At 59.3% G+C, this 230,686-nt stretch carries 195 protein-coding genes, 2 tRNA genes, 1 other RNA gene and 14 pseudogenes (2 of these 212 only partly in view); 98 read left to right on the forward strand and 114 right to left on the reverse strand.

Annotated elements, in window-relative coordinates; all coding sequences use genetic code 11:
- On the reverse strand, nucleotides 1-777 hold the 5' end (the start) of the coding sequence (gene hutU, locus EO087_RS04215; RefSeq protein WP_128897776.1) for a urocanate hydratase. The gene continues 894 nt to the left of window position 1, outside the view; 777 of the gene's 1,671 nt are visible here — the first part of the coding sequence; it begins with the start codon at nucleotides 775-777; its stop codon lies beyond the left edge, outside the window.
- Nucleotides 778-966: 189 nt separating this feature from the next.
- On the opposite strand from hutU, the gene EO087_RS04220 reads away from it, so the two are divergent.
- The 3 genes from EO087_RS04220 to thiE are packed head-to-tail and all read left to right on the forward strand — an operon-like array spanning nucleotide 967 to nucleotide 3,631.
- On the forward strand, nucleotides 967-2,478 hold the full coding sequence (locus EO087_RS04220; protein ID WP_128897777.1) for a DNA-3-methyladenine glycosylase 2: 1,512 nt from the start codon (nucleotides 967-969) through the stop codon (nucleotides 2,476-2,478).
- Nucleotides 2,475-3,005, forward strand: a complete 531-nt coding sequence (locus EO087_RS04225) for a methylated-DNA--[protein]-cysteine S-methyltransferase (RefSeq protein ID WP_128897778.1) — start codon at nucleotides 2,475-2,477, stop codon at nucleotides 3,003-3,005. Before EO087_RS04220 ends, EO087_RS04225 begins: the two co-directional genes overlap by 4 nt.
- Nucleotides 3,002-3,631, forward strand: a complete 630-nt coding sequence (gene thiE / locus EO087_RS04230; RefSeq protein WP_128897779.1) for a thiamine phosphate synthase — start codon at nucleotides 3,002-3,004, stop codon at nucleotides 3,629-3,631. Before EO087_RS04225 ends, thiE begins: the two co-directional genes overlap by 4 nt.
- A 105-nt stretch (nucleotides 3,632-3,736) precedes the next feature.
- Here thiE and EO087_RS04235 read toward each other — a convergent pair whose 3' ends face one another.
- Nucleotides 3,737-4,327, reverse strand: coding sequence for a DNA-3-methyladenine glycosylase (locus tag EO087_RS04235; protein ID WP_128897780.1), 591 nt, complete (start codon nucleotides 4,325-4,327; stop codon nucleotides 3,737-3,739).
- Between the two features lie 198 nt (nucleotides 4,328-4,525).
- On the opposite strand from EO087_RS04235, the gene EO087_RS04240 reads away from it, so the two are divergent.
- Nucleotides 4,526-5,551 carry an NADP-dependent oxidoreductase gene (locus EO087_RS04240; protein WP_128897781.1) on the forward strand — a complete coding sequence of 342 codons (1,026 nt, stop codon included), beginning with the start codon at nucleotides 4,526-4,528 and terminating at the stop codon, nucleotides 5,549-5,551.
- A gap of 141 nt (nucleotides 5,552-5,692) precedes the next feature.
- Here EO087_RS04240 and EO087_RS04245 read toward each other — a convergent pair.
- Nucleotides 5,693-5,832 (reverse strand): annotated as a pseudogene (locus tag EO087_RS04245) (Tn3 family transposase); the annotation flags it as partial.
- A gap of 295 nt (nucleotides 5,833-6,127) precedes the next feature.
- On the opposite strand from EO087_RS04245, the pseudogene EO087_RS04255 reads away from it, so the two are divergent.
- Both EO087_RS04255 and EO087_RS16645 read left to right on the forward strand, forming a co-directional pair.
- Nucleotides 6,128-6,286, forward strand: a pseudogene (locus EO087_RS04255) (transposase); the annotation flags it as partial.
- Between the two features lies 1 nt (nucleotide 6,287).
- Nucleotides 6,288-6,479, forward strand: a pseudogene (locus EO087_RS16645) (IS1380 family transposase); the annotation flags it as partial.
- A 228-nt stretch (nucleotides 6,480-6,707) separates the two neighbouring features.
- Here EO087_RS16645 and EO087_RS04265 read toward each other — a convergent pair.
- Nucleotides 6,708-8,234 carry an FMN-binding glutamate synthase family protein gene (locus tag EO087_RS04265; RefSeq protein ID WP_128897782.1) on the reverse strand — a complete coding sequence of 509 codons (1,527 nt, stop codon included), beginning with the start codon at nucleotides 8,232-8,234 and terminating at the stop codon, nucleotides 6,708-6,710.
- Nucleotides 8,235-8,314: 80 nt separating this feature from the next.
- Entirely contained in the window at nucleotides 8,315-9,496 is a 1,182-nt protein-coding gene (gene purT, locus EO087_RS04270; protein WP_128897783.1) for a formate-dependent phosphoribosylglycinamide formyltransferase, read from the reverse strand.
- Between the two features lie 197 nt (nucleotides 9,497-9,693).
- Between purT and EO087_RS04275 the strand changes: the two genes are divergently transcribed.
- Nucleotides 9,694-10,308: an SCO family protein gene (locus EO087_RS04275; RefSeq protein ID WP_128897784.1), complete on the forward strand. Its 615-nt coding sequence runs from the start codon at nucleotides 9,694-9,696 to the stop codon at nucleotides 10,306-10,308.
- Between the two features lie 2 nt (nucleotides 10,309-10,310).
- Nucleotides 10,311-10,757, forward strand: coding sequence for a copper chaperone PCu(A)C (locus EO087_RS04280; RefSeq protein ID WP_240669128.1), 447 nt, complete (start codon nucleotides 10,311-10,313; stop codon nucleotides 10,755-10,757).
- Nucleotides 10,758-10,774: 17 nt separating this feature from the next.
- Here EO087_RS04280 and EO087_RS04285 read toward each other — a convergent pair whose 3' ends face one another.
- The 7 genes from EO087_RS04285 to EO087_RS04315 form a co-directional block, all read right to left on the reverse strand.
- On the reverse strand, nucleotides 10,775-11,647 hold the full coding sequence (locus tag EO087_RS04285) for a cytochrome c oxidase assembly protein (RefSeq protein WP_128897786.1): 873 nt from the start codon (nucleotides 11,645-11,647) through the stop codon (nucleotides 10,775-10,777).
- A gap of 76 nt (nucleotides 11,648-11,723) precedes the next feature.
- Nucleotides 11,724-13,643, reverse strand: coding sequence for a Gldg family protein (locus tag EO087_RS04290; protein ID WP_128899802.1), 1,920 nt, complete (start codon nucleotides 13,641-13,643; stop codon nucleotides 11,724-11,726).
- A gap of 2 nt (nucleotides 13,644-13,645) precedes the next feature.
- Entirely contained in the window at nucleotides 13,646-14,380 is a 735-nt protein-coding gene (locus EO087_RS04295) for an ABC transporter permease subunit (RefSeq protein WP_128897787.1), read from the reverse strand.
- Nucleotides 14,377-15,315 carry an ABC transporter ATP-binding protein gene (locus EO087_RS04300; protein ID WP_128897788.1) on the reverse strand — a complete coding sequence of 313 codons (939 nt, stop codon included), beginning with the start codon at nucleotides 15,313-15,315 and terminating at the stop codon, nucleotides 14,377-14,379. Before EO087_RS04300 ends, EO087_RS04295 begins: the two co-directional genes overlap by 4 nt.
- 108 nt (nucleotides 15,316-15,423) lie before the next feature.
- Nucleotides 15,424-16,800, reverse strand: coding sequence for a polyketide cyclase (locus EO087_RS04305; protein ID WP_128897789.1), 1,377 nt, complete (start codon nucleotides 16,798-16,800; stop codon nucleotides 15,424-15,426).
- A 221-nt stretch (nucleotides 16,801-17,021) separates the two neighbouring features.
- Complete coding sequence (locus EO087_RS04310) at nucleotides 17,022-17,663, reverse strand: response regulator transcription factor (protein WP_128897790.1); 642 nt, start codon at nucleotides 17,661-17,663, stop codon at nucleotides 17,022-17,024.
- A gap of 96 nt (nucleotides 17,664-17,759) precedes the next feature.
- Entirely contained in the window at nucleotides 17,760-18,983 is a 1,224-nt protein-coding gene (locus EO087_RS04315; RefSeq protein WP_240669129.1) for a sensor histidine kinase, read from the reverse strand.
- Between the two features lie 238 nt (nucleotides 18,984-19,221).
- Here EO087_RS04315 and EO087_RS04320 point away from each other — a divergent pair, with 238 nt between their 5' ends.
- From EO087_RS04320 to cfa, 9 genes are all read left to right on the forward strand, one after another.
- Nucleotides 19,222-19,842, forward strand: coding sequence for a GNAT family N-acetyltransferase (locus tag EO087_RS04320; RefSeq protein ID WP_128897792.1), 621 nt, complete (start codon nucleotides 19,222-19,224; stop codon nucleotides 19,840-19,842).
- 166 nt (nucleotides 19,843-20,008) lie between these two features.
- A complete protein-coding gene (gene minC / locus EO087_RS04325) occupies nucleotides 20,009-20,779 on the forward strand; it encodes a septum site-determining protein MinC (protein ID WP_128897793.1) in 771 nt (256 codons plus the stop codon).
- Between the two features lie 57 nt (nucleotides 20,780-20,836).
- Entirely contained in the window at nucleotides 20,837-21,652 is an 816-nt protein-coding gene (gene minD / locus EO087_RS04330) for a septum site-determining protein MinD (RefSeq protein WP_128897794.1), read from the forward strand.
- Between the two features lie 5 nt (nucleotides 21,653-21,657).
- Complete coding sequence (gene minE, locus EO087_RS04335; protein WP_128897795.1) at nucleotides 21,658-21,936, forward strand: cell division topological specificity factor MinE; 279 nt, start codon at nucleotides 21,658-21,660, stop codon at nucleotides 21,934-21,936.
- 4 nt (nucleotides 21,937-21,940) lie between these two features.
- The gene (locus EO087_RS04340; protein ID WP_240669130.1) at nucleotides 21,941-22,420 is read left to right on the forward strand and encodes a hypothetical protein; all 480 of its coding nucleotides are present in this window, start codon (nucleotides 21,941-21,943) and stop codon (nucleotides 22,418-22,420) included.
- Nucleotides 22,421-22,450: 30 nt separating this feature from the next.
- The gene (locus tag EO087_RS04345) at nucleotides 22,451-23,554 is read left to right on the forward strand and encodes a glycosyltransferase family 9 protein (RefSeq protein ID WP_128897796.1); all 1,104 of its coding nucleotides are present in this window, start codon (nucleotides 22,451-22,453) and stop codon (nucleotides 23,552-23,554) included.
- A gap of 394 nt (nucleotides 23,555-23,948) precedes the next feature.
- Entirely contained in the window at nucleotides 23,949-24,335 is a 387-nt protein-coding gene (gene crcB, locus EO087_RS04350) for a fluoride efflux transporter CrcB (RefSeq protein WP_128897797.1), read from the forward strand.
- Between the two features lie 16 nt (nucleotides 24,336-24,351).
- Complete coding sequence (locus EO087_RS04355) at nucleotides 24,352-24,714, forward strand: DUF190 domain-containing protein (RefSeq protein ID WP_128897798.1); 363 nt, start codon at nucleotides 24,352-24,354, stop codon at nucleotides 24,712-24,714.
- A complete protein-coding gene (gene cfa, locus EO087_RS04360; RefSeq protein ID WP_128897799.1) occupies nucleotides 24,711-25,829 on the forward strand; it encodes a cyclopropane fatty acyl phospholipid synthase in 1,119 nt (372 codons plus the stop codon). The genes EO087_RS04355 and cfa overlap by 4 nt, the downstream gene beginning before the upstream one ends.
- A gap of 248 nt (nucleotides 25,830-26,077) precedes the next feature.
- Here the strand turns inward: cfa and EO087_RS04365 are convergent, their stop codons facing one another.
- Nucleotides 26,078-26,551 carry a hypothetical protein gene (locus EO087_RS04365; RefSeq protein WP_128897800.1) on the reverse strand — a complete coding sequence of 158 codons (474 nt, stop codon included), beginning with the start codon at nucleotides 26,549-26,551 and terminating at the stop codon, nucleotides 26,078-26,080.
- A gap of 254 nt (nucleotides 26,552-26,805) precedes the next feature.
- Between EO087_RS04365 and parC the strand changes: the two genes are divergently transcribed.
- On the forward strand, nucleotides 26,806-29,046 hold the full coding sequence (parC, locus tag EO087_RS04370) for a DNA topoisomerase IV subunit A (protein WP_128897801.1): 2,241 nt from the start codon (nucleotides 26,806-26,808) through the stop codon (nucleotides 29,044-29,046).
- Nucleotides 29,047-29,263: 217 nt separating this feature from the next.
- Here the strand turns inward: parC and EO087_RS04375 are convergent, their stop codons facing one another.
- The 3 genes from EO087_RS04375 to EO087_RS04385 form a co-directional block, all read right to left on the reverse strand.
- On the reverse strand, nucleotides 29,264-30,568 hold the full coding sequence (locus EO087_RS04375; protein ID WP_128899804.1) for a choice-of-anchor tandem repeat GloVer-containing protein: 1,305 nt from the start codon (nucleotides 30,566-30,568) through the stop codon (nucleotides 29,264-29,266).
- A 301-nt stretch (nucleotides 30,569-30,869) separates the two neighbouring features.
- Entirely contained in the window at nucleotides 30,870-32,441 is a 1,572-nt protein-coding gene (locus EO087_RS04380; protein WP_128897802.1) for a serine protease, read from the reverse strand.
- Between the two features lie 113 nt (nucleotides 32,442-32,554).
- A complete protein-coding gene (locus EO087_RS04385; RefSeq protein ID WP_128897803.1) occupies nucleotides 32,555-34,372 on the reverse strand; it encodes a trypsin-like serine protease in 1,818 nt (605 codons plus the stop codon).
- A 489-nt stretch (nucleotides 34,373-34,861) separates the two neighbouring features.
- Between EO087_RS04385 and recC the strand changes: the two genes are divergently transcribed.
- Genes recC through recD form a run of 3 tightly spaced genes read left to right on the forward strand, consistent with a single transcriptional unit; the run spans nucleotide 34,862 to nucleotide 44,104 of the window.
- Nucleotides 34,862-38,491, forward strand: a complete 3,630-nt coding sequence (recC, locus tag EO087_RS04390; RefSeq protein WP_164931761.1) for an exodeoxyribonuclease V subunit gamma — start codon at nucleotides 34,862-34,864, stop codon at nucleotides 38,489-38,491.
- Complete coding sequence (gene recB, locus EO087_RS04395; protein WP_128897804.1) at nucleotides 38,488-42,144, forward strand: exodeoxyribonuclease V subunit beta; 3,657 nt, start codon at nucleotides 38,488-38,490, stop codon at nucleotides 42,142-42,144. Before recC ends, recB begins: the two co-directional genes overlap by 4 nt.
- Nucleotides 42,134-44,104: an exodeoxyribonuclease V subunit alpha gene (gene recD / locus EO087_RS04400; protein ID WP_205744429.1), complete on the forward strand. Its 1,971-nt coding sequence runs from the start codon at nucleotides 42,134-42,136 to the stop codon at nucleotides 44,102-44,104. The genes recB and recD overlap by 11 nt, the downstream gene beginning before the upstream one ends.
- Before the next feature lie 62 nt (nucleotides 44,105-44,166).
- Here recD and EO087_RS04405 read toward each other — a convergent pair whose 3' ends face one another.
- The 5 genes from EO087_RS04405 to pilV form a co-directional block, all read right to left on the reverse strand.
- Nucleotides 44,167-44,583 (reverse strand): type IV pilin protein, encoded by a 417-nt coding sequence (locus EO087_RS04405; protein ID WP_128897806.1) that lies wholly within the window; start codon nucleotides 44,581-44,583, stop codon nucleotides 44,167-44,169.
- 13 nt (nucleotides 44,584-44,596) lie between these two features.
- Complete coding sequence (locus EO087_RS04410; protein WP_164931762.1) at nucleotides 44,597-46,675, reverse strand: PilC/PilY family type IV pilus protein; 2,079 nt, start codon at nucleotides 46,673-46,675, stop codon at nucleotides 44,597-44,599.
- Nucleotides 46,676-46,790: 115 nt separating this feature from the next.
- A complete protein-coding gene (locus EO087_RS04415) occupies nucleotides 46,791-47,384 on the reverse strand; it encodes a PilX N-terminal domain-containing pilus assembly protein (RefSeq protein ID WP_164931763.1) in 594 nt (197 codons plus the stop codon).
- 99 nt (nucleotides 47,385-47,483) lie between these two features.
- Nucleotides 47,484-48,821 (reverse strand): PilW family protein, encoded by a 1,338-nt coding sequence (locus EO087_RS04420; protein WP_128897809.1) that lies wholly within the window; start codon nucleotides 48,819-48,821, stop codon nucleotides 47,484-47,486.
- Nucleotides 48,818-49,345 (reverse strand): type IV pilus modification protein PilV, encoded by a 528-nt coding sequence (gene pilV, locus EO087_RS04425; RefSeq protein WP_205744430.1) that lies wholly within the window; start codon nucleotides 49,343-49,345, stop codon nucleotides 48,818-48,820. The genes EO087_RS04420 and pilV overlap by 4 nt, the downstream gene beginning before the upstream one ends.
- Before the next feature lie 210 nt (nucleotides 49,346-49,555).
- Here pilV and EO087_RS04430 point away from each other — a divergent pair.
- Nucleotides 49,556-49,631, forward strand: a tRNA-Thr gene (locus EO087_RS04430).
- A gap of 195 nt (nucleotides 49,632-49,826) precedes the next feature.
- Here EO087_RS04430 and EO087_RS04435 read toward each other — a convergent pair.
- The 4 genes from EO087_RS04435 to carA form a co-directional block, all read right to left on the reverse strand.
- Nucleotides 49,827-50,714, reverse strand: coding sequence for a nucleotidyl transferase AbiEii/AbiGii toxin family protein (locus EO087_RS04435; RefSeq protein WP_128897810.1), 888 nt, complete (start codon nucleotides 50,712-50,714; stop codon nucleotides 49,827-49,829).
- Nucleotides 50,707-51,180 carry a transcription elongation factor GreA gene (greA, locus tag EO087_RS04440; RefSeq protein ID WP_128897811.1) on the reverse strand — a complete coding sequence of 158 codons (474 nt, stop codon included), beginning with the start codon at nucleotides 51,178-51,180 and terminating at the stop codon, nucleotides 50,707-50,709. The genes EO087_RS04435 and greA overlap by 8 nt, the downstream gene beginning before the upstream one ends.
- Complete coding sequence (gene carB / locus EO087_RS04445) at nucleotides 51,177-54,404, reverse strand: carbamoyl-phosphate synthase large subunit (protein ID WP_128897812.1); 3,228 nt, start codon at nucleotides 54,402-54,404, stop codon at nucleotides 51,177-51,179. The genes greA and carB overlap by 4 nt, the downstream gene beginning before the upstream one ends.
- Nucleotides 54,405-54,556: 152 nt before the next feature.
- Nucleotides 54,557-55,714, reverse strand: coding sequence for a glutamine-hydrolyzing carbamoyl-phosphate synthase small subunit (gene carA / locus EO087_RS04450; RefSeq protein WP_128897813.1), 1,158 nt, complete (start codon nucleotides 55,712-55,714; stop codon nucleotides 54,557-54,559).
- Nucleotides 55,715-55,927: 213 nt separating this feature from the next.
- Between carA and EO087_RS04455 the strand changes: the two genes are divergently transcribed.
- Nucleotides 55,928-56,623: a 2OG-Fe(II) oxygenase gene (locus tag EO087_RS04455; protein ID WP_128897814.1), complete on the forward strand. Its 696-nt coding sequence runs from the start codon at nucleotides 55,928-55,930 to the stop codon at nucleotides 56,621-56,623.
- Nucleotides 56,624-56,732: 109 nt separating this feature from the next.
- Here EO087_RS04455 and EO087_RS04460 read toward each other — a convergent pair whose 3' ends face one another.
- From EO087_RS04460 to hrcA, 7 genes are all read right to left on the reverse strand, one after another.
- Complete coding sequence (locus EO087_RS04460) at nucleotides 56,733-57,731, reverse strand: sodium:calcium antiporter (protein WP_128897815.1); 999 nt, start codon at nucleotides 57,729-57,731, stop codon at nucleotides 56,733-56,735.
- Between the two features lie 2 nt (nucleotides 57,732-57,733).
- Nucleotides 57,734-58,543, reverse strand: a complete 810-nt coding sequence (gene dapB / locus EO087_RS04465) for a 4-hydroxy-tetrahydrodipicolinate reductase (protein ID WP_128897816.1) — start codon at nucleotides 58,541-58,543, stop codon at nucleotides 57,734-57,736.
- A 66-nt stretch (nucleotides 58,544-58,609) separates the two neighbouring features.
- Nucleotides 58,610-59,746: a molecular chaperone DnaJ gene (dnaJ, locus tag EO087_RS04470; RefSeq protein WP_128897817.1), complete on the reverse strand. Its 1,137-nt coding sequence runs from the start codon at nucleotides 59,744-59,746 to the stop codon at nucleotides 58,610-58,612.
- Nucleotides 59,733-59,945 carry a hypothetical protein gene (locus tag EO087_RS04475; protein WP_205744431.1) on the reverse strand — a complete coding sequence of 71 codons (213 nt, stop codon included), beginning with the start codon at nucleotides 59,943-59,945 and terminating at the stop codon, nucleotides 59,733-59,735. The genes dnaJ and EO087_RS04475 overlap by 14 nt, the downstream gene beginning before the upstream one ends.
- 65 nt (nucleotides 59,946-60,010) lie before the next feature.
- Nucleotides 60,011-61,939 (reverse strand): molecular chaperone DnaK, encoded by a 1,929-nt coding sequence (dnaK, locus tag EO087_RS04480; protein ID WP_128897818.1) that lies wholly within the window; start codon nucleotides 61,937-61,939, stop codon nucleotides 60,011-60,013.
- Between the two features lie 217 nt (nucleotides 61,940-62,156).
- Nucleotides 62,157-62,693 carry a nucleotide exchange factor GrpE gene (gene grpE, locus EO087_RS04485; RefSeq protein WP_128897819.1) on the reverse strand — a complete coding sequence of 179 codons (537 nt, stop codon included), beginning with the start codon at nucleotides 62,691-62,693 and terminating at the stop codon, nucleotides 62,157-62,159.
- Nucleotides 62,694-62,794: 101 nt separating this feature from the next.
- Nucleotides 62,795-63,844, reverse strand: a complete 1,050-nt coding sequence (gene hrcA, locus EO087_RS04490) for a heat-inducible transcriptional repressor HrcA (protein WP_128897820.1) — start codon at nucleotides 63,842-63,844, stop codon at nucleotides 62,795-62,797.
- 213 nt (nucleotides 63,845-64,057) lie between these two features.
- On the opposite strand from hrcA, the gene recN reads away from it, so the two are divergent.
- Complete coding sequence (recN, locus tag EO087_RS04495) at nucleotides 64,058-65,731, forward strand: DNA repair protein RecN (protein WP_128897821.1); 1,674 nt, start codon at nucleotides 64,058-64,060, stop codon at nucleotides 65,729-65,731.
- Nucleotides 65,732-65,792: 61 nt separating this feature from the next.
- Here the strand turns inward: recN and EO087_RS04500 are convergent, their stop codons facing one another.
- Nucleotides 65,793-66,428, reverse strand: a complete 636-nt coding sequence (locus tag EO087_RS04500) for a response regulator transcription factor (protein ID WP_128897822.1) — start codon at nucleotides 66,426-66,428, stop codon at nucleotides 65,793-65,795.
- 56 nt (nucleotides 66,429-66,484) lie between these two features.
- On the opposite strand from EO087_RS04500, the gene EO087_RS04505 reads away from it, so the two are divergent.
- Nucleotides 66,485-68,077, forward strand: coding sequence for an MASE1 domain-containing protein (locus EO087_RS04505; RefSeq protein ID WP_128897823.1), 1,593 nt, complete (start codon nucleotides 66,485-66,487; stop codon nucleotides 68,075-68,077).
- Between the two features lie 288 nt (nucleotides 68,078-68,365).
- Here the strand turns inward: EO087_RS04505 and fur are convergent, their stop codons facing one another.
- Nucleotides 68,366-68,788: a ferric iron uptake transcriptional regulator gene (gene fur / locus EO087_RS04510; protein ID WP_128897824.1), complete on the reverse strand. Its 423-nt coding sequence runs from the start codon at nucleotides 68,786-68,788 to the stop codon at nucleotides 68,366-68,368.
- A gap of 79 nt (nucleotides 68,789-68,867) precedes the next feature.
- Here fur and bamE point away from each other — a divergent pair, with 79 nt between their 5' ends.
- A complete protein-coding gene (gene bamE / locus EO087_RS04515; RefSeq protein WP_128897825.1) occupies nucleotides 68,868-69,353 on the forward strand; it encodes an outer membrane protein assembly factor BamE in 486 nt (161 codons plus the stop codon).
- Between the two features lie 37 nt (nucleotides 69,354-69,390).
- Here the strand turns inward: bamE and EO087_RS04520 are convergent, their stop codons facing one another.
- Together EO087_RS04520 and EO087_RS04525 are read right to left on the reverse strand one after the other, a co-directional pair.
- On the reverse strand, nucleotides 69,391-69,666 hold the full coding sequence (locus tag EO087_RS04520; protein WP_128897826.1) for an RnfH family protein: 276 nt from the start codon (nucleotides 69,664-69,666) through the stop codon (nucleotides 69,391-69,393).
- On the reverse strand, nucleotides 69,659-70,090 hold the full coding sequence (locus EO087_RS04525; RefSeq protein WP_128897827.1) for a type II toxin-antitoxin system RatA family toxin: 432 nt from the start codon (nucleotides 70,088-70,090) through the stop codon (nucleotides 69,659-69,661). The genes EO087_RS04520 and EO087_RS04525 overlap by 8 nt, the downstream gene beginning before the upstream one ends.
- 80 nt (nucleotides 70,091-70,170) lie before the next feature.
- Here EO087_RS04525 and smpB point away from each other — a divergent pair, with 80 nt between their 5' ends.
- The 5 genes and pseudogenes from smpB (at nucleotide 70,171) to EO087_RS04550 (ending at nucleotide 74,509) form a co-directional block, all read left to right on the forward strand.
- Complete coding sequence (gene smpB, locus EO087_RS04530; protein ID WP_128897828.1) at nucleotides 70,171-70,665, forward strand: SsrA-binding protein SmpB; 495 nt, start codon at nucleotides 70,171-70,173, stop codon at nucleotides 70,663-70,665.
- Between the two features lie 292 nt (nucleotides 70,666-70,957).
- Nucleotides 70,958-71,309: a transfer-messenger RNA gene (gene ssrA / locus EO087_RS04535) on the forward strand.
- 55 nt (nucleotides 71,310-71,364) lie between these two features.
- Nucleotides 71,365-71,655: pseudogene (locus tag EO087_RS04540) on the forward strand (JAB domain-containing protein); the annotation flags it as partial.
- Nucleotides 71,656-72,199: 544 nt separating this feature from the next.
- The gene (locus EO087_RS04545) at nucleotides 72,200-72,697 is read left to right on the forward strand and encodes a hypothetical protein (protein ID WP_128897830.1); all 498 of its coding nucleotides are present in this window, start codon (nucleotides 72,200-72,202) and stop codon (nucleotides 72,695-72,697) included.
- Nucleotides 72,698-72,733: 36 nt separating this feature from the next.
- Entirely contained in the window at nucleotides 72,734-74,509 is a 1,776-nt protein-coding gene (locus EO087_RS04550; protein ID WP_128897831.1) for an acyl-CoA dehydrogenase C-terminal domain-containing protein, read from the forward strand.
- A gap of 124 nt (nucleotides 74,510-74,633) precedes the next feature.
- Here the strand turns inward: EO087_RS04550 and EO087_RS04555 are convergent, their stop codons facing one another.
- Both EO087_RS04555 and EO087_RS04560 read right to left on the reverse strand, forming a co-directional pair.
- On the reverse strand, nucleotides 74,634-75,104 hold the full coding sequence (locus tag EO087_RS04555; RefSeq protein WP_128897832.1) for a DUF3828 domain-containing protein: 471 nt from the start codon (nucleotides 75,102-75,104) through the stop codon (nucleotides 74,634-74,636).
- Nucleotides 75,105-75,112: 8 nt separating this feature from the next.
- Nucleotides 75,113-75,481 (reverse strand): CHAP domain-containing protein, encoded by a 369-nt coding sequence (locus EO087_RS04560; RefSeq protein ID WP_128897833.1) that lies wholly within the window; start codon nucleotides 75,479-75,481, stop codon nucleotides 75,113-75,115.
- Between the two features lie 273 nt (nucleotides 75,482-75,754).
- Between EO087_RS04560 and EO087_RS04565 the strand changes: the two are divergent.
- Both EO087_RS04565 and EO087_RS04570 read left to right on the forward strand, forming a co-directional pair.
- A pseudogene (locus EO087_RS04565) lies at nucleotides 75,755-77,732 on the forward strand (CocE/NonD family hydrolase).
- Nucleotides 77,733-77,834: 102 nt separating this feature from the next.
- On the forward strand, nucleotides 77,835-78,308 hold the full coding sequence (locus EO087_RS04570) for a GNAT family N-acetyltransferase (RefSeq protein WP_128897834.1): 474 nt from the start codon (nucleotides 77,835-77,837) through the stop codon (nucleotides 78,306-78,308).
- 210 nt (nucleotides 78,309-78,518) lie between these two features.
- On the opposite strand, the gene EO087_RS04575 is transcribed toward EO087_RS04570, so the two are convergent.
- Nucleotides 78,519-79,280, reverse strand: a complete 762-nt coding sequence (locus tag EO087_RS04575; protein WP_128897835.1) for a SapC family protein — start codon at nucleotides 79,278-79,280, stop codon at nucleotides 78,519-78,521.
- Nucleotides 79,281-79,538: 258 nt separating this feature from the next.
- On the opposite strand from EO087_RS04575, the gene EO087_RS04580 reads away from it, so the two are divergent.
- The 3 genes from EO087_RS04580 (at nucleotide 79,539) to EO087_RS04590 (ending at nucleotide 84,803) form a co-directional block, all read left to right on the forward strand.
- The gene (locus EO087_RS04580; protein WP_128897836.1) at nucleotides 79,539-80,138 is read left to right on the forward strand and encodes an HNH endonuclease; all 600 of its coding nucleotides are present in this window, start codon (nucleotides 79,539-79,541) and stop codon (nucleotides 80,136-80,138) included.
- 94 nt (nucleotides 80,139-80,232) lie between these two features.
- Nucleotides 80,233-82,005 carry a 1-deoxy-D-xylulose-5-phosphate synthase gene (dxs, locus tag EO087_RS04585; RefSeq protein WP_128897837.1) on the forward strand — a complete coding sequence of 591 codons (1,773 nt, stop codon included), beginning with the start codon at nucleotides 80,233-80,235 and terminating at the stop codon, nucleotides 82,003-82,005.
- Between the two features lie 197 nt (nucleotides 82,006-82,202).
- The gene (locus EO087_RS04590; protein ID WP_205744432.1) at nucleotides 82,203-84,803 is read left to right on the forward strand and encodes an MMPL family transporter; all 2,601 of its coding nucleotides are present in this window, start codon (nucleotides 82,203-82,205) and stop codon (nucleotides 84,801-84,803) included.
- A gap of 28 nt (nucleotides 84,804-84,831) precedes the next feature.
- Here the strand turns inward: EO087_RS04590 and EO087_RS04595 are convergent, their stop codons facing one another.
- From EO087_RS04595 to EO087_RS04605, 4 genes are all read right to left on the reverse strand, one after another.
- Nucleotides 84,832-87,162, reverse strand: coding sequence for a TonB-dependent receptor (locus tag EO087_RS04595; protein ID WP_128897838.1), 2,331 nt, complete (start codon nucleotides 87,160-87,162; stop codon nucleotides 84,832-84,834).
- A gap of 99 nt (nucleotides 87,163-87,261) precedes the next feature.
- Entirely contained in the window at nucleotides 87,262-88,110 is an 849-nt protein-coding gene (gene prmC, locus EO087_RS04600) for a peptide chain release factor N(5)-glutamine methyltransferase (RefSeq protein WP_128897839.1), read from the reverse strand.
- Nucleotides 88,110-88,250, reverse strand: coding sequence for a hypothetical protein (locus tag EO087_RS16110; RefSeq protein WP_164931764.1), 141 nt, complete (start codon nucleotides 88,248-88,250; stop codon nucleotides 88,110-88,112). Before EO087_RS16110 ends, prmC begins: the two co-directional genes overlap by 1 nt.
- Before the next feature lie 140 nt (nucleotides 88,251-88,390).
- Nucleotides 88,391-91,069, reverse strand: a complete 2,679-nt coding sequence (locus EO087_RS04605; RefSeq protein ID WP_128897840.1) for a M1 family metallopeptidase — start codon at nucleotides 91,067-91,069, stop codon at nucleotides 88,391-88,393.
- 142 nt (nucleotides 91,070-91,211) lie between these two features.
- On the opposite strand from EO087_RS04605, the gene EO087_RS04610 reads away from it, so the two are divergent.
- The 4 genes from EO087_RS04610 (at nucleotide 91,212) to oxyR (ending at nucleotide 105,173) form a co-directional block, all read left to right on the forward strand.
- Complete coding sequence (locus EO087_RS04610) at nucleotides 91,212-91,982, forward strand: response regulator transcription factor (RefSeq protein ID WP_128897841.1); 771 nt, start codon at nucleotides 91,212-91,214, stop codon at nucleotides 91,980-91,982.
- A gap of 419 nt (nucleotides 91,983-92,401) precedes the next feature.
- Nucleotides 92,402-102,019, forward strand: coding sequence for an ESPR-type extended signal peptide-containing protein (locus EO087_RS16650; RefSeq protein ID WP_128897842.1), 9,618 nt, complete (start codon nucleotides 92,402-92,404; stop codon nucleotides 102,017-102,019).
- A gap of 134 nt (nucleotides 102,020-102,153) precedes the next feature.
- A complete protein-coding gene (locus EO087_RS04620; RefSeq protein WP_164931765.1) occupies nucleotides 102,154-104,082 on the forward strand; it encodes a S8 family serine peptidase in 1,929 nt (642 codons plus the stop codon).
- Between the two features lie 143 nt (nucleotides 104,083-104,225).
- Nucleotides 104,226-105,173, forward strand: a complete 948-nt coding sequence (oxyR, locus tag EO087_RS04625; RefSeq protein WP_128897844.1) for a DNA-binding transcriptional regulator OxyR — start codon at nucleotides 104,226-104,228, stop codon at nucleotides 105,171-105,173.
- A 53-nt stretch (nucleotides 105,174-105,226) separates the two neighbouring features.
- Here oxyR and msrA read toward each other — a convergent pair whose 3' ends face one another.
- From msrA to tfpZ, 8 genes are all read right to left on the reverse strand, one after another.
- Nucleotides 105,227-105,883 carry a peptide-methionine (S)-S-oxide reductase MsrA gene (gene msrA, locus EO087_RS04630; protein ID WP_128897845.1) on the reverse strand — a complete coding sequence of 219 codons (657 nt, stop codon included), beginning with the start codon at nucleotides 105,881-105,883 and terminating at the stop codon, nucleotides 105,227-105,229.
- Nucleotides 105,884-105,911: 28 nt separating this feature from the next.
- The gene (locus EO087_RS04635; RefSeq protein ID WP_128897846.1) at nucleotides 105,912-106,430 is read right to left on the reverse strand and encodes an adenine phosphoribosyltransferase; all 519 of its coding nucleotides are present in this window, start codon (nucleotides 106,428-106,430) and stop codon (nucleotides 105,912-105,914) included.
- An 86-nt stretch (nucleotides 106,431-106,516) separates the two neighbouring features.
- The gene (locus EO087_RS04640; RefSeq protein ID WP_128897847.1) at nucleotides 106,517-106,795 is read right to left on the reverse strand and encodes a DUF2007 domain-containing protein; all 279 of its coding nucleotides are present in this window, start codon (nucleotides 106,793-106,795) and stop codon (nucleotides 106,517-106,519) included.
- Nucleotides 106,796-106,835: 40 nt separating this feature from the next.
- A complete protein-coding gene (locus EO087_RS04645; RefSeq protein WP_304988490.1) occupies nucleotides 106,836-107,807 on the reverse strand; it encodes a Nudix family hydrolase in 972 nt (323 codons plus the stop codon).
- A 9-nt stretch (nucleotides 107,808-107,816) separates the two neighbouring features.
- A complete protein-coding gene (locus EO087_RS04650) occupies nucleotides 107,817-108,305 on the reverse strand; it encodes a dihydrofolate reductase (RefSeq protein ID WP_128897848.1) in 489 nt (162 codons plus the stop codon).
- A 175-nt stretch (nucleotides 108,306-108,480) separates the two neighbouring features.
- Nucleotides 108,481-109,275 (reverse strand): thymidylate synthase, encoded by a 795-nt coding sequence (locus EO087_RS04655; protein ID WP_128897849.1) that lies wholly within the window; start codon nucleotides 109,273-109,275, stop codon nucleotides 108,481-108,483.
- Nucleotides 109,276-109,285: 10 nt separating this feature from the next.
- The gene (gene lgt, locus EO087_RS04660; RefSeq protein WP_128899809.1) at nucleotides 109,286-110,182 is read right to left on the reverse strand and encodes a prolipoprotein diacylglyceryl transferase; all 897 of its coding nucleotides are present in this window, start codon (nucleotides 110,180-110,182) and stop codon (nucleotides 109,286-109,288) included.
- 153 nt (nucleotides 110,183-110,335) lie between these two features.
- Entirely contained in the window at nucleotides 110,336-111,082 is a 747-nt protein-coding gene (tfpZ, locus tag EO087_RS04665) for a TfpX/TfpZ family type IV pilin accessory protein (RefSeq protein ID WP_128897850.1), read from the reverse strand.
- A gap of 189 nt (nucleotides 111,083-111,271) precedes the next feature.
- Here tfpZ and EO087_RS04670 point away from each other — a divergent pair.
- Nucleotides 111,272-111,490 (forward strand): annotated as a pseudogene (locus tag EO087_RS04670) (type II toxin-antitoxin system RelE/ParE family toxin); the annotation flags it as partial.
- 299 nt (nucleotides 111,491-111,789) lie between these two features.
- Here EO087_RS04670 and EO087_RS04680 read toward each other — a convergent pair.
- The 7 genes from EO087_RS04680 to grxD all read right to left on the reverse strand — a co-directional run bounded on the left by EO087_RS04680 (nucleotide 111,790) and on the right by grxD (nucleotide 119,772).
- Nucleotides 111,790-111,866: transfer RNA gene (locus tag EO087_RS04680), tRNA-Asn, on the reverse strand.
- Between the two features lie 70 nt (nucleotides 111,867-111,936).
- Entirely contained in the window at nucleotides 111,937-113,337 is a 1,401-nt protein-coding gene (gene ppnN / locus EO087_RS04685) for a nucleotide 5'-monophosphate nucleosidase PpnN (protein ID WP_128897853.1), read from the reverse strand.
- A 14-nt stretch (nucleotides 113,338-113,351) separates the two neighbouring features.
- On the reverse strand, nucleotides 113,352-115,817 hold the full coding sequence (locus tag EO087_RS04690; protein WP_128897854.1) for a TonB-dependent receptor: 2,466 nt from the start codon (nucleotides 115,815-115,817) through the stop codon (nucleotides 113,352-113,354).
- A gap of 340 nt (nucleotides 115,818-116,157) precedes the next feature.
- Complete coding sequence (locus tag EO087_RS04695) at nucleotides 116,158-117,870, reverse strand: lysophospholipid acyltransferase family protein (RefSeq protein ID WP_128897855.1); 1,713 nt, start codon at nucleotides 117,868-117,870, stop codon at nucleotides 116,158-116,160.
- 156 nt (nucleotides 117,871-118,026) lie between these two features.
- Complete coding sequence (locus tag EO087_RS04700) at nucleotides 118,027-118,626, reverse strand: YhgN family NAAT transporter (RefSeq protein WP_128899810.1); 600 nt, start codon at nucleotides 118,624-118,626, stop codon at nucleotides 118,027-118,029.
- Between the two features lie 55 nt (nucleotides 118,627-118,681).
- Nucleotides 118,682-119,449 (reverse strand): SDR family NAD(P)-dependent oxidoreductase, encoded by a 768-nt coding sequence (locus tag EO087_RS04705; RefSeq protein WP_128897856.1) that lies wholly within the window; start codon nucleotides 119,447-119,449, stop codon nucleotides 118,682-118,684.
- Nucleotides 119,446-119,772, reverse strand: a complete 327-nt coding sequence (grxD, locus tag EO087_RS04710) for a Grx4 family monothiol glutaredoxin (RefSeq protein ID WP_128897857.1) — start codon at nucleotides 119,770-119,772, stop codon at nucleotides 119,446-119,448. Before grxD ends, EO087_RS04705 begins: the two co-directional genes overlap by 4 nt.
- Nucleotides 119,773-119,883: 111 nt before the next feature.
- Here grxD and EO087_RS04715 point away from each other — a divergent pair, with 111 nt between their 5' ends.
- On the forward strand, nucleotides 119,884-120,465 hold the full coding sequence (locus EO087_RS04715; protein ID WP_128897858.1) for a Fe-Mn family superoxide dismutase: 582 nt from the start codon (nucleotides 119,884-119,886) through the stop codon (nucleotides 120,463-120,465).
- Between the two features lie 151 nt (nucleotides 120,466-120,616).
- Here the strand turns inward: EO087_RS04715 and EO087_RS04720 are convergent, their stop codons facing one another.
- Nucleotides 120,617-121,774 (reverse strand): 5-(carboxyamino)imidazole ribonucleotide synthase, encoded by a 1,158-nt coding sequence (locus EO087_RS04720; protein ID WP_128897859.1) that lies wholly within the window; start codon nucleotides 121,772-121,774, stop codon nucleotides 120,617-120,619.
- Nucleotides 121,771-122,274, reverse strand: coding sequence for a 5-(carboxyamino)imidazole ribonucleotide mutase (gene purE, locus EO087_RS04725; protein WP_128897860.1), 504 nt, complete (start codon nucleotides 122,272-122,274; stop codon nucleotides 121,771-121,773). Before purE ends, EO087_RS04720 begins: the two co-directional genes overlap by 4 nt.
- Nucleotides 122,275-122,342: 68 nt before the next feature.
- Here purE and EO087_RS04730 point away from each other — a divergent pair, with 68 nt between their 5' ends.
- The 4 genes from EO087_RS04730 (at nucleotide 122,343) to EO087_RS04745 (ending at nucleotide 126,375) form a co-directional block, all read left to right on the forward strand.
- Complete coding sequence (locus EO087_RS04730) at nucleotides 122,343-122,615, forward strand: Trm112 family protein (RefSeq protein ID WP_128897861.1); 273 nt, start codon at nucleotides 122,343-122,345, stop codon at nucleotides 122,613-122,615.
- A gap of 163 nt (nucleotides 122,616-122,778) precedes the next feature.
- Nucleotides 122,779-125,067, forward strand: coding sequence for a DUF1631 domain-containing protein (locus tag EO087_RS04735; protein WP_128897862.1), 2,289 nt, complete (start codon nucleotides 122,779-122,781; stop codon nucleotides 125,065-125,067).
- Nucleotides 125,064-125,921: a carboxylating nicotinate-nucleotide diphosphorylase gene (nadC, locus tag EO087_RS04740; RefSeq protein WP_128897863.1), complete on the forward strand. Its 858-nt coding sequence runs from the start codon at nucleotides 125,064-125,066 to the stop codon at nucleotides 125,919-125,921. Before EO087_RS04735 ends, nadC begins: the two co-directional genes overlap by 4 nt.
- A 37-nt stretch (nucleotides 125,922-125,958) precedes the next feature.
- On the forward strand, nucleotides 125,959-126,375 hold the full coding sequence (locus EO087_RS04745; protein WP_128897864.1) for a DUF3301 domain-containing protein: 417 nt from the start codon (nucleotides 125,959-125,961) through the stop codon (nucleotides 126,373-126,375).
- A gap of 18 nt (nucleotides 126,376-126,393) precedes the next feature.
- Here EO087_RS04745 and EO087_RS04750 read toward each other — a convergent pair.
- A pseudogene (locus EO087_RS04750) lies at nucleotides 126,394-126,541 on the reverse strand (IS5/IS1182 family transposase); the annotation flags it as partial.
- 222 nt (nucleotides 126,542-126,763) lie between these two features.
- On the opposite strand from EO087_RS04750, the pseudogene EO087_RS16655 reads away from it, so the two are divergent.
- The 3 genes and pseudogenes from EO087_RS16655 to EO087_RS04760 form a co-directional block, all read left to right on the forward strand.
- Nucleotides 126,764-126,938 (forward strand): annotated as a pseudogene (locus EO087_RS16655) (IS5/IS1182 family transposase); the annotation flags it as partial.
- Nucleotides 126,939-127,112: 174 nt separating this feature from the next.
- Complete coding sequence (locus EO087_RS04755) at nucleotides 127,113-127,775, forward strand: class I SAM-dependent methyltransferase (RefSeq protein ID WP_128897865.1); 663 nt, start codon at nucleotides 127,113-127,115, stop codon at nucleotides 127,773-127,775.
- A gap of 2 nt (nucleotides 127,776-127,777) precedes the next feature.
- Complete coding sequence (locus EO087_RS04760; protein ID WP_205744433.1) at nucleotides 127,778-128,350, forward strand: SET domain-containing protein; 573 nt, start codon at nucleotides 127,778-127,780, stop codon at nucleotides 128,348-128,350.
- On the opposite strand, the gene EO087_RS04765 is transcribed toward EO087_RS04760, so the two are convergent.
- Nucleotides 128,273-131,368, reverse strand: coding sequence for an MFS transporter (locus EO087_RS04765; protein ID WP_128897866.1), 3,096 nt, complete (start codon nucleotides 131,366-131,368; stop codon nucleotides 128,273-128,275). The two genes, EO087_RS04760 and EO087_RS04765, sit on opposite strands and share 78 nt — an antisense overlap.
- A gap of 150 nt (nucleotides 131,369-131,518) precedes the next feature.
- Here EO087_RS04765 and EO087_RS04770 point away from each other — a divergent pair.
- Nucleotides 131,519-132,022 (forward strand): annotated as a pseudogene (locus EO087_RS04770) (IS481 family transposase); the annotation flags it as partial.
- A 547-nt stretch (nucleotides 132,023-132,569) separates the two neighbouring features.
- Here EO087_RS04770 and EO087_RS16405 read toward each other — a convergent pair.
- Complete coding sequence (locus EO087_RS16405) at nucleotides 132,570-132,902, reverse strand: hypothetical protein (RefSeq protein ID WP_205744435.1); 333 nt, start codon at nucleotides 132,900-132,902, stop codon at nucleotides 132,570-132,572.
- Between the two features lie 967 nt (nucleotides 132,903-133,869).
- Here EO087_RS16405 and EO087_RS16200 point away from each other — a divergent pair.
- From EO087_RS16200 to EO087_RS04845, 15 genes are all read left to right on the forward strand, one after another.
- Entirely contained in the window at nucleotides 133,870-134,655 is a 786-nt protein-coding gene (locus EO087_RS16200) for a lytic transglycosylase domain-containing protein (protein ID WP_164931766.1), read from the forward strand.
- Between the two features lie 75 nt (nucleotides 134,656-134,730).
- Nucleotides 134,731-135,042: a hypothetical protein gene (locus tag EO087_RS04785; RefSeq protein ID WP_128897868.1), complete on the forward strand. Its 312-nt coding sequence runs from the start codon at nucleotides 134,731-134,733 to the stop codon at nucleotides 135,040-135,042.
- Nucleotides 135,032-135,457: a TrbC/VirB2 family protein gene (locus EO087_RS04790; RefSeq protein ID WP_128897869.1), complete on the forward strand. Its 426-nt coding sequence runs from the start codon at nucleotides 135,032-135,034 to the stop codon at nucleotides 135,455-135,457. The genes EO087_RS04785 and EO087_RS04790 overlap by 11 nt, the downstream gene beginning before the upstream one ends.
- A 5-nt stretch (nucleotides 135,458-135,462) precedes the next feature.
- On the forward strand, nucleotides 135,463-135,810 hold the full coding sequence (locus EO087_RS04795) for a VirB3 family type IV secretion system protein (protein WP_128897870.1): 348 nt from the start codon (nucleotides 135,463-135,465) through the stop codon (nucleotides 135,808-135,810).
- A 14-nt stretch (nucleotides 135,811-135,824) separates the two neighbouring features.
- Nucleotides 135,825-138,254: a VirB4 family type IV secretion/conjugal transfer ATPase gene (locus tag EO087_RS04800; RefSeq protein ID WP_128897871.1), complete on the forward strand. Its 2,430-nt coding sequence runs from the start codon at nucleotides 135,825-135,827 to the stop codon at nucleotides 138,252-138,254.
- Between the two features lie 20 nt (nucleotides 138,255-138,274).
- Complete coding sequence (locus EO087_RS04805; RefSeq protein ID WP_164931767.1) at nucleotides 138,275-138,943, forward strand: type IV secretion system protein; 669 nt, start codon at nucleotides 138,275-138,277, stop codon at nucleotides 138,941-138,943.
- Between the two features lie 184 nt (nucleotides 138,944-139,127).
- Nucleotides 139,128-140,249 carry a type IV secretion system protein gene (locus EO087_RS04810; protein WP_128897873.1) on the forward strand — a complete coding sequence of 374 codons (1,122 nt, stop codon included), beginning with the start codon at nucleotides 139,128-139,130 and terminating at the stop codon, nucleotides 140,247-140,249.
- Between the two features lie 27 nt (nucleotides 140,250-140,276).
- On the forward strand, nucleotides 140,277-140,441 hold the full coding sequence (locus EO087_RS16205) for a hypothetical protein (RefSeq protein ID WP_164931768.1): 165 nt from the start codon (nucleotides 140,277-140,279) through the stop codon (nucleotides 140,439-140,441).
- Nucleotides 140,438-141,124, forward strand: coding sequence for a VirB8/TrbF family protein (locus EO087_RS04815; protein ID WP_128897874.1), 687 nt, complete (start codon nucleotides 140,438-140,440; stop codon nucleotides 141,122-141,124). The genes EO087_RS16205 and EO087_RS04815 overlap by 4 nt, the downstream gene beginning before the upstream one ends.
- Before the next feature lie 3 nt (nucleotides 141,125-141,127).
- Nucleotides 141,128-142,111, forward strand: coding sequence for a P-type conjugative transfer protein VirB9 (virB9, locus tag EO087_RS04820; RefSeq protein ID WP_128897875.1), 984 nt, complete (start codon nucleotides 141,128-141,130; stop codon nucleotides 142,109-142,111).
- The gene (gene virB10 / locus EO087_RS04825) at nucleotides 142,108-143,307 is read left to right on the forward strand and encodes a type IV secretion system protein VirB10 (protein ID WP_128897876.1); all 1,200 of its coding nucleotides are present in this window, start codon (nucleotides 142,108-142,110) and stop codon (nucleotides 143,305-143,307) included. The genes virB9 and virB10 overlap by 4 nt, the downstream gene beginning before the upstream one ends.
- A gap of 7 nt (nucleotides 143,308-143,314) precedes the next feature.
- A complete protein-coding gene (virB11, locus tag EO087_RS04830) occupies nucleotides 143,315-144,367 on the forward strand; it encodes a P-type DNA transfer ATPase VirB11 (protein ID WP_205744436.1) in 1,053 nt (350 codons plus the stop codon).
- A gap of 16 nt (nucleotides 144,368-144,383) precedes the next feature.
- Nucleotides 144,384-146,207, forward strand: a complete 1,824-nt coding sequence (locus tag EO087_RS04835) for a type IV secretory system conjugative DNA transfer family protein (RefSeq protein ID WP_164931769.1) — start codon at nucleotides 144,384-144,386, stop codon at nucleotides 146,205-146,207.
- 176 nt (nucleotides 146,208-146,383) lie between these two features.
- Nucleotides 146,384-147,220, forward strand: a complete 837-nt coding sequence (locus tag EO087_RS04840) for a hypothetical protein (RefSeq protein WP_128897878.1) — start codon at nucleotides 146,384-146,386, stop codon at nucleotides 147,218-147,220.
- Between the two features lie 105 nt (nucleotides 147,221-147,325).
- A complete protein-coding gene (locus EO087_RS04845) occupies nucleotides 147,326-147,832 on the forward strand; it encodes a DUF192 domain-containing protein (protein WP_164931770.1) in 507 nt (168 codons plus the stop codon).
- A gap of 192 nt (nucleotides 147,833-148,024) precedes the next feature.
- Here the strand turns inward: EO087_RS04845 and EO087_RS04850 are convergent, their stop codons facing one another.
- From EO087_RS04850 to petA, 5 genes are all read right to left on the reverse strand, one after another.
- Complete coding sequence (locus tag EO087_RS04850; RefSeq protein ID WP_128897880.1) at nucleotides 148,025-148,438, reverse strand: ClpXP protease specificity-enhancing factor; 414 nt, start codon at nucleotides 148,436-148,438, stop codon at nucleotides 148,025-148,027.
- A gap of 17 nt (nucleotides 148,439-148,455) precedes the next feature.
- Nucleotides 148,456-149,076: a glutathione S-transferase N-terminal domain-containing protein gene (locus tag EO087_RS04855; RefSeq protein ID WP_128897881.1), complete on the reverse strand. Its 621-nt coding sequence runs from the start codon at nucleotides 149,074-149,076 to the stop codon at nucleotides 148,456-148,458.
- Nucleotides 149,077-149,179: 103 nt separating this feature from the next.
- Nucleotides 149,180-149,926: a cytochrome c1 gene (locus EO087_RS04860; protein ID WP_128897882.1), complete on the reverse strand. Its 747-nt coding sequence runs from the start codon at nucleotides 149,924-149,926 to the stop codon at nucleotides 149,180-149,182.
- Complete coding sequence (locus tag EO087_RS04865) at nucleotides 149,919-151,223, reverse strand: cytochrome bc complex cytochrome b subunit (protein ID WP_128897883.1); 1,305 nt, start codon at nucleotides 151,221-151,223, stop codon at nucleotides 149,919-149,921. Before EO087_RS04865 ends, EO087_RS04860 begins: the two co-directional genes overlap by 8 nt.
- Nucleotides 151,220-151,828, reverse strand: a complete 609-nt coding sequence (gene petA, locus EO087_RS04870) for a ubiquinol-cytochrome c reductase iron-sulfur subunit (RefSeq protein WP_128897884.1) — start codon at nucleotides 151,826-151,828, stop codon at nucleotides 151,220-151,222. Before petA ends, EO087_RS04865 begins: the two co-directional genes overlap by 4 nt.
- A 247-nt stretch (nucleotides 151,829-152,075) precedes the next feature.
- Between petA and EO087_RS04875 the strand changes: the two genes are divergently transcribed.
- Nucleotides 152,076-153,299, forward strand: a complete 1,224-nt coding sequence (locus EO087_RS04875; RefSeq protein WP_128897885.1) for a trypsin-like peptidase domain-containing protein — start codon at nucleotides 152,076-152,078, stop codon at nucleotides 153,297-153,299.
- A gap of 102 nt (nucleotides 153,300-153,401) precedes the next feature.
- On the opposite strand, the gene EO087_RS04880 is transcribed toward EO087_RS04875, so the two are convergent.
- The gene (locus tag EO087_RS04880; protein WP_128897886.1) at nucleotides 153,402-154,541 is read right to left on the reverse strand and encodes an acyltransferase; all 1,140 of its coding nucleotides are present in this window, start codon (nucleotides 154,539-154,541) and stop codon (nucleotides 153,402-153,404) included.
- Nucleotides 154,542-154,837: 296 nt separating this feature from the next.
- On the opposite strand from EO087_RS04880, the gene EO087_RS04885 reads away from it, so the two are divergent.
- Together EO087_RS04885 and EO087_RS04890 are read left to right on the forward strand one after the other, a co-directional pair.
- Nucleotides 154,838-156,481 carry an acyl-CoA dehydrogenase family protein gene (locus tag EO087_RS04885; protein ID WP_128897887.1) on the forward strand — a complete coding sequence of 548 codons (1,644 nt, stop codon included), beginning with the start codon at nucleotides 154,838-154,840 and terminating at the stop codon, nucleotides 156,479-156,481.
- Nucleotides 156,482-156,542: 61 nt separating this feature from the next.
- Nucleotides 156,543-157,031 carry an asparaginase domain-containing protein gene (locus EO087_RS04890; protein ID WP_128899813.1) on the forward strand — a complete coding sequence of 163 codons (489 nt, stop codon included), beginning with the start codon at nucleotides 156,543-156,545 and terminating at the stop codon, nucleotides 157,029-157,031.
- A gap of 9 nt (nucleotides 157,032-157,040) precedes the next feature.
- Here the strand turns inward: EO087_RS04890 and sufT are convergent, their stop codons facing one another.
- On the reverse strand, nucleotides 157,041-157,598 hold the full coding sequence (gene sufT / locus EO087_RS04895; protein ID WP_128897888.1) for a putative Fe-S cluster assembly protein SufT: 558 nt from the start codon (nucleotides 157,596-157,598) through the stop codon (nucleotides 157,041-157,043).
- 200 nt (nucleotides 157,599-157,798) lie between these two features.
- Here sufT and EO087_RS04900 point away from each other — a divergent pair, with 200 nt between their 5' ends.
- Nucleotides 157,799-158,242 (forward strand): hypothetical protein, encoded by a 444-nt coding sequence (locus tag EO087_RS04900; protein ID WP_128897889.1) that lies wholly within the window; start codon nucleotides 157,799-157,801, stop codon nucleotides 158,240-158,242.
- Between the two features lie 70 nt (nucleotides 158,243-158,312).
- Here EO087_RS04900 and EO087_RS04905 read toward each other — a convergent pair whose 3' ends face one another.
- The 9 genes from EO087_RS04905 to miaA all read right to left on the reverse strand — a co-directional run bounded on the left by EO087_RS04905 (nucleotide 158,313) and on the right by miaA (nucleotide 166,661).
- Nucleotides 158,313-158,987, reverse strand: a complete 675-nt coding sequence (locus tag EO087_RS04905; protein WP_128897890.1) for a DUF4276 family protein — start codon at nucleotides 158,985-158,987, stop codon at nucleotides 158,313-158,315.
- Nucleotides 158,988-160,070 carry an AAA family ATPase gene (locus EO087_RS04910; protein WP_128897891.1) on the reverse strand — a complete coding sequence of 361 codons (1,083 nt, stop codon included), beginning with the start codon at nucleotides 160,068-160,070 and terminating at the stop codon, nucleotides 158,988-158,990.
- Between the two features lie 172 nt (nucleotides 160,071-160,242).
- Nucleotides 160,243-161,535 carry an adenylosuccinate synthase gene (locus tag EO087_RS04915; RefSeq protein WP_128897892.1) on the reverse strand — a complete coding sequence of 431 codons (1,293 nt, stop codon included), beginning with the start codon at nucleotides 161,533-161,535 and terminating at the stop codon, nucleotides 160,243-160,245.
- 77 nt (nucleotides 161,536-161,612) lie between these two features.
- A complete protein-coding gene (locus tag EO087_RS04920) occupies nucleotides 161,613-161,798 on the reverse strand; it encodes a DUF2065 domain-containing protein (protein WP_128897893.1) in 186 nt (61 codons plus the stop codon).
- Nucleotides 161,799-161,807: 9 nt separating this feature from the next.
- Nucleotides 161,808-162,683 (reverse strand): protease modulator HflC, encoded by an 876-nt coding sequence (gene hflC, locus EO087_RS04925; protein ID WP_128897894.1) that lies wholly within the window; start codon nucleotides 162,681-162,683, stop codon nucleotides 161,808-161,810.
- Nucleotides 162,680-163,783 carry an FtsH protease activity modulator HflK gene (hflK, locus tag EO087_RS04930; RefSeq protein ID WP_128897895.1) on the reverse strand — a complete coding sequence of 368 codons (1,104 nt, stop codon included), beginning with the start codon at nucleotides 163,781-163,783 and terminating at the stop codon, nucleotides 162,680-162,682. Before hflK ends, hflC begins: the two co-directional genes overlap by 4 nt.
- Before the next feature lie 190 nt (nucleotides 163,784-163,973).
- A complete protein-coding gene (hflX, locus tag EO087_RS04935; protein ID WP_128897896.1) occupies nucleotides 163,974-165,257 on the reverse strand; it encodes a ribosome rescue GTPase HflX in 1,284 nt (427 codons plus the stop codon).
- 6 nt (nucleotides 165,258-165,263) lie between these two features.
- Complete coding sequence (gene hfq / locus EO087_RS04940) at nucleotides 165,264-165,545, reverse strand: RNA chaperone Hfq (protein ID WP_128897897.1); 282 nt, start codon at nucleotides 165,543-165,545, stop codon at nucleotides 165,264-165,266.
- A 174-nt stretch (nucleotides 165,546-165,719) separates the two neighbouring features.
- Nucleotides 165,720-166,661, reverse strand: a complete 942-nt coding sequence (gene miaA / locus EO087_RS04945; protein ID WP_128897898.1) for a tRNA (adenosine(37)-N6)-dimethylallyltransferase MiaA — start codon at nucleotides 166,659-166,661, stop codon at nucleotides 165,720-165,722.
- A gap of 193 nt (nucleotides 166,662-166,854) precedes the next feature.
- On the opposite strand from miaA, the pseudogene EO087_RS04950 reads away from it, so the two are divergent.
- The 4 genes and pseudogenes from EO087_RS04950 to EO087_RS04965 form a co-directional block, all read left to right on the forward strand.
- Nucleotides 166,855-166,965: pseudogene (locus EO087_RS04950) on the forward strand (transposase); the annotation flags it as partial.
- A 158-nt stretch (nucleotides 166,966-167,123) separates the two neighbouring features.
- Nucleotides 167,124-167,774: a hypothetical protein gene (locus EO087_RS04955; protein ID WP_128897899.1), complete on the forward strand. Its 651-nt coding sequence runs from the start codon at nucleotides 167,124-167,126 to the stop codon at nucleotides 167,772-167,774.
- A gap of 421 nt (nucleotides 167,775-168,195) precedes the next feature.
- Nucleotides 168,196-169,230: an L-threonine 3-dehydrogenase gene (gene tdh / locus EO087_RS04960; RefSeq protein WP_205744437.1), complete on the forward strand. Its 1,035-nt coding sequence runs from the start codon at nucleotides 168,196-168,198 to the stop codon at nucleotides 169,228-169,230.
- 248 nt (nucleotides 169,231-169,478) lie between these two features.
- Nucleotides 169,479-173,120, forward strand: a complete 3,642-nt coding sequence (locus EO087_RS04965) for a DUF748 domain-containing protein (RefSeq protein ID WP_128897900.1) — start codon at nucleotides 169,479-169,481, stop codon at nucleotides 173,118-173,120.
- Nucleotides 173,121-173,399: 279 nt separating this feature from the next.
- On the opposite strand, the gene EO087_RS16660 is transcribed toward EO087_RS04965, so the two are convergent.
- The 4 genes from EO087_RS16660 to EO087_RS04980 all read right to left on the reverse strand — a co-directional run bounded on the left by EO087_RS16660 (nucleotide 173,400) and on the right by EO087_RS04980 (nucleotide 177,196).
- Complete coding sequence (locus tag EO087_RS16660; RefSeq protein WP_240669131.1) at nucleotides 173,400-173,744, reverse strand: group II intron maturase-specific domain-containing protein; 345 nt, start codon at nucleotides 173,742-173,744, stop codon at nucleotides 173,400-173,402.
- A gap of 184 nt (nucleotides 173,745-173,928) precedes the next feature.
- The gene (locus EO087_RS16415; RefSeq protein WP_205744439.1) at nucleotides 173,929-174,588 is read right to left on the reverse strand and encodes a reverse transcriptase domain-containing protein; all 660 of its coding nucleotides are present in this window, start codon (nucleotides 174,586-174,588) and stop codon (nucleotides 173,929-173,931) included.
- 357 nt (nucleotides 174,589-174,945) lie between these two features.
- Nucleotides 174,946-175,932: a malate dehydrogenase gene (locus tag EO087_RS04975; RefSeq protein WP_128897901.1), complete on the reverse strand. Its 987-nt coding sequence runs from the start codon at nucleotides 175,930-175,932 to the stop codon at nucleotides 174,946-174,948.
- A 64-nt stretch (nucleotides 175,933-175,996) separates the two neighbouring features.
- Complete coding sequence (locus EO087_RS04980) at nucleotides 175,997-177,196, reverse strand: aminotransferase class I/II-fold pyridoxal phosphate-dependent enzyme (RefSeq protein WP_128897902.1); 1,200 nt, start codon at nucleotides 177,194-177,196, stop codon at nucleotides 175,997-175,999.
- A 229-nt stretch (nucleotides 177,197-177,425) separates the two neighbouring features.
- Between EO087_RS04980 and EO087_RS04985 the strand changes: the two genes are divergently transcribed.
- Nucleotides 177,426-177,854, forward strand: coding sequence for an FKBP-type peptidyl-prolyl cis-trans isomerase (locus EO087_RS04985; RefSeq protein WP_128897903.1), 429 nt, complete (start codon nucleotides 177,426-177,428; stop codon nucleotides 177,852-177,854).
- 255 nt (nucleotides 177,855-178,109) lie between these two features.
- Nucleotides 178,110-178,841 (forward strand): SH3 domain-containing protein, encoded by a 732-nt coding sequence (locus EO087_RS04990; protein ID WP_128897904.1) that lies wholly within the window; start codon nucleotides 178,110-178,112, stop codon nucleotides 178,839-178,841.
- A 19-nt stretch (nucleotides 178,842-178,860) separates the two neighbouring features.
- On the opposite strand, the gene EO087_RS04995 is transcribed toward EO087_RS04990, so the two are convergent.
- The 5 genes from EO087_RS04995 to EO087_RS05015 form a co-directional block, all read right to left on the reverse strand.
- A complete protein-coding gene (locus EO087_RS04995; RefSeq protein ID WP_205744440.1) occupies nucleotides 178,861-180,426 on the reverse strand; it encodes a YdiU family protein in 1,566 nt (521 codons plus the stop codon).
- Nucleotides 180,398-181,138: a pseudouridine synthase gene (locus EO087_RS05000; RefSeq protein WP_128897905.1), complete on the reverse strand. Its 741-nt coding sequence runs from the start codon at nucleotides 181,136-181,138 to the stop codon at nucleotides 180,398-180,400. The genes EO087_RS04995 and EO087_RS05000 overlap by 29 nt, the downstream gene beginning before the upstream one ends.
- Complete coding sequence (locus EO087_RS05005) at nucleotides 181,135-182,199, reverse strand: methyltransferase (RefSeq protein WP_128897906.1); 1,065 nt, start codon at nucleotides 182,197-182,199, stop codon at nucleotides 181,135-181,137. The genes EO087_RS05000 and EO087_RS05005 overlap by 4 nt, the downstream gene beginning before the upstream one ends.
- Before the next feature lie 19 nt (nucleotides 182,200-182,218).
- Nucleotides 182,219-184,222, reverse strand: coding sequence for an oligopeptide transporter, OPT family (locus EO087_RS05010; RefSeq protein WP_128897907.1), 2,004 nt, complete (start codon nucleotides 184,220-184,222; stop codon nucleotides 182,219-182,221).
- 143 nt (nucleotides 184,223-184,365) lie between these two features.
- Nucleotides 184,366-184,566, reverse strand: a complete 201-nt coding sequence (locus EO087_RS05015) for an oxidoreductase-like domain-containing protein (protein ID WP_128897908.1) — start codon at nucleotides 184,564-184,566, stop codon at nucleotides 184,366-184,368.
- Nucleotides 184,567-184,647: 81 nt separating this feature from the next.
- Here EO087_RS05015 and EO087_RS05020 point away from each other — a divergent pair, with 81 nt between their 5' ends.
- Together EO087_RS05020 and EO087_RS05025 are read left to right on the forward strand one after the other, a co-directional pair.
- Nucleotides 184,648-185,793 carry a glycoside hydrolase family 18 protein gene (locus EO087_RS05020; RefSeq protein ID WP_240669132.1) on the forward strand — a complete coding sequence of 382 codons (1,146 nt, stop codon included), beginning with the start codon at nucleotides 184,648-184,650 and terminating at the stop codon, nucleotides 185,791-185,793.
- Between the two features lie 145 nt (nucleotides 185,794-185,938).
- On the forward strand, nucleotides 185,939-186,733 hold the full coding sequence (locus EO087_RS05025) for a MetQ/NlpA family ABC transporter substrate-binding protein (RefSeq protein ID WP_128897910.1): 795 nt from the start codon (nucleotides 185,939-185,941) through the stop codon (nucleotides 186,731-186,733).
- Between the two features lie 80 nt (nucleotides 186,734-186,813).
- Here the strand turns inward: EO087_RS05025 and pncB are convergent, their stop codons facing one another.
- The 5 genes from pncB to EO087_RS05050 all read right to left on the reverse strand — a co-directional run bounded on the left by pncB (nucleotide 186,814) and on the right by EO087_RS05050 (nucleotide 191,484).
- A complete protein-coding gene (gene pncB / locus EO087_RS05030; RefSeq protein WP_128897911.1) occupies nucleotides 186,814-188,013 on the reverse strand; it encodes a nicotinate phosphoribosyltransferase in 1,200 nt (399 codons plus the stop codon).
- A gap of 383 nt (nucleotides 188,014-188,396) precedes the next feature.
- Nucleotides 188,397-189,506 (reverse strand): aminopeptidase, encoded by a 1,110-nt coding sequence (locus EO087_RS05035; RefSeq protein ID WP_128897912.1) that lies wholly within the window; start codon nucleotides 189,504-189,506, stop codon nucleotides 188,397-188,399.
- 47 nt (nucleotides 189,507-189,553) lie between these two features.
- Nucleotides 189,554-189,919 carry a hypothetical protein gene (locus tag EO087_RS05040; protein ID WP_128897913.1) on the reverse strand — a complete coding sequence of 122 codons (366 nt, stop codon included), beginning with the start codon at nucleotides 189,917-189,919 and terminating at the stop codon, nucleotides 189,554-189,556.
- Between the two features lie 140 nt (nucleotides 189,920-190,059).
- Nucleotides 190,060-190,797 carry a hypothetical protein gene (locus tag EO087_RS05045; protein WP_128897914.1) on the reverse strand — a complete coding sequence of 246 codons (738 nt, stop codon included), beginning with the start codon at nucleotides 190,795-190,797 and terminating at the stop codon, nucleotides 190,060-190,062.
- Nucleotides 190,798-190,875: 78 nt separating this feature from the next.
- Nucleotides 190,876-191,484, reverse strand: coding sequence for a rhomboid family intramembrane serine protease (locus tag EO087_RS05050; protein WP_128897915.1), 609 nt, complete (start codon nucleotides 191,482-191,484; stop codon nucleotides 190,876-190,878).
- 108 nt (nucleotides 191,485-191,592) lie between these two features.
- Between EO087_RS05050 and EO087_RS05055 the strand changes: the two are divergent.
- Nucleotides 191,593-192,478 (forward strand): annotated as a pseudogene (locus tag EO087_RS05055) (PhzF family phenazine biosynthesis protein).
- On the opposite strand, the gene EO087_RS05060 reads toward EO087_RS05055, so the two are convergent.
- Both EO087_RS05060 and EO087_RS05065 read right to left on the reverse strand, forming a co-directional pair.
- Nucleotides 192,455-192,994 (reverse strand): peptidylprolyl isomerase, encoded by a 540-nt coding sequence (locus EO087_RS05060; protein WP_128897916.1) that lies wholly within the window; start codon nucleotides 192,992-192,994, stop codon nucleotides 192,455-192,457. The pseudogene EO087_RS05055 and the gene EO087_RS05060 sit on opposite strands and share 24 nt — an antisense overlap.
- Nucleotides 192,995-193,157: 163 nt before the next feature.
- A complete protein-coding gene (locus tag EO087_RS05065) occupies nucleotides 193,158-194,906 on the reverse strand; it encodes a 3-hydroxybutyrate oligomer hydrolase family protein (protein ID WP_128897917.1) in 1,749 nt (582 codons plus the stop codon).
- A 192-nt stretch (nucleotides 194,907-195,098) separates the two neighbouring features.
- Here EO087_RS05065 and typA point away from each other — a divergent pair, with 192 nt between their 5' ends.
- Together typA and EO087_RS05075 are read left to right on the forward strand one after the other, a co-directional pair.
- Nucleotides 195,099-196,931: a translational GTPase TypA gene (gene typA, locus EO087_RS05070; RefSeq protein ID WP_128897918.1), complete on the forward strand. Its 1,833-nt coding sequence runs from the start codon at nucleotides 195,099-195,101 to the stop codon at nucleotides 196,929-196,931.
- Nucleotides 196,932-197,131: 200 nt separating this feature from the next.
- Nucleotides 197,132-197,653, forward strand: a complete 522-nt coding sequence (locus EO087_RS05075) for a 3-hydroxyanthranilate 3,4-dioxygenase (RefSeq protein WP_128897919.1) — start codon at nucleotides 197,132-197,134, stop codon at nucleotides 197,651-197,653.
- Here EO087_RS05075 and EO087_RS05080 read toward each other — a convergent pair.
- The 4 genes and pseudogenes from EO087_RS05080 to EO087_RS16210 all read right to left on the reverse strand — a co-directional run bounded on the left by EO087_RS05080 (nucleotide 197,650) and on the right by EO087_RS16210 (nucleotide 200,541).
- On the reverse strand, nucleotides 197,650-198,156 hold the full coding sequence (locus EO087_RS05080; protein ID WP_240669177.1) for an NUDIX hydrolase: 507 nt from the start codon (nucleotides 198,154-198,156) through the stop codon (nucleotides 197,650-197,652). The two genes, EO087_RS05075 and EO087_RS05080, sit on opposite strands and share 4 nt — an antisense overlap.
- A 291-nt stretch (nucleotides 198,157-198,447) precedes the next feature.
- Nucleotides 198,448-199,171, reverse strand: a pseudogene (locus tag EO087_RS05085) (IS5 family transposase).
- 284 nt (nucleotides 199,172-199,455) lie between these two features.
- Entirely contained in the window at nucleotides 199,456-200,184 is a 729-nt protein-coding gene (locus EO087_RS05090) for a hypothetical protein (RefSeq protein WP_128897921.1), read from the reverse strand.
- 198 nt (nucleotides 200,185-200,382) lie between these two features.
- Nucleotides 200,383-200,541: a hypothetical protein gene (locus EO087_RS16210; RefSeq protein ID WP_164931771.1), complete on the reverse strand. Its 159-nt coding sequence runs from the start codon at nucleotides 200,539-200,541 to the stop codon at nucleotides 200,383-200,385.
- Between the two features lie 351 nt (nucleotides 200,542-200,892).
- Between EO087_RS16210 and EO087_RS05095 the strand changes: the two genes are divergently transcribed.
- The 3 genes from EO087_RS05095 (at nucleotide 200,893) to EO087_RS05105 (ending at nucleotide 204,996) form a co-directional block, all read left to right on the forward strand.
- Complete coding sequence (locus tag EO087_RS05095) at nucleotides 200,893-201,750, forward strand: transporter (protein ID WP_164931772.1); 858 nt, start codon at nucleotides 200,893-200,895, stop codon at nucleotides 201,748-201,750.
- Nucleotides 201,751-201,976: 226 nt separating this feature from the next.
- Complete coding sequence (locus EO087_RS05100; protein WP_128897923.1) at nucleotides 201,977-203,461, forward strand: amino acid permease; 1,485 nt, start codon at nucleotides 201,977-201,979, stop codon at nucleotides 203,459-203,461.
- A 77-nt stretch (nucleotides 203,462-203,538) separates the two neighbouring features.
- Nucleotides 203,539-204,996 (forward strand): amino acid permease, encoded by a 1,458-nt coding sequence (locus EO087_RS05105; RefSeq protein ID WP_128897924.1) that lies wholly within the window; start codon nucleotides 203,539-203,541, stop codon nucleotides 204,994-204,996.
- Nucleotides 204,997-205,419: 423 nt separating this feature from the next.
- Here EO087_RS05105 and EO087_RS05110 read toward each other — a convergent pair whose 3' ends face one another.
- A complete protein-coding gene (locus EO087_RS05110) occupies nucleotides 205,420-205,755 on the reverse strand; it encodes a high-potential iron-sulfur protein (RefSeq protein WP_128897925.1) in 336 nt (111 codons plus the stop codon).
- A gap of 143 nt (nucleotides 205,756-205,898) precedes the next feature.
- Between EO087_RS05110 and EO087_RS05115 the strand changes: the two genes are divergently transcribed.
- The 4 genes from EO087_RS05115 (at nucleotide 205,899) to EO087_RS05130 (ending at nucleotide 208,953) form a co-directional block, all read left to right on the forward strand.
- Complete coding sequence (locus EO087_RS05115; RefSeq protein WP_128897926.1) at nucleotides 205,899-206,546, forward strand: methylthioribulose 1-phosphate dehydratase; 648 nt, start codon at nucleotides 205,899-205,901, stop codon at nucleotides 206,544-206,546.
- Nucleotides 206,543-207,100, forward strand: a complete 558-nt coding sequence (locus tag EO087_RS05120) for an acireductone dioxygenase (RefSeq protein ID WP_128897927.1) — start codon at nucleotides 206,543-206,545, stop codon at nucleotides 207,098-207,100. The genes EO087_RS05115 and EO087_RS05120 overlap by 4 nt, the downstream gene beginning before the upstream one ends.
- A 137-nt stretch (nucleotides 207,101-207,237) precedes the next feature.
- Nucleotides 207,238-207,924, forward strand: a complete 687-nt coding sequence (gene mtnC / locus EO087_RS05125) for an acireductone synthase (RefSeq protein WP_128897928.1) — start codon at nucleotides 207,238-207,240, stop codon at nucleotides 207,922-207,924.
- A 9-nt stretch (nucleotides 207,925-207,933) separates the two neighbouring features.
- Nucleotides 207,934-208,953, forward strand: coding sequence for a C13 family peptidase (locus tag EO087_RS05130; RefSeq protein WP_128897929.1), 1,020 nt, complete (start codon nucleotides 207,934-207,936; stop codon nucleotides 208,951-208,953).
- Between the two features lie 156 nt (nucleotides 208,954-209,109).
- Here EO087_RS05130 and EO087_RS05135 read toward each other — a convergent pair whose 3' ends face one another.
- Nucleotides 209,110-210,477 (reverse strand): formimidoylglutamate deiminase, encoded by a 1,368-nt coding sequence (locus EO087_RS05135; RefSeq protein ID WP_128897930.1) that lies wholly within the window; start codon nucleotides 210,475-210,477, stop codon nucleotides 209,110-209,112.
- Nucleotides 210,478-210,576: 99 nt separating this feature from the next.
- Here EO087_RS05135 and EO087_RS05140 point away from each other — a divergent pair.
- From EO087_RS05140 to EO087_RS05160, 5 genes and pseudogenes are all read left to right on the forward strand, one after another.
- A pseudogene (locus tag EO087_RS05140) lies at nucleotides 210,577-210,786 on the forward strand (nitrilase-related carbon-nitrogen hydrolase); the annotation flags it as partial.
- Between the two features lie 936 nt (nucleotides 210,787-211,722).
- Nucleotides 211,723-211,959, forward strand: a pseudogene (locus tag EO087_RS05145) (transposase domain-containing protein); the annotation flags it as partial.
- Between the two features lie 52 nt (nucleotides 211,960-212,011).
- Nucleotides 212,012-213,466: a chloride channel protein gene (locus EO087_RS05150; RefSeq protein ID WP_128897931.1), complete on the forward strand. Its 1,455-nt coding sequence runs from the start codon at nucleotides 212,012-212,014 to the stop codon at nucleotides 213,464-213,466.
- Entirely contained in the window at nucleotides 213,463-214,677 is a 1,215-nt protein-coding gene (gene hutI, locus EO087_RS05155) for an imidazolonepropionase (RefSeq protein WP_128897932.1), read from the forward strand. Before EO087_RS05150 ends, hutI begins: the two co-directional genes overlap by 4 nt.
- Nucleotides 214,678-214,689: 12 nt before the next feature.
- The gene (locus tag EO087_RS05160) at nucleotides 214,690-215,211 is read left to right on the forward strand and encodes a GNAT family N-acetyltransferase (RefSeq protein WP_205744441.1); all 522 of its coding nucleotides are present in this window, start codon (nucleotides 214,690-214,692) and stop codon (nucleotides 215,209-215,211) included.
- Between the two features lie 32 nt (nucleotides 215,212-215,243).
- On the opposite strand, the gene EO087_RS05165 is transcribed toward EO087_RS05160, so the two are convergent.
- The 7 genes from EO087_RS05165 to EO087_RS05195 form a co-directional block, all read right to left on the reverse strand.
- Nucleotides 215,244-215,411 (reverse strand): 30S ribosomal protein THX, encoded by a 168-nt coding sequence (locus tag EO087_RS05165; protein WP_128897934.1) that lies wholly within the window; start codon nucleotides 215,409-215,411, stop codon nucleotides 215,244-215,246.
- Between the two features lie 79 nt (nucleotides 215,412-215,490).
- Nucleotides 215,491-216,450: a cation diffusion facilitator family transporter gene (locus EO087_RS05170; RefSeq protein WP_128897935.1), complete on the reverse strand. Its 960-nt coding sequence runs from the start codon at nucleotides 216,448-216,450 to the stop codon at nucleotides 215,491-215,493.
- 58 nt (nucleotides 216,451-216,508) lie between these two features.
- Nucleotides 216,509-216,940 (reverse strand): MerC domain-containing protein, encoded by a 432-nt coding sequence (locus EO087_RS05175; protein ID WP_128897936.1) that lies wholly within the window; start codon nucleotides 216,938-216,940, stop codon nucleotides 216,509-216,511.
- Nucleotides 216,941-217,081: 141 nt separating this feature from the next.
- Complete coding sequence (locus EO087_RS05180; RefSeq protein WP_128897937.1) at nucleotides 217,082-217,594, reverse strand: transcriptional repressor; 513 nt, start codon at nucleotides 217,592-217,594, stop codon at nucleotides 217,082-217,084.
- 15 nt (nucleotides 217,595-217,609) lie between these two features.
- Nucleotides 217,610-217,879 carry a hypothetical protein gene (locus EO087_RS05185; protein WP_128897938.1) on the reverse strand — a complete coding sequence of 90 codons (270 nt, stop codon included), beginning with the start codon at nucleotides 217,877-217,879 and terminating at the stop codon, nucleotides 217,610-217,612.
- Entirely contained in the window at nucleotides 217,872-219,293 is a 1,422-nt protein-coding gene (gene gltX, locus EO087_RS05190) for a glutamate--tRNA ligase (RefSeq protein WP_128897939.1), read from the reverse strand. Before gltX ends, EO087_RS05185 begins: the two co-directional genes overlap by 8 nt.
- A gap of 124 nt (nucleotides 219,294-219,417) precedes the next feature.
- Nucleotides 219,418-219,852 carry a DUF4399 domain-containing protein gene (locus EO087_RS05195; protein ID WP_128897940.1) on the reverse strand — a complete coding sequence of 145 codons (435 nt, stop codon included), beginning with the start codon at nucleotides 219,850-219,852 and terminating at the stop codon, nucleotides 219,418-219,420.
- Between the two features lie 176 nt (nucleotides 219,853-220,028).
- On the opposite strand from EO087_RS05195, the gene EO087_RS05200 reads away from it, so the two are divergent.
- From EO087_RS05200 to EO087_RS05225, 6 genes are all read left to right on the forward strand, one after another.
- Nucleotides 220,029-221,189 carry a glycosyltransferase family 1 protein gene (locus EO087_RS05200; protein WP_128897941.1) on the forward strand — a complete coding sequence of 387 codons (1,161 nt, stop codon included), beginning with the start codon at nucleotides 220,029-220,031 and terminating at the stop codon, nucleotides 221,187-221,189.
- Nucleotides 221,158-221,733, forward strand: coding sequence for a phosphatase PAP2 family protein (locus tag EO087_RS05205; protein ID WP_128897942.1), 576 nt, complete (start codon nucleotides 221,158-221,160; stop codon nucleotides 221,731-221,733). The genes EO087_RS05200 and EO087_RS05205 overlap by 32 nt, the downstream gene beginning before the upstream one ends.
- Nucleotides 221,734-222,216: 483 nt before the next feature.
- Nucleotides 222,217-222,834 (forward strand): DUF2239 family protein, encoded by a 618-nt coding sequence (locus tag EO087_RS05210; RefSeq protein ID WP_128897943.1) that lies wholly within the window; start codon nucleotides 222,217-222,219, stop codon nucleotides 222,832-222,834.
- A gap of 43 nt (nucleotides 222,835-222,877) precedes the next feature.
- Nucleotides 222,878-223,750 (forward strand): carotenoid oxygenase family protein, encoded by an 873-nt coding sequence (locus tag EO087_RS05215; protein WP_128897944.1) that lies wholly within the window; start codon nucleotides 222,878-222,880, stop codon nucleotides 223,748-223,750.
- A 111-nt stretch (nucleotides 223,751-223,861) separates the two neighbouring features.
- On the forward strand, nucleotides 223,862-224,107 hold the full coding sequence (locus tag EO087_RS05220; RefSeq protein WP_128897945.1) for a type II toxin-antitoxin system prevent-host-death family antitoxin: 246 nt from the start codon (nucleotides 223,862-223,864) through the stop codon (nucleotides 224,105-224,107).
- Entirely contained in the window at nucleotides 224,104-224,490 is a 387-nt protein-coding gene (locus tag EO087_RS05225) for a type II toxin-antitoxin system VapC family toxin (RefSeq protein ID WP_128897946.1), read from the forward strand. Before EO087_RS05220 ends, EO087_RS05225 begins: the two co-directional genes overlap by 4 nt.
- 92 nt (nucleotides 224,491-224,582) lie before the next feature.
- Here EO087_RS05225 and accD read toward each other — a convergent pair whose 3' ends face one another.
- The 6 genes from accD to EO087_RS05255 form a co-directional block, all read right to left on the reverse strand.
- Nucleotides 224,583-225,452: an acetyl-CoA carboxylase, carboxyltransferase subunit beta gene (accD, locus tag EO087_RS05230; RefSeq protein ID WP_128897947.1), complete on the reverse strand. Its 870-nt coding sequence runs from the start codon at nucleotides 225,450-225,452 to the stop codon at nucleotides 224,583-224,585.
- A gap of 35 nt (nucleotides 225,453-225,487) precedes the next feature.
- Nucleotides 225,488-226,288: a tryptophan synthase subunit alpha gene (gene trpA, locus EO087_RS05235; RefSeq protein WP_128897948.1), complete on the reverse strand. Its 801-nt coding sequence runs from the start codon at nucleotides 226,286-226,288 to the stop codon at nucleotides 225,488-225,490.
- The gene (trpB, locus tag EO087_RS05240) at nucleotides 226,285-227,496 is read right to left on the reverse strand and encodes a tryptophan synthase subunit beta (RefSeq protein ID WP_128897949.1); all 1,212 of its coding nucleotides are present in this window, start codon (nucleotides 227,494-227,496) and stop codon (nucleotides 226,285-226,287) included. Before trpB ends, trpA begins: the two co-directional genes overlap by 4 nt.
- A 192-nt stretch (nucleotides 227,497-227,688) precedes the next feature.
- Nucleotides 227,689-228,327 carry a phosphoribosylanthranilate isomerase gene (locus EO087_RS05245; protein ID WP_128897950.1) on the reverse strand — a complete coding sequence of 213 codons (639 nt, stop codon included), beginning with the start codon at nucleotides 228,325-228,327 and terminating at the stop codon, nucleotides 227,689-227,691.
- On the reverse strand, nucleotides 228,324-229,091 hold the full coding sequence (gene truA, locus EO087_RS05250) for a tRNA pseudouridine(38-40) synthase TruA (protein ID WP_128897951.1): 768 nt from the start codon (nucleotides 229,089-229,091) through the stop codon (nucleotides 228,324-228,326). The genes EO087_RS05245 and truA overlap by 4 nt, the downstream gene beginning before the upstream one ends.
- A 114-nt stretch (nucleotides 229,092-229,205) precedes the next feature.
- Nucleotides 229,206-230,686: the 3' portion of a FimV/HubP family polar landmark protein gene (locus EO087_RS05255; RefSeq protein WP_128897952.1), read on the reverse strand. The gene runs 808 nt beyond the window's last position; the window shows 1,481 of its 2,289 coding nt (coding positions 809-2,289); the start codon falls outside the window, past its right edge; the stop codon is at nucleotides 229,206-229,208.

Below are 230,686 nucleotides of genomic sequence, written 5' to 3' on the forward strand. Positions count from 1 at the left end.
GGGCTTTACGCCTCGGCGCACGAGTTCCGGTAGAACGTCGGCGGCGTTGCTAAGCAATGCAATGGATTTCGCTTCACCGGCCTTGGTGTATTTCTCGATGCGGGCAAGCGCGTCGTCGAGATCGGTAGCCTGTTCATCAACGTAACGCGTATTGAGGCGAAAATCGATACGGCTCTGCTGGCATTCGATATTCAAGCTGCAGGCGCCGGCCAGCGATGCGGCCAACGGTTGCGCGCCGCCCATGCCGCCGAGGCCGGCGGTAAGAATCCACTTGCCCTTAAGGCTGCCGCGGTAGTGCTGGCGGCCCATTTCCACGAAGGTTTCGTAGGTGCCCTGCACGATGCCTTGCGAACCGATGTAGATCCAGGAACCGGCCGTCATCTGGCCGTACATCATCAGGCCTTTCTTATCCAGTTCGTTGAAGTGCTCCCAGTTGGCCCAAGCCGGCACCAAATTGGAATTGGCAATCAGCACGCGCGGCGCATCAGGATGGGTCGGGAAGACACCGACCGGCTTGCCGGATTGCACCAGCAGAGTTTCGTCGTCGTTGAGATTGCGTAGTGCGCGCAGGATGGCATCGAAGCACTCCCAGTTGCGCGCGGCACGGCCAATGCCACCGTAAACCACCAACTCGGCAGGATTTTCCGCCACGACCGGGTCCAGATTGTTCTGCAGCATGCGGTAAGGAGCTTCGGTCAGCCAGCTTTTACAGCTCAGCGTCGTGCCCTGCGGGGCATGAATAACACGGGTCGTGTCGATACGGGTGGGGGCGTTCATCGTGATACCTGCGGTTACCGTAGGGAAAAGTCCCTCATTATGGTCGCCCTGTTTGAAGGCCGCCAACTGCAGTGCGGCAAGAGAGCCAAGCGCTCAAGGACACGCTACTCGGAACCATCGACGAACGGGCCTGGCATTCATGTCCGAAAACGGCGAGTTTCTGGTTATCCGCGATGCTAGCCTTTACCCATGTCCGAGACCTCCCCTCTCCCCACGCTCGACTTGCAAGCCTGCGAACGCGCCCGCTTGAGCCGCGATGCGTGTTTTGATGGTTTGTTCTTTATCGCGGTGCGCAGCACGGGCATTTACTGCCGGCCGGTATGCCCGGCTCCCACGGCGAAAAGTGAGAATGTCCGCTTTTTCACCACGGCGGCGGCGGCGGAGGTGGCCGGTTTCCGGCCTTGTCTGCGTTGCCGGCCGGAACTGGCGCCTGGCAACGATATCTGGCAGCGCGGTGATCACGTGGTGACGCGTGCGTTGAAGCTGATCGAGAGCGGCTTGCTGCAAGATCATCCTGTCGATGTACTTGCCCAACGCGTGGGCGTAGGCGCCCGGCACTTGCGCCGCCTGTTCGTGGAGCGACTGGGTGCGCCGCCGATGGACGTGCACACCACCCGTCGCCTGCTGTTTGCCAAGCAATTACTGACCGAAACACGCATGTCGGTCACCGACGTGGCATTGGCTTCCGGTTTTGGCAGCCTGCGGCGCTTCAATGCCGCGTTTGCGCAGGCCAATCACATCGCGCCTCGCGATCTGCGCCGTCATCCCCCTGCAGTCAACGACGACAGCCTAAGTTTACGCCTGAGCTATCGCCCGCCGTATGACTTCGCTTCGTTGCTGGCATTTCTGCGTGGCCGTGCCCTGCCCGGCATTGAACGTGTCGATGATGATAGCTATTGCCGCGTATTTGGTCCCGCCGAAACACCTGGCTGGTTGCGGCTGAGTGCGTGGTCCGACGATGAATATGCCTTGCGCCTGCAACTGCATTGTCCGCAACCGACACAGATGTTGACCGTGGTTACACGCATCCGTCGTATGTTCGATCTGGATGCCGATCCACAGGCGATCGGCGCGGCGCTGCAGACGACACCTCACGTAAAACCGTTGTTCCGCAAACGCCCTGGCCTGCGCTTGCCGGGGAGCTGGGATGGTTTCGAGGTCGCGGTGCGCGCAATCCTCGGCCAACAAGTCAGCGTTGCTGCCGCACGCACGCTGGCATCGCGCATCGTGCAGCGCTATGGCAAAGCCTTACCAGTACCGGTGGGCTCGGGCTTGGAGCGCTTGTTCCCCGCGCCGGAGGTACTGGTCGATGCCGATTTGCGTTCTCTCGGCATCACAACGGCACGTGCGCAAACCATTCGCGGCGTAGCACGCGCCGTGCTGGATGGATGCGTGGACTTTCGCGTCGAGCAATCGCTGGATGAATTCGTGCTGCGCTGGGTTGCCCTGCCCGGCATCGGCGAATGGACCGCGCATTACATGGCGATGCGCGCGCTCAGCCATCCGGATGCCTTCCCCGCTGCGGACCTGATCCTTCGCCGTGCTGCATCCGGCGATGAGAACATGCTCAGCACCAGGGCACTGACGACGTTGGCCGAAGCGTGGCGCCCGTGGCGCGCCTACGCGGTGATGCATCTTTGGCGCAGCATGAGCGAGCAACCCAAACCAGCGCCATCCTCACGTCAGAAGGCAACCGCATGACAACCGTTAATGACACCATCTGGTACGACTATCTCTCCACTCCGATCGGCAAGTTGCTGCTGGCCGCGGATGCGCAAGGGCTGCGTGAAGTATGGTTCGAAACCGGCAAGCACCAGAAAGAGCTCGATCCTCGCTGGCAACGCGATTCGTCCAAGCTTGACTTTGCGCGCAAGCAATTGGAGGAATATTTTGCCGGCAAACGACAAACCTTCGATCTGCCACTGCATCCGCTGGGCACGTCGTTCCAGGTGCAGGTATGGCTCACGTTGGCGAAGATTCCCTATGGCGCTACCATCAGCTACGCCGAACTGGCGCGGCGCATCGGCCAGCCATTGGCTGTGCGTGCTGTAGGGGCAGCCAACGGACGTAACCCGATACCCATCATCCTGCCGTGCCACCGGGTGATCGGCAGCGACGGCAGCCTGACCGGCTTTGGCGGCGGGTTGCCAACCAAGCGCTTCCTGCTCAGCATGGAAGACCGCGTGATGCATGGCGATCTGTTTGATCAGGACATAGTGATCGCATGAAACCTTTCGATCTGTCGCTTTACTTGGTGCTGGATCCTGATTTGTGCCGGCAACATTCGCTGATCGACACCGCACGCGAGGCTGTGGCAGGTGGCGCCACCATGGTGCAGTTGCGGTACAAGCATGCCTCTACGGAAGAACGCATCGCGCTTGGCCACGCACTGATGGAAGCGCTGCGCGACACGGGCGCCATCGTGGTGATGAATGACGATGTCACCGCGGCTATCGAGGCGGGCGTCGATGCCTTGCATATCGGCCAGGGCGACATGACACCCTCCCTGGCACGTGCACGCATCGGTTCGGACATGATCCTTGGACTTTCCGTCAACAACGAAGGTGCTGCACGCCTGGTCGATCCGGCCATCATTGACTACGCTGGCGTCGGCCCCGTGTTCGCCACCCCCACCAAGCCGGATCATGAAAAACCGCTCGGCTTCGACGGCCTCGCCCAGATCGTGGCCGCCTGCTCTGTGCCCACTGTCGCGATTGGCGGCCTGAAGAAAGAACATGTGCGCCGCGTGTTTGCTGCTGGCGCCAACGGAGTTGCCGTAGTATCTGCCATTTGCGGCATGCTCGATCCACAACAGACGACGCGTGAGCTGCGCGCGCAGATTCCACAACGGTAGTGCACACGATACGTCCCCGGCAATGAAAACCCCGCACGAGGTGGGGTTGTGCGTGGATCATGAAACAACCTGCGCTAACATGATGATATCGCTGAACGCGATGCATCACTTCTTCGATACATAAGCGTTGTCAGCCACATACCAGCGCCAGGGATAATCCGCAGCCTTGCTGATGCCGATACGCGTGGTCTGTATAGGGTGATCCGGCGGTGGCGTGCCGTCGTCGATCATCGCGTAGGTTTCACCGGCAACCAAATCCACACCGTCCTGCAACTTGGTTACGCTCATGGCCTGCGCGAGACGAGCCGGGCCATTGCATAGCTGTCGATCGTTTTTTGCAAGCGGACGCGCGGTATACATAAGGTCAAGACCGGCCACGGGCTGCAAAGCACGGATAAGCACAGCCCACCCCACGCCCTCCGCACCGCAGACCACGTTGCCGCACCAGTGCATACCGTAGGTGAAATACACGTACAGGTGACCCGGTGGACCGAACATCACCGCGTTGCGTGGCGTTTTGCCACGATAGGAATGCGCCGCCGGATCATCCGCGCCGTGATAAGCCTCCACCTCCACGATGCGGCCGGCGCGACCGTCATGGCATTGCAATACCTTGTTCAGCAATTCGGGGGCAACGATCAGTGGATCGCGTTGATAGAACGATCGGGGCAGTGGACGCGGTGCAAAATCTTTCATGATGGGAAGTTCGAATGAAAACCGTGATGCGTTTGGGCGCGGGTCGTTGGCGGCTGGCCAAACATATCCTGTTGGGAAGTACGCGAAGGCATCGTAGGATGCGTACTCCATCGATCGTGAAAGCGTACGCTAATACTGGTCTGAGTTAACTACTACGGCTATGGCTTATTATCCTTACCTCCGACCAAAGGAACGACCATGGCCCAACTCGCCAATCGCCAGATCCTGTTGCACGCGCGACCAAACGGCGTCCCCAAACCCAGCGATTTTCGACTCGAACACGCCTCGGTTCCACAACCGGCCGAAGGACAAATCCTGCTGCGGACGATTTATCTGTCGCTCGATCCCTACATGCGCGGACGCATGAACGACGGCCCCTCTTATGCAACGCCTGTCGGCCTGGGCGAAGTGATGACCGGTGGCACGGTAAGTCGGGTGGAAGCGTCGCGGCATCCCGCCTTCAAAACCGGCGATCTTGTCGCGGGAATGAGCGGCTGGCAGGACTATGCGCTGTCCGATGGCCGTGACCTGACCCCACTCGACGGCATCCCTCAGCCGTCACTGGCACTAAGTCTGTTCGGTATGCCCGGTTTCACTGCCTATCACGGCCTTCTGAACATCGGCCAGCCACAACCCGGCGAAATGGTGGTGGTGGCCGCGGCGACCGGCGCCGTAGGTTCAGTCGTGGGACAGATCGCGAAGCTCAAAGGTGCCCGCGCCATCGGCATCGCTGGCGGCGCCGACAAATGCCACTATGCCGTGAGCGTACTGGGCTTCGATGCATGTATCGACCATCGTGCACCCGACTTTGCCGAGCAACTGGCTGCCGTGACGCCGAACGGTATCGATGTGTATTTCGAGAACGTCGGCGGCGCGGTATTCGACGCCGTGCTACCGCGCCTTACTCTTGGCGCACGCGTGCCGGTGTGCGGCATGATCGCCCATTACAACGACACGCAACTTCCACCCGGCCCCAATCGCGTTCCGTTGCTGATGCGCCACATCCTGACGCAGCGTCTGCACGTGGAGGGTTTCATCATTTTCGATCACTTCACCACTGGCTTTGCGGATTTTCTGCGCGATATGGGGCAGTGGGTAAAACAAGGCAAAGTGATGATGCGCGAAGAGTTCATCGATGGACTCGAACATGCACCGAAAGGTCTGATCGATCTGCTTGCCGGGAAGAATTTCGGCAAAGTGGTGGTGCGTGTTGGTACGCCTTGACACTTTTCTTTCGAGTTGCTCACGCACTCTCTTGATCACACTCCGTGAGCACTAGACGCCCGCGGTAATGCTAGCGTAGCTCGCCGCGCATGCCGTGAAAGACGGCATGCGCGGCGCTGTGGCGACCTTCGCCGCGGTTAAGTCGTCGCGCAGGTAATTCTGATCTACCCAAGACAGCCGATCGCGCTTGAGTGCCGGCACGTCGTTGCGAATCAGCGGCTCCAGCCCGGCATTGCAGGCTTCGGCCATCAACACCGCGTACAGGCTGAAGTGTTCAGATCAATACGGTGACAAACATGTTTCCCATTCGGGAACTAATTGGCGCGTGGCCCGATGACGTGCGCAACCACACAATCGCGCTCGCCTTCGGGCAGCACCGCAACACCATCCCGCCAACACTCTGATTCAAACAATACAAACATGACCGCTCTCGACTTAAACACAGGCGCAACAGCGCCCGTCGCTGATGAAATCGACCTCGTTGATCTACCCGTTGCAGGAACGATCCCACAGGTTAGAGCCTGTCGTCATGAGGTGTTGAAATATGGTTAACTACCCGCCATCGAATCTTGCTGGATGGAATCCTCTGTGACTGCGGCCTATCGACGCCATGACATTTCCGATGAAAAATGGGGTTTGCTTGAACCCCATTTGCCGGGTCAAGCGGGCCGATGGGGGCGTGTAGCCAAAGATAATCGGCAATTCATCAACGCAGTGTTCTGGATACTTCGCAGCCGGTTACGACGGGTTCGCGCCCATTGCGGCCTATTTGGGCGGGGAAGCCGGCTATTGTCTGGCGCTGGAGCTGCGCGATGGCATCCAACACAGCGCCAAGGAAACCGAATACACGCTGGAGCGGATGATTCCACGGGCGCGGGCGTTGACCCGTGCGCCGATCCTGCTGCGCTGCGATTCGGGTTTCGACAGCGAGCGCATGTTCGTCACCGCCGCGAGATATGCGGTTGCACGCAAGCAGGGAAATGCTCCCGGCGATGCCTGCAAGCGTCGGTGTAAAAGGCCGCCCGTTGCAGTGAGTGATTTTTTTCCTGGCATCAGATAGCTGAGTGCGGCAGCATCATCGTGCTGATTGCTTCCTTGAACTGCCAAGCGGAATCGTGCTGAGGAGAGGTCACGGAATCAGGTTTCTACCCATACACTACAAACCTGTTGAGACTTTCCGCTGCGCGCTACTCGGATAAGGGAACAGCTTGATCAGCGGCACCGAAATGCCATCGTCACCAACAACACGACAATGCGTGCGATCCAGTTCGCGCGGATCGTCCACGCCGCAACTGTGCGCAATAATCCCTACTTCGTGCATCACGTTCTTTGCATAGTGCGCCACGCGCTCGCTCTTGTCCGTCACCACCAGGCCGCGCTGCAGACGCGGATTTTGCGTGGTAATGCCGGTAGGACAGGTATTGCGGCTGCATTGCAGCGATTGAATGCAACCTAGCGCCAACATGAAGCCGCGTGCGGAATTGACAAAATCCGCACCCATCGATAACGCCCAGGCCACGTCATACGCCGTGATGCACTTGCCTGAGCAGATCACCTTGATGCGCTCGCGCATGCCCTTCTCGATCAGCGTATTGACCAATGCGGGCAAGGCCTCGTGCAAAGGCAGGCCGACGCCTTCCATCAGGGTTTGAGGCGCCGCGCCCGTACCCCCTTCGGAACCGTCGACAATGATGAAATCGGGCGCGCTTTCGATGCCGCGCTTGTCAACCTCGTCGCACAGCTCCTCGATCCATGTCATGTCACCGAACACGGCCTTGAAGCCGGTCGGTTTGCCAGTAAGGAGGCGAATGTGCTGGATCGAATCCATCAACTGCGAAACATTGGCGATATCCAGGTGGCGATTCGGGCTTTGCGAATCCTGGCCCACCGGAATACCACGGATTTCCGCAATTTCCGGCGTGACCTTAATGGCAGGCAGCAAACCGCCCATGCCCGGTTTGGCGCCTTGCCCAAGCTTGATGCTGATCATCTTCACCTGCTTGTGCGCGCAGATCGCCAGCAGCTTCTGGTCATCCAGCTTGCCATCCGGCGTGCGCACACCGTATTTGGCGGTGCCGATCTCGAAGATGATGTCGCAACCGCCTTCCAGGTGATAGGGCGCCAAACCGCCTTCGCCGGTATCCATCCAGATACCCGCCTTGGCTGCGCCGATCGAAAGTGCGCGTACTGCCGGTGCAGACAGCGCGCCGAAGCTCATGGCCGAGATATTGAAGAACGACGCGTGATCGTACGGCTCACGCGCATACGGCCCCAGGCGCACGGGCTTGGGCTGGACGTGATGATCGCCCAGTGACGGGAATGCCGCATTGACGAAGAACGGCACACCTTCCCCACGCAGATCGCGTGTGGAGCCAAACGAATTGGTGTTCTCCGTGTTCTTGGCCGCGCGATACACCCACATGCGCTGCGCACGGTTGAACGGCAATTCTTCACGGTCGCTGGAATACAGGTACTGGCGGAAGAATTCGCCCAGATGCAGGAACCAGTAGCGAAAATGCCCAACAACCGGGTAATTGCGCAGCACCGAGTTATGCGTCTGGTTGCGGTCCACTACCCAGACCACTATGAGGACAAGCATGGCCATCACCAGCAGCATCACAAACAGCAATGCGAACGTTTCTACCAACACGACCAGCCAATGCGAAAAACCTGTTGATTCCATCCTTGCTCTCCGTCTACCTGCGGCTGTCGCCGTAACGATCTAGGTACGTGTATGCAGCACCGACTGCCGCAGTATGGATCTTACAACTCCGTGCGAACGGCCTTTGCAGCACGAATTGCCTTGGCCTTGGCTGCCTCGACATCCCTATCGCGTGCCAAAGTTACCGCCATGCGACGACGCCCCTTCACCTGCGGTTTGCCGAAGATGCGCAATTGGGTATCCGGTTCCGCTAGTGCTTCGGCGATGCCGTGATAGCGCGGCGCGCGCCCCTCCCCTTCCACCAACACAGCACACGAAGCCGAAGGCCCGTACTGGTGAATGACCGGAATCGGCAGCCCCAGGATAGCCCGTGCATGCAGGGCGAACTCAGAGAGTTCCTGCGAGATCAACGTCACCAGTCCGGTGTCATGCGGGCGGGGGCTAACCTCGGAAAAGATGATGCCGTCACCCTTCACAAAGAACTCCACGCCAAACACGCCCCAGCCGCCCAAGGCGCCGGTAATCGCTTCGGCCTGATGCTGCGCTTCTTTCAGCGCGGCCTCGCTCATCGGTTGCGGCTGCCAGGATTCGCGGTAATCGCCGTCTTCCTGACGATGCCCGATCGGGGCGCAGAAGCTGATGCCGTTTTTGTGTCGGATGGTAAGCAGGGTGATCTCATCGTCGAACGGCACGAAGCCTTCCACGATCACCCGACCTTTACCGGCGCGGCCACCGGATTGGGCGTAATCCCACGCTTCCTGCACGCCGGATGCATCCCGCACGATGCTCTGCCCCTTGCCCGACGAACTCATCACCGGCTTGATGACGAAGGGGTAACCGATGGCCGCCACGGCCTTCTGATATTCCGCCTGACTGTCGCAAAAACGATAGGATGACGTGGGTAGACCAAGCTCCTCGGCCGCCAGCCGGCGGATACCCTCGCGGTTCATGGTCAGCCAGGTGGCGCGTGCGGTCGGGACCACCCGCAAGCCTGCTTTTTCCAGCTCGATCAGGGTGGGTGTATGGATCGCCTCGATTTCTGGCACGACCAAATCGGGCTTTTCCTGTTCGATCAGCGCACGCAACGCTGTGCCGTCCAGCATGTCGAGCACATGACTGCGATGCGCCACCTGCATGGCCGGCGCATGGGCATAGCGATCCACCGCTACCACCTCTACCGCATAGCGTTGCAATTCGATCGCGACCTCCTTGCCTAGCTCACCCGCCCCCAGCAGTAAAACCTTCAGCGCATGGTCGGAATGGGGCGTGCCAAACGGCTTCATCGCGATCTCCGGTAAAAGCACCATTCTACTGCTGGAAGGTTGCCGCACCGCAGATTGACGCTGACAACGATAATCCCAGCGCCAGCCAGCCATCACGCACTCGGGCAAGTTGTTGCATAAAAACGGTTTCCTGTTGCGAAAGCGCGAAGCGGGGTACGCGTGGCGTATGCTGGGCAGGATTTCTACAGGATTTTTGCATGAAGCTGTCATGTCTCGTCCGCCTGGCTGCCCTGTCAACACTGTTCACGATAGGTTTACTGCTAAGTGCCTGCCATCAGGACAAGCAGCAACCGTGGCAATTGACCGATATCTCCGGACATATGCCGGACCTGTCTTTCCGCCTCACCGATGATCAGGGCAAGGCGGTTACCGCGGCCGATTATCATGGCAAGGTCGCCCTGCTCTACTTCGGCTACACCCATTGTCCCGATGTGTGCCCGCTGACGTTGGCGCACCTGCATGTCGTGATGCAGCAACTTGGCAAACAGGCTGATGATGTACGCATCCTTTTCGTCAGCGTCGATCCAATCCGCGATACACCGGCCGTACTGCACGATTACGTGCGCGCTTTCGATCCACATGCTGTTGGCCTGACCGGTTCGCCGGCCGATATCGAAACCCTAAGCAAGCGTTATCGCGCGGCGTTCACTCGCGAACCCGGCAAGGCCGACGGCAGCTACGATGTTAGTCACAGTTCCGGCATCTACGTGTTTGATGGTGACGGCAAAGCTCGGCTACTGGCCACGCCCACCGATGCTCGGGACAAGCTGGTGCATGATCTGCATCGGTTGTTGGTGCCAGGGAGTACATGAACATGCGATACGTAGTCTTGCTGCTGGCGACAGCCTTGCTCTCCATTGGAAACCTCCACGCATCACAAGCCGACCACGTGACGACCAGCCACGCCTGGATCCGCCTGTTGCCCGTCAAGCTTCCTGCTAGCGGCTATGTCACCTTGCAGAACCATAGCGCCACTGCCGTCACCCTCGTTTCGGCACATAGCAGCGCCTATGCCTTCGTGAGGCTGCATCAAAGCACGGTAGCAAGCAGCGGCATGAGCAACATGAGCATGGTCGCGCAACTGGATATACCCGCACAGGGCAAGGTCACGCTGGCACCGGCTGGCTATCACCTGATGCTGGAAGATCCCCATCGCGCACTGGAGCCCGGCGATATCGTGGATATCACCCTGGATTTTTCGGATGGGAGCCAATTACCGGTGCATTTTCTGGTACGCCCAGCCAATGCTGATTCGAATTGAGAGCCTGCTGCACGTCATCAACCACTGCCGACGGAAACAGCTTTCGCCGCAGACTGCCGCGTAAGCAACTGGCGGCGAAGGCGACCAGTACGCGATAACCGAAGCCATTGGCGCATCGCCAGCAGGCCGCCAACGGTTTCAATGGTGGCGGCAGGCACCCAGATGATGATGCCGCCAATCAACTGCCCGGTGAACACGTTGAACTGGAACGCGCGCCCGCAGATTTCGAAAATGGGATACAGGTCAGTCTTGGAGAAAGTAATGATGGCGCCAGCCAGAATCTGCGGCGCCATGGTGATGCCGGGTGACAACACGCGCAGTCCCGGCAGCATGCGCCCTGGTGGGCGCGGTCTATGATCAAGGATCAGCCACCAGTAGATGAAGCCGCTGACGATCATCGACCAGTTCATGAAGCGGTACACGCGCCAGTCGAGCATGGCCAGCGTCTGCATGGGAGTGATCAGCCAGATCAGGACGAAGACCACAAACAGCACTGTCGCCACCGCCGGATTCAGCAGCACAGCGCTGATCAGCCGCCATGGCCAACTACGTAACGCAGGGCGAAGCACGCGCACCCGCACGTTGAGCGGCAAACCTGCCCGCAATACCGATCTCGGATAAGACGCGACGATCACCAACGGCGCCAAATGGTGCAACAGCAACTGTTGGATACGGTGCATGAAGAATTCATGCTCCGCATAGAAATCGAAATAGGTCTGCAGGCTCAGATAGACCACCACCATGCCGGTCCAGAATGCCAGCCGTCGGCCAAAGCTCACCGGTAACCGGTGGCAACCGCGCCAATACAGCACGCACGCGGTGAGGAAGCTCGCAAGGAATACCCACGAGAATTCCCAGGGCACCATCCATTTTAGCAACGCGGCAATCATCGACCCGACACACCCCTCAGCAGCAACGGCAACCCAACTTAGTTCATCAAATGAGTAGGGCGTGAGCCCCATGACACTAGGCCCGCTGACGCCGATTGCGTCGCGTGCGGCGCCAGCCATAAAGCAAGCCGATGATGGTGATCAGCAACGGTAGCACCACGATATTGATCACCTTCAACCGCGTTCCCAGCGCATCGATTTCGGCGTTGAGTTGGTGCTGCACGTCGCGCAACTCTTTGCTGATGGCAAGCTGGCGCCGTAGGAACTGCTCGATCTCCTGCTTCTGCTCGGCATTGGTGGACGTGTCGCGATCGCCTTTTACCGGCTGCAATTCGCTCAAGCGCAGCTTGGTGTCCGCCAGCTCGCTTTCCAACTCCTGTTTCTTTTGCAGGAATTTGCGATCAGCCGCATGTCGCAACGCATCCACGCGCGTGAACGATCGCTGCGAACTGGAGCGACCGCGAATGGAAAGCAGCGTCGACGAACCACTAAGGCTGTCGACCAGGTTGTTGATGAAATCGCCGTTGTTGGCAAATGCGCTGAGCAAGGGCTGGCCCAGGAAGTTTTGCGTTTCCACCCACAGGCGATCGGTCAGCAGGTCGGTATCCGCCACCAGGATCACTTCCGCATTCGCTGGCGACTCCGCCAAATGTCCTGGTCGCCTGGCCCATTCCGGGAAAGCACTGACGAACGGTCCGCGCAACCGCGCCGCAATCACATAGTTCTGGTTCTGCGGCTGATACCCCTGCAATAGGGTCGAGGGGTTGTTGCTCGCATCGATCACCCGCTGGGTGGGCACCACTTCGGCGTCTGCGCTGCTTTGCATCAGTGGAACCAGGCGCGTGCTTGCATTCGGTAGCAGATCGAAGTGACCTGTGGTGGAAACATTGACGCGTTGCAGGCTTGCCGTGACGACATCGTCGCGATTGAGCTCCTGCGTTCCCAAGCCCAACATGGCCGGGTGCGCGAGATTCGTACCGGCCAGCTCGATCTGCAGCGCGCGGCCACGATCGAGCACGATCTGGTCGGGGTTATACGCCACGCCCCAGTCAGCAAACAAACGCGGCAGGTTGGAGCTGTGGTTATTGGTGCCAGCCAGCGCGTCCTGGGACAACGAGGTGGGATCGGATTCTGCAAAAGGATCGACGAATACCACCAAATGCCCGCCGCCAAGCACGTACTGATCGAGCGCATATTGCGCATCGTTCGACAGATTCTTGGGATGGATCAGCAACAGCACCTGGATGCGCTTGTCGATCTTCTTGAGTTTGCTCGCATCCAGCGTTTCCACATCGAACAACTGCTGCAACTGTTGCATCATCGCCCACGGCGCCGTGCCCTGAAGCGGGTCGCCCATCACTGGCAAATTGGCGATCAGGCCGATGCGCGGTTTTTCCGGCTCGTTGAGCTGATACAGCAGCTTGGCGATGTCGTATTCCAAAAAGGTCTCTCGGAGCAGATCGAAGAACGGAATCGCCAGGGTCCGATCGACCCTCTTCGAGCTTTTGTCATCCGGCGTATCCGCATTGACATCCGAAGTCACGTCGCTGTTCGACGGTCGGGTGGACCCGACCAGGCCAAAGAAAATACGCTCGCCGTTGCTGCCGCCACTCATCGGCGTAAGGCCGTTACCCTCGGCACTCGCTTCATCATCGGAATACGGCACCGGGTCGACGATCTGCAGACGGATGTGCCCGTGCGAACGGGCCACCATTTCCTGCAGCATTTCCGCCACGCGCTGCTCGTAGCTGCGCAATTGTGGCAGGTCCTTGGTGGCATGCTGGGAAAAGTACAAGGTGAGCCACAGCGGCCGATGCGCGCTGTCGATGATCTGTCGCGTTCCTGGCGACAGCGTGTAGAGCCCGTCGGTGGTGAGATCGAATCGTTCCGGCGCCAGCCAGCGGCTGGTGACCAGGGCAAGGCTGCAGTAGGCGATGATCAGCGCGATCAGTGCGCCAAACAGGATGGTGCGTCGACGCAAAGTGAGACGTACCATCATCAATGGTTCCGCTTCAGATCGAGCACCAGCACACCGGCGGTCAGCCAAGCGGCGATGGTGAGCACAAAGTAGATGATGTCACGCACGTCCAACACGCCACGCGCAATCGCTTCGTAGTGCCGCAGCATGGACAGATGCGCTACAGCATTGACCAGTTTGCGTGGCAGCGCGCCCTGAAAGAAATCGATGACCTCCGCTTGACCAACCAAGATCAGCAGCACACACACCACGGCGGTAAGAATGAAGGCCACCACCTGGCTGCTGGTCAACGTGGACAGGCAGGCGCCGATGGCAAGGAAAGCACCCGCCATCAACCAACTACCGATGTATCCGGCCACGATGATGCCGTTGTCGGGCGAGCCCAGGTAATTGACGGTGATCCAAATCGGAAAGGTCAGCAGCAAGGCCAGCCCGACGAAGAGCCATGCCGCCAAGAACTTGCCCAGCATGGACTGCCACAGGGTCAGGGGCAGGGTTTGCAGCAATTCCAACGTTCCTGACTTGGCCTCTTCCGCCCACATGCGCATCGACACAGCCGGCACCAGGATCAGGTATAGCCAGGGATGCATCACGAAGAACGGTTGCAAGTCCGCAATGTTGCGATCGTAAAAATCGCCGGCATAGAACGTGAGGATGCCGACAAGCACAAGGAAGATCACCAGGAATACGTACGCTACTGGCGTTACGAAGTAGCTGCGCAATTCGCGGCGCATCACTGCCATGGTGGGGCTCATGGCTGCGCCTCCGTTTCGGCGCCTAGCGTAATCTGACGGAACACTTCGTCCAGACGTCCACGTTCAAGCTGGATTTCGGAGACTTCCAGCCCTTGTTGGCGCAGTAGCGATTCGACCGGCTCCAGAATCCGCTCACCAGGTTTGGGGAAGACAGTGATGCGGCCATCCAACGGATCCACTTCAATACCCGCGGCCTGCGGCAGGCGCCCAAGCATTTCCTGCGATATGCCGCTGCCTACCGCACTGAACGACACTGCGCCGTGATAGCGCGAGCGTGCTTCCAATTCAGCCGGTGTGGCATCCGCGCGCAGACGTCCGCCCGCGATGATCACCACGCGATTGCACAGAGCATGCACTTCTTCCAGCAGATGGGTCGAAATCAGGATGGTGCGCTCGCGCGCCATCGAGTCGATCAACTGACGCACGGCATGTTTCTGATTGGGATCGAGACCGTCGGTGGGCTCATCGAGCATCAGCACCGGTGGATCGTGCACGATGGCTTGCGCAAGACCGACACGACGCCGCAGGCCTTTGGATAAGGTATCGACACTGACATTCAGTGCATCTTCGAGCTGCAATCGGCCAACCACTTCGTTGAAGCGTCGCCGACCCACATCGGACCGCAAGCCGCGCACGCGCATGATGAAGACCAGGAATTCGCGAACTGTCATTTCGCCATAGCTCGGCGCGCCCTCCGGCAGATAGCCAAGCGCGCGCTTGGCTTTCAGCGACTGCTTGCGCACATCGTATCCGCACACTCGCGCGGTGCCGGCGGTAGGCGCGAGAAAGCCAGCGATCATGCGCATCGCCGTAGTCTTGCCTGCACCATTGGGACCCAGCAGGCCAAGTACCTGGCCCGGTTCGGCGTAGATGCTCAACGCATCCACCGCGGTCAAATGGCCATAGCGCTTGGTGAGCGAGTCGGTTTCGATCATGTTGGTCGTGAAAAGGACTGCCCTGCAATGTACCGCATGCGATGCATCGTAGGGCAAACAAAAGCCCTCCGCGAAGGGAGGGCTTTCGATAGCGTCGATGCGCTGGAATTACTTGGCCGGTGCTGCAGCGGTGCTGGCCGGAGCCGGCGCGGTACCGCTGGAAGCGGGCTGGCCATTGGCATTGAGGATGCCCGGCTGCTTGATGCCCGCCTGCTGCTCAGGTGTCTGCTGCGGCAACGTGGCACCATCGGCGGAATCCATGATCGGCAGGTACACGGTGTACTGCGCATAGGTGGTGATGGCGCCGCTGGCATCCTTCACTTCCGGCTGGGTGAGGATGTCGTACAGGCGATGGGTCACTTCATCGTATTTGTAACCGTGCGTTTGCGCATAGGCCTTCAGCATGTCGCGGGTCTGCGGCACGCCGGCAGCGGTACCGTTCCACGGTGCTTCCAGGGCCGGACCACCGAAGGCGAGCGTAGCGCGCACATTGTTGTCGATGATCAGGCGACCATAACGGTCCTTGCCGCCTGGTTGGCTGTTATCCGGATTGGCGGGTGCGGCAGCGGTGCCGCTGGATGCTGGAGCGGTCTGGTCGTTCAATGACGGCGGGGTAGCTGCGGTTAACTGATAGCTCTGGCCAGCCACATTAACGTTGGCGGAGTCGATCGGCATAGCGACATCGAAGGTATAGGTCTCGTCACCGTAGTTGGTGGTGAGGATCACGCGTGGACCGGTAGTGTGCACGCCGAGCTTCTTGGCGGCATCGCCGATTTCCTTGATGGCGGCGTCGGTGGCTTCGTTCAGGCCGTCCAGACCGTCCTTGCGCTTCATCGACGTGGAAACGATCAGCACCGGCTCCTGCTTGGTCTGCACGATGTACGGATCAAGCGTGCTGTAGTCGATGTTCGGCACCACGGCCAGTACGTTTTGCAGATCATTCAGGCTGTACTGGATGAAAGCATCCGGCTGGCCGTGGATGTACATGTTGGCGTAACGGTTGAACAGATTGAAACCATAACTGACGTCATACGACCAGGTGATCTTGGTTAGCTTGCCGGAGTTGCCCTGACGCAGCAGGTCGAGGGTGAAATGCTTGTCGCTGCCACGCCAGGCATTGTCCACATTCCACACCACTTCTGCGCTGTTGACGGTGGGATCGATCGCGTTGAAATCCGGCTTGGCGCTGGCGATGGTCAGCTTGCCCTCGCCCACCTTCTGATCCTGGCTGTTCCAACTGATCTCGGAGCCCGGACCGTAGGCATTGCCGGACAAGGCATAAGTGGTCTTGGGATCGTAAGCGCGCAACACGCCGTAATCGGGGAAGGTGCGGAAATTGTTCACTACGTCGTAGACCTGGCGCAGGTCTTTGCTGACTACCAACGACCGCTCAACGTGGCCGCTGCTGGGCATGATGACGCCCACCACGACGCCAACAACGGCGACGATGATCAGGGCAACGATGAATTCCAGAACACGCGTCATTCCAGGTTTCTCCGAGACGTATCTCTTGCAGTGGAAAGCGCATGACAGAATGGAACCGCCATGGATGGCTTTCCACGAGGAAAATCGCATCAGGACGGGGGTCGGTCGGCGCCTAAGCTGCCGATGGTACTTGCTAGCGCGCAGGAACGCTACGGGCCAAAGAGGCTCGTCGCTGCGTTGCTACGCAGCATTTTTCGACGGTCCCCGAGGTGACCATATGGTTAGACAATCCCAAGCTCCAGCGCCTTCAACACAGCCCGGGTACGATCGCGCACGCCGAGCTTGGAAAGGATGTTGGAAACGTGATTCTTCACAGTACCCTCGGCCACCTTCAGGGAGTTGGCAATTTCCTTGTTGCTATAACCACCGGAAAGCAGACGCAGGATTTCGGTCTCACGTTCGGTCAACGGGTCAGGTTGTTCCAAACTGGTGAACTGGTTATGGATACGTCCCACTCCGGCCAGCAAGCGTTGGGTTACCATCGGCGCCACCAGCGAACCGCCACTGGCTACGGTGCGCACGGCTTCGACCAATTGCTCCAGCGATACATCTTTGAGCAGATAGCCACGCGCACCCGCCTTCAGACCCTGCAGTACGAGCTGGTCGTCATCGAAGGTGGTGAGGATGATGGTCGGTGGCAACTCATTGCGTGCCGACAACGCCTGCAGCACTTCCAGCCCACTCATGTTGGGCATGCGCAGGTCCAGCAGCACGACATCCGGCTTGATGCGAGGGATGTCCTGTATAGCCTGCACGCCATCGGCACATTCGGCCACGACACGGATGTCCTCCGCCAGATCAAGCAGGGAACGCACCCCCTGGCGCACCAGGTTCTGGTCGTCGACGAGACAAACGGAAATCATCGTGAATCCTCGCGGTGCTGACGGCTCATCGTGAGCCATGTACGTATAACGAACTGGGACAGGCACTTGTCATTCTTGCAAGTCATCAGAGGGTCCCTAGGTCAGGCTCAACGCAGGCGGCTCGAAACGTGATGGCGTGTGCGCCAATACCGAAGGTTCACCCAAGGGAAGACTGACGTGCAGACCAAAACCGTGCCCTGCTTCGCTTTCCATCGCTACGTAACCGCCGAATTCGGTGAGGCGTTCACGCATACCTGATAAGCCATTGCCGGGTAGGATTTTCGCTGCGCCGCGACCATCGTCCCGTGCGCTCAGGCTAAGCAGGTTTTCATCGTCATAATTAAAAGTGAGCCACAAGTTACGCGCGCCGGCATGCTTGGCCGTGTTAGTGATGATTTCCTGCGCACAACGTAGCAATACCTGAGCCCGACGCGGGTCTTCCACACTAAAGCGCGGCGGGGTGGTCAGGTGTACATGCAGTCCAGGTACACCGTCGATTAGGCTTTGCAACGCCTGGGTCAAGTCGATGGCATCATCCTGGCGCAGCTCGCTGACAGCTTCGCGCACGTCGGCCAGCAACAGACGCGCCGTGTTCTGTGCCTTGCGCACGTGCTCGGAAGCGGCTTCGTTGCTGAGGTGGCTGGCCACTTCAAGGTTGAGGCTCAATGCGGTGAGATGATGGCCAATCAGGTCGTGCAACTCGCGCGCAATGCGCATGCGCTCGGCGATGCGCGTGGACTCCGCCAGCAGCGCGCGCGTGGCACGCAATTCCGAGTTGAGACGACGTTGCGCTTCCCGCTCCTCTGCCTGCTGACTGGCCACCATGGAGGTCACGAAACCCAACATGGAAAAAGCTGTATAGATACTCGCCTGCAACACGCCAAGGATGATGCTGTGCTTGAGCTCGGCAAAGGTAGAGAACAACGCCGCCAGACATAAAGTCTGCAGGGCGATCCACGCAACACCCGCCCAGAACGGCACCAGCCAGGGCAGCACCACCGATACCACCACCATCAGGATCGCCGTCAAGCCACTATGGCTGTACCACCCCACCACCAACGCCGCCACGGCCATCAGCAGCAGGCCAATCAGGCGCGCAGGCACATTGGTACGCGCACCCAGGTTGTTGGTGATCAGTAGATAGAGAACACCAAACAATAGATAGAACAGCGTCCACAGCAGCAAGGCGAAATTGGGGCTGTGAAGCAAATCCAACCGTTCGGTGGCCCACGTGGTGAACACCGGCGTGCCACAGCACAGGTAGGTGATCAGCCCAGTGATACGCAGGACACGGATATGGTTGAAATGGGTCATTGCCATGCCCCGCATCATAGGCCCGCGCCCAAATCGCGCAATGCGCGGGAAGTCACCCCTGCGGGTATCGACAAAAGCAGGCCCACGTGCTTTAGCCGCCCAGCACCGCATCCAATCTCACGGCTTTACAAAGCTTTTACATGCCGCAGCACGGGATGTGCCGCCTGTTGGCACATGCCATAATGCGCGAAGAGCTGGGCCGTCACTCGGTCTTATCTAGCAACCCATCACTGCGGAGCAACGAATGGCCCTTGCCATCCGCGACGTGCGCGAGCACGACCTGGATGCCGTACTGGCGCTCAACAACACCGCCGGTCGCTCCATTCTCGTCCTGGACACCGCGCAGTTGCGCTACTTCTACGAGCACGCCGATTATTTTCGCGTGGCCGAAATCGACGGCCAGCTTGCGGGATTCCTGATCGCCCTGCGTGACGGCCAGGATTACGGCAGTCCCAACTACCACTGGTTCGGCGAACACTACCCGTCGTTCGTCTACATCGATCGCATCGTCATTGCCAACGCCTACCGCCGCCACGGCCTAGGCCGCATCTTCTATTGCGATGTGAACAGCTTCGCCGAAGTGCGCGTGCCACTGCTGACTTGCGAGGTCTTTCTCGAACCGCCGGATGACGTGGTGGTGCTGTTCCACGGCACCTACGGCTTCCAGGAAGTGGGTCAGCAACGCATGGACGAAGACGGACCGCAGGTGAGCCTGCTGGCCAAGGATCTGCCCAGCTACGCCTTTGTGCGCGACACCTATCTAGAGCACGCCGGCCTGCCCGACCTACCCTGGCTGGCCGGTCGCCCCGTTTACCTGAACGATGACGCCACATCACGCCGTCTTGTAGGAGAGCGACGCCCATGAATAAGCGCCTGCCTTCATACGCCAAGTCCTCCGCGCCGGATCTGTTTGCCCCCATGCCTACCTCATCACCCCATCATATATCGACCTATGCTCCTTCATTCCCCCCTGGCCTGCGAGCAAACCGCTTCCGGCGTGGGGGACTTGGCGTATGAAGGCAGGTTCTGTGATGGATACAACGGAGGCTTGTGACCTGCGCTTCGGCCAGGTCGGCATTGCCTGTGTGCGCGTAAAACGCGCCGACGCAGCCGCCTTGTGCGAAGAATTGGAACGCCGCGTACGTTCCGCGCCGCCATTGTTCTCGCGTGCGGCGGTCGTGCTGGACCTGAGCCACCTGCTCGACCCGCCTGACGACGGCACGGTCGATGCTCTGCTTGAAGCAGTGCGTAGCGCCGGCATGCTGCCGGTAGGCCTCGCCTACGGCACTAGCGCCACCGAGGCGTTAGCCCAGCGCATGGGCCTGCCGCTGATCGCTAAGTTCCGCGCCGCCTATGAGCCCGCCGACGGCGGCAGCATCGCTCCACCAGTACCGAGCCTCGTACCCGCAGCGGCACCCGCGCCTGCTCCGGTGCGTGAGCCCGTGCTGGCGGCGCCCGCTCCCGGCAGCACGCCTGGCGCGCAGCATCATGAAGGTGCGGTGCGCTCGGGCCAACAAGTTTATGCACGCGACCGCGACCTGGTCGTGATGGGCACCATCGCCAATGGCGCCGAAGTGATCGCCGATGGCAGCATCCATGTTTACGGCAGCCTGAAGGGTCGTGCGATGGCGGGTGCGCAAGGGGATGTAAAAGCACGTATCTTCGTCTCGGATTTCCGTGCCGAGCTGGTGGCCATCGCCGGCCACTATCGGGTCTTCGAGCAGATTCCCAAAGACCTGGAGGGCCAGTCTGTGCAATGCTGGCTCGATGGCGAGAAGTTGCTGATTGCGCCGTTGAAATAACGGGCGCCCTTCCCATAAACGATCCACTATGAAAAGAACACCAGCGGAGACGAACCCTTGAGTGCTGAGATTATCGTTGTGACGTCCGGTAAGGGCGGCGTCGGCAAAACCACCACCAGCGCATCGCTTGCCACCGGTCTGGCCATGCAGGGCAAGAAGGTGGCCGTGATCGACTTCGACGTCGGCTTGCGCAATCTCGACCTGATCATGGGCTGCGAACGCCGCGTAGTGTACGACTTCGTCAATGTCGTACAGGGCGAAGCCACCATCAAGCAGGCCCTGATCAAGGACAAGCGCCACGAAAACCTCTCCGTGCTCGCCGCCAGCCAGACGCGCGACAAGGACGCACTGACTCAGGAAGGCGTGGAAAAGGTGCTCGACGAGCTGACCAAGGATGGCTTCAACTACATCATCTGCGATTCGCCGGCCGGCATCGAGAAAGGCGCGCACCTGGCGATGTATTTTGCCGATCACGCCGTGGTGGTGGTGAATCCGGAAGTGTCCTCGGTGCGCGATTCCGATCGCATCCTGGGCCTGCTGGCCAGTAAGACGCGCCGCGCCGAGCGCGGCAATGACGCCATTGCGCAGCATCTGTTGCTGACCCGCTACAACCCCGCACGTGTCGAGCAAGGCGAAATGCTCAGCGTGAAGGATGTGGAGGAAATCCTCGGCATCAACGTTGTCGGCGTGATTCCAGAATCGGAAAACGTGCTCGCCGCCTCCAACGCCGGCGTGCCGGTGATTATGGATGAAAGCTCCCATGCCGGGCAGGCTTATCGTGACACCGTGGCCCGCATTCTTGGCGAAACCCTCCCGATGCGCTTCCTTGACGCACCCAAGAAGGGCTTCTTCCAGCGCGTATTCGGAGGCTGATCGCGATGGGTATCCTCGATTTCCTGAAGCGTAAGCCGGAACCCACCGCCGCGGTCGCCAAGGAACGCCTGCGCATCATCGTCGCGCAGGAACGCTCTACCCGCGGCGCTCCGGACTACCTGCCGCTATTGCGCAACGAATTGCTGGAAGTCATCAAGAAATACGTCAACGTCGACCTCGAAGCGATCAACATCAATGTCGAACGCGACAGCGGGCATGAAGTGCTGGAGCTGTCGGTAGCGTTACCGGATGGCAAGCCGGCAGCGGGTAACGCGGCGACTTGATGTTTTGCCTGATTCTGTCCTACGCCTCGCCGACATCGATGGCACAGCTATCGAATCCCTGCTCGCCCATTACAGCCTGAGCCTGGTGCGCGTGGCCGATGGCGAAACCATTCCCGGCAGCTATTGGGGTGAAGACGAGGCCGGCATCATCGGTCACACAGTCTACGTCCGCAACGACACACCCGTGCATTCCCTGCTGCACGAAGCCGGCCACCTGATCGTGCTGCCGCCTGAGCGGCGTGCCGAAACGCATACTGACGCCACCGACTCGGTCAGCGAAGAGGATGCCGTCTGCTACCTGCAGATCGTGCTGGGTGGCACGCTGCCCGACGTCGGCCGCGGACGCGTGATGAGCGACATGGATGCCTGGGGCTATACCTTCCGGCTCGGTTCGGCGCGCGCATGGTTCGAGCAGGATGCCGACAACGCCCGCGACTGGCTGATCGAACGCGGCCTGCTGACATCGGGCGGCGAACCGGTATAGTCGCGTCGCCCCATCGACACGAAACCTACTGTGCTGAAGAACACACGTTTTTACGATCCGATTAACGACTTTCGCCGCGAAGTTGCACGTCGCCTCATGCACATGATGTTCGGCAGCCACGGGCAGCCAACCTCCGAACCGCTGCCAGAGCAAGGCATCTACCGCATCCTGATCTGCCACGTCAGCCACAGTCTTGGCAATACGCTGCTGCTTACGCCCTTGCTGGTGGAACTGGAAAAGGTCTACCCGGGCGCAGAAATCGACATCCTCACCCGCAGCCCGATCGCCAAGGATATCTACGGTCATTTTTTCAGCGTGCAGCGCATCTTCCCGTTGCCTGCACATGGCGTCGGTCATCCGTTCCAGTTCTTCCGCACGCTCAGGCGCATGCGCAAGCAACGTTATGACCTGGCGATCGATGCCGATGCCTTGTCCCATACAGGTCGCTTGCTGATGCTGTTGTCAAATGCGACATACACACTGGGGTTCAGCGGCCCGAAGAAGCATGGCGAGATAACCCACGCCGTGCCGCTGCCGGAGCATCTGGAGAGCAAAGGCCGCCGTCCGGTCTATCTGCTGCGCAGTGCGATGGATCGCGACACAACGGCAGATTACCCCGTTCCGGATATCCGCCTCGGTGCTGGCGAACGCGAACAAGGGCGCGCGGTGCTCACCCGTTCACTCGTAGCAAACGGCATCACCTCGCCGGGCCGCGGCATCATCGGCATTTTCGGCAATGCGACCGGCACCAAGCTGTTAGGCGAGACATGGTGGACGCGCTTTTTGCAAGTGCTGGAAGCGCAATGTCCGGATCATCGCATCGTGGAGATCCTGCCAGCCTCTGGCCAATCGATGCTTAGCTCGCGCTACCCCGGCTACTACTCCAGCGACCTGCGCAAGATGGCGAGTGTATTGTCTGGCCTGGACGTCTATATCAGCTCCGACTGCGGCATCATGCATCTGGCCTGCGCTTCGCACGTTCCCACCCTGGGCATTTTCACCATCACCCGTACCGACGAATGGGGCCCCTATGGCCCAGGTCGGCATGCCATAGCCGCGCATGGTGTGGAACCGGAAGACGTGGCGCGCACGATTATGGCGATGCCCGAACTCACTTCCGGTATTCGCATTTGACTTAAGGCAGCGCTGAATAAGTATCGCCGTCGTCACCAGCCCTGTCTGTTCGCAGGCCATAGGGCCGACGACGAAGGTAGACTAGCTGTCTATCGAGACGGCGGACCGAAGGCATGCGGACAGACAGGGCTGGCCCCAACATGTTGAATTTAAAATGATGGGGTGACGCCTGGAAGGCCCGCAGGGTGTTCCGCGCGGCTTGGCAAGATGGCCAGTCTTCCCTGCGCCACGCAACACACCCTGCGGGCCTTCCAGGTGTCATGACGACGGCGATACTTATTCAGCGCTGCCTTAACCCCACCGCCATCGGCTAGTGTGGTGTCTCACCAGTAACGCGAAGACATTCCGAGTGGATGTCGCTGCGAGACAAGGCGCAAGGAGGAGTCATAATCACGTGAGCATCACTGGATTCCTTGCCGTGGGATTGGGCGGCGCCATCGGCTGCTGGATACGCTGGATACTCGGCATCCTGCTCAACCCCATCTTCCCCACCCTGCCTCTTGGTACTTTGGCCGCCAATCTCACCGGCGGCCTGATCATGGGCTGCATGATGGGCGTCTTCGAGCACTTCCAGACCCTGCCGCCAGAATGGCGCCTGTTCGTCATGACCGGCTTTCTTGGTGGCCTAACCACCTTTTCCACCTTCTCGGCCGAAGCCGATACGCTACTGCTGCGCGGGCAATACGTGTGGTTTGGCACCCATGTCGCCGTGCACCTGTTCGGCAGCCTTGCCATGACCATTCTTGGTATCTTCCTAACACGCGGCCTGCTGCGCCATTGAAACGGAGTCGACCGTCATGAGTGATGAAACATCCTTCGACAGTAGCTCCCATCAAGGCGTGTTCCTACGTTTCTATACACACGTACATGCCAGGCACAACGGCCTGCTGGTCTCCGAATGGCTGCTGGAGCTGGCCAAGCGACACAAGCTGGGCGGCGGCTCGGTATTCCGCGCCACAGCGGGCTTCGGCCGGCACGGCGTATTGCATCACGAAGCGTTCTTCGAATTGGCCGACGATCTTCCGCAGAAGATTGAATTCCTGCTGAGCGAACCCAACGCGCAGACATTGTTGCGGCTAGTGTGCGAAGCGGGGGTGGATCTGGTATACGCCTGGTCGCCCATTCATTTCGGCATGTTGGGCAAAGAAGGAACAGGATGAGTCAGGATTCTTTGAGGCAACGCGCCGCGGAGCTACTCCAGATGGCCGGCGTGCACATCGATGGCACGGCACCGACGGATATCCGCGTTCACGATGAACAGTTTTACGCACGCGTCTTCGCACATGGCTCGCTAGGGCTGGGCGAGGCTTACATCGATGGCTGGTGGGATGCCGGCGACTTGCCTGGCATGTTCACCCGCATCTTGTCCAGCCACCTCGACGAGCATCTCAAAACACTGGATACGCTGATCACGCACCTCAAGGCACGCTTCATCAACATGCAACGCGGCCAGCATGCCTTCGACATCGGCAGAGCGCATTACGATCGCGGCAATGATCTGTTCAAAGCCATGCTCGGCAAGCGCATGGTGTACTCCTGCGGCTACTGGGCACAAGCCACCAACCTGGATGACGCACAGGAAGCCAAGCTCGAACTAATCTGCCGCAAGCTGCAACTGAAACCCGGCATGCGCGTGCTGGATATCGGCTGCGGCTGGGGCGAGGCGCTGAAGTTTGCGGCCGAGCGTTACGGCGTGATCGGCGTGGGTGTCACGGTCTCCCACGAGCAGGCGGAACTGGCGCGTGAGCTATGCCATGGCCTACCGATAGACATCCGTTTGCAAGATTACCGCAAGCTTGACGAATCTTTCGACGCGATCATGTCGATCGGCATGTTCGAGCATGTGGGCGGCAAGAATTATCGTGAATACTTCGAGGTAGCGCGTCGTTGCCTGAAAAAAGATGGATTGTTCCTGCTGCACAGCATCGGCACCAATCACTCGCCGGGCCGGCCGGATCCATGGATCGAAAAATACATCTTCCCGAATTCGATGATACCGGCAGCCAGCCAAGTGGCCGCCGCACTCGAAGGTTTGTTCGTCGTCGAGGACTGGCACAATTTCGGCGCCGATTACGATCGCACGCTGACCGCATGGCGCGCGAACTTCGATGCGGCATGGCCGGCACTTTCCGCTCACTACGACGAACGCTTCCGTCGCATGTGGCAGTTCTACCTGGCGGTATCGGCCGCCGTCTTCCGCAGCCGGCGCGATCAGCTCTGGCAAATTACGCTTAGTCCGCACGGTGTTCCCGGCGGCTACCGCGTACCTCGGTAAGGCCATCCGATTACACACATCCGAAACATCTGATGGGTAAGCCCCTCTCCCTTCGGGAGAGGGTGTCGGCAGACGGGTGAGGGGTCCGGGCGAAGCGAGCGATTCAGTTCTCGCACAAGTCTTTGTTTTCGCGCCCTGGCCGCACCCTCACCCCAACCCCTCTCCCGGAGGGAGAGGGGCTCACGCCCTTCTGCGTTTTTCACAAGTTCACAGTGAAGAAGGAAAAAAGCAAGCACGACAGGCGCAAATCAAAAATGTGCGGTATACGACTTCGGCTTCAACGGAAACTGCGGCATATGGATCGTGTAGGAATCCATCTGGCCCAGGTCCTTCCACGTAGCAGTGATCGTATTGCCGCTGTAGCTCGCTTCAATGCGATAGACATGTCCGGCCTGCACATGATCGATCTTCAGCCACGGACGGTTGATCTGGTGCGAATTGGACAACGTGAGCTTGATGACTTGCGTGCCGGGCAGCACACGCACCCACGGCGTCTTGCCACCGTTGAATTTTTCCCAGGTGCTCTTCTCATTCACGCGGGTAATGCCGCAGAGGTACTCGGGCTGCTCGGCGCAGACGACCAGGGCGGTATCGGACTTGGGGTGATCCTTGTCCGAATACCCAAGCAAGGGGCGACGGCCAGCGAACTGCGAGCATCCGGCAGCCAGGACGCAGGCCGCGACAACCGCCGTATTGCGTAGAAAGTGCATGGTTTCGCCCATGTCAAGGATCAGAGCATTCTAGTGTGGTGTCTCGCAAGTAACGTGAATAAATTGCGAGTGGATGTCGTCGCGAGACAAGGCGCGAGGAGGAGTCATAGTGGGCGCTATGGTGACGACGAGCAACGCAGGATCGTGGCGAAAGACGCCGGAATTTGTTCGCGTTACTTGCGAAACACCACACTAGTCTAAGGCCGTCAGCATCTGGCACCATCTCGCCTGCCCGCGACGTCCCCTGCGCCCATACGAACTCCCTTATGAATTTGCAAGCCAATTACGAACAGATCCCGCTCAAGCAATACGTTGAAGGGGCCTATCTCGATTACTCGATGTACGTCGTGCTGGATCGCGCACTGCCTTTCGTGGGCGATGGGCTGAAGCCAGTGCAGCGCCGCATCGTCTACGCCATGAGCGAGCTTGGCCTGGCCGCCCATGCCAAGCCGAAGAAGTCCGCGCGCACCGTCGGCGACGTGATCGGTAAATTCCATCCGCACGGTGACAGCGCCTGCTACGAAGCCATGGTGCTGATGGCGCAGCCGTTCTCGTATCGCTATCCGCTGATCGATGGCCAAGGCAACTTTGGTTCGCCGGACGATCCGAAGAGCTTCGCAGCGATGCGTTACACCGAGTCCAAACTCAACCCGATCGCCGACGTACTGCTGGGCGAGCTAGGCCAGGGCACCGTGGACTGGTTGCCGAACTTCGACGGCACGCTGGATGAACCAAGCTGGCTACCGGCACGCATCCCGCATGTATTGTTGAACGGCTCCATGGGCATCGCCGTGGGCATGGCCACCGATATCCCACCGCACAACCTGCGTGAAGTCGTAAGCGCCTGCATCCGCTTGCTGGATGACCCGGATGCTACCGTGGCCGATCTGTGCGAACACGTGCGCGGCCCGGACTACCCCACCAAGGCGGAGATCATCACGCCGCGCAACGAACTGCTGGCCATGTATCAGAGCGGTGGCGGCTCGATCCGTGCACGCGCCGTGTACACGCGTGAAGACGGCAACATCGTCATCACGGCGCTGCCGCATCAGGTTAGCCCGTCGAAAATCTTGGAGCAGATCGCCGCACAGATGCGCGCGAAGAAGCTGCCGATGATCGAGGACCTGCGCGACGAATCCGATCACGAAAACCCGATCCGCCTGGTGATCGTGCCGCGCTCGAACCGTGTCGATGCAGACGAGATGATGCAACACCTATTCGTCACTACGGACCTGGAAAAGAGCTTCCGCGTCAACCTCAACATGATCGGCCTGGACCGCCGTCCGCAGGTGAAGGATCTCAAGCGCATCCTTACCGAGTGGCTGAGCTTTCGAACCGAAACGGTGACGCGCCGCCTCCATCACCGCCTCGCCAAGGTCGAGCGCCGCTTGCACCTGCTGGAAGGTCTGCGCATTGCCTATCTCCATCTCGACGAGGTGATCCGTATCGTCCGCACCGAAGACGAACCCAAGCCAGTGCTGATGGCGCGCTTTCGCTTAAGCGAAGAACAGACCGACTACATCCTCGAAACCAAGCTGCGCCAACTGGCCCGCCTCGAGGAGATGAAGATCAATGCCGAGCGCGACCAACTGGAAGAAGAACGCGCCAAGATCAACGTGCTGCTGAAATCGCCCGCCAAGCTCAAGGGCCTGATCAAGGAAGAACTGCGCGCCGACGCTGCCAAGTACGGTGACGATCGCCGCTCGCCGCTGGTTCAACGCGAGGCTGCACAAGCGCTAGACGAAAGCGCGCTGGTCGCCAGCGAACCGGTCACCGTGGTGCTGAGCCAGAAGGGTTGGATTCGCGCCGCCAAGGGCCACGATGTGGATGCGGAAGGCTTGTCTTACCGCGAAGGTGACAGCCTGCTCGCCGTCGTCAAGACGCGCACCACGCAGCAGGTGGCAGTGATCGACTCCACCGGTCGCAGCTATTCCACGCCCGCGCACACCTTGCCCTCGGCACGCGGCAACGGCGAACCACTGACCGGTCGCTTCACGCCACCCGCGGGCACCCGCTTCGATGCATTGGCCGCAGGCGACAACGACACTCGCCTGGTGTTGGCCTCCGACTTTGGCTACGGCTTCGTCACCCGTTTTGAAGCACTCACAGGACGCAACAAGGCCGGCAAGCAGATCATCACGCTCAGCGATGGTGCACGCGTGCTGGCCCCACAGATCTCGGTCGATCCTTCGCGTGACCGCATTGTAGTCGTCACAACGGAAGGTCACCTGCTGGTGTTCTCCGTAGCCGAGCTGCCTGAGCTGGACAAGGGCAAAGGCAACAAACTGATCGAGATTCCGAAGGCCAAACTGAGCCGCGGCGACGAGCGCGTGGTAGGCATTGCAGTGGTCACCGAGGGCAAGGGCGAAGTCACGCTATTCGCCGGTCAGCGCAAGCTGACCCTGAAGTGGTCGGATCTGGTGGCATACGGAGGCAATCGTGCTACGCGTGGCGGTGTGCTGCCGCGTGGACTGCGGCGTGTGGAGCGGATCGAGACAACCGGTTAAGGCAACGCTGAATAAGTATCGCCGTCGTCATGACACCCTGCGGGCCTTCCAGGTGTCACCCCATCATTTTAAATTCAAAGCGCCTGGCGGGCTATGAACTCGCCAGGCGGCCATGGATCAAAAAAATGTGACAAGAGACAGGGCAAAACCGGGGATTACCTCAGTGATTTACCTTTTGCCAGCTTGGCTAACGCACTAGGTAGCCCCGAAATTCGCGTCAGAACGAACACAGCACTGTTTCCACGCCCGATGGCGTGACCTTGAACACCGTGCCGACGTTATATGTGCCCCCTGCGGAGGTCGTGCCATAGAAACTGCCGTCCGAACCCTGGATCAGGCCGGCCCGCGGATAACTCGCGTCGGTACCCCCTGATGAGCCGAACGAATACAGCACCGTCTCCGTGCCCGATGGCGTGACCTTGAACACCGTGCCGATTTGATGTGTGCCTCCTGAGTGGGTCGTGCCATAAAAGTTGCCGTCCGACCCCTGGATCAAGTCGCCCAGCGGATTGGCACCATCGTCACTGCCGCCAAAGGCATGTAGCACCTCCACGCCATTGGGTTTCACCTGGAACACTGTCCCGTTGCCATTGACCCCACCGCTATAAGTCGTGCCATAGAAATAGCCATCCTCCCCTTGGATCAGCCCGGCACGCGGGTCGGCACCGTCACTGCCGCCGCTAAAGGAATGCAACACTGTCTCCTTGAGGGAACCGTCACTGTTTACTTCTATCTTGAACGCCACTCCCTTGCCATAGACTCCGCCGGACCGAGTCGTGCCATAGAAATTGCCGTCTTTCCCCTGGATCAGGCTGGCCCGCGGATTGGCGCCGTCCGGGCCTTGAAAGGGATACTCGTGCTGCACGAAGAAGAAGTCACCTGGCTGTGACCTCAGCATCCTGAACACTGCCCCCATAAAACCCTGCCCGGTGCTGTAAGTCGTGCCATAGAAATTGCCATCTTTCCCCTGGATCACGCCGGTCCGCGGATAGGCGCCGGTGAAGGCGTAAGCAAAGGAATACGCCACCGTCTCCTTGACGGTGCCGTCGGGCTGTAATGCCACCATGAACATGGTCCCATTGTTATAGTCTCCGCCGAAACGAGTCGTACCATAGAAATTGCCATCACTCCCCAAGACCATGCCGGCCTGCGGATTGGCGCCGTCGTTGGCCGAATCACCGAAGGAATGCAGCACCGTCACCGTGCCGTCAGGCGTTACCTTGAACACCGTCCCCTTGTCATGGACCCCGCCGTACCGAGTCGTGCCATAGATATTGCCGTCTTTCCCCTGGATCAGGCCGGCCTCCGGGTAGTAGCCTTCATCTTCCTGTTCCAACTGTTGTTTGCCATTTGGACTGGCGGCATGATTCTCGACACCGACTTGAGGGGAAATCTGAAAAGTGGAAAAGGCATGAACCAAGTTACTGTTCGATATGGCCGCTTCACCCGCATGGCACACGATGAAAGGCGAGGCGCATCCGACAATGACGCTCAACTTGAATGCTTGATAGAATTTTGACATGTAATATCCAATATGGGTAGAACTTAGGTGATATGAAGAATCCAAAGAACCAGGTTTTTATCTTGGTTGGATTGTCTAATGCCCCGTCACGAAGAAATCGATTGCGGTGCCCTTTTATTATAACCTGATTCCATACCCCTCCTCTCCTTGGAATGATTCCGTTTGGCCGTCCAAGGAGGTAATCGGCAGCGAAATAGTGACTCCGTTTTCCTGCGAGTACTTGCATGGCGCGCATTCGGGAGTTCGAGTTGTTCAATGTTGGCAACAAACTCTAAGTCAGAGGGTCCTTAAAAGCACCACATTAGTGCCGCGTTGGAGAATAGTCCCAATTTACCGGAGGCCCTGCATTGCCAGCCTGGTCCGTGCCATAAGCGCAAAACCGCCATGGCTGTTTTTCGTCAACTCGCGTCCATTGCCGGGTGAATTGACGATATCCATCTCTGTCACTGCAATCGGTCTGCTCAAGGGCGCCAAACTTGATGTAGAGGTCCACCAGCTCCCACAGCGAAAATGCCGGAATGACCTCCTTTTCCCCCTCCCAGCCACGCTCATGGATGACTGGCGCAATCGTTGGCGGGGTATCATCGATCTGACGCAGCCAGATGGTCGCGGGCTGGTATACCCCCTCGCCCGTGTGAGCACCAAGAACACATATGGCAAAGACACCTTCTTGAGTAGGCAATCCGAGATTGACAAAGGGTTGGCTTGCTGCAGGAATCGGCCCCTGATAGCCGGTTGCGTTGCTGCAATCTATCGACCTGGCTGACCCAACCTTGTACATGATCCGGTCGAAACCGTTGTCGTCGATTCGCAAATGCCAGCGAGCAGGCTGCTGCTGACCATCGATCTCTTCATATCGTTGCGAAATCCATCCAGGTTTGGTTCGCTCTAATTGAATCCCTGTGCCTTTATCAAGCCAGGTGACGTCGATTGTGCCATCGTCTTTTATCGCTCGGGCAATACGATCGACAGGAATGTAATAACTGCTTCCTTCGCGCGAAAAGTCGCCCGTCTCGGTTGGCTCACAGGGACGCCCCAAACCACACCCGGTATAGTCAGGTTCCACCTTCGTATTCAAAATGCCTATGACTGTCGTGCCATCGCGCTTGAAGACAGGTGACCCGGAAGTGCCACCTGCGACCCCCTTGCAATCATTCGGGACGGCAGCCACCCAAAACCAAGGACCAATACCCTCGACAAGAGGCGTAACCCCTGCACTCACTTGGCACAGTGAGTGCCTTAAGAATCGCTCATCCTCGGGAACACCAATGACTGGAATATGGGCTAGTTCAATGGGTGTGCCGGCCGACACAACCGAAGGTTCAAGTTGCAGCGGATGCACCCCTCTAGCCGCCAATTCGCCGTAAGTGGCCTTCAACTGCAATATGGCTAAATCCATGCCCTTCATCGTGGCGTAAACAATATGATCGACCACAACGGAATGATGCTCAGGCGTTGTGTCAATAAAATAATTTGGCGTATATAACCATCCCCCGGGGGCTGGCCGGTTAACGATCACTGTATTGCTCCCCATTTCATCATCGACACAGTGCCCAGCAGTAAGGATGAGAGCCGGCCGATTGGGTGGGGGTGGCGTTTTGCCAGCCACCAATGAGGCCGTACAGTTATAACCTCCTGTCCGCCCAGTCAACAATTTACCGGCCGCGATGAAGCGCTCTGCTCCGGGGTCCGTTGAATGCAACAAAGGCGCCTCATTGCGCGCAGACCCGCTCAGCATTCCAGGTACATGCTGCTCGGATTTGAGTGCGATGTTCGAATGAAAAGGCACGGATTGCGCAAGCGCCGGAATATCTGTGGCACATAGAGCGAGCGCTAATACGATGGCATTGAAAGTCAATGGACACACTTTCATTGTCTCTTCTCCTTATTGGATTACCAATCGATACGAAAGGCTTGCACTGTTGTTTTCAATTCACCACATGGAAGCTCACACCTATTTCCCGACACCAGTGCACGAAGCGCAGATCAATGAGGCGAATCGGATTCAGCGTCGGCAGCCTCATAGATCACCCCAAAGGTCGAGGGCTTCAACCTGGCATGCGTTGAAGTGTTATGGACCACCCCTACCACTTGAGGCTCAACGGTACTGTCATGATCCCATACCAACGGACCACCACTGTTTCCACCCTGCGTGGCGCAGTAAGGCGCAACCAATCCGGGATTCCCCACGTCGCTAATCGCTGGACTATCGCATCGCCGTTGCACGGCTAGAGCATAAGGCCCATCACCGGGTATCCAAGCACTGGGATAACCAAGAATCTTTACGCTGGGAAGAAAGGTTTCATCCTCGCTCATTCGTGGATCAAATCCGCCACCCACGAGTTGCTCTACCGTCACGCTAGGGCCGATGGGGACGTTCTCGGGATATAACCTAGCCACGGCAACGTCATCGTCAGCCCGCCCTCCAGCCCCCTCATAAGGAATAAAGGCCTGCCGCACTGGCCATTTGAGGAGTGGCACTCGCTGCTTACCCGTTGCTGCACCATCGTAAGCAGGCACGAACATCATCATCTCGCGCCAGCCAAAATTTTTCACGCAATGTGCTGCGGAAACGACAAGGCTTTTGCTGCCGGAAGTAATCACGGCAGCCGAGCAGTGCCCCACCCCACCATTGTTGGCTTCTCGATAAAACAATATACCGCTCATACGTGAAAGACGGTGCTCAGCATAGGGAGCCGGCATGCGCACGTAACCTGATTGATCGGCCCCCTCCAACAGCGGCGGCCCCAATAACGGGCGTCCTGGCATGTTATGGCTCGGCCATGCGGCATCCATCCGCTCATCGGTCCAAAATGCCAATACTTCGTCGGGATTTTCCTCGATCGGACTCTTCGCTATTTGGGCAAAACGATAAACAACACCAAAAAGCGATTCCCTCAATCGAGTTTGCGAACCAAAGACCCCTTTGACTACACCCACCACTTCAGGTTGGCGACCATCGACAATATTGGGACCACCACTGTTACCGCCAATATTCGGACAATTAGCAAAGGTGTTCAGAGATGTATCGCCTTGCATGGCCCACGCATGCGCCCAGCAAAAACGCTGCTTTCCATCCAGATAAGAGCCACCTGGGTAGCCGTATATCTTCACCAAATGGAAATCTTCATTTTCCTCGCTGACTTTAGGAAGGAAGCCACCGCCAACCACGTCTTCCACCCGCTCACCGTTGGGCTGGGGAAATACGCTCGCCACGGCGACGTCGGTATCCGTAGTATGGGGCGCATATCCTTTCAGAATGAAGGATTGATTGAGTGGCCATTTCCCCAATGGAATCTGTTCGGCGATATTTTCGGCCGAAGCATTGTAGGCGGGAATAAACAGCACATTCCGAAGCCAGGACTGGCCCGAATAGTTATAGACGCAATGCGCCGCTGTCAAAATCAAAAGCTTGTTCCTAGATATCACCACCGAAGCGGAACACGTGCTCAGCTGACCATCCGGCAGCTCGGAAAACAGCATGCCGGTTTTTACTGCGTAGGGATCATTGATCGTATACGGTGGTTCCACCTGCGCATAGCCAGATGCGTCACCGTCTGGCGTTATCACTTTCTGCGCTATCGGTGGCAAGCTTCCGCTATCTGCTACCGCTTCACGCATGCGTGCGTCGGTCCAAAAATCAAGGACTGCCTCTGCATCCTGTGCTGGGCTTTGAACGACCTGTTCCATAATCCTTCCACTGTTTCCATCCAACTCGTCACATCGCGCCATCGCGGGCGCCACCATCCATGCAGCCGCTATCAACGCACCTGCCATCACACGCAAAAAAAGGTGATTCACCATGAACTGTCTCCGTATAGATCGATGAAATGAACTATTGGTATCAAGTTGACTATTCCTTATTCAACCTAATCTCAATTTTCTATCCATATCAAAAATCGACATATCTTTTTGACTTGATTTGCTGAATCGATCCATCCGCATCGTTGAACAGGCCAAGCGATTGCCACATCTGCTGCTCGTTTTTCATGGCGTCCCTCGTCCATAGCGTTGCGAACCCATAACAGAGACAGGTCAACCGTTCCGACAATGGTTTATCGACTTTGCACGATCAATTGCGAGGAAAACGTGTACGACGATCGGAGGAGGATAGATCGATGTTTGCTCTGAAATGCATACTTTGCAGATTGCTTACCCTCGACAAAGCTAAAATCCACGTATGCCCTTACCACTTCACTTATATGTCCGCAGCAGGCCGTGCAGCCGGGAGGAAGCCATGCGGCTTCAACACCGAAACACTCTCTCCATGATTTCAAGCAAGCGCCACCCATCGTGAGTGGGTCCGGACATACCGCTTACACCAGCCTTGTCGAACCCGGCCTGATGGTGATCCATGGCAATCGCCAGGAAGACCTGCGCGATCTGCTAATGGCCTGGTTGCAGCGAGCTCCACTGCAACCGCTTGAAAACGAAGTGATGCTGGTGCAGAGCAATGGCATCGCACAATGGCTGAAGCTGGCGCTGGCGCGACCGCTTGATGCAGGTGGCTTGGGCGTAAGTGCCGCGGTGGATATGCAACTGCCGGGACACTTCCTATGGCAAGCCTACCGTGCCGCCCTGGGTGAAGCAGCCGTGCCAGCCACTTCACCCTTCGACAAGAGCCGATTGATCTGGCGCCTGCTGCGCTTATTGCCGCATCATCTTGCTGATGCAGTCTTTGCGCCCTTGCGCGGCCTGCTGGGGGATACCACCGACTGGCGGCGGCAACACCGTCTGGCCATGCAGGTCGCCGACCTGTTCGACCAGTACCAAGTGTTCCGTGCGGATTGGCTGGAGGACTGGGAGCAACACCATGACGTGCTGCGCGACAGCGTACGCCAACGCGTGACCGAACTGCCGCCCGCACAATGCTGGCAACCCCACCTCTGGCGTCTGCTGCGAGATGATGTTCCGCCGGAGCAACGCGACAGTCACCGTGCGGCCGTGCATCGCCGCTTTATGCAACAGATGCAGGAGCCCGGCTTCCAGCCTGACCACTTGCCGCGGCGTATCGTGGTGTTCGGCATCACCTCGCTGCCGCAACAAGTGCTGGAGGCGCTGACGGCCTTGTCGCGTTTCAGCCAGGTACTGCTGCTGGTCACCAACCCTTGCCGTCATTACTGGGCGGACATCATCGAAGATCGTGAACTGCTGATGGCCGAACAGCGCCGTCACGCAGGTAAGCCCGGACTTCCGCCAGAGCCGCGCTACGAAGACCTACATTTGCATGCCAACCCGCTGCTGGCTGCGTGGGGCAAGCAGGGACGTGACTTTATCCGCCAGCTCGACGCCTTCGATCAGCCCGAGCGCTATCGCGATCGCTTCGCCTCCATCAAGCGCAGCATCGATGTGTTCGAGAACATCGGCGACGATTCACTGCTGCACCAAGTACAGCAGGCGATACTCGATCTTGAACCTGTTCCGATAGAGCCCGCACGACGCAAACCTTTGCCAGCCGAACGCCAGTCGCTGCATTTCCATATCGCGCATAGCCCGCAGCGCGAAGTGGAAATCCTGCACGACCGTCTGCTGGATCTGTTCGAGCAAGCTGCGCGCGAAGGCCGCCCGCTCGCGCCACGCGATGTGATGGTGATGGTGCCGGATATACGCATTTACGCGCCCCATGTGCAGGCCGTGTTCGGGCGCATCGCGCCGGACGATCCGTGTTACCTGCCCTACAGCGTGGCCGATCAACCGGGCCGTGGTCATTCGCCGCTGCTGGTGGCGCTCGAATCGCTGCTGCGCCTGAGCGACTCGCGCTTTACCGCCGGCCAGGTGCTCGATCTGCTGGATGCACCGGCACTGCGCCGCCGCTTCCATATCGGCGACAGCGATCTACCGATCATGCGCCGCTGGATTACCGAATCCGGCATACGCTGGGGCCTGGACGGCGAACAAAAACAAACGCTGGATTTACCCGCCGACGAACACAATAGCTGGCGTTTCGGCCTGCGCCGCATGTTGCTTGGCTACGCCAGCGGCATTGCGCCGGCACTGCACGATATCGCACCGTATGCGGAAATCGGCGGCCTGGATGCCGCACTGCTCGGCCAACTGTGCGAGCTGCTGGATACGCTGGAACATTATTGGCATGTGTTCGCAAAATCTGCCACGCCGATGCAGTGGAACGAACACCTGCGTCAACTGTTGCGCGATTGCTTCGATCCACGTGGCGACGATGCTGACACCTTACGCATCGAGCGTCTGGAAGAAGCGCTGGACAGCTGGCTGGATGCGTGCAGCGAAGGCAGCTTCAGCCAGGCCGTGCCCATCAGCATCGTCGGCGAAGATTGGTTGCAGGCGATTGACAAGCACCAGTTGTCGCAGCGCTTTATGGGTGGCGCCGTGAACTTCGGCACGTTGTTGCCGATGCGCGCCATTCCCTTTCGCGTGGTGTGCCTGCTGGGCATGAACGACGGCGATTATCCACGCCGCGTTTCTCCGTCGGATTTCGACTTAATGGCACTGGCCGGCCAACATCGGCCCGGCGACCGCTCACGGCGCGAGGACGATCGCTACTTGTTCCTGGAAGCCATGCTCTCGGCACGCGACGTGCTGCATATCAGCTGGGTCGGTCACAGCGTGCGCGACAACAGCGAACTGCCGCCGTCGGTGCTGGTCGGCCAATTGCGCGACTACCTCGCCGCAGGCTGGCAGTTGCCGCAGGACAGCGATGTGCTGACCGCGATCACCACCACGCACCCCCTGCAGGCATTCAGCCCGCGCTATTTTTCCACCGATGCTGACGACGCATCGCTCTATACCTATGCCTGGGAGTGGGCGCGCGCACGCCGCGCCCCCCCGCCTGCCGATACCGGTACGCTGGCGCCCTGGCAGGCCGAAGCGACGCTGGATATGGCACAGCTGCAACGCTTTCTGACGAACCCGGCGAAGCTGTTCTATGCCGAGCGCCTTAAAGTGCGCTTCGACGAGATGGATACCGCCACGGAAGACGACGAACCCTTTGCGCTGGATCGGCTTGAGCAACACCAGATCAAGCACACCTTGCTGCAAGCGGCGCTGGCCGTCGAAGAACGTGACGCCTTGAACGTGTTGACCGAAACCACACAACGTTTGCGCCAGCAAGGCGTACTGCCGGCCGGCGGTTTTGGGGCTTTGGTGACGGATGAGCTTGGCAACGATGTGCGAGGCATCCTGCAGCGCTGGCACGCGGCTTTGGCGCATTGGCCAAAGCAACTTGAAGCGCGTGAGTTGCGATATACCTCCATCCCCCGTCATCCCGGCGAAGGCCGGACGCAGCGCGAAGCGCGAAGAACGTCCGAAGGACGGCCCCGAACAGGGGTGAGCGAAGCGAATCACCCAGTGTCTTTGGACACGCCAGGTGCAAGTCACTGGGTCCCGGCCTTCGCCGGAACGACGCAGGAATGTCACGTAGACGGCTGGCTCGACGATCTACGCAGCAGTGCGGACGGCGACCTCACTCGGCTGTTACCGGTAGCCGGCAATCTGCGCAACGGCAAACACCCGCGCTACGACAAACTGCTGCAGGCCTGGGCTTTGCAGCTACTGGCCAACGCCAACCACATCGCCCTGTCCACACGCCTGTTTGCCGCCGATGCAACCGTCGCGTTGCCGGCACAGTCACCCACCGACGCTGCCGCACAACTGGATCAGCTGCTGCACGCGTGGCATGAAGGCATGCAAACGCCCTTGCCTATCGCACGACGCACGGCCTTCGCCTGGCTGCTGGCCGAAGCCGCCGACAAAGATGCGGCAGCGGCCGCCAAAACCACCTACGAAGGCAGCCATGCACCCATGGCACCCCGCGGCGAAGTGGATGACGAACCCTGTTTGGCACGCACCTGGCCAGACTTTGCCGCACTCCATGCCGCCGGCTTCGAGCACTGGCTTGCCGTGTATCGACCTCTGCTCGACGGTGCCAAGCTGGAGACCGAGGCATGAGCACGGCCGCTGCACTCGATCCCCTGCGGTTACCGCTGCAAGGCATCCAACTGATCGAAGCCAGCGCGGGCACCGGCAAAACCTGGACCCTTGCCGCTCTGTATCTGCGCCTGGTGCTCGGCCACCGTGGACAACCACCACGCTTGCCGGCGCAGATTCTGGTAGTCACCTTCACGCGTGCGGCCACCGCCGAATTGCGCGAGCGCATCCGCGAACGCCTGGCCAACGCCGCCGCCGCGTTTCGCGGGCAGCACAACGCGGACGATTATCTGCAAGGACTGATCAACGACTATCCCGATCCGAACGAACGCGCCGCCGCCGCACGCCAGCTCGACCTGGCCGCGCAATGGATGGACGAAGCGGCGGTCTACACCATTCACGGCTGGTGCCAGCGCATGCTGGCCCAACATGCGTTCGAAGGTAGCGAAGCCAGCGACGAGGTGGCGGACGATAACGCACGCCTGGCCGAAGCCGCGCGCGATTATTGGCGCCGTTTCTATGCCGGACTATCTCCGGACGATGCCGCCTGCATTGCCAAGGAATGGGAGCATCCGCAAGCCCTGCAGCAAGCCGTGAAGCCGCTGCTGCGGCTATCGGTCGAGCAACTGCGCATCAACGAGCGGCCGTTGCCGAATATCGACGATCTGGTACAAGCCCTGCATCGCCACGAAGCACCGCTACGGGAAGCCGAACAGCACGCACGCCAGCTGTGGGCGCAAGACACTGATGCGATCGAACAGACGCTGCTTGCCGCGGCACGCAGCAAAGCCTTGAAGAACACCAGCTTCAATCCGGAGCATTTGGGGCAGCATATGGCTGACCTGCGCGCCTGGGCGAATGGCGCGGCGTCGGATAAGAAACTGCTGGAACGCTACACGCAAGCCAAGCTGGATAGTTCGGCAAGCAAGAACAACACAGCACCCAGCCATCCCGCCTTCGCCGCTGTGCAAACCCTGGTCGACTTGTTGGCAACCCAAACATCGCCGCGACCGCTGCTGCTTGCACACGCCGCGCCCTGGATCAGCGCACGCGTCGAGATGATCCGCCAGCGCCAAGCGCTGCCCAGCTTCGACGACATGCTGCGCCAGCTCGATGCCGCCTTGCAGGGAGCGCATGGCGCGCAACTGGCCGAAAGCATCGCCGGGCAATACCCCATCGCCCTGATCGACGAATTCCAGGATACCGACCCACTGCAATGGCGCATTTTCCAGCGCATCTACGGCGCGCGTGACAACACCGGACTGTTATTGATCGGCGATCCCAAACAGGCGATTTATGCCTTTCGCGGCGCAGACATTCACACCTATCTGAGCGCGCGCGAGCAGGCGCACTCGCCGAGCTGGACGCTCACCACCAATTACCGTTCCACCTCCGGACTGGTGGCTGCGGTCAACCGCATCTACCAATTTGCCGAACAGCAACCGCTCGGCGCCTTTGCCTTTGGTCGCGATGCACACGGCCTGCCGTTTACGCCGGTGCACGACAGCGGACCCAAGCGCCGTCTGCATCGCGGCGATGAGCCCCTACCCGCGATACAACTGACGGTATTGTCCAACGAGCACGTGTTGAACGGCGGCACCTACATGGAACTCGCCGCCGAACATGCCGCCGCGCATATCGTGGATCTGCTCAAGGCCGCGCAAACGGGACGCTGCGCGTTTGTGCAGAAAAATGCAGCGCCTACGCCTTTACGCCCTCGCGATATCGCCGTGCTGGTACGCGGTCGCGGCGAAGCGGCCGTCATGCGTACGGCTTTGCGTCGGCGCGGCCTAGCCTGCGTCTATCTGTCGGAACGCGACTCGGTCTACGCCTCCGCCGAAGCCGCCGATATGCTGCTGTGGCTGCAAGCCTGCGCCGCACCCGCCTCCGACCGCGCCATGCGCACCGCGTTGGCCAGCATCACCATGGATCGTAGCCTGGCCGAGCTGGATCGACTCAATCACGACGAGGCGTATGGGGAGCAATGCGGCGAACGGTTCCGCCAGCTGCAAGCCACCTGGCAGCGGCACGGCGTGCTGGCCATGCTGCACAACCTGCTGCATGCCTTCGACCTGCCAGCGCGCCTGCTGGTCAAACCGCACGGCGAGCGTGTGCTGACCAACCTGCAGCACCTGGCTGAATTGCTGCAACATGCCGCTATCCAGCTGGATGGCGAACATGCACTGATTCGCTACCTGACCTTGCAGATCCATCGTGCCGACGACGGCGAGGCCGACACCCCCGACGAACAAGTCGTACGTCTGGAAAGCGAAGCCGATCTGGTCAAACTCGTTACCATCCACAAGTCCAAGGGTTTGCAGTATCCGCTAGTGATGCTGCCGTTCGTGTGCCGCATGCAGGAAGCCGCCAGGCAAGGTTTGCACCCGTGGCACGACGAGCAAGGCCAGAGCTGGATCGACCTGGAACCCGATGACCATGTCCGCGCGCAGATCGACCGCGAACGCCTGCAGGAAGATTTGCGGCTACTGTATGTCGCACTCACGCGCGCCGAACACGCCTGCTGGCTGGGCGTGGCCTGCACAATGGACGGACGCAGCAAAACACCCATGCTGCCCCGCTCCGCGTTCGGCTATGTGCTGGCGGGCGGCGACGCCATCGAGCCCGCAACCTTGCTGCCACGCTTGCAGGCATTGCGTGGCGACTCGCCGGACATCACCATTCACATCGCCACCGAGGCGCCCGGCACGCAGGTTTACCGGGCACAAGCAGCATCGCAAGCACCACGCCCGGCACGCAGTTGCCGACTGAACCTGCCCGAACCATGGTGGATCGCCAGCTACAGCTCGATTGCCCACAGCAGCGGCGAAACACAACGTCCAACCGCGCCCGAAACCGCCGCCCAGGACGTGTTGACGGAAGCCGCCCGCGAATCTGTCGAGGGCAACCTGCCCGATCGCGAACAAGGCATTCACGCCTTTCCGCGCGGCGCCGAAGCGGGCACGTTTCTGCACGATCTGCTCGAATGGATTGCCGAAACAGGATTCGCCACGGTATCCGTCGATACCACCGCGCTGGAACAACAGATAACGCGCCGTTGCCAACGACGCGGTTGGCAACAGTGGACCGCACCGCTGAGCCAATGGTTGCCCGCCTTGTTGCATACGCCCCTGCCCTTACCCGACGGCAACCGCTTGACGCTTGCCGCACTGAAGCAGCGCCGCCACTATCAGGCCGAGCTGGAATTCTGGTTCGAGGCCAACCAGGTCGATACGCAACGCCTCGATCAGCTGGTCACGCGCCACACGCTGGATGGCGCCCCACGCACCGCGTTGCCGCCCAGTCGCATCAACGGCATGCTCAAGGGCTTTATCGACCTGATCGTCGAACACGAAGGGCGTTATTACGTGATCGACTACAAATCGAACTGGCTGGGCGACAGCCACGCCGCCTACACGCCTGCCGCCATGCGCGAGGCCACACTGCACGCCCGCTACGAGCTGCAATACGCCATTTACACCCTGGCGCTGCATCGCCAACTTCGCGCACGGCTGGTCGATTATGACTATGAGCGCCATGTCGGTGGCGTGCTTTATCTCTATTTGCGCGGGGTCGATCACGCAGGACACGGCGTGCACAGCGAACGCCTGCCATTTGCATTGATCGATGCGATGGATCGCCTGTTCGCGCAAGGAGCACGTGCCGATGTCGCGTGAGACCATGCTTGTACTGCTGATCGATGCGACGGCGCGATACCTGCTGCGTCCGCTGGATCTGGCTTTTGCCCGGTTCATAGCGGAACGCGATCCAGCCGCTGAACCGCGCCTGTTGCTGATGGCTGCACTGGCAAGCCGCTTGCTGGGCGATGGTCATCCCTGCCTGGATCTGCAAGCGCTGGATGCCCTTGCAGCAGAACATGCGTGGCCTGAAGCGTGGGTCGATTTGCTCGCCAATCCTACCCCACCCGTTTCGCCTTTGTTGGCCAGCGCCGATGGTCTGCCAACGAATGCGCCACTGGTGCTGGATCGGCACCGACTCTATTTGCGGCGCTACTGGCAATACGAATGCGGTGTAGCGCAGGGGATTCTCGGCAGGCTTCACGGCAATCCAACACCTATCGAAGGCTTGCGCGGCGAACTGCAACGACTATTTCCTGTTGCCGACAGCCACCACATCGAGTGGCCACGCGTTGCGTGTGCGCTGTCTGCGCGTGGGTCTTTCAGCGTCATCACGGGTGGGCCAGGTACCGGCAAAACCACCACGGTGGTGCGCTTGCTTGGCCTGCTGCAGACACGGCATCTACGCGAGCGATCTGCACCGTTGCGCATACGCCTGGCCGCACCGACTGGCAAAGCCGCCGCACGCCTCAACACCTCCATCGCCCGACAAATCGAGCGACTGGATGTTTCCGAAGCGGTGCGTGCAGCCATTCCGCAGGAAGTGGAAACCCTCCACCGTCTGCTGGGAGCACGTCCGGACAGTCGCCGCTACGCGCACCACCAGCGGTATCCGCTGCATCTGGATGTATTGGTGATCGACGAAGCCTCGATGGTCGATCTGGAAATGATGGCTGCGGTACTGGACGCCCTGCCCTCGCATGCCCGGCTCATTTTGCTGGGTGACAAGGACCAGCTCTCGTCGGTGGAAGCTGGCGCCGTGCTTGGCGACCTGAGTCATCGCGCGGAGCAAGGGCACTACAGCGCAGACATTGCGAGCTGGCTACATGACACCTGCGGCGATGATGTCCGCGCATTTGTGCACGACGATGCACAACCACTGGATCAACATATCGCCATGCTTCGCCGTAGCCACCGCTTCGGTGCTTCCAGCGGTATCGGCTGCCTGGCGGTTGCCGTGAATGCGGGTGATGCACAACAAGTGCATGCCCTGCTCGGCTCACGCGCTGAAGATATCGCGTGGTTTTCCTCGGGTGCGGCCGACACACCGCTGGCGATCATCGCCATGAATGGGGATGCCGATCGCTTCGAAGCCGCACCATCCGGCGATGCACCGCAGGGTTTCCGGTTCTACCTCAACCGCCTGCAACGCCAGCGGCCTTCCACGCATGAGGGCCTGCTCGCGCATCAAAGCTGGGCGCACGACGTGCTGGAAGCCTTCAATCATTTCCAGATGCTGTGCGCCGTGCGCCAGGGGCCGGCGGGTACGGAGCGGCTCAACCGGGACATCGCGGCCACGTTGTGGAACGCTGGGTTGATCGAATCCGATCGCGGCTGGTACGAGGGCCGTCCAGTGATGATGATACGCAACGATTACAGTCTTGGACTGATGAACGGCGATGTCGGTATCACACTGCGCATGCCAGGCTCGGATGGGGTCTATCGCCTGTACGTGGCCTTCCCCATGACGCGTGGATCATCGTTGACCGTTCCAAATGGAGGTGATGCGCAGGTTCGCTGTGTATTGCCTTCGCGGCTTGGCGATGTGGCAACGGTCTATGCGATGACCGTGCACAAATCGCAAGGTTCGGAGTTTGAGCACACCACTTTGGTACTGCCTGACGATGCATCGCCGATTCTTACCCGCGAATGGCTCTACACGGGCATCACGCGTGCACGCCGCCGGCTGAGCCTGATTGGCACGCTATCCAGCGTGGAGCAGGCGTTGACGCAGCGCACGCGGCGTTATTCGGGGTTGGCGGAAAGGTTGGCGTTTTGAGGCTCCGGAACCGTCTCTCGCACGTTAAGGCAACGCGAATCAGTTGCCCTCAAACAATCCCATCACCAACACCTGCCATTGGCATTGGCTTGCGCGTCATCACGCTCGGGCAACTTATTCCCCCTGTTATCGATGGACAGGCTGCCACATACGTCCACCGCTTGAGTCCGCACAGGTATTGCCCTTGCGACGAACGACCGCGCATCGTCGTCGACCTCCAGAACCAATTCGTAATACCCATTGGGGGATGTCGCCGGCTCGGTATAGCCCCATTGACTCAGGTCATCGGTATAACGGTTGTAGGTGGCATACCAGCGCTCCTGGCCATGGGCAACGGCCATCAAAGCCTGATGGGCATCCGCACGATGCGAACGTAGTACGTAACGACTGTACGACGATGTCGCAAGCGCCGCCAAGATGGCGACGATCGCCACAACGATGATGACCTCCAGTAGCGTAAAGCCCCGCGGACGCTCCATCACCTTTCTCCTTTCAATAATCGGGGGTCAACAGGGACCATGAACGTCGACGCCAGATCGGGCTGCCGAGAGAAAAGGGTTGCTTTAGTTCATCGTTTCCACCCTTCAGGTGGATGCCTGGCAGGATCAGCTTGCCGCCACCTACCGCCGTTGCGATAGGCAAGCTGCCCATACTGTGAGCTTGATTCGTCACGCCGCCAACATACGAGATGCCACCAAGCGAAACGGTGTTGCCTGGGCCGCCGGTTGCTGCATCGACCGCCATCACGGCACCGAAAGGAGCATCGCCATCCGGTATCAGGGTGCTGAAGAGCACACTGCCAGTGTTGAACAAGGCTGTTGGCGTTGCCACGACCCGTTCACCGGCCATCACATCCAGGTCGATGTACCAGCCACGTGCTGTCTGCGACAAAGGTTCGGATGTCAGGTTGCGGAGCAAGGCATCATTCACCGCAACCTGACGCAGGATTTGCGCTTGCAAACTGTCGCGCGTCACCGTGATGGGGTTGCCGCGGCTATCCACGTTGTCTCGGATGCCATACAAAGATTGCACAGGGATATCCGCCGACTTGTCGCTTACCCCGAGATATTTGCCAGTGCCAAATACGACGATAAAACGATGGGTGTGCGGGTCAGCGAAGAGCCGGGGCATGACAGTGATGGGTTGGGCGCCTTGCACCACAGGCCGATAGGCCAGCGTTATTTTCCAGCCAGACGGGTCCGGTGCCGACAAGTCGAAGCGCCACAGGTTGCCGGCAAGGTCACCGGCAAAGGCTATGTCGTCGACCTGGTCATCGTTGTAGTCACCAAGGACTGGTGTGGTGAGGCCGTAGCTGGTTACGCCATCGATGTGGGTCGGCGTCTTGAGTTCACGGATGACTTCGCCCGTTTGCGCATCCAGCACGAACAAGGCGCTGTCGTTGGCGGGCGCTTGCGTTGCCGCTTCCTCGCAATGCGCAGGCTTATCAGGCTTGCTGCAGTCAGGGAAATAGCCACTGGGAATGAGTACCGCCCAGCGACCATTGGCCAGCCGTGCCATGGCCGGCTGCCCATAGGTATAGCCAAGGTCTGCCGGATAGTAGGTTTCGCCTGTACTAGATGTGCCCGCTGTGGCATCGGCATCGAATTCCCAAAGAAACGTGCGCTCGGGACGTGCCTCGCTCACCGTGGTCGGATGCGTGATATCCAGCGCGTAAACGCCACGCCCCCCCAGCCTCACACCACCCACTAGCAAGGTATGCCATTCGTGTGAACCTTGCTCGCTGAAAAATACGTCACGCATGACAGGCGTAGCGTCCACCGTGGGCTGGTACTGAAAATCCGCTTTGCTGGTAAGGTTGCCGAGGTTGGCATACACGGCGCGCGGCACATAGGCCCAAAGCTCTTTTCCCGCACCAGCGACTACCTCGCACTGACCTTGCGCATCGCATGTCGGAACCGGCGCGTTGAACGCATGCAACATGCCGTCGTTGGCACCGATATAGACCACGGGCGAACGCTTGGCGTTGTCGGCCACGAATTGCTGATAAGTCTGCGCGCCTGCAGCCATCTCAGGGGCCGGGACGGAGACGTTCTTGATCCTGGTTGGCCAGCTATCGGTGTAATGTCCGGTGGCATCATCCACATACACGGTTTGAGTGTTGATGATCGCCCCAAGCAGACTGCTGCGCGTACGCATCACGCCATCAAACTCATTGACACGTTCACCACGAAGATACCCAACACGCGCCGCAAGTGTGTCGGCAGTGCTCTTCCCGGACTCCGGCGACATCAGTCCAGTGGTTTCCTTTGCATCAAAGGCGGATGCTGGCTCAAACGCCATGGCGGCCACGTTGCCGACCGCATCGGTGGCGGCAGTAAGGATGATGCGATGTCCGGGCGACGTCACGGCTGCATCCGTCAGCATGGCGCCAGCGTTCCAGATCACGTCGGCCGGTGTTCCATCCACGTTCAAGCTGACGGCCTGCAGGACACCCGACCAATCCGCGAAGTTGTAACCACCTCTGAACGCAAGCAAACCTGCCGCCAGAACACTCCCGTTTAAGCCAAGCACAGCCAGTGACGGCACCGCCTGTGTGCGATCCAGTGGCAAGGGACTAAGTTCCACGGTACCTGAAAGCGATTTTTCCGCGGCAACACTTGCGTCAAGCCACACAGCAAGGCACACCAGCCATAAATATCTGCTTCGTTTACGCATAACCAAGACTTCAAGGACTTGCCGGTGCACTGAAGGTGCTCTGCACCACACTCACGCTCACAGGGTTGCCACCGGCACCCCGTGCGGTGATGCGATAGACGTGAACGTCCACCTCATCCGCACCACGGTTGTTGGGCCCCGTGTTGCCGGATTCGTGCAAGCTGCCCACCCCAGGCGGTCGCTCACTACCAAGGTCTTCGATCAGGTATACGGGATTTCTGGCGAGCACAGCGGTCGGTTCCCCGTTTGTGTCCATGTACCCCGCGAGCATCGGCCCGGCGTAGCTCTTGCCAACGTTCTCCACCCACCCGGAAGCCTTCTGAAAGGTGGTCACGACACCCCGAGCACCATAAGGAGCACTTAGCGCGCGGTAGATAATGCAACCATCATCCGCGGAAATTCCGCCTTCCTGGCAATGCAACCGGACACCTGCGTGGCTGGCGATCGACCAGATCTTGTACTCCGCCCCCCGTAGCGCAGTTTCGGCACTCATCCTGGCTTGTTGCGCACTGCGCAAGCTGCCGGCCATGCGTTGTTGCAATAGGGAACGCTGGGAAGCACTGATGGCTAGCATGGTTATCAGCAACAGGAAGATCAGTGCCATGACCAAGGCAACGCCACGTTGTCGGCGTAATGATCGAAAAGGCAAATGCGTGGACCTGGGATGTATGGGCATTTCGGCATCCATGCAAAAAAAGGAGCATTAGGGATTGAAATTGCGCAATGCCACGACAGCAGTGAACTCACGTCGCAGCATTGGCACGGGAAAACCTTGTTGCAACGGCGTGACTTTTCGCTGACTTGCCGAGGGAGGCGCCAGCGTCGTCATCCCATCTGTTGCGTAGCTATAAGCCAGTTCGTTGGGTGTCAGTGAATACAGCGGGCGCTGCCCGTCCACCAACAGATCGACTTCGATAAAACTGACCGATCGCCATAAACAGCCATGATCGTCGTTGCCGTGAATGGGTAACGGCATGGTTGGACAATCCGCAGCACTGCTGTTATCGACTTGCTCCGCGCTGTAGTGGCGAACCGTGCCATCGGCGAGTTGGACACCATATCGAAAATCGAGCCGCTCTATGCCCCGTGCGATCTCTTCCGATGCCCCACCATCTCCACCATTGACGCGGCGGACCAAAGCGCCGGTGGTATGTCCCATGCCATCACCGTTATCCACGACTTTCAGAAAGTAAGTCACCGTGGTCAGATCACGCCCTAGATCAAACAACTTCGGTGCGACCATATTCGGGGAAATCGTCGGTTGCACGAAATTATCGCCGGTGGACACAAGCTGGAAACTCCCCTGCCCCGAAACAGCAAAAATTTGCGCACCGGAGCAATCGGCCAACATGGCGAGCGGAAAATCCTTGGCTGCGGGCTTATACGATGAGGGGTCCAGTTTGGCCGTTACCGTGCCATCGGCATTGCGAATAAGCGTGCTGCCCACTGCATTTTCATCGGTGGAGATCGCCAGGCCGCCCGCCGGGTCGACGTAGCGAACGGTGATCACCGACGCACCAACCACGCGGTCATCCACCTTCACGCCCATGCCGGGGATGCCGAATCCGTTGAGATTTTGCTTGATGCTAGGATCGACAGGCGTGCAATCATTGATCGAACAATCGTAGCCGCGCATGGCAAGGAACGAAGGCAGGGAGTACGGCGCGGCAGGCGCGGGTGGGTATGGGGCGTTCCAAGATGTCGTCACATCATTTAATGCCGCCATCAGTGCATCGGGATTGCTAGCATAGACGGTGGGTGCACGCAGCCTGTCCAGATAGGTTCCCGCAGCACTGGCGTACGCATTGCCACCGGTACCCACGCAATATTGCGCGCCACTCATGGCCAGATCATTCGTGATCTGCGTGATAGCGAAGCGCCCCTCCTCCTGCAAGCGTTCCAGTTGTGCCCGAGCAAGGTCGCTGTTGTTGCTGGCGGTAAACAGGGTGACGATGCCCGCACTCACCACAAGCCCCAACACCACCGCAATCATCAACTCGACCAAGGATAGTCCACGTTGGCGATGCAGGCGGATGCTCATGGCTGGAATTCCCAGGCAAATGTCTGCGGCGCGGGATCGTTCTTGCCGGAACCCTTTGCACCGACACCCTGCTCGGTCCAACTAACGCTCATCTTGCAACTGCCGCCATACGGCGGGCGCAGGGCCAACTGATCCGATGACGGGACATAGGCCAGCCCGGCGCTGCTGCAGATGATGCGCGCTTGTGCGTCCGATGGTAGAAAGGTAGTGAGCTGGCTGCTCCAAATACCCTTGTCATGCAGGGCGAGCTGCTGGGGTGTGCAACCTGCGGTGCAATCCTGGCTCGCTCCGTTCGGATAGGTGCCGTTGTAATCGCCCTTCCATACGGCAATGGGATTGGCCTGCATGCGATCGGCCATGCCCTGCGCGAGAAACGTGACCTGGGAACGCAGATAGGCGGCGTGGCTGGAGCGCGCTGACATCACCAGCAAAGCCACCACACCGATCAATCCGACACTGAAGATCAGCAAGGCAACCAGCACCTCAACCAAGGTAACGCCTCGCTGGACTGGCAGATACGGCATGGATGACCTTCCCTTGTGACCCTTGGTCATCACTTTGGCTGCAAGCATCCATTCCGAACAGTCAGCCATCAGCCAAGGAAAAGTTCCGGGAGGCAAATGACTGGTGCAGGTCAATGAACCGCCGGTTCATCAGGCCATTCCGACAAACCTCGCCTGGAACCACCTGACAGCTTGCAGCTAAGGGGGGCGCCCCGTAGACTTAGCAGCTTCGCCGGAATAGCTCAGTTGGTAGAGCGGCGCATTCGTAATGCGTAGGTCGTAGGTTCGATTCCTATTTCCGGCACCAGAATCAAGTACTTAGAAAACGGCCCAGCTAACCAAGTTGGGCTTTTTTTGGCCCTTTGTCCCCGTTTTGTCCCGGTGCTTACCGCATAAGTACTACTTGTGCAGTCCCGATGCCGGGCAATCGCTGATGGCTTCACCTCGATGGTATGACGCAATCGTCCCAGCAAATGTCCTGGCGTTGTGGCGAAACAGGTGATTACGCGGCCATTTCCTGGTTCGCGCGATCCTGAATCTTTTGGCATGTGTCCATCAATTGATCGAACTCAAGTGATGTGCCATCCATCATCAGCTGAGTGTCGCGGTAATCGGCTTCAATGGCTTTGCGCGCATCGCCGGTGGGCACCAACTGCAACTGTCCGCAAACAGTTGCCTCGTAGTCCACAAATTGGCCGTTTGCGTCCTTTTCACGAAAAAAGTACGACTTGTGTGTCGCCACTGCTTGGGCCACATCTCGGTTGGTGATGATAGTTTCGAAGTGCTCACTGTTCGCCAATGCAACCAAGTCGTGCCAGTGACGTGCGAAGCGATCACCTCGGAAACTTCCTTTCTTACAAAAGACATGCACGACGGTGGCTTTCTCCCAAAAGGTGCGCGCGACATTCATGACTTGCGGCATTGCCGTGGGAAAAATGAGGTCCGGCATGATGCCCACCATGTCGCAGGCCACATTCTCGATGTGGTGCGGCTCCCCCGTGGATCGCCCCCCGAACTCGAGGATCACCCACTTCTTGACGTAATCATAAGCGCCGTCGTTGTGATCGAGGAACGGGTAGTGAAGCTGAAGTTTTTCAGGATGCTGGAGATCGATATCGATCGTCGCACCAATGCCCTCGTCCTGCAGGGCTTTTTCCAAGAGCGGGCGGACGGTGTCGTTGATCCAAATTGGAAGCCGTTTTTTTACCGCCTCTTTCTGGCGTTCAAGTTGCGAAAGTCGGGCTAACCCCCAACGAGGACTTGCACCTCGCTGATTGAGCGCCTTCGCGAGCGCACTATCCCAGCTTTCGCTGGGATGACGACACATTGAAATGACGCTTAAGTTCGAAGCATTGTCCCGAAGAGGAGAGGGCTGTCGTAACTCACTCATAACTGACGCCAGTGATCTCGTAGCGCTTCACACCGTTGGGCGCCCTGAACTCGAAGCTATCGCCTTCGCTTTTGCCGATCAGGGCACGGGCGATGGGCGAAGACACTGCGATCAGGCGCATTTTGATGTCGGCTTCCAGATCGCCCACGATCTGGTAGGTCACCGATTCACCACTTTCTTCCTCAAGCTCCACCGTCGCGCCGAACACGACCTTGTTGCCGGGGTTCAACCGCGATACGTCAATCACCTCCGCCGTGGACAGCGCCGCTTCCAGTTCGGCAATACGGCCTTCGGTAAAGCTCTGTTGCTCACGTGCGGCGTGATACTCGGCGTTTTCCTTGAGATCGCCGTGGGCCCGCGCTTCGGCAATGGCAGCGATAATCTTTGGACGTTCGACCGACTTCAGGCGATCCAACTCGCCTCGCAAACGCTCCGAACCTGTTTTCGTGATGGGGGCGCGACTCATGCGCTCAGCTCCTTGTGAAGTTCCTGCAGGCTATGGACTTCGCCAGTGTCATGGAAATCCAGCGAATGAACCAACGCGCGGGCACCTGCAACCGTAGTGGAATAAGTGACGCGATGTTGCAAGGCCTCACGCCGGATCGAAAACGAGTCGGCGATCGCCTGCTTGCCCTCGGTGGTATTGACGATATAGACGATCTCACCGTTCTTGATCAGGTCGACGATATGTGGCCGACCTTCGGCCACCTTGTTGATGCGTTCGCAGGCCACGCCGTGTTCGGTAAGGTAGCTTGCCGTACCTGCTGTAGCGACCAATGTGAAGCCGCGCATGGCGATGTCCTTGGCTACCGTCAGTAGGCGGTCCTTGTCGGCGTCACGCACCGACACGAACACCTTGCCTTTGGGCGGTGTCTTGATGCCGGCCGCATCGTGGCCTCGCGCAAAGGCGGCGCCGAAGCTGCGGCCCACGCCCATCACCTCGCCGGTGGAGCGCATTTCCGGACCAAGGATTGGGTCGACGTTCTGGAATTTCAGGAACGGGAAGATCGCTTCCTTCACTGAGTAGTAGCCCGGAATCACTTCACGCGTCGTGCTTTGCGCGATCAGACTGCGACCCGCCATACAGCGCGCGGCAATTTTGGCCAGCGGCATGCCTGTCGCCTTAGAGACGAACGGCACGGTACGCGAAGCACGCGGGTTCACTTCGAGAATAAACACCGTATCGCCCTGGATGGCGAACTGCGTATTCATCAGGCCGACGACCTTCAGTTCCTTCGCCATCAGGCTGACTTGGCGACGCAGCTCGTTCTGGATGGTTGGCGTCAGCGAATAGGGCGGTAGCGAGCAAGATGAATCACCCGAATGCACACCGGCTTCTTCAATATGCTCCATGATGCCACCGACTAGCACGTCGCCGTCTTGGTCGGCGATGATGTCGACATCGACTTCCACCGCGTGATCGAGAAAGCGATCCAGCAGCACCGGCGAATCATTCGACACCTGCACGGCCTCGCGGATGTAGCGCGACAGATCCGCATCGTCGTACACCACTTCCATTGCGCGACCACCCAGCACATAGCTGGGACGCACCACTAGCGGATAGCCGATCTCGCGCGCCAGCGCCAAGGCTTCATCAACATTGCGCGCAGTGCGGTTCGGTGGCTGGGTGAGGCCCAGCTTGTGGATCATCTGCTGGAAGCGCTCGCGGTCTTCGGCCAGGTCGATCGAATCCGGCGTGGTGCCGATGATCGGTGCACCGGCGGCTTCAAGCGCACGCGCCAGCTTTAGCGGCGTCTGGCCGCCGTATTGCACGATCACGCCCTTGGGCTTTTCCAGGTCGACGATTTCCAGCACGTCTTCCAGCGTCAGTGGCTCGAAGTACAGACGATCAGAGATGTCATAGTCGGTCGATACGGTTTCCGGGTTGCAGTTGACCATGATGGTCTCGAACCCGTCTTCGCGCAGTGCCAGGGCGGCGTGCACACAGCAGTAGTCGAACTCAATACCCTGGCCGATGCGATTCGGACCGCCGCCCAGCACGATGATCTTGTCGCGGCTGGTCGGGTTGGCTTCGCACTCTTCCTCATAGGTCGAGTACATGTAGGCCGTGGTGGTGGCGAATTCGGCGGCGCAAGAATCCACGCGCTTGTAGACCGGCCGCACGCCCAATGTGCGACGCAGATGGCGCACGGCCGCCTCGTCGGTATGGATGAGTTCGGCCAGGCGTGCGTCGGAGAAACCGAGGCGCTTCAGTTCACGCACGCGCGCCGCATCGAGCGCAGTGATGCCCTGTTCCCCGACTTCCTTCTCGGTCAGCACGATATCTTCGAAAGCAGAGAGGAACCAGGGATCGACGCGGCTTAGGTCGTGCACTTCTTCCAGACTCAGACCAGCTCGGAAGGCATCTGCAAGATGGAACACGCGATCCGGACGCGGCTCACGCAGTTCGCGCTTGAGCGTAGCCAAACCCGCCGCGCTGGCGATATCCAAACCGGTCGGATTTAGGCCCGTCTTGCCGATCTCCAGACCACGCAGCGCCTTCTGCAGCGATTCGTGGAAGCTGCGACCTATCGCCATCACCTCGCCCACTGATTTCATCTGAGTGGTGAGGCGTGCGTCGGCCTGCGGGAATTTCTCAAAGGCGAAGCGCGGAATCTTGGTGACCACGTAGTCGATGGTCGGCTCGAACGAGGCTGGCGTGAGACCGCCGGTGATGTCGTTCTTGAGTTCATCCAGCGTGTAACCAATAGCCAGTTTCGCGGCGATCTTGGCGATAGGGAAACCCGTGGCTTTCGACGCCAGCGCAGACGAACGCGACACACGCGGATTCATCTCGATCACCACCACGCGGCCGGTTTCGGCATTCACGCCGAACTGCACGTTGGAGCCGCCGGTATCCACACCGATCTTGCGCAGCACGGCGATGGAAGCATCGCGCAGGCGCTGGTATTCCTTGTCGGTGAGCGTCTGTGCCGGCGCGACCGTGATCGAGTCGCCGGTGTGCACGCCCATCGGATCGAGGTTTTCGATCGAGCACACGATGATGCAGTTGTCCGTTTTGTCGCGGACCACTTCCATCTCGAATTCCTTCCAGCCGAGTACGGACTCTTCCACCAGCACTTCATGCACCGGCGACAGCTCCAGGCCGCGCTTGACGATTTCCTCGAATTCTTCGCGGTTATAGGCGATACCGCCACCCGAGCCGCCAAGTGTGAAACTGGGACGGATGATGGTCGGGTAACCGACGGTGGCCTGGATCTCCACCGCTTGTTCAAACGAACGCGCGACCGCGGCCTTCGGACATTCCAGGCCAATCTCGGACATCGCGACGCGGAACAGCTCGCGGTCCTCGGCCATGCGGATGGCTTCGCGCGAGGCGCCGATCAGTTTCACGCCATACTTTTCGAGCACGCCGTGGTCAGCCAGATCGAGTGCACAGTTCAAGCCGGTCTGGCCGCCCATGGTCGGCAGCACGGCATTCGGACGTTCCTTGGCAATGATGCGCTCCACGGTCTGCCAGTTGATCGGCTCGATGTAGACCGCGTCCGCCGTTTCCGGGTCGGTCATGATGGTGGCGGGATTGGAGTTCACCAGGATGACCCGGTAGCCCTCTTCCTTCAGCGCCTTACACGCCTGCGCACCGGAGTAATCGAACTCGCAGGCCTGGCCGATGACGATCGGACCGGCGCCGATGATGAGGATGCTCTTGATGTCTGTACGCTTGGGCATGATTTAGCTCCGGGACCCGGGACTCGGGACTCGGGACTCGGTTTCGAGCCGCCGGACCAAGGCTTGATGTAGACGTAAAAGCATTTGACCCACCCTCTTTGCCAACAACATCGCTGACTGCCACACCTCCAACTCGCGAAAGTGCGTCAGACTCACTTGCCCTTCCTCGAGTCCCGAGTCCCGAGTCCCGAGTCCCGCATCAGTTGTGCAAACCGATCGAAGAGATAACCCATGTCGTGCGGCCCAGGGCTCGCTTCCGGATGCCCCTGGAAGCAGAACGCGGGGCGATCGGTCAGCGCAAAGCCCTGCAGCGAACCGTCGAACAGCGAGGTATGCGTGATGCGCACATAGGAAGGCAGGGTGGACGCATCCACCGCAAAACCATGGTTCTGCGAGGTGATTAGCACGCGGCCGTCGTCATGATCCTTCACCGGATGGTTTACGCCGTGATGGCCGAACTTCATCTTCATGGTCTTCGCGCCCACGGCGGCACCCATGATCTGGTGACCAAGGCAGATGCCGAACAACGGAATTTCCCTAGCCAAAAATTCATGTGCGGCGGCAATGGCGTAATCGCAGGCCGCCGGATCACCTGGGCCATTGGAAAGGAACACGCCATCCGGATTCATGGCCAGCACGTCGGCGGCCGGTGTCTGCGCAGGCACCACCGTGATCTCGCAACCGCGCTCGGCCAGCAGACGCAGAATGTTGCGCTTCACTCCGTAATCGTAGGCCACCACATTGAAGCGCTTGTCCGTTTCGTGGAACACGGTACGGTCGAGGTCGTATACGCCCTCATTCCAGTTATACGACTTGTTGACGCTGACCATCTTGGCCAGGTCCATGCCATTGAGACCCGGGAAGGCCCGCGCTTTGGCCAGCGCGGCATCGACATCGATCGACTCGCCAGCCACGATGCAGCCGCTCTGGGCACCCTTGTCGCGCAGGATGCGGGTAAGGCGCCGCGTGTCGATGCCAGCGATGGCCACGATGCCGTGCCGCTTGAGGTAATCGGGCAGACTTTCGGTGCTGCGCCAGTTGCTGGCCCGACGTGGTACATCCCGCACGATCAACCCGGCAGTATGCACGGCGGTGGATTCTTCGTCCTCGGCATTGCAACCGGTGTTGCCAATATGAGGGTACGTCAGGGTCACAATCTGACGGGCATAGGATGGATCGGTGAGGATCTCCTGGTAGCCCGTCATCGCTGTGTTGAAAACTACCTCGCCGACGGTTTCACCAGTCGCACCCACGGCGTGGCCGTGGAACACGCTGCCGTCTTCGAGGGCAAGCAGAGCGGAAATGGGCATGGGGCCGCCTTTTAGGTGCAGCAAAGCCCGCAAGCCGCATCGAAGCAGGCTTGTGGACCTTGGATCAAAGAAAGTCTCGGGCGGGTTGAAATGATAGGTGGCAAGTGGCTTTCTGTCCACCGCATCAAATCGTGAGAATGGCACCCGGGCACATCAAAGCGACACTCCCGCGATAGACTGACAGCCATTTGGTTGGAGTAGCTACGAGACTTCATGAACGCAACCGTTCTGCTTGATCCCATCCGACTCGATCGTCCGGATACGGAGGTACGGCAGCAGCCGTTTCCGTTGATGATTGCTCACGGCCAGTTGCCGGACGAAGCACGCAGCGATCTGGAGCGGGACTTCCCCAAGTATGCCAGCGCCGGCTTCTTTCCCTACGATCCGACCGACTGCGGCCCGTCAGTGAACGCACTGGTGGCACAGATGACCACCCCTGCCTTTGCCAGTGCTATTGGCCGCTATCTGGGTATCGACAATCTAGGGCACTACCCTACCCTGGTCACCTTGTGTCGCGTACTCAACAAGCGCCACGGCACTATCCATACCGACAGCCGCTCCAAGGTTGCGACGGCCTTGCTCTACTTGAACACCCAGTGGCCCGATACCAGCGATGGCTGCCTACGCTTTTTGAACAAGATCGACAACATCGACGACCTGGCCGCGCCGGAACTGAAGCCGCTCTACGGCGAATTTGCGGTGTTCAAACGTTGCGACAACTCTTTCCACGGCCATCTGCCGTATGAAGGTGAGCGTCGCGTGATCCAGGTGGCCTGGCTCACCAGCGAAGAAGAAAAGCTGCGCAAGACCAAGCGTGGAAAATTCTCGCGCGTGTTCAAGAAGCTGTTTGGTGCGCTTGATCGCAAGCTAGGTGCCGGCCGAGATCGCAACGCCGCACACAAGGATTGACCCTCTCCCCAGTTTTGGGCCCATCACGTAACATCGTGGCTTCGAATGCGGAGGGGCCATGTCTGTTGTGCTTCGGATTGGCCCGTCCTGATCTTTGAGCATGTTGATGTCACATGAAGCGCCACCCCATATAGGCAGCGAATAAGACATACAATCCACCTACGGGTATAAGCATGCGCGCGTCGACATGACCGCGTCGAAACAGCCGCCACAGAAAAATGATCGCGATCATCGTCATGACGCCAGCAACGATGAGCGGTGCGTCAAACATCCACGGGGTGGCAAACAGCGCCAAGGCGCTGGGAACGGTTGCCTGAATCATCATTGCTCCGGAAATATTGGCCAAAGCCAAGCGCTCCTTACCTTGACGCACCCAGATCAGCGCATTCATGGTCTCGGGCAGTTCCGTCGCAACCGGACTCAGCACTAGTGCAATCAAATGCGGCGGCATGTGCAGGGCCCAGCCGATGGCCTCGATCTGCGACACAAACACGTGCGACGCATAGGCAATCACCAGCAGTGCCGCGCATGTCTGCATCATCACCATCATCGTCGATGGCACGGCAGCACGTGGCTGAAACTTCAGTGGCTCCAGTTCCTCATCATGCAATGCGATGTCTTCGCTATTCAACTCGCGCCATACATATAACGCGTAGGCCGCGAGAAACACCACGCCCAACCACGGCTTGAACGCAAAGGCGACCAAACCTAGGCCACACTTCACCACGAAGATGGACAGGAACCAGGATTGATCCCGCGCCAATCGTGCATGATCCACCTGCACACACCTATCCACCCGCGCCAGCAGGTGCCGGTTGCACCACAAGGCAACACCCACCACCGCGTACGCAATAGTGGCGAGTACCAACGGGCCACCCAAGGCCGCACCAACGCCGATATCGCGCAATTCCGGCGTGCGCCCCATCACTGCCACAAAGGTCACGGCGCTTTCCGGCAGGGCCGTACCCAAAGCAGCCAGGATCGTGCCCGTGGCGGTGGCCCCGAAGTTCAGTTTCTTTCCCAGCCACTCGATGCCGTTGACGAAATACTCGCAAGCCACATAAATGGCTCCGGCTGACAGCAGAAACAGCAGCGTAGTGGTAAGCATGATTACGATTTGCTGCTACGTTCCTGCAGCATGTCGTCGATGCTGTAACTACCGGGATTGTGCCCGACCAACCATGCTGCTGCCTCAAGTGCACCACGCGCAAAGATCGAACGATCCGTCGCACGATGGCCTAACTCCACACGCTCACCGTGGCCAAGCAACAAGGCGGTGTGCTCACCCACCACATCGCCACCGCGCACCACGGCAAAACCAATACTTCCGCTGCGGCGCGCACCGGGCCGGCCTTCGCGGACGTAGACGCCGTCTTTTGCGAGTGTGGTGCCACGTGCTTCAGCGGCTACATGTCCAAACGCAAGAGCGGTGCCGGAAGGCGCGTCTTCTTTGCAGCCATGATGCGCTTCGACGATTTCCAGATCCCAATCCGGCAAGGCGGCGGCGGCTTCGCGCAACAAGCGTGTCAGCACGGCAACGCCAAGGCTGAAATTCGCAGCGTGCAAAACGGGAATGCGTTTCGTGGCTTCATCCAGTCTTGCTTCGAGCGCGGCATCAATGCCTGTCGTCCCGGTAACCAAGGCAATACCGTGCGCGGTGCAATACGCCAACGCATTGACCAAACCAGCTGGGCCGCTGAAGTCGACGACAGCATCCATGGCAGGCGCCGCTTCCCAGCCGTGCGAATAACGCATTGAGGTCGATAGTTCGCTGAACACTAGCGTACCATCGTGTTCCGATCCGGCGGAAACGACTGCATATACCAGTTCGAAACGGCGATCTTCGCGCACCAGAGCGAGCAAAGCGCGCCCCATTCGGCCGGAGGCGCCGTGGATGGCGAGGCGGATCGGTTGGGGCATGTGCGTGCATCCTAAAGCTTTGGTTTCCTCTCTCCTTCGGAGAGAGGAAGAAAACCCAGCGCAGACTCAAGACGTCACACGCGACCAGAACTGCTTCACTTCGTCCATCCAGGTCTTAGCGCGCGGCGTGTGCTGTCCGGCGTCACCATCAACGAAAGTGGCTTCCAACTTCTCCAGCAACTCGCGTTGTTCACGCGTAAGGCGTACAGGTGTTTCCACCATCACCCGACAAATCAGGTCACCCGTACGGCCGCCTCTTACGGATTTGACGCCGCGCCCACGCAAGGTGAATTGTTGCCCGGTCTGCGTCTCGGGCGGAATGGTGATGCCCGCCTCGCCTTCGAGTGTCGGCACCAGCAGCTCTGCACCCAGCGCAGCCTGCGCAAAACGAATCGGCAGCTCGCAATAAAGATGGGTTCCATCACGCTGGAAGATCGCATGCTCGCGCACATGCACTTCCACATACAGATCGCCGGCTTCAGTGCCGGCCGGACCTACTTCGCCCTGCCCGGTCAGACGGATGCGGTCGCCGTTGTCGACACCGGCGGGAATGCGTACCGATAAGGTGCGCGTTTCTTCCAACCGGCCTTCACCATGACACTGCTTGCAGGGTTTCTCGATCGCACGACCGCTGCCAGCGCAGTGCGGACAGGTCTGCTGGATGGAGAAAATGCCATTCTGCATGCGCACCCGGCCGTGCCCATGACAGGTCTTGCATGACACAGTCTTGCCGTCTTCCGAGCCGCTGCCGTTGCAGTGATGGCACAGAACCTGGGTAGGAATATCGAACTTCTTCTCGATGCCGAAGACGGCTTCTTCAAGATCTAGCTCCATGATGTAACGAAGGTCGGCACCGCGACGCGTACGCCCACGACCACCACCGCCACCGCCACCGCCAAAAATGTCGCCGAAGATATCTCCGAAGATATCGCCCATGTCGCCGAAACCCGCGCCACTGCCGCGACCACCCATGCCACCTTCAAAGGCCGCGTGGCCGTACTGGTCGTACATGGAGCGTTTCTGGGAGTCGGACAGGACTTCGTAGGCTTCCTTGGCCTCTTTGAATTTTTCCTGTGCGTGCGGATCGTCTGGACAACGGTCCGGGTGGTATTTCATCGCCAGGCGACGGAAGGATTTTTTCAGTTCGACCTCGGTGACCGAACGTTGGACACCCAGGACTTCGTAATAGTCACGCTTGCTCATGCTTGATCCGCGATTCGATCCGTCGATCAGGAATGAACCAGATCGCCGCCACCGTGGCGTAAAGTAAACAAAACATCCACGGCGCCACGAACGCCAGCAGGATGTCACTCAGGTACATGGCGACGGCTGCCTTGCCTTTCCAGTCTCCCCCTACTGCCTGAGCCAGGAAGGAAGTTTTGCCTCCGTTGGTTTCGATCAAAGTGTCAGGAACAAAGGCAACGAGCGCCCGCAATAACGGGCGCTCGCTTTCAATCTACTTGAAGATCAAGACGCCTTGCCGTCGTTTTTCACCTCGGTGAACTCGGCATCGACCACATCATCCGGCTGGGCGGAACCGCCTGGCCCCGGACCATGCTGCGCATCTGTGTCGGCAGGACCACCCTGGGCCGCGGCGTACAGCGACTGCGCCACCTGCTCCAGCTTGGAGATCTTCGACTCAATGGCGGCCTTGTCGTCGCCATCCTTCACTTTTTCCAGATCCGACAGCGCGCCTTCGATCTCGCTGAGCTGGGTGCCCGGCACCTTGCCGCCGTGCTCCTTCAGGGCGCTACGCGTGGCGTGCACCAACTGATCGGCCTTGTTGCGCGTCCCGACGAGCTCATGGAATTTCTTGTCTTCTTCCTTGTTGGCTTCCGCATCGGCGACCATGCGCGCGATTTCTTCTTCAGACAGACCTGAACCGGCCTTGATCTCGATCTTCTGCTCCTTGCCAGTCTTCTTATCCTTGGCCGACACGTGCAGGATGCCGTTCGCATCGATGTCAAAGGTCACTTCAATCTGTGGCATGCCACGCGGTGCAGCGTCGATACCGGCCAGATCGAACTTGCCTAGCGACTTGTTCGCATTGGCGCGCTCGCGCTCGCCTTGCAGCACGTGCACTGTCACGGCGGTCTGGTTGTCGTCGGCGGTGGAGAAGACCTGTGAGGCCTTGGTCGGCACTGTGGTGTTCTTCTCGATCAGCTTGGTCATCACGCCGCCCATCGTTTCGATACCCAGCGACAGCGGGGTCACGTCAAGCAGCAGCACGTCCTTCACCGAACCACCCAGCACGCCGCCCTGGATCGCGGCACCCACGGCTACGGCTTCGTCCGGGTTGACGTCCTTGCGCGGCTCCTTTCCGAAGAAGTCTTTTACCGACTCCTGCACCTTCGGCATGCGGGTCTGGCCACCGACCAGGATCACTTCGTCGATGTCGGACACGCGCAGGCCGGCGTCGTTCAGCGCGATGCGGCAGGGTTCGATGGTCTTCTTGACGAGGTCTTCCACCAGCGCTTCCAGCTTGGCGCGGGTGAGTTTGATGTTCAGATGCTTCGGACCGGAGGCATCGGCCGTGACATACGGCAGATTCACTTCGGTCTGATGCGAGGATGACAGCTCGATCTTGGCGCGCTCGGCCGCATCCTTCAGGCGCTGCAGCGCCAGCGGATCCTTGCGCAGGTCGATGCCCTGGTCCTTCTTGAATTCGTCGATCAGATAATCGATGACGCGCATGTCGAAGTCTTCGCCACCCAGGAAGGTGTCGCCGTTGGTGGCCAGCACTTCGAATTGCTTCTCGCCATCGACTTCGGCGATCTCGATGATCGACACATCGAAGGTGCCGCCGCCGAGGTCGTACACGGCGATCTTACGGTCACCACCTTTCTTGTCCAGGCCGTAGGCCAGCGCGGCCGCGGTCGGCTCGTTGATGATGCGCTTCACTTCCAGGCCGGCGATCTTGCCGGCGTCCTTGGTGGCCTGGCGCTGGCTGTCGTTGAAGTAGGCCGGCACGGTGATTACGGCTTCGGTCACCGTCTCGCCGAGGTAATCCTCAGCGGTCTTCTTCATCTTCATCAACACTTTGGCGGAGATTTCCTGCGGCGCCATCTTCTTGCCATCGGAGGTTTGCACCCAAGCGTCGCCGTTGTCGTGCGCAAGAATGCCATAGGGCACGATGTGCAGGTCTTTCTGCACTTCGGCATCGGTAAACTTGCGGCCGATTAGGCGCTTCACCGCGTAGAACGTGTTCTTGGGATTGGTCACGCTCTGGCGCTTGGCCGGTGCGCCAACCATCACCTCGTTGTCCTTGGTGAACGCGACGATGGAGGGCGTGGTGCGATCGCCTTCCGCGTTTTCAATCACCTTGGTGGTGCTGCCATCCATGATGGCCACGCACGAGTTGGTCGTGCCCAAGTCAATGCCGATGATCTTGCCCATATGTATGCTCCGGAATCTCGCAAGCGGCCCCTCGGCCGCGAATGGTTGTCAGATGGGGTTTTGCTGACAGGCGTTCAATACCAGCTAAACCCTGCAGTATTGGAATTGTCAGAGCCTGTTCAACATCTCCCCATCGTTCGCATAGCCCTGAGTGGCCGCCATGTGGGCACTTAGGGGCTATGCGGACTGCGGGGAGATATGAACAGACTCTCTTCGTTCAGTCGTCCTTGGCCACGGCCACCAATGCCGGGCGCAGCAATCGATCGTTCAACACATAGCCTTTCTGCAGCACCGTAACCACGGTGCCCGGCGCCTTGCCCGGCGCCTCCACCATGCTCACCGCGTGGTGGCGCTCCGGATCGAGCGGCTGATCCAGCGGATCCACCTGCACCAAGCCGTTGTTGCCAGCGATACGCAGCAATTCCTTCAGCGTGAGGTTCATGCCCTCACGCACTGAAATCACATCACCACCTTCTACCGACAAGCCACGTTCCAGGCCGTCGTAGATCGGCAATAGGTCGTTGAGCAGCTTTTCGTTGGCAAAGCGGCGGGCCTGTTCCAGGTCGCGATGCAGGCGGCGGCGCTGGTTTTCCAGCTCGGCCTTCTCGCGTAGCACGACTTCGCGCAGCTCCTTGTTGCTGGCCTCAAGCTCGGCAAGCTTGGCCTTGAGAGCTTCCAGTTCACCACCCGAAGCGGCGGTCTGCTCGCCGCTTTCCGGCGTTTCATTAGGCGAGTGCGAATCGCTGTTGTGCATGAATCACTCCAAACATCATCCGTGGCCGGTACGCCGTACCAACCTCCAAAAACTTACGGGCAAAAGAGCCGACTTATGGACTCTCAGCCTCCCGTCGGCGTTTATAAGGCCGTGGCCGCGCGATTCAAGGCTTCGCTCAGCAGGCCCGCCGTCGCCTGCACCACGGGGATCACCCGTTCGTACGCCATCCGAGTCGGGCCGATGACCCCCACCGCCCCAAGCAACCGGCCCTGCGCGCCGTAGCTGGCAGTCACCACGCTACAGCCATCCAGCGCCGCAAAGCCCGACTCTTCACCGATGAATAGTCGCACGCCTGGCGCCTTTGCGCAGACTTCCATGAGTTGCAGCAATTCATTTTTCTTCTGGAAAGCTTCGAACAGCTCACGCAAGCGATCCAGGTTGGCCAAATCCGAATAGGCCATCAGGTTGGTCTGGCCACTGACCAGCACGTCCTCATCTTGCGGTGCGAACGAAGCCGCCGCCAGTTCCACCGCGCTGGAAAGCATCCGATGCAACTCACTGCTTGCCTCGCGCAATTCGCGCAGCAAATGTGCGCGGATATCATCCACGCGCAAGCCAACGAAGTGCCCATTGATGTAGTTGGCGGCCTGCTCCAGCTCCCCGTTGTCCAGTGGCTTGGCAAGCTGGATCACGCGGTTTTGTACCTGGTTGTCCGAGAACACCAGGATCACCAATACGCGCGCGTCAGGTAGTGTCACGAAATCGATATGACGCAGCGGGAAATCGGTCTGGCGCGGCACCGTCACCACGCCAGCGAAATGGGTCATCGCCGACAGCAGCGCCGAAGCATTGCCCATCAAATCACGTACCGTGGTTGGACCCGAGGGTAGCTCGCGCTGCAAGCGCACCATTTCCTCGTGCGGCAGCGGCTGCAACTCAATCAGGCTATCCACGAACAGGCGCAGGCCACGCGGCGTAGGAATGCGCCCTGCCGAGGTATGCGGCGAGGCCACCAGACCAGCCTCTTCTAGATCGACCATGATGTTGCGGATCGTCGCCGGACTCACATCTAGCCCGGACGAGCGCGACAACGTGCGCGACCCCACTGGTTCACCATCGGCCAGGTATTGCGCAATCAAAGTGCGCAACAGGCGGCGAGCGCGGATGTCGAGGTCGTGGTGGTAGGGCATGCGCTGTGGCAATCCGTGAGACGCTAAAGAAATAAGGTGTGGGGGCGGAGAATGCAAGAAAGGAGCTGAGGGATTAAGGGCGAGTAGCGAGGGCGCGGTTCCCCATATCGTGGTAGACGTTGACACGTGCGCTCTCGCTACTCGCCCCTCATCCCTCCTCCCCCGCCGCCAGCGCTCCCCTTACAATCGCCCTATCTACGGCCACCCTCCCCCATGCTTACTTCCCTCTACGTCCGCCATCTCGCCGTCGTCGAAGAAGCCGATATCAGCTTTGGCCCGGGCCTGACCGTGGTCAGCGGCGAAACCGGCGCGGGCAAATCCCTGCTGGTCGATGCACTGATGCTGCTGGCCGGCGCCCGCGCCGATAGCGGTATCGTGCGTGCCGGCAGTGATCGCGCCGAGCTGGTGGCCGAGTTTGATCTGAAAGACCTGCCTGACGCCGCCCAATGGTTGCAGCAGGAGGAACTGGACGAAGACGGCGCCTGCCAGCTGCGCCGCGTGATCCGCGCCGAGGGTAGCTCCCGTGCTTGGATCAACGGTCGCCCCGCCACCATCGGCCAGATGGGTGACCTCGCCGCATTATTGGTGGAAATCCACGGTCAGCACGAACACCAGGCCCTGCTTGAGCGCGCGCATCAACTGAACCTGCTCGACGCCTACGCCGAAAACGACAAACAGGTCACTCAGGTATGCGAGTTAGCCGCGCAGTGGCGCGAAATCGGTGCGCGCATCCGCAAATTGAGCGGTGGCGACGATCGCGAACATCGCCTGGAACTGCTACGCCACGAACTCTCCGAGCTGGAAAAGTGGGCTTTACCGCCTAACCAACTCGCCGAACTGGAGGCCAGCCATAAACGCCTGGCCAATGCCAGCAAACTCACTGAAGGCATTACTGGCGTGGTCGAGTTGCTCGACGGTGACAGCGAATTCGCGCTACGCCAATCACTGGATCGTGCCCATGCCGAACTGGGTCGATTGGCCGCGCTCGATGACCGGCTGGCCCCGCTGCTGGAATTGCTCGACAACGCGCAGATCCAGCTCAACGAAGCCGTCGATGGCATGGAGCGTTACGCGCAGGACGTCGATCTTGACCCCGAACGTTTCGCCGAAGTCGACACGCACCTGACGCGCCTGCACGAACTCTCCCGCAAGCATCGCCTGTCCGCCGCCGAGCTCGACGGCAAGCGCGACGCGATGCAAGCCGAACTCACCGAACTAGAAAATGCCGGTGACGCACTCGAACGACTCAGCGCACAACGCAACCAGTTGCTGCGCGACTACGCCAACATCGCCGAGGCATTGAGCAAATCCCGCCAGACCGCTGCAAAAAAGCTGGGCAAGGAAGTCAGCGACTTAATGGGTGAACTCGGCATGGCTGGCGGCGTACTGCAAGTGACGCTTGAACCGACTGAAAGTACCGATCCCGATCCACAAGGCCGCGAACGCTGTGAGCTGCTGGTCAGCGCCAACCCCGGCCAACCTCCGCGCGCACTGCGCAAAGTGGCGTCTGGCGGCGAACTTGCTCGCATCAGCCTGGCCATCGAAGTCGCCACACTGGGCAAGGACACCATCGGCTGCATGGTCTTCGACGAAGTCGACTCCGGCATCGGCGGCGCGGTGGCTGAAGTGGTTGGCCAGAAATTGCGTGCACTGGGTTCGCGTTGCCAAGTGCTATGCGTGACGCATCTGCCACAAGTCGCTGCGCAAGGTCATGCGCATCTGCGTGTGAGCAAGCACAGCGAAGGCCATTCGACGCAGACGCGTATCCAATCCTTAAACACTGAAGGTCGCCGCGATGAACTGGCGCGCATGCTCGGTGGCGTGGAGATCACCCACGAAACGCGAGCCCACGCCAAGAAAATGCTGGAGCAAGCCCAAACCGCATAACACTGCGGACGGTAGGTTAGTGCCATTGCTACTTAACCTATGGCACTACAGCCCGATAGCGTCACCCGCGAATAGGGAGCAAACCACGCTCGCTCGCAATCCGATACAAATCCAGCTCCGAACCCGCTCCAAGCTTCCCCATCAGGCTGGCACGATGGATATAAACCGTCTTCTGTCCGATCCCAAGCTCTGCCGCCACCTGCTTCGGCGCACGTCCTGCTGCGAGCAATAAAAACACTTCATGCTCACGCGCCGTAAGCCGGTCAATCGGGTCAAGCGTATTGTTAGGCCGCTCTGCGCGCCGCTGGCGCAAATCGGAGCTGAGAAACTGCTGCCCATGCATGACCGCACGCAAGCCCGCCACCAGTTCTTCTGGCGCCGCGCCCTTGGTGACATAACCACTGGCGCCACGCCGCAATGCTTCGGATACGTAAGGATCCCCATCGTGCATGCTCAACACGACAATGCGCGTCCCCGCAGCCACGCTACGCAGATGCTCGATCAATGGCAAGCCGCTGCCATCTGGCAATGACAAATCAAGCGCGACCAGGTCAGGCCGGCGCTTGCTGATAGCCTCGACCGCGTCGTCGGCATTACGACATTCGGCCACGACCTCCAGGTCAGGCTCCATCTCGATCAGCCGCTTGAACCCCTCGCGGACGATAGCGTGATCGTCGACCAAAACTATGCTGTGCATGGGTGCACTGTAGCAGTCTGAGCGACGGACGAAAGCACTCCACGTATCATTCCCAGATGCGACTGAAATCCGCCTTCACCTTCACTTCCGGCTCACTTGCCGGCCTCGCCTACGCCCTGATCTGGGCCCTGCTCTGGCCCACCGCGCAACCCGATTGGACGCTGCAATTCGGCCTGCGATTTGGCGTGCTGCTGCTCTCCCCCATTCGCTATTGGGGCTGGCTGATCGGTAGCGAATTGGCAGCGGCGGGATTGATCGATTATCTGCATGGCTATGGGATGGGTTGGCGTGCTTTCGTCTTTAGCGACCTACCACAGCCGATCGTGGTAGCGCTTTGCCTGGGCCTGCTACGCCGTGCGAACTTGCGACCCAGCCTGCGCGATCCGGAAGAGGTCTCCCGTCTGCTGCTATCGGCCGGCTTCACCGTGATCGCAGCCACTGCCACGGATGCACTGATACTGGCGGTGTTCCACCAATTACCGCCCGTCGGTCTGTTGCATGCACTAGGCGATGAGCTGCTGGGCAACTATGTGGGTCTGCTCTTGCTGGTACCGCCGCTGATCATGATCTGGCGCGCACGGCCCTCGAAGCAGGAGATGTCCGAGTTGCTGATGGACGGCTTGTTGGTGATGCTGCCCGCACTGGTGATCTTGCTGATACTCACCGAACAAGCCGCACCGCAACGCGAATTTGCGCGTGTGTTGTCGCTGGCACCGGTGCTGTTTTTCGCGTTTCGTCATGGCTGGCGTGGTGCAAGCTTGTCGATGCTGCTATCTAGCCTCGGCATGGCGCTGGTCGATCGCGTATTCACCCACGTCATACCCACCGCATCTTCGCACATGTTCCTTGCCGTAGCCGGTACCGGCGCCTTGATGCTGGGCTCGGCCACCGACGCGCTTCGTCGCAGCAGCGCACGCGTGGCCGAACAAAACGTATACCTCGCGGCAGTGAATCGGCGCCTTGACCATCTTGCACGACAACTTCGCGATGCGGCGCGCGGCAACATGCAAGCCGAAGAAAATCAGCGCCGTCACATGGCTGCGGAACTACACGACGAACTGGGTCAGAATCTTACCGCTATCCAGACACACGTAAAGCTTGCACAAAACCGACTGCAGCAAGTGGGACTGGAAGATGTTGGCACCTCAATCAATAGCATCCTCGGTCATATGCGCCGCGCACTGCATCGCCTGTTGGATGATCTGCGCCCCGCTGTACTCGATGAATTCGGATTGATGCGCGCGCTGGACGAAGGCCCGATCCGCGACCTGATGGCCACCGCTGGCATGGCCTATCACACCGAACTGCACGGCGATCCGCGTTTGCTCGAAGAAGATATCCGCACCGTGATCTACCGACTGGCCCAAGAAAGCGCCACCAACGCGGTAAAACATGCCCAGGCCAGCGAGTTCCGCCTTCGTTTGCGTATCGGTGAACGCGCCGGCATCGCGCTTGCCCTGCTGGATATCCGCGATAACGGCATCGGCCTGCCCGAGCGCGTACCGCGCGGCGGCCGCGGGCTACAGGGCATGCGTGACCGCGTTACCTCGCTGGGCGGTCTTTTTCGACTACGCCCCGATCAGCAGGGCGTCCATTTGCGCATATTGTTGCGAAGCACCGTTTCCCACCATGAAACAAGTCATTCATGAAACGGTAACTAGGAAATTTTCCAATACCGGGCCCGTAAAGGCTTCGTTAGGATCACTCAATCGATGTGGGGGAGCCGCCATCGTAAGATGGTGAGACTGGGTCGGCCGTGGGGACGGTGGACCCAAAGAATGGCAGGACGCCATTCCGCCGGAGTCTGGACACACGTGCGTATCTCGAGCAACTCGAATACCCGCAGTCAAGAGACAACGGTAAGCCGCAGGGCGGACAGGAGTCTTCCCGCGGCTTTTTTATGCCTTGAAGGCGGGGAATCGGGAATCGCCTATTCCTTATTTACGATTCCCATCCCGAAGGGGCCGCACATACAGCACCAGGCTGTGATCCTGAATCTCGTAGCCATGGCGGGCGGCGATCTCACGCTGCAGGCGCTCGATCTCTTCGCTGACGAACTCGATCACCTTTCCACTGTCCACATCGATCATGTGGTCATGGTGCTGGCCGCGATCCAATTCATAAACCGCCTGCCCGCCCTCGAAATTATGCTTGCTGAGGATACCGGCGGCCTCGAATTGGGTAAGCACCCGATACACCGTAGCCAGGCCGATGTCTTCCTGATGGGCCAGCAGCTTCTTGTAGACGTCTTCGGCCGTCATATGCCGAGCCCCGTCCTCCTCGAAGATCTGGAGAATGCGCATCCGGGGATGGGTGACCTTCAGGCCGGCCTTACGAAGTTCCTGAGTTTCCTGCTCCATGACAAGCTCCCGGGGGTACACTGCTAAATCAAGTCACTAGTGTATCATCCAAGACCTTCACGATCCGGATTCATTACGAATGCAAAAGCTGATTCGAGCACTGGGCTTCGCTACGCTGGTGGTTTCACTGGCCGGCTGCCATATCGTGTACACCCCCGACGTGGCCCAGGGCAATCTGTTTGACAAGACCATCGACAAGAACCTTGCCGATCAGCTCAAGCCGGGTCTGACCAAGCGCCAAGTGCTGGTGCTGCTAGGTACGCCCTCCGTCGCCACACCGTTCGACCAGAACCGCTGGGATTACATTTCCACCTATTCGCACCGCGGCGAGAAAATGAAGTTGCAGTCAATGAGTCTGTTCTTCAACAACGATGTGCTGGTGCGCACCGAAGGCAACCTGTACTTCCAGGATGCGCAAAAGCTGGTCAACGAAAGCAACAAATACAAGACCCACTACGACGTCAACGACACTTCCGGCGACAAGACGGGCGGCAGCGGCAGCGGCAGCGGAGGTGACAACGGTGGTGGTGACAGCAGCGGTGACCATGGCGGTAGCGGCAACTGATCGCCTAGGTCATACCTCAACACGTGCATGACAGGCCTTAACGCATGCGACGACGGCGGGCATCCTTCGGATCAAGAGTGAGCGGCCGGTAGATTTCCACCCGGTCGCCATCCTGCAACACATGCTCTGGTGCGGTGCGACGGGAGAAAATCCCCAGTCGCGACGGATCAAGCTCGACCTCCGACAACTCCTGCAAAATGCCCGACTGCTCCACGGCCTGGATCACCGTGCTGCCGGCAGGCAAGCTGAGCCGACGCAGTATCTGACGTTCCGCCGTGGCCCAAACCACCTCCACCGCAACCGGCTTATCCATAAACACGGTCCGCCTCGCGGCAGAAATCGTCGACCATGCGATGGGCCAAACCCTGAAAGCCGAGTTTCAACGCCGCGCCGCCCAAACGGCCGGCATAGTCGAAATCCAACTCCAGGGCCACCTTGCAACCGTCCGTGCCTAGCGGGATGAAGTCCCAGAACCCGTCAAGGCTGCGGAAAGGCCCGTTCACCAGGCTCACCTGCAAGCGGCGCGGACGGTCAATGGTATTGCGGGTAGTAAAGCTGTGATGGAAGCCGGCAAACTTGAGATCCAGCCGCGCCACCAGTATGTTCTCCCCGCGCTCGATCACTTCGGCGTTGGCACACCAATTGAAGCGCTTTGGGTATGCTTCAACCTCGTTGACCAGGTCGAACATTTGCGCCGGCGAATATTTCACTAGTGCGCTGCGGCGGATTTCGATCACAGTAGCCTCTTTACAAGAATCCAGCCCAAGCCCGCATGCAGGAAACCTGCACAAGGCGACAAGCCCAAAGTTTAACGGACATGGCAAAAGCGAAGGACAAGGACAAAAAAAATACCGGCGGCACGATCGCGCTCAACAAGCGCGTCCGGCATGAATACCACATCGACCAGCGCTATGAAGCAGGCATCGCGCTGCAAGGCTGGGAGTTGAAGGCATTGCGCGCCGGCCGGATCAATTTCGGCGACGGCTATGCCGTGGTGCTCAAAGGCGAGATCTTCTTGGTCGGCACCTCCATCCCGCCGCTGATCAGTGCCTCCACCCACGTGGTGGCGGTAGATCGCCGCACCCGCAAGCTGCTGCTGCACCGGCAGGAAATCGACCAGCTCATCGGCGCCGTGGAGCGCAAAGGCTATACCCTAGTGCCCATCGCCATGTACTGGAAAGGCAACAAGGTGAAAGTGGAAATCGGCTTGGCACGCGGCAAGCATGAACATGACAAGCGCAACGCCGACAAAGAACGCGACTGGCAACGCGAAAAACAGCGCACCATGCGTGCGCATAATCGCAGCGCCTGAACACCTCCCGCGCACGCTCAACCGTCGTCCAGGCGAACCCACAAAAGGGGGGCATGACTGGACATTGCGCCTTTAACCAGCAAAGCAAGACACCCAAACATCTTGCCCAGTCACGCCCAATCATCGTCACCTCAACGGTCATGCCACGCGGCGGCACCCGCCACGATGAAACCCGCCTCACTCATCGTCGTCCCGGCGACGAATCCGGAGGTACGGTGTGTTTCATGGCAACCATCCAAACAGCCCAAGCGTGTATAATCCATCACGCTTCAGCCATCTTTAAGATTTCCCCGGGGGTGTCCTGGCTTCGACGGGGGTAGTGAGATAGCTTGGTGCATGCCGAGGGGGCAGCTTTCCTCGTTAATCCAGCCGCAAACTTATAGTTGCCAACGACGACAACTACGCTCTGGCCCTAGCAGCCTAAGCCCTGAACCCACTTGTGCCTGTGCTCGTGGATGTAAGGTCATTATCACAGGATCGCCCAAAGCTGCCGCCTGCTGGCTAGGGTTAAATCAAGCGGGCTGGTCCTTCGATGCGCCTCGCACATCGTGCTGTCGCGGGATGAGATCCAACGGTGAGCTAAGCATGTAGTACTAGGCGTCAAGCGCCTTCGGACGCGGGTTCGACTCCCGCCACCTCCACCAATACAGCCATCTAAGTAATTGATTTACTTAGATGGCTTTATTTATTGGCATGATGTTCCTCGACAACCAACATGGCCTGATTGCGTTCGAGGTGCTCTTTCATGGCACGATCAATCAATCGGCCGTGTATCCGCGTGAAGTCATCAGGACAGCCCTGAAGCACAACGCCGCCGACGTGACCCTGAGCCACAACCATCCAAGCGGCAACACCACCCCATCAGCGGACGATCGGAAGATGACGGATGTCCTCAAGCAGGCCTTTACGCTAATTGACGTCCGCGTCCTGGATCACATCGTTATCGGCGGTGGCCGCACCACCAGCTTTGCAGATCGAGGCCTCTTATGAGGCCGATGGAGATCAATGGGCAAACGAGGGCAGGTTCAGTGTGTCATGAACGTGGGTGAAAACCTGCGATGCTGTATCAAAGATGGGAGTAGGTCCCGGAGTCGGCTTGCAGGAGCAGGCTTCAAACCGCCCAGTGTTGCGATGCTCAAAAATTGGCCGAAGCCGCCTATCGATTCAATCGCCGTTTTCGCTTGCGCGACATGCTGCCTCGGCTGGTACGCGCTGTGGTGCTCTGCGCGCCTTGCCCTGAGCCGATTTTGCGCGAAGCTACCAATTTTATAGCTGAGGTTCGACACTAATCAGGTACCCCGTAGTCGCATTAGCACCTTTCGAATCCTCGGCTCTTCGCCCCACTTCATATCCGCACCCGGTAGACCCGCTTCTGAGGCGCCGCGAACTCCGCGTAGTGCTCCAGCTCCGTCAGCACATCCGCGCTATGGGACAATTTTTCTAGACAATCAGTAGACGCAGGCGGCGTGTTGCACTCCTCCCTTCCACCCATCCCTTTCCCTGCTATATTCAAACAATCGTTTGAGGTGAATCCATGAAACGACTGCTCCACGGATTGGCATTGATTCTGTTGGTTGGCGTGCTGGCTGCCTGCGGGCCACAGCGCCAGAGTGTGTTCCCGCCCACCCTCACCATCCAGCAGATGCGAGTGCAGTCTGATGGCACTTGGGAACTCACCCTGCGCTTGCAAAACAATAGCTATACCGGCATGAATTACCAGTCGATCGAGGGCGAACTGCAGGTCGCGCAGGGCATCCCGGCCCGACTGCATGCGAAGTTCGACCTGGATGTGCCGTCCTTTGCCGGCGACGTCGTCTCGATCACCGTGCTGCCCACCATCGACATGAGCAAGGCGCTACAGGCCGTGGCCGCCAAGGGCAGCGCCGGTTCGCTAGCCTACGCCATCAAGGGCGTCGTGCATTGCACGCCCCATCTGGAAGATCACCCGGACAACAAGAATCCGCGCGACTTCCCGTTCAACCACAACGACTACCTGTCGCCAGTCCCCGGCATCGCCAATACGTACCGCTGACCGCCTACCGCCATCGTCACACCAAGGATTTACGCTATGACGCTCTACAAGGCCCCGCTCGACGACCAGCGCTTTGCACTCTTCGACCTGCTCGGCGCGGAAGCCATCCTTACCCAGTTGCAAGGTGGCGAGGGCCATACCCGCGATCTGCTCGACGCGGTGCTGGAAGAAGCCGGCAAGCTGAGCGAGCAGGTGTTGGCGCCGACCAATGCCACGGGCGATGAAGAAGGCTGTCATTTCGACAAGGCCAACCGCGCGGTCACCACACCCAAGGGCTTCAAGGAAGCCTTCCGCGCGTTCTCCAACGGCGGCTGGGCCGGCCTCACCATGGCCGAGGAATTCGGCGGCCAGGCGCTGCCATCGGTGATGGGCATCGCCACGTCTGAAATGTTCCAGTCGGGCAATCTGTCATGGAGCCTGTATCCACTGCTTTCCGAAGGCGCCTGCCACGCGCTGGAACTGCACGGCACCGAGGATCAGAAACATACCTACCTCAAGCCGATCGTGGCCGGTCAATGGACCGGCACCATGTGCCTGACCGAACCGCAGGCCGGCTCGGATTTGGGCTTGCTCAAGACGCGCGCCGAACCCAGTGCGAATGGCAGCTACAAGATCAGCGGCACCAAGATCTTCATCAGCGCCGGCGATCACGACCTGGCCGACAACATCATCCACCTGGTGCTGGCACGCCTGCCCGATGCGCCGGCTGGCAGCCGAGGCATCTCGATGTTCATCGTGTCCAAGTTCAAAGTGAAGGCGGATGGCTCCCTGGGCGAGCGCAACAACGCCTACCCAGGCGCGATCGAGCACAAGATGGGCATCCGTGGTTCGGCCACCTGCGTGATGAACTTCGATGAAGCGGAAGGCTATCTGATCGGCCCATCGCACAAGGGCCTGGCAGCGATGTTCACCATGATGAATGCCGCGCGCCTCTCGGTGGGCTTGCAAGGTTTGGCATTGTCTGAACGCGCGCTGCAAAACAGCCTGAACTACGCCCGCGAGCGCTTGCAGTCACGTGCGCTGTCTGGCCCGAAATTCCCCGACAAGCCCGCCGACAACCTGCTGGTGCAGCCGGACGTGCGCCGCATGTTGCTCACGCAGCGCGCCTTCGTCGAAGGTTCGCGTGCATTGATTATGTACGCCGCGCTGCAAACCGATATCGAAGCGCGCGGCGTGGATGAAGCGACACGCCGGCAAGCCAGCGAACTGCTCGCCTTCCTGATTCCGATCGCCAAGGGCGTGGTCACCGAACTCGCGCAGGAATGCACCAAGGAAGCCTTGCAGGTGTACGGTGGCCACGGCTTTATCGTGGAGAATGGGGTGGAGCAATTCGTGCGCGACGCACGCATCATCACGCTGTACGAAGGCACCACCGGCATCCAGGCAGCGGACCTGCTCGGCCGCAAGATCCTCCAATTCAAGAGCGTGGGTCTGCAGCATTTCCTCGCCGAGATCGGCGCGTTCTGCAAGCGGCATGCAACGGATGAAGCGTTGCATCCGTATATCGCTCAACTTAGCGCTTTGGCCAAGGAATGGAGCGAACTGACACAGAGGCTAGCCCAACGCATCCAGGGCAACCCGGAAGAACTGGGTGCGGCCGCCAATGACTACCTCTACTACAGCGGCTACATCACCCTCGCCTACTTCTGGGCGAAGGCCGTGGCCGCGGCGGAAAAGAGCGCACAACAACCGACGTTCAAGCAAGCCAAGCACGATACGGCAGCGTTCTACTTTGCGCGCCTTCTGCCGCGCACGCATATGCACAAAGCGGTGATTGAGGCGGGTGTGGGGACGTTGCCGGCGATTGTGTAACATTGGCATGCCGTTATGAAGAAAACGCCCGGAGCATTCCGGGCGTTTTTTGATCACACGCGCAAGAAAGGCCAAGTAATACGCAGTGGCTCATCGCGTTAGTACGTTATGGGATGACGGTGAATCACTTCCATGAAGGCGGCCAGAAATGATTTTGCGTGTCTTCGACCTTCATGATCTTCCATGTATTGCCGTGCTTACGCAGAAAGATGACCAAATTCGACTTGGTTCCGGCGACGCCGAAGGTAGCGAGGATGACCGCAACATCGTCGAGCATCACGGTGGGCCGTGTGACGGTGTGGCTATTCCAATCCGAAGGATCAACATCCTGTCCCTTTATGAAGTAATCGACGTCATAGGGCAATGCGCCACGCTTGGCGTCTGCGCGTAGCGCATCTACGGTCGTCTTCTCGACATAGGCGTAGATGTGATCGTCATTTAACGGGTCTTTGAGCTGATCCACCTGACGGACATACCAAGAATAGAACGCCTTGACATCGCCTTCGGCCGTTGCGTAATCCTGCGCTCTTGCTGCCTGCGACATGGCTGCCACCAGCATCAACACGAACGCCATCAAAAAACCTGTCTTCGCCATGAAACACCTCAAGGGTGACGGTAAATCTTATAAGCCGGCTGGGCCTTCCTGTAATCCGGTCCTGGGTACACATCGGGGCCAGGGCGTTGCTTGAAATCGGATATCCAGCGTGTCCCGTCGTAAATCGCCATGTGGCCGTCATCATGGCCAGCGAAACCCTCAATCACCACAACATCACCTTTTTGTGGCGCTCCGGTTACTTCATAAAACCCTGACGCGCTGAGACTTGCGCCGTAGTTCGCCGCGCTGAGAGTTGGGGCAACATGGACCCCGCCCCATTCAAGCGCACGACGCACGTAGGCGGCACAGCGGCCTTTGCTACTTGTTTCAGCGTGGCTGTCTGCGAAATTGACGGCGCCGGATTTGTTATAAGGCATTGCGACCGATCCTTGACTAGACTGAACTCGGAAACTAACTCAGCCGCTCAACCTAACGCTATCAGGCAAACCTGACTTGATAGGCTCCCGTAGGTCACATGCAGTCCCATTTGGCCTGTGGCCCGTACTGTCGTTCCGCCCCTCGCCGAGGCGCTTTACGAAAGAGAAGCTGATCAATGACGACGAGGCGTTTACAGGCATTTCGGCACTGCCACCTGCCCGTCTCCATGGATTAAAGCTACGCTAGCCGCGCACACCCAACGGGGAGTCACCATGAAGTCGAGTCGTACCGCGATTGCGTTACGTAGGCTCAAGCCTGCGATGTTCACCCTGCTGCTGACAATAAGCACTGCCACCCTGGCCGACAAACCGCCCAGCCAGCCGCAATACCCCAACTATCCCAGCGAAACGCCCGCGCAGTTCCAACCGGCTACCAGCAGCTACGACTACGTCGAGCGCGACGTGATGATCCCGATGCGCGACGGCGTGAAGCTGCATACGGTGATACTGATTCCCAAGGGCGTCACGCATGCCGGCATGATCCTCACCCGCACGCCCTATGATGCTACCGATCTTACCCATCACGTGATGAGCGACCATCTCGGTCCGATGCTGGAAGGCTACGACAACGCCACCGACGTGATCGTGGAGGATCATTACATCCGCGTGGTCCAGTATATCCGCGGCAAATACGGCTCCGAGGGTGATTACGTGATGAACCGGCCGATCCACGGCCCGCTCAATCCTACGCCGGTCGATGACGCAACCGACACCTACGACACCATCGACTGGCTGGTGAAGAACGTACCGGAATCGAACGGCAAGGTCGGCACCATCGGCATTTCCTACGACGGCTTCGAGCCGCTGATGTCACTGATCAACCCGCATCCGGCGCTGAAAGTCGCGGTACCGATGAATCCGATGGTGGACGGCTGGATGGGCGACGACTGGTTCCATCACGGCGCATTCCGTCAGCAGAACATGTCCTACATCTACGAGCAGGAGGCCAGCCGGGACAACTATTACAAGTGGTGGACCGATTACCACGACGAATACGATCTTTTCATGCACTACGTTTCCGCCGGCAAACTCGGCCACGCGTACGGCATGGAGCAGCTTGGTTTCTGGAACAAGGATGCTTGCGCATCCGGCCTATGACTCCTTCTGGAGCGAACAGGCGGTCGACAAGGTATTGGCTGCGCAGCCATTGAAAGTACCGACCATGCTGGTGCACAGCCTATGGGATCAGGAAGACATCTACGGCGCACTAGTCGTGTATCGCGCGATCAAGCCCAAAGACGTCACCGGCGACATGGTGAAGCTGGTAATGGGCCCCTGGCATCACGGCCAGGAGATCGAGGAAGGCAGCTCGCTCGGCGCGATTCAGTTCGGCAGCGACACGGCCAAGTATTTCCGTGAGCACGTCCTGCGCCCGTACCTCGCGCAGTATCTGAAAGATGGCGCACCGAAAGCCAATATCGCACCCGTCACCACGTATCAGACGGGCACTAATCAATGGCAGCGACTCAGCCATTGGCCGCTTGCCTGCGAAGAAGGCTGCGCGAAGAAAAGTCGTCCCATCTATCTGCAAGCAGGAAACAAACTAGGCTTCAGCGCACCAGGCTCCAGCGCAGGCTATGACGAGTACATCTCCGATCCTGCCCATCCCGTCCCCTTCCGCGCCCGCCCGATCCAGCCCGTGGGCTACGACAATGGCCTAACCTGGCCGCAATGGCTGGTGGACGACCAACGCGAAGCATCCGGCCGCACCGATGTGCTGACCTATGTTTCCGATGTACTCACCCAGCCACTGACCATCGCCGGTGCGCCTGTCGTGCACCTAGTCGCATCGACCAGCGGTACCGACAGCGATTGGGTGGTGAAGTTGATCGATGTCTACCCCGACCAGGTGGCCGAGCAACCGGAGATGGGCGGTTATCAACTTGCGGTCGCGATGGATATTTTCCGTGGACGGTATCGCGAAAGTTTCGATCATCCCAAGCCGCTCGTCGCCAACCAACCGCTGACCTATCGCTTCGACCTGCCCAACGCCAATCACGTGTTCCTGCCGGGCCATCGCGTGATGGTGCAGGTGCAATCGAGCTGGTTCCCGTTGTACGACCGCAATCCGCAGACGTTCGTGCCAAACATCTTCTGGGCCAAGCCGGGGGATTATCGGAAGGCGGCGCAACGCATTTATCACTCGGCGGATCAGGCCAGCTATATCGCGCTGCCCGTCATCGGCGACTGACTCACCACTCCCGCACCAGCTAGCCCTGGGGGCTTCCTCTCACCGACCTCTTGGGTGTAGAACCAAACCCGCCCGTTCCTGTTCGCACCGACCGGTCAACGCATGAGTGACAGCCCATTTCACATCCGTCTTGCCGAGGATGACGATGATTTCATCCTCGGTCTGGTTCCCCGCTTCGTCGACTTCTCCTTGCCAGTCTGGCGCAAGCGGCATGAATGTATCGAAGGCATTCGCAAGGACCTCAGCCGCCAGTTGGACGAACAGCCTTCCAACAGTTACGTGTTCGTCGCCGAAAACGACCACGGCGAACGCGTCGGCTTTATTCATCTGCAAAAAAACCAGGATTACTTCACCGGCCGCGCCAACTGCCACATCTCCGATCTTGCGGTAGCGCCGCGTCATGAAGGCCAGGGTGTCGGCAAGGCATTGATCGAACACGCCGAGGAATGGGCGCGCAAGCACCAGTGCCAGCTTGTAACGCTGGCAGTGTTTCCCGGAAATGAACGTGCGCGGGCATTATATGAAGCGGCAGGTTACAACGTTGATCTGCTGCGGCTGGCGAAGCCCATGCACTAAAGACAACATCGCCTCATACTTGCAGGGGGCATGCGGAGAGAGGGGAAAGCGAACGTGCCTTATGTCACTGTTACCCAGCCTCGGAAGATGTGTGCTGCGATGAGCTGATTGTGAAAATCGAAGTCACCACCATGCGGCCGTGAGCCCACCTGAATGGCGTACGAAAAAGCCGCCCGATGGGCGGCTTTTTCGCCATCATCACCAAGGCGATCAGTTCTTGGTCACGTTGGCAGCTTCGACTTCTTCACGCTGGGCCAAACGCTGGCCGACGCGGTCGATGTTCGACAACGACAGCAAGTGCGCGTAGATCCAACCCATGGTGCCGTCGGCAAGGAACTGGTGCGCGATGGCCGCGTCGATCTTGCGCAGTTTTTCTTCATTGACCACGAACAAACCATTGAGGTTGAGCACGTTGCCGTTGCGCTCCAGGCGAACGTTGCGCGGTTCGAGCAGGTCGTGCTTTTTAAGGTCGTCCATGAACTGCTTGGTGCGCGCCACGTGCTGCTGGAATTCGCCGAGGAAGCTTACGGCGTTTTTCAGCATATCGGTTTCGCTGCCGTCTTCTTGGAACAGGCGCTCGCCTTCCTCGTCGTTGAAGCCTTCGTAGGCTTCATCGAGGAACACGGTGAAATCGTCGCCCTCGGCGCCCGGTGGCTTTTCGGCCAGCACGAACGGATAGCGGCGCACGAAAGCCGGAATGTAGACGCCCTGCACCCACTGGCCGTCGGTGTCCAGGAACAGGTTTTCGTTCTGGCGCAGGCCGAGCAGGGCCATCGGGCCGGCGTTGGCCATGTCGGGGCCGGCGAACAGGATCGGAATGTCGCGGGCAGTGACGGGAAACTCAGTACAGGTCAGCGGTACGGAATGCACCCCGTGCGCAAACTTGAGGTTCTGCAATCCCTTGATGCGCAGATCCTTGTGAGCGGTGCGATTGAGCGGTACAGGACGCTCGTAGAAAAGTACTTCAGCCACGTTGCCTACCTCTCTGCCCAGCCGTGCCGGGGCCGCCACCCAGGCTTCCCCTCCCAAACCCGGCGTCGGGTCTATAGATGAATGATTACTATATCAGCGCGAGGTTACCAGGGTGAATCAGTTTGAGCCTTTGTTTCTTGAGGCTTTCCGCTAGCGATTTTGCATGCGTTTTGCAATCGATTTGTTTTATGCTGAGGAAAGACTGAGCACCGTTGCATGGATGGGCGCTCTTTCGCTATTGGGTGAAGGACGAAACGCATGCTGATGGAAGTGCCAAAGCTGGCCGATCTCAACGCGACCCGCGTGTTATCGCTGGACGCTGCCGGCCGAATCCTCGACTGGATCAGTTGGCAGGACGCGGTTTGCCTCTACGTCCGGGAAGCGGTGGCCTGGACACTTGGCGACCCCTGCCTGACCGTCCATGGCGGCCATAACCGCCACCTCGGTAGGCAAAGCCAGATCGAGCTTCACCCCATCGTGGCCAGTACCGGCCACTGCCGCGACCACGCGGTCGACCCCGCCCCAGTCCTTACCAACAGCGCCCTTTTTGGGCGCGATCGTTATTTGTGCATGTATTGCGGCGAGCGCTTCAGCCGCGGTGAGCTGACCCGCGACCACGTGCTGCCGATCTCCAAACGTGGCCGCGATGACTGGGAAAACGTGGTCAGCGCCTGCCTGGCCTGCAACCTGAGGAAGGCCAATCGCACCCCGCAAGAGGCCAACATGCCGCTGCTTGCCGTACCTTACCGGCCAAGCTGGGTGGAACACCTGATCCTGTCCAATCGCAATATTCTGGCCGACCAGATGGAGTTTTTGGTGAGCCACCTTCCCCGTCACCGCCGCGAAGCCCTGGTGTAAGGTCACCCGCCAAACTGAGTGCAGCTTGACCTGGGCCTTGGCGATGTCCCGGCTTTTCCTTGCCCAGTCCTAACACAGGGCTAACAATACGCTGATGATCGACCTTTCCCGCTACCCGCATTTGTCCGCGATCGAGTCGCCGGCGGATCTCCGCCGCATTCCCGACGACCAACTTGGCGTGGTTGCCGATGAATTGCGCGGTTACCTGATCGAAGCGGTCGCAAGTTCTGGTGGTCATTTCGGGTCGGGCTTGGGCGTGGTGGAGCTGACCGTGGCGCTGCATGCGGTGTTCGATACTCCGCACGACCGCCTGATCTGGGACGTGGGTCATCAGTGTTATCCGCACAAAATCCTCACCGGTCGCCGCGACCGCATCACCACCATCAAGAAAAAAGGTGGCCTGGCTCCGTTCCCGCGCCGCGAGGAAAGCGAGTACGACACCTTTGGCGTCGGCCACTCTTCCACGTCGATCTCTGCCGCGCTGGGCATGGCAATTGCGCTGAGGCGCAAGGGCGATACGCGCAAGCTCGTCACCGTGGTGGGCGATGGCGCAATGACCGCCGGCATGGCATTCGAGGCGCTCAACCACGCCGCCGATATCAACGCCGACATGCTGGTGGTGCTCAACGACAACGGCATGTCGATCAGCGAGAACGTCGGCGGCCTGCCCAAGTCGATGGCGCGCCTGCCTGGCACGCTGTTCGAAGAAATGGGCTTTCATTACAACGGCCCCATCGATGGGCACAATGTGCCGCAACTATTGCATGCCTTGCGCGCCGTGAAAGACCTGTCCGGCCCGCAATTGCTGCACGTGATCACCACCAAGGGCAAAGGTTACGCACTGGCGGAACTGGAGCAGATCGAATATCACGCGGTTAGCCCGTTTGATCCCAGCGCCGGTGTGGCGAAGAAAGCCGGCCCTTCGAAGCCCACTTACTCTGATGTCTTCAGCGATTGGCTATGCGATATGGCCGCCGCGGACGAGCGCCTGCTCGGCATCACACCGGCGATGCGCGAAGGCTCGGGCCTAGTGCGTTTTTCCCAGGCATATCCGCAACGCTATTTCGATGTCGCCATTGCCGAACAACATGCGATGACGCTCGCGGCAGGCATGGCCTGCGAAGGCGCAAAGCCGGTGGTGGCGATTTATTCCACTTTTCTGCAGCGCGCTTACGATCAGGCGATCCATGATGTCGCACTGCAAAACCTAGATGTCACCTTGGCGATCGATCGCGCTGGCGTGGTGGGTCCAGATGGCGCCACGCATGCGGGCAGCTTCGACCTGAGCTTCCTGCGCTGTCTGCCGAACATGGTGATCATGGTGCCGGCCGACGAGAACGAATGCCGCAGCATGCTCACTACTGGTTTTCGTCATAGCGGTCCGGCGGCGATCCGTTATCCACGCGGTACCGGCCCCGGTGTCGCTGTTCGTTTGGAACTGGACGAGCTGCCCATCGGCCGCGCGGAACTGCGTCGTCGCGGTCACGGGCTGGCGATCCTGAGCTTTGGCGCGATGCTGGCGCCGGCTGCGGAAATCGCCGCGGAATTCGACGCCACGCTGGTGAACATGCGTTTCGTGAAGCCGCTGGATGAAACCTTGTTGCTCGAACTGGCGAAGGATCATCGTGCTTTTGTCACCCTCGAGGACAACGCTGTGGCCGGCGGTGCTGGCGCGGGCGTATCCGAATGTCTGGCGGCACATGGTGTAACCTTGCCGACCCTGCATCTGGGCCTGCCGGATGTTTTTCTGGAACACGGTAGTCGAGAGGAAGTGCTGAGCGAGGCTGGACTGGATTTGCCAAGCATTCGTAAAGCCATTTTTGCCCGTTTTCCCAAGCTTGGTTCGTTGAACCAGGCGAGTGCTTGAGTCTGAACTTTTCCCTCTTTCTTCCGGGAGAGAGCAGAGTGAGGAGCCAATCTTGCGCAAGTGATGATTCAAAGCACGCTTCGATGCAGGTCATTCGCAAGATATGCCCCTCACCTCAATCCTCTCCCCGGAGGGGAGAGGAAGCAAAACCCCGAATGTTTGCGACGTACATTTACAAATAAGGGAGCGTTAGGCCCGTGACTGAGCTTATCGTCCGTCTGGTTCAATTCTGCCGGCGTTTTGCCGTGTATGTGGTGCTCTTCTACGTCATCCTGGCGGGGGCTTGCATCTGGCTGGCTGCACATCGCCTGAGCGTGGACACCAATACCGACAATCTGTTCGCCAAGACCCTGCCATGGCGTCAACATGCCATGGCCTTCGATCGTGAATTCCCACAGTTCAACAACCTGTTGGTGGTGGTGGTGCGCGGTGCGACGCCAGAAGAATCCAGCGAGACCGCCGCGCAATTGGCCAAGGCGATGGCGTCGGACAAGAAGCACTTCATCGACGTCAGCCGACCGGATGCCGATCCCTTCTTCCGCATTGAAGGTTTGCTGCTGCCTGATCCGAACGATCTGGCCAAGCTGCTCAATTCACTGATGAGCGCGCAGCCTTTGCTGGGTCCGCTCGCCGCCGACCCTTCGGCACGCGGACTGTTGAACGGCGTGTCGCTGATGGCGGCAGGCGTGCGCATCCAGCATGCGGACCTGAGCCCCTACAAATTGGCACTGGATCAGTTGCGCCAAGTGCTCGACAACGCCGCTGACGGTCATCCCACGCCGCTGTCATGGCAAAGCCTACTTGGCTCGGATGTCACCCAGCAGCCCGACAACGTGAACATGGTGCTGGCCCATCCGGTGCTGGAAGAAGGTTCTCTGCAACCGGGACAGGCCTCGACCCGGGCCATGGGACGCATTCGCGACAGCCTGCCCGATGTGAAGAGCGGACGCGTGCGCGTGGATTACACCGGCTCGGTGGCGCTGGCCGACGTACAATTCGGCGCACTCACCAAGGGCATTGTGTGGAGCACCTTCGGTAGTTTGCTGCTGCTGGCGCTGTGGCTGTATCTGGCCATGCATTCGTTCCGTCGTATCATCCCGATTCTAATCACCTTGCTGATCGGCTTTGCGCTGACCATTGGTTTTGCAGCGCTGGCGATTGGCACCTTGAATGTGATCTCGGTGGCGTTTGCCGTGCTGTTCGTCGGCCTCGCCGTGGACTTCGGCATTCAATTCGCCGTACGCATGCGTGAAATGCGCATGCTGCACGCCGAGATCAACGTGGCCATTGCCGAATGCGCGCGTGTTTCAGGCAGCCAGATTGCGGTCGCCGCTGCCGCCACGGCCTGTGGCTTTCTCGCATTCTCGCCCACCAGCTTCGTCGGGGTGGCCGAACTTGGCACCATCGCCGGCGTCGGCATGGGCATCGCGCTGGTGTGCACGCTGAGCTTGCTGCCTGCGCTCTTCAGCATCTTCAAGCCGCAACGCCAAACGGCGGAACTGTCGCTACCGTTTGGCCCAAAGCTGGATGTGTTCCTGCATCATCGCTACAAGCCGGTGCTGATCGCCTTCACTCTGCTTGGCGTCATCGGGCTGTACGCCGCCATACGCATGCCGTTCGATGCCAATCCGCTCAACACGCAGGACCCGCATTCCGAGCCCATGCGCACGTTGCGCAGCCTGGCGGACAATCCGATCACCAACCCCTTCAACATCAACATCATGGTGCCCGACCTGGCCACGGCGCGCATGCTCAGCGCCAAGCTGGAGAAGTTGCCGGAAGTATCCAGCGTGATCTCCGCGGCGACCTTCGTGCCGGCACACCAGCAAGAATCGCTCGACCAGCTCAGCCAGGCACAGGTGCTGATGCTGCCCTCGCTGGATGTCGATCCTTCGGTACCGCCCATCACCCCCGCAGCGCTGCGCTCCTCCATCGAGGATGCGCACGAAGCCATTGTCGATGCCCATGCGGAAATGCCAACCGATTCGCCACTGCGCGGTATCGATGCCGCCTTGCAGAAACTGCTCAAGGTACCGGATGACCGGCTGATGGCGATGAACGAAGCGGTAAGCCGCTTCCTTCCCGCGCAATTGGACAGTTTGCGCGATGCACTGGATGCCAAACCGATAACGCTGGAAACGCTGCCCGAATCGATCAAACGCGACTGGGTCAGCCCTTCTGGTCAGGTTCGTATCCAGGTGTCGCCTACCGTCAATGACCAGGACACGCAGGAACTGCGCCGCTTCGTGGAGGCCGTGCAGCGCATTGCTCCCGACGCAGGCGGTCCTGCAGTGACGACCATTGCCTCCGCTGACACGATCATGCGTGCGTTCCAGCAAGCAGCGGTGCTGGCCATCATCGCCATTGCGGTCGTGCTGCTGCTAGTGATCCGCCGCCTGAAAGACGCTGGCATCGTGCTGCTGACACTCGGCATGTCGGCGCTGCTCACCGCCCTGCTCGCCCGCATGCTGGGCATGGCGATCAACTATGCAAACATCATTGCGTTGCCGCTGCTGCTAGGCGTGGGGGTGTCGTTCAACGTCTACTTTGTGATGAACTGGCGCGCAGGCATGCGCCGCTTCGCGAGTTCAGCGTCGGCACGTGCAGTGCTGTTCTCGGCGCTCACCACCGGCACGGCATTCGGCTCACTGGCGCTGTCGCATGACCTGGGCATGGCGAGCATGGGCGGCATGCTGCTGGTGAGCCTGGTGGCAGTGTTGCTGGCGACGTTTGTGTTTTTGCCCGCGTTGCTTTATGCGATCAAGCCACCGGCGCGGGTAAGTGGCACAGGGCATTGATCGCCCTGCGCATTGCCGATTGCGCGTTCTAGAATGGCACGTTGAACGACACCCCCACTGTCCGTGGCGTTGATATCTGTACCAGCATCGGCCCACCCACCGACGCCAGGAAGTTCACCGCCTCATCGTTCAAGGTGCCAATCGGTACCTGCCGGTTGAGCACGTTGCGTACATAGAAATCGATATTCGCGCCGCTGCGCAGATTGATGCCCGTGTTGACATCCAAAAACATGAATCCCGGCAGATAGAAATTCGGATCACTGCTATCACCCGAGAAGCCCGCGTTGCGGTGCGAGGAAGCACGCAAGTTCGCACCGACATAAGCATCGGTGCCAGCCAGTATGAACTTGTACTTGCCACTCAGCGTGCCGGCCCACTTCGCCGAATACGGCAAGGGTGAATTGGGCTGGATACCGAGTTCCGAGCTACCGTTCTTGGTGTAAGCATCGGTGTAAGCGGAAGAGGCTGCGAATTGCCAAGGCCCCTGCGAATAATTGGCCTGCATCTCCACGCCTTCCACGCGCGCATCGCCCGCGTTCTGGATGATGGTGTTGCCCAGCGTGAAGGTATAAAGCTGCAGGTGGTGCCATTCGATGTCGTACCCATCGATGCCGAGATTCAAATGACCATCCAGATGGCTGCTCTTGTAACCCAGCTCGTAGCTTTGCAGATTATCGGAACCGAAACTGTCCCCGGCATTCGGATTGGGCCCCAGCAGGGTGCTCTCGATCGGCGCCTGCAAACCGCCCGGACGATAGCCGGTGGAGGCGCGCATGTAGTAGTTGTCCTTGTCGGTGGGTCGCCAGCTCAGGGTGATCATCTTAGTAACGTCATCGCTGACCATGTGCTCGTAAAACCCTCCCGGGCTTCCTGCCACCGGCCCTTGCTCAAAGTTGGACAAGTGCTGCGAATTGCCACTCACTCGCGCACCGATGGTCAGGTCCAGCGTGGGGTTGGCATGCCAGGTAATGTCCCCGTAGCCTGCGTACTCCTTGAAGCCCGCGTTAACGTTCTGCTGGAGCAAGCTGGTCTGACCGGGCAAGAGCTTGTTTTCGCCTTCCAACACATACTGCTCCCACACGTTTTCGCGGTTGAACCAGAAGCCACCAAGCCAATCGAAGTTCTCGTTCTTGCGTGAAGTCAGACGAATTTCCTGCGAGGTTTTGTGCACGCTGTACTGCGAATCGACATACAGCGAGTTCAAGGGCTGATCCACGCCCAGCGCAGGCCCCAGGGCATTCAACAAGGCCAGGAAGGAATCCGGATAATCCTGCACGCTGTGATTGACGAAATTCTGGTAGGACGTGATCCAGTCCAGCGAGGCCCCATCGAAGTCATAACCGGCATGGAAAGAGTAAAGCTCCAGCGTCTGGGTAAACGGCTCGCGGTGATTGAGCCGGCGATTGTAAGGCCCACCGGAAATAGGCTGTCCTTGCAAGTTGTAATCGGCCATCGACAGGCCATCGGCGGCAATTTTCTGTGCCATGGCGGTGACATTGAGCGTGAGCTTATCGACAGGATCGACCTCCAACTGCACGCGCGCACCCTTGGTATGGGTGCGGTCATCGCCACCCGCCGGCGTTTCCCCCACTGCCTGGTACACACCCGTGACGTGTTGATCCACCACCGCTACCCGCAAGGCGGCTTTATCTTTCACCAGCGGGATGTTCAACATGGCGTGTTCGGTATAACTCATGCCGCCACGATTGGTATTGGAGATATCGCCACCGACACTACCGTAGACACCACTGGTATCCGGCTTTACCGTGACATATTTCATCAGTCCGCCCATCGAACCGGCGCCATACAAGGTGCCTTGAGGTCCGTACAGGAATTCGATGTGATCCAGATCCAGCAAGGCCGGATCGAACACGAAGGTTGCCGCCGCCGCATAAACCGTGCTGCCACCTACCGGCACATCGTCGATGTAGACCGATACCGTCGGGCTGGTCTGGTTGCCGGTGGAGACGCCGCGCATGATCAGCTCGCCCTGCCCGGTGCCGCCCGCACTGGCGAAGAATACGCCCGGCTGGTAGGAAACGTAGTCATTGAGGTTCTTCGCGCCCAGTTGCTGCAACGATGTCGCCGATACCGTATCAACGTGCATCGGCACTTCACGCTCCGGTTCGCGACGGCGGTTCGCCGTCACCATCACTTCGCTGAGCGTGACCGCAGGCTTGCTGGCGGAGGGAGGCGATGGCGGCGTAGCGGCTGACGTTGCGGGAGCCGGCACAGTCTGCGCCATGACAGCAGGTGCAACGACAGGAAGAACCAGCGGAATCAGCAACAAACCCATCAGGTGCGACAGATAACGCTGCACGGGATGCTGACGAGCAACGACACGACGGCTATGACTCATGGCGAAATGTCCGGGGCAGACTTTAGTCTTTGTAGTAATGCCCGGATGCGCCGATATAACCCGGGCTCCATCAGTTGCGATTGCAGTCTACGCCGATGTCTATCGCAAATCACAATCGTTGCTGACTGACCAACAGCCACCGCTGACACGATCGCGCTCTTCCAGATCGCGCATGGTTAAAACATTCGCGAAAGACGCGTTGCTAAGCAGCATGCGCACGGCATCGCCCTGATTCCAACCGTGCTCAAACAACAGCCAACCCTGTTGCACAAGATGTCGCCCCGCATCACGAATGATGCGGCGGATATCGTTAAGTCCATCTTGCCCGGAAGCGAGCGCACTCATCGGCTCGAAGCGCAGATCACCCTGATTCAAGTGCGGATCGTGACTTTCGATATAGGGCGGATTGGAAACGATCAGATCAAAGCACCGCTCGCCCAATGGTGTAAACCAGTCACCATGCACGAAGCTGACGTTTTTGATGCCATGGCGTTCGGCATTGCGCTGCGCCACTGCCAGCGCCTCGGTGCTGGTATCGGTGGCCATCACTTGGGTGCGTGGCCGTTCGCGCGCCAGCGCAAGCGCAACCGCACCTGTACCGGTGCCCAGATCGAGCACCTTGGCATCCGCATCGTGAGGCAAGCGGTCCAGCGCAAGCTCCACCAAGAGCTCGGTTTCAGGCCGCGGTATCAACGTCGCTGGCGTAACCTCGAGATCGAACGTCCAAAATCCACGCCGGCCGGTGATATAGGCCACCGGCTCGCCAGCCTCGCGTTGCTCGACGAGCACGGTATAGGCCACTGCATGCTCCGCGGAAAGCATGTCGTCCGCATGCGCAATCAACCAACTACGCGGCTTGCTGAGTGCATAGGCCAGCAGGATTTCCGCATCAACGCAATCGCCAAGCCGTTGTATAGCAGCCGACAAGGCTTCCCGTACCTTAGGCATCACGCAATGTCCGCTCCCGCCTGGATCACGTTGCCGTGCAGGCCCCCATCCTGCCAGTCGCGTAACGCAGGTGGCACGTCCTGTGCGAATAACGGTGCAGCCATACACAACCAACCCACTATCCCTATCCATCGGCGCATGCGGCTCTCCTCCCGGGGTATTCGGCGCAGTTTAGACCGAATCCGGTGCTGAAAAGACCGCCAGCCGCTTACCCGTAAACCAAACGAAAACACCAGGCAGTTCGCACTGCCCGGCGTTTGTCGATGCATGCGCTGAGCCGTCAGATTTTGTCGGGGTCCTGCTTAGCCTTAAGCGCCGCGCAAAGCAGGGTCTGCTCACGGGTCTGTGCCAGGCCGCGGTTGGCTCCCGGGATATCCTTCAGGCGCGGAGCGAAATAATCCTGCAAACGCTCGGCCTCCGCCGACGAACAGCTACCACCACCAACCAGCCCAGGCAGCATGCCGCTGGCAAAACTGCCTGTGCGTGCCAACACTGGCTGGTAGTGCCTGGTGAACCATTGCCACAAACCATCACGTGCAAGCATGGTGTCCTGGTTGCCGCGCAGAAGCATGGCCATTTCGCCGACTTTCACATCCTTGGTCAACGCGAAATCCCGCACCTGGTTGGCCAGAGTGGCATCCGTGGTCTTGCTCAGGCCGGCAAGCATGGCATTGCGCAGATCGGGACTGATGGTTTGCGGAAGCTCCGCCATCAATGCGTCCACGGCGGGTTTGCCACGCTCCTGTACCGCAACGCCCAACGCAACGCTCAGAAGATCAGGGTTGGCCGCCTCCAGATTCAAGTGACCGTCGGCCTTCCTGGCGAGCGCCGCATCACCTTGGATGAGCATCGCCGCACGGACTTCAGGTGCCTTGAAAACAAGCGCAAGCGCACCGACAAGCTGACTACGCAAAAGCGTGTCAGAACCGGCTTCGCCAGGCTTGCGCTGGTAGCCAAGCTGCTGCAAGCGTGGCAGATAGGCATCCTTCACCCACGTGACAATTTTTGCGCGCTGGGCATCGGTGACGGCTTCATTGCGATAGATCCATTCGAGCATCGATAGCGGCGCCACGGCAACTTCCGCGGTAGCCACGCTGGCTAGTGGTTTCAGGGCAGCCATGGCTTCACCCGCATTCCACTCGCCTTGGCGGAAGCCGGCATCGATGCTGTCGGCATAGGCCAACTGCTCGGCATTACTCAACGCAACCACATGTTGCGTGAGATCCGACCACCCCGCCTTGTCAAGGCTGAAGCGGTAATAACCACGCGCATCCGCATTGGGCATAACCCAGGTCGAGGGGATAGCATCGGCCAGAACCATGCTGCCCGTCTGTTTGTCGAGCAAGCTGCAAGTCACTTTGGTCCCCGCGTGGATGGCATAGCGCACGCAAACCGGGATGCCCCACAGACGATGGGCGTCGCCGCTGCTGCCAAGTGGCAGGTAGCGGCTTTGACTCAGTTGCAGCAAGGTCTTGCCGTCCTGCTGCTCAAGCTTGGCCTGTACATAAGGCACGCCGTTCTGGTCAAGAAAACTGTTGAACGCGCGCTTGAATGTGTCCTCCTGATGGGCAGCATGGGCGATCGCAGCGACCAAATCATCCGCCGTGGCATTGCCAAACTTGTGTGCCTGAATATAGGCGCGCATGCCTTTCTGGAAGACATCTTCGTCCACATAGCCTTCAAACATGCCGAGAACTGCGGCACCCTTGCGATAGGTAATGCCATCGAACGCCATCGCGATATCACCGCTGCCAGTGATCGGCTGACGAATCTGGCGTGCGGTAGTCAAGCTGTCATTGTGCATGGCCGTTTCCGCACCCATGACGCGATCAAGGTCGGCGTGGTATTCCGGATGCACCTTCATGGTGACCTTTTGCTGCATCCAAGTGGCAAAGGCTTCGTTGAGCCAGAGATCATCCCACCATGCCAGCGTGACCGTATCACCGGTCCACTGGTGTGCAAGCTCGTGCGCCGTAACATTGAACGAACCACGCACGTATTGCTCCGGCGAATCGGGATCTAGCAACAACAGCCAGTCGCGAAAGGTCACCAAGCCCGGATTTTCCATGGCGCCAGCAGAGAAATCCGGTGCGGCAAGCAGATCAAGTTTGCCGAAGGGATAACCAAAGCCGTAGTAGTTTTCGAGCGTGTGAATAATGCTTGGCGTTTCACTCAGCACATGCTGCAGACGATGGGCTTCGCCCTTTGCCGCGATGCCGCGCAGGGGCAACACATCGATACGGTAGTCGTCCGGCGCAATATCCGGCCCCCGAGAGATATCCCAGGGGCCAACCGCAAACGCCACCAGATAGGTGGGCAGTGGGCGCGTCTGCTCGAAGGTCAGGGTTTTCCAACCTACGTCCGCAGGCGCTTCATCGATCTGCCGAGTATTGGCAACACCCGTCAGGTCTGAAGGAATCGTCAGCTTGATGTCGTAGGGTGTCTTGAAGCCCGGCTCATCGAAACTGGGAAACGCAAAGCGTGCACTGATCGGCTCCATTTGTGTCATCGCGTAGGGCGTACCCGCACGGCTGACTTTGTACAAACCCTGAAGCTGCTGGTTCAACGGTGCGGTATAAGCCATCGTCAAGGTCAATTGCTGTGGCTGCAGCGTTGTACTGAAATCAATCCGCGACACGCCTTCCTTCGGTGATACGGCCACGTATTTGCTGTCGTGAACCGTTCCGTTTGCCTCGGTCACTGTGGCCTTGCTGACGTCCAGATCGCGACCATCCAACCATAGGTGGTCGGCAGCCTGCTTCAGGTCGACCTTGATGGTTGTCGTGCCTGAAAAGCGGGGCTGGCCCGGATCGACCCGGAATGCCAACTCATAAGACTGCGGCACCGCCCAAGCCGGCAAGCGGCCGTGTGGCAACTGATCGTCGGGCGTAGCGGCCAAGGCAGTCGCGCAGCAACTAGCCAAAGCGGTCATGATGATAGGAAGGATAAGACGATGCATTACGAGCCTCGCTGACGGCATCAAAAGGACTAACGGTAACTGACGCGGGCACTTTGCCACAAAGCCGTAAGACATAACCCTCTGATCGGACTATTTCGACCCACCTAAGATAAATTCCTACCCACGGCATGAGTTCGCGTTGATGACGGATAATCACCCTCCCTCTGCCCATTCCATCACACCGCCCCCTCACGTCTTCGTGCTCGAAGACAACACCGAACTGCGCCAGGACATACTGCTTCCTGCCCTGCGCGAGCACGGCTTTCAAGTGCAAGGTGCCGCCACGGCGACGGAGCTTTACCGGACCATGCTTACCCAACACGTCGACATGATCGTGCTAGATGTGGGATTGCCTGATGAAGATGGCTTTTCCGTGGCACGCCATTTGCGCACCATCTCGGATATCGGCATTGTGGTACTGACCGGACACACGGACCGCCAGCACCAGCTTGATGCGCTGAAGAGCGGCGCCGATTTCTACCTCCCCAAGCCGGTCGACCTCGACGTGCTGGCTATCACGCTGAAGAACCTTGCTCGGCGCATTCCATCCAAACAGCACGCGCACAAGCCCCAGCCCCAGCACAAACCCAGCACCGCTACCCACTGGCGACTGGAGGCCGGCGGTTGGCGACTGGTGTCGCCGCGCGGCAAGAGCGTAGTGCTGACCGCGTCGGAACAATGTGTGACGACAACCCTGGCTACCGAGCGTGGATCGCCAGTATCGCGCGATCTTCTGATTCGTGCCTTGAGCCGCAATGTCTACGATTTCGATCCGCACCGCCTCGAAATGATGATTCACCGCCTGCGCCGCAAAGTGCTCGCCAACACCGGAGAAACGCTACCGCTCATCACCGTGCGCGGTAGCGGTTATCTGTTTACCTGCGACGGTGATTCCTCTGTGTTGTCGTCATAATCCTGTAAATCCTACGTCATCGCCGACTTCCATTAGAGCGAATTACGTGAGGATTACGTAGGAAAAACCTCTTCACACCGATCTTTTTGTCAGGCCACGGCATGCCTGAAGCCACACACGCACCTATTCCAACCGTGCAACACGATAGTGGTGTCAGGTAATTCATCGTGTCCGCACCATCACCGCTATATGACATAACGCACACGTATGTGAGAAAGCGTGATGTTTTGTGAGTTTTCGTGAGTGACGTCCCTCCTTGCATGCATTGATGCTCCATGTAACGCGACCACTCAGCCACACCGTAACCGGCAGTGTCGCGCAGGGAGAGCACGCGTAGTGAATCTGATCCGGACACCGCATCGCACCCACGCAAGCACACACCCGTGCGCTTGCGGCATATCCATACGGAAAGGACAGGCATGAACAAGATCTACAGCAAAATCTGGAGCACCTCGCTCGGCGCCGTCGTCGTTGCATCCGAGCTGGCTAGCAACAAAACCGTCGTCTGCAAAGGCACCGATCCACGCGGCGCGCACACGCTGCTGCGCTGCGCATTGGCCGCGCTGGTTAGCATGGCTTTGCTTCCTGCCGCTGCGCAGGCAGCTGTATGCAGCGGTTCGTTCGTCATTGGCACGGAACCCGTTGCCGCCGATACGGCCTTTGCTTGCGGCGCAAATGCCGACGCGACTGGAAAATACTCAACCGCATTGGGCAATGACGCCATCGCATTGGGCAAATACGCCACTGCAGTGGGTTATTCCGCACAAGCACGCGGCACCGACAGCGTGGCGTTGGGTCACGATGCGATGGCTCGCGGCAAGGCTAGCATGGCATTGGGGCAAGACAGCTCCGCAACGGCCAACAACAGCGTCGCGCTGGGCGCCGGCTCCACAGCCAACCAAGTCAATACAGTGTCGGTAGGCAGTACCGATATCAAGCGCCGAATCACCAACGTCGACGATGCCGTCGATGCTTACGACGCGGTCAACAAGCGCCAGCTCGACGCGCTTGCCGACAGCACCAGCGATGCACAGCATTACTTCAAAGCCAATGGCAACGAAGACGGCAGCGACGACGCCAAGGCCGTAGGAACAACGGCCACCGCAGCTGGCGCAAACAGCTTGGCCCAAGGCAACAACAGCACTGCCATGGGCGTGTACGCGAATGCTGCAGCGGAAGAAAGCACCGCCGTCGGTTCCAACAGCAGCGCCAGAGGCAACTCCAGCGTTGCGGTGGGTAGCAACGCCCAGGCTTTGGGCAAATTCGCCACCGCCACCGGTACGCTGAGCAAAGCACGTGGCAACGGTAGCGTAGCGACGGGCCTTGCCGCTCAAGCCGATGGCGCCGACTCGCTGGCACAGGGTTCCTATGCTTCGGCATCAGGCAGTGGCAGCATCGCCGTGGGCGCCGAAAGCCGGGCCAGGGCTATCGGCTCCATAGCGGTAGGCGCTGATGCCTGGGCTTACGGTGTGAATAGCGTGGCCTTGGGAAGCATCTCCTTCGCGAATGCGGAAGAAGCCACGGCGTTGGGTACAAATGCCTGGGCATTGGCTGCACAGTCAACAGCCGTAGGCGCCAATTCGCTGGCCCAAGGCATCAACAGTGTCGCGCTCGGATCGGGTGCGATGGCCGATCGAGACAACACCGTTTCCGTCGGCAGCGCCGGCAACGAACGCCAGATCACCAACGTGGCAGCGGGCACACAAGGGACCGATGCGGTAAACCTGAAGCAACTCAACGCCGCGGTTGGTGACGGCAGCACCAACCGCTACTTCAAAGCCAATGGCGACGGCAATGACGACGCCATTGTCGGCGGCAAGTATGCCACCGCAGCAGGCTCTGACAGCTTTGCTCAAGGCGAGGGTTCATCTGCCTTTGGCAGCGGCGCCAACGCCATCGACGATTACGGCACAGCAGTTGGCTACGGCAGCACCAGCATGGGCAACCAGTCCACTGCGCTGGGCAGCTTCAGTCAGGCCGTCGCCGATGGAGCCACCGCGATCGGGGCAAATGCCACGGCGAATGGTGAGCAATCATTAGCGCTCGGTGATCGAGCCAACGCCTCTTACTACAACGCAATGGCTATCGGGACAAATGCGTCGTCCACGAGTTGGGCCTCCATCGCCATGGGCTTGAACAGCCAGGCCGATGGTGTGCGCAGCATCGCCATCGGCGAAAGCGCTCAAGCCAGCAATGGTCTTGGCAACGTTGCCATCGGTTGGGCCAGCAAGGCGACCAATTTTGAAGCCACTGCGATCGGTAGCGCCGCATGGGCCACCGGGTACAACACGCTCGCCGCCGGTTCAGGAGCCTGGGCACTCGGCAACAACGCTACGGCAGTTGGTGCTGGTGCGGGCAGCGCCGACACCGTCGATGAAATCACTGCAGTAGGTTCCAATGCGCGTGCGAATGGCTATCGCAATACGGTCGTGGGCGCAGGTAGCTACGCGGCCAGTTGGGCACCGCAGAGCACGGTGATCGGCGCCAACGCTTTCAGTTTTGCCTCCCATGGCACAGCCATCGGTGAAAGCAGCGAAGTAGCCTACGGTGCAGATCGATCAGTCGCCTTGGGTTCGGGCTCGTATGCGGACCGCCCCAATTCGGTTTCGGTAGGCGCAGCTTCTTCGTGGGTCGATGGCTATGGGGTTACTCACAATGCCATCACACGCCAGATCACCAACGTCGCCGCCGGCACCCAAGCCACCGATGCCGTGAACAAATCGCAGCTCGATGAAGTGGCTGGCCAGGTCAGCGGCATCAACAAATACTTCAAGGCCAGCGGCGACGATGGGCTGTTCGATGAGGCGCTGCTGGATGGGGCGCATACCACCGCCGCCGGTTCGGGCAGCATCGCGGGGGCAAACGAAGCTTCTGCCTTTGGTTATCGAGCGGCGGCTGTCGGCCTGGCTTCCACCGCTGCGGGCAACAACTCGACCGCTAGCGGAGATCACAGTGTTTCCGTCGGCAGCGACAGCATCGCAAAAGGCTTCTACAGCAGCGCCTTCGGAAGCAATAGTCAGGCAAGCGGCGTCTGGAGCAGTGCTTTGGGCGCTAATGCGCTGGCACAAGGTGGCAATGCGACGGCCATCGGCGCACAGACCCAGGCTATCGGCGAAGAATCGACGGCCTTGGGTGCCCAAAGTTTCGCCACCAACCGAGGGGCCGTCGCTATCGGTGAGTACGCAGGCGCCATGGGGGATCTGTCAACGGCGATTGGTGCACAAGCGCGCGCGTATGGCGATGGTTCGATAGCGTTCGGCAGTTTCTACGCATGTCCCGATGGTCAAATCTGCAGCTTTGATGATGGTGCTCAATCCTACGGACGCAATTCGATTGCCATCGGTACGGTAGCTATGACTGACGGTGACGACAGTGTCGCTCTGGGTACCTATGCATACGCAGGTACTAACGGAAGCCTGGCACTGGGGGCTTACTCTGCGGCGTTTGGCAACAACACGGTGGCTTTGGGCGCGAACTCGATCGCCGATCGTGACAACACGGTATCGGTCGGTTCGCTTGGTAACGAGCGTCAGATCACCAACGTGGCCGCCGGTACAGAAGGCACCGATGCCGTGAACAAATCCCAGCTGGATGCGCTGGGCGAAAGCATCGGTGCAGCCAGTCATTACTTTGCCGCGACGGGCCAAGGCAATGACGACGCCATCGTCAGTGGCCAATTCGCGACGGCCGCTGGCGCAGGCAGCTATGCCACAGGCGTCGGCGCATCGGCTTTTGGCAGCGGCACCAATGCCATCGGCGATCAGTCCACCGCCATCGGCTACGGCACCGCGGTGGTGGGTACGCAAAGCATGGCAGTGGGTAGCAATAACAACGTCACTGGCAATTACTCCACCGCTGTCGGCAATGCTCAACAGGTGTCGGGTAACTATGTCACTGCCATCGGGCAACAGGCCAATATCAACAGCGACTTCGCCAGTACGCTGGGCGGATGGAACTACGTAGGCACAAATTCATCCGACGCCGTCGCTTTGGGTTCATTGGCCAGTGTGGGCAACAACTCCTTCAACAGCATCGCTGTCGGAACATACGCCGCTGTTGGCAACAATGCCCAGAATTCGATCGCAATGGGTACGTTGAGCTACGCCGGCTCGAACTACGCCACCGCGATCGGCGGCACGGCCGTCGATTTCCAACACGGGCTCATTCGCAGCACGATGGTCACCGGTGCGCAAGGCGTAGCGCTGGGCAGTGGTGCTTGGGCCACGGGCGATTTTGGCGTGGCCCTTGGCAACTTCAGCACGGTAGCGGCGAACAATGCCGTGGCTCTGGGCGCTTTCTCGCTGGCAGATCGAGACAACAGCGTGTCGGTAGGCAGCGCGGGCAACGAACGCCAGATCACCAACGTCGCTGCCGGTACATTGGGCACCGACGCCGTGAACAAGAACCAATTAGACGAAGTGGCTGCGCAGGCGGGTACGACCCATAAGTACTTCAAGGCCAATGGCAGCGATTTCCTGTTCGACGACGCACTGCTCGATGGTGCGTATACGACGGCGGCAGGTGCTAGCAGTTCGGCAAGCGGTACAGGTGCCTCGGCATTCGGTCACTATGCCTTGGCCGATGGTGCCGGTGCCTCAGCCATGGGCGAAAACTCGACTGCGCAAGGCGAGGCCAGTGTAGCGGTTGGCAAAGACAGCAACGCCCATGGCGATAACACCATTGCAGTCGGTGGTGAGGCCCGCGCCTTGGCGAATGCCACGACGGCGGTAGGTGCACAAAGCATAGCCGCAGGTATCGGTGCCAGTGCTTATGGCCAAGGCAGCATTGCGGCCGGCGATGCCAGCGTGGCGTTAGGCCAGGGCTCGCAGAGCTTTGGTTTCGGTAATACGGCTGTCGGTTCGCACGCCAGGGCCGACGCCGATCAGGCAGCGACCGCGCTGGGTGCACTCAGCACGGCATCCGGTGACGGCTCCACAGCCATCGGCGGCTTGGCCAGCAGCATCGGAGCGGGCAGTCTAGCGGCAGGTTTTGATGCCGTCAGCTGGGGTGAGGCGTCAGTGGCGTTGGGTGCTCGCAGCGCTGCCGTGGGCCAGTTCAGCCTGGCGCTCGGCAATGGCGCTATTGCCAACTACAACAACAGCATCGCGCTGGGCCACAACAGCTACACCAATGGCTCGGACGCCATTGCCGTCGGTGTCGATACTGGCGCACGCGCGCAATATTCGGTAGCGATCGGCACCGGCAATGACGAACCCGTCTACGCGGACATCCAAGCCGGCGTTTCCGAAACAGGCTACGGTTCGATTGCCCTGGGCAGGGGCGCAGCAGTTGGCAACAATGCTGTCGCATCCGTCGCCATGGGTCTCGGCGCAACTGTAAATCATGGTGCCGAGCAGGGTATCGCCATCGGTACGGCTTCCTATGCCGGCGCGATGCAATCCATCGCCATTGGCGGCATCACTGCGACAGATACCGAGCTGCTTCGGACCAATGCCGCCACGGGGTATGGCTCAATTGCCTTAGGTGCAGGCGCCCAGGCATTAGAAAAAGACAGCGTTACTTTGGGTAGAGCTAGTGGTGCCGTTGCCGCGAACGCCGTGGCCCTCGGCGCTTTCTCCATCGCAGATCGCGCTAACACCGTATCGGTCGGTTCGGTAGGCAATGAGCGTCAGATCACCAACGTCGCTGCCGGTACGCAGGGCACCGACGCGGTGAACGTGGACCAGCTCAACACAGCTATCGGCGATAGCGCCACCAACAAGTATTTCAAGGCCACGGGAGTCACCGATACGGTTGATCCGTTCGACGGTGCCATCGCCAAGGGCGATCAAGCTGTAGCAGCCGGTAGCTACAGCTATGCCGAGGGAAATAAGTCAGTGGCCGTTGGCCTGAACAGCCACGCCGCCGCTATCGATTCGATGGCCCTGGGTGCCGACAGCATCGCCAAGGGCGCGGGTGGCGTTGCCGTGGGTGCGCATGCAGTCGCAGATGCTTACGCCGCGGCAGTAGGCTCCAATGCGCAAGCACGCAATGTCGGCACACTGGCTTTGGGTGCGGAATCCCTGGCTACCGGCAATCGCTCGACGGCCGTAGGCATGAACAGCCAGGCCTCGGGTGAGCAAAGTATCGCCAGTGGCTATGGCAGCACAGCGACCGGCTTGCAGACTAGTGCTTTGGGTGCCAATAGTCTGGCCAGTGGTTTCTTCGCTTCAGCGTTTGGCGCACATGCGGTCGCTTCGGGTGATTTCAGCAGCGCAATGGGTGTTGGCAGCGAGGCGTCGGCTGATGGAACCACCGCGATGGGCTCGCTATCTTCCGCATCAGGCGACTTCAGCACAGCTGTTGGCTCACTGGCGTATAGCAGTGGCCTCAGATCGGTCGCAGTGGGCAACCATGTTTTTGCGGAAGGTGATGGAAGCATCGCGATAGGTGGGCAATATGTGCCGCCACCGGATGGCAGCGGGATTCTCGTGTCTACGCAGGCACTGGGGCGAAATGGAATCGCTATCGGTGGTAGTGCCGTGGCCAATGTCGACGATGGCGTCGCCTTGGGTGCACTGGCGCAGGCTTCCGCAACCAATTCGGTAGCGTTGGGTACCGGCTCGCAGGCCGTTCGGGAAAACACCGTTTCAGTGGGCTATGAAGGCGCTGAACGCCAAATCACCAACGTCGCTGCCGGTACATTGGGCACCGACGCCGTGAACAAGAACCAGTTGGACGAAGTGGCTGCGCAGGCGGGTACTACGAATAAGTACTTCAAGGCCAACGGCAGCGATCTCCTGTTCGACGACGCACTACTCGATGGCGCGTTTACAACGGCCGCCGGCTCCGCTAGTTCGGCTTCTGGCACAGGTGCCACGGCCGTTGGTCATTACGCCTTGGCCGATGGTGCCGGCGCAGCCGCCTTCGGTGAAAACACCACGGCACAAGGCAATGCTGCCGTTGCCGTCGGCAGGGACAGCCAAGCCCGTGGCAACAACAGTGTGGCGATAGGTGCACAAGCAGCCAGCGGGGAAAGTGCAACTGCCATAGGCAATAATGCGCAAGCGTTACCGCAGTCCAGCATCGCCTTCGGTACTAACGCGTTCGCGGGAGACGTGAATGCCATTGCCCTCGGGAAAGGCGCCAATGCAGGCAACCTCAATGCGATGGCGCTTGGTTCGCGCAGCCAGGCGTGGGGCAACGGCTCCACAGCGATTGGCTATACAGCCACGGCATACGGCAATTCGGCCACCGCCCTGGGTTATTACAGCGGCGCACAGGGTGACTTCAGCTTGGCATTGGGCCGCGCGGTCTCGGATCGCTCGGGAGGTATTGCTGCTGGTAATTTCGCGTACTCTTATGGTGCGAATGCAACGGCGATCGGTACGAACGCTTCCTCGGGTGGAAACGACTCGGTAGCTCTGGGGTCAGACGCAGCGACTCATGCTTTGGCGACGGGTTCGGTTGCCATTGGCAACAGCGCCTGGGCCACAGACAGGGCTGCCGACGGCATTTCGATTGGAACGTACGCCACGGCAGACGGCTATGCTGCCCTATCCCTTGGGTATGCAAGCTACGCAAACTCCGACTATTCCATCGCCATGGGCTACCAGGCGCACGCTTTGGCGGATAACGCTGTAGCACTTGGCACCCACTCTGTTGCCGACCGATCCAATACGATTTCCGTTGGCTCGCAAGGCAACGAACGCCAGATCACCAACGTCGCTGCCGGTACGCAAAGCACCGACGCAGTGAACAAGTCGCAGCTCGATGACGTGGCTAGCCAGATCGGTACTTCCAACAAGTACTTCAAGGCCAACGGCGACGGCAACGACGATGCCATTGCCCAAGGCGACTACGCCACTGCTGCGGGTTCGGGTAGCTATGCCAAGGGCACCGGTGCATCGGCCTTCGGTAGTGGTGCCTCCGCCATCGGTGATTTCAGCGTTGCAAGTGGCTATGGCAGCACGGCGTTCGGAGACTTCGGCGTTGCGATCGGCAATTCGGCGGTCAGCGAATATGGCGCAGGTATTGCTATAGGACACCAGTCCTATGTGGGCGGAAACGGTGTGGCCATCGGCGTTCAGAGTCTGGCTGCGGGGATGCAGGCGACAGCTGTCGGCGAACGGGCTCAAGCTTCGAGCCAGGGAACCACGGCTGTAGGTATGGGGGCTAGTGCCTCTGATCTGGCAGCTTCCGCGTTCGGTGCTGGTAGCGAAGCCAGCGGTGGCTACAGTACTGCGGCAGGTTTCGCTTCGACTGCTTCCGGCACCAGTGCGACAGCGTTCGGTACGGGCTCTAACGCCTCAGGCCATTTAAGCACCGCCATCGGCAGGTCTTCGCGGTCGATCGGTTTCTACGCGACCGCAGTCGGCTACAACACCCAAGCCAATGAGTCAGGCAGTGCATTCGGTTCCGAGAGTTGGGCGCAAGGCAACCAAAGCACTGCATTGGGTTTCAATTCCTGGGGTGTTAACGACAATTCCACTGCCGTCGGTGCAAACGCCTGGGCTAAGGCTGATAACAGTGTGGCCTTGGGTCAAGGCTCCTTGGCGGATCGTGCGAACTCCGTATCCGTCGGTGCTGCACACGACTGGACGGGGCTGGATGGCACCGTGTACAAAGCCACCAATCGCCAGATCACCAACGTCGCTGCCGGTACGCAAGGCACAGATGCGGTGAATGTGAATCAGCTCAATGCCGCCGTCGGTGATGGCAGCACTAATCGCTACTTCAAAGCCGATGGCGCCAACAATGGCACCGATGATGCTCACACTAGCGGCGTGCAGGCTGTCGCTAGCGGTGCCAACGCCAAAGCACAATCCGACGGTGCGGTGGCGTTGGGCGGGTCAAGCACGGCAGCTACCGCGAATAGTGTGGCCATTGGCTTCAACTCAGGGGCCAGAGGCAATGCAAGCGTAGCGTTGGGCGCCTACAGCGAGGCCAATGCATTCAATAGCGTTGCATTGGGTGCTGGCAGTATCGCCGACCGCAACAGCACTGTGTCGGTGGGTAAGGTGGGTGCCGAACGGCAGATCACCAACGTTGCCGCAGGTACGGCCGATACCGATGCCGTCAACGTCGCCCAGCTGAAATCTGCTGGACTGCTCGATAGCTCGGGTAATGCGATGGATGGAGTGAGCTATGACACGGGAAGCGACAGGCGCACTGTCACGTTGGGCGGTGGACAGCAAGGCACCACATTGAGCAATGTGTCCGCGGGTCTTGGCGCCATGGATGCCGTCAACGTCGGCCAGATGGAGTCCGTGGCGGATGCCATCGGCGGCGGCATGAAGATGGGTGCCAACGGCATGTTCTCCCAAGCTAACTTCACCATCCTCGGCGCTACGTATCACAACGCGGGCGATGCATTCAATGCGTTGAATGGCGCCGTGGACAATGCATTGGGTCAGATCGGCAGCCTGGATCAGCGCGTCAGCTCAATCGAAACTGGCAGCTCTAGTCCTAGCGGTGGCAATAGCAGCGGGAGCGGTAGTTCGAACCCTGGTACCGGCGGCAACCTTGTGATGGGTGGCGATAGCAACTCGGTAGCCATCGGCGATGGCTCCTCGACGGATCGTCCCAATACGGTGTCTGTGGGTAATCCAGGCAACGAACGTCAGATCGCCAACGTTGCAGCAGGCGTCAACGCGACCGATGCGGTGAATGTTGGCCAGATGACGGAAGCCACGCAACAAGCCATCACTGCCGCCCAGTCCTACGCCGACCAGGCCGGTGCGAATGCCTTGAGCTCCGCCAACGCCTATACCGACCAGAAGGTCGCGAATCTTGTCACCAAAGACAACTTCGACGCCTTCAAGCAATCGGTGGATGACCAGTTCCACCGGGTCAACACGCGCATTAATCGCGTCGGTGCGATGGGTGCGGCGATGGCCGGCATGGCAGGCGCCATTGCCGCAGCGCCAGGTACAGACAACCGTGTCAGTGCAGCGGCTGGCACTTATGGTGGCGAGGGAGCATTGGCTGTCGGCCTGTCACGTCGCATCGGTGGCAACGGTGCTGTGCTGGTTGGTGGCTCGGTGGCTGGCGGCGGTGAAGCCAGCGGCACCATCGGCGTCAGCTTCGGCTGGTAACGGGAAAGCGCCCTTTCCTCAGGGGAAGGGCGCTTCTTCCGACGTCATGCGACTGGCGAGAACCAATGGTTTGCGTCATTCGTCACTTCAACTCGGGGTGCGGGATGCCCCGGCTCTACTTCAAGGAACTATGCATGAAGTCATTTGCTCCTCTTCGCCTTAGCGTCATGACGGCCGTACTGATTGTGGCTGTCCCGGCGCTTCATGCCTCAAACGCACCTTCGTTGTCTGCTCATTACATTGGCGCAAGCCAAGCTGACCAGACGTATGACCGCTTCATCGTCACGTATAAAGCGGGCTCGACTCAGCGCAACGACAGTGCGGCGGCCGTGCAGACCGTGAATACAGCTATTGCGCGTGCTGGTCTGAATGCTGCAACCAAGTCCTCAAACAACACGTCGACATTGGCTATTTCGGTGACCCATCAGCGCAAGCTTGCCGTGGGCTCCGATCTCATCCGCACCTCGCGCAAGCTAAGTCAGAGCGAGGCCAATGCCCTGATGGTACAACTGACATCCGATCCAGCCGTTGCCCACGTTCAACCCGATCGCAAGATGTATGCCGTCCGGGATATTGCGGCTCCAAACACAATGTCAAAGCCCAGTGACACGCCAACGCCAGTCACGCCGAACGACCCGTATTACGCACAGTATCAGTGGAACTTCTCCAACGCGACCGGTGGCGCTAACGTCAACAATGCGTGGAACATCGCCGATGGCACGGGCGTGACGGTGGCGGTGATCGACACCGGTATTACCGAACACCCCGACCTGGATACGTCGTTGGGTAATGCGGGTTATGACTTTATTTACGACCATGAGGTCTCAGGTCGTACCACTGATGGCCGAGTAGCAGGTGGCTGGGACGAGGGCGACTGGACCGAAGCAAACCAGTGCGGCATAGGCTCACCCGCTGAAGGCAGCAGTTGGCATGGCACCAACGTGGCAGGCGTGATCGGTGAACTCACCGATAATGGCGTCGGCATGGCTGGCATCGCTTACAACGCCAAGGTCTTGCCGATTCGTGTGCTTGGCCACTGCGGCGGCTACGCTTCCGACATTTCCGACGCCATCGAATGGGCATCGGGCGGTCACGTGGATGGCGTGCCTGATAACACCCATGTTGCACAAGTCATCAATATGAGCTTGGGTGGAAGTGGCGTGTGTACCGCGAGTGATCCGGAATACCAAGCCATCCAGGATGCCCTTAGCCGCGGCACCACAGTGGTGGTTGCTGCGGGGAATAGTTCCGCCGACGTTTCCACCGCTACCCCCGCAAGTTGTCCCGGCGTCATTGCGGTAGCATCGAACGGCGTCACCGGCAAGCGTGCGTTCTACTCCAACTATGGCAGGGGCATCACGATCTCGGCGCCGGGTGGTGGCGTGTATGCCAACGATGCTTCTTCGGGTGAGCAAGTGACAGACGGCTTCATCTGGCAGGCCATCAATTTGGGCAAGACCACGCCGGACTATCCAGCCGATTCCGTACAGGCCTACGGCGGTATGGCGGGTACCTCTCAGGCTACCCCACAAGTGACGGGTACCGTGGCCATGGTTGTCGGCGCCGTGAACGCTTCGGGCTTGCCAGCACTGACCCCGGCTCAAATCACCGACGTGCTCGTGAACTCCGCGCGCCCGTTCCCGGTGACAGAAGATCATCCGATCGGTGCGGGCATCGTCGACGCCTATGCTGCCGTCAACCTGGCGGTCCACGATGATAACGGTGGTGGTGAACAAGCCATTCCGCTGACCAAAGGCACGTTGCTATCTGGTCAGGGCGCTACGAGCGGTAGCATCCTGTACTCAATTGCAGTGCCGGCAGGCGCTACCACCTTGAATCTCCGTACGCTTGGTGGTTCGGGTAATGTTGCCTTGTACGTGAAAGCCGGCAGTGCTCCAGCGATGGACGGCAGCGATGCCGACTTCAGCTCGGTGAAACCGGGCACCAGCGAAGCCGTGGTCATCCCATCACCGCAGGCCAGCACGTACTATCTTCGCGTGGCTCCGCAGCAGGGCAGTGTCTTCAGCAATATTTCGGTGCTAGCCGATTACAACAGCCCTTAATCCGAGTCGATGCTGCAAGAAAACCCCGGTATTTTGCTGGGGTTTTTTTTGGGGGCGGACCACACAGCAGCCACCTATCACTTGCATTGCCAAAATCAATCCATACCATGTCAATTCATAGATACCCCCTATTTGGCTGGTAAATGAACCTGCGCGACCTGCACTACCTGGTTTCCCTGGCCGAGCACCGCCATTTCGGCCGCGCAGCGGAAGCCTGTTTCGTCAGCCAGCCCACGCTCTCCACCCAAATCAAGAAACTGGAGAATGAACTGGGCGTGGTACTGGTAGAGCGCACGCCGCGCAAAGTGCTGCTGACCGATGTGGGTCGCGAGATCGCCCATCGCGCCCGCGAGGTACTCCATGACATCGAGCAGATCAAGGGGATTGCCCGTCGCACGCTAGACCCGGAATCGGGCACGGTGCGCCTGGGCATATTCCCGACGCTCGGGCCGTATCTCCTACCCCATGTCGTACCCATGGTGAGCCATCGCTTCCCGCGCCTGGAATTGCTGCTGGTCGAGGAAAAAACCGAGGTGCTATTGCACCGTCTGCGCGAGGGCAAGCTGGACGCCGGCATCCTGGCGCTACCGATCCACGAAGAAAGCCTGCATACGGAATTCCTGTTCGAGGAACCATTCCTGCTGGCCGTGCCGCAATCGCACCCCTTGGCCAAACGTCCGCAATTGAAGCTCAACGATCTTTCCGACCAGAATTTGTTGTTGCTCGAAGATGGGCATTGCCTGCGCGACCAAGCGCTTGAGGTTTGCCACATGTCCGGCGCGGGCGAAAAGAGCGGTTTTCGCGCGACCAGCCTGGAAACGCTGCGTCAGATGGTTGCCGCCAACGTGGGCATTACCTTGCTGCCGACACTCGCGGTAAAACCGCCGGTGGCGCAAGCACCGAATCTGCAACTGGTCGAGTTCAGTGGCCATCCGCCCAGCCGCAAGATCGCCGTGGTGTGGCGCAAGAGCTCGGCGATGGGGGGCTTCCTCAAACAACTGGCGGAAGTATTCAAAAGCCTGCCGCGGGATCTGCTTGATCCACACAGCTCGGCGGCTGCCAGTACCCGCAAGCGCCGACGCCTCGCCTGACACACGCTTTGCTCCTTCTCCCCGAAGGGGGAAGGGAGCAAAGCACACACGTTTCAGGACGCCACAACAAGCCCGATCGGGCAAGCCACACCCGTGCCTCCCAGTCCGCAGTAGCCATCCGGATGCTTCGACAGATACTGCTGATGTTCGTTCTCGGCAAAGTAGAATGGCCCGGCCATGGCGATCTCTGTGGTGATGGTGCCGTAGCCTGCATGCCCCAGTTCCGCCTGGAAGCGCTTCGCCGATGCCTGCGCGATATCAAGTTGCGCAATATGGGACGTATAGATGGCCGAACGGTATTGCGTGCCTGTATCGTTGCCCTGGCGCATCCCCTGGGTGGGATCATGGCTTTCCCAGAACGTTTTCAGCAAGGTGTCGAACGCGATCTTCGCAGGGTCATAGACCACCTGCACTACTTCAGCGTGACCGGTCATGCCCGAGCACACTTCGCGATAGGTCGGATTAGGCGTATAGCCACCCGCATACCCCACTGCCGTCGTCAGCACGCCGGACAAGTTCCAGAACTTGCGCTCGGCGCCCCAGAAACAGCCCATGCCGAACAACACACTCTCGCTGCCCGGAAAAGCTTCCTGCTGCAACGCGCGACCGTGGACGTGGTGGTGATCAGCGTGCGCCAGCGACTGCTCGCGTCCGGGTAAGGCATCTTCCGGATGAGGCATGCGTTGTTTCCAGGCGCCGATGCCAAGCATGACCACATCTCCTCCAACTGGCTGGGTATCAGTAATGCAACACAGTATGTAACGGAATGTTGTCCGGCCAAAGCGTTCTGCCCTGCAGCGCCAGCAGCTCGATCACCACAGCAGCGCCGACCAACTTCGCCCCAAGCTGCCCGAGCAGGTTGCGCGCCGCACCCAGGGTTCCCCCTGTGGCCAGTACGTCGTCCACTAGCAGCACACGCTCGCCCTGGCGCACGGTACCTTCACGGGCTTCAAGGCGATCGGTGCCGTATTCAAGCTGATATTCCGCATGCATCACCGGCGGCGGCAGTTTGCCCGGCTTGCGTAGCGGAATGAATCCGGCGCTCAGCTTCTGTGCCATCGCGGCGGCGAAGATGAAGCCGCGCGATTCCACGCCGCATACAGCCTGCACGTTGCCGCCCTGCCAAGGCTCGACCATGGCGTCGATGCAGCGCGCGAAGGCAGTCCCGTCGGCCAGCAAGGGCGTGATATCACGGAAGACCACGCCCGGCTTGGGGAAATCCGGTACCGCGCGGATCAGGCTTTCAAACGATGTCATGCATGCACTCCCATCAATGCTTCGACTGCGCGCCGTCGTGGCCGCAGCGCCCCCGACAGAATACCTGTCAGCGCAAATAACCGCCCTTAACCCGGCACGGGCATCAAGGTGTCGGTGTCGTCGTCCTGCTCTTGCAGCACTTCCCTGGCCTCGGCCAGGGCGCGATCGATCTCGCGCACGATCGGCTCGGCAGCAGCGACACTCGATTCGGGCACCAGCACGGCAATGTAATCCATTGCCGGCAACTGCCCGACACCACCAGTGAGGTATTCGCCGGAGATGAAAGCAGGTATCTCTGCGCTCTCCAGCGCATCCTTCACCAGATGGGCGTCGATCAGGTTCTGGGCTCGATAGATGATGCGCATGGAGTCACGCTACTGCTGCTTGTGTCAACGGGCAAGCGCGTCACCAGAAAGCACCGATTCCAGCCACGCCTTGACCCGCACACTCGCGCGCCAGACCCACCTGTTCGGGTGTGGTACCGCCCAGCGCGTAGACCGGTAGTGCGGCGGCTTCAGCCAAAAGCTGGAAGGCTGACCAACCCAATGCAGGTACATCCGGATGGCTGCGGGTCGGAACCACCGGCGAGAGCGTGGCGAAATCCGCGCTGATGTGCCCCGCCTGGCGCAACGCATCGGCACCATGGCAACTACAGCCGACAAGCTGCGTCCATGGCAATGGCCGCTCGTCCAGCAAAACAAGCTGCGACGATTTCAGGTGCACACCTATGCCTGCGCCCAGTTCGCGCGCCCCATCGATATCTTCATTGAGCAGCAAAGAAACGCCGCAACGCATGGCTTGTGGTTGCAACCGAACAGCCAGATCACGCACCTGCCCCGCCGTCCACAGCGGAAACCGCAACTGGATCAAACCCGCGCCTTGCTCCATAGCCGCGCTTATGCGCGTGTACCAAAGCTCAGCCTGATCCGGCGTGACATCTGCGGGTGTGATGACATAGATCGAAGGCAGCCGCAACGCCTGCAAAATGGGACGATCGGCAGGTGCCAGCAAGTTCGGAGTGATGTCCGAGGGCCGCATCCATTGCAACACCTGTCCTTCCAGCGAGACCGGCGTGCCTTGCCAACGCGTAAACTGCCAGGCATCGAGCAACAAGCCACGCTCGCCGTAACGCCATGGCACGCGGATCAGTGGCGCACCATCGGCAGGATCGATATGAATGCCCAACTCTTCGTGCAATTCGCGCGCCAGCGCATGTTGCGGTGACTCGCCTGGTTCAAGCTTGCCGCCGGGAAATTCCCATAATCCAGCGAGATGCTTGCCTTCAGGACGTTGTGCCAAAAGCACCCTCCCCTGCGCATGCGCACCGCGCAGCACGCCAGCCATGACGTGTATCGGTGCGCCAGCGCGATCGTTCACAGGAAACGATCAGTGATTACGGATGTACTCGACCATGTCGAAGTCGTAGCTGTGATCGCTGTCCTTCTTGTGGTGCGTGCGCTTCACTTCGGTCCAATCGCTGAAATGGATGCCGGGGAAGAACGCATCGGCGCCCTCCACGGCAGCGCTCACCCAGGTGAGATACAGACGCTGCGCCATCGGCAGCGCATCGTGGAACACCTTGCCGCCGCCGATCACCATCAAGCCGGTACCGTTGGAACGGGCCTGGGCTTCTTCAATGGAACGCACGGTAACTTGGCCTGGGAACGGTGCCTCGTGGCGCTTGGACAGCACCAGATTTGCGCGATCTGGCAACGCACGACCGATCGAAATAGCTGTGTTGTAACCCATAAGCACGTACTTGCCGACTGTCAACTGCTTGAACCAGCGCAAATCATCCGGCAGATGCCAGGGGAGCTGGCCTTTGCGACCGATTGCAAAATTCTCGTCGAGGGCGGCAATCAACGAAATGGCCATGGAAGCTCCGGGAAGGGTGGCAGTGATCGAATGGCATATGCAGCCGTAGAGGTACCCGGCCACGATGGCTAGCCATTATATCGTTTCGATAGGGAGGCTGGCATGGTGAATGTGGGTTGGATCTTGGCCTGTACTGGTTCGACCGTCACACAGCACAGCGATTGCATCGGGTTCGTTATACGGCCACCGGTGCCTTGATCGCCGCATGCGGGTGATAATCCTCGATCATCACGTCTTCAAAACGGAATTCGAAAATCGACGTGACATGCGGATTGAGCTTCAATCGCGGCAAAGGCCGCGGTTCGCGCGTCAGTTGCAGGCGCGCCTGCTCCAGATGATTGTTGTACAGATGCGCATCGCCCAGCGTGTACACGAAATCGCCGACCCCCCATCCGCACACCTGCGCGATCATGTGCGTAAGCAGCGCATAGCTGGCGATATTGAACGGCACACCAAGGAAGATATCGCCCGAGCGCTGATAGAGCTGGCAGCTCAACTTCCCGTCTGCCACGTAGAACTGGAACAGTGCATGGCACGGCATCAGCGCCATCTTCGACAGCTCACCGACATTCCATGCGCTGACAATCAAGCGGCGCGAATCGGGATTGCGCTTGATTTCTTCGACCACCCAGCTGATCTGGTCCACAATGCGGCCATCGGAGGTCGGCCAAGCGCGCCATTGCTTGCCGTAGACCGGACCGAGGTCACCGTGTTCATCGGCCCACTCGTCCCAGATGCTGACACCGTTTTCCTGCAGGTAACCGATATTGGTATCGCCCTGCAGGAACCAGATCAGCTCATGCACGATCGATTTCAAATGCAGCTTCTTGGTGGTAACCAGCGGGAATCCTTCGTTGAGATCGAAACGCATCTGCCAGCCGAACACGCTACTCGTGCCGGTGCCGGTGCGATCGTTTTTTTGCGTGCCGTGCTCCAGCACGTGGCGAAGCAGGTCGAGATAGGCGTGCATGGACGGAAGTTTACGCGCTCTGGCTGGAGTCTGCCCTGGCCAATGCCAGAGTCGGCGCGCGGCGTGACATCCCGATCAGCAGCAAGCCGACGATGATCAAGGGTAACGATTGAAGCTGCCCCATCGTCACCCAGCCGAACGCCAGGTAGCCAAGTTGTGCATCGGGCACGCGCACGAATTCCACCGCAAAGCGGAAACAACCGTACATCAGCGCGAACAAGCCCGAGATCAAGTAGCGCGGGCGTGGCTTCATCGAGGCCAGCCACAGCACAGCGAACATCACCACGCCTTCCAGCACCATTTCATAGAGCTGCGAGGGATGACGCGGCAGACCGCCGTATTGCTGCATGAGTTGAGTCAGACCCGGGTTGCTGGCAGCCAGTGCGGCATCTTCATCATGCGCGTTGGGAAAGATCATGGCCCACGGCATCAACCCAGGCTTGCCCCACAGCTCGCCGTTGATGAAATTGCCGAACCGCCCCAGCCCCAGGCCAACCGGCACCACCGGCGCGAGAAAATCCACCGTATCGAAGAAATGCAGTGCGTGTCGGCGCGACCACCACAACCCCGCCACCAGCACGCCCAACAGACCACCGTGAAAGCTCATGCCGCCATCCCATACGCGGAACAAAGCCAACGGCTCGGTCCAGATCCAGCGGATGCCACCAGCGTAATAGAACAACATGTACCAGATACGCCCGCCCAGGATCACCCCCATCATGGCGTAGAACGCCAGGTCGCCAAAGGCTTCCCGGCTTACCGGCAAGCGGCCGTGCTTGCGGCGGTATTCACCCAGCATCCATGCACCTAGGAAGCTAAGCAGGTACATCAGCCCGTACCAATGGATCTGGACCGGCCCCAGATGCAGGGCGACCGGGTTGAATTGCACGACGAAGGGTTGCGACATAGCGTAGCCGACAGCGATCAAAGCTGGGAGTTTACCGGTCTGGCTGCTGAACGTCAGGGCCACGGCCCTGATTAAAGGAGCGGCGCGCCATGATTTGCATGGGCCAGATGACAAAGCCCGCGTCAGCACGGGCTTTTTTCCCATACCCGCCTATTATTTCCAAGGATCGATGGACAGTACGGCGATCGGGCGTTTGCTCGAGGGCGAAATAATCGCCGAATAATCATTGTCGCCGTGCTGGAGCGGCAGCACTTCCAGTGGCTGCGAAGGTAACGCCGCTTGTAGACGATCGAGGTACGCCCGCTGCGAATCGGTTGCGCGCTTGAGTGACGCCAATGGCTTGGCGCGCTTCATGACGGCGCCTATCGCCTGATCATAAGGCACATAATATTGGGGCAGCCGATCAATATCTTTGCCCGTCGCCATCACCTGCAGCACGAAATCTCCCGATGAATCCCCCTTGGGCGGAAGTGCGCCTACCAGTACCGGCCCCGTCAATGAACGTTTGCGAAATTCAGGGCGGTCGCCCTTGGCCAAATCAGCATCGCTGAGTTCCTGCGCCGACACCATCACCAATCGATCGACTTCGGCAACGATAAACACTGGCCGCGCATCGGTTATGACGTATACGCCATAACCGAAGGCGATGGTCTGCAACACAGCGATGATGGTCAGATCCAACCGCAGCCATTTGCGCGGCTTATGGCGATTGACCACCACCAGCGTCAGCAGCGGACCTATGCAGACATCGATCCCCATCAACAGCAGGATCAGACGGTTGGCTCCGGCGGCGCGGAAATAGGGTGAGGGAAACCAGAGAAAATAGATCAACGCCCCCATCAGCACGACCAGCACGGCACTGATCGACAAATGGATGCCGGCAGCTTTCCAACGGTTCATGGTGCGAAAAGGACGTTCGCTATGTGAGGTGGTGCGAAATATACCGAACCTCTACCCGAGATGTATTGCTCGCGAATTGTCTCGTAATCCAGCCCCTCCACCACATCCGGCGGCGGCAGCCTGTAGATATCGATCGCCGATGTGGTCGATACGTAATCCATCACGCCACCTGCAAGCCATCTAGGCGCACGCCTGGCCCATGGCCTGGCCGGCGACGTGAAGACAGTAGGCGAAGGCGTCAGCGAACTACGCATCGACTACGGCGCGGGTTACCGCGTTTATTTCAAGCACTGCGGCAACACGCTGATCATCTTGCTATGTGGCGGCGACAAGCGCACGCAAGATGCCGATATCATGCAGTGCCGTCATCTGACCCCAGCGTCGCTGCCCAGTGGCAGCGCATCGTAGTTCCGTGCAAGTTTTGGGCTTTGGCCTTTTGGACTGCCCCACCCCGCTACGCCGCCTCTATCCGTTTCCTGTTCGTCGGACCCGCATGTTGCCTGCAGCTTCCTTCAGGCGCCCCCTCGCGGAGGATTCCCTTGCTGTTCGGCTAGACCCTTCCTCTTGCCGGGCAGGTTCCGGACTTTCACCGGTTAATCGCTCCTCTCGCCACCACAGCGAGACAAACAGGCCAGGCACGGCACTACGCGCCATGCCTGGCGCACCAAAAGCAAAGGGCTGCGATCACTCGCAGCCCTTGCAGTATCTGGCGCCCGAAGTTGGACTCGAACCAACGACCCCCTGATTAACAGTCAAGTGCTCTAACCGGCTGAGCTATTCGGGCGGGGAGCTACATAGTTTGGGCAATGGAGCTCGTGGCTGTCAAGCCATGGGCCTGATTCTCAATGAATCTTTCAGGCGGTCAGCACGCGGTAGCACGGGACGTACACGGTGCCGCCAGGCAGCTTCATGCGGTGTTGCTGCACGAAAGCCTGCAGGAGGTGATCCAGCGCTTGCATGATTTCAGTTTCGCCGTTGATCTCGAACGGGCCCTGCTTTTCGATGGCGCGTACGCCCTCGTCCTTGACGTTGCCGGCCACGATGCCCGAGAAGGCACGGCGCAGATCCGCAGCCAGTTCGTGCCGCGGACGATTGCGGTGAATGGCCAGGGCGCGCATGGTTTCATGCGTGGGTGCGAAGGGTTGCTGGAAGGTCAGCGGGATGTTCAGGGACCAGTTGAAGAAGAATGCGTCCTTGTTGTCCAGCCGATGGTGGCGAACTTTCTCAATGCCGCGCACCATCGCGTGGGACACGGCGATCGGATCGTCGACGATAATTTTATAGTACTGCGCGACATCGTCGCCCAGCGCCAACCGCAGAAACGTATCGATCTGCTTGAAGTACGCTGCCGATTGCTTTGGCCCGGTAAAAATCAGCGGGAATGGAATACCAGCATTGTCCGGGTGCAGCAGGATACCAAGCAGATAAAGAATTTCTTCGGCCGTGCCGACGCCGCCCGGGAACACGATGATGCCGTGCCCCATGCGCACGAAGGCTTCCAGGCGCTTTTCGATATCCGGCATGATCACAAGCTGGTTCACGATAGGATTGGGCGACTCGGCCGCGATGATGCCCGGCTCGGTGATGCCGATGTAGCGGTTCTTGTGGCGACGCTGCTTGGCATGCGCGATGGTGGCGCCCTTCATCGGACCTTTCATGGCGCCTGGACCGCAGCCAGTGCAGATATCCAGGTCGCGCAAACCAAGCTGGTAGCCGACTAGCTTGGTGTATTCGTATTCGTCACGCGAGATCGAATGGCCGCCCCAGCACACGGCTAGGTTGGGATCAATTTGAGGTTTGAGGATGCGCGCGTTGCGCAGGATCTCGAACACGGCATGCGTGATGCCAGACGCATCGTCCAGATCGAAATTGCCCTGCTCAAGCTGGGTAGACACATAGGTGATGTCGCGCACCACGGCGACCAGCAATTCGTTGATACCGCGGATGATATGGCCATCCACGAATGCCTTGGCCGGCGCATGCGAGAGTTCGATCTTGATGCCGCGATCCTGTTGCAGCACCTGGATGTCGAAATTCGGATACTGCTCGAACATGCCGCGCGGGTCGTCGCTGATATCGCCCGAAGTCAGCGTTGCCAATGCGCAGCGCCGCAGCAGGCTATGCAAGCCCGAGCCACTGGCATCGCGCAGACGTGCCACCTCGTTGCGGGAAAGGATGTCCAGGCCGCCAGCGGGCGAAATGCGCGCACTTACCGTGGCGGGTTTACCGGACTTGTCGATCTGCGTGTCATTCATTCAAAACTCCTAAATTACTGGAACGTCGTACCGAAGGTAACCACGTAGGCACGCGGCTGCAGCAGGCCGTAGGTCGGTGCCGAAGCGTATAGGTACTGGGACAGTGCTGCCGCTGTCGGCGACTTGGACAGCAGCGTGGCCGAATACACGTACGAGAACGCTTCGCGGTTGGTCAGATTGGTGACGTTGAGCTTGATGTACGGCTTCTTCAACCAGCCCCAGTCGCCAAAGCGGTAACCGGCGCTGAAGTTGAAAGTGGTGAAGCCGCCTACGCTTTCGGTGTTCGCATAGTCGCCGTAGAGCGAGCTGGTAACGCGGCCGTTCAATGTCGCCCAGATGCGCGAGTCGTCGTAACCCAGGCTGATGTTGCCGATGTTGCGCGGCGTATCAGGCATGTTCCTGCCGTCAGTCGGATACACGCCATTGCCGCCATCGTAGGCGTCCCCCAGGCCGCCGTCGAGGTTGCCGCGAATCTTCGCCTGCGTGTAAGTGTAGGAGCTGTACACGGTCCAGTTCGGCAAGAACATCCAACTCAGTTCGCCGTTGAAACCACGCATGTCCATATGTGGGATGGTGGTGTAGTACTCGTTACCCTGCGCGGTGAAGCCCACTTCCTGCTTGTTGAAGTAGTTGCTGTGGTAGACGTCGGCGCTGGCCGAAATTGTATCGCCATAGAAACGGTAGCCCAGATCGGTGTTCCAGGACATTTCCGGCTGACCGTTGTTCACGCCAGCCAGTGCGTCAAGCAGGATCGCGGTGTTGCTTGGCACACGGAAGGTCTTGCCGCTCCCGATGTAGAACTGGTTCTTCTCGTCCAACTGGAACTTCACGCCAACTGTCGGCAGGAGGCGATGCCAATTGTTGTTGAAGTGGGTGGCTGTCGCCGTGGTCGAACCAGGATAGTCATAAGCGAGGCCCGTGCGCGTCGCGTACAGGTAAGCCAGGCCCGCCGTGAAGGTCCAGAAATCGTTCGGCGTCCAGTTGTCGGTGATGAACGCCTTCTTGAGTTCCGTGATGGTGTATTCGTCGTAGTACTGCTGCGGCAGACCGCTGGGATACAGTAGCCACGAGGAATTGCTCCACACGTCGTCAACCGATCCAGTGAGCGGATCCACCCGGCCATAGGTATCGGTCTGGCTCTTGCGCGAACGCTCGTACCAGAAGCCGTATTCCAGGCTGTTGTCCATGCCAAGGTCGGTGTTCGCCTTGATGATCACGCCCGGGCGATAGTTCAATGCGGAGGAATACGAGTAGACGGTACCGCCCGAGAAATTCTTCTTCGTACTGTTGGTGACCAGACCGTCACCGTTGAGGTCGATGTTCGAGTACAGGTACTGACTGATCGACGAGGTGCTTTCCTGTGCAAGAGCGCCACCGCCACCGCCGCCGTTGCCGTACCAAAAGTACGGAATCACCGACAAATGCGTGCTGTCGGCCAGCTTGAACTCGCCGTCCATACTGAACATGTAGCTCTTGTAGGGATTGGTGTGTAGCGCCCCATAGTTTTCGTCGGCGGTCGCGGCGGTCTTCAGTGCCGGACCCCTGAGGTTGTTCAGTGGAATCCAGGCGTTGTTGTAGTTGTAGAAGTAGCCGAGCTGCTGCTCTTGCGCCTTGGAAAGCGCGGCATATTCAAGATTGCTCTGACGACTGTATTGCAGCGACGCACTGATGGAATTGTTGTCGTCGATGGTCCACACCGACTTGCCGTCCACCTTGGTCACGCGCAGGTCGCCCTGGCCGCGCCACATATCGGCGGTGTTGTCGGAGAACGAAATCCACGAACGCACCGGACCTAGGTCGCCGGTGTTCAAGCGCACGAAGGTGCGGCGATAGTCGTTGCTGCCGAAGCTCTGGGTTATATCCACGCCACCCTGGTGCGACGGATCGATGGTCGCCCAGCCAATGTGGCCGCCGCTGGCGCCCGAGTCAGGCATGTCGATATCCGGAATGCCCTGCAGCACGGTGATGTCGCCCATGTTCTCGGAGTCACCGTATTCGGTGGCATACACCGAGTAACTACCGGTGTCGGTGATCGGCGCGCCGTTCACCGTCATGCCGATGTCCGACGAGTCGTAGCCACGCATGCTGTAGTGGCCGTTGGCCAGGCCGGTGACGTCGTCCGTAGCGGCGTTCACGCCCGGGATGGAGCCGATCATCTGGGTGAAGTTGCTGCCGGGGCTGGCCTTTTCGATCGCGTCACGCGTGATGGTCGACACGGCCTTCGGGGCCGTCTGCACCGACATCAATCCGCCGCCGAGCGACAGCGATTGCGCCTGCACGGTCACTTCCGACATCTGTTTCACATCACGCTGGGTGGCATTGGACGTGGTGGTGTTGGATGTGCTGGACGCGTTGACGCGCTGCTGGGTACTGGCAATGCCCTGGTTAGTTTGGTCGTTGCTGGTGGTCTGCGCCATCGCAACACCCACTGACATACAACAAGCCGCGGCAATCGCCGCGGAAAGATGCGTTCGTTTCATGTCGAGCCCCTTAGTCCGAATTGTTAGTTTCAATATTTCTCTGGTACCGCTTTTTGTACCACTCGAACAGCATTGACGACTCACGACATCAGCCGGCCCTTGTGGGCTGCTGCACGTGATGACTCATCGACGCAAAAAGATCTCGGGCTCGTACTCCACACGAAAACAAAAACTTATGCGAGAACTGAATCGCTCGCTTCGTCCGAACCCTCACCCGCCTGCCAGCACCCTCCCCCCGAGGGAGAAGGTTCACCCATCCGATGTTTCGCGAGTCTCCGCATCTACTGATGCTATGAAACCTTTGGTATAGGCAGTCTTTATGCGAATACAGCGGCGGGACTTAAGCACTCTTGCCCAGATAGCGGGTACGCTTGGCCGGCTTGAGATGAGAAAGGTCCAGCATCACTAGGCCGTCAACGCAGCCAGAGAACCCTGGATCCTCACCAAAATCAAGGAATTGCACGCCATCCGGCTCGACCAGATCGACGTACTGGCGATACAGCACCGGTAGGCTGACGCCCAGCGCATCCAGATGGTTCCGGAGCCATCCCAGGCCACTGGCAGGATCCAAACCTTCTAATTCGCGACGCACGCCTTCGAGTACATCCGACGACACCTTGAAAGGCTGACGCGCCGAAGCCAGTCCCGGCACACCGAAATAATGCTGATGCGCCGCGGCAATCCACTCGCGGGCCTGAAGTGGCAGGCTCACCGACATACTGACCGGGCCGAACAGGTAACGCAGGTCCGGATGGCGCTGCAGGTACAGACCAATGCCTTGCCACAGGTGATCAAGCGCGCGCGAGCGCCAGTAAGCCGGAGCGATAAAGCTGCGACCTAGCTCAAGCCCCTGCGCCAGTCGCGATTCCAGGGCTGGCGAATAATTGAACAGGCTGGCAGTGTAGAGACCGCCCATGCCACGCTCGTTGATCAGTCGACCGCCGTGCCCCAGGCGATACGAGCCAACGATGCGCAGGGCTTTCGGATCCCACAACACCAAGTGCTCGTAGTGCGCGTCGTAGGCATCCAGGTCGCGGCGAGTATTGGTGCCCTCGCCAACCTTGCGAAAGGTAAGTTCGCGCAGGCGGCCGATTTCGCGCAACGCGGCACCATCGGTCGATCCATGCAGCACCAGCAGTTGTTTGCCATCGGGCAAATCGGTGAGCTTTTCGCACTGGGCCAGTTCCATCGCCACGCGTTCGACCGGCTCCGGATGCGCCAGCGGCACTTGGCCACCGAAGATCAGGCCGCGACGGCGTCCAAGGCGGTACACATGACGACGCATCAGGTTCGCCGCACGCTGGGACGAACCCGCGCTGAGCTTTTCCAGTTCCTCGGCACTGACCAGCGCACCCACGCTGAAACCAATCCGGCTTACGTTGGTCGCCACGGCTTCACGAGGCAACATAGCGGTGCTGAGCGGTTTGGCCAGCATCGACAAACCATAGAACATCGCCGAATTGCGGGCGGCAACGTGGATAGGCAGCACTGGCACCTTGCTACGCATGGCCAGACGGGCGAAACCATCCGTCCAACGCCCATCGCGCACACCCGACGGGCCCATGCGTGACACTTCGCCCGCAGGGAAAACAATCAGCGCTTCGCCACGTTCCAGTGCACGATAAACATTACGCAGGCGCGACGCCGCACCACCACCAAAAACATCCACCGGTAACAGCAACGGCCCCAGTTGCGGGACGGCAGCCAACCAATCGTTGCCCATAATGCGTACATCCTGGCGCACCGAGCCAACCAATTGCAGCAATGCCATCGCATCGAGCATGCCGAGTGGATGGTTAGCGACAATCAGTACGCCGCCTTCGACGGGAATATTTTCCCGCTCGCGCTGCAGCACGTGATAGCTGCACCCTAGTAAATCGAGCACCTTCTCGACGAAGTCGAAGCCCAACGTGTCAGCAAGCCGATCAAGAACGCGATTGAAACCCGCTTCGTCGGCAAGCCGACCGAGCATGCCGGCAACAGGCCGACGGATCATCGGATGCTGCGCAAGCCACGGCAGACGTTCGGTAAGGGTCTGTTCAATGCGAAGCATGACCGCCTCCCTTGGTTTTGATGCATGTTGCCGATCAAGTGTGACAACTGCGCGAAATTACGCAGGCAAACTTGTCCCTATCGCGAGAATACACGATGGGATACGGGCGATTTCTTAAGCGCTTGTTCAAGCCAGTGGGCGCACAAAATGTTGGCTTCAAACCGTCAGATGCAAATACGCCGCGATACCGCCCAGGAACATTTGCACCGACAATGCAATCAACAGCATACCCATCACCCGCTCCAGTGCTGTGAGCACACTTTCACCGAGCCAACGGAACAGGTAGGTGGAGCTAAGCAGGATCACCACCGTCGCCAGCCACGCGCACAGCAAGGCGATGGCCCAGTCCGCGGTGCGACCCGGCTGGGTATTGGTCAGCAACAATAGGGCCGCCATCGCGGAAGGACCGGCCACACCGGGAATCGCCATTGGCACGATAAAAGGCTCGCCCTCGCCGGAACCGCCAAAAATGCCACCGCCATCGGCCGGCGGAAATACCATGCGAATGCCGATGAGAAACAGCACGATGCCGCCCGCGATGCTAATCGATTCCTGTCGCAACTGCAGCAGCCTGAGGATTAACTGACCGCCCATCAGAAATACCAGCAGTACAGCTAATGCAATCAGCAGCTCACGCACCATCACCGCGCGGCGACGCTTGGGCGCCACACTCTTGAGCAGACTCAGGAAGATCGGAATATTGCCGAGCGGATCCATGATCAGGAACAGTAGGATCGCTGCCGACAACGTCGTCATCTGCGTTTCCATGGTTCCTCTCCCCGCACCCGATTCACGATTCCCACTGCCATCATCATGCCACGCGCAAATCGAGCACTGCACCGCGCGCAACGGCAGCCTGCTCGCTCAAGAGATAAATCACCGCTTCGGCCGTGGCGTCTGGCAGCGGATGCTGCAGGGTGTCCTCACCGAAATACGCCGCGCGGCGCAAGATGGTACGCATCGGTGCCGGCAGCACGGCATGCACGCGCAACGCACCCGTGTCGTGCTCTTCGTGCAGAATAGCAACGAAGCGCTCCAAGGCAGCCTTTGACACGCCATAAGCACCCCAATGCGCACGCTGCACCAGTTCGGGATTGTCGAGTACGAACACGGCCGCGCTATCCGGCGCACTCGTCAGCAGCGGTAAGCAAGCCTGCGTGAGTGCAAATGGCGCCGAAACATTGACGTGCAAGGCGCGCAGCCAGGCATCGGGCTTGTACATCGATATCGGCGTTAGGCCCGCGAAGCTTGCCGCGGCATGCACGATGCCATCCAATCGACAAAGATCGCGCTGCAAACCCTCGGTCAATGCTTCGTAATCGCGCGGTGTGGCCGACTCCATATCCAGCGGATGAATCACCGGCTCTGGCAAACCTTCATTGACCATCGCATCGTAAAGCTGCTCAAGCCGACGCTTGCGCTTGCCAGTGATCACCACCGTCGCACCCGCTCGTGCGGCGGCGCGCGCCACTGCGCTACCCAGGCCACCGTAGGCACCGGTGACCAGTACCACACGTTCCTCCAGCACCTTGCTGGAAGGTGTCCAGGTTTCAGGCAGACGCTGTAGCGGAAGGCTCATGCGTGACTTTCTCCCGCAACATCATGGGCCATGCGCGCCAATTCACCGGAGGCCTTCAAATCTTCCACGATATCGCAACCACCGATCAACTCACCCTGGATGAAAAGCTGCGGAAAAGTCGGCCAATTGGCGTAGTGTGGCAATGCGGCACGGATTTCCGGATCAGCCAGCACGTTCACGACATGGAACATGGCATGGGCATCCTTCAGCGCCTGTGCGGCGCGCTTGGAGAAGCCGCACATCGGAAACTCTGGCGTGCCCTTCATGAAGAGCACGATCGGGTACTCGGCGAGCACCACCTTGATTCGCTCGTTGATGTCCATAACTTCCGATTCATCACTACAATGCAACAAGATAAATAGTGTACCAGCCGCCCCGGCGTCCCATCCGGGGCTCTGAAACCACTTTCCTCAGCCAACGCCCAGGAGTGACCCATGGCGATCGAACTTCCTCCACTGCCCTATGAAAAGAACGCACTGGAGCCGGACATTTCAGCCGAGACGCTGGAGTTCCACTACGGCAAGCACCACCAGTCCTATGTGACCAACCTGAATAACCTTATCAAGGGCACCGAGTTCGAAAGCGCCGCGCTGGAAGACATTATCAAGAAGTCATCCGGCGGCGTGTTCAACAATGCGGCGCAGATCTGGAACCACACCTTCTATTGGCACTCGATGCGCAAACCGCTCGAGAGCAACGCCCCCACCGGCAAGCTGGCCGACGAGATCAACAAAGCCTTTGGTTCTTTCGACAAGTTCAAGGAAGAGTTCACCAAGTCCGCTGTCGGCAACTTCGGTTCTGGCTGGACTTGGCTGGTACAGCGTCCGGATGGTTTGCTAGGCATCGTGAACACCTCCAACGCCGCCACGCCGATCACCGGCAGCGACAAGCCACTGTTCACCATCGACGTGTGGGAACATGCTTATTACATCGACTACCGCAATGCGCGTCCGAAGTACGTGGAGTCGTTCTGGAACCTGGTGAACTGGGACTTCGCGGCGAAGAATTTCGCCTGATCCCCACTTTTCCTCCTCTCCCCGCTGGGGAGAGGATTGCGTTGAGAGGACAACTTCGCGAGAAACTCTATTCGAAGTTCGCTCCGATATAAATAAGCGCAAGGCAAGATTGTCCCCTCATCCCAGCCCTTTCCCTAAAGGGAACAGGGCATCATTTCACAAGTACACGCATCGCAGGTGCCACTTGCTCTTCGCGCTTCAACACACGTGCGATGTCATCGATACGCATAGCGAGCATCCCAGCATCTTTCGCACACACCGTGGCATGGCCCACCTTGCGCCCGGGCCGCGGCTGTTTGCCGTAATCGTGCCAGTGCCCATCGATGGCACGCAGGACCGACGTTGCATCGGGCAACTCGCCAATCCAGTTGAACATCGCCGAGAAGCCGTGGGCCGAGGTATCGCCCAATGGCAAACCCAGCACCGCGCGCACGTGATTCTCGAACTGGCTGGCAACAGCTCCTTCGATGGTCCAGTGGCCGGAGTTGTGCACACGCGGCGCCATCTCATTGCCTAGCAGCTCGCCATCTTTAACGAACAGTTCCAGCGCAAATACACCGACATAACCCAAGCGCTCGGCAAGAATGCGCGCCAATTCGGCGGCGCGCTCCTGCAAGGTATCGACATCCGGTGCCGGCGCAAGACTGAGACTGAGCACGCCGTCGGTATGCCAGTTCTGCGTCAGCGGCCAAATACGGAAATCACCAGCGCGCGTGCGCACCGCCAATACGGACAGCTCGCGCTCGAACGGCACAAACGCTTCCAGAATCAAACCATGCACAGCGGCCTGCGCACCCAGCGCAGCCCACGCCACATCGGCATTCGACAACTGCTTGATACGGAACTGCCCCTTGCCGTCGTAACCAAGGCGACGGGTTTTGAGAATGGCCGGCGCACCGATCGCGGCCAAGGCCCGATCCAGATCTTCGCGGGTATCGACCGCCTGGAAGGCGGGTGTTTGCAAACCACATTCGCGGAACAGGGTTTTCTCGGCCAGACGATCCTGCGCCACCGCCAAGGCACGCGGATCGGGGAACACCGCCACGCGCTCGACCAACCAATGCGCGGTTTCAGCCGGCACATTTTCGAAATCGAAGGTGATCACATCGACCGCGGCGGCAAATTTTTCCAGCGCGGCGTAATCAGTCCAATCGGCCAGACACAAGGGAGCCACCTGACCGGCACAGGCGTCGGCCGCGCTGTCCACCACCAGGGTTTTCACACCTAGCGGCGCCGCAGCGAGCGCTAGCATGCGGGCCAGTTGGCCACCACCGAGGATGCCCAGAACAGGTTGCTTACGTACGATCACGCGCGGGGATCCGAGTTGTCCAGAACGGCCTGAGTCTGACGGGAACGATAGATATCCACGGCCTTTGCCAGCACCGGATCGTGCAACGCAAGCACTGCGGCCGCGAGCAGGCCCGCATTGACTGCACCCGCGCGACCGATCGCCAGGGTGCCCACCGGAATGCCGGCCGGCATCTGCGCGATGGAAAGCAGGGAGTCCATGCCCTGAAGGGCCTTGGACTGCACCGGAACGCCAAGCACTGGCAAGCGGGTCTTGGCAGCCAGCATGCCCGGCAGATGGGCTGCGCCACCGGCGCCAGCAATGATGACCTGGATACCGCGACCAACGGCCTCTTCGGCGTACTGGAACAGCAAGTCCGGCGTGCGGTGTGCGGAAACCACCCGTACCTCGTGGGGCACGCCCAGTTCCTGTAGCACTTCGGCCGCATGCGTCATGGTTTCCCAATCCGAACGCGATCCCATCACCACACCAACTTTCGGTGCTGCCGTTGTTACCGTCATGGCTTCGGTCGTCCAAAAGGGTATATTGTACGTGCTTCCCCACATGGCAACGATACCTGCCCTACCCCATGGACAAGCGCCTGCTCGACATTCTCTGTTGCCCGGTGAGCAAAACCCCGGTGCGTCTGCTCAACAGCAGCGAACTCCATGCCTTGAACAAGGCGATCGATGCCGGCCAGGTGGTCACTGTGGCAGATGTTGCAGTGCAGGGTCGGCTGAGCGAAGGATTGATCACCATGGACCGCAAGGTGGTCTACCGGGTCGAGGATGGCATCCCTGTGATGTTACCCGAAGAGGGCATTGGCACCACCCAGCTCAACGATTTCCCGGCCGCAGTCTGAAAGCAGCCCGACTCCAGAACCTGTTAGGTTTCTATCGATCCTAACGGCAAAATGAAAATTCATGACGGTCTGCATGGCGGGAAATCCCGTTTTCACTTATGTTCGACAAACCAGCCAGAAGACCGTCGCGACTAGCCATTTGGCCAACCACAGGGGTGTGGTGATGAATCCAGCTAACGAGCCATCGAACATCATTAATCTGAGCGACCGACTGGATCCCTCCAGCGGCCGTGGAGGAGACCTGTTGAATGCCGTCCGCCATATCGCCACGCGCCGCCTGCAGCAATATGTCGGCAACATGTTCGAGCATGTGGACGACACCCTGTTCGATCTGGCTGAAAAAGCCGAGAACAATGCCGCGCAGATGCATTACTTCGACGGCATGCGCGAGGTGCGCAAGCGCCGCCCAGTCATTGAACGCCATTTTCTGGCCCAGGTATCGCACGAGCTGAGCGATTTCGTCAGCGGGCACCGCTACCCCCCAAGCAGCACGCCCGCCCCGTTGGCCGGTTCGATCGAATTGTCATTGGTCGCCGACAACGAGCTGGAAGAATCGCTGGCCATCACCAGCATGATTGGCAAAAACGAAACCCGTCTCACCCGCGATCTGTTCGCGGTAAACCAGCGACTGTCGGTGATCTGCGGTGGCGCGAAGATCGAGGATGCCACCAACCCGATCGGCCCCGCCCTGCTGGCCCAGGCATTCCGCCAGTCGATGCGCGAACTCAGCGCCGACATGCGTGTCAAGTTGATCATCTACAAGTTGTTCGATCGCTATGTCATGGCCGCGCTGGACGAGCTGTACCAGGAGACCAGCGGCGAACTGATGCGTGCTGGCGTATTGCCGCAATTGCGTCACGAAGTGGTGCGCCCAGGCGGTTCCGCGAGTGGTGCCGGCGCAGCAGCCGGAGCCGCTGACGACAACGGAGCTCCGATCGCTGCGGATGACAGTGAGGCATCTGCCGAACTGCTACAGACACTGCGTACCCTGTTCGGTGCGCGGCGCGCACATCCGAATGTGCCGCTGTCGGCCATCACCCAGGGACCGTTGCCGACCGCTAACGAGTTGATCGGCGCACTCAGCGTGCTGCAAAGCCAGGCCGCCACCGTGCCGCTGGCCCCGTTGTCCATGGGCACCAGCATGCTGGATCTCACCCAGCAGGTGCTGCAGCTCAAGGAGCAGCTCCTGTCGCAACTTAGCTCCCTACGAGGCCAACGCCCCGGCCAGGTCGCGACGATGGACGAAGACACCATCGACCTGGTTGGCATGCTGTTCGAGTTCATTCTCGAAGACCGCAACCTGCCGCCGCAGATGCAGGTGATGCTGGCGCGTCTGCAGATTCCTTATCTCAAAGCCGCCATCCTCGACCGCAAGCTGTTTGCGCATCGCCAGCATCCGGCGCGTCGCCTACTGGATGGCCTGGCCGAAGCGGCCAAGAGCTGGTCGGAAGAATCCGACCGCGATGGCCGGCTGCACGACACCATCAAGGCCATCGTCGAACGCCTGCTACAGGAGTTCGACGATGACATGACCATCTTCGATCGCTTGTACGCCGAGCTACAGCAATTCCAGGAAGCCAATCGTCGCCGCGCCGAACTGACCGAGCAACGCGTGGCCGAATCCACCCGCGGTCGCGAAAAGCTCGAGCAGGCGCGTCGTCGCGCCGCACGCGAAATTCTCAGCCGTGTCGGCGATCACGTGTTGCCACCGCTGATCCATGGGGTGCTGTCGCGCGCCTGGGCGAATTACATGGTGCTCACCATCTTGCGCAGGGGTGAAGAATCTTCCGAACTCCGCGAAGCACTGCGTTTTGTCGATGCCTTTATCGCCAGCACCAAGTCGGTGCGCACGCCCGAAGCCAAGCGCGACCTGCGCCAGTTGCTGCCGGGCATAGAGCAAGCGCTGCGCAAAGGCTTGGCCAACGTGGCTTTCCAGGACGCCGATATCGAGCGTCTGCTTAGCCAGTTGCACACCTACTATCGCCAGCAGTTGGGCGAAGTGGCGCCAGTTACCAAACAGCCGCAGACAGCCGAAGCCACGCTGTCGCCGCTGCCGATTCCGGAAAGCATCCAGCCGCTGGCCGAAAGCATGGCCGACCTGGAAGACGATCCAGCCAATGCCGAACCCGAAGCTGCGGCGATCGCGCCGGAAGTGCGTGAAGAACTCGAACGCATCAACGCGCTCAAACCCGGCAGCTGGCTGGAATTCAATAGCGAAGGCGACCACTTCGAACGCGCCAAGCTGTCGTGGATCAGCCCGATGAGCGGCCGCTACCTGTTTGTCAATCGGCGCGGCCTCAAGGTGGCGGATTATTCGCCGTACGAACTCGCCACAGTGATGGTCGATGGTCACGCCCGCATCCTTGCATCGAACGCGCTGTTCGATCGTGCGATGGATGCTATCGTTGATCGACTGAGCCATGAAGACGCTCGCCCCAACGATACCGAATGAGTACTGCGCTTCGCTTCACTCCGCCAGACCAAGCCGTTATCCATGCCGATGTGGAACGTGCCTTTGCCGAGGATCTTGGCAAAGGCGACGCCACTGCTAGCCTGTTGTCCGCCGATGCCAAGGCCACTGCGCAACTCATCTGTCGCGAAGACGCGGTGATCGCAGGCATTCCGTGGTTCAACGCTGCCGTTCGCAAGCTCGATCCAGAAGCGCGGATCGACTGGAACGTCAGCGACGGCGACCGCGCTACACCGGGCACGGTGATCTGCGAAGTACACGGCAACGCACGCGCACTGCTGAGCGCCGAACGCACTTCGCTCAACTTCCTGCAATTGCTATCTGGCACCGCCACCCACACCGCCGCCCACGTGGCTGCCGTGGCCGGCACCAAGGTATGCGTGCTCGACACCCGCAAAACCATACCCGGCCTGCGTCTGGCGCAGAAATATGCGGTGCTTTGCGGTGGCGGTCATAACCATCGCATCGGTCTGTACGACGCGATCCTGGTAAAAGAAAACCACATCATTGCTGCCGGCAGCATTGCCGCCGCCGTTAAGGCAGCCCGCAAACTTCACCCCTCTCTGTTGTTGGAAGTGGAAGTGGAAAACCTCAACGAGCTGCAGCAGGCACTGGATGCCGGCGTGGACCGCATCATGCTGGACAACTTCACCTTGCCACTGATTCGCGAAGCCGTAACACAGACAGCAGGACGCGTACCGCTGGAGATTTCCGGCAACGTCGATCTCAACACCATTGGCGACTACGCCCGTACTGGTGTCGATTACATCTCGGTCGGGGCATTGACCAAGCACGTGCGGGCCATCGATCTTTCGTTGCGATTGAAAGTTCACTGATCTTGCAGCCACGCCGAGTCGCCCACACACTCCATGTATGGGCGACTTCGCTACCCTCTTCCTATTGTTCGTTCTTGTCACCATTATTGGGACATGGCTGCGGCTTAGCCGTGCCCGGGACCAGGCGATCCATGAAGCACGCTCACGCTGCCAGCAGCACGGCTTGCAATTGCTGGACGAAACCGTAGGGCTAAGCGGATGGCGTTGGCGTCGCTTTGGTGACCAGCACGTGGTGGAGCGGCGCTACAGTTTCGAGGTAAGCATCGATGGTGACGACCGGAAAGCCGGTCATCTGTGGATGATGGGCAATACGCTTACAGCGCTGATTTTGCCCACCCTCGAGTTGTATACACCCGAACCAACCGAACACACCGCTGAACAGAAACAGGCTGCCACCGGCGGAAACGTGCTGCCGTTTCGACCTCGAAGCTGCGATCGCGATATACGTCACTGACCACGCATTTTCGGTCGCCCGTGGCGCTTCCCGATGGTAGTTTTGGCGCAGCCTCAGGCCCGTGTCGGTCGGCCGCTTTCACCAGATGTTCCCGGCACCGCTCCAGAAGACGCGAGTCCGCCGGGTGCGCCACGGCCTTCTCCATCATCGTGGTATCCACGATCACTCCCAAAGCAAGCGTGCATGCGGGTTACGAGTCGGGAGCTCACGGAATCAGGTTGACATTACACCGCTAGGCGGCGTAGTGTTTCTTTACATAAATTTTCGACAAGTCGTCCGGGAAGCGACCTTGTGATCCTAAAGCTAAGACTGCTCTGATTTATTCACCACCCTTTTTTTCTGGCGTCTTAATGCCGTCACCCAAATCTACCTCGTTACGAAGCAAACCATGTTCGCCTCACTGGTCTACAGCACCAAGAAGCGGCAGACGCGCCGCGAGAAGTTTCTAGAGCAGGTGGTGCCCTAAAAGTGTTAGAGAAGCTGATCGAGCTGAACTACCCGAGAGAAGGACGCCGAGGTTGCTACCGATGCCGCTAGACACCATGGTGCGCTTTCACTTCCTTTAGCAGCACACTTCCAGGCCACTTTATTATTTCCGATAGATTGTCGTGGGCGAATACATAGATATCTACCGGCGTGCCCTTTACTACGACATCGTGTTCCAACGCGATGTCAGCGGCGAAGTGCAGTTCCTCACTGATCTCTATTCCTGCCAAAACGGTCGGCCGTTGCGCAGCATGGTCGATATCGCTTGCGGGCCCGGCTACCACGCCAAGGCGTTCGCGGCGCGCGGTATTCAGGCCTATGCACTCGATCTGCAGCCGGAGATGATCGAATTCGCCCGAGGGCTCGAGCCGCAAACGAACGGGCTTATCGATTATTTCGCGTGCGATATGCGTGACTTCACGTTGCCTGCGCCGGTCGATCTCGCGCTCAACAGCTTCGACAGCATTGACTGCCTGGAGACGCAAGAGCAGATCATCAATCACTTCCGCACGGTAGCAACCAACCTGACGCCGGGCGGCCTCTACGTCATCGAGCTCACCCATCCGCGTGATTGCTCGATGTGGGATTACGGCAATTTCCAATACAAGGGTGAACGTGACGGCGTCCGCGTGGTGATCGATTGGGCGGTCAACAAGCCAAGCGCCGATCCATTGACTCAAGTTGTCGAATGCGAGGTAGTGATGACGGTCAATGAGTATGGCGAGCGCAAGGTTTTTCGCGAGCAGGCCCGCGAGCGCTTTACCACGTTCCAGGAGTTTTCCGCACTCGCCAAGCTGTCGGGAGCCATGAGCTTGCTCGACTGCTATGGTGATTACCGGCTCGACCAGCCTTTCGACAATAGTCACGACGCGCGGCGCATGGTCATCGTGCTGCAAGCAAACAAGACGTCATAGCCGTGCACTACCTCGCTGACGGCCTCGTAGTGAGAGAACTCCTCGGCAAAGGCGGCAAAGGCGTATTCGCAGCGCGGCGGCTCGAGCTTCACGAGCTGCTGTGCATTTGGGGCGGCGTTATCATGACGAGTGATGAGTTACGGCGCCTGACGCGCGAGGAGCAGTTCTACGCAATGCAGATCGAGGACTACCTACACCTCGTAACTCCGCGCGATAGCGTCGCTGGCGCCGACTTCATCAATCACTCGTGCCAGCCCAATGCCGGCCTCTCCGGCGCCAGCAGTCTTGTGACGCTTCGGCGTATCGAGCCGGGCGAGGAGATCTGCTTCGACTATGCAATGTGCGACTCGCACGATTTGTTGAGCTTCGCATGCGAATGTGGCGCGCCAAACTGTCGCAAATTCGTCCGCCCGGACGACTGGCGGCGACCTGATTTGCAACGCCGCTACCCCAACTCGTTCTCGCCCTATCTGAGCCGGCGCATCGTCGCGGAGGCGTCAAGTCACCGTCTTGCGCAGCCGACGCACCAGCGCGGCGCAGAGCTGCATCAGGACGGCAGGGCGCTGCTCGATTAAGTTGTGGAAACGGTCGCGTGTGATCACCAGCATCTCGACGTCATCGAGCGCCGAAACCGTCGCCAAGCGCGGCTCGTTGTCAAACAACGACATCTCGCCGAAAAATTCACCTATACCGAGCCGAGCGAGTTCCCGGTTGCCGTCCGGCGTCTGCTTGCGCACGACGACTTCGCCCCGATAGACGATGTACATGCGGTCGCCGGCCTCACCCTCGGTGACGATGTTCTCGCCCTGTAGATAAGTTTCGCAGGTAAGCGTGCGGTCGAGCACGATAAGGTCGTCGAACGTGGTATCGGAAAACAGCGGCACGGAGTGAAGGAACGCAATACGACTCATCGTGGCTTCCTGTCGGTATGGGCGATCTTCGGTGCCTCCCTGTATCAGGCTGCGGACGGCATCGGCGACCAGTTGCGAAGAGTCCGCCCATGCGCTTGGCGGAATGTCACCGGTCTCGGCGTGCCAGGCAATTACCGCCGCGGCTCGCAGGCGCTCATCGTCGATAGCCTGGGCGTCACGGAGAATGAGCAGTGTCTGATCGCGATCGAGCTTGCCGGATCCAGCCACACGCTCTTCCAACAGCGGCGCCAACGGCACCACGAACTGCCGGTGTGGCAGCGTCGCCAAACTCTCGATCGCGTTGGCGCGAGTGCGTTCGTCGGAGGCCCTCAGTGCGGTACGCGCGAGATTGAGGGTGCGGTGATGGCCGAGCGCTTCGAGGGCTTGCAGCACCAGACGAAGCACGCGGCGCGTGCTGTCGTCGATCACGAACGACATCGACTGCCAGCCGGGGCGCTTGGCGTCGCAATGCTGTGCGAACCGCCGGTAGAGCGCAATCAAGGGAAACTTCGTGGTCTCCAGCATCTCTAACAGGTTTTGCTCGGCGTCGGCGCCCTGGATGCGGCCGAGCGCCTCAATAGCGGCAAGCTGCGCCTCCTCGCGCCCGTTCCACAATTGCGCATTCAAGGACGGTAGCGCGTCCTTACCGCGGATACTGAGCGTTTCGACAACAGCTTGGCGGACACGGGAGGAGGGATCTGTCCAAGCGACGTCAAGTACCTCGTTTAGTTCGTCAGTCGGAACCATCTGCGCCAGAACGCGCAGTGCCGATTCACGTACTCCTGGCGAGTCGTCGGATGCCGCGCGTCGCGCCCAGTTCAGGGTGTTGGCGGTGTGGGCTTTGAACGATCCCACTGCGTTCAATGCGGTGGCACGCACTTGGCCGTCGCCGTGAGCACCAAACAACGACAGTATCTCACCAGCGCTTTCGCTGTCGCAGAATCGCAGCACCCCGATGGCGCCGAGCGCGGATTCCGGCTTCAGTGGCCGGCCCAGCACGGCGAGAGCCGTTGCATTGCTCGGCTCGGCGCAAAGAAGCGTCGCGGCGGCTACACTGCGAATGCCTTCATCAGGATCGTCCATTAGTGCGTCGAGGTCGCCGGGATGCAGCCTAGTGCACCTCGCCAACACCTCGAGCGCGAGCTGACGCACCGCAGGGATCGGCGAGCGTGCCAGCTCCTCGAAGGTCTTATGCCGCGCGGGCGTCACCGAAACCGTTAGGCGCTCCATGATGGCTCGGCCCTGACCAATCGGGATCGCTGCCAGCGCTGGAGCGATCTCGTCGGTGCCGAACTCGTGGTTGCACCACAGCGCCATCTGTAGCGCGGCATAGGCGGTACGCGAATCGCTGCGTAGCATGGTGCGGATCTCGGCGATGGTTTCCGGCGGCAGGCGGATGGCGCGGTCGACATTCTCGAAGTCGACGACGCCGTCACGGAGCATGTCGAGTAAGCCGCGGACGTAGTGGATCCCAATATACCAGTGAATGACGAACAGCAGCAGGCTTTCGACAAAGCCAATCTGCGCGATGGTGCGCAGACTTAGACCGCGCTGGAAGGCCTCCAGCGACACGCCGGCGAAAGCCAGCCCGAGTGGATAAACGAAGCCGTCGATGAAGACGCGCACGCGTCCGACCAGTCGGTAACGGATTGCGTTGTAGTTCATGATCCCGACCGGCACGTCGATCCCATAAACGAACGGGTCGTAGGCAATGTTGGCCAGGACTCCGGCCGGCAGCGAGGTGGAGACCGACAGCACGCCGAAAGACAGCGTGTTTAATGCGGGATAGACGCGATTCATGACAACAACGCCAAGCCTTGTCATCTGCCGATCGGTAAAGGCGACGATGATGACGAAGCCGAGCAGATTGAGACCTCCCTGAATGAACCCCAGGAAGGTCGCCAGCCGGTCAATGCTGGGAAAGTGCAGGGTGTAGATCGAGAATGCCAGATATTCTGATACGCATTGCAGGAACACGTTGAGAAACATCGCCGCGGCCAGGAGGGAAACCAGCGGGTAGCGCCGCAGGAGCCGAGGCATCAGGCGTAGGCTCTCCTCAGCAGTCGGCTCGACGTCTTCGAGTGGTTGATGCCGCCGCGACAACCAGGCGAAATATGCAATCACCACAAGCACCAGCGCAGGCGTCAACAACAAGGCGATGCGGGGGCCTGCGAACGCGTTGACGGAACCAACGCCGGCGCCGCCAATCAGCCCGCCCAAGGCCATGCCAACGGCGACACGCCCGATAGCGCGCTTGGCGTCGGTGACGCTGAAATAGTCGGCGAACAGCACGTAATAGATGCTGTACAGTAGCTGCTCGCACACCGAGATGCCCAGATAGACGACGTAGTACCAGCTGTCGCCGAGTCTGAGCACGGCCGACATCGTTAGGCTTACGAGCACGAATACGCCGAGCATAAACTTGAGGATCACGCGGCGGGGGAAGCGATCGATAATTCCCGACAGCATGATCGAACACGGAATCGAGATCGCGGCAAACAAGACGTAGTAAATGGGGATCGCCGAGACGCCGAACCGCGACAGGAACAACGACGCTGCCAGCGTCGACGCGTAGGTGTTCTGCGTCGCCAGCAGGAACGCCATTATCATGAAATGCCCGGCACGTCCGCCGAAATGTGCGGCTGTCGCTGCCACGGCGTTTCGCGCCAACGCCTTCGTCATTGCCGGAGTCCGATCGCAGGATTCGCCCTGCGGAGTGGCGGAACTGCCGAGACTGATACTATCATCCTAGTGCCGAATGGAGAATCTATTCCTAGTGCCGAATGGAGAATCTATTCTAGTTCTGAGGCGTTCTGGCTTTAAGTGTAGAAGTATGGCCGGGTACGTGTTAGCAACGAATAACGCCAGCGCGGCACGTTTGTCAGCCCGTCCGGTGTGCGCTCCATCTGGTTAAGGCATCAGCTGGCTAACTTCAAGCAACGGCTCCGTGCCCTGGAAAAACACGTTGCCTAAAGTGACGCGGTGCTCACGGAGGCCCAGGTGGTAGCGCTGGAAAGGAAGTCTGACGATGATGTGGCATGTGGCGAAATCGAAACCGCGCATCCTGGTTATCTTGGCTCACAGGACACGTTTTATGTTGGCACCCTGAAAGGTGTTGGTCGTATTTATCAACAGACCTATGTCGACACCTACAGCAAGGTAGCCTTTGCCAAACTACATCCCACCAAGACGCCAATTACCGCTGCCGACTTGTTGAACGACAAGGTGTTGCCATTCTTTGCAGCGAGTGATGTTCCCGTGCTTCGTGTCCTGACTGACTGTGGCAAGGAATTCTGCGGCAAGCTGGAGCAGCATGATTACCCGTTGTATCTGGCGACGTTTGTTCGACGACAACATCCTACCAACACGAATCAGCCTTTTTCTTTTATTTTCAATGCTGTGCGTCAGCCCCGAAATTCGCTGGGCCTTAAGTTTAGTGCCATTAGCCTTAACGCCCCTCAACACGCCTTAGTAATCAGCGAGCTTATGTGGCTTGGGCCGATGCCGGTCCCGCGACTTGGACTTATCGGGTCGATGCACAAAAGTTCGTCGTGCAATAAGGCCGAGCACGTCATGGAGTCGGTTGCAAATGTCATACCCCAACAGGAGCACCGACAGCACCGGCCGGAAAGCCGTCATCGCGTAGGTGCGATTGATCCTATGTTTTTCCGGTAAGCTGGCTTCTTTATAAGCCTTGGCGGCGACCAGCACGTGCAGATTGTCGCACATGACTTTGGCGTCCAGATCCTGCATCACGGCCAGTTGCGACAGACCTGAGACAGGTTCCAGATTGAGGCGGTGTTTGAGGCGTTTGAACGCTTCTTCGATACGCCAGCGCGGGTGATACAAATCGCCAAAGGCCTTGGCTGGAAACAGGCTCCGATCAAAGAGCAGTGGTCATGAGCACACGCACGCGACCGGCCGAAGCGACATGGCGCACCCCGCGCACTTTTATGGGTGTGGCAGGACATTCATAGTCCGCAACATCCCTGGGACTGGGTGGTGCCAGTGCCACGATCTGCTCGAACAGCATTTGCCGTTCATTCGCGTGGGTACTGCGCACGGAAGCCAACAACATGAGTTCGGCGCCGAGCAGATACAAGCCGAAGACCATCGGGTCGGCGTCGGCGGCGCGTGGAACATGACTAGCACGAATAGCAAAACGTATCGTCGAGTCATCGGCCGCCGCCAAGCGCCGGTCACGCCAGTGCGGCACAAAGCCCGCGGCGTCAGCGCATTCGACAAGATGATCGTTAAGCAGGAAATCGCGAAACCAGACAGTTTGGCCCGCGCCTGGGCCACAGCCTGTTCGCTCACCTCACGCACCCAATCAACCTGTTGTTTGACGCGAGCAAGAACTCGTCCACTTCAGCCTGGACGCTTTTGCGCATACCACTCACCAGGAGGGTCACCAGGGTGGGAAGGGGAAGTTTGCGTTGACGCGTGAACGCGCTGGGATGTTCCGGGTGTCGCGCCACATCGCGAAACTCTGCCGAATGCATATAGTCGGAAAGACCGGAGAAGACCGCTGTCAAATCCATGAAGACTCAATGAAAACCAAAAATGATCTTCATTGGCCGCCACTGCGAAATCGTCTCGGCCTGCGACTAAGGCGGAAGTGTCACTATTCGCACCAAAATCCAGTGACACCGATAATGATGTGTGCTAGCTTCTGAAAACACCGATAGGAAACGGTGGAACAGGGGACAGGGGCATGGAAGATGATGCTGCACTCGCTGCAGGAAAGACTGTTTTCGCTCGGCGGATCTCCGCGTAGAGCGCGATTTTTTGTGCGTCTTGTCCGCAGACCTCTGGCTTGCCTACTACGTCGACGGGAGGCGAACGGATACGACGCCGCAGGCGACATGGTTCACGATCAGAGGAGATCGCTGGCATGCCAGCGATTCCCGACTCAGTCTCCAGCTCGTTCAGATTTGGCTTCTGGTGTGGCTTTCCCAGGGCTATCCATCAAAGACACGGCTGACAATGCCACGCGAGAAGTTGCCAAAAGCGGCAACCGCTCCGCGAGCCCGCATGTAAATTATGTCAATTTATTGATTTTATTAGCATTTTCGACAAAATCAATGAGGCGAGACGCACTATTGCGCAAACCTGCTCGACTGCAATTGTTCAAAGATTTAGCGATGCGATTGTTGGAAGAATCCACGCGCAGAATGACGGCAATGAACGCCATCAAAGTTGCAAAAGTGATTACTTCACTGGTGACACTGACCGCGACCGCTGCCGTAGCCGATACCACTGCAAATACCGTGATCCCGCGCGAACTGGCGCACACTATCACGCGTTGCGCTCCCCAGGTCGCTCCGAACACCATCCTCAATCTGGTACGCGCCGAATCGGCTTTCGACCCAAACCTCATCGGCATCAATGCCGATCCGCACCAAACCATCCAGTCGAAGAACGCCACCGACGCTACCGACGCCGCGCAACGGTTCATCTCGCAAGGCAAAAACATCGACCTGGGCCTCGGTCAAATCAATAGCGCCAACCTAGCGAGGTTGAAGCTGACTGTCGCTCAGGCTTTCGACCCGTGCCTCAACGTCAAGGCTGCCGCGCAACTGCTGACAGAGGCCTACTTGAAGGCACGTACCACAGCCGCCAACGATCAGGCCGCGCTCGACGCGGCCTTGTCGGCGTACAACACTGGCACGCAAAGCGGCGGCCTTGTGAACGGCTACGTGGCGCAAGTGCGCAGCACGTACACGGTGCCGAGCATTGATGGTGCGACCAGCGAAGGCACCTCTGCAGCCGCCCAGCTGGCGGCTGTTCAAGTCACGGCCGAACGCCCTGTCCCGGCACCGGCGTGGGACGTCTACGGGCAAGCCCAACAAGGCTCGTCCGTAGTGGAGCCTGCCAAAACCAGCAGCGCCACACCAGCCGCCACGGCGGTCATGGTGTTCGGTGCCGCCCCCCAAGCCAGCGCCGCCGGGCAGGATGGTGGCCAGTGACCCAGCCAGCTAATCGCCTGAACGTGTCTCCCGCCATGTATTTCGCCAGTAAAACCCGGTGGAATTCTTACAACTATGGCCGACATCCAGCGCAAAACCTTCTACCAGCCGACCACTTGGCAAGCGACCTCCGTCACGGTGTACGAGGCGGAATGGGCGGACTTGCTATCGCAACCAATGATGCGACAACTGCTGATAACGCGGTACGCCGAAGGACGGGCCTTGCAAGCTTTGCCAGCATGGAAAAACGAGTTCGTCACCCTCGCGTCCCTGAAAAAGGAGGCTCGCTACTACCAAGCCCTTGATCGCCTCATCGCAACGATTGAGAAACACGGCCCTCTGTCACCGACCTTACTCTCCCTGGAGAACCATCCTCATGAACGGTAACCATTCGCTCGCTCACCGCGCCAACGATCTGTCCCTGCGAACCCTCGCTGCCGTTACCGCAGCCACCACGCCTGCCGTCAAACTCTCCCGCATCGCCACCCGCGGAACCAACTTCCTCTCCTTCGCCCTGATGTTCACGATCGCCACCTTGATAATCGTGCATCCGAGCCTTGCCTTTACGCAGGACGCGGCCAGCCAGCTCAAAACGCAGGCGAACTCGGCCCTGTCCTGGCTGTGGACGGGCGTGTACTTCATCCTCGTGGTGGCCGTACTCGGCTCCGGCGTCATGGCCGCCTTCGGTCGCATGGAATGGCGTACGGTCGGCCAGGTGCTGATTGGCTGCGTCGTGGCCGGTATGGCTACCGCTGTGGTGCAGGGCCTGTTTGGTAACTCGACCAACACCAACTTCGGTTGATCGCCATGAGCGGCCCACGTGACGAAAACAAATTGCGAGCCGATCCATTGTTCGGCGGGCTGACTCGGCCAGCCATGATCTTCAGCTTGCCGATCGAAGCCGCAGCCGGCATAGGGGCAGGAACGATGGTGGTGTTCTTGGTAACCAAGATCGCCAACCTCGACATCATGTGGTCGATCATGTCCCTGGGCATGGGCGTAGTCCTCTACGCCCTTGCCCGCCTGGTTTGCGCCCGTGATCCGCGGGCTTTCCGCTATGTGCTGCTCCAGCTCAAGACCAAAGGCGCGCACCGCACACGGCATTACTGGAAAAGCGGTTCGTACTCTCCCCTCCGGGCGCGCAAGCGCCGTTGAGACAAGGATTTACCATGTCTTCGTCCATCGAAGCGAAGCAAGCCCTCGTGAACCAGGCTCGGCCGATAGCCGAGCATGTGCCTGTAACGTCACACATCACGCGGCACAACGTCCGACTGAAAGGCGGCGAGATGGCGACCGTGTTCAAGATCGCCGGCATCGCCCACGAGGCGGCCGACGACGAAGACCTGCAGGGTTGGCATGAAGCCCTCAAAGGCCTGCTCAAGAACATCGGCGCCGATGATGTGGCGATCTGGACGCACCTGCTCCGCGAACCGCGCAACAGATACCCTGACGGGTATTTCGATATCGGTTTTGCGAGCGACCTAAACGATAAGTACAAGGCCAGCCTCCAGGGTCTGGCCATGATGGTCAACTCGCACTACCTGACCTTGATCGTGCGCGGCAAACACGGCGCGGCCAAGTGGTTCGACTTCGGCGGAAAGAAGACCCAGCAGTCGATCCAGGATGACATCGACGCGCAAAGCGAACACCTCGACGAGCTGGCCGACACGGTGAAGGCTGGCCTTGCGCGCTACGGCGCGCGACGGCTGGAAACCTATGAGTACAATGGCCTGGTCTGCTCCGAAGTGCTGGAGTTCTACCACTACCTGTTGACCTGCACCTGGCAGCGCGTGGCAATCCCGAAGGGAAGTGCGCGCTTTGCGATCGGCAATGCGCGCATTAGCTTCGGTGTCGATCAATTTGAAGTGCGCGACATGACATCCACGCGCCTCGGAGCGATCGCGGCGGTGTCAGAGTATCAAGTGGAACGCACGGAGCCGGGCCACCTGGTGGTGGCTCTCACGATACCCTTCCCCTTCGTGCTGACGCAGAGTTTCGCCACGTACTCGAAGACGAAGGCACTTGCCGCGTTGGACAAGCAGCAACGCTTGCTGCGTAATGCCAAAGACAAATCGTCTTCGCAGATGGAGTCGATTTCTGACGCGCTGGACGACTTGTCGGCCAGCCGCTCCATCTACGGCGAGCACCACCTGAGCTTGATGGTGCTGGCCGACACGCAACGCCAGCTCAAAGAACGCCTGGCCGAAGCTCGCACGATGTTGAGCGAGGCCGGGTTCCTGGCCGTGCGCGAGGACGAGTGCCTTGAAGCGGCCTACTTCGCGCAATTGCCGGGCAACTTCGATCTGCGCCCGCGCCCCGCTGCGATCAGTTCCGGGAACTTCATCGGATTCACCGGCTTCCACAACTACCCGCACGGCCGCACCCACGGTAACCAGTGGGGGCCAGCCCTAACCCTGCTGAAAACGACGTCGGGCACGCCATTCTACTTCAACTTCCACCTACCACCCGGTGGCCGTAAGGGACTGGACGAGTCCAAGCAAGATGACCGCGTAGCGGGCCATACGCTTATGCTTGGCCCGACCGGCGCCGGCAAGACCGTCATCCAGACGTTCATGCTGGCCCAGGCCGAAAAATACAAGCCGACCGTCTTCACCTTCGACAAGGATCGTGGCCAGGAAATCTTTATCCGCGCCATGGGCGGCCAGTACCACACGCTGCAGAACGGCAAGCAAACGGGCTTCAACCCTTTGGCGTTACCCGACACGCCGGGCAACCGACAATGGGTCATGGATCTGGTGAAGCGCTGCATCAAGGGCAGCGACCGTGACTTCCGCTTCTCTGCCGATCGCGAACACGAGGTGCAGGAAGCGGTGAATGGCGTCTACCGCATGCCCTACGCGACACGGCGCTTCTCGGCGATCAAGGAGTTTTTCGATCCAACCGATCCGAACGGCAACGCCGCGCGCTTCTCGAAGTGGTGCGCCGGCGGCTCGCTGGGTTGGCTTCTGGACAACCCGACCGATGCCATTTCGCTCGGCACTGGACGGCACTTCGGGTTCGACGTGACGGACTTCCTCGAGAACGAGGAAACGCGAACCGTGACGGTGATGTATCTCTTTCATCGCATGGAGTCCCTGATCGACGGACGCCGCTTCATCCTGAACATGGACGAGTTTTGGAAGATGCTCATGGACGAGTATTTCGAGCAGAAGGCGCTCGATGCCGTGAAAACCTACCGCAAGCGCAATGCGCTGGCCTTGTTCGGCACACAATCACCGGCGGACGTGTTGAAGTCCCGCATCAATGCGCAGCTCATCGAACAGTGCGTGACGCAGCTGTACTTGCCGAACGCAAAGGCTCGCCGCGAGGACTACATCACGGGCTTCAAGCTGTCCGAACGCGAGTACGAGATTGTCCGCAAGGACATGGTGGAGCAGAACCTTCGCGGCTTCCTGTTCAAGCAAGGGCCCAACGCGGCCGTGTGCGAACTGAATCTGCGCGGGTTCGATGACGAATTGGCTGTGATGTCTGGCACCGCAGCCTCGGTGGAATGGTGTGAGCGTGCCCGTGCCTCCGCCGGCGAAACCCCCGATGACTGGCTGCCAGTATTCCAAGCGATTAGGAGAGAACAAACATGAAACGCATGACACGAAGCGCCTTGGCGGTCGCACTGACCGTCGGTTTGGGCGTTGGAATGGTGGGCACGGCATCGGCACAGATCCCGGTGACCGATGCCATGGCCATCTCGAACCAAACGGAGGAATACACCACCGAGTACGCCACGATGCTGAGCCAGCTCACGCAGTTGGAAAGCATGTTGGCGACCGCCACTCAGCAACTGTCGTCATCGACGGGCAACCGCGGCCTGGGCAGCCTCCTGCCGGAGTCCTACGCCAACAACAACACGAGCACCTGGCAGTCGGCTATCAACGGCGGTAGCGACTCGATCGCCTCGCTTGCCAACTCGATCGAGCAGGAAGCCTCCCAGCTCAACAGCGGTTCCTTCAACAACGTCGATCCGATCGTGGTGGCCGCCCTGGCGTACGGCATGAGCACGGAGTCCACCGGCCAGGCCGAGAATGCCATGCAGTATCAGAGCGCGCAGAACCGCTATATCCGGCTGCAGGAAATGATGGGCCAAATCAACTTGACCAGCGACCCGAAGTCAATCGCCGAGCTGCAGGCACGCCTCGAGGCGGAAAACTCAATGATGCTGAACCAGCTTCTGCAGTTGCAGTCGCAAAACTCGATGCGTGAGAACGCACGGAAAATGCGGGATGAGAAACAGCGCCAGTCGAACTTCCAATCCCTCATAACGAAGTATTGAGTCGCGATCCGCACCGGGCGTCGAACCCCTGCGACGCCCCATTATTTACCCCGGGAGAACCACATGAAACGACACTGGAACATTCTCGGCATCGCTACCGGGAGCATTTTTGTCGGTCATGGTGGCGAATACAAAAAGATTCAGTGAAGAAACTGGATTTCATTCATTGGCAGGAGCGTAGGCCATGGCCGACCCCACAACCCGAATAGCGTATTTCCTCTTCGACGGAATCACCCCGACGATCACCGATTTCGTCAATAGCGTGTCCGGCGAAATGATGAAGATTGTCGGGCCGGCCGCGGGCTCGCTCCTGACCATGTACGTCTTGCTGTGGGGTGTTGGCATCGCGACCGGCCACGTCCAGGAGCCATTCACCGATGGCATGAAGCGCATCATGCGTATGTCCATCATCGTAAGCCTGGCACTGACGGTCAGCATCTACCAGGCGAACGTCTCCAACTTCTTCCTGACAGCGCCCATCGCGATCGGCTCGGACCTGCAGGAGAACGCGACGGTGCCAGGCGGTACTACGACGGCACAATGCGCGGAGACACCTGGTGAAACGGTCGAATTCGCGACTACGTTGGACGTCTCGCTTTGCGAGGGCTTCGACATCGGCCAGCAGATTTGGCAGCAGGGCACGAGCCAGAGCGGGCAGGACAACATGGGCACGGCCATCGCCTATTACGATCTCGCCATCCTGGTCGATCTGGCGGCTGGGACAATGGTCGGCATCGCTGCAGGCATCCTGTTCGTGTCTTACATCGCCATGGCGATCCTGCTTGCGGTCGGCCCTTTCTTCATCATCATGGCGATCTTCCAGGGCACGCAGCGATTCTTTGAGTCGTGGCTAGGCCAGATCTGCAACTTCGCGATCCTATTCATCATCATGGACGTGGCGATCGAGCTGATTTTCAGCTTCATCGAGAACTTCTACGCGAGCCTCCCTGCCCCGACCAACAGCAGCGGGCAGATCATCGTGGACTTCATCAAGGTCGTTACCGTGACGCTGGCCATCATCGTGGTGTTGCTGCAGACGCGCAGCATCGCCGCGCACCTGGGCGACGGCGCACACCTGCAAGGGCAAAACCTCGCGGGCCGGCTGGCGAGCATGGGCACCGGCGCCGCTGGCGTCGCGCGTGCAGCGATGACGGGCAGCTCGGTGAAAGTCTTTGCGGAAGACTGGCAGGCAAGCGGTCTGTCGCAAACGCCTAGCCAGCGCCTTGCGCTGGATAACTCACTCTCCGCCACAAGTCGCCGGATAAGGCAGTCCTGGCAAGACAGCAACACCGCCTCGGAGGCGTAACCCGTCTCTCTCGATAAGGAAACCGTGATGCGTACCCTACTGAAAGGAACGGTCCTAGTCCTGTTCGCGGTGCTGCTGGCCGCGTGCTCGACGTCCGGACAGCAGAAACCCCCCAAGGCGTGTACCAGAGGCTTCGTGCCGATCAACATGCCCGACCACCATCCCGCCACGACGAAGGAGAAGACGCCATGAAGGATCAGGATTTGCAAAAGGCGTGGTCGGATGCGTCGAAGGCCTGGGAGTCCAATGAAATCGCACGCGCGAAACGCAGCGAGCGCCGCGCATGGATTTTCGCGGGCATAGGCCTCGGCACTGCCCTAGCCGCCTGCATCGCCGTGGCTTGCCTGACTCCGCTCAAGACGGTGGAGCCTTTCATCGTTCGCGTGGAAAAGAGCACCGGCGACGCCGACATCATCAGCCGGCTCGATCAGCATGTCGAAAACTTCGACGAGGTGATCGACAAGTATTGGTTGGCCTCCTACGTGAATTATCGCGAAAGCTATTCCAACGCGATGGCGCTCCCGAACTACCAGGCCGTTTCGTTGATGAGCTCCAAGCAGGTCGGCGCGCAGTATTTCGCGCAGATCGATCCGAATAACCCTCACGCACCTGTTAACGTCTACAAGAAAACCGGCCTGGTGGACATCTCGATCAACGCGGTCGCGTTCCTTGGCAACAACGTTGCCCAGGTGCGCTTTACGCGCACCGAGCTGGAGAACGGTGCGCCGACTGGAAAGCAAACCAATTGGATCGCCACGATCACGTACCGTTACCTGGCGGCGTCGATGTCGGAAAAGTATCGCCTGATTAATCCGCTGGGCTTCCAAGTCACGGATTACCGCGTCGATCCAGAAACCGTGAAGACAGGAACTTAAGCCATGCGCAAACTCCTGCTTTCGACCTTGCTGCTGTTGCCTGTTGCGGTGGTCTTCGCCGAGCAGAATCCGATGGCTGGCGTGTATGACGCCCGCATAAAAACGGTCACGTACAACGCGAACGATGTGGTGAAGATCCTCGGTCACTACGGCTATTCAACGGACATCCAGTTCGCGCCAGATGAGCACGTGGCAGACATCGCACTGGGTGACTCGATGGCTTGGGAAGTTGCCCCGGCCGGCAATCACCTGTTCGTCAAGCCGCGCGAGCCAGATGCCGTGACCAACATGACAGTGGTCACGAACGATCGTGTGTACCAGATGTCCCTCGACGCGCGCGAAGTCAAAGGACTGACGAGCAGCCGCAATTCCAGCATGTTCTTTGCGGTGCGCTTCGACTACCCGGAACTGCGCGCAGCGGCAGCGCACGCAGCCTATCTCGCGCAGGAAGCCTCGGCGAACAAGAAAAAACTCAACGACGAGCTGAATGCGCCGCCCGTCGCACGCAACTGGAACTACTACGCCTGTGGCAGCCGTGCCCTGTGGCCGAGCCAGGTGTTCGACGACGGCCGATTTACGTATCTGGATTACCCCGCGTCACACGAAATCCCAGCGGTGTTCACGATCAATGCGGACGGCACGGAGAGCATTGTCGATGGCAACATGCGTGGTGACTTCTACGTCATCCACACCACCGCCAAGCGCTTCATCCTGCGAAGTGGCAAAGCGGTGGCCTGTGTGCAGAACCGCAGCTACAACCCGTGGGGCGTCTCCACCCCGAGCAACACGACAAGCCCGAACGTGGAGCGCAAGGACATCCATGTGCCTTCTACGTCCACACCGCCATCGACGCCGATCACGGCACCGGCGCCTTCGGTGGAGCCGACCAGTTCCGCGGATGGCCCTGGCGCGCAAGCGACGCCGATTATGGTCAGGCCCATGCCTTCGGTGGATCGTGCTGCTACGACTAACGGGGGTACGCCATGAGCCCGATCCATCCTGACAATCAACCACCGGAAGGCGGAGTCGTTGAATCCGCGCGCGGCATTCCGCAGCTGGGCGCCCGTAAGGGCGGCGGCAAGTGGTTCATGATCCTGGTCACAGGTTGCGTGTTCGTGATCGCGATTGGCCTCGGCGCGCATGCATTGATGGCCAAGCTAGGCAGCACGGCCCGCGGCAAGCAGAATACCGAGAAGCAGCAGCTGTCTCCTTCCCTGCCGGACATGACTCGCGCAGCGTTCGAACGGCTGGACAAGCCGCCTCCAGCGCCACCTGGTGCGCAACCGCAGGCTAGCCAGCCTGCTGCACCTGTGCAGCTAACGCCTGCGCAACTGAAGCCTGCGCAGTTGACGCCTGCGCAAAGGACCGCGCAACAGTTGGCCCTAGAGCGCATGCAATCGCCCGTGCTCGCGGTGAAAGGTGCCAGCGGCGGTCAGCCTGACGAAAACACACCTGGTGCCGCGCTGGGCGTTCGTGGCGCAGCGGCACTAGGCGGTGGCCTCGGCGCCGGCCAGGAATCGACGCCACACAGCTCCTTGGGCGATGCCTTGAGCACAACGCGCATGGGTGAAGTGTCCGCTTCGCGGCTGGCCAACCCGGACTTGATGATTACGCAGGGACAGTTCCTGGACTGCACCCTGATTACTGCGATCAACAGCGACGAACCAGGTATGACCAGCTGCGTGCTTGCGCACAACATCTATTCGACCGACGGTCAGGTGTTGCTGCTGGAACGCGGCTCGCTGCTGACCGGCCAGTACCAGAGCGCCCAGCTCACGGCTGGCAAGAAGCGGATCTTCGTCATGTGGACGCGCGCGCGTATGCCGAACGGCGTGGTCGTGAACCTCGATTCGCCCAGCACGGACTCAGTGGGCCGCTCGGGCGTGGATGGCAAGATTTCATACCACTTCTGGCAACGCTTCGGTGCCGCGCTGCTGGTGTCGCTGGTGGACGATCTCAGCCAGTACGAGCAAGCAAAGCAAGCGCAGAATAACGGCAACGGCGGCACCTCGCTGAGCCTCGGTAACACCACCCAAACAGGTAACACCGCCGCGGGGATCATCGTGCAGAACACGGTGAACATCCCGCCAACGCTCGACAAAGCCCAGGGCAGCCATATCGGCGTCTTCGTCGCCCGTGACATCGACTTCAGCAACGTTTATGCACTCCACTCCACAAACTGACGCACCCATGACGGCGCCGACGGTCAAGGCCAATGACGCCTCGGCAAGCGAGGCAGCGTGGGCCATGACCGCGGTCGAAACCTTCCTCACACCGCTGCGGGGGTTGCTGCAAGGCCAAGTGACGGAGGTTGTGGTTAACCGTCCGGGCGAGGCATGGACGGAAGACCAGAGTGGGTGGCAACGCCTGGAAATGCCCGAGCTTTCGTATGAGCACCTTCGCGGCCTAGCCAAGTTGATCGCCACATCCACGCAGCAGACGATTTCGGAGGCCAAGCCACTGGTGTCGGCAGCCTTGCCGAGCGGCGAGCGCATCCAGGTGGTCGTGCCGCCGGCTGTGCCGGCGGGCACGGTGAGTCTGACGATACGCAAGCCGTCGAAGCGACGTATGACGCTCGACGACTACGAGCGCAGCGGCGCCTTCGAGAATGTCGTGGTCGGTTCGAACACCGGCAGCGAGGTCGAGTGCGACCTATTGGCCTATCTGCACGAACAGCGCATCCGCAACTTCCTGGAGCTGGCTGTGGCCAGCCACCAGAACATCGTGGTGTCCGGCGCCACCGGCGCCGGCAAGACCACGATCATGAAGACGCTGGTGGATCTGATTCCGTCGAACGAGCGACTTATCACGATCGAGGACACACCGGAACTGGACATCATCAACCAGCCGAACCATGTCCGCTTGTTCTACTCGAAGGACGGCCAGGGTGTCAGCCAGGCCACCCCGAAGATGTTGCTGGAATCGTGCCTGCGCATGAAGCCCGACCGCATCTTGCTCGCCGAGCTGCGCAGCGAAGAAGCCTTCTACTTCGTGCGCAACGTGAACTCGGGCCATCCAGGTTCGATCACGTCGGTGCATGCCACCAGTCCGCGGCTCGCCATCGAGCAACTGATGCTGCTGGTGAAAGAGTCGCCAGCGGGCTCGCACCTGGCACGGGAGGACATCAAGCAGCTGCTGTTCATGCTGGTGGATGTGGTCATTCAATTCAGCGTCGTGAAAGGCAAGCGGCGCGTGACGGGAATCTACTATGAGCCGGAACGCAAGCGCGCCATTCTGGGTTAAGGCGCTAATCGTCGCCTTGCTGGCCTTGCTGGTCGTGCCGGTGTGGCTGTGGGTGTCCGGCCACGTCTTCTCGCTTCTGGCGTTCCGCGGTAAGGGCGAGCCAGCGACGTGGCTGACGTGGGTCAACTACTACCGCTTCTACTGGTACGACGAAACCGTACATCCGAAGCTGATTTTGAGCGCGGCAGCGGCCTCAGCGCTGGTTCTTTCGCCAGCGGTCCTGCTCTTCGTGAAGCCGAAGCAATCGCTGTATGGCGAGGCGCGCTTTGCGAAACGCTCGGAAATCACGAAAGCCGACCTGGACAATCGCACCGGCGACGGCATCGTGATCGGCCGCATGCCAGGCCAACCGAACAAGTACCTGTTCGCCTCGATGGCCCGCCACCCGCACGTGATGCTGGCCGCGCCGACCGGCTCGGGCAAGGGCGTCGGCATCGTGATTCCGAACCTGCTGAACTGGAATCACTCCGTCATCGTCCTGGACATCAAGAAAGAGAATTGGACGCTGACTGCCGGCTACCGTGCAAAGCACGGACATGCCTGCTTCCTGTTTGATCCCGCGAACCCTAAGCGCATCACGCACCGCTGGAACCCCTTGGCATATGTACGCGACGATCCGGCACTTCGGGTGGACGACACGCAGAAGATCGGCAACATCCTGTTTCCCGACATCCAGGGCACCGATCCCATTTGGACGGCCAGTTGCCGTTCACTTTTCCTCGGTTTGACGCTATACCTGCTGGAAACCGATGGCAAACCGCGCACATTAGGCCAGGTCGCGCGTGAGGCCTACTCGGGCGACGACAAGCGTTGGAAGCGTATCATCGAGGAACGCCAGAAGTCGGGCAAGCCGCTCTCAGCGCCGTGCATGCAAGCGCTGCTGGATTACGTGAACACCTCGGACAACACTCGCACGTCGATCCGCAAGACCTTCACGTCGCGGTTCGAGCTGTTCATCAATCCGATCATCGACGCGGCCACCGCCGGCAACGATTTCGACTTGGAGGCGCTGCGCAAGAAGCCGATGAGCATTTACCTCGGCATCACGCCGGATAACCTTGGCCGTCTCGCCCCGCTCCTGAACCTGTTTTTCCAGCAGATCATTGACCTCAACACGCGCGAGTTGCCTGAGCACAACCCCGCCTTGAAGTACCAGTTGTTGCTCATGCCCGACGAGTTCCGTTCGCTCGGCAAGATGCAAGTACTGGTGGAAGCCATTGCGTTCCTGCGTAGCTACGGCGTGCGACTGCTGGCGATCTTCCAGTCGCCGAGCCAAGTGCGTGAGGTCTACGGTGACGACGTCGCCAAGAACTTCTTCCAAAACTTCCACGTCCGCATCATCTACACGCCGGCGGACATCGACGTCGCCACGGAAATCAGCCGCGAGCTGGGCAACATGACCTTCGTGACCCGCTCGAAGTCCCGGCCGATGGGTTTCTCGAAGGGGTCGCGTTTGATCAGCGACGCCGATCATGCGCGCGCGTTGCTGCTCCCGCAGGAAGTGAAGGACATCGGCGACGATGAGGAAATCCTGTTGGCCAAGGGCTGCAAGCCGATCATGGCCGACAAGATCCGCTGGTATAAGGATAAGAACTTCAAGAATCTGGTATGCGACCCGCCGGTGGTGGCGCCGACGCCATTACCGAGCGCGGCGCCCATTGACGAACCACACGCGGATGGAACGCGGCCGGTCGAAGTGGGCGACCTGGAAACCCTGTACGACCGTCCCATGTCGGATTTCTCCCTCAATTTCTCCGACGTGGATATTCCCTCCGGGAAGCTAACCGACGACAAGGCCAAAGCCCTGGCGGATCGGCTCTACGCCACCATAACGCGATAACCCACTTTCAAAGGAGTTCACTATGAGCAACGAACTTCATCGGCCGCTTCCGCGACTCGATCCTCATTGCATTGCACACCGGCCGTAAGCTGCCGGACGTCGAAGTCAAGACGGATCGAAAGACCGATGACAAGGCCGCCAACCGCGACCAAGACCGTTCGCGCTAAGGAGGTACCATGGCTACCGAGATAGGTGGAACCTATCCCTTGCCCGATGTGCCTGGCGGCCAGCCTTCAGGTTTGATGTTCGACAGCTTGAGCGAAATGGAAAAGCGCGAGGTCTCGCGCGCGATTCAGCGCGCCGAGCAACTGGCCACCGCCGAGCGTACGGATCTGGAGCTTGCCGCGAACGCACTAGCGATCGTGAATCGCCTGAAAGAGCGCGGCATGGACGATCCGAATGCTCGCCAATCTGCTGCCGATGCCATCTCGCTCGCGACCGCGAACGAGATGGCATTGGTTAGCCAGGTCGCCGAATGCCGCGCACTTCTGCACGGCAACGACACACCGGTAACGTTCGCGCTGGACAAGTATATTCACCAACTGCGCGAAGCGCGCGAGCGCGACATGGATGCCCTGTCCCGCCTGGATCAGTCCTATGGGTCCCTGGAAGGCACTCGGCGGTTGAACGAAGCCACCGACGAGCAGGGTCGCTACCCGGTCTACGGTGCCGGCGACACGATCCTGACAACCAGCCATACCGGCGTGGCAGCGCTCGCCATGAGCAACAACGAAGCTGTACAAGCATTCCGAGAAGCCACCACCGCCGCCGACCGCAAGGCTGCGGCGGAGAAGTTTCCGGAACTGAAAAAAGCGTTCGTTGTGGAGGCGAGCATGGCAGCGATGTCGCGCCAGATCCAAGGCGAGGACGCCCAGCGCGCCTTCATGTCGCGTATGCGCGACAACATCGCTACGGACATCGGCCAAGGCCGCACGCTGGTCGACATTCAGCTACGTCAGGCCGCGCTCAAAGAAGAAAAGCAGTTTTACCGCGACCGCGACCGTGGCCGTTGATCCAGCGACTGAACTGAAAGGAGTCTTGAGATGAAAGCGAAATCCGCGGTTAACCCGACCTTCGCAACTGGCCACCCATTCTCCCGATGGCTTGAGCGGCAGTGCATGACGACCCGCATGGCGTTGACGGCTGTCCTCATTGCCATGGCCTGGCACCCGGCTATCGCGGGCGATCCACCGCTGCTCCTGCCGGCGATGCGGCATTGCGACCTGACGCTGCAGGGACCAGACAGGATGGTGTTCATGCCCGGTGTTCCCCTGGCGGTATCACCACCCGACCAGCGGCGCGGTTTGAGTCGGCTGAAGCCTGGCGGCCAGCCGTTGCGCATGCTGTTCGTTTGGAACAAACCCGTGCCGCAGGCGGTGTGGATGCACGACACACCGGCACCGCTCGATGCAGCGTTCCTCGATGCGAATGGCCGTATCTTTCAGGTCATCTCGATGTCCCCTAACACCGATGCCCACCATTACCCGAAGGTGTGGCCTTCGGCCATGCTGGAGGACGATGCCGGCGATCTTATCCACCACGGCATCGGTGAAGGCTGGGTGCTGGTGCGGCATCGCTGCTACGGTGGTGGTCAACCGGAGCACACGGCTGGCCCATTGGAATAACGGAACAGCCCACCATGAGGGAATGACATGCACGAGCTGATGCAGCTCTCGGAGCAACAAGGACAAGCTGCGCAAGATGCGCCGTCGCGAAGGACGTTATCGACCGCGCACGAACCTCACCAACTCTGATACAGCGCAGTTGTGGAACTATTACATCCAGCTTATGAGCAGAAGTGGACGGAATTTGCGATGCTATTTGACGACCCGCAAATGCGACCCGCCACGCTTCGGTTTGTCGCCATCCGTACTCGGCTCCGGCGCGGACGGCGGTGCGTTAGAAGGTGGATCACCACCATCCTCATCCGCCGGAAACATCATCCCCTGCCCATTCTCCTGGGCGTACAAAGCCAGCACCGCCGGAATCGGAATCTGGATGCTGTGACTCACGCCCGAAAAACGCGCCTGAAAGCTAATCCACTCGTTACCCAGGTCCAGATTGGCCACCGCGCGCATGGCCAGGTTGAGCACCACCTGGCCGTTCTTGATCACATGCGTCGGCACTCGCACACCATTTCGTGTGGCATCCACCAGCATGTAGGGCGTGAGGTTGTTGTCGCTGATCCAGTCGTAGATCGCCCGCAACAGATAAGGACGATTGGAGGTCATGCCATGGTCCTGCTGAGTCACCGTAGAGCCTTTTCTTCAGACGTCAAACTGCGAGCATAACCCTGACTGCGGAACAGGCGCTCGCCATAATCCATGATCGGCTTGCCCTCCCGCCCCAGATCGACACCCAGCGCGGGCAGCCGCCAAATCACCGGGGTTACTAGGCAATCGGCCAGACTCATCTCCGGGTTGAGGAAAAACTTCGCGGCCTTGAACAATGGCAAGGTCTCCAGCAATTGCTCGCGCAGTCGCTTGCGCGCGGCCTCCGCGGAGCGCCCGCCGGCACGGATGTGCTCCACTTGCGGCAACCAGTCGCGCTCGATGCGTACCGCCGCCAGCCGCAGTCGCGCGCGGGAAAGCGGGTCGATCGGCATAAGAGGCGGGTGCGGATAGCGTTCATCCAGGTATTCGCACACCACCGCGGTGTCGTACAGGGTGAGTTCGCGATCGACCAAGGTCGGCAAGCTGCCGTAAAGGTTGAGATCGGTCAAATCTTGTGGCGGTTTGGCCGGATCGACCTGGATCAGGTCGTAGGCGACTCCCTTCGCTGCCAGTACTAACCGTACGCGGTGACATTGGATGTCATCGGCAGCGGAGTACAGGGCGAGTACCGTCCGGGAACGAGGGTTCTGGACCATGCACTTGTCTCCCTATTTGATGTGACCGCCGGTTGATGTGACCGCCGGGATGGCCCTCGCCATCATCACACGGCGGTCACAAATCCTTCCAAGGATGCTCTGATCATCCTTCGTGAACGTCCTTCCAATACTCCTTCTTTAGCAGATAGGCCAGGAAGGTGAAAGCCAGCAAGAACAGCACCACCCAGATGCCGTAGTGCCGCCGCTGCAGGACCGCCGGTTCGGACGCGTATTCCAGGAAGTTGGTCAGGTCGCGGGTGGCCTGCTGGTATTGCGCGGGAGTCAGACGGCCAGGGTGCTCCAGCTTGAGGCCGGCGACCTGCACATCATCCCCTGGCTTGGCGTCTTTCGTCACCGGCACCTGCATGCCCTGCAACTCCCACAACGGGAACGGCATGGCGGCATTGGGCAGGATCAGGTTATTCCAACCGATCGGGCTTTTGGGATCCAGATAGAACGCGTTGAGGTAAGCATAGACCCAGTCCGGACCCTTGGCTGAGACTTCCAGCGACAGGTCTGGCGGCGCCTTGCCGAAGAACTTCTGCGCGTCATCCGCAGGCATGTGCGAAACCACCGGGTCGCCGAACTTGGCACCAGTGAAATTGAGGTTGTTCATCACGTCGTCCGCAGTCAGGCCGAGGTCGTCCGCGATGCGCTCGTAGCGCAGATACTTGAGCGAGTGGCAACCCACGCAATAGTTGAAGAACAAGTGGGCGCCGCGCTGGAGAGAGGCGGTGTCGCGCAGATTGGTGCCTGCGGACGGCAGTTCTGGGCCTTCGGCTATCGCGGCGGAGGTGCCGAACAACAGGCCCAACGCCAGCACAAAGGTGGAAAGATAGCGCTTAGTCATGCGTCGTCACCCGTTCCGGAACCGACTTGGTCTTTTCCCAACCAAGATGTGTGTACAACCACAGGAATACGAAGAACCCGAAGTAGATCAGCACCATCACGCGACCGAAGAGATTCTCTATCGAGGTGACGTCCACGCTTGCACCGAACAGCATCGGAATCAAATCGGCGGTGGAGTCGGTACCGATCAACACCAGCCCGAAGAACGCCAACACGAACAAGGTGAGTGCCACCTTGAAGCCAGTGCCGCGATAACGGATCGACTTCACCTTGCCGGCATCGATCCATGGCAGCAGGAATAGCAGCACGATCGCGCCAAACATGCCCAACACCCCCCATACCGCCGTACCGAAGGCCGATGGAATCATGCGGACGATGGCGTAGAAAGCGGTGAAGTACCACACCGGCTTGATCTGCAACGGCGTCACCAGATTGTTGGCAGGTATTGAATTGTCGTGCTCAAGGAACCAGCCACCGAATGTCGGCTGGAAGAAGATGATGAAAGCGCCGATAGCCAGGAACAAACCCACGCCCACCAGATCCTTCACCGTGTAATACGGATGGAACGGTATGCCATCGGTGGGTGCCATCGGATCCCAGCGATTGCCCTTCGGACCATGCTTGACGTCCACGCCATCCGGATTGTTCGAACCCACTTCGTGCAGCGCTGCCAGATGCAACACCACCAGCAGGATCAGCACTAACGGCAAGGCAATGACATGCAGGGCGAAGAAGCGGTTGAGCGTGGCATCGGCGGGCAGAAAGTCGCCCATGATCCACTCGACCAGATCCTTGCCGATCACCGGAATGGTGCCGAACAACGACACGATCACTTTCGCGCCCCAGAACGACATGTTGCCCCACGGCAGCACGTAACCCATGAACGCTTCGGCCATCAGCACCAAGAAAATCAGCATGCCGAGTAACCACACCAGTTCGCGTGGCTTCTTGTACGAGCCGTACAGGATGCCGCGGAACATATGCAGGTAGACCACCACGAAAAACAGCGACGCACCCGTGGAGTGCATGTAGCGGATCAGCCACCCCCACTCCACGTCACGCATGATGTACTGCACCGAATCAAACGCGCCAGCCGCGCTCGGGTCGTAGTTCATGGTGAGGAAAATGCCGGTGACAATCTGATTGACCAGCACCAGCAAGGCCAGCGACCCGAAATAGTACCAAAGGTTGAAATTCTTCGGCGCGTAATACTCGGTCATGTGCTTGCGGTACACCGGCATCAGGCCGGGTGCGCGCTCATTGACCCACTCGCCAATATTGGAAAAAACATTCGTCATGACGCTGCCCCCTGCGGATCCACACCGATCTGCACCGTCGTGTCGTCAACAAAGTGATACGGAGGAATCTCCATATTCTTCGGCGCCGGCACACCCTGGTAGACACGACCAGCCATGTCGTAGCGCGAGTGGTGGCAAGGACAGTAGTAGCCGCCCTGCCAATTCGGATCGAAGGGTTCGGGCTTCATTTCGCCCACGTAATCGGGCACGCAGCCCAGGTGGGTGCAGATACCGATCATCACCAACCATTCGGGCTTGATGGAGCGGGTCTCGTTCTGCGCGTACTTCGGTTGCTGATCGACGGAGGTGCCATCCGATTTCGGATCGACCAGCCGCGGATCTTGCTTGGGCAGCGCCGCAAGCTGTGCAGACGAACGATTGACGATAAAGACCGGGAGACTGCGCCACGCCACGATCAACTGCTGGCCGGGTTCGATCTTCTTGAGCGACTGGGTGACGGGTGCACCGGCAGCCTTGGCTCTTGCACTGGGTTCCCACGACTTGATGAAAGGCACTACTGCCGCCACCACACCCACTCCCCCCACCACGGCCGTTGTCGTAGTAAGAAAGCGGCGGCGGCCTAGATCGACGACTTCGTTCGCCATCAGGCTCTCCGGTACTTGCATGCCACTGAAAATGCAGAAACCAGATACGGCCATTGCTGACGAAAAAGTTGCGCTTCGCCGACTGCCCCAGGATCGTGCCCCTGCAAAAATCGCGTTACCTTACAAAAATCACGTTAGTCTAATCTCAGGCTCAACGCCCTACAATTCATCACCCTACAATAAAACTGCACGGGCGGTCACGTCGCTCCGCCACACTCCACGAAATGGTTACGGATCGCATTACGACATGAAGCATGCCGCCGGCATCGTCGCCTTTATTGCCCGCTTCGTGGTGCTTGGGCTGGCGCTTGCCTTCGTTATCAGCTTGATCTGGCCGAGAGTCGGCGATCGCCTGCGCACAGGTTTCGGGTTCCAGCACGCGCCCGCTGCAACATCCAGCAACAGCACGCCACCGGCCACACCCACCATCAGCGCCGCCCCTGCTTCGTATGCCAACGCAGTAACCAAGGCCGCACCATCGGTGGTCAACATCTACGCCAACAAGCTGGTGACCGAGCAGGCCGTGCGCATGTTCACCGATCCGTTGATGCAACAATTGTTCGGTGGCATGGTGGCTGGCCCGCCGGTAACGCGACGCGAGCAGAACCTGGGTTCTGGCGTGATCGTCAGCCCGGAAGGCTATGTGCTCACGAACAATCATGTAATCGCCAATGCCAACGACATCCAGATACTGCTGTACGACGGCCGCGTCGCCGGAGCCACGCTAATCGGCGCCGACGAGGAAACCGACCTGGCCGTGCTGAAGATCAAGGACGCCAGCAACCTGCCGGTGATCCAGATGGCCGATCCGAAAAAACTGCGCGTGGGCGATGTGGTGCTCGCCATCGGCAACCCGCTCGGCCTCAACCAGACCGTCACCATGGGCATCATCAGTGCGATCGGCCGCCAGCTCAGCAACAGCAACCCAGAAGATTTCATCCAGACGGATGCCGCCATCAACCTCGGCAACTCCGGGGGGGCACTGGTCAATAGCAATGGGGATCTGGTCGGCATCAACACGTTACTGATCGGCAAGGCGGCAAATGCCGAAGGTATCGGGTTTGCCATTCCTGTCGATACCGCAACCAACGTCCTGCGACAATTAATCGCAACCGGGCGCGTGACCCGCGGCTGGCTAGGAGCCGATTACGGTTTCGTGCCGGTGGCCGCAGACAGTGGCTTGCCCGCCGCGGCGCGTGGTGCACAGATCACGGATATCTATTCCAACGGCCCGGCGGCAGCGGCCGGCCTTCAGGTTCACGACATCGTGCTGCAACTGGGCGAGGTCGACATCCGCGACCCAGCCGATCTCAGCCGGCGGGAGGCCACGCTCAAGCCTGGCACCCATGTCGCGGTATCGGGCCTGCGCAACGGCGTGCCCTTTCATCTGATGTTGACCGTGGCTCAGCGTCCGCCACAGGCGCCCGCGGCAACCAGTGCATCGAATAGCGGCAACCACGTACAAGGCTGATCGGCCCAGAAGTACTGCTTACCTTGATGTTGATTGGCGCGATCGCCATGAGCGTGAAGCACAAGTCAAAACCAAGTGGGATTCCTTAGACAATTGATGCGGCTAGGCCACGCGCGCCGAGACGCCACCTTGTTTAGGAGCAACAGCAAGGACAGAGCGAATGAGGTGCATTGACGGACGCTCGATGTAGCGCTCGCAGGCCCACGCAAACGGCATAGTCAAAACAGTGGCAATCACACCCGACACTATTCCCCATCCAAGATAGTGTTGCTCAGGATGAGGGAATACTGCTGAAATTGTCCCCCAAACGAGCAAGAGTACAGGAACATTCAACAAATAGAAGCTGTAACTGATGCGACCGAAGAACTGAGAAATTCGGCTGTTGAGAAACTGGTGAATCCGTCCCGTATGCGACCTCGACACCGCAAAAACTAAAAGTCCCGCCAAGAGGGAATGCGCAATCAGGCCTGAAATCGCATTGCGTGAGACGATCTGTCGAAAAAATATGAATGTGATCAGAGCAATCACAATATGAGCCGGTTTCGGCTCAAATCGAATAGCTCCGAATTCCGGTGACGCAACCACAATACCAATCACGAACGCAATCAGATACGGCCACAGATTGTTCGCGTTTCCGATAAGCACAGGATACTCAATTGAGAACATCGCATATGCCATCACGAGGACTAGTGAAAAGAATCCTAGATACCGCCTCATCAACGCGAACGCAAGGATAAATGGAGCGGCCAACATCTCAACCTGAAGGCTCCAAGATGGACCGTGTACGGAGACTCGATAAAGCGTCACACTGCTCCAAAAAATTACTGCGTTTATGGTTGCGTACCCAATGCGGCCATCCAGTAACCTTGAAAGCACCCAATAGAAAACCATGCAGGCGAACATGGCTGGATAAATTCGCCACGCTCGCTTCACTAGGAACTCAACCGAAACGATCAGACACTTCCTTCCTGCATCGAGAGATCTATCGATCGAAGAAGCAAGAACATAGCCACTCAACACAAAGAACAGGATGACGGCACTCTCGCCATTGAATAGGGCCAAGAGCACTTTACATACCAGATCGTCGACACCATGGACATTTGCGACGGGCTGGTATAGCACTCGGTCGATCAGGGACGTATCGAAGTGCAAAATACCGTGATACATCGTAACCGCAAGCGCAGCATATCCACGGAGTCCGTCAAGCGCAGCGATGTGCGAACCCTTACGATTCTTTTGCATGCCGTATCCTCATGAACGGCATATTGTACATGCATGCGCGGATGTCGCCCTTGATTTCGCGTCAGCGGTTTACGCCGAATTCGCGCGAAGCGCCGAGTTGAGATCGTGAACAGGCTCTTAGCTGATCGCTGCAATCCATGTTTCGCCGGCGCGGCGGATGCTTTTCAACACTTCTGAAAATCGCATCTTCTTGACTCCATCCAAAGATGCCACCCGAAGCCGTTGTCGCGACACAGAGGGGCACGGGGCGACCATCGTGCCTATACTGGCATCGACCATTCGACGAGGTGGCATCCATGGGATTCCTGCAGGACGCTCCGCAACTGTCGCACCCTTATCGCGACGATCGCTTGTTGATCGCCCTTCTCGATCGCGTCTTTCCCTCCAAGCGCCGCATCGCCCTGGATGCCGATCTGGATGCACTGGCCGATTACGCCCAAATGGCATTCGAACGCAACAGCCGCAGTACGCGGCGTAAGCCCGTATTGACGCAGTGGGATGCATGGGGACGCCGCGTCGATCGGGTCGAGTTGACCCGTGCATGGCAGGAAGGCCCTCAGCTCACCACACGCCACGCCATTCTGGCTTCCGGTCACGAGAACCACGAACACGCCCGCCTGGAGGAATTCGCGCGAGCCTACGTCTATCACGTCGCTAGTGAGTTCTATACTTGTCCGCTAGCCATGACCGACGGGGCGGCGACCGCGCTGAAGGTATCCGGCAACCCATCCCTGATCGATCGCGCACTGCCGCACTTTCTTAGCCGCGATGCCCACAACCTCTGGCTTTCCGGTCAATGGATGATCGAGAACCACGGAGGCTCGGATATCGGCAACACGGAAACCACGGCAAAGCAGGATAAGGATGGCCAATGGCGGCTTTACGGCCGCAAATGGTTCAGTTCGGCAGTGGTGGGGGAAGCCGCGCTGGCACTCGCACGCCCGGAAGGGGCCGGGCAAGGCGCTGCAGCGCTGGCGCTGTTTTATGTGGAAACCATGGACGGCGCTAATCGCATGCCACAGCTCATCATCGATCGCCTGAAGGACAAACTGGGTACGCATGAATTGCCCACGGCGGAAATTCATCTGGACGGCCTACCCGCCTGGCCCTTGGGCGAATTGGCGCATGGTGTGCGGCAGGTTGCGCCAATGCTGAACATCACACGCACCTGGAACGCTATCGGCGCCGTAGCGAGCATGGCGCGAGCAATCAGCCTGGCGCGCGATTATGCCCTGCGACGGCAAGCGTTTGGCCGCTTGCTGATCGAACAACCGTTGCACGCGCAAACGCTCGCCGACATGCAGGCCGAATTCGAAGCGGCGTTTGCCTTGGCCTTCGAAGTAGCGCATCTGTTGGGTCGGGTTGAACAGAACCAGGCGACCTTGCAGGAAACTGCCTCGCTGCGCCTGCTCACGCCACTGGCCAAGCTGTGGACCGGCAAGATGGCAGTCAGCCTGTGCTCGGAGGCGTTGGAGTGCTTCGGCGGCGCCGGCTACATCGAAGACACTGGACTGCCCCAGTTGCTGCGCGATGCGCAGGTCTACGCGATCTGGGAAGGCACGACCAACGTACTGTCGCTGGACAGTCTGCGCGCGCTCACCGGCCACGACAGCTTTGCCGCGCTACGGATGGTGATTACGGGTTGGCTGAGCAAATCGCATAACACGCAGGCTTCGTTCGCGGTGCATGCCGCGCTGGATGCGACGGCGACACATCTGGACACGCGAAAGGTCGAGCGCAACGTGCTGGAAGCCGGCGCGCGGGGGATTGCAACGACGCTGGCGCGTTGTGCGGCTGCCGCACTGATGGCACGTCAGGCCACGTGGTCTTCCTCGCGCGGAGACGAACGCCCTGCCGCTGCGTTGCGCAGGTTCCTGGGCCATGACCTGCTGCGCCTGTCTGACATCAACGGGGAAGATACCCGCCTGCTGCTGGAGTGATGTTCTACGCCAGATCGATGGAATGGTTAAAATGCCCTTCCACTCCCACGGCGTACCGATCATGCAACACCTGACTATCGTCACTACCGGCGGCACCATCGACAAGATCTATTTCGACGACAAGTCGGACTACAAGATTGGCGCACCGCAGATTGGCGAGATCCTCAGTCAGCTCGGCGTGGCGTTCCAATTCGACGTGATCCCGATCCTGCGCAAGGACAGCCTGCACATCAACGCCGAAGATCGCTCGTTGATCCGCTCCACCATCGAAGCGCAACCACATCGCCATGTACTAGTGACGCACGGCACCGACACCATGGTGGAAACCGCCAGGGAACTGGCCAGCATCAAGGGCAAGGTAATTGTGCTGACCGGCGCACTCAATCCAGCCCGCTTCCAGGGTTCGGATGCCGTGTTCAACATCGGTTGCGCGGTAGCGGCGGTGCAGACCTTGCCGGATGGCGTCCACATCGCCATGAACGGCCGCGTGTGGGACCCGACGAAGGTTCGCAAGAATCGCGATGCAAATCGATTCGAAGAGGTAATGTAGGGGCGGGCATCAAAGCATGCCGGTTTCGAGTTTTGCCGCGTCCGACATCATCGAATGGTTCCACGGCGGGTCGAATACCAGATCCACATCCGCCTCGACCACCGTAGGAATCAATTCCAGTTTGGTGCGCGCATCATCGATCAGCACATCGCCCATGCCGCAACCCGGCGCAGTCAGGGTCATCTTCACGTAGATCTTGCGCTGATCGTGGGCGAGCAGCTCCACGCTCACGTCGTAGACCAGCCCCAGCTCAACCACGTTGATCGGGATTTCCGGATCGAACACGGTACGCAACTGCTGCCAAATCAGCTTCTCGACATCGGCGTCGCTGGCGTCGGCGGCCAGCTCCAGGGGTGGTGGTGGCTCCTTGTCCAGCGCATCGGCATCGTTGCCGGCAATGCGGAATAGGTTGCCTTCCACATACACGGTAAAGCTGCCACCCAGCGCCTGGGTGATGTAGCCTACCTGACCAGCTGGAAGGGTCACGCTTTCGCCCTGGGGCACCATGACCGCGCTGCAGTCTCGCGTCAGGGTGAATGGTTCGCTGCTAAGACTGAAACCGCTCATGCCATCTCAAAGGGATCATGGTGGAAAGCCGCCTGGCGGCTTGTCCGGCTTTCTATTATACGCCGGCCGGGTGTCGTACCTGTCACTCACATCAGGTTGGGAAACCCCGATCTCAAGGGAGCGCACCTGAGAAATACAACTCATCCCGCTAAGATTGGCGCTTTGCCTCTGCAGGACTGCATGACCGTGAGTTGCCAACCATGATTGCGCGCCAGATCGTCGGCGAATGCTTTGCGCTGTTCTGCGCCGCCATGCTGGGCCTAGCTGCCGGCGCCATATGGTTGCTGCCCACGATCTATCTGCAGCGCCCGCTACCCTGGCTGGCCGTGCCTGTCGGCTGGCTGCTCGCCATCGCCGTACGTCAATGGGTGCATGGACGCCGGTGGCATGCCGCGTGGCTAGCTGCGGTGGCAACCGCGATAGCGAGCGTCTACGTCCATGTACTGATTTCGGCGGTCAATATCTCGATCATGATGGGTTACGGGCTAATCGATGCCATGCGTACCGCAGGCTGGCCGATGCTGCTGGATTTTGCCCGCATCAGTATGAGGCCCGTGGACATTGGTTGGGCGATCGCCGGTGTTATTGCAGCGATCATCGGCGCACTACGCATGCCTCGCCGCGTAACGCGGACAGTTCCTTAAGACTTATTCACAGCCGGGAAGATTTTTTTCGGCTTCCGTCCCTGGTCAGTTCTCGGCCGGCAGGAACAGCCTATGAGGCAAGCTTCCGCAATTCCGCCATCCAGCTTCGAAAATGCAGGCATTCCGCTTCCATCGTTGCCAGCGTCACGCGCCCAGCCGCCAGCGGTCCATGGCGTACTTTCTTGTAGCTGGGCTGCAGCAACGACTCCAGTCGACGCGAAGGCTTGGTTTCGTAGCTGTCGTTGATGTGCTCCGGCGTTTCAAATTGATCTCGAACCGCTTGGAGCTTTTGCAGATAGTCGCCCCACCGAGGCTCAGTACTACTCAACGCCTGGACGTCCGCAAACAACAGTCCTTCGAATTCGTAGGGCTGGATGTGCGGAATGAAGCGCTCCGGCCTGCAGTGCACGTGACCAACTACGGCCCGGTGCAAAGCTTCCTCCAGCCTTCGCACACGCTCACCAACGTCATTTATTGCTTTCGCGGCGGCGAACTCAGGAAAGTCAGTATCCAGGCCATAGAGATCCAAGAACGTACTAAGCACCGCTTTCGAATGCTGCTTCAGGGTATTTCTTGCATTCAGCAGCAAGCGGTCAAAGCTTACCGCCCCACCTCTGCCTTGCTGCGAAGTCCGCAAGGTAAATGCTTTAACGTAAATCTGTTGAGAATGCAGCGATGGCGCTACGACCCGCTTTAAGAACTGCTCCTCCGACGGGCCTTCTGCGAAGACAATTACCTCCGGCATTTACGGCCTCCCGCCCAGGATATTGCGCTTCCAAAGTTCGCCCATGCTGTAGTCAGCTAGCCAGCCCTCCAGCTCGTCTTCCGTAAAGCGAGTGAAAGTGGAATATCCGTCTTGCTGATCCACGACGATGACATCCTCGGGGGACAGTTCATTGACCAACTCTACCGACTGGGTTGAAACGATCAGCTGCTTCGTTTCGGCAACCTGCTTGAATATGTCAGCCAACACCGAAATGGCATAGGGGTGTAAGCCAAGCTCAGGCTCATCGATCAAAACGGTGCCTGGCCGACGATCGGATGGTTGTAGCAACAACGTCGCCAAGCAGACGAAACGCAACGTTCCATCAGACAGCATATGCGCTTTGAAAGGAGTATCTGGCCGTCCCTTTTGAGTCCACTCAAGCTCTATGTTTTCTGAATTCCCGGGACGCTCTACAAAATCTCCAAAGAACGGGGCCACCAGTTGAATGGTATCGACAATACGACGATATGAATCCCCGTATTCCTTTCGAAGCATTCGCAGATAGGCCGCTAGATTGGCGGCATCGGACTTCAGCTGCAGGTTATCGTTGGTAGCATGGAGCTGCTTGACCTTGGCCGTATCGCTCGTGTCGTGAAAATGATAGATACGCCAGCTCTTTACAGCATCCCTAACATAGGGCGAATAGTCGTCTTTGGCATCCCTCAACCTGGATTCTTCATGACCTGATCCAAGATGCGCTTCCGGCTTTGTTTGATAATAAACCCCAAGGAATTGACTTATCTCGTCCTTAAAAATCAGTCTGTTATCAGCGGTGGGAATCAAATCAAACTTATAACAGTTGTTTGCGAAATTAAATTCCGCGTGAAGTCGATCCGTGACCTTGCGACCAAAATGCAGCAACGCGTCCGGACCACCTTGCTTTTGCACATACAGCTGCAATCGTTGCTCATACATCTCGTTGAGCAACCGGAAAAGACTGATGAAGTTGCTCTTACCCGCACCATTCGCACCGATCAGCACATTTAAATCGCTGAGCTTGAAGTCCTTGAGCGAGCGGATGGATTTGTATCCATTGATAGAGAGCGAGCGGACTTTAGACATACGACCATCGCCTCTTCATGATTGAAGTTCTCACGTGTATCGTTGCAACAGTCAATTTGACTGCTCTCACAAACGTTGCGCCTCCTCACCTGCCGGCGACCTGCATATCTGCAGGTCGCCCAAGCATGCCTCGATGTCACATCGAAGCAAAGCCCCCAAGAGATGGGGAACATCACGCAAACGGATCATCCAACGCAATCGTATCTTCGCGATCCGCCCCCGTCGCCACGATCGCCAGGCGGCAACCGGAAAGTTCTTCCACCGCACGCAGATAAGCACGCGCCGCCGGCGGCAGCTTGTTCCAGTCGCGGATGCCGGCAGTGGATTCGCTCCAGCCCGGGAATTCCAGGTACACGGGCTTGCATTCGGCCCAGCCGTCGGCATCGAGCGGTGCGAGTTCGCGACGCTTGCCGCGGTATTCGTAGGCGATGCAGACCTTGATGGTGTCCAGACCGTCGAGCACATCTAGCTTGGTGATGGCCAAGCCGTTGATGCCGTTGATCTGCACGGCGCGCTTCAATGCGACAAGGTCGATCCAGCCACAGCGGCGCGGCCGGCCGGTGCTGGCGCCGAATTCGTTGCCGACCTTGCGCAGGCGTTCGCCCATGTCATCGTGCAGCTCGGTGGGGAACGGGCCGCCGCCGACGCGGGTGGCGTAGGCTTTGCAGATGCCAAGCACGTAATCGATGTCGCCGGCACCCACGCCAGTGCCGGCCAATGCGCCGCCTACGGTGGTGTTGCTGGAAGTGACGTAAGGATAGGTACCGTGATCGATGTCGAGCAATGAACCCTGCGCGCCTTCGAACAGGATATTGCCGCCTTCCTTGCGCACGTCGTGCAGGATAGTGGCGACATCGTCAACCATCGGGCGAATGAATTCGCCGTAGGCCAGCGCGTCGTCGAGCACCTGCTGGTAGTCGACCGGCTCGGCCTTCAGCCATTGGGTGAGGATGAAGTTGTGGTAGTCGACGGCAGCCTTGATCTGCTCCGGCAACTCGTGCGGATACATCAGGTCGGCGACGCGCACGCTGCGGCGGGCGACCTTGTCTTCGTAGGCCGGGCCGATGCCACGACCAGTAGTGCCGATGGCCTTGGCGCCGGAGGCGATTTCGCGTGCCTTATCCACGGCAATGTGGTACGGCATGATCAGCGGGGTGGCTGGGCTGATCTTCAGGCGCGGGCGGACGTTCACGCTCCGCGCTTCCAGTTCTTCGATTTCCTGCTTGAGTGCGGCCGGCGACAGCACTACACCGTTGCCGATCAGACACAGTGCACCGTCGCGCAGAATGCCGGAAGGAATCAGGTGAAGCACGGTTTTCTTGCCTTTGATGACAAGGGTGTGGCCGGCGTTGTGGCCGCCCTGGAAGCGCGCAACGGCGACTACGCGTTCGGTCAACAGATCGACGATCTTGCCTTTGCCTTCGTCGCCCCACTGTGCGCCAAGAATTACGACTGACTTACCCATGCTGTTTCTCGCTCTAGAACGTTCCGATCGGCGGAACGGAAAAACTATCGCGCGCTGGTTACCACGCGGTGAAAGTATCAATGCACCCAATGCAGCGTGATCAAACCAATGCCGATGGCCAGCGCACCGAATAGGCGCAAGATGCGTGGGTCCAGCTTCAAGGCTTCGCGCATCATCGCCTGCCAACCTTGTGGAGCGGCAAATAGCACGAGACCTTCGATCACCAGCACCAGACATAGCGCGGCATAGAAATCGCGTGGCATGACGCTGATTTAGTGCCGGGCCGGTGCGGGCGCCGGATTGCCGAAGTAACGCAGGAACTCGGAATCGGGCTTCAGGATGATGGTGCCCTTGCCGTCGCCGAAGGCCTTTTTGTAGGCATCCAGGCTGCGGTAGAAGGCAAAGAAATCCGGATCCTCCGCGTAGGCCTGGGCGTAAATTTGCGCTGCCTGCGCATCGCCCTCGCCCTTCACTTTGTCGGCGTCGCTCTCGGCATTGGCACGGATGATCTGTGCCTGACGATCGGCATCAGCCTTGATCGTTTCGGCCTCCTGCTTGCCGTCCGCGCGAACGGCCGCTGCCTGCTGCTGGCGCTCGGTCTGCATGCGCTTGTAGACGGAAGCTTTGATGTCATCGGGGAATTCAATGCCTGTGATACGCACGTCGACCACCGAGATGCCCAGCGTCTTTTCCGCCTGCTCGTTGGACTGCTGCACGGTGCCGGCAGCCAGGTCGCCCGCGTTGCTGGCGATCAACTGTTGCAGGCTGCGTGTATCGACGATGCCGCGCAACGCATTGCTGACGATGGGACTGAGACGCTGGCCAGCCTGCAGTTCGTCGCCACCTGTAGCGCGGTAGTAATCCGCCGGGTTGGCCATGCGCCACTTTACGTAGAAGTCGACGTTGACACTTTGCTTGTCGGCGGTGACGTAACGCTCCGGCTGGCCGTCAAACGACAGGATGCGATCATCCAGCGTGAGCGACTGTTGCAGCAACGGCACCTTAGCGTGCAGGCCGGGTTGCTTGTCGGTGCGCAGAATTTTGCCGAACTGCAGCACCAGCGCGCTCTGCCCTTCACTGACGATGTAGAGGCTGTTGAAGCCGAGCAACAGCGCCAAAACGATGATGATGGCAGCGGTGGTTTTCATGGCTGCTTCCCCTTGTCCGCATCATCGCCAAAGGCATTGCCCGGCTGCGCCACTGTGCCCACGCCCGACAAGTTGGTGGCGGCAAGCGGGCCATCCGTATGATCGTTGGTAATGTTGATGACGCTGTGGCCATCGGAATCATCGATCACCTTGTTGCTGGCGCGCAGGATGTCTTCCATGGTTTCCAGCCACAGGCGGCGACGGGTGACATCTGGCGCGGCCTTATATTCTTTGAGGATCAGGTTGAAGCGTTCGGCATCGCCCTGCGCACGCGCGATGCGTTGCGACTTGTAGGCATCGGCTTCCGCCGCCAGCCGCTTGGCGTCGCCGTTGGCGAGCGAGATTTCCTGACGGGTGCCCGCATGTGCCTGATCGATCAGACCCTGGCGATCCTGGCGCGCGGCGTTCACGTCGTCGAAGGCGTCTTTCACCTCCTGCGGCGGCGTGATGGCCTGGAAGCTCACATCCGTGACACGCAGACCGCAGTCATAGGCATCCAGCGTGTGTTGCAACTGCACGTGCACCTGCTGCTGCAAGGAAACCAGCGACGGCGCGGGAGCGTTGTTCTCACCCTGACCGGTGAGGATGTCTTCCATCAGTTGGGCGCCAATCACCGCGCTCACAGCGGCCTGGGCCGCTTCGTTGAGCGTACCGTCCGGATCGCGGGCGTTGAACAGGTACTTCTGCGGATCGGTCACCTGATATTGCACATTGAAGTCGACCAGGACGATGTCCTCGTCGCGGGTCAACATGCGGATCTGGTCGGATATGGCGCGCACGCGCGACGTCGCCACCGGCTGCACGGTTTCCATCGGCAGCGGAAGCTTGACGTGGAACCCGGGACCCAAGGTGCGTGCATAGGCACCAAAACGCTGCACCACACCCACCTGTCCGGGGCCGATCGCGGCATAGCTGGTCATCAGCAGCCAAGCCAGGATGAACACACCGATGATGGTGAACAGACCGCCCGACCCACCCAGCTTGCCCAGTCGCTTGGACAGGCCCTTGAACGTCGCTTCCATACCCGATTTGCCACCGGTGCTGCGTTTGTTCTTGTTCCATGGATCGCGCTGCCCGTTTCCGGGTTCGTTCCAGGCCATGGTCAGTCTCCTTAGGGCCGCTGGGAGGCCGGCAGCAACGGCCGGAAAACGTTCTGTGCAGAATGGGACATGGTGACGGGTAATGAAACGTGCAAGCACCGGAAAGGTACCGTGCACAAACGGTCGCATTCTAGCAGAGACAACAACCATCGCCGATCATCCATAAGGGCAGGCCCCGTATCTGCCCGCCCTACAGCAAACCGCGCAGCGGCTCGCCTTCCATTCCATAGAGCAACGACGCCAGCACACTACGTGGGGCATCGATACGCAGGCGCCAGCCTTCTTCGTCGACCGCTTCCTCGGCAATGGCACCCGCGGCACGAAGCCTGGCATGCAGGCGACCGGCCGACAAAGGCAAGCGCAATTCGGATTGCACCCGCTCGCCGCCGAGCAACTCACCCAAAGCCTGGCGCAGCAGGTCCAGACCTTCGCCGGTATGGGCGGACAACCACACCTGCTGCGGCACACCTTCCGCATCGCGCACGATACGCGGCTTGCTGTCAGTAAGGTCGATCTTGTTCATCACGTGCAGTTGCGGCAGATCGCCAGCGTCAATTTCTTCCAGCACCTGATCGACTACCTGATGCAGGTGTTCGCGTTCATCGTCGGCCGCATCGCTGACATGCAGCAGCAAGTCCGCATCGCGCGCTTCAGCCAGGGTGCCGCGGAAGGCCGCGACCAGATCATGCGGAAGATCGCGGACAAAGCCCACGGTATCGGCCAGCACGGCGGGACCGCAGCTCAGATCATCCAGTTTGCGCACGGTAGGATCAAGCGTGGCGAAGAGTTGATCGGCTGCGTACGCCTCACCTTGTGTAAGCGTGTTGAACAGCGTGGATTTGCCCGCATTGGTGTAACCCACCAAGGCGACACGCGGCACGGTATTGCGCAGACGGGCGCGGCGTTGCTGGCTGCGCTGGGTCTGCACTTTTTCCAGTCGCTGGCTGAGCATTTTCACGCGCTCAGCCAGCAGGCGGCGGTCGGTTTCGAGCTGGGTTTCGCCAGGGCCGCGGTTGCCGATGGCACCGCCGCGTTGCGCGTCCAAATGGGTCCATCCACGTACCAAACGGGTAGCCAGGTGCTTTAGCTGGGCCAGCTCCACTTCCATCTTGCCTTCATGCGAACGGGCGCGTTGGGCGAAGATGTCCAGGATCAACCCGGCACGATCGACCACGCGGGTGCTGAGCGCCTTCTCCAGATTGCGCTCCTGCACCGGGCTGAGCATATGATCCACCAGCACCAGGTCGGCACCCAGCGCACGCACCGCTTCGGCAACCTCTTCGGCCTTGCCGGTACCGATGTAATAGCGTGGATTGGGCACGTCAATGCGGGCTGGAATCGTCGCCAGCACTTCGGCGCCGGCCGATTTCACCAGCTCAACGAATTCCTCGGCCCGCTCGGCCGTATCGCTCCCGCCGCGCGAATGCGGCAGGACCAACACAGCACGTTCGCCTTTCTTTTGTCTATCGAACAGGGTGAATCAACCTTCGTTTTCCGCCGACACGTGCTCAAAGTGGTTTTCGTGGTCGTCATGACCTTCGTGGCCATTGCCGACACGCACGTTACGACTGGGCACCACTGTGGAGATGGCGTGTTTGTAAACCATCTGACTCACCTGGTTGCGCAGCAACACCACGAACTGATCGAAGGATTCGATCGTGCCCTGCAGCTTAATGCCATTCACCAGGTAGATGGCGACCGGTACGCGCTCACGGCGCAATGCATTTAGAAACGGATCTTGCAAGGATTGCCCTTTTGACATTTTTGTTCTCCCCCTCGCCCATCGGACGGGCCGAAAAAAGACGGCGCCAATGGCACCTCAGCCCTAGCTCTTCGAATGTTAACCGCTTTTAAATCGTGGGTGAAAGACTTTTGTAAGTTGTGACAATAGCGATAACAAAACCGCGCCGCAGACTTCACGAGCATGGCTTAAGTTTTAGCCTAGAAACAGGCTTATGACCCCGCTCGCATGGTCTAGCAGGTCATTTTTTTCCGGATCCAGGGTCCGGGCATCCAGCTCGCTACGCAGCCAGGTAATCTGCCGTTTGGCGAGCTGGCGGGTAGCGAAGATGCTCTTATCGCGCCATTCGGCTGCATGGTAGAGGCCGTCCAGATATTCCCAGGTCTGGCGGTAACCCACGGCACGGATAGCCGGCAAATCGAGCTGCAAGTCACCGCGCTGGCGCAAGGCGCGAACTTCATCAAGCAGGCCATGTTGCAACATGGCGTCGAAACGCCGGGCAATGCGAGCGTGCAGTGGCGCCCGGTCTTCAGGCAACAAGGCCAGTTTGAGCACCCGCCAAGGGAAAGACCATCCTCGGCCACCCTGCTGCTGGACGCTTAGGGGCTGCCCAGTCAGGGCGATCACTTCAAGGGCACGCTGAATGCGCTGGGTGTCATTGGGCTTGATGCGCTTGGCAGCCAGCGGATCGAGTTCGGCCAGTCGTTGATGCATCCCTCCCCAGCCCATAACCGCCGCCTCTTCGATCAACCGTGCGCGAACCTCGGCATCGGCTTGCGGCAAGCTCGACAGGCCACGTTGCAGGGCGCGGAAATACAAACCCGTGCCGCCAACGAGCAGCGGCACCTTGCCGGCTGTGCGCACACGCTGCATGGCCGCTTGCGCATCCACGCTGAAATCAGCAGCCGAATACGGTTCGGCGGGGTCCCTGATATCAATTAGCTCGTGCGGATAGCGCGCGAGGGTGGCGGCATCCGGCTTGGCGGTGCCGATGTCCAGTCCGCGATAGACCAAGGCGGAGTCGACGCTAATCAGGCCAAGCGAAAAGCATTCGCTCAATGCGCAAGCGAGCGCGGTTTTTCCCGACGCGGTCGGGCCCATCAGGAATATGGCGAGTGGGCGGCGGTCGACAGGCATATGGGGGGAGATCTAAAAAATCCATGCGGATTTTTTCAGATTCGGCGTGCACTGAATAGGCGATCGAACAATGCAGCATCTTCTGGGTAGCTGGCAATTTATAGCAGTGCCCTCAAGGAACCTTTGAATTATTCCTAAAATGTGTCAAGATCACTTCACACTTCGATGGAAGTGTTCAATATGAAATTGAGCCCTACGTCGTTTCGCCGGCATTGAGCTAAACGAGGACGCGATTCCCGACGAAACGACAATACTGAAGTTTCTGCGATTGCTGAAAAAGAACGACTTGACCGCCAAACTGCTAGCTCGCTAGCGAAGCATAATAGGGAGAAAATTCCCCCAAAAGGGGTTATTTCCTCACATATGAGGCGTTTTCGAGTAAATGCAATCCATTTCTATCCAACAACTACGCCACGCCATATTGTGGACGTTCAAAGCTTAATTGTCCGGAGGTTCCTTATAATGTCATTATCATTATCCAGCAAAGTTAATTCAAGAATGCAATTCTTGGCGAAAGCTCCCATGCTCGCTGTTTGCATAAGCTTATTGCTAACTTCGGTTGCTTTTGCCCAACAACAAGTTACCCCCCAAAGCAGCCTTCAAAACGCCGAAGAAAGCAATCTCCAAAACGCCGAAGCTCGTGCTGCGTCGGGTCCTGGATCGCATCGATGTGTAATGTCGGGTGGAAAAGTTATTACCGCCGTGCCCCAATTCGATACAGAGAGCGTCGTTCTTGGCACACCTATATCTATTTGCCGTTTTAAAGAAGACACTCAACTCGCCTACGTTGGGCTGACAACTTTGGATGCCAAGCCAAGTATTGCCGCAACCGTTGCCTTCATAAAAATAGATCCCAACAAACCGTGGAAACTGCCGCCGCAGGTGAACCCAGGCCCCGCCCTTTGCTCCTTGCTTGGAGGTTCTTCGATAGCGGAATACTCCAACGGTGGTATTAGCACGCCTACGGATGGCGAAGTCGATATGTGTTATTTCGGAGATGGTTCTTCCATTGGCGGTAATACATTGGTGTACACCCTCTTGGGTACTGAGCACAGTGTTAAGCAGGCTATACAGTCGAAACCACTTAATATAACACTTCCTGCCATCCAATGAGTTCAAAGTAAATATCCCCCGGCAAAACACTGTCTCTTGATCACATCTTTTTGTTTGCTATGTGCTGCAAATAACCAGCAAAACGGGACAGGCCAATGCCCTCTCCCCTTTAGGGAGAGAGTTAAGGTGAGGGCCAGGCTTGAGGGAAAGTCCATGGCTACGCGAAAGTTTCGCTCTTTAAAATCGCGCACGAAACAAGCTATTTCGCAAGATTGGCCCTCACCCCAACCCTCTCCCCAGAGGGGGAGGGTGCGTCGCAGCGTCAGAAGATTTGTGATCAAGAGACAGGGCAAAGCCGGGGGCTTACCTCATGCTGAGTTATGATCGGGTGGATCCTTGATGCAGCACCGCATCAAGGCACGCCCCCTGCTCTATAACTAATGGATCACATTCCTTTCCCCGCTCGCTGTCGGACGCCCCCATGCCGCAAACAATGAAAGCCCTGGTCAAGCGTCACGCCGAAAAAGGCATCTGGATGGAAGAAGTGCCGGTTCCAGAGGTCGGCCCGAACGAGGTGCTGATCAAGCTGGAAAAAACCGCCATCTGTGGCACCGACCTGCATATCTACAAGTGGGACGAGTGGTCCCAGCGCACCATCCAGCCTGGCCTGACCATCGGCCATGAATTCGTTGGCCGCATCGTGGAAATCGGCCCCGGCGTTACCGGCTACAAAATGGGTGATCGCGTTTCCGCCGAAGGCCATATCGTATGTAGCCATTGTCGCAACTGCCGCGCGGGTCGCCAGCACCTGTGTCCGAACACTATCGGCATCGGCGTGAACCGCAACGGTGCGTTTGCCGAATACATGTCTATGCCGGCGTCCAACCTGTGGCCGATTCCGGACCAGATTCCGTCGGAATTGGCGGCTTTCTTCGACCCCTATGGCAACGCCGCGCACTGCGCGCTGGAATTCGACATGGTGGGTGAAGATGTATTGATCACCGGTGCGGGCCCGATCGGCATCATCGCTGCGGGCATCGCCAAGCATGTCGGCGCGCGCAATGTGGTGGTGACCGACGTCAACGATTACCGCCTCAAGCTCGCCGCCGACATGGGTGCGACGCGTGTGGTGAATGTGGCAAACCAGTCGCTGAAAGACGTGATGAAGGACCTGCACATGGAAGGCTTCGACGTGGGCCTGGAAATGAGCGGCAACCAGCGCGCCTTCAACGATATGCTCGATTGCATGTACCACGGCGGCAAAGTCGCCCTGCTCGGCATCCTGCCCAAGGGCGCTGGCATCGACTGGGACCGGGTGATCTTCAAGGGGCTCACCCTGCAAGGCATCTATGGCCGTCGCATGTATGAGACCTGGTACAAGATGACCCAGATGGTGCTGACCGGTTTCCCGTTGCAGAAGGTGCTGACGCACCAGATTCACATTGACGATTTTCAGAAAGGTTTCGACCTGATGGATGCCGGTACTTGCGGCAAGGTTGTCTGTTCCTGGCACTAAACAATCTTCCCCGGGCAGCAGTGGGCCTGCGCCGGGACGACAAGCAAAAGCAATCACTTCGCGCTCACGGAAATGTGATCAAGAAACAGGCGTAGACGGGGAGATGAAGTGAAAAACAAACTACGCACTCCCTTACGCCGCAGGCTACACTTCGCCCCGGGCGTGCCGACATAAGTTTTCTGGCTTAGGGAAGTGCGCGGCTGCCGCCGAGCACAGTCGGTCCGCGATGTCACGGGAGCATCGACGGCATGGCAAACCAGAACTCGTCAACCAAGGCGCTCATGGCAGCCGGGCGCGAACACGCGATAGGCCTGTACCAATCCCGTGGCGTGCGTATCACAACGCTGGTCATCGTCATTTTCCTGGTACTGCTGGGCCTGTTCGGCTTCTTTATCGCGCCCGGCATCATCAAGAGCCAGCTCGAAAAGCAGCTCAGCGCACAGCTCGATCGCCCGGTAACCATCGGCGCCATCCATGTGAATCCATATACGCTGTGCGTGAGCGTGGACAAATTCCATATCGGCGAACGGGATAGCTCTTCACCCTTCGTTGACATCGACAATCTGGTGGTGAATGCATCCTGGAGTTCGGTGTTCCATATGGCACAGGTGCTGGACGGACTTTCGCTGGTGCATCCGCAGGTCCACATCACACGCACCGGCCCACAGCAATTCAACTTCACCGATATCGTGCAGCGTTTCACCAACAAACCCGCAGAGCCGAATGCGTCGCCGACGCGCTTTGCACTTTCCAATATCAGCGTTCACAACGGCAACATCACTTTTGATGACCAGGTGCTTCATACCACGCATCACGTCGATCAACTGGACATCGGCATTCCGTTCCTGGCCAATCTGCCGCACGACGCGGATATCTTCGTGCAACCGCTGCTGACGATGCGAGTGGATGGCAGCCCGCTGCATATCCAAGGACAGACCAAGCCGTTCGCCGATACGCATGAGTCGGTGATCAGCTTCACCCTGGATCACCTGGATCTGGCGAAGTACCTGGGCTATGTGCCCAAACCATTGCCCGCCAACATTCCCAGTGGCTTGTTATCCGGCAAGCTGGAGCTGCACTTCATCGACACCAAACCCACCCAGCAACTGTTGCTACAAGGTCAGTTGCAGGCGGACAAACTGGTGCTAACCACTCGCGACAATGCACCGATACTGGAACTTGGTCGCGGCACAGCAACCATGGACGATGTACAGCCGCTGCTGTCGCGCTATCGTTTTGGCACCCTCGCACTCGATCAGGCCAGACTGCATTACACCAAACTGGCTGGCGGACGCACCAGCTTCGACACTTTGCTCGGCAAGGACAAGCCCCCAGCAGCGCCGGGTACGCCGTCCATCGATGCGCAGATCGTCACGCTCGCCGTGCAAAACGGCGTACTCGACTACGCCGATCGCAGTGGTCCCAAACCTACGCAGCTCACCCTCGAGAACATGCGCGGCGAGATCCACCAACTTTCCACCGTGTCCAAACACCCGGCAACGATCAACGTGACCTCCGGCCTAGCTGGCGGTAGCGTGCATGCCACCGGCAACCTCCTCCTAAGTGCTGATCGCTACGAGGGTGAAGTGGATGTGAAGGGCGCAGGCCTGCAGCCACTGATGGCAATGGCACCCCCCGTGCTCAACGTGGAGATCGCCAGCGGCACGCTCAATGGTGACATGCACCTGCAAGTCGACTGGAGCAAGACGCTCTCGCTGATCATGGACAACAGCAAACTCACCGCCAACAATTTTGCGCTGGAACAACGCGACCGCAAACTGCTGGCATGGCAGAGTTTGAATGCCGAGATTCACCTTCTCGATCTCGACAAAAACATGGCGCAACTTGGCAACGTAATATTCCAGGGCCTGAAGATCGATGCGCGACGCCTGAAAAACGACAACATCGATCTCGCCAGCCTGATGAAGTCCTCGCCATCACATGGCAAACAGGCAGCCTCGCCATCCTGGCACTGGAACATTGCACACCTGGATATCGATGGCGGCAGCCTTGCGCTGACTGACTCAAGCCTGCCGAGCAAGAACGGTCATATAGTGGTCCATGCCGACAAGTTCGGCATGGACAATCTTTCCGATGACATGCATAAGCCGATCAAACTGAACCTTACAGGCAGCATCGGCACCGGTAAATTCAACGTCAATGGCAATCTGAAGCCCGAACCGATGGATGCGGATCTGCGCATCCAGGCCACACGCGTGAACGTGGCGCCATTCGCTTCGCTGGTAAACGTGCCCTTGAACGTACGTCTGGACAGTGCATTGTTGAGCGCAAACGGACATGCACGCTATCGCGACCACAAACCGTCAGCGCTGGTCAGCTATCAAGGGCGCATGGTGCTAGGCCGCATAAAGGTGCTGGACAAGGTCACCAACGACGACTTCCTAAGCTGGAATTCACTGGCGGCCACGGGCATGAAAGTGCGCATAGGTGGAGGCGCGCCACAGGTGGATATCGACGGACTAGCGCTTAATGATTTCTATGCACGCGTGATCGTCAACGCCAACGGCCGCATTAATGTGCAGGATGTTGTGTCCAATCCCGCGCAAGCGCCCGTGTCGGTCACCCGTGCGCAAAACGGCCCTGCTCCGCCGGCATCGGCGAACACGCTGTCACCTGCGCCAACACCGGCTGTCAGCACATCCGCTGCACTCGCTTCTGCCAGCACGGCTGCCACACCGCCCGCGCAGATTCATATCGGCCAGATCACACTGGCAAACGGCAATCTCAATTACACCGACAATTTCATCAAACCCAACTACACCGCCAACATCACCCAGCTCGCTGGCAAAATCGGTGCGTTCGGCACTGATACGGGCGACAAGCCGGCGGACGTCACCTTGCAAGGTTCGCTCGACAACAACTCGCCGGTCGATATCAACGGCACTATCAATCCGCTTACGCCGGTTGCGTTCCTGGACATCAAAGCCAAGGCCAATGACGTGGAACTTACGCACCTTACGCCCTATTCCGGCAAATACGCCGGCTACCCGATCACCAAGGGACGCCTGACCATGGATGTGCATTACCAACTCGCTCAGAGCAAGTTGAATGCCGATAACCATATCGTACTCAATCAACTCACCTTTGGTGATCGCATGAAAGGCCCAGGCATCAGCCATCTCCCGGTGAAACTAGCGGTGGCATTGCTGAAGGATTCCAACGGCAATATCGACATCCACGTGCCGGTATCTGGTTCATTGAGCGATCCAAAATTCAGCCTTGGGGGGGTGATCTGGCAGGCCTTCGTCAACTTGCTCAAGCGTGCGGTGACGGCGCCATTCCGTTTGCTTGCTTCCGCAGCGGGTGGCGGCCAACAAGATCTGGGCTATGTGGAATTCGCGCCGGGCTCGGATGTGCTGAACAAGGAAACCGACGATCGCCTGGCGAAGGTTGTCGACCTGCTCAACAAAAAAACGTCACTGAAACTCGACATCACCGGCCGCGCCGACCCCTCCTTCGATGAAAACGGCTTGCGCACGGTCATGGTCGATCAGGCCGTGCAAAAAGAAGAAGCCGACGATATCGGCAGCGCGGCCGCCAAGGCCGCACCGGTGAAACCGGGCACCGACGATTACAACAAGTACCTGACCAAGGCGTACAAGCACGCCGATTTCAAGAAGCCGCGCGACTTGATTGGTCTGACCAAATCGCAATCGCCGGATGTGATGATTAAACTCATGGAAGCCAATGTCGCCATCGACCAGGATGCGCTACGTCATCTGGCCGAGCGGCGCGCCGATGCCGTGCGCCAATACCTGCATGGCAAGATCGACGACAAACGCGTGTTCGTGTTGGCGCCGAAGCTGGATGCGAAGGGGATCGACGATAGCGGCAAGACGACGCGCGATGATTTCGGGTTGCATATGTAGGTTTGCACCGGATGGCACTTCCTTAAGCCCCTCCCTTTGGGAGAGAGGTTTGGGGTGAGGGTTCGATCAGAGCGCGATGATAAAAACTCGTGCAAGAAATCGTCGTCATGCTCCGTCCGAACCCTCACCCCCGGCCCTCTCCCGACGGGAGAGGGGTGTTTTCAAGCATACGTCCGTTATAAGTAAGCGCCATTCGCGTTTACACCCCAACCCATCGGATAGAGCCGGTAACCCGGCCCCCTCCCACACCACCGTACGTGCGGTTCCGCATACGGCGGTTCATGCCAGACGCTGGAGATAGCGAGCCGTGCTGGCCAAACTGACCAAGCCCAGCCTATCGAAGAAGGCTTTTGGAAAAGCGTGGTTCATATGACTGGCTCCGGCGTTCCACCACGGACCATGCCCGTTTCGGGCCGAGTGCCACGCCCGCTCTTCCGTCAAGCCTCCTTTGCGTAACAACTCCGTGCGTCGTCGGCGCGTCTTGGCTTGTCGCCAGATCAAACCACGCAACCGACGCCGTATCCAGCCGTCCAGCTCCTCCCACGCTTGCTTGCTCTCGCCGAGGCCGAAGTAGTTCGCCCAACCGCGAAGCCTCGGATTTAAGCTTTCGATGGTTCGCTTCAAACTTCGACCTCGTCCCTGACGCAACTGCTCACGCACACGGTTGCGCAGACGCGCTGCGCTTTCCTCGGCAAAGCGTAACCGTAACCGGCCTCCGCTGTGCGTCAGCGTGTAGCCAAGGAACTTACGTTCACTTGGCCGCGCGCACGCGCTTTTGGCGCTGTTAACCCGCCGTTTCAGCCGTTTCTCAAGAAACGATGTCATGCTGGCCAGTACGCGCCGTCCTGCCTTTTCGCTGCGAACATAGATCCCGATCAAAGAACTTCTCCAGATCAATGTCCACCACCCAGCGGTGTCCTTGCTGCACATACTGCTTGGCCGCCTTGACCGCTTGGTGTGCGTTACGCCCTGGCCGAAAGCCATAGCTTGATCGGGAAAAGCTTGGTTCAACGATGGGTTGCAGGATTTGCAGAACGGCCTGTTGGATCAGTCGATCCAGCACCGTCGGTATGCCTAGTGTCCGCACCCCGCCCGAGGGCTTGGGGATGTCCACCGCGCGCACCGCCGCCGGCAGGTAGCGTCCGTCCAACAAGGCTTCCTTCACACGTGGCCAGTGCACCTTCAGCCAGTCACGCAACGATCCCACCGGCACGCCATCAACACCCGGTCCGCCACCGTTGCGAACCACCTTCTGGTACGCCGCCATCAGGTTGTTACGCTCGACCACGGCCTCCATCAGCCGTGACTTCTCCGCTTTCGTTTGCTCAGCCCACGCCGTGATCGCCTCCGCACCACCGTGCCCCTCTCCGGAATACTGTTCCGTACCTTGGCTCGTGGCCCCGCTGGTTTGGGCTTCTGCTTCGTCGACGATCATCGAGTCTTGGCCGTCCTCATCACGGTCTCTCATGTTCGGCCCTTCGGTCTTACTGCACCTACTATGGCCTCTGCTGACTTCTCGCTCCGCGTTACCGCGTCGCCCTTTCAGGCATGAGGCGAGATCTCCCCGGGTATGACACACCTGCTTTCCCGCTTAGGCCTGTCGGATATACGCCGTGTCGTCCGGACACGTTTTGGGCTTTGACAATTCTTGCTGCCTTACCCCAACACGTCGCCTCGTATCCGCTTCCTGTTCGTCAGGCCAGCGTTTTGCCTCGGGCTTCCTTCAGACATCCGGTCACCCGCAATGCCCTTGCCTCTGACTAACTCTTCCCCTCGACGGGCGAGTCGAGGACTTGCACCTCCTAGCACCTCGACAAAACCGGACTTACTTCTTGGCAAACAAATGCTCGACACCCGCGCGCTCTTCGCGCAGTTCCTTGTCGGTAGCATCCATGCGTGCACGCGAGAAATCATTGATCGCCAGACCCTGCACGATCTCATACTTGCCGTTCTTCACCGTCACCGGATAACCGTAGATCACGCCCGGTGCAATGCCGTAGGAACCATCGGACGGAATGCCCATCGACACCCAGTCACTCTCGGCACTGCCCAATGCCCAGTTGCGCATATGGTCGATGGCGGCCGAAGCGGCCGAAGCGGCGGATGAAGCACCGCGTGCCTTGATGATGGCAGCGCCGCGCTGCTGCACGGTCGGGATGAAATCCTTCTCGTACCAGTTCTGGTCGACTAGGCTTAGCGCAGCCTTGCCATCAACGGTAGCGTGATGCAGGTCCGGGTACTGGGTGGAGCTGTGATTGCCCCAAATGGTGATCTTCTTGATGTCGGTGGTGTGCTTGCCGGTCTTCTCGGCGAGCTGCGACAGCGTGCGGTTGTGGTCCAGGCGCACCATGGCAGTGAAGCACTTCGGATCAAGGTCTGGCGCGTTCTGCTGAGCGATCAGCGCATTGGTGTTGGCCGGGTTGCCCACCACCAGCACCTTCACATCGCGCTTGGCGTGATCGTTCAACGCCTTGCCTTGTGGCGAGAAAATCGCACCGTTAGCTTCAAGCAAATCCTTGCGCTCCATACCCGGGCCACGCGGACGGGCGCCGACCAGCAATGCGTAATCGGCATCCTTGAAGGCGACGTTGACGTCGTCGGTGGCCACCACACCAGCCAGGGTCGGGAATGCGCCATCGTTGAGTTCCATTACCACACCCTGCAACGCAGGCAGTGCCGGCGTGATTTCGAGCAGGTGCAGGATCACCGGCTGGTCCGGACCGAGCATGTCGCCGGCGGCGATACGAAACAGCAGGGCGTAACCGATCTGGCCGGCAGCACCGGTCACGGCAACACGAACGGGGGCTTTCATCGTGACAACTCCTTCAGGTACATAAAACGAAGCCCGCATCGTATGACGCGGGCCGGGAGATGAATCAGCTCAGTTCAGCGAAGAACTCGACAATACGGGCAAGGCCGGGGTCAAGCTGGGCGGTAGGACAAGTATAGGAAATGCGCATAGCGTGCGATTCGCCGAAGGCCGAACCCGGCACGCAGGCCACACTCTTCGCCCCCAACAATGCAGCGCAGAAATCCACATCGTTTTCGATGCGCGTATCGCCGTGGCTCTTGCCGAAGGCCACTGAGATATCCGGGAAAGCGTAGAACGCACCCTGCGGGCGCGGACACACCACACCGGGAATCTTGTTGAGCGCAGCAAGCACGATGTCGCGCTTGGCCGAGAATTCCTGGCACTTGACCTGCGGAATGTCCTGCGGACCGCTGAATGCCGCGATGGCAGCCGCCGCGATCACCTCCGGCACGCTGGTGATGTGGTTGGAATTGAGTGTGGTGACCGCCTTGGCCACCGATTCTGGGCCAGCGATCAAACCCACGCGCCAGCCCGGCATGCCGTAGGTCTTGGACACCGAGTCGACAAAGATTAGGCGATCGCGTAACTCTGGCCGTGCGAATACGAAGTTGTGATAACCGATACCGTCGAACACCATCGAGTTATAGATATCGTCGGTGACGATCCAAGTATCCGGATACTGCACCAGCACGTCGGCCAGCGCGGCGATTTCCTCGCGCGTGTAGACCATACCGGTAGGGTTGGACGGATTGTTGAACAGGAACACTTTCGGTTTGCGCGCCAGTGCATTTTCCAACTGCTGCGGCGTCAGTTTGTAGTTCTGTGCCGGGTCGCAATGCAACACATTGGCTTTCGCGCCGACAATGTCGGCAATGTCGTGATAAGTGGTCCAGTACGGCGCGGCAAAGCAGATTTCGTCGCCTTCGTTGAGCAGCGCCTCGGCCAGGTTGTACAACACCTGCTTGGCACCCATGCCGATCGACAGGTTCATGCGGCCGTAACCGGTAAAACCCAGTGCCTGGATGTGTTTGAGGAAGGCATCCAACAGTGCGTCGGAGCCGCGATTGCTGCCGTACTGGCCGCTATCGTGTGTGAGCGCTTCGCGTGCTGCCACATAGACGTGTTCGCCAGGAAGAAAATTCGGCACGCCGATGGAGAAGCTGATGATGTCGCGGCCGGCGGCTTTGAGCTGCTTCGCCGTTTCGGCGATGACCATGATCGCGCTGGGTTTGGCGCGGCCGACACGCTGGGCGAGCTGGGGCATAGGTTCCTCGGGTTGGGACGCTGGCAACTAACCCTACGATTTTAGCATGCGGCGGTGCGGCAACCGTGCACCCTTCCCGGATAGCCGAAAAACGTCTATTGCGTCAGCGCGATCCGCTGGCATCATTCGGATGCCGCCGCAACCCCGGGCGGAGGAACGTCATCTGATCGCCAGCCTAGACAGACCCTAAGAAGAAGATGCGTATGTTCAGCCTTATTCGGAGTTGTCCATGTACCGCCCGCTAGCCCTCTTTGCTACCGCCCTGCTCGCCCTGGGGGCATTTGGCCCGCGTCCGGTACAAGCCGATGACGTCACTAAGCTGACGATCACCGACCAAAAAGTCGGTACCGGCAACACGGCTCGCGACGATGCCACGGTAACCATCAACTACACCGGCTGGCTCTACGACGCCAAGGCGCCGGACCACCGCGGCGCCAAGTTCGATAGCTCTTATGAAAGCGGTCGACCGCTCACCTTCGCGATCGGTGCCGAGGAGGTGATCTCCGGCATGGACAGCGGCGTGAAGGGCATGCGTGTAGGCGGCAAGCGCGAGATCATCATCCCGTCCGGCATGGGTTATGGTCATCACGGTGCAGGCAGCAAAATTCCGCCCGACCATGCCCTGGTATTTGACATCGAGCTAGTCGGCGTGCACTAAGCGCTTCACGCCAGGCTAGGAATTGGGCCATGATGCGCCAGTGTGGTGTCTCGCAAGTAACGTGAATAAATTCCGAGTGGATTTCGTCGCGAGACAAGACGCGAGGAGGAGTCATAGTGGGCGCTATGGCGACGACGAGCAACGCAGGATCGTGGCGAAAGACGCCGGAATTTGTTCGCGTTACTTGCGAGACACCACACTAGCGTTGCCATACGTCGTACGCCCACCGCCCTGACGTTGCTGGAGGATTGCCCGATGAAGCGAATGCTCTGGTCCTTCGTGGCCGCCCTGATGATGATCCTTCCCGCCGCGGCTTTCGCGGCGGACGGCTATGTCATCACCAACGTGAATATGTACGCTGGCCCAGACGCTGAATATCCGGTCGTACAAGTCTTGCCGGCCAATACCTGGGTGTCGGTTCAGGGCTGCACCACCGGCTGGGAATGGTGCGATGTCCTGGCTGGGCCGGATCGTGGTTGGGTGGCCGGCAGCTATATCGCCTACATGTACAACAATCAACCCGTATACGTGGTCGATTACGGGGCGCAGATCGGCCTTCCGATTGTTTCGTTCGTCATCGGCACGTATTGGTCGCGCTACTACCTCAATCGCCCCTTTTATCGGGACCGCAATCGCTGGTATGGACGGCCGATCCCGATCCGGCCGCCCACACGGCCACCGATGCGCCCTCGCCCGCCCATTCGTCCGCCAGGTACCGGTCGACCGCCACAACCTGGCAACGGCCATCGGCCGCAGCCACCGGGAGGTGGCCGGCCGCAACCGCCCGGCAACGGCAATCGCCCACCACCGCCCCATGGTGGTAACCGGCCACAACCGCCAGGTGGACATGGACCGGGACAGCCCGGTGGCGGTAACCGTCCGCAGCCGCCGGGAGAAAATCGGCCTCAGCCGCCAAGCAATGGCCATTGGCCGTCGCCTCGCCCGAATCCGCAACAGGGGAACAACGGGAATCCCGGCAATCAGTAGCCGGGATTTAAGGCAACACTCACGAACTACACGAAAGCATGGAGCATCCCGCACGAGACTTCGCCCACTCAGGCCGCTTTTGCGCGTAATGCTCGCGTCCCGACTGTTCCTCGTAGGGGTGCCGCAATACTTCAAGCAGGGTAGAGATACCTTCGTAGTCGCCCTCGGTCGCGCGATCGATCGCCTCTTGCGCGAGATAGTTGCGCAACACGTAACAAGGATTCGCCACATGCATCCGCTGACGACGCTGTTCCGGAGAAAGCGGATCTTCGTGCAAGCGCCCGACGTAATCACTTAGCCAGCGAAGGAAATCAACCTCCACAGCTTCGCGTTTTGCATCGTTGTAAAACGCATGCTGCAGCGGTTGCAGCACCGGCGATTGCGTATCGATATCGCTCAATGCGCGGAAGAACAAGGTCATATCCACTTCCGCCTGCTGCATCAGCGACTGCAATGTTTCCATGCGCGTCACGTCATCGTCACGGCATTCGGCCAGTCCCAGCTTGGCCGCGATATGGTTGCGGGCATGTGCCGCGAATGCATCGACATAGCGATCCAGCCCTGCTTGCAAAGGCGCCACATCGCCAAACAACGGCGCCAGCGCGGAAGCGAGTCGGCTCAGGTTCCACCAGGCAACGTTCGGTTGCTGGCCGAAGCGGTAGCGACGGCGCATGATGTCAGTGGTGTTGGGTGTCCAGTCCGGATCGAAATCGTCGATCCAGCCATAGGGGCCGTAATCGATGGTGAGGCCAAGTATCGACATGTTGTCGGTATTCATTACGCCATGCACGAAACCCACGCGCATCCAATGCGCGATCATCCGGGCCGTACGCGCGCAAACGTCGGCAAACCAATCGCCGTAGCGGGTCTCGTCACTGCCCTTGAAATCGGGAAAATCGCGGCCAATCGTGAAGTCGACCAACTGACGCAACAAGGCGATTTCGCCGCGCGAAGTGGGCAATTCGAAATGTCCGAAGCGGATGAAGGACGGCGCCACACGGCACACAACCGCACCCGGCTCATGCTGCGGATGCCCGTCGTAGAACATGTCGCGTTCCACCCACTCGCCGGTCAACACCAGACTCAAAGCACGCGTGGTGGGAATGCCCAGGTGGTGCATGGCTTCGCTGCAGAGAAATTCGCGAATCGACGAACGCAGCACGGCGCGCCCATCCGCACCGCGCGAATACGGTGTCGCGCCCGCCCCTTTCAACTGCAGCTCCAGCCGCTCGCCTTGCGCGATCAGCACTTCACCGAGGGAAATCGCTCGCCCGTCGCCAAGCTGCCCGGCCCAAACACCGAACTGGTGTCCACCATAGTTGGAGGCCCAAGGCTGCATGCCATCCAGCATGCCGTTGCCGCCAAACACCTGGGCGAACAGCGGGTTGGCGATATCCACCGTGCTCAAACCCAGTATGGCCGCCATGTCACACGACCATGCGATAACGCGCGGCGCTGCCACGGGACTGGGGTCCACACGCGAGTACGCAGCGCCATACACTTGCCGCGCGCCGGAACCTTGATCCGGGTCACCCGGCAGATCGCGCACAAAGGCGTTATCGAATTGCAGTGAAGTCAAGGACATGGGTAGGTTCAGTGCTTTCGAAGATGCGTGCTATCTCATCGGCCACAAGCTGCCGCCACGCGCCCGGCGCCAGGCCATCCAGCTGCAGACCGCCAATGGCCGTGCGCTGCAGCGCCTGAACATGGTTGCCGGTGGCGGCAAACATCCGGCGTACCTGATGATAACGACCTTCGGCAATGCGCAAGCGTGCATGACGTGGCGCCAGCACATCCAGTGACGCTGGCAACAAGGGCGTGGTTTCCGATTCCAGTATCAACATGCCGCTGGCGAACAGAGCCTGCTCGTCGCCGCGCAAATCCTGCGCCAGGGTGGCCTCGTAGACTTTGCCGAGATTGGCGCGTGGCGAAATGATCCGATGCAGCAAAGCGCCATCGTCGGTAAACAACAGCAGGCCGGATGTGTCGCGGTCCAGCCGACCCACTGTAGACAGCGCAGGATTGCGCGCGCGATAACGTGGCGGCAACAAGTCATACACCACCCGGCCCGGATCCTTGCGTGAGCAAGTGACACCGAGCGGCTTGTTCATCATCAGCAGGATGCCAGTGGGCGGATCGAGCGGTTCGCCATCGATAAAGATCTGCGCATGTTCCACCTTGTCGTCGGCGTACAGCACTTCGCCATCCGGATCGGTAACGCGCCCCTCGCGGAACATCCATGCGACATCCTTGCGACTGCCGTAGCCGAGATTCGCAATCAGCCTCACCAACCTCATCCGCGCACACCTCGTGCCTCGATCACTTTGAAACCCTTCTGCATCACCACGTTACGGACCTGCTCGAAATGCGCGGCCAAGGTCGATTCGTACGGCAAGTGACGGTTGGCCACCAGCCATAACCGCCCCTGCGGGACCAGCGCATTCGCCGCACGCGCAATAAAGGCGCGACCAAGCTCGGGCAAGTCCGTCCTGCCCTGGTGAAATGGCGGGTTGCTGACGATCACGTCGTAACGCCGGCCGATGCCCACGGTCACGTCGTGCCAGTGCACTGCAAACGCCAGTTCGCGCCCGCTTTCGCGGATGGCACGCTCGGCATTGAGCCGCGCCGGCTCAAGCGCACGCGCCTCGGCCTCGTAAAGATCGAGCGCCGTGATGTGGGGACAGCGCGCAATGATCTGCGCGGCGAGATAGCCGTAACCGGCGCCGAAGTCAGCCACCTGTCCCTGCAAGTCATCCGGCAGATGCATGGCAAGCAGCTCGGAGGCGGCATCCACGCGATCCCAGGCAAACAGGCCCGGCCGGCTGAGATAACCCGCGGCATTCGTCTTCGGCTGATCCAGCGCCCGCCACGTTTCCAGCAGCGATGCATCGCGCGATGCCAACTGCGATTGGCCCCAGAACACCCGACACTTGTGCTTGGAAAGATGGTTCACCGTGCCAAGCAAGGCTTCCAGGTCGGATTGCGCAGATTTCGCGCCTTCCGCATTAGGCACGCAAACCAGCACGACACCGCCGCCGTCAGCATGCCAGGCCGCGCGTGCGAACAGGGCTCGCGCTTCCTCACGCTGCCGCGGCGGCAACACCATCACCACTTTGAAGCGCGCATCCAGTGCGGCTTCGCCAACGGTGAATCCACTGTGCGTCAAGGCATCGGCAAAAGGCTTGAAGCTTTGCTCGCACAGCCAGCCCGGTCGGGCCACTTCACGCAGACGATAGCCATCGCGCGCGCGCAAGAACAACACGTTGCCATCAGCAGGCAAACGTAGCGGACTGTCCGTGAAAGGAAGAAAAAGCGCATCCAGCACCGCATCGGGCACGGACGCATGGATACCGATCATGGTCAATACGAATGCATTATCAAGCCTTCTGTCCCAACCGCCCGATCCAGCGATACATCAGATACGTCACCGCGACAAATGTCGCACCGCCGATCCAGATCGATGCGTCCTCGAAGCTGTGCCCCACCAACGCGAGCGGTGCCGGTTTGCCGGAGAACACCACGATGGCCGCCACCAGCACGCCGATGATGCTTTCGCCCACGATCAGTCCGGACGCCAGCAACACGCCGAGCTGCTTGGTGGCTTCACCCTTCGGCGTGCGGTCTGCGCGTTTGTCGAAGTACCAGCCGACGATGGCACCGACCACGATCATCAGGGTGGTGGAGGTGGGCAGGTAGATACCCAGGCCCACGGCGAGTGGCGGCAGGCGCGCCGCTTTGGTCGTGGCGCCAAGGATCGCATCGACCACGATGAGCCCGACACCGATCGCGGCGCCGATGCTGATCAGGCTCCAGTCAATGTTGTTCTGGATCACGCCCTGCGCTAGCGCCGAAATCAGGCCGGCCTGCGGCGCAGGCAATGCGTGCGCAGGATCGACACCGGGCGCGCCGAGGAAACCGTACGCATGGTTGAGCAGATCCAGCACGGGCGGAATTACAACAGCACCGGCAATCACACCGATCACCAACGCAGCCTGCTGACGCCACGGCGTAGCATCCACCAACTGACCGGTCTTGAGATCTTGCAGGTTGTTGTTGGCAATCGCCGCCACCGCGAACACTACCGAAGTGATGAACAACGCGAAGGCCACCAAGGCCTTGCCCGAATCCGCCGGCAGATCCGACTTCACTCCCGCCAGCAGCAACAGCGCGGCAATGATCACCACCAGGATGCCGATGCCCGACAACGGGCTGTTGGACGAACCGATCAGGCCCGCCATGTAACCGCACACCGTCGACACCAGGAAGCTGAGAATCAGCACAAACAGCACCCCACCGATCACCAGCAGCGCCGTATGCGAACCCAGCCCGCTGGTGACACTGAAATCACCCAGCAGCCAGGCGATCGGCAACATGCAAATCAGCACGATCAGGCCAACGATGCCAATCGGCATGTCCTGTTCGGTGCGCGGCAGCGTGTCGCCCTTGCCGGCCTTGCGCACACGCGAAGCAGCCATGGCCGACGTAAGGCCACTCACCACCGGCTTGACCAGCTTGACCAGCGTCCAGATAGCCGCCACGCCAATGGTGCCTGCACCCACAAAACGCACGTAGTGGCTCCAGGCGCCCTGCGCGATATCGGACACACTGCCAGTACCCGGATGCAACAGGGTGAAGTGCGGCACCGCCCAACCCCAGCCGATCAGCGCGCCGACCAGCATGGCAATACCCACCGACAGGCCGACCAAGTGCCCCACCGCGAACAGCGCAAAAGACAGGCTGAAATCATAACCACTAGCCGCGCCGCGATCGCCAATACGGAAGTACTGTGCCACGTCGCTGGCGAAGACCTTGGTCTCCACGATGATGTAGAACACCGCCGATACGATCGAGCCGACAACCACCGCCATCAGGCCACTGGTGCCGCCTTCGACCGACGCCGACTGAGAGGCTTCGCCAGCGTGCTCGCCCGAGCCGACCTTCAGCACCTCCGCGCAGGCCACGCCTTCCGGATAGGGGAGATCGGAATCGGTGACCAGCGCGCGACGCAGCGGGATGGTGTACATCACGCCCAGGATGCCGCCCGCGGCACAGATGCCGAAGGAAATCCAGAATGGGAAGCCGCTCCACCAACCCACCATGATCAGGCCAGGCAACACGAAGATGATCGACGACAGCGTGCCCGCAGCCGAAGCCACCGTCTGCACAATGTTGTTTTCTTGGATCGTCGCGCCTTTCATCGCGCGCAGAATGGCCATCGAGATCACCGCCGCCGGAATCGACGTGGCGAAGGTCAGGCCGGCCTTCAGGCCGAAGAACACATTGGCTGCGGTGAACACCAGGGTGATCACCACGCCTATGATCAGGCCACGGATAGTGAGTTCGGCGCGCGGCGCGGTGCCGGGTCCAGGTATTGCATTCACGGGCGGTCTCCCCAAACTGTCCAGCCAACAAGATAGCGTGGATCGCTGGATGGGTGTTGACTTACGTATGCCCGGATGAGTGTAGGCGCCCTCCGTCGGCGCCTTTTCACATTAAGGCAACGCCATGTCCAGGGCCACAAAGCTCAAGGCTCTACACTCGGATGACGCGCACGCCACGCTGCCAGCAATTCACGGTAATGCTGTCGCGCTTCCTCGTAGTCATCGAAGATGCATGGATCGCAACCATTACCGCAGCAGTCGCCCGGATCAGGCTCAACAGGCGGCGTCGGTGGCGGATCGTCGCGTAAATCTTTATCGTCGGGAACAGGCAGGTCGTCGTTCATGGGCAAACAAAACTTGACGTCACCCACATGGTAGCCCGATACCACCACCTCACGTTTGAGAGTCGTCCCCGGGAGCACTCAATGCGTCAGTTTTCTTTCTGCTGTCACCCGTCATGGATCGCCAGCTTGCTGCTGCCTTTGTCGCTGCTTGCGGCTGGCGGCGTGGCTATGGCACAGACCACCCCCTCGCCTTACCGCATCGTCGGCTACGCCAACGGCTGGAATCCGGTGCAAACCAAAGATGCCAACAAGATCGACACGCTGATCTTCGCTTTTGCCCATCCGCAAGATGGCAAAGTGGTGATTGCCGACCAGGATCTGAAGAACCTGCATGACCTGCTCGCGCTGAAAAAGATCAATCCGAAACTCAAGGTGGATATCTGCGTGGGCGGCTGGAGCGTGGGTGGATTTTCCGAAGCGGCCAGCACCGAAGCCGGGCGCCGGCAGTTTGCCGACAGCGCCGCGCAACTGGTGGCTGCCCAGCATGCCGATGGCCTGGATGTGGATTGGGAGTATCCCGGCCATCACGAATCCGGCATCAAGTCGAGCCCACTGGACAAAACCGACTACACCCTGCTGCTGAAAGCGATCCGCGCCAGCCTTGATCGCGTCGGGGCCGAAAACGATCGCGCCGGCGCCCATCACTACACACTCAGCGTAGCGATTGCCGATGGCCCCTTCGTCGACGACATCGACATCGCCGCCATCAATCCGTACCTGGATACGTTCAATCTGATGACGTATGACTTCGTCAACGCCATGACGCCCACTACCGGCCATCACACTGGCCTGCATCCGTCGGCGCTTATCAAAGGCGATGGACGCACGACGGATCGCGCCGTGCAACAGTTCCTGGCCGCAGGTGTCGCACCCGGCAAACTATTGATCGGTGCCGCACTCTACGGCCGCGAGTTTGCCGATGTGAAACCCGACCACAACGGCCTCTACCAGACCTATGGCCATTACCAGGGCGGACACAATTGGCCGGAACTGAAGCAGGACTATCTCAACAAACAGGGTTTCGTGCGCTATTGGGATGCTGATGCACAGGCGCCGTGGCTATGGAATGCGCAGACCCACCACTTCATCACCTACGACGATCCGCAGTCGATTGCCGCGAAGACGGCTTATATCAAAGCACAGCATCTGGGCGGGATCATGTATTGGGAGCAGACGGCTGATCCGAGTGATGAGTTGCTGGGCGATATGTGGAAGGGGTTGCATTAGTCCAATGGCACTAGTGCCATTGCCGCTAAGCCCCGGAGCGCCCACTCAGGATTTTTAGAGATTTCGCTGAACGTCACCGCATGACCACTTTGCATCCAGCCGTATGGACGGCTATTCTGATTCGCCGCACGAGGATGAAAATCCGATGAAAAAGCTGATGGCTCTACTCGCCGCCTTGTTGATCCTGGCCGGCTGCTCCTCCGGCTCTGGCGACTCGAACCGCCAGACACTCACCGTGGCCGCCACCGCGGTACCACACGCGGAGATCCTCAAAGAGGTCAAGCCGATCCTCGCGAAGGAAGGCGTGAACCTCGACATCAGGGTGTTCGCCGACTACGTGCAGCCCAATACACAGGTGGCAGAAAAGAATATCGATGTGAACTATTTCCAGACCAAACCATACCTGGATGCGTTCAATCGTGAGCGCGGCACCCACCTGGTGATCATTACCGGCGTGCACATCGAACCCTTTGGTGCGTATTCGCACAAGATCAAGTCAATCGACCAGTTGCCCGATGGCGCCACGGTGGCCATTCCGAACGATCCCAGCAACAATAGCCGCGCCTTGCTGCTGCTCGCCAAGAATGGCCTGATCACGTTGAAGGACCCGAATAGCGAACTGGCCACGCTCAAAGACATCACTGCCAATCCCAAGAACCTCAAGTTCAAGGAACTGGAAGCCGCGATGCTGCCACGCACGCTGGATGAAATGGATTTAGCGATGATCAACACCAACTACGCCCTGGCCGCCGGCCTCAACCCAACCAAAGATGCGCTGCTGATCGAGGACAAGAATTCACCTTATGTGAATTACCTGGTCGGCCGCCCGGACAACCAGACCGATCCTCGGGTGCAGAAGCTGGCGCAGGCGCTTACCAGTCCGCAGGTGAAGGCGTTTATCGAACAGAAATATCATGGAGCGGTGTTGCCTGCGTTCTAAGGAGCCGGGAATCGGGAATCGCAAGAGCAACGCACGCCATGCTCTTAGGCATTCCCGATTCTCGCCCCCATTCCCGCCTATCAAGCCACCGACTCCGCCTCAGCCGGGCCCGGAATATCGAACACCTGTCGCAAATAGGCGACATACGCATCGTCCTCGCACATGTTCTTGCCGGGTGAATCGCTAAGCTTGGCCACCGGCTGCCCGTTGCATCGAACCATCTTGATCACGATATTCAACGGTGTTGGTCCCACGTCGTTAGTGAGGTTGGTGCCTACGCCAAAGGCAAGTTGACAGCGCCCGTGGAAGTGTTCGTACAGCTTCATCACCTTGGGAATATCAAGGCCATCGCTGAACACCAGGACCTTGCTGCGCGGGTCGACGCGATTGGCCTGGTAGTGCGCCAGCACGCGTTCGCCCCAGGCAAACGGATCACCCGAATCGTGCCGCGTGCCGTCGAAAAGTTTGCAGAAGTACATGTCGAAATCGCGCAGGAAGGCGGCGAGCCCGTAAACGTCCGAAAGCGCGATGCCCAGATCGCCGCGGTATTCCTTCGCCCAGGCTTCCAGTGCCGCCACTTGCGAATCACGCAGACGCGGCCCCAACGCCTGGTGGGCCTGTAGATATTCATGCGCGAGTGTGCCCAGCGGACGCAAACCCAGCTGCCAGGCCAGCCACACGTTGCTGGTGCCGGTCAGTTGCGCACCCAGCCCTTCGTGCAAGGTGGTCGCCACCTCCCGATGCCATTGACGAGAGAATCGCCGGCGAGTGCCATAGTCGGCAATGTGGCATTCAACATAGCCGGGCGTATCGCGTAGTAGGGAAATTTTTTCCTGCAAGCGACGACGGCCTTCGGCCAAGTCCAGGTTCGGATAGGTATTGCGAAAGTAGACTTCGTTGACGATCGCCAGTAACGGCACTTCAAACAAAATCGTGTGCAGCCACGGCCCACGGATGCAAATCTCGATCTCGCCATTGCCCCGTGACGATGGCGAGATATCCACATACTTGGCATTGAGCTGGAACAACACCAGGAAGTCGACGAAGTCACTCTTGATGAAGCCCCAGCTACGCAGGTAGTCCAGCTCCTCCTCGGTGAAACGCAAGCTGCATAATGCATGCAGCTCCTGGCGAATCTCATCGACATGGGGCACCAGGTTCACACCGGGATTACGGCACTTGAAGCGATACTCCACGTGCGCAGCAGGGTATTGATGCAGAACCACCTGCATCATGGAGAATTTGTAGAGGTCGGTATCGAGCAGCGAACTAACGATCATGGATCGTTTCCATGTCGGTGGAAAGGACATGCCGAAGCATGGAACCACTGCGCTAAAGCGCGGCGTGGGTCAATTATCCTGCCGAAGTCGTTGCCAGAAAAGATAAAACCCCGGCAGCCAGGGGAATAACCGCCGGGGTTTGTTAGGTCGCGTTCCCTGGGGGAGGGTAAAACGGGAACCGACCCCTGGATCTCACGATGCTCTGTGCTATCCGCTCGTCGCCTCACGGCGATACGACTACTTAGTGTGGCCGTTGCGAATGAAGTTCAAGGTCGAAGTGGAATCGGTTCAGCTTTCGATAACCCACCCATGTCTCAACCAGACGGCTTCATCCGCACCGTTTCTAAGTACTTGTCGTTCAAGGAAATTAGCATGCTACGTCGCTACCTGAGCTTGTTAGCTTTGTGTTTCATCCTGCCCCTACACGCCGCTGATCCCAGTAGTCCCCGCAAGGTATTTTCCCGCTTGGCCTTGGGTTCTTTTGCCAGCGCGCGCACGCGTGCGTAGAAATCAGGCCACTGACCATCAGCCTGTTTGAACAGCATGGCAAACACCTGCACCCATTGATCGTAAAGACCGAATGGCAACAAAGTGGCGTTATTGATTGGCTGCGCGACCCAATCGTCATAGCGATGATCGTCAGGCCAATGCTGGTCTCGCCAGGCTGCATAGCGTGCACGGAAATCGGCGATCTCGCGCTGCTTGTCCGCAGCCATGGCTTGTGCATCTTCGCCGCTGGCGTAGCGCTTTTTCAGGCGATCGCGCAAATCGAGCACCAACTGGGTAAAGCCATCTTCCATCGCTTGATCGTGACCATCGCCTTCCGGCTCACCGCGTGAGCGGTGCCACTCTTTCAACCCCTGATTTTCCACGAACATGGCGTAGCTTTCGTTGAAAGCCGTGTCACCTTTCACGTAGATCAACTGGTGCGCGAGTTCATGGAAGATGGTGCCGACCAGTTCGTCATTGTCCCAGTGCATCATGCTGCTGAGGATGGGATCGGCGAACCAGCCTAGTGTGGAGTACGCCGGAACGCCTCCCACGTAGACATCGTTGCCTTGCGTCTTGAGCTTTCCGGCGCTGGCCTTGGCTTTTTCCGCATTGAACCATCCGCGATACGCCACACATCCGGCAATCGGAAAGCATTGCAGCACCGCATCTACTGAAAAACGCGGCGTGGCGTACACATTCCACACCACGTACGGGCGATGCAGTTCAACGTAATAGGTGTAGCTGCGGTTGCGCGGCAGGTCCAAGTGTTGGGAGGCAAATTGCCGTGCCTGCTGAGAGAGCCGTAAACGTGTAGCTCGTTTGGGATCCGTAGCCGGATCAGCAATCACTTTCTTCACCGAACGCCGCTGCAACAACAAAGCACTTTCACCGTGCGTAACGTGTGCGTAGTAACGAAGATCGGCACAGGCACTCATCACGGCCACTACCCAGATGGAGGAAATCAGTCTGATGCCGGGAATAAGAATGTGTGGTCGATTCATCCCCGTATTCTTACGTAAGACTCTTTAGCCGTGTTCAGCCGCAGAACTCAGTGGCCACCCCAATGACCGCCTCCCGAACTGCCATGCCCGCTGTTTCTGCCATGGCCGCGGGAACCACCTCCATGACCATACCAGCCGCCACGGCCGCTCCAATAACGCCCGCGTCCGTAGTAACCACCACCCCAGCAGCAGCCGTAATAACCGCCCCAATAACCATACGGGTAATAACCGTACCCGTACCCGTAGTAGGGATAGTTGTAGACGACAGTGGGGGCCGTCCCATAGTAGGTGTCCCCCACTACGCCGTTACCTTGCACGTAGCCGTAACCGGGGGCGATATAGCAGCCGGACAGAAGAACCATCAGCGTTGCCAGTGTCAGCGCGGCAAGCAGGCGCTTGATTGAGTGTTTCATGGCGGGAGCTCGATGCAATCCACGCAAGCTACGTTAGTCCTGTACGGCTAAATAAGCCCTGAGCGGGAAAGATAAGGCCGGCTTCTATTTCACTCAAAGCTGGCACACGCGGACATACCAAACGGGCATGTCTGTTTCGATCAGCTTTTGCCGTTTTTGCCCTGATCGCCATGCGCATGTATCACATGGCTGGGCGCAGTATCACCGGAATGGTTGTCATGTTGGTTATTCGAGTGGCCGTTATCGGCATTCGGCACCGATGTAGCGCCTGGCCAGACCGGCCCCTGTCTGACGCGTTCCTGCTTGGCTTGCAGCAGCAACGCCTGAATATGGGCAACGGCTTCCTCCGGACTGATATGAGGCGCGGAGGAAGTCGCGTCACCCGTCTCGACGGGCGGAGGAACGGTCACTTTTGCAGGCTTCAGCTTCTTCGGCTCGACTTTCTTCGATACAGGCTTCGCGGCTATTGGCGATGCAGCCGGGGCTGGCTTGACTGCGACCGATGGCATGACGGGGCCTTGGGTTGCCTTACCGGCCGTTTTCTTCACCGCCGCCGTCTTACCACCAGCGATCTTTTTCGCGGGTGCCTTCTTCGCCGGATTCTGGCGAACCGATGTCGGAGATACCTTGGGTGAGGAGGTTTTCTTTACAACCTTGCTTACGGCTTTCTTGCTGACCGCTTTCTTGCTGGCCACCGTCTTTTTCACCGTCTTTGGTACAACTTTCTTCGCAGCCTTTTTGCTGGCCGCGGTTTTCTTAATAGCTTTTTTGCGCGTAACGGTCGGTTTCGGAGCCCCCTTCTTCTTGCTCGCACTCAAGCCTTTGAATGCCTTGCGAGCCACGGACTTCTTCGCGGCAGACTTGCGGGTCGTTGCCATGCGTGCGTACTCCGACGGTGAGCAGTGACCAAACAATGACATCATCATGATGTATGCGCCATGAGCAAGTGCCGGAAATCACATGCCCGGCTGCGACAAAGCGCCCAGAAAATGCGGCAAAACCGCCGGACTCATCACCACCGTAAATACCACGCCATACGCGGCGCCCCACAAGTGGGCACTGTGATTAATGTTGTCGCCTCCGCGCTGATCCATGTAGATCGAATAGCCCACGTAAAGCACGGCATAAATGATTGCCGGCATCGGAATGAAGAACACCAGGATGCGCGACCACGGCGCCAGCATCACAAAGCCGAATAGCACCGCGGAAACAGCGCCGGAAGCGCCCAGGCTGTGATAGTTGGCATTGTGTCGGTTCTTCAAATACGTCGGCAGTATCGAAACAATCAACCCACCCAAATAGAACAGGCCAAAACCAAATGCACCCAGCACCTGGTTGTAGAACGGCTCCATCGCGCGCCCGAAGAAATACAGGGTGAGCATGTTGAATAGCAGGTGCATGCCGTCGGCATGGATCAAGCCATAGGTCACCAGCCGGTAATACTCCTTCTTCCGCTCGATGGCAGGCGGCCACAGGATCAGATCGTCGATCAGACGGCGGTTATTGAACGCCATGAACGAGACGATGCAGGTAGCAGCAAGAATGATCAACAAGGTAATCGGCATGTGACGAATCAGACAAAGTTTTGGAATGGGAGCATCTTGACGTTCGCGGGCTGCGTTGTCGACGGCTAAAATGCACGATTATGTCAAGTCCGTGCCATTTCCCGCCGTATGAAACCGATCCGCTACATGCATTTGGATGTCTTCGCCGCGAGCCCCGGCGGTGGCAATCACCTTGGGGTTGTGATTGATGCCACCGGCTGGAGCGATGCGCAGATGCAACGCTACGCGCGCTGGACAGACCTGGTGGAAACTACTTTCCTGCTGCCACCCGACCATCCCAAGGCCAGCTACAAGGTACGGATTTTCACGCCGCGGAAGGAAATCGCCTTTGCTGGACATCCCAGTGTGGGCAGCGCCCATGCAGCGCTCGAGTGCGGACTAGCCGTACCGAAAGATGACTTGCTATGGCAAGAATGCGGCGCCGGTGTACTGCCCATCCGCGTGGAAGGCAGCGGCCCACGGCGCAGGCTGTTGTTGCAATCGCCCGAGGCTCGCGTCGTGAAAACCGGCCTGCATGCCCATCCCCTGCTCGCCGCCACCCTCGATAGCATCGACCTTGGCAAGCTGCCGCCCGCGCTGGTTGACGGCGGCCGCCGCTGGTGGCTGGCCGAGTGCGCGGATGAGGCAAGTCTGCGTGCATGGAAGCCAGACCACAGCGCCATCGGCGCGCTTGCCAAGCGCCTGCGGCAGTATGGGGTTGTGTGCTTTTGCCCGCAGCCATCACCCTGACTATCAACTGGTCGTGCGTGCATTTCCTTCCGGTGTGGGCATTGTCGAAGATCCCGCCTCCGGTGCCGCCAATGGTTTGATCGCTGCCTATTTGCTGCAAGCTGAGCCGGATGGCCCACTCGCGCGTGGCTATTCCGTCAGCCAGGGACGCGAGATGGGTCATGATGCGCTGCTCATTGCGCACCGCGTGGATGGCGGCATCTGGATCGGCGGACTGACCCATACAGTGATTGATGGCACGCTATATTGGCATGGCGCTGGATGAACGATGACCAGGAAGCTGGTCAAGCACCGTGTTCCACTCCTTCACGCGCTCGGCCTGGGTCTCCAGCAACGCATCCACGTCGCCTTCCACGATGACCTTCTCGATCTTGTCGCCCTGCTCGATGGCGTCGACCACTTTCTGATCGTCGGCGCTAAGCACTTCGCCGAACACACTGTGCTTGTCGTCCAACCATGGCGTGGGGCCATGGGTGATGAAAAACTGGCTGCCATTGGTGCGCGGACCGGCATTGGCCATGGATAGGATGCCCGACTTGTCATGGCGCAACGAGGCATCGAATTCATCCTCGAAACGGTAGCCCGGCCCACCGCGGCCACTGCCTTCGGGGCAGCCGCCCTGGATCATGAAGTCAGCGATCACGCGGTGGAACGACAAACCATCGTAATAACCGCGACGCGCCAGATTGACGAAATTGGCCACCGTCACCGGCGTCTTGTCGTCGTGCAGGCGCAGATGGATGGGGCCGCGGTTGGTGGTGAACGTGACATGGATGGCCATGAGTATTCCTTGCAGTGCTTACGGAGTACGGGCGCCCGGCTGGGCAACAATCCGCAAGGATAACGCCAGTGGGGGCCGGTTGTAACAAACTGCACCGGTTAGGATGCAAACCCCAACATCGCCATGTCTGGTTATTGCGCCATATTGGGGTTTTCACCCCAAGCTACAGGCCGAGCATGCTCTTCCGCAGCGCCCCCTCACCGCGCGCCGTACCCGCTGCGGGTGCCGACAACTCAGCCGGCCAAGGCTGTCCCTGGAACAGATGTGCCCACAAGCGATCCAGCGCTACATAGCCATATGGCAACAATGGCAGATGCCTGTCGCCAAAACCCGGCAAGGCCAGGAAGGCGTCGAAGTGTTGCGCGTGTGGCACTTTCCAATACAGCGGTGTGCGTCCTTCTGCGCGCAGCCAGGCGACATAGGGCTCGGAAGTGAAGGCTGTCGGCAAAAGGCCGTCATCCGCACCATGCAATACCCACATCGGCAAATCCTTGCGTGGCAAACGCGCAGACAGTGCCTGAACCGACGTATGCAACGCACGGGAATCAGCATCATCGTCCGTCCACAAGCTTCGCAAACCAGTGATGCCCGTGAGTTGCGGATCAGCGCTGCTGTCCGTGCCCCCAAACAAGCCGACGCCGTTGCCCGGCGGAATGCCCGATGCATCCGCCCACCAGCTTGCGCGGGTAGCGTCGTCGGCCACGCCAGGCTTGCCATCGACAAGCGCTTCGTAGTGATAGCCGCAGGGCATGTTGTCCGCACCGCGGCGCAAATAGGCACAAGCGTAGGCGGCACCGATCACCCGCCACAGATCCAGCGCAGTGGATAAAGCCGCTGCGGCCATCGCCTGATCGGTCCATCCGGTGCCACACAAATGTTCATACGCTTCCTTGGCTTGCGCGTCGAGCGTGGTCGCTTTCAGCAAGCCTTGTGCATGCAGGCTTGCGCAACGCGTTACCCAGGCCGCATGCGCAGCGCCGTGTGCATCACGTGCGAACGGCGTGGCGGCAAAACGTTCGTCGACCAGGGCACAAGGCAACCACAAAGCCGCTTCGCTCATGTAGTCGTACAAAGCGCGCCCATGTCCCGACGTGTGCACATTGGGTTCCAGCGCCACCACGCCAGCGAGCAGGTGTGTGTCATCCAGGCCAGCCGCCTGCAGCACCGCGCCGCCACCGTTCGACAAACCGGTCGCAATGATCTTCGTGTTCTGCGCTGTAAACGGCGCCTGGTCCGGAAAGGCGCGGCTCAGCATCGCCAGGCCAAATTGCGCTGCCTGCAATACGTGCCAGCCCCAATTGGCTTCCGGGTTATCGCCCGAATGCGCATGCTTGACGGCAATGCCTTGGCCTTGCTGCGTCGCCGGCTCGAATTCGAGCAAGGCGGTGCCACGCTTCGCGCGCTGGCCATCGAGCGCGACGCCGCTGTCGTCAGAAAAATCGAAATAACCGGAACCGGCGCCCTTGTCGGTATAGGCCACCGCACAGCCATGCGGCAGGCCCCACGCACCCGCCAGCGCCATCGCGCCGTAGATACCGCGCGAACCGGACGAAGCCGTGACCACCAGGCAACGATGGGTCTTGTCGAAGTTGTCGGGCACCTGCACCAGCACGCGATGCGGCGCACGCGCACCCGGATTCCTGGCGAACGCCTGATATTCGCGGCCAGGTACCGCGGAAACGCCGCCATAGACCGTGCCATAGCCACCCAGCGGGCCAAGATCGGCAATGCCCTTCCAGCCCGCTTGGATCGCACGCCGGCGCAATTCCTGCACGGTGGGGTGTTGCGGGTCTGCAAAAGGCGACAGCGCTCCTTTCAGGCCGGCCAGGCCGAGCCCGGCACTAAGCAGGTCATCCTTATCGCGATGCGTGGTGACGCACACCTCGCCCTGCACAAATTCGATCTCTTGCATTAAAAGCTCCGTCGAAGACGCCCGCACCATGCCGGCAACCCAGGCCCGTATGGCGATGATCCCCAGATCTCAGCTTAGGTATCTACCTGTTTAACCACATCAAGCAAGCTGTCACATAACCCCGTATAATTCGCAGGTTAACCCTTACCGAAACCTGCGCGGCGGCCCTACGGCCGACCCAAGCCCACTCCCATGTCCATCGAAAACCTGCGCAATATCGCCATCGTCGCCCACGTCGACCATGGCAAGACCACCCTCGTCGACCAGCTCCTGAAGCAGTCGGGCACCTTGTCCGAACGCACCGTGCTGGCCGAACGCGTGATGGACAGCAACGACCAGGAAAAGGAACGCGGCATCACCATCCTGGCCAAGAACACCGCGATCACCTGGCGTGAAAACCGCATCAACATCGTCGACACCCCAGGCCACGCCGACTTTGGCGGCGAGGTGGAGCGCGTGTTGTCGATGGTGGACACCGTGCTGATCCTGGTCGATGCGATGGATGGCCCGATGCCGCAGACCCGCTTCGTGACTCAGAAAGCCTTCGCGATGGGCTTCAAGCCGATCGTGGTGGTCAATAAGATCGATCGCCCGGGCGCACGTCCGGAATGGGTGGTCGAGCAAGTGTGGGATCTGTTCGACCGCCTCGGCGCCACGCCGGAGCAGATGGACTTCCCGATCGTCTACGCCTCCGCGCTGAACGGCTACGCCTCACTCGACCAGGATGCCCGCGAAGGCGACATGATTCCGCTGTACCAGGCCATCATGGACCACGCGCCGAAACCGGAAGTCGATCCCACCGGACCGTTCCAGATGCGCATCAGCCAGCTCGATTACAACAACTTCGTTGGCGTCATCGGCATCGGCCGCATCCAGCGCGGCACGCTGAAAAAGAACATGCCGGTGGTGGTGATCGACCGTCACGGCAAGAAGCGTCAGGGCAAGGTGCTGCAGGTGCTGGGTTTCCTCGGTCTTGAGCGCATCGAACAGGACAGCGCCGAAGCGGGCGATATCGTCGCCATCTCCGGTATCCAAGAACTGACCATCTCCGACACCGTCTGCGCGTTGGACACCCCAGAAGCGCTGCCGGCACTGACCGTCGACGAGCCGACCATCAGCATGACCTTCCAGGTGAACAACTCGCCATTCGCCGGCAACAAAGATCTCTCCGGAGGCAAGTTCCTCACCAGCCGCCAGCTCAAGGACCGCCTCGACCGCGAACAGGTGCACAACGTGGCACTGAAAGTTGAGCAAGGTTCCGACGCCGATAAATTCCTGGTCTCAGGCCGCGGCGAACTGCACCTGTCGGTGCTGATCGAAAACATGCGCCGCGAAGGCTATGAACTGGCCGTGTCGCGTCCGGAAGTGATCATCAAGGAGATCGACGGCCAGAAGATGGAGCCGATCGAGCAATTGGTGGTTGACGTGGAAGAAAATCACCAGGGTCCAGTGATGGAGCGTCTCGGCGTGCGCAAGGGCCAGCTCAAGAACATGGAACCGGACGGCAAGGGCCGTGTGCGCCTGGAATACATGATTCCCGCACGTGGCCTGATCGGCTTCCAGAACCAGTTCAAGACCCTCACCCAGGGTTCGGGCCTGCTGTTCCACGTGTTCGATCATTACGGCCCGAAGGAAGAAGGCCAGATCGCCAAGCGCCTCAACGGCGTGATGATCGCCAACGCCGGCGGCACCACCCCGGCCTACTCGCTGGGGCCCCTGCAGGAACGCGGCAAACTGTTCGCCGCCGAAGGTGACAACGTGTATGAAGGCCAGTTGGTCGGCATCCACGCCAAGGACAACGACCTCACCGTCAACGCAATCAAACCCAAGCCGCTGACCAACATGCGCGCCTCAGGCAAGGACGATGCGATCCAATTGACACCCGCCACCAAATTCTCGCTGGAGCAGGCACTGGATTTCATCGACGATGACGAATTGGTCGAAGTCACGCCGAAGGAAATTCGTCTGCGCAAGAAGTATTTGACGGAGAGCGACCGCAAGAAAGCATCGCGAAGCGCAGGCTGATGATTGTGTGAGATAACGAAAGGCCGCCGCAAGGTGGCCTTTCTATTTCTGACCTCGACTGCGCACGAACCTCAAAGTCGAGCTAGCAGGTGCGCCCTGCCGGGCGCACCAAGAAATACCTGCGCGCTGACTAACGCGGTATCTTCCCACTAGCGCCGGATCGAGGTTATCGTGGCAATCTTACCCGTAGGATCTGCCGCATGTCCCTGCTGCCCCCCTTCGATCTTCAGCGCTGGATTGACGAGCACCGCCATTTGCTCAAGCCGCCGGTGGGCAACAAGTGCATCGTCGACGGGGACTTCATCATCATGATCGTCGGTGGCCCGAATGCGCGTACGGATTATCACCACGATGAAGGCCCAGAGTTTTTCTACCAGATCGAAGGCGAGATGATCCTGAAAGTACAGGATGATGGCGAGGCCCGCGACATTCCGATCCGCGCTGGAGAAATTTTCTATCTACCGCCACGCGTTCCGCACTCGCCACAGCGCATGCCCAACTCCATCGGCATGGTGATCGAGCGCCGCCGCCTTGCCCACGAAAAAGACGGCCTCCTGTGGTTCTGCGAGAAGTGTAATCACAAGCTTTATGAAGAATATTTCGTGCTGCAAAACATCGAAACCGACTTCCCGCCAGTGTTCGATCGCTTCTATGCCTCGCATGACAAGCGCACTTGCAGCGCCTGCGGCTATCTGAATTCCGCACCCGCGCGTTACGGTTAGCTACGCGTCATCCATTTACGCGCCATGCGACGCAAGGATTCATTCTCCACATCGACAAGCTGATGAATCGATACCCACGCCAACTCAAGCGACTCATCACTGACCACGAATGCGTCATCCACCGTCGCCCATATCACGTAACGAACATCATGATGCCAATGCCCCGGCTCGCTCTTGCGCTCCGGAATCCAATGCCTGTCGACATCGAAGATCTCGGGTTCAACGCGCAGATGCATCAGCCCCGATTCTTCATGCGCTTCACGCAAAGCCACCGCCGCAAGATCACTGTCGCCATCCGCATGGCCACCCAATTGCAACCATCGTTTCAGCTTGCAATGATGCGTAAGCAACACTTTCTCACCATCCGCACTGACCAGCCACGCCGATCCGGTGAAATGGCCATCCAACTGCTCGCGATCAAAAGGGCGTGCAGCCTCATCCAGAAACGCCAGGCACGCCGCGACATGCACCTCGCCAGCATATTGATCCGCATAGCGGCACAACGCATTGCGCAAGTTCACCCCATACTCCCTTCTCATCATTCAAGCACGCAAGATCATCATGTCAATTCTAAATAAATCTTTTAGATCATTGAAAACGAACCCTGCATAAAACAGTAGCAACCATAGCCTTGAGACTTGTACGATAAATTGCTCTTAGGAATGCTCTGAACAATTAGTGTTCAGACGTCTAAACGTCCACTATCAAACAAGTGAGTGAATTTTTAACGAAAATTGCCTTATTTTCGACAGAATGGGCTAAAAAATGCCCCATGCAGGGGTCTTTACCCCTTATTACCCAACCACCGGACGCACCTTCCCTGTCATCGCCATAAGCTTGTGTCGCGCCATCCACAGATTCGACAGCGCAAACAGTGTCTTCACTTGGGCGGTGTTCTTCGCTAGTCCCCGGTAGCGAACCTTCACCTAGCCAAACTGCCGCTTCACTATACGGAAAGGGTGCTCGACCTTTGAGCGAATCGCCGCCTTGAGGTATTCCAACCACTTGGTCGCTTTCTTGAGCTTGCCTTCCGGCAACCCAGTCACCGTGCCGCGCTTGGCCGCGACCTGCCACTCTACGTCCCTGTCCTTCACGTCCTCGCGCTTCTCTACGCCGGTGTAACCCGCATCGGCAAACGCCATCTCTTCCTTGCCATGCAGCAGTTTGCCGGCCTCGTTGATGTCGGCCTCGTTCGCTGCTGTGCACGTCACCGTGTGCACCAAACCCGATTGCATGTCCACGCCAATGTGCGCCTTCATGCCAAAATGCCACTGCTGACCCTTGCGCGTCTGGTGCATCTCTGGATCACGTTCCTTGCTGCAGGAAGTGAATGCGTAGCATCGTGCCAAGCGGTATCGGTGGACGACCACGGCGACCTTCACGCGGGTAGTGCGGTTCAATCACTTTCTCCAGCGTTTTCCATGGCACCACCTGATCCATCTGCGACAGAAACTTCTCTCGGCGTGTCTGCCGCTTTTTGGTGCTGTAGCTCAGTGAGGCGAACGTGGTTTGCTTCATGGCGTGGCTAACTAAGGCGATGGCGGTAGCATGCCAGAAACGTGGAATAAATCAGAGCATCCTTAGGGCCATCATTAGCTAGCTTGAATCATGCATATCGACTTGTAAGAGAACTGAATCGCTCGCTTCGCCCGGACACTCACCTGCCTATCGGCACCCTCTCCCAGAGGGAGACGGGCTTACCCATCAAATGTTTCGGATGTGTGTAATCGAATGCTATGACACGCTCTAACCGAAAACTCGGCTCTCTTGCATTTTTATTCACTTCCGCAGTCGGGGATCGCTTAAAATTCTTCGTGGAAGGGCAAGATAAGGGGTTGCTCGGAGGGGCTCGGCGCTAGGCCGTTTGCGCCAGGGAGCTTCTCCACCTTTTTGGCCAGATCCATTACGTCCTCTATCGGATTTAGGAATTTCCCAAAGAAATAAAACGACGTTCCCGTGTTGTCGCGGAGACTATGAGCGTTTTCGATATTAGTGATTGCCTCGATCGACCCAAGGGTATGTGGCTCTAATGACTCCTTCAGCGGGGACCAAACGGCATTCACACCTTTAGCACTTCGTGTTGTTGCAGTGGCCGAAACAACGTGCATAGTTGCTATCGCTGCAACGGCTCTGAGTACCTGGCTGGCCCGAGCAGGACTCTGGGGTAGGAAACCCTTGCAGACCGCTTGCACCAATGGCTTCAGCTTGTTGATTAGAGCTTTGAGTGCTTGACGGGCATCACAGGCATTGCTGGCATTGCTACTGGATGTTGGATTAATGACTGCGTTAGTGACTTCAAGCGCGGCCTCTCTGAAATCGTTCAGCGCATTATTTATAGACTCATGGTTCTTGCTGTCCAAATTTGATTCGGCGGCTGCATAAACCAATGCACTCTTAGCGGTATGCAAGAGCTTATCCGTATGTTCTGCTATATCCTTTGAGATGGATTCCTTGGTAGCCACCTTGTCCGCCGAACAGGCGTAGCTAAGTTGAGTGGCGTGAGATACGGATGATGCAATTTTAGATTCCATACTGGTCCTAGTTAGGCGTTATGTGATGTGAACGATGGGGTGTGATGCTACGGATGCCAGCCGGGCAGATAGCTCTGGTGTGGTCCACTGATAGCAGTATCCCTGCACTGAGACAGCTCCATCATCAGGGGAACACCTGAAATATGCTGCCGCCGTGTATTCGTTCACGCCCTGGAAAGCATGGGGCGAGGGCTGCGATCAGACCATGGCCTCGGATTCCTCTTTTAATTTTACCGGTCCGCTGCTGACATCGAATGCCATGACCATTCCCCAGGGCAGAAACGCCAGGCATGCAGCCACATACACATCATCCGCATGTTGATCCGCATAGCGGCACAACGCATTGCGCAAGTTCACTCCATACTCCTTTTTCATCCCTCAAACAGGCGAGATCATTACGTCAAATCTAAATAAATCTTTTAGATCACTGAAAACGAACCCTGCAGAGAACAACAGTAACCATCGCTTTGAGATTTGCACGATAGATCACTCTTAGTGCCATCATTAGCTTGAATCATGCATATCGACTTGCATCGATCGAGTTGACGCATTCCCCTCCACAACACGATTAAGGCGCGCCCTATGACACGCTCTAACCGAAAATTTGGCTCTCTTGCATTTCTATTCGCCTCCGCAATGCTTTGCGATCAGGCCATGGCCTCGGATTCCTCTTTCAATTTTACCGGTCCGTTGCTGACATCGAATGCCATGACGATTCCCCAGGGCACCCTGGTGGTCGAACCTTATCTGATGCAGTACAAAAGCGACTCGTATTATGACAGCCAGGGCAACGAACAGACGTCACGTCCTGGCGTGCGCCAATGGCAGACCTTGGTACCGATCTTCTACGGCGTAACGAATCGCTTCCAGGTGAAAGCTTCCGTAGGTGCGGCACACGCTATGTCCGGCGGTGCCAGCACGAGCGGCTGGGGTGCCACCGATACCACCATCGGCGCGCAATATCTGCTGCTGGCACCGGGCGAAGGCAACAAGGGGCCTGCCGTTTCGGTGAGCTATTCGCATCGCTTCCCAACCGGCAAGTACGATCAGCTCAATGAAAATCCTCTCGACGCGCTCGGCAATGGTGCGCATATCGACACGTTCTCGCTGTTGGCGCAGCAATATATGTGGCTGCCGAATGGACGCCCGCTGCGTTTCCGTGCCACAGCTTCCTACAGCCTTGCTCCCAGCCGCATCGATGTGAAGGGCGCCAATGCGTACTACTCCGGCGCACCGCAGGATTTTCGCGGCAGTGCGCGCCTGGGCAGCTCGTTTGGCATTTCCACGTCCGTCGAATACAGCATCAATCCGCAGTGGGTGCTGGCGATGGACCTGGCCTACGACCGTGCAGGATCGTCCGTCCTGAAAGGAAGTTCGGGCAGCGGCGATGCAATCACATTCATCGACAACCACAATCCGTCACGCCACGTTTACAGTCTGGCACCGGCGGTCGAATACAACTTCAATGATCGCTTCGGCCTGATCGGTGGCGTGCAATTTAGCTTTGCCGGTCGCAACAACGACTCCTTCATCACGCCAATGGCCGCGTTCAACATGGTGTTCTAAACGCGCAAGGGAAAACACTTGCCCACGCAACCGCTATCGGGCTTCATACAAAATCGAGGCCATCACAAAAGATGGCTGGATCCACCCTAAGATCCAGCCATCTGATCGCATTGCAGCTTGTTCCCCTGCCCTTCGCTAGGCTATGGTTGCTTAACGCATCGGCTTATCGCGCCTATTTTGTAGCGCCCCCGATGAACGAGATGTCTGTTCTTACGGGGAGCATTCCATGCTATTCAAGCGCGTCAAGCCACTCGACCAGATCTTGGCCACTGCCGAGAAAAAAGCCCTCACTCGGCAACTTGGCGCGTTCCAGCTAACCATGTTGGGCATTGGCGCCATTATCGGCACCGGTATTTTCGTACTCACCGCCGAGGCCGGACAGAAAGCCGGTCCAGGCATGATGATCTCGTTCGTGATTGCGGCGATTGTCTGTGCCCTGGCCGCACTGGCTTACGCAGAACTGGCCTCCATGATTCCGGTAGCCGGTTCAGCCTATACCTATACGTATGGCGTACTTGGCGAAGGCATGGCATGGGTTGTCGGCTGGGCGCTCGTGCTGGAATACACCATCGCGGCCAGCACGGTATGCGTCGGTTGGGCCGGCTACGTAAACGGACTGCTTGCACACGCAGGATATGGTTTGCCGGAGTTTCTACGTACCGGCCCGATGGATGGCGGCACTTTCAATCTGCTGGCCTTCCTGATCGGAATCGCCATTACGCTGCTGTTGATCATGGGCACATCGAAGTCGGCTAAGGTCAATACCTTCCTGGTCATCATCAAAGTACTGGCGCTAACCGCCTTCATCTTTGTCGCGCTGCCAGCCGTCAAGGATGCGAACTTCAAACCCTTCATACCTAATGGCTGGGGCAGCCCGATGGGCGGTATCGGTGTGCTCGGGGCGGCGGCTTCCATCTTCTTTGCCTATGTCGGCTTTGACGCCATCTCCACCGCCGCCGAAGAAACCAAGAATCCCAATCGCAATATTCCGATCGGCCTGATCGCATCACTCGGCGTCTGCACCATTTATTACTTGCTGGTCAGCTATAGCGCCATCGGTTCCATTGGCGCGGAACCGCTCGTTGGCCCCGACGGCGTGGCATTCCAGCCGGGCACACCGGAAATGGCTGCCGCCTGCAAAGGTTCCGAGGCGCTGGTGTGCAGTCGGGAAGCGCTCGCTCACGTGCTGCGTGTGCTCAACCATAATCAACTTGGCAACCTAGTCGGGCTTGCCGCCGGCATCGCACTGCCATCGGTCATCCTGACCATGACCTACGGTCAGACACGCATCTTCTTCACCATGGCGCGCGACGGTCTGCTGCCCAGCGGCCTCGCCAAGATCCATCCGCGTTTCCATACGCCACATGTGATCACGCTCGTTACCGGTATCTTCGTTTCCATCTTCGGCGCCCTTTACCCAGTCGGCCAACTCGCCGATATCACCAATTCGGGCACGCTGTTTGCTTTCATCATGGTGGCCATTGGCGTGATGGTGCTGCGCGTCACCCAGCCCGATCGCAAGCGCCCGTTCCGTACGCCGCTGGTCTGGATTGTCTGCCCGCTGGCTGTGCTCGGTTGTTTGCTGCTGTTCGTGAATCTTCCACTGAAGACGATGGAAGTGTTCTTCGGCTGGGGCGTTGTCGGCCTGGTTGTCTACTATCTCTACGGCCATCGCAAGAGTCACCTGGCCAACGGCACCGAGCCCACCTGAGAGACCCGCCACATCGATCGCATGAATCCTGTACGGCACGGTGTTCGCACCGTGCCGGCTTTCTATCAGGGAGCCTTATGTTCAAACAGTTATTCGCCCGCAAGACCGATTTTTCCGACAGCCACGATGAATCCCACGGCCCTACTCTGCGGCGAACACTTGGTCCATGGGGCATTACTGCGCTAGGCATTGGCGCTGTCATCGGCACCGGCATTTTCGTGGTCACGGGCCAGGCTGCGGCAGATCATGCCGGACCGGCGGTGCTGATTTCCTTCATCCTTGCGGCAATCTGCAGCGGCTTCACCGCGCTGTGCTATTCCGAATTCGCCACGCTTATTCCTATTTCCGGCAGCTCTTATTCCTACGCTTATGCCACGTTGGGCGAACTGGTCGCCTGGTTCATCGGCTGGAACATGGTGCTGGAGTACGGCATCTCCGCCTCTGCCGTGGCAGCGAGCTGGACAGGTTATTTCACTAGCCTGCTCGACAACATCGGCATTCACCTGCCCGTCGCCCTTACCGATGCGCCCTTCGCCTACAAGAGCGGAGCACTGGTTTTGACCGGACATTTGATCAACCTGCCTGCCATAGCCATCGTGCTGGCGCTAACCTGGGTGTGCTACATCGGCATCCGCGAATCGGCTGGCATCAACTTTCTGATGGTGCTGTTGAAGGTTGGCCTGATCGTGGTCGTGGTGGTTGCCGGTTATCGCTATGTGAATCCCGCCAATTGGCATCCGTTCATTCCAGAAGCACAAGGCAATCACAAATATGGCTGGGACGGCATCATGCGCGGTGCGGCGATGGTGTTCTTCGCGTATATCGGTTTCGAGGCGACCTCTACCGCCGCACAAGAATGCAAGAATCCGCAGCGCGACCTGCCATTCGGTACGCTCGTATCGCTGGCGATCTGCACCGTGCTTTATCTGGCGATGGCTGCGGTGCTGACCGGCCTTATCCCTTACACCCAGCTGGGCACGGATGAGCCAGTCGTTACCGCTATCAGGGTGCACCCCGAACTGAACTGGCTGCGCTGGATCGTCGAGATCGGCGCGCTGATTGGCCTGTCATCGGTGATCCTGGTGATGATCATCGCGCAACCGCGCATCTTCATGATCATGGCGCGCGACGGCCTGCTGCCCAAAGTGTTCAATCGCATTCATCCCAAGCACCGCACGCCACATCTCAACACGGTCATCACAGGTGTCGGCATCGCCGCACTTGCCGCGGTGTTTCCACTCGACCTGCTCGCCAACCTTACCTCGATGGGTACGCTGATTGCGTTCGTTGCCGTGTGTGCAGGCGTACTGATCCTGCGTTACACCTCGCCGGAACTGCCACGCACCTTCCGCGTACCGTGGGCACCCGTGATCTGCACAGCTGGCGTGCTGAGTTGCCTGGCCCTGCTGGCCGCCATGGACTGGTTCAACTGGGCCCTGATGGGCGCTTGGACGGTGATCGGCTTTGCGATTTATTTCACCTATGGGGTTCGCCACAGTCGTCTGCATATTGCCAATGACTCAGCCAAGTCGTGATTTTCTACGATCATCGTCAAAAAGTCGTCATTAGTATCGAAAAGTCCATATCTTGCCGTTAACAGCCTTTTAATATTCCGAAAGTTCAATATTGAATTGCGCTCATAATGCATTGTTCTTAAACATAAAATAATTCACCTAACAGAATTTTCCCGTCGCGATTCGCCCCACTTCGACCAACCGGAGTATGATCATCAGCCCGTGGGTTGATCACTTGGCAGTGGGCCCCGGATAGCGACCCGGACACGTCAGGCGAGTCAGCTCCTTAGCCTGATTTGTCCGGGTGGCACTTTTCAGCAATACCCCTTCGTTTTTATCAAACGCCTGCGGATGCAGGCGTTTTTTTATGGCTCGCCAGGCATAGCGCACCCAACAAGGCCAGCAAAGGGGCCGGCCTCGATACCCATGCGCGGCGATCCGCGATCAGACTTTCTTGGCGGTGTGTGAAATGCACCAACCCTTCGCACTCACTGCCTTACCCGGGAACAATTGACAGGGGCCGAAACCCGTAGCGCCGCCAGAATAGAACTGGCAATTGGCGCAGGTGTCGCCTGTCTTGTGCTTGGGATCTTTCGTCATCGTTGCATCTTCAACATAGCCCAATGCCTTGGCGGTGGGATCGGCCTCGGATAAATGCGGCAGGTCGTCTGCTCGTACCAAACGCGGCAAGCCGCTCATTGCCACCGCTACAGTGGCCGTGCCCCCGGCCACGAGCTTCAGGAAACGACGGCGTGACTCGATATCTTCATGCCCAGACATAACCATCCTCATAACGTTAGGAACAAAGCGAATCAGCTCGCATCCTAACCCCGTGAGAAGATCAAGAGCCCTTTCGCGAATCACTCGCATTTGGACTTTTGTCCTCATGTTATAGTTTTCCATCGTTTGGACGTCCATTTGCCATGAGCCAAGAACTTCCCGCCACCATTCCCACTGCGCTATTCAATGAGCGCGCGGACGCTATCGCCGATGTCGCGCGCGAGCTGGCTCAGCGCGGCTGGACACCTGCCACCAGCAGCAATTTCTCCATGCGTGTAGACGCTGATTACGCCGCCATCACCATCTCCGGCCGAGACAAAGGCAAACTCAGCCGTAACGACATCATGCTGGTGGACATGCAAGGCAAGCCCGTTGGCACACCATCGCGCCCCAGCGCAGAAACCGAACTGCACACACAGGTGTATCGCCACTGGCCGGAAATGAACGTCGTACTGCATACACACTCCCGTACGCAAAGCGTCGCCTCGCGCCTGTTCGCCAAAGATAGCGTGATCAAACTGAAAGGCTGGGAATTGCAGAAGGCCATCCGAGGCCACGTCACACATGAAAGCGAACTGGACATTCCGGTGTTTCCCAATACCCAGCACATGCCCGAGTTAGTCGCCCGGGTCGACGCGTGGATCAATGACGACAAACCGCTGCACGCCTACTTGATCAATGGCCATGGCATCTATACGTGGGGCCATGACATGGCCGAAGCGCGCCGCCATCTAGAGGCGCTGGAATTCCTGCTCGGCTGTGAACTCGATCTTAGGAGATTGAGCGCATGAGCCGCCTGCGTATCTTCCATGCGGAACAACCGCAGACCACACCTTCGATTCACAAGGACCACGCCGCGATCACCCGCGAGCTGGCCAAGGTTGGCGTGCGTTTCGAGCAATGGAAAGCCAGCCAGCCGATCGCCCCTGGCGCGAGTCAGGACGAAGTAATCGCCGCCTATCGCAGCGACATCGATCGCCTGATGCGCGAAGAGGGTTACCAGGCCGTCGACGTGATCAGCCTGAAGCCGGACCACCCGGACCGCGCCACCCTGCGCCAAAAATTCCTCAGCGAGCACACCCACAGCGAGGACGAGGTGCGCTTCTTCGTCGCCGGTGCCGGCCAGTTCACCTTGCACATCGGGGACAAGGTCTACGACGTGTTGTGCGAGCGGGGCGATCTGATCGGCGTACCGGATGGTACCCGTCACTGGTTCGACATGAGTGAATCGCCCTATTTCGTGGCGATCCGCCTGTTCACCAACAAAGAAGGCTGGGTCGCCAACTTCACCGGCTCCGACATTGCCGAACAGTTTCCCCGCATGCAGCCGCTGGCGACTGCGTAGGCCGGAGTGCAAACCCCACCATCCGGACGCGACGTACATGGCAATGTTGGGGCTTGCACCCCCATCTATAGAATCAATCGCTTGCACCCGCGCAAGCCCACGCTAAGCTTGGGAGCCTCCATCCCCCTCCGACTCCCATGACCTCCATCCGCGCCATCGTCACCGACATCGAAGGAACCACCAGTTCCATCAGCTTCGTCAAGGACGTGCTGTTTCCCTATGCACGCAAGCGCCTGCCCGCCTACGTCGAGACCCACGCCGACAAGCCCGAGGTGCAGCATTGGCTGCATGAGGCCGCCAAGGAAGCCGGCCTGATCGAGGCCAGCCGACAGGAAGTGATCGAACTGCTGCTGCGCTGGATCGATGAGGACCGCAAATCCACAGCGCTCAAGGCCCTGCAGGGCATGATCTGGCAAGGCGGCTACGAGGAAGGCGAATACCGCTCCCACATGTATCCGGAAGTAGCCGCACGCCTGCACGCCTGGCGCGGTGAGGGTCTGCACCTTTACGTGTACTCCTCCGGCTCCATCCCTGCGCAGAAGCTGCTCTTTCGCTACAGCGAAGCCGGCGACCTCACGCCGGTGTTCGCAGGCTATTTCGATACCGAAACGGGCCCCAAGCGCGAGACGGAATCCTACCGGCGCATCGTCGAAGCCATCGGCGAACGTCCCGAACATGTGCTGTTCCTTTCCGACATCGTGGAAGAACTGGATGCTGCGCGCGCAGCCGGACTGCAAACCGGCTGGTTGCTACGCCCACCGCTGGATGTCCCTGCCCAGCCACGCCATCCCGCATACACCAGCTTCGACACCATTCAGCCCTGAGCCGCACGCATGCGCATCGTACTGACCGCCCTGCTCGCCTTCGCCGCTGGTGTCTTGCTGATGCTGCTGATCACCCGGCATCCAGCGTCGCACAACCCGTCAGCTTCCAGCGTGGCGTCCGGCAGCACGTCTGCACCTGCCAATACCAGCAGCAGCGACACGGACGATAGCGACGACAACGACAACTGGCCCAACCAGGCGCCATCACCGGAGCAAGTTATCTATGCCCAACCAGGCATGGTGCATCAGGCGCTTTCGCAACTGACGCCGCGCGTGGTCGGCAAACCCAATCTCTATCTGCTGACGTTCGCAGGCGATGGTGGCGAAGATGTGTTCCGCAACGAGGCCGAATACGCCGCACAATTGTTCACCAAGCGCTTCGGCCCAACCGCGCACACCGTGGTGCTGGAGAACAATCCCAGCACGCTGCAGTCGCATCCACTGGCCAACTGGAGCAACCTCGAAGATGCCCTGAACCAACTCAGTGGCGTGATGAAGCCGGATGAAGACATCCTGGTGCTTTATATGACCTCGCACGGCGACGAAAACCACAATCTGCTGGTCGACATGGATCCGCTGCCGCTGGATCAAATCGGCGCTCCTGATCTGGCCGGCATCCTCAAGAAGCGTCCCTTCAAGTGGAAAGTAGTGGTGGTCAACGCCTGTTATTCGGGTGGTTTCGTGCCTGATCTGCGTGGCCCCGGTACGCTGGTGTTGACCGCCGCACGCACCAATCGCAGTTCGTTTGGCTGCGGCAGCGACTCTGACATCACTTACTTCGGCAAAGCTTGGCTGGTGGATGGGCTGAACAAGACCGACGATTTTGTCGATGCGTTCCAGCTCGCCAAGAACGATATCTCGGGATGGGAGAAGGATCAGAAACTCACACCATCCGAGCCGCAGATCGATATCGGCGCAGGGATTGCGCAGCAACTCACATCATGGCGCAAGGACATCAAGCCAGGGCCAGCGGTGCCGTTTACGCCGCCACTACCATCCACTAACAGCCCGCCGGCAAGTGCTCAGTGAACGATATCTGCGCTTGCCTTGGAGGGTGTTTACATAACAAAGTCAGATGGTGAGCCTGACCATCATCCATACTGTCATCAGCATCTTTTCATGGTGGATGAGCGCGTAAGTCGGAATGGTCATCCCGGCCTACATGTTGCGGGTCGTTGCAAACCGTTATGCGGTCAATCGCTGCATGGCTGCACGATATCTTGCCACGATACTCACCTCATCGCGATGGTGGTGATCCCGCACCACCCATTGCCCACCCACCATCACATGCCGTACTAGCGGCATATTGCCGGCAAACAAAAAGCTATCCATCGCTGAGCGTTCATGACGCGCGGCGAGCAGCGGCGAGTCGCTGTCGAGCACCATGAAATCCGCGCGCTGCCCGTCGGTGATCACACCGATTGGCAAATCCGCCGCTTGCGCCCCACCCTTCAGCGCCGCGCGCCACAAGGTTTCACCCACGCTGTCGCTGGCATGGCGGGCCGATACATTGCGGTGACGCGTGCTTAGGCGCTGCCCATATTCCAGCCAGCGTAATTCCTCCACCGGCGAGATGGAGATATGCGAATCCGAGCCGATGCCCAGCACACCGTTAGCATCCAGATAATGCGCCAGCGGAAACAGGCCATCACCGAGATTGGCTTCGGTGGTCGGGCACAGACCAGCCACCGCGCCGCTGCGTGCCAGTTGCGCGGTTTCCGCTTCGGTCAAATGCGTGGCATGTACCAGGCACCAGCGTTTGTCCACCGGCGCATGATCGAACAGCCACTCCACCGGCCGCGCTCCACGTGTGGCGAGGCAGTCCTGCACTTCGCCGATCTGTTCGGCGATATGGATGTGGATTGGGCCAGTTTTCAGCGACACATGATCGATCAGGCTGCGCCAGGCGCTTTCCGGAATCGCACGCAGGGAATGCAGGGCCACGCCCACACGTAGTTGGTCGTTCTCCAGCTTGCGCAGGTTGGCAAGCAAGTGCAGGTAGCGGTCAACGTCGTGACCAAAGCGGCGCTGGCGTGCCGATAGCGGACGACCATCGAAGCCACCGCTCATATACAGCACGGGTAGCAAGGTCAGCGCGATGCCGGCTTCGCGCGCCGCTTCGATCAGGGCCAGCGACATGGCTTCCGGCTGCGCGTACGGGCTGCCGTCGGGCTGATGGTGCAGGTAGTGGAATTCGCACACCTGGGTATAGCCGGCCTTGAGCATTTCCACATAGAGCTGGGCAGCGATGGCTTGCAAGGTATCCGGATCGATGCGGGCAGCGAAGCTGTACATGGTTTCGCGCCAGGTCCAGAAGGAATCGTCGCCGGGGCCGCGGCGCTCGGCCAGGCCGGCCATGGCGCGCTGGAAAGCGTGGGAGTGCAGATTAGGCATGCCGGGTAGCACCCAGCTATCGAGGCTTTGGGGGGATGCGCCCGATCGCTTGGTGATACGACCACGACCATCCACGTCAAAGCTGACGTCACCTTGCCAGCCGTTTTCTTGCCAGAGATGCCGTGCCTTGAAGGTATGGATCACTGCAGTGTTACTCATGAACAATCTCCGGGGGCTTGGTGTTTTGCTCCCTCTCCTCTCTGGGGAGAGGAAGAAAAGCAGGAACAGCACGTTTTAAAGTGTAGCCGTCTTGATGGAAGTGGCGATATCCACAATGTTTGCTACGTATGCCTGCACGATGGTTCGATCCATGAGCGCGAAAAGCTGCACCCCGCTCCCAGCGAGCGCGTGGTGTGGCATGTTTCCGGCGGTGATAACGCGGCAACCATCCAGACCGACTGCGGACCGATCGAGGTGATGATCTGCTATGACTCGGAATTCCCGGAAGTGGCCAAGCATCTGGTCGACTAGGGAGCGCTGATTTTGTTGGGGTGAGGATGCGGCCAGCGCGCGAAAACAAAGACTTGTGTGAGAAGTGAATCGCTCGCTTCGCCCAGACCCTCACCCGCCTGCCGGCATCCTCTCCCGGGGTAAGAGGGGATCACTCATCTAATGTTTCGGATGTGTGTAATCGGATGGGCATAGCCGCCGATTCCACGCCGAATATCGAAACGGTGCTGTTTGCGGATCTGCGGCTGGAGAGCCTTGCAAGGGCACGTAATGCGGGAGCCGTGCAGAATCCGAAGGATCGGCGGTATGATCTTTATGAGACGCGGTGATTGAGCAAGATGGTGATTGAACAAGATAAGGTAAAGCACGACCAGTGCAAGCGTCGCGCTTTACCCAATCGTTGCTTTCAACGAAAATTAGCTGCGATGATCCGATCAGAACGCGGACCAGTCTGTCCAGGATGCGTTCGAGTTTGTCGTCGTCTTCCAGCAACTAATGATATTCCCACTTTTGTCGGTAGCGAATAGCTGCATCCGCTTATCTGGAAGAATTCCAATTGACATGGACGTTACACCACCGCTTGGAGTCTGAAAATTCGACCACGCAGTCCAGCCCGAATTGGGGTCCACGGTTTCTTTCCACCTACTTTCGATTTGCCCATTTTTTTTGATTGCAAAAACTTGGATACGACCATCTGCCAAATCACCAGACGTGACGAATGCGTTATCAGCCATTGCTATTCTCCAGGTTTTGTGGAAATCAATTGTCGACTAAATTGACGCTCCTCTAACATATTCTGACTTCCTCTTTGAATTAGAGTGTAAAGAGATACTTGAAGTCAAGGCAGATTCTTGCTCAATTCCAGATCGCTCCTAGCCACCGATGCTTCGACGTAAGCGACAATTTGCAGATGTATGTGGCGTAGTTGTTGCTGGTACCGGGCCTACATGACTCTGTTGGACAGAGCTGGGCGCCCAGCAGATCGCCATCGTGCAAAGCTTGCTGGCGACCTGTCGCTTGCACGACGTTAATCCCTACGACTACTTGGTCGATGTCTTGCAGCGCGTGGGCGAGCATCCGCAGGCGCACGTCCATGAACTAACTCCACGCGTATGGAAGACACTGTTTGCCAATAAGCCGATGCGCTCTGATCTACACCATGCGCAGAGGGGCATCAAGGACGCCGTGTAGCGAGCGCTTACAGCAAAAGAGCGCAACCAATACGATCTGCCATAATCCTTGGATGTCCGAACCAACCCCCAAAGCCGCCAACTCTCGTCTGCGCGCCCTCCTCGGCCACGAATTCTTCGCCCCCTACCAATGGAAACGCCGCATCGCCCTGTGGAGCGGCGCAGTGCTGGTCGCTCTGGCTGCGATCCTCTTTGCCAAGACCAGCGACTGGGCTTATTCGCTGTTCCAAAAGATGGTGGCGCACGGGATCTGGATCCCGCTGATTCTTACGCCTCTCGTGTTTGGCCTGCTGTCGTGGGCGACAGCAGGAAGATTGCGTGCCTCGCGTGGTAGCGGTATTCCGCAGGTCATCGCCACCATCCATATCGATGACGCAACTTTCCGCTCACGCATGCTGGCCTTACCGATTGCGGCCAGCAAAATGATGCTGACCTTGCTGGCGCTGATGGTGGGCGCATCGATCGGCCGCGAAGGGCCGACCGTGCATGTGGGCGCGGGGTTGATGTACTGGCTGGGGCGCCGCTTCGGCTTTGACGATCCCAAGGCGCTGTCGCGTTTCATCCTTGCCGGTGGCGCAGCCGGTATCGCGGCGGCGTTCAATACCCCGCTGGCGGGGGTGGTGTTCGCCATCGAGGAACTAGCCGGTACCTTCGAGCATCGTTTCAGCGGCTTGCTGCTCACGGCGGTTTTCGTGGGTGGTGTGGTGTCGCTGGGTATGACCGGTAATTACGCTTACTTCGGTACGGTGCAGACCAGCCTGCCGCTGGGGCATGCGTGGCTTGCCGTGCTGGAGTGCGGCATCGTCTGCGGGTTGCTGGGCGGCCTGTTTGCACGCTTGATCCTGCTGAGCCGCCACGGGCCGCTGGCCGCCATTGGACGACTGCGTGAACGCCATCCGGTAAGGTTTGCCGTCGGCTGTGGCTTTGCGCTGGCAGTGCTTGGCGTGCTGTCGCACAACGCGATCTATGGCACCGGTTATGAACAGGCGCGCGCCTTCGTGCAAAACGCCTCGGAAACGCCGGGACACAGTTTCGGCATCATGAAACTGCTAGCCAACGTGGTGTCGTACTGGGCCGGCATTCCAGGCGGCATCTTCTCGCCAGCGCTGGCGGTGGGTGCGGGTTTGGGCCACAACATTGCCTTGCTGCTGCCGCGTGCGCCGGAAGCGGCGGTGGTGTTGCTAGGCATGAGCGCCTACCTATCCGGCGTGACCGGCGCACCGCTCACTTCCGCCGTGATCGCCATGGAACTCACCAACAATCAGGATATGGTGATTCCGATCATGGCCGCCTGCCTGCTGGCGCGCGCGGCGGCATCGGTCTTCTGTCCCACGCCGGTGTACAAAGATTTCGCCGAGCGCATGATTCGGGATTTCGAACGGCAACAAGCCGAGCGCGCCAACGCGGAAGACGAAGCATCCCCGGTGGAGGAAATCGGCCCCACCAGCACCTATGGCGAACCTGCCGCGCCCATCGAACCTGATTCCACGGACGAGCCAAGATCATGAACTGGGATCTTTTGCTGACGCAGGCCTCGCTGGCCACCTTCGTGGGCGAGGCAAGTTACGGACTGATCACCGACGCCGCCATCGCCTGCCAGGATGGAAAAATCGTCTGGATCGGCGCGATGCAGGATCTGCCTGCGGCTTCGGCGGCCACCGCCCGGGAAGTGCACAACCTGGATGGCGCACTCGTTACGCCGGGCTTGATCGATTGCCATACCCATCTGGTATTCGGCGGTGACCGCGCGCAGGAATTCGATCTGCGCCTCAACGGCGCCAGTTACGAAGACATCGCCCGTGCCGGCGGCGGCATCGTCTCGACGGTACGTGCCACGCGCAACGCCAGCGAGGATGAATTGCTTGCGCAATCCCTGCCGCGCGCACGCGCGTTGCTGGCCGATGGCGTCACCACACTGGAAATCAAATCCGGCTACGGCCTGGAGCTGGATACCGAACGCCGCATGTTGCGCGTAGCACGACGTATCGGCGAAACGCTGGGCGTGCACGTGCAGACCAGCTTCCTCGGTTTGCATGCGTTGCCGCCGGAATACAAGGATCGCCGCGACGATTACGTAAGCCTGGTCTGCAACGAACTGCTGCCTGCATTGGCCGATGAAGGGCTGGTCGATACGGTGGACGCGTTCTGCGAAGGCATCGGTTTTAGCCGTGTGGAAACACAGCGCGTGTTCGAGCATGCGCAGCAGTTGGGCTTGCGCGTGAAGTTGCACGCGGAACAGTTGTCCGATCTGGACGGTGCCGCGCTGGTGGCACAGTTCGATGGCCTTTCGGCGGATCACCTTGAATACGTGAGCGATGCGGGTATTCAGGCGATGGCGCGCGCCGGGACGGTAGCCGTACTGTTACCCGGCGCCTTTTATGCGCTGCGCGAAACCAAACTGCCACCCGTCGATGCGCTACGTTCACACAGGGTGCCGATGGCCATCGCTACCGATTGCAATCCTGGTACCTCTCCACTGCTCTCGCTGCGACTGGCTGCGAACATGGCGTGCACTCTGTTCCGACTAACGCCAGAGGAAGCACTGCGTGGCATGACAGTGAATGCAGCACGTGCGCTGGGTTTGCCAGATCACGGAACCCTGGCTGTTGGCCAGCGAGCTGACCTGGTGGCGTGGCATGTGAAGCAGCCAGCGGAATTGTGTTATTGGATGGGCGGCGGACTCGTACGGCAAGTCTGGCTATCCAAGTTGAAAACATAGATGGTACTAGGTATGCACGACATCTGTTTGGCATCGAAGCGGCTTTCGATGAGGCCGTTTTGTGCCGACGATGCGGATGCAGCGTTTTCCTGCATCACACCTTCCCTAACCCGTTTTATGTCCTGGGACCCGCCCGCAAGCCGCGAAGACTTCGACCGTGTCTGGCAGTCCTGGCTACCTTCGATGCAAGACGGTATAGAGTTTGTGTTTGCCATTCGCCAACGCCGCGATGGATATTTCCTCGGCTTGGCTGGACTACACAATGTACGGAGCGCAAGCCCGGAATTAGGCATCTGGATCCGGGAAAATCGCCATCATGAAGGTTTTGGTCGCGAAGCAGTGACGCTGGTCTTAAAATGGGTAAGTCGAAACTTTCATGCGAACAAATTCATCTATCCGGTTGCCGAGGAAAATACCTCAAGCCGACGCATCGCCGAATCACTAGGCGGTGTAGTCGTGGAAAAGCGAGAAACACCTAAATACCCAACTGTCGTTTACCAGATACCCGCCCAAAACAAAAAGCCCCAGCGATGACCGGGGCTTTTGCGTTTCGGCGAGCAAAAGGCTCAGGCCGGTTTCTTCTTCGGTGCGGCGGCCTTCTTCACGGCGGCTGCCGGCTTGGTCACGGTCGCCTTGGCGCCAACCACCGCAGGCTGTACAGAGTGCACGCGCGTGTTGCCGTAGCTGCCGCGGTAGGTCTTGCCGCGACGGGTCTTGCGATCGCCCTTACCCATAGAAAACTCCTTGACTCGTCATGCTTGTGGACGGTCAACTATCGTATCAGCGGCGGCTCAAAGCGCAAGCGGTGGCCGTTCAGTGATGAGGGTGCGATGGCTGGTGCTGGGCACTGCAGCCGGGGCTGCCATCCGGGCAGTCACCCGGATCAATCTGAACGGTAGCGTGCCGGATGCCGAAGCGCTCCAGCAGGGTTCGGTTCACCGCGGCCAGGGCCTGCGCGCCGTCGCCCCGTTCATGCAGTTCCAGATGCAGGGTCGCCATGCGTGAGCCGGAAGCGAGCTGCCACACATGCAGGTGGTGCACGTCGCGGATCGACGCATCGGACTCGCGCAAGGCGGTTTCAACTTCCCCGGTGTCCATACCTTCGGGAACGCCTTCGAGCAGGATATGCGTCGAGCGGCGCAGCAGGCTCCACGCACTGCGCAAGATGAGCAGCGACACCAGCAGCGAGAGCAGCGGATCGGCCCAATTCCAGCCCATCCAGCGCACCAACAACGAGGCGACAATGGCACCCACCGAGCCAAGCAGATCACCCAGCACGTGCAGACTGGCCGCGCCGATGTTCACGTCGTCCTGCGCATGGCCATGCAGGCTGCGCAGTACGATCAGGTTGACCAGCAGACCCATCGTCGCTACACCGAACATCACGCCAGAAAGAATCGCCACCGGCTTGAACAAGCGCTCGATCGCCTCGTAAGCGATAAACCCCACCAACACGAACTGGGTCAGCGCGTTGACGAAACCAGCCAATACTTCCATGCGGCCATAACCGTACGTGCGCTGCGCATCGGCTGGACGAAGCGCCATGCGTACCGCAAACAAGGCGAGCACCAGTGCACCGCAATCGACCAACATATGGCCGGCATCCGCCAGCAAAGCTAGCGAGCCAGACCACCAGCCGCCGGCCACTTCCACGAGCATCATGCCGGCCGTCAGTACCACGGCGATCAGCAGTTTGCGTTCACGACCATCCGCTCCCGCTGCATAGGAGTGATCATGGCGGTGGTCGTTGGCATGGCTATGCGCGTGATTCATGCGGCAATGCTAGGAAGCTAGGCGGACGTTACACAATCACTGCGTAACCAGCGAAAACTCAATGTGCGCAGTGCGGGCCGTGCTCGTGGCTATGTTGGCGATCGATGCGAAGATTCACAAAATGGGCGCTGGCAACCAACATGCCACCGCAGGTGACAAACACGCTATGCAGAACGATTGAAACGTTTTCGGCAAAGGTCACACCCACGACCAGCAGCGCCAGACCAGTCAGCGCCAGCCGCAACGGCAATAGGCGATGATGTCGGCGATAACCGCTGACCAGGGCGAACATCGCCAAGGCACTAGCAAACAGCACAAAACCACGTTCGAAAGCATGATCGGCGAGAAAGCTTAGACCCAGCAAGGGCAGGATGGCCAGCACGAATGGCAGCGCGGCGCAGTGGATCGCACACAGGAACGAAGCGGTCGCGCCGAGGCGATCGAACAGGTTCCACCAGCGTGAGGTAAGCGGCGTTGGCGTGGAATCCATGGGGATGGGACGGCACTGCGTTGCGCCGGTGGGTCCGGCGATAGGATTTGATACGTTATAACATAATAGACGGCGGCGCAAGCAATCGCCTGCAGCGACAGGACGGATGGCGCAGGAGCTTTCGCTCAGAAGCCTCGCGAATCAGGCTTTGTGGCAGTTCTTGCAGATGCCGTGCACTTCCAGTGTCTGTGCCTGCGGGCGGAAACCAAAAGCCTTGGCTTGCGCTTCGATCAGCTCGGCCACGCGCTCGTCGCACACTTCCTGCGCGCTGGAGCAAACATCGCAGATCAGGAACGGCACCTGATGCGCCTCGGCTGGATGGTGGCAGGACACAAAAGCGTTGATCGATTCCAGCTTGTGGATGAAGCCGTGTTCGAGCAGGAAATCCAGCGCGCGATAGACAGTAGGTGGCGCGGCATTGCCATGGCGTTCGCGCAATTGATCGAGCAGATCGTAAGCCTTGACCGGCTTGCCGGCGGCGGCAATCAGTTCCAGTACTTCCTTGCGCAGTGGGGTTAGGCGCAGGCCGCGCTCCTCGCTGGCATGCTCCACAGCCGCCACGAAGTCCTTCGGACTTTCGTGATGATGGTGGGTGTGCGCTTTGGCGGAAGACCTGTTGCTCAACGGATTCACCCCTTCCTCAAGATCATACATCCCGGCAGTCCGCCTTCAGCGTAGCAGCGGCGGGGGCTTGGCCGACTTGGGGATGAATAACACGACTATCCAGCCGATCGGCCCCAAGACCAGTGCCCAGACGATACCGGCCAGCAACCGCCCGCGCCACCAGCCCAGCAAGGCACCCACCGCCACAAATACCAGGTTCCACCAGAACAACGTGCCCCAGGGAATCATCTTCATCAGGTTGAGGAAGATATGAATGAATGCGCCAGGTGAATCCAGATCGACACCCTGGATGGCTTTGGCTAGCAGTTCATCCATCGAAGCGCATGCCGGTAGATGGGGCCCGCAACATGGCATCGTCGATGCGTTGGAGCGCTGCATCACGCCCGGTCAAATAAATCGTGTGATCGATCGACGGCGACACCTGCGTGCCGGTCATTGCCACACGCAACGGCTGCGCAATCTTGCCCATGCCCAGTTCCAGTTTCGCGGCCACCTGCTCGATCACTTGGTGGATCGGCTCCGGCTTCCACTCACACGTTGCCAGCAGTTCGCGAGCGGCCTGCAGTACTGCTACAGCGCCGTCGTTCTTCAAGTGTTTGGTGACTGCCTTGTCGTCCCATACGGTGATCGGGCCGTACCAAATCTTGGCACGCTCAACCATTTCCAACAGCGTGTGCACGCGATCGCGCAGGGCCACGATCACATCTGCCGGCGCCGGCCCCGTGCCGATGTCAATACCTGCACGGTTGAGGTGCCACGTGAATTCCGGCACCAGCGTCTGCGGATCATCCGTCTTCAGGTAATGCTGGTTGAGCCACAACAGCTTTTCGGTATCGAAACGCGAAGCAGCCTTGTTGACGTCGCCCACGTCGAACAGCTTGATCATCTCCTCGCGCGAGAAGATTTCCTGATCGCCATGGGACCAGCCCAGACGCACCAGATAGTTGAGGATGGCATGTGGCAGGAAACCGCTCTCGCGATATTCCATCACGCTGACCGAGTTGGTGCGCTTGGAGAGTTTCTTGCCTTCCTTGTCCAGGATCATCGACAAGTGTGCAAACTCCGGCACGCTGGCGCCGAGTGCGTGGTAGATGTTGATCTGGCGCGGAGTGTTGTTGACGTGGTCGTCGCCGCGGATCACTTCGGTGATGCCCATGTCGATATCGTCGACGACCACGGCGAAGTTGTAGGTCGGCCAGCCATCGGAGCGGAAGATCACCAGATCATCCAGCTCGGCGTTGGACCACTCCACCCTGCCCTTCACCTTGTCCTCGAACACCACCGAGCCTTCCAGCGGGTTCTTGAAGCGGATGACGCGGTTGGGGTCGTCGCGGTACGGCTCGTTGCGGTCGCGGTAGTAGCCGTTGTAGCGAGGCTTTTCGCCGCGTGCCATGGCGGCCTCGCGCATGGCTTCGATGTCTTCCTTGCTCTCGTAGGCGTAGTACGCCTTGCCGGCGGCCAGCAATTGGTCGGCGACCTGCTTGTAGCGAGCCAGGCGATGGGTCTGGTAGATCGGTGCTTCGTCGACGCTCAGGTCGAGCCATTGCATCGCGTCGAGAATGGCCTGCACCGCTTCGTCGGTAGAGCGCTCGCGATCGGTATCTTCGATGCGCAACAGGAATTCACCGCCACGGCGACGTGCCTCCAGCCAGCCATACAGCGCGGTGCGTGCGCCACCGATGTGCAGGAAACCGGTGGGGCTGGGAGCGAAGCGGGTGCGGACGGTCATGACTTAAGGGAAATGGGTGGGAAACAGAAAATTTTACCTGATCATGACGCTCTACTCCCTCTCCGCGTAGAGGCTGTAAAAAAACGGTTGCCTTGTTGTCGTTGCCCCGGCGAATGCGAGAGCGCTACTTCACGTGCACCGTAATCGGCTTGGACACCAGCGGCGGATCGAACGGAATGTGATTGGAATCACCCAGTTCCAACTGCAAGGTATGCGTGCCGGGCGGCAGCTTCAGGGTGGTTTCGGTCTGGCCGCCGCCGTAGTGGATGTGCTGCTCATCCTTCGAAATCGGTTGGCCGGCAATCGGCAGTTCTTTCACATCCACCAGCAAATGGTGGTGCCCGGTGTTTTCGTGAACGACGCCGGCGGGGGCTACGCCCATGCCCTTCAGCCCGAAACGCACGGTAAAGGTCTGGGAAACCGTCGCGCCATCCTGCGGGGAGATGATGTAGACCTCCGCACCGACGGGGGCCTTGGTCACGGGTAAGGCGGGAGCATCGGCAGCTAGTGCATAGCCGGTAGTGGTGACCAACGCGAGAGCAAGCAACCAACGTTTCATTGATGTGTCTCCTGATCCAAAGGGAAAGCCCGCCAGGTGACTCTATCCCAACTCGGCACCTGCTTGGCGACAACATTTCAGTGTTTCGTCACATGCGTAACCACCTTGTCACCTGCCAGCCACCTGCACGAAACCACGCCAGTGCAGGCTATCGCCGTACAAGACGAGGATGCGCCATGCGTATCGGCATCATCAGCGAGACGTATCCGCCAGAGATCAACGGTGTTGCCCTCACCGTGCATGGTCTGACGACCGGTCTGGCCGCTCGCGGCCACGAGATCGATCTCATCCGCCCCCGCCAAGTCGTCAGCCACGTCGACGAACCCGGCATCCGCACGCTGGAAACCCGCAGCGCTGCCCTGCCCCGTTACCCCGGCCTGCGCTTCGGCCTGCCCGCCCCGCGTACCTTGCACAAGCGCTGGACAGAGCGCCGCCCCCATGTGATTTACGTCGCCACCGAAGGTCCGCTGGGCCGCTCGGCGGTGAAGACAGCGGTTCGACTCGGCATCCCTGTCGCCACCGGCTTCCACACTCGCTTCGATACTTACGCCAATCACTATGGCGTGGGCTTTCTTACACCGGTCGTGCATGGCTATCTGCGCCGCTTTCATTGCCGCGCGAACATCACGCTGGTGCCTACCGATGCGCTGGCAACCGAATTGACGGCGATGGGCGTAGATCACGCACGCTTGCTGCGCCGTGCGGTCGATACGACATTGTTCCACCCCACCAAGCGCGACAACGCGTTGCGCGAAAGCTGGGGCGTGGATGCCGACACGCCGGTGGTGCTTTACGTAGGCCGCATCGCGCCGGAGAAGAACCTGGATCTGGCGGTATCGACCTTCCACGCCATCCAGCAGAAGGCGCCCAACGCGCGCTATGTATGGGTGGGCGATGGCCCTGCCCGCGCGGGGCTGCAAGCGGCGCATCCGGATTTCATCTTTGTCGGCATGAAGCGGGACGAGGCGCTGGCTGCGCATTACGCCAGTGCGGATCTGTTCTCGTTCCCTAGCCTGAGCGAAACCTTTGGCAACGTGATTCTGGAAGCGCTGTCCGCCGGCCTGCCGGTGGTGGCCTATAACGAAGGCGCGGCGCGTGAACATCTGATCGATGGCGTGAATGGCTTCCGTATCACGTCCGGTGACGCGCTGGCGTTCACCGCCGCCGCCGTCACGCTGGCTAGCAATATCGATCTGATTCGCCACATGGGCGCCGCTGCCATCGCGAGCGTCGAACGGCTCTCGCCGGAAGCAGTGATTCGTGAGTTTGAAAATCAACTAAGTCAACTGGTCGAGGAGAACGTGCATGAGCGCCATGTCACCATCGCACCTGCCTGATCAGATCGCACTGCCGCGCCATGCGTTTGACCGGCGCATGTGCATTGTCGCCAATCGCTGGGGTACACGGCACGCAGTAGGGTTGTTCTTTGGCATCATCAGCCGACTTGGGGACGGTATCTTTTGGTACGCACTGATGCTTGCGCTAGTCTTGATCGATGGCCATCGCGGACTGAAAGCGGCGGCACACATGGCGACCACCGGCTTGGTGGCGCTGTGGCTGTATCGCATTCTGAAGCGCTGGACGCGTCGTCCACGCCCATTCCGCACTTGCCCCGGCGTGATCGCGCACGTGCCGCCGCTGGATGAATTCAGCTTCCCGTCCGGTCACACCTTGCAAGCGGTGGGCTTCACCATCGTGGCGCTGGCGTGGTATCCACTGCTTACCCCGCTGCTGTTGACGTTCACCGTCCTGGTGGCCACATCGCGCGTGATCCTTGGCCTGCATTATCCGAGCGACGTACTTGCAGCGATTTTCGTTGGCAGCGGCCTCGGTGCGCTGTCGCTGTGGCTGGTGCACAACGCACCGCAACTGCTTGCCTGATGCATTTCATGCACTGATCAATGATTGGTCACGCTGTACTTACACGCTTTGTGTACAACGACATAGCGCACCTATCCACAGGCTCTACCGGATGCTTTCCACAATCGTTGTGGAAAACTGCACGCACTTTTTGCGCAAAAGTTCATCACTGCGTGCCAAGTGGTTGATCGCACAGTCGGGTATGCCAGTTGTCCACAGGCTTTTCCAGAAGGCGTCCACATTTGTTGTGGAAAACCATCCCTTACCGAGCTGCACGGATACGGTCGGCCATAGTGTCTGCAGCACCGCTTCCACCTAGCCAATCTCCACATGGTTCGATAAAACGATCCCGAATCCCAACTCCTAAACCGCAGGTTTCGTTCCACTGCACCTCAAACCACAATCATCGGGCTGGCGGTGCAGTGCTTAATTTATACCCGGACAATATTGACATTATATTTATCCGGGTATAAATTATATGTCTCCTCCATCAGGCTGATCGCCATGAATCCTGCATCCACGCTTCCGTCCCATACCGCCTTCGACGGGCATCGACGTATTGCATCCGGCCCGCCCGGTGCCGTCGCGCTTGCTGTCAGGCATGCGATAGAAGGTGGGGCTATCGGGCCTGTCCTGGTTTTCGACAATGCGACCGGTCGCTCCATTGACCTGAATGTACGCGGCACTGACGAGGAGATCGTCGCGCGCTATAGATCGGCCCCCTCCGATGCGCAGTGCGCAGACGAAGCCAATCGCGAAGCTGCACAAAGCGAGCCGCGTGGACGAGGACGTCCGAAGCTCGGCGTCGTCGCGCGCGAGGTCACGCTATTGCCGCGTCATTGGGACTGGCTTGCGAAACAGCCTGGCGGTGCATCCGTTGCACTGCGAAAGCTTGTCGACGAGGCACGTCGAGCGAATGTCGAACGTGACAATCGCCGCGCCGCACACGAGCGTGCCTATCACTTCATGTCGGCGATGGCTGGCGACTTGCCCGGTTTCGAAGAAGCGACACGCGCGTTGTTCGCGGATGACCGTGGCCGATTCGGTGAACAGATCGTCAGTTGGCCAGATGACGTACGTGACCATGCGTTTGCACTCGGCTTCTTCGACGACGTGTCGTGAATTGCTTCACCTTTAACAACGATTGGGACAAAGATGACAACCTTTGACCTTAACCGGTGATCTCGTGACGTTCCGCGCGGACTGGAAGGCTCCGTTTCTGCGCTATGGTGTGACCGACGCCTTGGGGCGGCCGACCCTGGACATCGAGATCGCGCTGCCGGCCCCGTCGATGATCCACGACATTGCGATAACTGCAACGCACAGTGTCGTGCTCGATCTGAACGTCGGTTACGACTTTTCGATGCTCACGCGCGGCCACCGGATGCCGCTACGCTGGCATGATGAGCGCGCCGCGCGGCTAGGGGTGATACCGCGTCATGGTGGCGATGTGCGGTGGTTCGAGCTTGCCCCGTGCTTCATTCTGCATGTCGTCAACGCCTACAACGAGGACATGACGACGATCGTTCTGGATGCCGTCCGGTATCCGTGGTTTCTACGACTCTTGCCTGATGGGACTGCGTTCGAGGGTAATCCGGTCGGGGTGCTGTGGCGCTATCGAGTCAATCTAGCGTCAGGGGCAGTGTATGAGACGCCGGCTGGCGACAGCGGAATCGAACTGCCGCGAATCAACGAGCAGCGGACCGGCCGAATGTATCGATTCCTCTATGCGGCTGAGCAACCCACTCCGGATGAAATGCGGGGAATTGTGCGGTATGACTGGCACAGCGGCACATTCGAACGATATGCGATACCGCCGGGTGATCAGAACGGTGAGCCCGTTTTCGTGCCTCGCCGCAGGGCGAAGACGGAAGACGATGGGTGGTTGCTGTGTTGCGTGTACCGACATGCGACAGATACCAGCGATGTGATCGTACTCGACGCGCGAGATGTCGCTGCTGGGCCGGTCGCAATTGTGCATCTGCCAACGCGGATTCCCGCCGGATTTCATGGTACGTGGTTAGCCAGTGACGGTTGACATGCAACACCAGTGTGGTCATCCGATTAGGGCATACCAAAAAAAGACTGGACAAGTGGATAGCATGCGATAAACTAAGTTCAATGGACTTAGTCCTATGGCGATTTAATTATGCATACGTACAACATCCACGACGCCAAAACCCAGCTTTCCCGGTTGGTGGAGGAGGCCGCCAAGGGCGAATCGTTCGTGATCGCCAAAGCGGGCAAGCCGATGGTCAAGGTGATCGCCCTTGACGCACCGGAGCCATCGCACGCCAAACGGTTTGGCTTCCTGGCCGGACAAATCAGCGTGCCGGAAGATTTCGACCGGATGGGCGAGGCACAGATTGCCGCAATGTTCGAGGATCGCGCATGAAACTGCTGTTGGATACGCACCTGTTGCTGTGGGCAGCTCAGGGCGTAGAGCACGTTCCGCTGGATGCTCGGCGACTCATGAGTGCGTTCGAAAACGAGTTATTTTTCAGCGTGGCCAGTCTGTGGGAAATCGTGATCAAACGTGGTTTGGGACGCGACGACTTCAAGGTCGATCCACGCGTGCTGCGCCGCAGCCTATTGGACAACGGCTACAGCGAGTTGTCCATTCACAGCGAACATGCTGTCGCCGTCGATAGCTTGCCGCTCATCCACAAAGACCCTTTTGACCGCATCCTGGTCGCGCAAGCCATTGTCGAAGGCATTTCCTTGCTGACAGCCGATGCTCGCCTGGCCGAATATCCCGGCCCTATTCAGTGCGTTTAAGGCAACGCTGGATATGACTCCTCCTCGCGCCTTGTCTCGCGACGACATCCACTCGGAATTTATTCACGTTACTTGTGAGACACCACACTGGTTCACGCCGCGCGCGGCACCCTGCGCAGGATGTTCAATACATCAGCCAGCTTGTCGCGCATCTGGCGGCGGTCGACGATCATGTCGATAGCGCCGTGTTCGAGTAGGAACTCGGAAGTCTGGAAGCCCTCAGGCAAGGTCTCGCGCACGGTCTGCTCGATCACGCGACGGCCAGCGAAGCCGATCTGCGCTTTCGGTTCGGCAACGTTGATGTCACCCAGCATGGCCAGGCTTGCCGACACGCCGCCGGTGGTGGGATCAGTGAGCACACTGATGTAAGGCACGCCGGCTTCGCGCAAACGTGCCAGTACAGCGGAAGTCTTGGCCATCTGCATGAGCGAAAACAGCGCCTCCTGCATGCGCGCGCCACCACTGGCTGCGAAACACACCAGGGCGCTGCGTTCAGCCAGTGCACGTTCGGCGGCACGGGTGAATTTCTCACCGACGACCGAACCCATCGAGCCGCCCATGTAGGAGAACTCGAAGGCCACCACCATCAACGGCTTGTCTTTGAGCTTGCCGCTCATCGCGACCATCGCATCTTTCTCGCCGGTGGATTTCTGCGCGGCGGAAATACGGTCCCGGTATTTCTTGGAGTCGCGGAATTTCAACGGATCAGTGGGCTCCATGCTCGCCCAATGTTCCTGCGCCGTGCCCTCATCCAGTAGCGCCAGCAAGCGCTCGCGCGCGCCGATGGCGTGATGATGGCTGCACTTGGGGCAAACCATCAGATTGCGTTCCAACTCCGGTCGGTACAGCACCGCGCCACAGCCTGCGCACTTCTCCCATACACCTTCGGGCACCTTGCCCTTGCCGACCACGGAGCTTTGCGCCCGTGCACGGGGGGTCATGATTTTTTGCAGCCAATTCATCGCATACGCCTCAATCTGGAAACAAGCGTCGCCCGTCAAGCTTCGTCCAGCATCACTCGAATCGGACTAAGAAAATCCGCCGCCCTCGCTGCGATGTCCGGTGCGCTGGTTGCCCCTTCCAGACGCTCGACCAAGGCGCTGCCAATCACTACGGCATCGGCAAATCTGGCGATGGCTTTCGCGCTCTGCGTGTCCTTGACGCCGAAGCCGACAGCCACCGGCGCCCTGGCGTGAGTCCGGATGTCTGCCACGCGTGCGGCAATCTCCTGGGTACTCAAGCGTCCCGCCCCGGTGATACCGGCGAGCGATACATAATACAGGAAACCCTCTGCCGCTTCGCACAATTTCGCCATACGCTCACGTGCGGTAGTGGGCGCTGCCAGCAGAATCTGCTGCAAGCCCGCTGCACGCAAAGGCGCGAGTACGTTGGCTTCTTCCAGTGGGCAATCGACCAGCAGCACACCATCCACACCTGCTGCCACGGCTTCTTTTGCGAAGCGTTCGTAGCCATGGATTTCTACCGGATTGAGATAGCCCATCAGCACCACTGGTGTATCCCGATCGCGCTCGCGGAATGCGGCAACCCACGCCAGCACATCGGCCAGGCTCACACCTTTGGCAATGGCGCGCTCGCTAGCGTGCTGGATCACCGGGCCATCCGCCATTGGATCGGAGAACGGCACGCCCAGCTCGATCACATCCGCACCGGCGTCGACCAGCGCATGCATCAACGCCACGCTGTGTTCCGGCGCGGGATCGCCGGCGGTGACAAACGGAATGAGCCCGGTACGACCAGCAGCCTTCAACGCGGCAAAGCGTCGATCGATGCGGTTCATACCCGTACTCCTTCGCGTGCCGCAATGGTATGTACGTCCTTGTCGCCACGGCCGGAAAGATTGCACAACACAATGCCGTCTTGCGGCAGTTCACGCGCCAGCTTCAGCGCTTGCGCCACGGCGTGGCTGGATTCCAGCGCGGCAAGAATGCCCTCGGTACGCGCAAGCAAGTGGAAGGCTTCCAACGCTTCGTCGTCAGTGACGCCGACGTATTCGGCGCGCCCCGCCTCTTTCAGGAACGCGTGCTCGGGACCCACGCCAGGATAATCGAGTCCAGCGGACACCGAATGCGTTTCCGTGATCTGACCGTTATCGTCGCAAAGCACGTAGGTGCGATTGCCATGCAACACGCCAGGGCGTCCTGCGGCGAGCGATGCCGCGTGATGTCCCGTGGCAATGCCCTCGCCCGCCGCCTCGGCGCCGACGATGCGCACATCGCGGTCATTGAGAAACGCATGGAACAGACCGATGGCATTGGAGCCGCCGCCCACGCACGCCGTGAGTACATCGGGCAGGCGTCCATATTGCTCCAACATCTGCGCACGCGCTTCACGCCCGACAATCGCGTTGAAATCGCGCACCATCATCGGATACGGATGTGGGCCCGCCACGGTGCCAATGATGTAGAACGTATCGGCCACGTGGGTAACCCAGTCACGCATGGCCTCGTTCAAGGCATCCTTCAGCGTTTTGGAACCGGAAGTGACCGGCACCACTTCGGCACCGAGCAGCTTCATGCGATAGACGTTGATCTTCTGGCGTTCGATATCCACCGCGCCCATGTACACCACGCATTTCAGCCCGAAGCGCGCGGCTACCGTCGCGCTCGCCACACCGTGCTGGCCAGCGCCGGTTTCCGCGATCACGCGCGGCTTGCCCATGCGCTTGGCGACCAGTGCCTGGCCGATGGTGTTGTTGATCTTGTGCGCCCCAGTGTGGTTCAGATCCTCGCGCTTGAGCAGGATGCGCGCACCGCCGACATGCTTCGACAAGCGCTCGGCATGGTAGATCGGGCTGGGACGGCCCACGTAATGGGTGAGGTCACGATCCAACTCAGCCAGGAATTCCGGATCCTCGCGCAAGCGCAGATAGGCCTCGGTCAGCTCGGCCAGCGGCGCCATCAGGGTTTCGGCGACGTACTGCCCGCCGAAATCGCCAAAGCGCCCGTGAGCATCGGGCCAGTTCTGAAAGTCCTGAATCGTGGGCATGGGTCTGACATCCTTTATGAATCGCTAGTGTGGTGTCTCGCAAGTAACGTGAATAAATTCCGAGTGGATGTCGTCGCGAGACAAGGCGCGAGGAGGAGTCATAGTGGGCGCTATGGTGACGACGAGCAACGCCGGATCGCGACGAAAGACGCCGGAATTTGTTCGCGTTACTTGTGAGACACCACACTAGAGTCACAGATGGCCTGAACCACCGGGTACAGAAAGTCGAACAGCCGCAATAAAATCACGCAACTTGACCGGATCCTTGATCCCCGGCGCGGACTCGATACCACTCGACACATCCACCGCCCAAGGTTTGGCGACACGAATCGCTTCAGCGACGTTGGCTGGCGTAAGCCCTCCCGCCAGAATCAACGATTGCTTTAGATCGCATGGCATCAGCGACCAGTCGAACGCCTTGCCGCTGCCACCCGCTTCGCCCAAGCCGTGACCATCCAGCAGCAAGCCGGCAGCATGTGGATGATCGCGCAGTTGATAAAGCGCGCAAGCGCCCTCCCCCATCGCAATCGCCTTGAGGTACGGATGGCCGAACTGCCTGCACCATTCGTCGCTTTCGCCGCCATGAAACTGCAGCAGTGAGGGACGGATGGTGTCGATGACTTCCTGTACGAAGCCCGCGTCATCGTCCATGCACAGGACCACGGTGGTGACGAATGGCGGCATGGCATCCACGATGGTCTTCGCCTGTGCCAGCGACACTTGCCGTTTGCTGTGCGCGGTCATCACCACGCCAATGGCGTCGGCGCCAAGCTGTGCGGCGAGCAAGGCGTCTTCCACGCGGGTCATGCCGCAGCATTTGATACGGGTCATTCGCTCACCTCGACGGGAAGATTCCAGTGTCGCTCATAACGGGGACCGATAAACGTCAGGCCCGATGCCGCGGCAGTGGGACCCGCCATTTCGCGATTGCGTCCAGCGAGCAGGGTTGTCACCCACTCCATCGACTCCTCGCCACGCCCGACCAGCAACAAGGAGCCAACGATATTGCGCACCATGTGATGCAGGAAGGCGCTGGCTTCGATCTCGACAATCACATGGGCTTCTTCACGCCACACCTTCAACGCTTTCACTTCGCGCCGTGCATGCGCGGCTTGGCAGGACACCGCACGAAAAGCGCTGAAGTCGTGCTCGCCGATCAAGGCTTGCGCCGCCACGTGCATGCGTTTGGCATCCAGCGGATGGCGCTCCCAAGTGACATAGCGCGCATCCAGCGCAGGACGTACGGAGCGATTGAGGATGGTGTAGCGATAGCGCCGGCTGCGCGCGGAAAAACGCGCATGGAAGTCATCGGGCACGGGTTGCGCCCACAACACCGCCACGCTGATTGGCAGATTCGAACACGTACCCAGCACCCAGCCACGCATGTCGCGCTGCACGTGGGTATCCAAATGAATGACCTGGCAGCGGCCGTGCACGCCGGCATCGGTGCGGCCAGCACAGGTCACTTCAATGGGTTCGGCAGCAACGAACGAAAGCGCACGCTCCACACTGCCCTGCACGCTAACGCCGTGACTCAGCCGTTGCCAGCCAAGAAAGTCGGTGCCGTCGTATTCGATGCCTAGGGCGATGCGCATTGACTGGAAGTGAGTGAAGAGTAGTGAGAAATGAGAGTTATAACATCCAGTCCATCCAAAGCCTTACGCTTCGGGTTTTCTTTCTCTGCTCACTCCTTTTCACTCACTACCACACTAGCGGATCTTGGCCATCAAGGTCCGCGCCACATCCTTCTGCATCTGGCTACCCTCGTGCAGCACTTCTTCTAGCATGGCGCGGGCGCCGTCCGAATCGCCCATGTCGAGGTAGGCGCGAGCCAGGTCGAGCTTGGTGTCGATTGGGTCGTCGTGCAGGTCACCGAAATCTTCTTCCTGCACAGCGGTGTGCGAGGTTTCGTGCGCGGTTTGGGGTTCGGCTTCAGCCGGTTCGCCGAACTTCCAGGACAGCGGCTCTTCCTCGGCTGGAGGTTTGCTGGTCTGCGCTTTAACAGCCACGTTGCCGATAGACTCCGGATGATGCGGAGTCAGGTCGAAATCGAAGTGATACTCGCTGACCATGGATGGCATCGGTGGCGGCGCCTGCTTGGGCGCGATGAGTTCCGGCTCTGCCGACTTGTCGTTGGCGTAGCTGTCCAGGTCGAAATGATGCAGCGTCGACTGCTCGTCGTGCATCGACGCCGGAATGGCCGCTTGCGTAAACAGCGGATGACCAGGAGCGAGGTCTTCACCCATGTGCACCACGTCCTGCCATTCCGGTTGATTCGGATCGGAGATGTGAGCATGCATGGCTTCGGCGGCGGCCTCGAAATGCTCCACGTCGCGGCGCGTGTAATAGAGACTGACCAGCTCCAGATGCAGACCAATATCGTCGGGTTGCTCTGCGAGTTGATCGAGCAGTTCGTCCTGATCGGGGTCAGTGCCAGGTACGGCATGGCCGAGGCTGTCGACATCGATGGTGCCAAAACGATCAGCAAGCGATCCCTCGTTGCCCGAATCGACCGCTGCCTTCGATGTGGACGGCTTGCTACCCGACTTGCTACGAAGTGCCAACAGGCCCAGTAGCGCGAGAACAATGACACCACCACCCAGGGCCATGGCCCAAGTCTGGGTGTACCAGGGCTGCTCCACGACCGGCGTAGTCAGACGAGCAGGCCGACGGATCATCGGTTTCGGCTTGGCCGGTGCGTTCAGCGGTGTGGTGATCGCCGCAGTATGTGGCGCAGTGGCGCCGCTTGCCGGTGCCGTAGCGGTTGGCTTGGCAGCCCGTGTTTGCGCGGCGACCTGGGCCGGGTGCGTGACGGCTACTGGCGCTGGAGCCGGTGCAGCAACCGAGGCTGCCGGTGCCGGCGGCATACCCGCGGCCTTGCGCGCATCAGCCAGTTTTTTTTGCAGATCCGCGATTTCGTTGTCCTTGAGTGACAACAAGTGCTGGTTCTTACTGTTGAGGTCTTCGAGATCCTTCATGCGCGACTTTAGCTCGTCGCTCTGCTGCTGCAGCGAGACAAGTGTTTCTTGGCTGCGGTGCAATTCCTGGCGAATGGTGGCGTTGACCTTGCCATTCGTACCACCGGCGGACTGGCCTTCACCCGTCGCGGGTACTAGGGCGAGCTTGTCGGCGTTGCTGGTCTGGGTGGGTGCCACGGAAGCATTGGAACGCGTACCGCCCGCTGCCACGG

This window comes from Dyella sp. M7H15-1 (assembly GCF_004114615.1).
Lineage (GTDB): Bacteria > Pseudomonadota > Gammaproteobacteria > Xanthomonadales > Rhodanobacteraceae > Dyella_B.

Excerpts from the sequence above, each read along its gene's own strand:
- EO087_RS04220 (WP_128897777.1), top strand. The coding sequence starts at position 967 with ATGTCCGAGACCTCCCCTCTCCCCACGCTCGACTTGCAAGCCTGCGAA.
- EO087_RS04225 (WP_128897778.1), top strand. The coding sequence starts at position 2,475 with ATGACAACCGTTAATGACACCATCTGGTACGACTATCTCTCCACTCCG.
- thiE (WP_128897779.1), top strand. The coding sequence starts at position 3,002 with ATGAAACCTTTCGATCTGTCGCTTTACTTGGTGCTGGATCCTGATTTG.
- EO087_RS04235 (WP_128897780.1), bottom strand. The coding sequence starts at position 4,327 with ATGAAAGATTTTGCACCGCGTCCACTGCCCCGATCGTTCTATCAACGC.
- EO087_RS04240 (WP_128897781.1), top strand. The coding sequence starts at position 4,526 with ATGGCCCAACTCGCCAATCGCCAGATCCTGTTGCACGCGCGACCAAAC.
- EO087_RS04265 (WP_128897782.1), bottom strand. The coding sequence starts at position 8,234 with ATGGAATCAACAGGTTTTTCGCATTGGCTGGTCGTGTTGGTAGAAACG.
- purT (WP_128897783.1), bottom strand. The coding sequence starts at position 9,496 with ATGAAGCCGTTTGGCACGCCCCATTCCGACCATGCGCTGAAGGTTTTA.
- EO087_RS04275 (WP_128897784.1), top strand. The coding sequence starts at position 9,694 with ATGAAGCTGTCATGTCTCGTCCGCCTGGCTGCCCTGTCAACACTGTTC.
- EO087_RS04280 (WP_240669128.1), top strand. The coding sequence starts at position 10,311 with ATGCGATACGTAGTCTTGCTGCTGGCGACAGCCTTGCTCTCCATTGGA.
- EO087_RS04285 (WP_128897786.1), bottom strand. The coding sequence starts at position 11,647 with ATGATTGCCGCGTTGCTAAAATGGATGGTGCCCTGGGAATTCTCGTGG.
- EO087_RS04290 (WP_128899802.1), bottom strand. The coding sequence starts at position 13,643 with ATGGTACGTCTCACTTTGCGTCGACGCACCATCCTGTTTGGCGCACTG.
- EO087_RS04295 (WP_128897787.1), bottom strand. The coding sequence starts at position 14,380 with ATGAGCCCCACCATGGCAGTGATGCGCCGCGAATTGCGCAGCTACTTC.
- EO087_RS04300 (WP_128897788.1), bottom strand. The coding sequence starts at position 15,315 with ATGATCGAAACCGACTCGCTCACCAAGCGCTATGGCCATTTGACCGCG.
- EO087_RS04305 (WP_128897789.1), bottom strand. The coding sequence starts at position 16,800 with ATGACGCGTGTTCTGGAATTCATCGTTGCCCTGATCATCGTCGCCGTT.
- EO087_RS04310 (WP_128897790.1), bottom strand. The coding sequence starts at position 17,663 with ATGATTTCCGTTTGTCTCGTCGACGACCAGAACCTGGTGCGCCAGGGG.
- EO087_RS04315 (WP_240669129.1), bottom strand. The coding sequence starts at position 18,983 with ATGGCAATGACCCATTTCAACCATATCCGTGTCCTGCGTATCACTGGG.
- EO087_RS04320 (WP_128897792.1), top strand. The coding sequence starts at position 19,222 with ATGGCCCTTGCCATCCGCGACGTGCGCGAGCACGACCTGGATGCCGTA.
- minC (WP_128897793.1), top strand. The coding sequence starts at position 20,009 with ATGGATACAACGGAGGCTTGTGACCTGCGCTTCGGCCAGGTCGGCATT.
- minE (WP_128897795.1), top strand. The coding sequence starts at position 21,658 with ATGGGTATCCTCGATTTCCTGAAGCGTAAGCCGGAACCCACCGCCGCG.
- EO087_RS04355 (WP_128897798.1), top strand. The coding sequence starts at position 24,352 with ATGAGTGATGAAACATCCTTCGACAGTAGCTCCCATCAAGGCGTGTTC.
- cfa (WP_128897799.1), top strand. The coding sequence starts at position 24,711 with ATGAGTCAGGATTCTTTGAGGCAACGCGCCGCGGAGCTACTCCAGATG.
- EO087_RS04365 (WP_128897800.1), bottom strand. The coding sequence starts at position 26,551 with ATGGGCGAAACCATGCACTTTCTACGCAATACGGCGGTTGTCGCGGCC.
- parC (WP_128897801.1), top strand. The coding sequence starts at position 26,806 with ATGAATTTGCAAGCCAATTACGAACAGATCCCGCTCAAGCAATACGTT.
- EO087_RS04375 (WP_128899804.1), bottom strand. The coding sequence starts at position 30,568 with ATGTCAAAATTCTATCAAGCATTCAAGTTGAGCGTCATTGTCGGATGC.
- EO087_RS04380 (WP_128897802.1), bottom strand. The coding sequence starts at position 32,441 with ATGAAAGTGTGTCCATTGACTTTCAATGCCATCGTATTAGCGCTCGCT.
- EO087_RS04385 (WP_128897803.1), bottom strand. The coding sequence starts at position 34,372 with ATGGTGAATCACCTTTTTTTGCGTGTGATGGCAGGTGCGTTGATAGCG.
- recB (WP_128897804.1), top strand. The coding sequence starts at position 38,488 with ATGAGCACGGCCGCTGCACTCGATCCCCTGCGGTTACCGCTGCAAGGC.
- recD (WP_205744429.1), top strand. The coding sequence starts at position 42,134 with ATGTCGCGTGAGACCATGCTTGTACTGCTGATCGATGCGACGGCGCGA.
- EO087_RS04405 (WP_128897806.1), bottom strand. The coding sequence starts at position 44,583 with ATGGAGCGTCCGCGGGGCTTTACGCTACTGGAGGTCATCATCGTTGTG.
- EO087_RS04415 (WP_164931763.1), bottom strand. The coding sequence starts at position 47,384 with ATGGCACTGATCTTCCTGTTGCTGATAACCATGCTAGCCATCAGTGCT.
- EO087_RS04420 (WP_128897809.1), bottom strand. The coding sequence starts at position 48,821 with ATGAGCATCCGCCTGCATCGCCAACGTGGACTATCCTTGGTCGAGTTG.
- pilV (WP_205744430.1), bottom strand. The coding sequence starts at position 49,345 with ATGCCGTATCTGCCAGTCCAGCGAGGCGTTACCTTGGTTGAGGTGCTG.
- EO087_RS04435 (WP_128897810.1), bottom strand. The coding sequence starts at position 50,714 with ATGAGTGAGTTACGACAGCCCTCTCCTCTTCGGGACAATGCTTCGAAC.
- greA (WP_128897811.1), bottom strand. The coding sequence starts at position 51,180 with ATGAGTCGCGCCCCCATCACGAAAACAGGTTCGGAGCGTTTGCGAGGC.
- carB (WP_128897812.1), bottom strand. The coding sequence starts at position 54,404 with ATGCCCAAGCGTACAGACATCAAGAGCATCCTCATCATCGGCGCCGGT.
- carA (WP_128897813.1), bottom strand. The coding sequence starts at position 55,714 with ATGCCCATTTCCGCTCTGCTTGCCCTCGAAGACGGCAGCGTGTTCCAC.
- EO087_RS04455 (WP_128897814.1), top strand. The coding sequence starts at position 55,928 with ATGAACGCAACCGTTCTGCTTGATCCCATCCGACTCGATCGTCCGGAT.
- EO087_RS04460 (WP_128897815.1), bottom strand. The coding sequence starts at position 57,731 with ATGCTTACCACTACGCTGCTGTTTCTGCTGTCAGCCGGAGCCATTTAT.
- dapB (WP_128897816.1), bottom strand. The coding sequence starts at position 58,543 with ATGCCCCAACCGATCCGCCTCGCCATCCACGGCGCCTCCGGCCGAATG.
- dnaJ (WP_128897817.1), bottom strand. The coding sequence starts at position 59,746 with ATGAGCAAGCGTGACTATTACGAAGTCCTGGGTGTCCAACGTTCGGTC.
- dnaK (WP_128897818.1), bottom strand. The coding sequence starts at position 61,939 with ATGGGCAAGATCATCGGCATTGACTTGGGCACGACCAACTCGTGCGTG.
- grpE (WP_128897819.1), bottom strand. The coding sequence starts at position 62,693 with ATGCACAACAGCGATTCGCACTCGCCTAATGAAACGCCGGAAAGCGGC.
- hrcA (WP_128897820.1), bottom strand. The coding sequence starts at position 63,844 with ATGCCCTACCACCACGACCTCGACATCCGCGCTCGCCGCCTGTTGCGC.
- recN (WP_128897821.1), top strand. The coding sequence starts at position 64,058 with ATGCTTACTTCCCTCTACGTCCGCCATCTCGCCGTCGTCGAAGAAGCC.
- EO087_RS04500 (WP_128897822.1), bottom strand. The coding sequence starts at position 66,428 with ATGCACAGCATAGTTTTGGTCGACGATCACGCTATCGTCCGCGAGGGG.
- EO087_RS04505 (WP_128897823.1), top strand. The coding sequence starts at position 66,485 with ATGCGACTGAAATCCGCCTTCACCTTCACTTCCGGCTCACTTGCCGGC.
- fur (WP_128897824.1), bottom strand. The coding sequence starts at position 68,788 with ATGGAGCAGGAAACTCAGGAACTTCGTAAGGCCGGCCTGAAGGTCACC.
- bamE (WP_128897825.1), top strand. The coding sequence starts at position 68,868 with ATGCAAAAGCTGATTCGAGCACTGGGCTTCGCTACGCTGGTGGTTTCA.
- EO087_RS04520 (WP_128897826.1), bottom strand. The coding sequence starts at position 69,666 with ATGGATAAGCCGGTTGCGGTGGAGGTGGTTTGGGCCACGGCGGAACGT.
- smpB (WP_128897828.1), top strand. The coding sequence starts at position 70,171 with ATGGCAAAAGCGAAGGACAAGGACAAAAAAAATACCGGCGGCACGATC.
- EO087_RS04545 (WP_128897830.1), top strand. The coding sequence starts at position 72,200 with ATGAAACGACTGCTCCACGGATTGGCATTGATTCTGTTGGTTGGCGTG.
- EO087_RS04550 (WP_128897831.1), top strand. The coding sequence starts at position 72,734 with ATGACGCTCTACAAGGCCCCGCTCGACGACCAGCGCTTTGCACTCTTC.
- EO087_RS04555 (WP_128897832.1), bottom strand. The coding sequence starts at position 75,104 with ATGGCGAAGACAGGTTTTTTGATGGCGTTCGTGTTGATGCTGGTGGCA.
- EO087_RS04560 (WP_128897833.1), bottom strand. The coding sequence starts at position 75,481 with ATGCCTTATAACAAATCCGGCGCCGTCAATTTCGCAGACAGCCACGCT.
- EO087_RS04570 (WP_128897834.1), top strand. The coding sequence starts at position 77,835 with ATGAGTGACAGCCCATTTCACATCCGTCTTGCCGAGGATGACGATGAT.
- EO087_RS04580 (WP_128897836.1), top strand. The coding sequence starts at position 79,539 with ATGCTGATGGAAGTGCCAAAGCTGGCCGATCTCAACGCGACCCGCGTG.
- dxs (WP_128897837.1), top strand. The coding sequence starts at position 80,233 with ATGATCGACCTTTCCCGCTACCCGCATTTGTCCGCGATCGAGTCGCCG.
- EO087_RS04595 (WP_128897838.1), bottom strand. The coding sequence starts at position 87,162 with ATGAGTCATAGCCGTCGTGTCGTTGCTCGTCAGCATCCCGTGCAGCGT.
- prmC (WP_128897839.1), bottom strand. The coding sequence starts at position 88,110 with ATGCCTAAGGTACGGGAAGCCTTGTCGGCTGCTATACAACGGCTTGGC.
- EO087_RS16110 (WP_164931764.1), bottom strand. The coding sequence starts at position 88,250 with ATGCGCCGATGGATAGGGATAGTGGGTTGGTTGTGTATGGCTGCACCG.
- EO087_RS04605 (WP_128897840.1), bottom strand. The coding sequence starts at position 91,069 with ATGCATCGTCTTATCCTTCCTATCATCATGACCGCTTTGGCTAGTTGC.
- EO087_RS04610 (WP_128897841.1), top strand. The coding sequence starts at position 91,212 with ATGACGGATAATCACCCTCCCTCTGCCCATTCCATCACACCGCCCCCT.
- EO087_RS16650 (WP_128897842.1), top strand. The coding sequence starts at position 92,402 with ATGAACAAGATCTACAGCAAAATCTGGAGCACCTCGCTCGGCGCCGTC.
- EO087_RS04620 (WP_164931765.1), top strand. The coding sequence starts at position 102,154 with ATGAAGTCATTTGCTCCTCTTCGCCTTAGCGTCATGACGGCCGTACTG.
- oxyR (WP_128897844.1), top strand. The coding sequence starts at position 104,226 with ATGAACCTGCGCGACCTGCACTACCTGGTTTCCCTGGCCGAGCACCGC.
- msrA (WP_128897845.1), bottom strand. The coding sequence starts at position 105,883 with ATGCTTGGCATCGGCGCCTGGAAACAACGCATGCCTCATCCGGAAGAT.
- EO087_RS04635 (WP_128897846.1), bottom strand. The coding sequence starts at position 106,430 with ATGACATCGTTTGAAAGCCTGATCCGCGCGGTACCGGATTTCCCCAAG.
- EO087_RS04640 (WP_128897847.1), bottom strand. The coding sequence starts at position 106,795 with ATGCGCATCATCTATCGAGCCCAGAACCTGATCGACGCCCATCTGGTG.
- EO087_RS04650 (WP_128897848.1), bottom strand. The coding sequence starts at position 108,305 with ATGGCCATTTCGTTGATTGCCGCCCTCGACGAGAATTTTGCAATCGGT.
- EO087_RS04655 (WP_128897849.1), bottom strand. The coding sequence starts at position 109,275 with ATGCACGCCTATCTCGACCTGCTTCGCCACGTGCTGGAGCACGGCACG.
- lgt (WP_128899809.1), bottom strand. The coding sequence starts at position 110,182 with ATGTCGCAACCCTTCGTCGTGCAATTCAACCCGGTCGCCCTGCATCTG.
- tfpZ (WP_128897850.1), bottom strand. The coding sequence starts at position 111,082 with ATGAACCGTTGGAAAGCTGCCGGCATCCATTTGTCGATCAGTGCCGTG.
- ppnN (WP_128897853.1), bottom strand. The coding sequence starts at position 113,337 with ATGAATGACACGCAGATCGACAAGTCCGGTAAACCCGCCACGGTAAGT.
- EO087_RS04690 (WP_128897854.1), bottom strand. The coding sequence starts at position 115,817 with ATGAAACGAACGCATCTTTCCGCGGCGATTGCCGCGGCTTGTTGTATG.
- EO087_RS04695 (WP_128897855.1), bottom strand. The coding sequence starts at position 117,870 with ATGCTTCGCATTGAACAGACCCTTACCGAACGTCTGCCGTGGCTTGCG.
- EO087_RS04700 (WP_128899810.1), bottom strand. The coding sequence starts at position 118,626 with ATGACGACGTTGTCGGCAGCGATCCTACTGTTCCTGATCATGGATCCG.
- EO087_RS04705 (WP_128897856.1), bottom strand. The coding sequence starts at position 119,449 with ATGAGCCTTCCGCTACAGCGTCTGCCTGAAACCTGGACACCTTCCAGC.
- grxD (WP_128897857.1), bottom strand. The coding sequence starts at position 119,772 with ATGGACATCAACGAGCGAATCAAGGTGGTGCTCGCCGAGTACCCGATC.
- EO087_RS04715 (WP_128897858.1), top strand. The coding sequence starts at position 119,884 with ATGGCGATCGAACTTCCTCCACTGCCCTATGAAAAGAACGCACTGGAG.
- purE (WP_128897860.1), bottom strand. The coding sequence starts at position 122,274 with ATGACGGTAACAACGGCAGCACCGAAAGTTGGTGTGGTGATGGGATCG.
- EO087_RS04730 (WP_128897861.1), top strand. The coding sequence starts at position 122,343 with ATGGACAAGCGCCTGCTCGACATTCTCTGTTGCCCGGTGAGCAAAACC.
- EO087_RS04735 (WP_128897862.1), top strand. The coding sequence starts at position 122,779 with ATGAATCCAGCTAACGAGCCATCGAACATCATTAATCTGAGCGACCGA.
- nadC (WP_128897863.1), top strand. The coding sequence starts at position 125,064 with ATGAGTACTGCGCTTCGCTTCACTCCGCCAGACCAAGCCGTTATCCAT.
- EO087_RS04745 (WP_128897864.1), top strand. The coding sequence starts at position 125,959 with ATGGGCGACTTCGCTACCCTCTTCCTATTGTTCGTTCTTGTCACCATT.
- EO087_RS04755 (WP_128897865.1), top strand. The coding sequence starts at position 127,113 with ATGGTCGATATCGCTTGCGGGCCCGGCTACCACGCCAAGGCGTTCGCG.
- EO087_RS04765 (WP_128897866.1), bottom strand. The coding sequence starts at position 131,368 with ATGACGAAGGCGTTGGCGCGAAACGCCGTGGCAGCGACAGCCGCACAT.
- EO087_RS16200 (WP_164931766.1), top strand. The coding sequence starts at position 133,870 with ATGAACGCCATCAAAGTTGCAAAAGTGATTACTTCACTGGTGACACTG.
- EO087_RS04785 (WP_128897868.1), top strand. The coding sequence starts at position 134,731 with ATGGCCGACATCCAGCGCAAAACCTTCTACCAGCCGACCACTTGGCAA.
- EO087_RS04790 (WP_128897869.1), top strand. The coding sequence starts at position 135,032 with ATGAACGGTAACCATTCGCTCGCTCACCGCGCCAACGATCTGTCCCTG.
- EO087_RS04795 (WP_128897870.1), top strand. The coding sequence starts at position 135,463 with ATGAGCGGCCCACGTGACGAAAACAAATTGCGAGCCGATCCATTGTTC.
- EO087_RS04800 (WP_128897871.1), top strand. The coding sequence starts at position 135,825 with ATGTCTTCGTCCATCGAAGCGAAGCAAGCCCTCGTGAACCAGGCTCGG.
- EO087_RS04810 (WP_128897873.1), top strand. The coding sequence starts at position 139,128 with ATGGCCGACCCCACAACCCGAATAGCGTATTTCCTCTTCGACGGAATC.
- EO087_RS16205 (WP_164931768.1), top strand. The coding sequence starts at position 140,277 with ATGCGTACCCTACTGAAAGGAACGGTCCTAGTCCTGTTCGCGGTGCTG.
- EO087_RS04815 (WP_128897874.1), top strand. The coding sequence starts at position 140,438 with ATGAAGGATCAGGATTTGCAAAAGGCGTGGTCGGATGCGTCGAAGGCC.
- virB9 (WP_128897875.1), top strand. The coding sequence starts at position 141,128 with ATGCGCAAACTCCTGCTTTCGACCTTGCTGCTGTTGCCTGTTGCGGTG.
- virB10 (WP_128897876.1), top strand. The coding sequence starts at position 142,108 with ATGAGCCCGATCCATCCTGACAATCAACCACCGGAAGGCGGAGTCGTT.
- virB11 (WP_205744436.1), top strand. The coding sequence starts at position 143,315 with ATGACGGCGCCGACGGTCAAGGCCAATGACGCCTCGGCAAGCGAGGCA.
- EO087_RS04840 (WP_128897878.1), top strand. The coding sequence starts at position 146,384 with ATGGCTACCGAGATAGGTGGAACCTATCCCTTGCCCGATGTGCCTGGC.
- EO087_RS04845 (WP_164931770.1), top strand. The coding sequence starts at position 147,326 with ATGACGACCCGCATGGCGTTGACGGCTGTCCTCATTGCCATGGCCTGG.
- EO087_RS04850 (WP_128897880.1), bottom strand. The coding sequence starts at position 148,438 with ATGACCTCCAATCGTCCTTATCTGTTGCGGGCGATCTACGACTGGATC.
- EO087_RS04855 (WP_128897881.1), bottom strand. The coding sequence starts at position 149,076 with ATGGTCCAGAACCCTCGTTCCCGGACGGTACTCGCCCTGTACTCCGCT.
- EO087_RS04860 (WP_128897882.1), bottom strand. The coding sequence starts at position 149,926 with ATGACTAAGCGCTATCTTTCCACCTTTGTGCTGGCGTTGGGCCTGTTG.
- EO087_RS04865 (WP_128897883.1), bottom strand. The coding sequence starts at position 151,223 with ATGACGAATGTTTTTTCCAATATTGGCGAGTGGGTCAATGAGCGCGCA.
- petA (WP_128897884.1), bottom strand. The coding sequence starts at position 151,828 with ATGGCGAACGAAGTCGTCGATCTAGGCCGCCGCCGCTTTCTTACTACG.
- EO087_RS04875 (WP_128897885.1), top strand. The coding sequence starts at position 152,076 with ATGAAGCATGCCGCCGGCATCGTCGCCTTTATTGCCCGCTTCGTGGTG.
- EO087_RS04880 (WP_128897886.1), bottom strand. The coding sequence starts at position 154,541 with ATGCAAAAGAATCGTAAGGGTTCGCACATCGCTGCGCTTGACGGACTC.
- EO087_RS04885 (WP_128897887.1), top strand. The coding sequence starts at position 154,838 with ATGGGATTCCTGCAGGACGCTCCGCAACTGTCGCACCCTTATCGCGAC.
- EO087_RS04890 (WP_128899813.1), top strand. The coding sequence starts at position 156,543 with ATGCAACACCTGACTATCGTCACTACCGGCGGCACCATCGACAAGATC.
- sufT (WP_128897888.1), bottom strand. The coding sequence starts at position 157,598 with ATGAGCGGTTTCAGTCTTAGCAGCGAACCATTCACCCTGACGCGAGAC.
- EO087_RS04900 (WP_128897889.1), top strand. The coding sequence starts at position 157,799 with ATGATTGCGCGCCAGATCGTCGGCGAATGCTTTGCGCTGTTCTGCGCC.
- EO087_RS04905 (WP_128897890.1), bottom strand. The coding sequence starts at position 158,987 with ATGCCGGAGGTAATTGTCTTCGCAGAAGGCCCGTCGGAGGAGCAGTTC.
- EO087_RS04910 (WP_128897891.1), bottom strand. The coding sequence starts at position 160,070 with ATGTCTAAAGTCCGCTCGCTCTCTATCAATGGATACAAATCCATCCGC.
- EO087_RS04915 (WP_128897892.1), bottom strand. The coding sequence starts at position 161,535 with ATGGGTAAGTCAGTCGTAATTCTTGGCGCACAGTGGGGCGACGAAGGC.
- EO087_RS04920 (WP_128897893.1), bottom strand. The coding sequence starts at position 161,798 with ATGCCACGCGATTTCTATGCCGCGCTATGTCTGGTGCTGGTGATCGAA.
- hflC (WP_128897894.1), bottom strand. The coding sequence starts at position 162,683 with ATGAAAACCACCGCTGCCATCATCATCGTTTTGGCGCTGTTGCTCGGC.
- hflK (WP_128897895.1), bottom strand. The coding sequence starts at position 163,783 with ATGGCCTGGAACGAACCCGGAAACGGGCAGCGCGATCCATGGAACAAG.
- hfq (WP_128897897.1), bottom strand. The coding sequence starts at position 165,545 with ATGTCAAAAGGGCAATCCTTGCAAGATCCGTTTCTAAATGCATTGCGC.
- miaA (WP_128897898.1), bottom strand. The coding sequence starts at position 166,661 with ATGCCTGTCGACCGCCGCCCACTCGCCATATTCCTGATGGGCCCGACC.
- EO087_RS04955 (WP_128897899.1), top strand. The coding sequence starts at position 167,124 with ATGTCATTATCATTATCCAGCAAAGTTAATTCAAGAATGCAATTCTTG.
- tdh (WP_205744437.1), top strand. The coding sequence starts at position 168,196 with ATGCCGCAAACAATGAAAGCCCTGGTCAAGCGTCACGCCGAAAAAGGC.
- EO087_RS04965 (WP_128897900.1), top strand. The coding sequence starts at position 169,479 with ATGGCAAACCAGAACTCGTCAACCAAGGCGCTCATGGCAGCCGGGCGC.
- EO087_RS16415 (WP_205744439.1), bottom strand. The coding sequence starts at position 174,588 with ATGAGAGACCGTGATGAGGACGGCCAAGACTCGATGATCGTCGACGAA.
- EO087_RS04975 (WP_128897901.1), bottom strand. The coding sequence starts at position 175,932 with ATGAAAGCCCCCGTTCGTGTTGCCGTGACCGGTGCTGCCGGCCAGATC.
- EO087_RS04980 (WP_128897902.1), bottom strand. The coding sequence starts at position 177,196 with ATGCCCCAGCTCGCCCAGCGTGTCGGCCGCGCCAAACCCAGCGCGATC.
- EO087_RS04985 (WP_128897903.1), top strand. The coding sequence starts at position 177,426 with ATGTACCGCCCGCTAGCCCTCTTTGCTACCGCCCTGCTCGCCCTGGGG.
- EO087_RS04990 (WP_128897904.1), top strand. The coding sequence starts at position 178,110 with ATGAAGCGAATGCTCTGGTCCTTCGTGGCCGCCCTGATGATGATCCTT.
- EO087_RS04995 (WP_205744440.1), bottom strand. The coding sequence starts at position 180,426 with ATGTCCTTGACTTCACTGCAATTCGATAACGCCTTTGTGCGCGATCTG.
- EO087_RS05000 (WP_128897905.1), bottom strand. The coding sequence starts at position 181,138 with ATGAGGTTGGTGAGGCTGATTGCGAATCTCGGCTACGGCAGTCGCAAG.
- EO087_RS05005 (WP_128897906.1), bottom strand. The coding sequence starts at position 182,199 with ATGATCGGTATCCATGCGTCCGTGCCCGATGCGGTGCTGGATGCGCTT.
- EO087_RS05015 (WP_128897908.1), bottom strand. The coding sequence starts at position 184,566 with ATGAACGACGACCTGCCTGTTCCCGACGATAAAGATTTACGCGACGAT.
- EO087_RS05020 (WP_240669132.1), top strand. The coding sequence starts at position 184,648 with ATGCGTCAGTTTTCTTTCTGCTGTCACCCGTCATGGATCGCCAGCTTG.
- EO087_RS05025 (WP_128897910.1), top strand. The coding sequence starts at position 185,939 with ATGAAAAAGCTGATGGCTCTACTCGCCGCCTTGTTGATCCTGGCCGGC.
- pncB (WP_128897911.1), bottom strand. The coding sequence starts at position 188,013 with ATGATCGTTAGTTCGCTGCTCGATACCGACCTCTACAAATTCTCCATG.
- EO087_RS05035 (WP_128897912.1), bottom strand. The coding sequence starts at position 189,506 with ATGAATCGACCACACATTCTTATTCCCGGCATCAGACTGATTTCCTCC.
- EO087_RS05040 (WP_128897913.1), bottom strand. The coding sequence starts at position 189,919 with ATGAAACACTCAATCAAGCGCCTGCTTGCCGCGCTGACACTGGCAACG.
- EO087_RS05045 (WP_128897914.1), bottom strand. The coding sequence starts at position 190,797 with ATGGCAACGACCCGCAAGTCTGCCGCGAAGAAGTCCGTGGCTCGCAAG.
- EO087_RS05050 (WP_128897915.1), bottom strand. The coding sequence starts at position 191,484 with ATGCCGATTACCTTGTTGATCATTCTTGCTGCTACCTGCATCGTCTCG.
- EO087_RS05060 (WP_128897916.1), bottom strand. The coding sequence starts at position 192,994 with ATGGCCATCCATGTCACGTTCACCACCAACCGCGGCCCCATCCATCTG.
- EO087_RS05065 (WP_128897917.1), bottom strand. The coding sequence starts at position 194,906 with ATGCAAGAGATCGAATTTGTGCAGGGCGAGGTGTGCGTCACCACGCAT.
- typA (WP_128897918.1), top strand. The coding sequence starts at position 195,099 with ATGTCCATCGAAAACCTGCGCAATATCGCCATCGTCGCCCACGTCGAC.
- EO087_RS05075 (WP_128897919.1), top strand. The coding sequence starts at position 197,132 with ATGTCCCTGCTGCCCCCCTTCGATCTTCAGCGCTGGATTGACGAGCAC.
- EO087_RS05090 (WP_128897921.1), bottom strand. The coding sequence starts at position 200,184 with ATGGAATCTAAAATTGCATCATCCGTATCTCACGCCACTCAACTTAGC.
- EO087_RS05095 (WP_164931772.1), top strand. The coding sequence starts at position 200,893 with ATGACGATTCCCCAGGGCACCCTGGTGGTCGAACCTTATCTGATGCAG.
- EO087_RS05100 (WP_128897923.1), top strand. The coding sequence starts at position 201,977 with ATGCTATTCAAGCGCGTCAAGCCACTCGACCAGATCTTGGCCACTGCC.
- EO087_RS05105 (WP_128897924.1), top strand. The coding sequence starts at position 203,539 with ATGTTCAAACAGTTATTCGCCCGCAAGACCGATTTTTCCGACAGCCAC.
- EO087_RS05110 (WP_128897925.1), bottom strand. The coding sequence starts at position 205,755 with ATGTCTGGGCATGAAGATATCGAGTCACGCCGTCGTTTCCTGAAGCTC.
- EO087_RS05115 (WP_128897926.1), top strand. The coding sequence starts at position 205,899 with ATGAGCCAAGAACTTCCCGCCACCATTCCCACTGCGCTATTCAATGAG.
- EO087_RS05120 (WP_128897927.1), top strand. The coding sequence starts at position 206,543 with ATGAGCCGCCTGCGTATCTTCCATGCGGAACAACCGCAGACCACACCT.
- mtnC (WP_128897928.1), top strand. The coding sequence starts at position 207,238 with ATGACCTCCATCCGCGCCATCGTCACCGACATCGAAGGAACCACCAGT.
- EO087_RS05130 (WP_128897929.1), top strand. The coding sequence starts at position 207,934 with ATGCGCATCGTACTGACCGCCCTGCTCGCCTTCGCCGCTGGTGTCTTG.
- EO087_RS05135 (WP_128897930.1), bottom strand. The coding sequence starts at position 210,477 with ATGAGTAACACTGCAGTGATCCATACCTTCAAGGCACGGCATCTCTGG.
- EO087_RS05150 (WP_128897931.1), top strand. The coding sequence starts at position 212,012 with ATGTCCGAACCAACCCCCAAAGCCGCCAACTCTCGTCTGCGCGCCCTC.
- hutI (WP_128897932.1), top strand. The coding sequence starts at position 213,463 with ATGAACTGGGATCTTTTGCTGACGCAGGCCTCGCTGGCCACCTTCGTG.
- EO087_RS05160 (WP_205744441.1), top strand. The coding sequence starts at position 214,690 with ATGCACGACATCTGTTTGGCATCGAAGCGGCTTTCGATGAGGCCGTTT.
- EO087_RS05165 (WP_128897934.1), bottom strand. The coding sequence starts at position 215,411 with ATGGGTAAGGGCGATCGCAAGACCCGTCGCGGCAAGACCTACCGCGGC.
- EO087_RS05170 (WP_128897935.1), bottom strand. The coding sequence starts at position 216,450 with ATGAATCACGCGCATAGCCATGCCAACGACCACCGCCATGATCACTCC.
- EO087_RS05175 (WP_128897936.1), bottom strand. The coding sequence starts at position 216,940 with ATGGATTCCACGCCAACGCCGCTTACCTCACGCTGGTGGAACCTGTTC.
- EO087_RS05180 (WP_128897937.1), bottom strand. The coding sequence starts at position 217,594 with ATGTATGATCTTGAGGAAGGGGTGAATCCGTTGAGCAACAGGTCTTCC.
- EO087_RS05185 (WP_128897938.1), bottom strand. The coding sequence starts at position 217,879 with ATGGATGAACTGCTAGCCAAAGCCATCCAGGGTGTCGATCTGGATTCA.
- gltX (WP_128897939.1), bottom strand. The coding sequence starts at position 219,293 with ATGACCGTCCGCACCCGCTTCGCTCCCAGCCCCACCGGTTTCCTGCAC.
- EO087_RS05195 (WP_128897940.1), bottom strand. The coding sequence starts at position 219,852 with ATGAAACGTTGGTTGCTTGCTCTCGCGTTGGTCACCACTACCGGCTAT.
- EO087_RS05200 (WP_128897941.1), top strand. The coding sequence starts at position 220,029 with ATGCGTATCGGCATCATCAGCGAGACGTATCCGCCAGAGATCAACGGT.
- EO087_RS05205 (WP_128897942.1), top strand. The coding sequence starts at position 221,158 with ATGAGCGCCATGTCACCATCGCACCTGCCTGATCAGATCGCACTGCCG.
- EO087_RS05210 (WP_128897943.1), top strand. The coding sequence starts at position 222,217 with ATGAATCCTGCATCCACGCTTCCGTCCCATACCGCCTTCGACGGGCAT.
- EO087_RS05220 (WP_128897945.1), top strand. The coding sequence starts at position 223,862 with ATGCATACGTACAACATCCACGACGCCAAAACCCAGCTTTCCCGGTTG.
- EO087_RS05225 (WP_128897946.1), top strand. The coding sequence starts at position 224,104 with ATGAAACTGCTGTTGGATACGCACCTGTTGCTGTGGGCAGCTCAGGGC.
- accD (WP_128897947.1), bottom strand. The coding sequence starts at position 225,452 with ATGAATTGGCTGCAAAAAATCATGACCCCCCGTGCACGGGCGCAAAGC.
- trpA (WP_128897948.1), bottom strand. The coding sequence starts at position 226,288 with ATGAACCGCATCGATCGACGCTTTGCCGCGTTGAAGGCTGCTGGTCGT.
- trpB (WP_128897949.1), bottom strand. The coding sequence starts at position 227,496 with ATGCCCACGATTCAGGACTTTCAGAACTGGCCCGATGCTCACGGGCGC.
- EO087_RS05245 (WP_128897950.1), bottom strand. The coding sequence starts at position 228,327 with ATGACCCGTATCAAATGCTGCGGCATGACCCGCGTGGAAGACGCCTTG.
- truA (WP_128897951.1), bottom strand. The coding sequence starts at position 229,091 with ATGCGCATCGCCCTAGGCATCGAATACGACGGCACCGACTTTCTTGGC.